Source organism: Neobacillus sp. B24, assembly GCF_055381825.1.
Window position 1 is genome coordinate 225,172 of record NZ_AP035777.1, and the last position, 230,686, is coordinate 455,857.

The window sequence follows — 230,686 nt, forward strand, 5'->3', positions numbered from 1 at the left end:
TTCGAACGGCATTTGCAACATTCAGTGGAAGAAGTATGGTCATGGTTGACAGACAACGATAAACTGGGACAATGGTTTGATGAGCTTCGGGCCGGCGAACTCCGTAATGGCGGGTACATGACATTTGATATGGGAGACGACATTATTGAACGTCTGGCAATAACCGATTACAAAGAGGGTTCATTATTGGAATTCTCCTGGTGGCTGGACAGTGTTCGTTTTGAAATAAGTCCCGAAGATGATGGGTGCAAGTTGGTGTTAATTGAAACAATACATACTATTACGGACCATACCCCAAAGGACCTCGCGGGCTGGCATGTTTGTCTCGATGTGATTCTGGCGTTGGCGGACGGCAGGGATTTTGGACCACGGCAAGACGAATGGAAAAAGTGGTATGAGGAATATATAAAAGTCGTTAATGGCGTGGAATAACATAAAAGGACCAGGAATTAGAGTGGATGCTCTAGTTCCTTTTTCTTGTCAATCAGACCAAAGTAATATTGACAATATTAAAAATTTTGGATAAATTTAAAGCATAGTGTGTAATAAAATTTCAAACTATTGTAATCATAGTGAAATAAAAATTCGTGTAAAAGGAAGGAGGAATATGCTTGTATAAGACCCATCGATTACATGCCTATCAAGATAAACAAGAGCACCTTTTGGTTGGCGTTATGTCAGGGACTTCACTGGACGGAATTGATACGGCACTTGTACAGATCGTGACGGATGACAAAGGGGAAATCTCCAAAGTAACTCTAAAAGCATTTGAGTACACACCTTATTCTGATGAAATTAGAAAGCGTTTACTTAACCTTTGTTCTGTCGAAAGTGCTAAGCTCGACGATCTCGTTATCGCGAATTTCGGTTTGGCTGAATGGTATGCCTATGGAGTCAACAAATTGCTGGCCACAAGCGGGATTGTACCGGGTGATATCGATGCCATATGCTGTCATGGTCAAACAGTATGGCATGCGCCAATGCCGGCAGCCTTTCCAGGTCCGGAAGGGGTGTTAAAGGTAAAATCCACCTTGCAAATTGGTTCTGGTCCAGTATTGGCCGAGCTTACCGGCATTCCCGTCATTAGCGACTTTCGCTCGCGTGACATGGCGGCAGGGGGAGAGGGGGCCCCGTTAGTTCCATATGTTGATAAAGCTCTTTTTCAATCACAAACAATAGGACGAATCCTGCAAAATATTGGCGGGATAGGAAATGCAACGGTGTTACCGCCGAAAAACGCAGTCCAAGGAGTCTTTGCCTATGATACCGGACCGGGAAATATGGTTATGGATACGCTCGTCTATCTACAATCAAATGGAAACCAGAAATACGATTGCGAAGGGAAAATCGCGGCTGCCGGCCAGATTAACCAGGATCTTCTCAATTTATTTTTACAGGATAAGTATTACCATAATAGTCCACCGAAAAGCACCGGACGCGAGGTCTATGGGCTCGCTTTCGCTAACCGATTTCTTTCGGAAGGAAAAAATAGAAATCTATCAATTCCAGACATCCTTGCCACAGCAACAGCGTTAACTGCAAAAAGTATCACACAATCCTACCAACAGTTTATCTTTCCAACAATAGATATTGCAGAAGTGATTATTTCAGGGGGAGGGACCCACAATAAAACCCTGATGGACATGATCAAACAGGACCTTCCGGCTTCCCTGTCCGTAAAAACAACTGCAGAGTTCGGTGTACCGGATGATGCCAAAGAGGCATTGGCCTTTGCTATTTTAGGCCATGAAACCTTGATGGGGCGACCTAGCAATCTACCATCCGTAACGGGTGCGAGCCATCCGGTTTTATTAGGAAATCTTAGCTTTTAAAAAAATAGGGGGAATAGGAATGAGTAAAAAAATTGGGTTTATCCTGCTGCTATCTTTGCTGCTCTTGTTATCAGCATGCTCAGGCACAAAAAAGGAACCGGCTTCAACCGCTAAAAATGAAGGCGGCGGAGAAAATCAAATTATTGTCGCGGCCGATCAGGACCCGGTTGGGTTTGATCCGCATAAGACACCAGCTGCATCCAGTATAAGGGTCTATTCTTTGATTTATGACCGCCTGGTACATATGGATAAAGATATGAAAATTGTCCCTGGTCTAGCAAAGGAATGGAAGTTTAGTGATGATGCCAAAACATTAACGTTTACGTTAAACCAAGGGGTTAAGTTCCATAATGGCCGTGAGATGACCTCTGAAGATGTTAAATACAGCTTTGAGCGCATCTTGAATCCTGACACCGGTTCAACCGTTAAATCCTATTTTGCCAGTATTGAGAAAATCGACACGCCGGATCCATACACCGTTGTGTTTCATTTGTCCCAGCCTGATGCCGCATTCCTAACAAATGCGACTGTAGCTTCTGCAGCGATTGTTGCCAAAGAAGTGAAAGATTTAACAACAGAGGCTGTCGGTACAGGGCCGTTCACATTAGAAAAATTTGAACCTGGTCAATACGTTCTGCTAAAGAAAAATCCAGACTATTATAAGAAGGATACTGTAAAGGTAGACTCTATCAAATTTAATATTATGAAGGATGAATCCCAGCGGACAGCCGCCATTCGTTCTGGAAAAGTGGACATTGCTGTTGTAAGCGCTGATACCGCAAAACTGTTGGAAAAAACGAAAAACGTGGAAGTTAAAAGCTATCAATCTATGGAATACAGCTATTTAGGCATCAATGTCGCGAAAAAGCCGTTCGATGATGTAAAGGTAAGGCAAGCAATCAGCTATGCCGTCGACCGTCAGGATATAGTCGATACCGTTTGGAAAGGACAGGCCGAATTAACCGGTCCGATTTCACCGGCCATGAAGCAATGGGCATTAGACCTTAATAAAGTTCCTAGCTATAAGCTGGATACGAAGAAAGCGAAGGAGTTATTGGCGGAAGCAGGGTACCCAGATGGCTTCGATACAACCATTTATACCGCTTCGACCTATCCGGATATGATTGATACAGCTCAGGTTCTCCAAGAACAGTTGAAGGCCATTGGCGTTAAGGCAGAAATTAAGCAGCTGGAGTGGGGCGCTTATATTGATATGTGGAAATCGAAAGACACTGACCTGTTAGTTGGACGTAATACTTCCGGCACTGACCCGGACCGTTCCACAAGATATTTCTTCTCGACAACTGGCTCAGCCAATGTTTGGAATTACTCTAATACGGAATTCGATAGTATCGTTCAACAAGCATTAGCGACAACAGACGAAAAAGAGCGTAAAAGTATTTATGACAAGGCACAAACGATGCTGGTGGAGGAAAATCCTAACCTTTTCCTTGCCTCACCAAAGAATTTCTATGCAGTGAGCAGCAGGGTTGAAAACTTTGTTCCATCTGTTGCCGGGGAATCGGTTGCGCTATTAAATGCATCAATTAAATAAGTGAAAGAAGGCGGGTAGGGGGTTTGGAACCACTGCCCGTTTGTCATTTGAAAAATAAGGAGGGATAAGACGTGGGGCGTTATATCCTTAATCGTTTGCTTACACTTATACCGATCATTTTTGGTATCTCCATACTTGTTTTTTTAATCCTTCACTTCGTTCCCGGAGATCCTGCATCGATCATGCTGGGGACAAGTGCCACTCCTGAGGCTGTAGCTGCACTCAGAAAAAGTATGGGCCTGGATGATTCTCTCTTTGTTCAGTACATAAACTGGATAAGCGGCGTTTTAACAGGTGATTTTGGTGAATCGGTCAATACAGGTACCGCCGTTTTGCCGGAGATTTTAAGCCGTTTCTTAGTTACTCTTCAGCTCACATTGTTTGCTGCTGTTATCGGCTGGGGAATTGCAATTCCAATCGGTATTTTCTCAGCTGTAAAACAAAACTCTTTTTTCGACCTTATAGGGCGAGTGATGGCGATGATTGGTATATCAGTGCCAAACTTTGCAATCGGAACACTCTTGCTCCTTGTGTTGTCACTATATTTTGGCTGGTTCCCGCCGATTGATTTCGTCAATGTCTGGGAAAACCCGGCTGAATCGTTTTCAGTGTTAATTCTGCCGGCCATTACGCTCGGTATTGTTCTTGCGGCGGGTATCATGCGAATGACGCGGTCGGCATTTTTAGAAACTCTCGATAAAGATTTTATCCGGACGGCTAGGGCGAAGGGCAATACCGAAAAAGTGGTAGTACTCGGCCATGCATTACGGAATTCGGCGATACCGGTTCTAACTCTGGCGGGAATGCAGATTGGCTACTTGCTCGGTGGAGCAGTGATTGTTGAGCAGTTGTTCTCGATTCCCGGATTGGGACAATATGTACTCGACGGCATTCACCATCGCGATTATCCGGTTGTTCAGGGCGGGGTATTGTTTATTGCGCTTGTTTTCGTCCTCGTCAATTTTTTCATCGATCTTATTTATACTTGGGTCGATCCGCGAATTAAATATTAAGGAGGGTATAGGTCTTGAATGCTTCTTTAGGTCAGCGCTTAGTGAAAAATAAAACAGCCCTTGTCTGTTCGATTATCATTCTAGTCATTATTTTGATGGCAGTATTTGCTCCCGTCATCTCACCAAACAGCCCGACGCAAATGTTTAAAGAGAATCGGCTTGAGGCGAGTTCGGGCAAGTTTATCTTAGGAACCGATGAATTTGGCCGGGATTTATTTAGCAGAATTGTCTATGGAGCCAGGGTTTCCTTATTGGTCGGACTTTCGTCTGTTGGTATTAGTATCTTTTTTGGTTCCTTGTTCGGCCTAATTGCCGGCTATTACGGCAGATGGATTGATGCTTCTATTATGAGAGTGATGGACATCTTATTTGCCTTTCCGGAAATTTTATTAGCGCTGGCAATTATTGCGGCGCTCGGGCCCGGGACATTGAATACAATTTTGGCTATCGGTATTGTGAATATCCCAGTGTTTACCCGGCTCGTCCGCGGTGCGGTGCTTAGTATCAAAAACCTGGAATATGTGGAAAGTGCCAAATCGATTGGCGCAAGCACGAAGCGAATACTATTTATTGAAATTTTCCCAAACGTGAATGCCCCATTGTTGGTGCAATCTACTTTGGCCATCTCTGGTGCAATCCTTACCGAGAGTGCGTTGAGCTTTCTTGGGCTGGGCATTCAGCCGCCGGATCCATCATGGGGAGGTTTGATTTCTGAAGCAAGACAATACATGGAACTTGCCCCAGGGCTGCTGATATGGCCATGTTTAGCGATGATCGTCACCATTCTTGCTTTTAATTTATTCGGTGATGCCCTTCGCGATTTATTGGACCCGCATCAATTAAATAAGTAAAAAAGGTGGAGTAGTTATGACTCAACTTCTGGAAAAAATGGCGGAAAGCTTACGAAACGGAATAGAGGGTGGATTTTTCCCAGGAGGAATTTCCAGTGTGGCACTAGAAGGGGAATCTCCACAAACGGTCGTTCAGGGGAAATTAACCTATGATGGTGCAGCGCCGGATGTATCGCCCGAAACGATTTACGATCTCGCATCGCTGACAAAGGTAACGGCAACACTGCCCGCAATCTTGTTATCAGTTCAAAGTGGAAAAATACTGCTGACTGATCCTGTTGAAGAATATATCCCGGAATTTGCTGAAGGTAATGATTCGCTGCGAAAAAAACAAATTACTATCCTTCATTTGCTGACCCATACATCCGGTCTGCCGGCCTGGCGCCCTTACTTCGTCACTTGTAAATGCCCTCGGGATTATATTGAGGGTATTTCGAAAGAGCCGTTGATAGGTGATCCTGGCAGACAGGTTGTTTACAGTGACCTAGGCTTTATGCTGTTAGGCTTTATTTTGGAGAGAATTTGGGATTTGAATCTAGAAGAGCTAACGAAACAATTAATCTTTGAGCCGTTAGGTATGAAATCCACCGGTTACCGGGCTAAGGAAATTTTTAAAAATTGCCCAATTGCCCCGACTGAACTAGGAAATCAACATGAGAAAAACATGACATTCGCCTATTTAGAGGAAACAAATCTACCGGGCGCTTTTGTTTTTTCAAAGGAACAAGTGGAAGAATTGCCATGGCGGAAGGAATTGATCGAAGGAACTGTTCATGACGGCAATGCCTATTATGGGTTGAATGGCGTCAGCGGTCATGCGGGATTATTTTCTACCATTTCGGACCTTCACCGTTATATGCAAATTTGGTCGAATCCAAATAGTAGTTTCATAGATCCATTGGGTAGTGTCAAAAGTTCTATGAAAACTCCTTAAGGGGTTAGGCTCCTTTCCACATATTGGGTGCGTCGGCCCCGCAACCGCTCTTGACAAACACGCCAATGGTTTGAGATTCCTTTATCAAGGGCGACGGGGACAAAAAGAAGGCATGCCAAATAGCCCTTGGTATTTCCATTTTAAACCATTGGCAAGTTCGGTTTGTCAAGAGTTCGCTTCGCCGGTTGCTAGTGGGTTCAAGGGCTCTGCTAAACAAAAAGTTAGACTGTTTGTTCAATGATCCAATCTTGAGCTAAACCTATTAATTTAGTCCAGCGTGCAGGCATATTCGGTCGCAGTAAGAGCTCTGGATTAACCACTGGCACATTACCTTCTAACGCTGAGTGAGGCCGTAAAAAGTTAAAGTAAGCCACAAAAAGCGTCACAAACGAAACAGACCCATGTTCGGACCCAAACCCGTGTGTTGAGCGATAATTGCCCTTAAATGTGCGATTGAGTCTTTCAATCACTTGTTTGAGAGGCCTATACTCCTTTGATACAGGATCTTCATTGGTAAGCCCAATGACCTGAGTAATGTCAAAGTGAATATCATGCTGGGCGTAAAAGTGTTGGGCTAAGAGATATATCGGATTGCCGTCCACCACAAATGTAAGATCTTCCGGAATCTCTTTAAATTTCATTAGGACATCATCAATGGCACGGATTGCTGTCGCTGTATCTCGATTTGCTGACACTGGATAAGACAGAATGATCTTTTTTACCGCATCAAAGAAGAAGAACAAGTAATGCCAACGACCTTGAACCCTAATATAGGTTTCGTCCCCACAGAACTGATCAGAAAGCTCGTAGGGATAGTGGTCTACGTAAGGTTTAAGGATTAATGCAACTGCGTTCTCGTAATTTAAAATGCTTTGATGCGATATAGAAACACCATGGATATCTTTCATGAGTGCAGCTGTCTTCCGGGCCGAAAGGCCATAGTTAACGTGATAGGTTAAAATAAGCCCCAATGTATGTGGCGACACATAAAGCCTGGCCAAGTCAACCTTTGGTTTCTTAGGAGAAGCCTTTGACAATGGCTGAAAATCAATGTGGAACTGCCGGAAGATATATCTTAATTTAAAGGCTTGTGGATCCTTTTTAAACTGTTTCTTCTCTTTCGCAGACATGCCATTCAGTTTCTGCTGGTAGTAGGAACAGTCATTATTTTTACACTTGTACACGTCAAAGTCTTTTCGCTCTTTGTCTTTCTCAAGGGTCCTAGAACAATGAGGACACTTCAAAATAGCCTCCTTCGAATAGCGATTTTTATCATTGAAAAGACAGGCACACACCTTACATTGAAACTGTCCTTTGCCTCCATTATTGGCATAAAGATAATCCGCTGGAGCACCACACTGCGGACATTTCATTGACTTGGGCACACATGCCTTTGTATTCGAACGCCTTTGAACAGGTTTTAGTTGTTTACCGTTCTTCTCCAGGTATTCGGTTAGGAGGCTTCGGTAATCAAGTTTCTGAATGGTTTCGATAATCGGAAGATCATCCACCTGGAGTTTACGATAAGGTTTATTTACAGGTTTTTCCTCAGGCTTTTCAAACATCCCCTTCCCAATAAGAAGGGTAAGTAATGTTCGAATTATTTGTTCTTGGTACTTAATAAAAGTTAATAAATAGGTTATAATTTGAGGGTACAACTTGTCACTTCCTTAATCTAGGTTGTTGGGTGTGTGGTAACCTCAATTATCCTTAGATTTCAGGGGGTGGCAATTTTTTTGCTTATAAAGCCCTCTATCTAGGTATTTTATAGCCTATTTCTTATAAAAGTTTTTACAATACGATCCATTGTTAAGGGAGTTTTCTATGAAATGTCAGACGGGCTCCCTCGCCCCAAGAAGGGCTTTGGGCTGGGAAGCAGCCGCAAGCGGCGGGACAATCCACCAATTGGTTCATTCTTGTTCAGGCGGGGATTTGGTTTCCGATTCCGCCTTCGGGCACACAGGGTTCACCGGAACCTCGATGTGGCATGACCCGGTTCGTCAATGCACACTAATACTTTTAACGAACCGCGTTCATCCGAAGGTAAACAATGCCATCATAAAATGGCGGAAAAAGCACGCTAATATCGTTTTTTCAGAGATCGGTTTACAAGAAAGGGGAAGGAGGTAAACATGAGTAAATTATTGGAGGTGAAAAATCTTAAAACGACATTTAAGCAAGACGCCCGTTCAGTAACAGTGGTAGATGGTGTTGATTTTCAATTGGCAAACGGGGAAACACTTGGGATTGTCGGTGAATCGGGATGCGGCAAGAGTGTGACCTCTATGTCGATTATGCGGCTCTTGGGAAAGAAGGCTGAAATCGCTGGTGACATCCGATTTCAGGACAGAAATCTATTGCAATTAACTGAAAAGGAAATGCGTACCATTAGGGGCAACAAAATGGCGATGATCTTTCAGGAACCGATGACCTCGCTAAATCCGCTGCATACAGTAGGGAAACAAATTTGTGAGCCGCTACGGAAGCATCTAGGTTTTTCGAAGCAGGTGGCTAAGAGTAGGGCCATTCAACTCCTGCATGAGGTAGGAATTCCTCGGGGTGAAGAGATTTTTACTTCTCACCCTCATCAGCTTTCCGGTGGGATGCGCCAGCGGGTCATGATTGCGATAGCGTTGGCATGCCAGCCAAAACTAATCATTGCCGATGAGCCGACCACTGCGCTTGATGTAACCATCCAAGCGCAAATTTTGGATTTAATGAAGAAGGTCAAACAGGAAAACGACACTTCGATTATATTGATTACCCACGACCTCGGCGTAGTGGCAGAAATGTGTGACCGTGTCGTGGTGATGTATGCCGGCAAGGTGATTGAGGAGAGTGATGTGCTCACTTTGTTTCGGGAGCCCAAACACCCCTATACGATTGGTCTGTTAAATTCGATGCCTGATGTCGTAAATGATCAGGAACGGCTGCAAGCCATTCCCGGGAATGTACCGATGTTCCATGAAATGCCAGCGGGCTGCCGGTTCGCCCCAAGATGTTCCCAGGCCATGGATATTTGCAGGGAGAAAATGCCGGAACTGCACCCCGTTTCAGACAGTCACCATGTCCGCTGCTGGCTGATGAAGGAGGAAGAGGTAGCACATGAACAAGCCCTTGTTAGAAATTAAACATCTGAAAAAGCAATTTCCTGTCAAAACCGGCTTTTTCGGAAAAACAAAGCTGATCCATGCTGTAGACGGTGTCGATTTAACCATCTACGAGGGTGAAACAGTCAGTCTTGTCGGAGAGTCAGGCTGCGGAAAATCCACAACCGGCCGCTGCATATTGCGGCTCATTGAGCCCACAGAGGGAGAAATTCGATTTCAGGGGCAGGATATTATGACATATCGGGAGCGGGATTTGCGAAAGCTGCGGCGGGAAATGCAATTTGTGTTCCAGGACCCGTTTGCTTCGCTAAATCCGAGGCAAACGATTAGGCAAATCCTGACTGCCCCTTTAATTGTCCATAAAATAGGCACAGCAGCAGAGCGAAATAAGATGGTGGAAGAAATCATTGAAGTGGTCGGTTTGTCTAAGCAGCAGCTGGACCGATACCCGCATCAGTTTTCCGGGGGCCAGCGCCAGCGGATTGGTATTGCCAGAGCACTGATCCTTCGGCCGAAATTAATTATAGCAGATGAACCAGTTTCTGCTCTTGATGTTTCCATCCAGGCGCAAATATTAAATCTGATGCAGGATTTGCAAAAGGAGTTCAATTTAACCTATTTGTTTATTTCGCATGACTTAAGTGTTGTCCGCCACATTTCAGACCGAGTCGCAGTAATGTACTTGGGAAAGGTGGTCGAGGTTGCTGATAAAAAGGAGCTATATAAGAACCCGGCTCACCCATACACGAAAGCTTTATTGTCCAGCGTTCCTGTTCCGGATCCCGAGCATGTAAAGGAAAGAATCATTTTGCAAGGTGACCTGCCAAGCCCATCGAATCCACCTTCAGGCTGTAGATTCCATCCGCGCTGTCCGGTTGCCATTGAGCAATGCAAAATGGTTAGTCCAAAATTAGTCGGTGTTAATCCAGGACACAAGGTGTCGTGCCATTTAGTTGAGCAAAATGCTTCTGTTGATTACAAAGAAATTGCGGGTATTTGAGTTAAATCGGAAATTAATCTGAACTTTCCGATAACTATGTTGACAGAGTTTAGTTGGAAATTATATGCTAGTCGCAAGAATGGACAGACTGTCAGGAAGTTCCAATGCACCATGATGAAGGGATTAATTTTTCAAAAATGGGGGGAGTTCTATGTGGATTGAGCCGAGTGAATTGAAGATTGAGAGAATTCAAGTGTTGGATGAAGATGGTAGACTTGTGGGGCCTGCGCCGAACATTAGTGATGCTGATTTAATCAGCATGTATAAGTGGATGGTGCTGGCGCGGGTGTTTGACCAGCGGGCGTTAAAGCTGCAGCGTCAAGGCAGAATCGGTACTTATGCTCCGCTAAGCGGCCAAGAGGCAGCCCAGGTTGGGAGCGCATACACCCTGGAGAAGCAGGACTGGATTTATCCGAGTTATCGTGAAGGGGCGGCCTGCTTTGTTCACGGCTTCCCGATAAAAAACTTTTTCCTCTATACGATGGGGCATCTTAAGGGAACAGATGCCGAGGGAGCGAATGTGTTTCCGGTGCAAATCATTATTGCTGCTCAGTGTCTGCATGGTGTCGGCGGGGCGTGGGCTGGCAAATACAACGGGGAAAACAGTGTGAGTGTCGCATATATTGGCGATGGCGGCACTTCTGAAGGCGATTTTCATGAAGCGTTAAACTTTGCCGGAGTGTATAAGCTGCCGATGGTGTTTTTCGTGCAGAATAACCAGTGGGCAATCAGTGTGCCGCGTTCGAAGCAGACGGCGAGCAAGAGTATTGCGCAAAAGGCGCTGGCTTATGGGATGGCCGGGATTCAAGTTGACGGAAATGATGTACTTGCTGTTTATACGGTGATGAAGCAGGCACTCGAACGGGCACGGAGCGGCAATCCGGTGGTAGTGGAGGCTGTTACATACAGGCAGGGGCCGCATACAACCGCGGATGACCCGACGAAGTACCGCAATCAGGGCGATGTGGAAACTTGGCTTGCTAAGGATCCATTGAAGCGGATGAAGCTTTTTATGATTGAAAGGGGAATTTGGAACGAAGAGTTGGACGGTCAGGAATTTGAGCTTGCCGAGAGTAAGGTAAGTGAAGCGTTTGAGCTTGCTTCCAATACACCAAAAAGCAGTGTGGAAGAAGCGTTTGATGTGGTTTATGAGTGTAAAACCGTACAATTGACACAACAGCAGCAGACTGCAGTTTCTGTAGTGGGGGTGTTGAAATGAGCGCGATGACATTGATCGAGGCAATTAATTTTACTTTAAAAAAAGAAATGGAACGGGATTCTAAGGTAATTTGTTTGGGTGAGGACATCGGCAAAAACGGCGGCGTGTTCCGGGCAACTGATGGGCTGCAGGCAGTATTTGGCGAAGATAGAGTTGTAGATACACCTATTGCCGAATCAGCGATTGTCGGGGCAGCGGTTGGCATGGCGGCGCGGGGCTTGCGGCCGGTTGCGGAGATTCAATTCTTCGGATTTATTTATGAGGCGATGGATCAAATGGCGGCCCAGGCGGCAAGGCTTCGCTTTAGGTCGGGCGGAAGGCTGAATGCGCCGATGGTAGTTCGTGCTCCGTATGGCGGGGGTGTTAAAACACCGGAACTCCATTCTGATAGTTTGGAAGCGTTATTTTTGCATTCTCCGGGGATGAAGGTCGTCATGCCAAGCTCACCTTATGATGCTAAGGGGCTGTTGGCGGCATCCATTCGCGACAATGACCCGGTGCTGTTTCTTGAGCCGATGAAGCTTTACCGTGCCTTCAAGCAGGAGGTGCCTGAGGAGGATTATCTGATTGACATTGGAAAAGCCAATGTGGTGAAGCAAGGGGAAGATGTCACGGTAATAACCTGGGGGCCGGCAGTGCATTTGGTGAGCAGGGTGGTTGAACAGTTCGAGCAGACCGCCTCGGAGGTAACGGTTGAGGTCATAGATTTGCGGACAATTTCCCCGTTGGATGAGGAAACGATTATAGAGTCTGTGCAAAAAACTGGCCGGGCGGTGATTGTCCATGAGGCGGTCAAGACTGGGGGAGTCGGGGCGGAGATTTCCGCTTTAATCAATGAAAAGGCGTTATTCCATATGTCAGCACCGATTATCAGGGTTGCAAGTTTTGATACGCCTTACCCCGTGCCTTCGCTGGAGGATGACTGGCTGCCGAATGCTGGCAGGATTGTTCAGGGGCTTAGAGAGGTATTGGAACATTAAACTTTTTTGTTGGGCCGATGAAGTTGTTAGCCCGTGAACGCGGACATGTGTTGTACACTATTTTTCGAATAGAGGTGTCATCGGAGTTATGGCTTATGAATTCCGCCTTCCCGATATCGGAGAGGGCTTGCATGAAGCGGAAATCTTAACGTGGTTTAAGGGTGTCGGCGACCATGTGAAGGAAAATGAAAATATCGTTGAGGTTCAAACGGATAAAGCGGTTGTAGAAATTTCGTCTCCGGTAAGCGGTACGGTTCAGTCGTTTGGAGCTGAGGTCGGTGACGTTGTGAAGGTGGGGGAAATTCTATTTACAGTTGATCAGGGCGTGGCTGCTTCGGTGGGTAAAGCGGTTGTGCAGGGGGAATCTGCGCTGAAAGAATCGGCGGCTTTTGTACGAGAGGGAGCTAACGCCACAGTTGGGATATCACCAAAGAAGCGGGTGATTGCTGCTCCTTCAGTAAGGAAATTGGCCAGAGAGCTGGGAATTGATATTACCGAGGTGACCCCAAGCGGCAAAGGAGGAAAGGTGACGGAGGCGGATGTCAGAAGTTTTAAGGTTCAGGCCGAAAGAGAGGTTGCAGCCGCAGTTGCGGTGGTTTCACCTGAGAAGATTGAGGCTTCACCGGCGAAGGTTGTTAATCCTGCTCACTCTGTTTCAGTTGTTTCAGTTGGGCTGGCGCAAGTGAAGGAAGAAGAACTGAATGCAGCTTCGACAGCCTCGACAGCCTCGACCGGGGAGCTAAGAGAGCCAATCCGCGGCCTGCGAAAAAAAATCTATCAAAATATGAAACTGTCAACATCCAGCGCCATCCATTGCAGTGCCATGGACGAGGTCGTAGTTACCAAGCTGGTGGAATTGAAGAGTCAGCTTCAGCTCCACGCTGAAAAGGACGGCATTAAGCTGACCTATCTTCCGTTCTTTGTCAAAGCAGCGGCAATTGCGCTTAAAAAACACCCGATCTTTAATGCTGTAGTGGATGATGAACGGATGGAAATAGTTTATAAGAAAGGAATCCATATCGGTGTGGCCACAGCAACGAATGATGGCCTGGTTGTTCCGGTTGTGAGAGATGCGGATAAGAAGACTGTTTTGGAGATTGCGGGGGAGATTCAAGATCTTTCCGTCCGGGCGAGGGAAAGAAAGCTTAAGCCTTCCGAACTTTCCGGAAGTACCTTTACGGTTTCAAGTACAGGCGGAAAAGGCGGATGGTTCGCGACTCCGATTATCAATTACCCGGAGGTAGCCATCCTGGGTGTTCATAGTATTAAGAAGAAACCAATCGTCCAAGATGACCAAATCATCATCGGTGAAGTAATGGGCATGTCCATCACCTTCGATCATCGCGTCATCGACGGAGCACCTGCGGGGGCCTTCATGGAAGAAATCCAAACCTTCCTGCAAAACCCGGAACTATTCATCCTCCAATGCCGCTAATGGCTGGCGGGGTTATCTGAAGAGCCGTGGATCGTGTGTTGGGATTGGTACGGGCAGTGGTTTTTGAGCATTGAAACAGTGTAAAGGTATCTAATGGTGTCAGGCACCACTTGTGGACATTTGTCCGCCGTACGTGGACACTTTCGCCAGGTGGTGCAATTTTTGTAGAGGTCTGAGGTGGTTAGTGGTGAATTTATATAGTGAGTTATTGAGTATTATTGGCGACGTTGAGCGGGTTACGGTGAATGCAACGGTGCTGGAGCAGCATAGTAAGGGGATGGCGTATCATACGCCAAGGTATCCGGATGTGGTGGTGTTCCCTGCCTCAAAGGATGAGGTTAGTGCAGTTCTCAAGTTTGCCAATGAGCATAAGGTTCCGATTATTCCATTTGGGGCCGGTTCAAGCCTAGAGGGTCAAATCATTCCGGTGAATGGAGGCATCAGCCTCAATATGACATTAATGAACCAAATTATTTCTGTTCGCCCTGATGATTTTCTTGTAACCGTTCAGCCGGGTGTGACAAGAAATCAGTTGAACCAGGCGTTGAAACGGCACGGCTTGTTTTTCCCTGTCGACCCGGGAGCGGATGCCACGATTGGCGGGATGGCCGCCACTAATGCCAGCGGCACGAACAGCGTTAAATACGGGGTCATGCGTGACCAAGTTCTCGGTCTAGAGCTCGCATTGGCTGATGGCTCCATCATCCGAACTGGCGGGCATGCCTATAAATCATCTGCCGGGTATAATTTAACCGGCTTGTTTGTCGGCTCCGAGGGAACACTTGGGGTATTTACAGAACTTATTCTCAAGCTGCAAGGAATTCCTGAGGTTACCTCCGACGTGAAGGTCACTTTCCCATCGATTGAGTCAGCTGGAAAAGCGGCGACGATGATCTTAAAAGCGGGACTGCCAATCGGCAAAATTGAACTGGTCGATCAAATGACCATCCAGGCCGTAAATGCCTATAAGGGTACAAGCTTTAGGGAAGAGCCGACGCTGTTTATGGAATTCAGCGGCAGCGAGCCCGATGTAGCCAACAGTATTGAATTGGTCCAAGAGATTGTTAATGATGAAGGCTGCGTCTCCTTCGAATTTGAGAACGATTCGATCAAAAGGGCTCAGCTATGGGAAGCCCGGCATCAGGCGGCACTGGCCGTTATTGCCGCAAATCCTGGAAAGGGCCATATGGTAACCGATGTATGTGTTCCGTTGTCTGAGCTATCCAATGCGTTGAAGCATACTAGAGAGGTAGTCGACAAATTTGGAATCGACGCGGTGATTTTTGGCCACATCGGCGATGGAAACTATCATGCCGTCTTTTCTGTCGATAATGATGATGAAGACCATATGAGACGGGTAAAAGAGGTTCATACCCAAATTGTCCAGTACGCCCTATCCAAAGGTGGTACTTGCACCGGCGAGCACGGTGTAGGTATCGGCAAGAAATCTTTCCTAATTGAAGAACATGGGGATTCCCTGGCGATTATGCAAGGGATTAAAGCGATGGTCGACCCGAATAATATCTTAAATCCGGGAAAAGTTTTTGACGTAAATCCAGTAAAAGTTTAAGAAAACGGTTGTTGACAAATATTTATTTTTATGTTATAATAAAAAATTGAAGTATTGACACGGATATATAGTTGGCATTATTATAAACTCCTGGCTATTATTAGCTGGGAGTTTTTTCTTTTTTAAAAAGAAGGGGGAGTTAATTTGGAAAAAGCGAAAGAGAGTTTAACCGCGTTGGTAAGCTGTTTTTCGAGAGGGTATCATGCAGCAAGGTCCGGTCAGCCCGTTTTTAACGATTACTTGGCACATGCTCTTTTAAAGGAAGAAGAGAAGCAACTAATCGCTGCCAACTGGGCAAATGCAATTGCCTTTTTTGACCCTGAAAAAAGCAAGCATTTACAAACCTTTGATGAAAAATTGGATTGGGTGATGAATACCCGCAACATTCCGCAGCTAGTCAGCCGGGCCAGATATGCAGAAGATGGCCTGAAGGCTGCCATCGAGCGGGGTGTCCGTCAGTACGTGATTTTGGGGGCCGGCTTTGATACGTTTGCTTTGAGGCAGGAAAACCTCCCTCAAGATTTTACTATTTTTGAAGTGGATCATCCGGCTACCCAGGCATTTAAGCAGAACCGCCTAAAGGAAATGGGCATCGAACTCCCTGCGAACGTGAAATTTGTCCCAGTAGATTTTCAACATGACTCCCTTCGTGACGAACTGACCAATAGCGGCTTTGATTTCCGGAAATTGGCTTATTTTAGCCTGCTTGGCGTGGTTATGTATCTTGAAAAACCGGATTTTTATCGGCTTCTTTCAACCATATCGGACATGTGTGCAACCGGAAGTTCATTTGTCTTTGACTACCTCGATGATACCGCTTTTAACGATCAACTCGCTTCCAAGAAACTTATCCAAATGCGGCACATCACCGCCCAAACCGGCGAGCCGATGATAACCGGTTTTGACCCGTTTGAACTCGACCGCGAGCTGCAGGATTGCAACATGCTAGTGTACGAAAATCTCGCTCCCGCCAACATTGAAGACATGTATTTTGCTGGCCGGGAAGATGGCCTGCATGCTTTTGACCATTTTCATTTTGCGCACCTCGTTGTGCATAAATAATTTTCTGCCACAGATCATTCGGTCTGTGGTTTTTGTTTTAAAAAAAGAAACCCCGCATACATTTTAATTGATACCATTATTGCTGCAGGAGGCCTGTATGGATATTTACGTTAGGCGTGGCGACACGTTATGGCACTACAGCCAATTGTTTCATATGAATCTTCAGTTGATCATCGATTCGAACCGGGGACTGCAGTCCAATCAACTTTCCGTGGGGCAGAGGGTGAGGATCCCAGGCTTTGTAGCTCAGGACTACCAGGTTAAATACGGAGATACGCTTTGGGCGATTGCCCATAGCCGGAATTTACAGCTTGAAGCTTTATTGTTGGCCAATCCAGGAATTAATCCAAATCAGCTTTATGTCGGCCAAGTCATCAAAGTGCCGCTGCGGATCACTTGGAGGCTGGTGCAGGGCAAGCAGCGATACGATTACACCAAGATGATGCGGGATATATCGCGGTTGGAATCCGTTTATCCGTTTATCCGTGTTTCTGGCATCGGAAAGACCGTTTTAGGTAATCAAATTCCGGAAGTTCTTATTGGAAATGGGACAAAACGAGTTCACTATAATGCATCTTTTCATGCAAATGAATGGATTACGACTCCGGTATTAATGACCTTTATAAATGACTATTTGCTGTCAGTGACAAATCATAATGCCATTCGCGGTTTAGAGATGTCCCGTTTTTACCATCAAGCTTCCTTATCAACGGTGCCGATGGTAAATCCGGATGGGGTCAGTCTCGTTTTGAACGGACCGCCCGCCAGCGAACCGTGGCGTAGTAGAGTTGTAGAATACAATAAAGGCAGCACTGATTTTTCCGGCTGGAAAGCAAATATCAGGGGCGTTGACCTGAATGACCAATTCCCAGCAAGGTGGGAGGATGAGAGAGCGCGAAATCCAAAAGTGCCGGGCCCTCGGGATTATGGAGGCGAGAAACCTTTGTCTGAGCCAGAGGCGATTGCAATGGCAGAACTGACACGGCGCAGGGATTACGCCCGGGTGCTGGCGTTTCATACCCAGGGTCAAGAGATTTACTGGGGCTTTGAAAACATGGAACCGCCAGAATCGGAAACGATCGTAAATGAGTTTGCGAGGGTCAGCGGCTACAAACCTGTCAAATCAATCGAAAGCTGGGCGGGCTACAAGGACTGGTTCATCCAGGATTGGCGCAGACCAGGCTTCACAGTTGAGCTCGGCCATGGCGTAAACCCGCTGCCACTGTCGCAGTTCAATGAGATCTACCAGGATGTACTGGGGATTTTCTTAGCTGGGCTTTATATGTGATTTTAGGGGAAGGCAGCCGTTCTTAGTGGAGCGGCTGCTTCTTTTTTAAGGAAAATCGTTTGAGAAAAAAAGAGTAGTGGAGCCAAAGATGGTATTGGCGACAAAGCTGCTAGCAGAAAAGGAAAAAGTGTCGTCAATAGCGGGAGTTGGTGACAAAACTGCTAGCGGAAAAGAAAAAAGTGTCGTCAATAGCGGGTATTGGTGACAAAACAGCTAGCAGAAAAGGAAAAAGTGTCGTCAATAGCGGGTGTTGGTGACAAAACAGCTAGCAGAAAAGGAAAAAGTGTCGTCAATAGAGGGTGTTGGTGACAAAACTGCTAGCAGAAAAGAAAAAAGTGTCGTCAATAGAGGGTATTGGTGACAAAGCAGCTAGCAGAAAAGGAAAAAGTGTCGTCAATAGAGGATATTGGTGACAAAACAGCTAGCAGGAAAGGAAAAAGTGTCGTCAATAGAGGGTGTTGGTGACAAAACAGCTAGCAGGAAAGGAAAAAGTGTCGTCAATAGAGGGTGTTGGTGACAAAGCAGCTAGCAGAAAAGAAAAAAGTGTCGTCAATAGAGGGTATTGGTGACAAAGCAGCTAGCCAAAAAGGAAAAAATGTCACCAATCATAAGGATAATAGAAAAAAGATGTAAATAATCCCCAAAATTAGGACAAGAGGGGAATATTCACACCTTTCTTATGTCTACCTCACTCGTAAAATGACCATTGACCGTATCCCTTTAATGTAAAATACCTCTTTAATATTCTAAAAATCTTTGTCTGTGACACCGCGCCCCCGCACCACTCAAATACCAAATTAGTTGTTATATTAAAATCCGGAAATAGCAGCTGGATCTCGGCAACACCACGCAGCACCGCCAACTCCACTCTCTCCTCGTGTCCACAAACACCACAAACACACCGCTGACCATTTACCGAAACCGATAGCAAATGGCACTTCCCGCAAGTTAGGCCTTTTCGCAAGGAACCAAATTCATATGGAGGCACCTTCGTATACGGGGATTCCTCAACATGCAGTGACATTAATTTTTCAGCTAAATTCTTGTGATAACCATTTAATCTGGATGGAGTATGATCTAATTTTTGGAGATATTTGGTTAATTGTGTTGGTAAAATAATCGGCCTGTTCCGGGGAGCTTGGTATAAGGTGAATTGGGGGTTGACGTGGACAACATTCGCCTCAATAATTAATTTGCAGCCGAGTTTCAGGAAGAGTTGCCGTAATGAGGATTCACCTCGGGTTAATTGAACAAGTGGATCATTCCGTTCCTTTCCGTTAGAATCGTAGAACTTCCCGCCTTCATAATAAAAATCGCCCTCAAAATTCTTCACTTCATTCATATTAATGATATTTTGAAAAATAATCAAAGAGTCAATTTGGAACCAGGTCGAATTGAATTCAAATAACAAATCATTTAAAACATAGCACTCACACTGCAACTGGTCAGTTAAAGATTGGAAGTATACCTCACCTTCATAGCCAGTCTTTAAGTTTTGATAGTAAAGCTTCTGTTCTGGGTTCAAATCATCCCTTGTATTCAAACAATGGAAGATCGTTAACCTTTTTGGTTCCTTAAGCGGTTTTAAATTCACATCCAACCACATCCTTTCAAAGAATTAAACTCCAAGTCCATTTTATAAAAAAACACCTCTCACGCCGCTCCAACTCGTGAACTTTCTGTGAATTTAAAAATTATTGACAATTCGACAGGCCCGATGGTATCATTTTCCTCTGTGACTCAAAAAAGGAGGGGAAACGAAATTGATTCAACTGCAAGGCATTAGCAAATCCTACAAGGTCGCCAAACGGCAAACCGGCCTGAAACAAGCGGCCAAGTCACTTTTTCTCAGGGAGCATACTACTGTAGAGGCGCTTAAAAACATCACATTTGAGATAACTCAAGGGGAAATCGTCGGCTACATCGGACCGAATGGGGCAGGCAAGTCGACCACGATCAAAATCATGAGCGGCATTTTGGTGCCCGACACTGGCCGTTGCACAATCATGGGCTATACACCGTGGAAGGACAGGGTTGAGTATGTGAAAAATATCGGTGTCGTGTTCGGGCAGCGCTCGCAGCTGTGGTGGGATGTACCGGTTATTGATTCCTTCGAACTTCTGAAAGATATCTACAAGATTCCGCAGCAAGACTATCAAACTACCAAAGACCTCCTTATTGAAACGCTACAACTCCAAGAAATCATGAATTCGCCTGTAAGGCAGCTAAGCCTTGGCCAGCGGATGCGCTGTGAAATTGCCGCGTCACTGCTGCATAATCCAAAAATCCTTTTCCTCGATGAACCGACGATTGGACTAGATGCCGTCTCCAAAATCGCCGTCCGCCAGTTCATCAAAACGATTAATAAGGAAAAAGGGGTCACCATCATTCTGACGACCCACGATATGAACGATATCGAGGCACTTGCCGACAGGGTAATTTTAATTGGCAAAGGAAGTTTGCTGTATGATGGGCAGTTGGAAGAGCTAAAGAAGAGATACTCGGCTCAAAAAACAATCACTGTCGATTATCACAAAAACCCAACGCCCATATCAATTCCAGGCACCCAAACGCTATCGTGGACACCGGAACGGTCGATTATCACTGTAGATACGGAGAATACAAATACGTCCCAAGTGATTACCAGGTTATCAGGTTTAGTAGATCTAAAGGATGTGGCGATTGAGGCCCAGCCGATTGAAGATATCATCGTCCAGCTTTATAAGGAGTACGAAATATGAGGGTGTACAGTTCGGTGCTAAAACTCCGTCTCTTAATGGGCATGCAGTACCGCGCAGCGGCGCTCGCAGGGATGGCGACGCAGTTTTTCTGGGGCTTTATCACCATCATGGTGTTCGAAGCATTTTATGAACATACCGCCGCCGTGCAGCCGATTTCACTAAAAGAGGTCATTACCTACATATGGCTGCAACAGGCGTTTCTCGTGTTCGTGACCATTTGGTTTCGGGATAATGAACTATTTGATCTTATGACTAGCGGCAACATTGCCTATGAGCTATGCCGGCCGTGCGAACTGTACGGCTTTTGGTATGCGAAACTGCTCGCCCAACGCCTTTCAAGCGCCCTATTGCGCTGCTTTCCGATATTAATTGTTGCCTTTTTTCTGCCGAAGCCATACGATATGACACTGCCCCCAAGCATAACTGCATTTATATTATTCTTATGTTCGCTCATTCTTGGGTTATTGCTGTTAGTCGCGGCTTCGATGTTCATGTATATCTCCGTGTTTATAACCATGTCGCCAACCGGCTCGTTATTGGTTTTCAGCGTGCTTGGTGAGTTTTTTGCCGGCCTGATTATCCCGGTTCCGTTGATGCCACAATGGCTGCAAAAAATTGCCTATCTGCTTCCGTTCCGCTGGAGTGCCGATTTTCCGTTTCGTGTCTATTCCGGACATATCCCGCAGAATGAAGCCATCATCGGCATCCTGATTCAGCTTGTTTACATTGTGTGTCTAGTTTGGCTGGGCAGAATGGCACTAAATAGTGTGCTAAAAAAAGTGGTTGTCCAGGGAGGGTGATAAACGTTGAGTCTTTATTTAAAGTATTTAAGTATTCTCTTTAAATCGCAGATGCAATATCGAACATCGTTTTGGCTGTTAATGGCCGGCCAGTTCTTTATCCCGTTTTCCATCTTTGCGGGGCTGTACTTTTTATTTGAACGCTTTGGCCAAATCAAGGGCTGGAGTTTTTTTGAAGTCGCGCTGTGCTTTGCGGTGATTCACATGGCATTTTCATTGAGTGAGTGTTTTGCCCGCGGGTTTGATCAGTTTTCCAGTATGGTGGTGAGAGGCGAGTTTGACCGGGTTCTTGTCAGGCCCCGGACTACCTTTATTCAAGTCCTCGGGTCAAAATTTGAGTTTTCAAGATTCGGCCGCCTGCTGCAAAGTGCCATTGTGTTGGCCTGGGCGCTGGGCAACCTGCCAATTCAATGGACCCCAGCAAAAGTAATAACCCTGACGTTAATGATTGCCAGTGGCGTGCTAATTTTTACCGGCATCTACATTCTGCAGGCAACCATGTGTTTTTGGACAGTGCAGGGCCTAGAGGTGGCCAATATTTTCACCGATGGCGGCCGGGAGATGGCGCAATATCCGCTGAATATCTATCAAAAATGGGTAGCGCGCTTTTTTACCTATGTGATTCCCTTTGGTACCGTCAACTATTTGCCATTGATGTACCTGCTTGGAGAAAATAATGATATCTACTACATGATGCTTCCTGCACTTGGCAGCCTATTTATCCTGCCGTGTCTGCTATTCTGGCAATTTGGTGTCAGGCACTACCGATCCACAGGATCCTAAAGCAAAGGCGGCCCAAGGAAAAACCTCCCCTGGCTGCCCTATAAACGAGGTAAACAAACGTTTGTTTAGTTTTTTCAATCATTATTTAAACGTTTGAATAGTATAGTACTATTTTCAATTAAACGTTTGAGTAGTATAGCCTATATATTGAAAAATTCCCATTTAACAAGGTGTGGCTTTTTAACCAAACGTTTGTATAGTACAGCACAATCCCAATCAAACGATTGTATAGTACAACACATAAAAAAACGCCTGGATTAATCCGGGCGTTTTCCTCACACTATCAAAACTCTTCGTATCTCGACTGTGTTTGATTCTGAACCCCAGCCAATTTCTGAACAGCGCCCAACTTCGGCACAATCCGGAACACAATGATCGCCGCTGCAAAGCTAACAAGGGCTCCGACCAGAACATCTCCAGGATAATGAACCCCGACCCATATCCGCGAAACCCCTACAAGTGCAGCCAAAAGGACCCATAGGAAACTCCAGCCTCTTTTAAAAAGCCAAAAGGTCACACAAAATGAAAACATCAATATTGTATGGTCGCTGGGAAAGGAATTGTCGACGGCTTTTTCAATGAGTTTATTAACGGCATCCAACTCGGCAAATGGCTGCTGGTTTGTGTGAAGCAGCCCGGCCAATCTTCCAAGCAATTCCGCAAAGGCAATGGTAAGTAGAGAACAAAGCACCATTAGTCGATTCCGTCCATTTTTGCTAAGCCCAAATAAAAGGGCAAAAACAATTGCAACATAGAGAGTATATTCCGCAATCCCAACAAACCCTGGGTTTAGGAACGTGTATTGTTTCCCAAGATCATTAATCATCCTAAAGCCTTCAATATTTAATTCTGTTAGTGTCATGCATCCTTACCCCCGAAAATTCAGATACAAGGATTATACTTTATTTCCAACGTGCAAAAAAGTTTTTCTTGTAAAAATTGGGTGTTACTTTCCACTAAATCGCTTTCTATTTTGATACTAAAGTGATATCATAATGATATAGAGGTAATATCTTCTAAAAAAGGAGTGGTTAAGGATGAGAGAGAAAGACATGTTTAAGCTTAATGGATTTTTGGGGGCGTTATTGTTTCTGCTTATTGCTGTAGTAACGGTATTTTCCTTCAGAAATTTTGTCATAACTGAAAGTTTCCTGTCATTTGCCTTTGCCGTACTGTGTGCGATTGTGCTGTTTCTAATGATATCCGGGTTCACAATTATTCAACCGAACCAAGCCAAAGTATTTACGCTGTTTGGGCGTTATCTTGGTGTCATCAAGCATGAGGGATTTTGGCTGACGATTCCGTTAACCTTAAGAAAAAATGTATCTCTTCGAGTCATCAATTTTAATAGTGATAAATTGAAAGTTAATGACCTCGAAGGAAATCCGATTGAAATTGCTGCTGTAGTGGTATATAAAGTGTTTGATTCGGCAAAAGCTGTGTTTGACGTGGAAGATTACAAAGAGTTCGTGCACACACAAAGTGAAACGGGACTACGTCATATTGCCAGCCAGTACCCGTATGATAACGTCAATAATGACTATGAAATCTCCCTGCGGCAGCACTCTGATGAGGTGGCGAATGAATTAACAAAGGATTTGCAAAAGCGTCTCGAGCTGGCTGGGGTGGAAATCATTGAGGCAAGAATCATGCATTTGGCGTATTCCAGTGAAATCGCCCATGCGATGCTGCAGAGACAGCAGGCGAAAGCCGTGCTCGCTGCCCGAAAAGTAATTGTTGAAGGTGCGGTCACCATGGTCAAATCAGCGATTGACCAGTTGAAAGAAGAAGGAATTGTTGACCTGGATGAAGAAAAGAAGGCACAGATGGTTAATAATTTGATGGTGGCGATTGTTGCTGATAAAGGAAGTCAGCCGGTAATCAATACAGGATCGATTTACTAAGGTGTGATTTTTGTGGCTGAAAAAAAACGATTCCTGCTGCGCATTGACCCAAAGGTATATGATGCCTTGGAAAAGTGGGCGGAGGACGAATTTCGTAGTGTGAATGCTCAAATTGAGGTAATTATTAAAAAAGCCTTAAAGGATGCCGGGAGACTGAAAAAAACAGGAAATTCTAATACCAACAATGAAGAGTAAAACCGGAGGCTGACGGGCCTCCGGTTTTTGGTATTCTGGATCAATGTCCAGGTGATGATGCAACCCGTTTTTTTCGGATGAAACCTACAAGTAACAGCAACAAGGGGATTCCTGCCATATTAATAGGTAAGGCATAATAAACCCAATAAGTTTTCATGTAGCCAAAGGTGTAGGCTGAGTTTGGGATATACTTGGCCAAACAGAAAAAAAGCGGGGCGGTAAACCAGATGAGTTTTCGCCAGTTTTTCACATTAAACAGTTGGGCAGTCCCGTAATTTACCAGAAAGAAATAAAGCGATAATTTGATAAAAACACTTAAAATCCACACTAATACCGCAATAATCTCGAGGTTTTGGATAAAGTCCATAATTGAAATATAACTGACGATATCAAAAGAAGGATGCCGCAGTTTAGCAGAAATCTCTGGTCCCAAGCCATTTGCCCAGGAGTTGTTTGCTGAAAACAACCAGAGTTTGGCGGGGATTCAGCAGTGCGGCTTTAACAGCAATATAAACAATCAACACTCCTAAAACGCTGGCAATTAAATAAGCAATCCAGACGTCTTGTTTAGCAATCTTCATAACAGGATTAATGGTAAGCAAAATAATGTTTCCTGTTTCAAATGTGAACATCAGCCAAAACACCTGCAAAGCTGAAAGCTTCATTTTTTAATCTCGCTTTCCTTATATAATAAAGATGGACCCTCCATCCCAATCTGTTTTATTTTAATTTTCGCTTGTACCGTAATGGCGGCATCAGGAAATAGTTGATCCCATTCTGCTTTTAGTTTTTTCCATTTTTTGGGGTGGTGTTGATGGAGTTCCTCGCCAAAGCCAAAAACGTCCAGGCCATATTCCTTTTGCACTTTAACGATCGTTTTCTGGACCTGTGCTTTTGCTTGATTGGAAAATTCCTTTTCCAGACGTCTAAGATTATCTGAATACGAAACATCCATTCCAGAATTGCTTTCGGTTATCGCCCCGTCTCCTTTAAGTATGACGGTAAAGCTTGGTTTTCCATTTTTATCAAATGTTGGTTTGATTTTGCTGCTGATTTTCATCAAGTTGATGCTCGTATCGCCACCCCCATTCTTGATGCTAATCGTGATTTTTTTTAGGGCCCCCATAACCCATAACATGTCTCTATTTTCTTCCGTATTCAAAAAACCTTTCATTTTTAGCTGGTTATTAAATACACTAACACCCGCTAAGCTCAATACTTTCGGCTTTGGTGATTTATCTTTTCCGGACGGTTCATCCTCCAATGATTTGCTAACCTCTACTAATGGGATGGAAGGGCGTATGCCTTCACGGTTGGCAGCGATGAGGAAATATAGATATGACGTATCTCCCCTGCCGCCGCTCTGCTGATGTTCCTTTAGTGTAGCGATTACAGGTGACTTTTCTAATGGGTTGGCTAAGGTCATGATATCCTTGGCAGTACCGCCTTTTATTACAAATATATCTGTGCGAAGACTAACGTCGGAGGAACGGCCGTTAATATCAAGTTTGTCTTTAACGCCACGCCTTGCAAATTCTTCGCCGAGGAAAATCACGCGGCGGTGGCCAAAAAAAGCTTCGCGCGGAAGCTTAGCCTGCATATTTTGCAAGGCGTCCCTAACATTTTTTCCTTTAGCTGAAATAGTGAAATATCCTTGGCCAGTTGCTCCGCCGCCGCCTCCCTGGGTTTGTACATTTGCAGGAATGACAACTTGGCCGCTTATTTCTATTTTTCCATCCTCGGCCACGTCCCAGCCTGTGGCGAGCCATATTGCCCGATCATTTAATTCTTTGCGGTCCCAGCAGCCAGTGAGGAAAACGAAACAAAATAGAAGCGAAAATACCTTTTTCATTGGTCAGTTCCTCCATTATTCGGGCTTGGCATCTGTCCACCTTCAACACGCTGCTTATTCCTGCCAAATGTAAATAGGGGACCGTACTTATTGGCCCACCTAGGTGCACGGAATAACACATCCTTTAGGTCACTAGGAATTTGCGGAGCAACTGGTGTAAAGTAGGGAACACCAAAGGACCTTAGATTCACAAGGTGAATCGTCAACGCAATAAAACCGATGCAAATACCATATAGACCAAATACTCCGGCCAAAAGTAACATCGGAAATCGGACAAGCCTTAGCGCTGTTCCAAGGTTGTATCTGGGGATTGCAAAGGATGCAATACCCGTCGTAGCGACGACAATAACCATTGGTGCGGAAACAATCCCAGCCTGGACAGCCGCTTGACCAATCACCAGGGCTCCGACAATACTGACGGCAGAACCGACGGCTTTGGGCAGACGAATTCCAGCTTCGCGCAGCCCCTCAAAAACAAACTCCATGATCAGTGCTTCAATGATGGCCGGAAACGGGACACCTTCTCGTGCGGCTGCGATGCTAATCAAGAGTGTAGTTGGAATAAGCTTTGGATGATAAGTAGTCAAAGCAACATAAATAGATGGTAAATACATGGCAGTATTAAATAAAACATAGCGGACTAATCGAATGAAAGAGGTATACCAAAACCGTTCATAGTAATCCTCCACCGACTGCAATCCACTCCAAAAAGTCATCGGGACGATGAGGGCAAATGGTGTATTATCAACAAGAATGGCAACTTTTCCCTCGAGTAAATTTGCCGTGACGATATCTGGCCGCTCGGTGTTCTGTATTTGCGGAAAGGGAGAGTACGGAGCATCCTCAATAAATTCCTCAATGTATTCAGATTCGAGAATCCCGTCTATTTCAATTCGGCTAAGCCGGGAGCGTACCTCTTTTAGCAATGATTCTTGGGCAATCCCTTCGATATAGACGATTGCTACATCTGTCCGTGAAAGCTCCCCAATTATAATAGGCTCTAATTTTAGCCTAGTACTGCGGATTCTTCTTCTTAATAAAGAGGTATTGATTTTTATGGATTCGTTAAAACCATCACGCGGACCACGGATTGTCACCTCGGTTGCCGGTTCCTCGACGTTCCTTTGTTCCATTCCTTTAAAATCTGCAAGTAAAGCATTTGTTTCACCGTCAATAAGGATGCCTAGTTCGCCTTTTAATACACCTTCTACAAGTTTTTTAAGCTCTGACACTGTCTGCATTGATGTTCCCGGAATGAGTCTTTGTTCCATGATTTGTTTGAGGGAAGAAATCTCCCCCAACCCATTCGGCAATCCTTGAAAGAACAATGGCTTTAACAAGACAATTTCAAGGTTCTTCGTATCCAATAATCCTTCCAAATAAAACATTAAAATTTTGGGCTGCCCGTTAATCTGAATAGGCCGAACGATAAAATCCGCGCAATTATGAAAGAGTTGCCTAAGGATTTTTTCACTTTTAGTTATGTCGGAACTCAGCTCTTCATTAATTGGCACCGCAGACAATGTTTTTTTATGTTCTGATTTTTTCTTCTTGAAAGTAAACATCCCGAATCCACCCCGCATATCCTGTGAATATTTTTCCAAATCAAGTGTGGTATATACATGGATTGGAGGGGATGCCTCCAATGAGGTTTTTCAGGGAAAGTAAATATTCTTGACGAAACTCCAAAATCCTTACCGATAAATTGAAACCGCCATCAAGCTATGGTAAAGTAAAAATAAATAATTGACCGAAATACTAAATTAGTCATAAGGGAGGGGCGTAATGATGGCACCCGATAGAAGAAAGATGATTGTTGAAGCGGCAACGAAGTCATTTTCATTATTTGGCTATAAAGCAACAACGATGGATCAGGTGGCTAAGCTCGCCAATGTTGGCAAAGGGACGATTTACACATTTTTTAAAAACAAAGAGGAATTATTCGAAGAGATTATTTCATCTTTGGTAAAAGAAATGATTGCTGAGGCCGAGGCGGTGATTGAACCTGGCAAGCCATTTACCGAAAATGTTCACCGCGCTCTTTATCGGATATTGGAATTTCGCACCCAGCACCAGCTTATGATTAAGCTTGTTCAAGAGGAAGCAGATATGGGAACGTTGGCAGTATCGGAAATGCTGCAGCATGTTGAAAATGAAATCATTGATTATTTAAAGGTAAAAATTGAAACAGCGGTAACAAAAGGGTTGATTCCCACAGTTGATACGGAGATTACCAGCTTTTTGCTTCTTAAAATGTATATTGCCCTCTTATCGGATTGGGAAAAACACCATGACCCACTTAGCTCTGATAAAATTGCAAATATCATGAAGGTGTTTTTGCTGAAAGGTCTTCAGGGTGAAACTAGTGAAAAAAGACTTGTGTAAAGGAAGCACACAAGTCTTTTTGTATATGAGCCATTTGTCCATGTGTGTCCGTTATTGCCGTTTTGCTAAATTTTCCTGTGCCATTTTGACAAGTTCGCGGACCATACTGCCACCGAGTCTGCCGCCGACTTTTCCGGCTTGCTCTGAGGTAAGCTGGCCGTTGTAGCCTTTTTTCAAAGGCACACCGACCTCCTCAGCGGCCTCAAACTTGGCATTATCAGGATTTTGTGACTGAACAACCTTTGCCTTTAATTGGTCCAATCCCCGACGGGCTTCGGGAACAAGGATTTTATTTCTTCTGGCCATTTGCATTCCCTCCTTTATTACGTTAGGATTTCCTTATAGGAAAAAATTCATCAGCCAGACTGGATTATTCTTATTAGTTCCAGTATAATAACTGATAATCAAATCAAAAAATCAATGAAAAAGAGAGTAGTTACCTGTAAAGTCTAAAGCGAGTCAGGGGTGGTGGAAGCCTGATACGGAGCAGATAATGAAGCGCACTTTGGAGATGCAGACCTGAACTTTAGTAGGGGCTGCCGGGATACCCGCCGTTACAAGGGATAAAGCTGGTTCAATTTGAACAATTAGAGTGGTACCGCGGGAATTACAACTCTCGTCTCTTTTATTAGAGGCGGGGGTTTTTTGTGTAGAAAAAGGAGGACTAAATCATGAATTTTAAAAAGGAGCTTGCAGAAGTACTGCATTCAGCTTTGGAAGGCGAGATGGCTGCAAGCGATCTCGAAATGTTAATTGAAAAACCAAAAAACGCTTCGCACGGAGACCTAGCGTTTCCTTGTTTTTCACTGGCTAAATTAAAGCGCAAGGCGCCAAATTTAATTGCGCAAGAATTGAGTGAAAAAATACAATCACCAACGTTCGAAAAGGTAGAAGTGGTCGGCGCTTATCTGAATGTCTTTTTAAATAAACAGAAGGTTGCACAGCAGGTGGTCAGTGAGGTAATCACGCAAAAAGGCAATTTTGGCTCCATGAACTTTGGGGAAGGCGGCAATGTCACAATCGATATGTCATCGCCGAATATTGCCAAGCCATTTTCGATGGGGCACTTGCGTTCGACAGTTATCGGTAATTCGATTGCCCTGATTGTGGAGAAATGCGGCTATAAGCCAATCAAGATTAACCATCTGGGCGACTGGGGCACCCAGTTCGGCAAACTGATTTCCGCCTATAAGCACTGGGGCGATGAGGAACAGGTAAAACAAAATCCAATTAAAGAGTTATTGGCGCTATATGTAAAGTTCCATGCGGAAGCCGAAACGAATCCGTCACTGGAGGATGAAGGCCGTGCTTGGTTCAAAAAGCTTGAGGATGGCGATGAGGAAGCACAAAGCCTGTGGCAATGGTTCCGTGATGAGTCATTGAAAGAATTTGCAAGAATCTATGAGTTAATGAACGTGGAGTTTGACTCGTTTGCTGGCGAAGCTTTTTACAATGATAAAATGGAGCCTGTTGTGAAGATGCTGGAAGAAAAAGGGCTGCTGGTGGAATCTGACCAAGCGATGGTAGTTGAACTGCCAGATGAAGAATTGCCGCCATGCCTGATTAAAAAATCGGACGGGGCGACGCTTTATGCAACACGTGATTTAGCGGCAGCGATATACCGTAAAGAAAACTACAACTTTGTTCAATCGTTATATGTGGTGGGCCACGAGCAAAGCCTGCACTTTAAACAGTTAATCGCTGTGTTGAAGAAAGCTGGCTATGATTGGGCCGATAAAATGGTTCACATCCCATTCGGAATGATGCTAAAAGACGGCAAGAAAATGTCGACTCGTAAAGGAAAGGTTGTCCTGCTCGAGGAAGTTTTAAATGAATCAATCGCCATGGCTCGTCATAATATTGAAGAGAAGAACCCAAGCCTTGAAAATAAGGATGAAGTGGCGGAACAGGTCGGAGTTGGTGCGGTCATTTTCCACGATTTGAAAAATAACCGGATGAATGATATCGAGTTTTCGTTGGAGGAGATGCTTCGCTTTGAAGGCGAAACAGGCCCATACGTTCAATATACGTTTGCGCGAGCCTGCTCGATTTTACGAAAAGGCAATTGGCAGGCCGATGCAGAAATTCCTGCATTCCAATCAACGTGGGAAAAGGAATGGAAGGTCGTCAGCATGATGATGGAGTTCTCCAACGCGATTAAACGTGCTTGCGTCAATTACGACCCATCTCAAGTGGCAAAATACATTGTTGACCTTGCTCAAGCCTTCAATAAATACTATGCCGAGGTAAAAGTGCTTGAAGAGAGCGAGGAGCGCGATGCTCGTCTTGCCCTAGTCTATAGTGTTACTGTCATCCTTAAAGAAGGTTTGCGTCTCTTGGGAATTAAAGCTCCTGAGGAGATGTAAGGCATTTTATTTAAAAAATGGATGAAAGTGGTATAAGATAGAGTTATCAATGGGAGAGGCAGGGATAGAATGAGCAAGTTAATTTTCAAGCAATATGAGGTAGCAAGAAATTACTTGTTAAAAAATGTGGGTGCAATCGACGAAAGTATTGTCGATATTCAACCTGAAGGGTTCAACAACACACTGCATTGGCATATTGGCCACGTATTAACAGTGGCTGAACAGTTTATGTTTGGATATCCGAAAAAATCGGCACATTTACCTGCGAACTACTTGGAACTATTCGGCAACGGAACAAAGCCAGCAGATTGGCAAGGGGAAGTTCCGTCAGTACAGGAACTATCAGCGCAATTGGTTCAGCAAATGAACAGAATCAAAGAAATTCCGCCTGAAAGCTTTAGCGAAAAGCTGAAAGCACCATTTCTTGGCCAAGAAACCTACGGTGAGCTAGCAAACTTTGCAATTTTCCATGAAGCCATGCACCTGGGACAAATTCAGGCGATGAAGCGTGTGCTTCAAACAGTTGTCACAAAATAACTTGTTATAAAAAGATCGTTTCTGCCGTGGCGCAGAAGCGGTCTTTCATTTTTCTAAAAGGATGATGGGCTAAATAGAAGAAAAGAGAGGAAGTCAATATTTTTTATGGATAAACAGCTAGAAAGGCCGAAAGAAAAAATTTGGACAAGGGATTTCATTCTCATTTGTTTTGCTAACTTTTTCATATTTCTTGGATTTCAAATGACGCTCCCGACTATTCCCTTGTATGTCGAGGAACTTGGCGGCAATGACCAGCTAATCGGACTTGTCATTGGGATTTTTACTTTTTCAGCATTGCTGCTTCGGCCATATGCTGGCGGCGCGCTGGAAACAAGGGGCAGAGGTTTGGTTTATATCGTCGGTTTAGCCATTTTCGTCGTTTCGGTTGGCTCATTTGGCTTTATGGGCAGTATCGCGTTATTGTTTCTGATGCGCGTTGTTCAAGGTGTCGGCTGGGGCTTTTCCACCACGGCATCTGGTACGATTGCCACCGATTTAATTCCCGCCACCAGACGCGGCGAGGGCATGGGCTATTACGGACTATCCGGAAATGTGGCGTTGGCGTTGGGGCCATCGCTTGGATTGATTTTCGCAGGGAAGTTGTCCTTTGAAGTATTCTTTCTTATTTGTGCGGGGTTAGGATTCGCTGCTTTACTATTGTCGCTGAGCATCAGCTACAAAAAGCCGGAACCAAAGCCAGTCAAAACAAAAGCGAAGCTTGATTTTTTCGAAAAAACAGCCTTGAAGCCTTCCATATTGTTATTCTTTATTACGGTCACATTTGGAGGAATCGCATCGTTTCTTCCTTTGTATACAGCCCAAAAGCATATTGAGGGCATCCAGTGGTATTTCTTGTTTTATGCCATTGCCTTAATGGTGACCAGGGCATTTGCCGGCCAATTGTATGATCGCAAAGGGCATCAGGCAGTATTCCTGCCGGGGACACTCCTTATATTAGTTGCGATGATTTTGCTGGCCTGGCTGCCAAGCAGTTTTATTCTTTATATTGCCGCCGGCCTTTATGGTCTTGGCTTTGGTACTGTTCAACCTGCCCTGCAGGCCTGGGCGATCGAAAAGTCACCAATGAACCGGCGTGGTATGGCCAATGCTACCTTCTTTTCATTCTTTGATTTGGGTATCGGGGTTGGCGCCATGGTATTTGGTCAGCTTGGGCATATGTTTGGCTACAGCAGCATCTATATAGGCTCGGCTATTTCAGTATTCATCACGATGGTGTTGTATGCATATATTTTAGTAAAAGATAGGGCTGGCGTTACGGAGCAAAGCTCGTAAATATTGCCAATCCCAATCGCTTACTTTTGTGTTAAAATAAAAATCAAATTAATATCTAAAAGTTTTCTAGGGTTCCGCGGCAGGTTTGACTGCCGGCCTGGTCCGAGAGAAAACGCGCAGAGAAGGCGCTTCAGCTTTTCTGCGTACACGGAGGGATAAAAGCCTGGGAGATTACTGATGATACAGTTATCTCCCAGGCTTTTTTATGTGGGAAAGGAGTAACAGACATGAATGTGCAATGGATGAAAGTATTCTTTGCCGCCTTTTTTGAGGTTTTTTGGGTGATTGGATTAAAGCATGCCGATAGTGTTTGGGAATGGGCAGGGACGGTTGTCTCGATTGCGATTAGCTTTTATGCGTTGATTGCGGCAGGAGATAAACTTCCTGTAGGCACGGTGTATGCAGTGTTTGTAGGGTTGGGGACAGCCGGGACAGTGATTTCGGAAATACTCCTTTTCGGTGAACCGTTTGATACAGCGAAAATCCTGTTAATAGGTGTGCTGTTAATTGGGGTAATTGGCCTGAAGTTGGTTACAAAAGACTCCGTTGAGGAAGGGGCTGATTCCTGATGGCCTGGATCTCGTTGGTACTCGCGGGAATCTGTGAAATGTTTGGTGTGGTGATGATTAATAAGGTCCACCGTGACCGAAATTGGCAATCCTATCTATTGTTACTGGCCGGGTTTGGCAGCAGCTTCTTATTTCTTGCCTATGCGATGAAAACCTTGCCGATGGGGACCTCGTATTCCATCTGGACCGGTATCGGCGCTTCTGGTGGAGCGTTATTGGGGATGCTGCTTTACGGCGAATCAAAGGATTGGAAAAGAATACTATTTATCTCCATGGTTTTGGGTGCGGCAATTGGCTTGAAACTGGTTTCCTAATTGATAAAACACCGATCATACTCTAATCGGTGTTTTTTCGTGTTTTTTGATATAGGAAGTAAATGACGGCAACAATGATCGCGCCAATAATGATCGGCATTACGTATGGCTGGGCAAATTCTTTTATATGTGACCAGTTTTTGCCGAGAATCTTGCCGAGGTAAAGGAAAAGGATTGTCCATGGAATGATTGCTGCCACGGTATAAATTGTAAATTTCATTGCCGACATTTTCGCAATCCCTGCAGGAATAGAGATGGCGTGACGGACAACGGGGATGAACCTCGCCGAGAAAATAACGCCGGCGCCATATTTGCGAAACCATAGTTCGGCAATATCAATATGTTTCTTTTTAATTAGCACGTACTTACCGTATTTCTCCAAAAACGGCCTTCCGCCGTAATAACCGGCCCAGTACAAGAATAATTGGGCAAGCGTACCGCCAATTGTTCCAGCAATGACTGCCCCGACAAAATTGATTTTTCCAAGCGAAATCATATAACCGCCATAGCCCAGCACAATCTCACTCGGGATAATCTCAATCATTAATCCTAAAGCAATCCCGAAATAGCCCATTCCGGATAAGAATTCTAAAATACCAAAAATAAATTCTTTCATAAAGCACCTTCACTTATGTAAAATAGTAACTTTCCTTAGTTTATAATAGTTTGTCTAATAAAGAAATATATATGGCTATTAGCAAATAACCATTCCTCCAAAATAAAAGGCAGCAAAACCGCTGCCTTTAAAAAAGGTCCGTTATAGCACGCGTAAGTTCCAACGAGGACCGCGCCTTTATGTGTTAATTGAATTATCCGTTGAAAACATATAGTTGCGATGGTGATAGCGTATGCTGTAGACAAGTCCCATAGCAAACATATTGCTCATCATCGAGCTGCCGCCGTAGCTAATAAACGGCAACGGAATTCCCGTGATAGGCAGCACTTGAATCGTCATCCCGACATTTTGGAATACATGAAAGGTAATCATGCTGATGATTCCCGTACAGACATACGTATTAAACTGGTCGTTTGTATCCAAAGCCGTTTTAATTAAATGGTAAATCAGCAAAAAATACAGGCCGATTATAGCACTTCCACCGAAAAAGCCATATTCCTCACCGATGACACTGAAGATAAAATCGGTATGAGCCTCGGGGACATAAACTTCGCCATTGCCGAAGCCCTTGCCGGAAATTAATCCGGAGCCGATGGCACTTAATGACTTCATTAAATGATAGCTCGAGCCGGAGGTATGGTTGACCGGATCCAGCCAGGAATAAATTCGGTTAAATTGATAATTCTCCACATGGAGATATTTCACAAGAAATTCCGGTTTTTTCAAAACTAAATAAAAAATTAACCCGACAAAGCCAGCACCTGAGCCGTAGATGGGCAAAATAATTTTCCAAGAGATTCCGGAAACAAGAATCACACCTGTAAAAATGGCCATAACCACCAGTGCTGTCCCCAAATCCTCGACCACGATTAACCCGAGCGGTACCATTGTTATGAGGCTAAGCTTTAGTAACAATAGGAAGTCAGTCGTCACTGTTTTTGCTGGATATTTTTCGTTGTGGGCTGCAACAGCCCGGCTTAGCGCCAAAATCAAAAAGATTTTCACGAACTCGGACGGCTGTATTGTTCCTAAACCTTTAACCTGAAACCAGTTTTTCGAGCCATTTATCGGACGTGCAATACTCTCAGGGGCAACGGCCAGAAAAAGTAATAATAAAATTCCAAACCCGTACAACACCCAAGCCAGCTTTCGATACTGATAGCTATCAAAAAAGATCGAGCCAATAATAATCCCTGCCCCGACGCAATACCAGAAAACCTGCATGATCAAAAAGTTACGATCTCCATACTGGCCGGATGCTTGGGCGCTGTAAATTGCCGCGCAGCTGACCAGGAAAAAGAGGAATAATAATAAGGTTAACGTCCAATCAAAGCGATCCGATTTTTTTATGTGTTTTTCCATCAGCAACACCCAATTTACTTTCAAGTTAATTCAAGACTAGCAGAGAAACCTCATCCCCACAACAGCTGGGCAGACCTGCCCATTAATAATAACGATTTTAGTACTCAAAAAGTTTCAAAAAGAATTACATTAAATGTGTTAAAAAGGCTGTGGCAATTCCAAAGTAGGTGAGCAGTGAAAAGATATCGTTTAATGTAGTAATCAGCGGACCTGATGCCACCGCAGGGTCAATATTTATCTTGTAAAGAACAATCGGAATAACGGTACCGGCCAAGGTGCCGATAATCAGAGTGAAAAAAAGCGAACAGCCCACAACAAAACCTAAAATCAGACTCCCTTGCCAAATATATGCGATAACCGAGATTAATATCGCACAAATGATTCCGATAGAAATACCGACGCCCAGTTCCCGCATAATCAACCGGGATATCACCCTTTTATCTATATCGTGCGAAATTAGCCCCCTGACGACAACGGCCAGCGATTGGGTGCCGGTATTCCCGGTCATCCCGGCAATCATCGGCATAAAAAACGTCAACGCGACCACTTGCTTCAATGTATCTTCAAAACTGGAGATAATTCGGCCGGAAAGGACGCCGATGAATAAAAGTAAAATCAGCCATGGAAGTCGTCGGGCTGCTGCGACCAGCGTTTTCGTTTCAAAATCAATCGACTTACCACTGGCGGATAATTTTTCAATATCTTCATTAGCTTCTTTCATGACGACGTCAATCACGTCATCAACTGTAATGATTCCGAGCAGGACATTATTGTCATCGACAACCGGTACCGAGATAAAATCGTACCTCTGCACGGTTGTCGCGACTTCCTCCTGATCTGTTGTATCCGTCACAGAAATGACCCGCTCAAACATGATAGTATTGATTTTCTCGTCGGGCTCTGCCAGGAGCAAATCACGGTAGGACACGACCCCGGCAAGCCGGCGCTCTTCATCTACCACGTATAAATAGTTAAGTGATTCGGCGAATTGGGCAAAGCTTTTCAGTTTGTCAACGGCCTCTCTGACTGTGTAATAATTGCGAATCCAAACGAATCGGTTGGTCATAATCCTGCCGGCTGTTTCCGGCGGATATTTCATGATGTCTTTAACCGCCTTGGATTCTTCAGTTTTCATTTCTGACAGCAGCGAATTAATTTTCTCCGGTGACAATTCGTGCAATAACATCGCCAGGTCGTCGTTATCCATTAAATCAAGGACCTTGCTGGATTTTTCAATCCCAAGCATATTCAACAGTTCAAGCTGTTCTTCTTTATCAAGCTCTTCCATTAAATCCGCAAGAAGGTCATATTTTAAAAATAGTAAAAAACGTCCTCTGTATTGTTCTGGCAGTTCCTTATAAATGGCGGCTACATCATACGGCTGCAGCTCATCGATGATATTTTCGAAATCCGCCTTTTTGTTTTCCGTCAGTATGCTAATAATCACGGAGCTAATTTCTTCATGTGTCATATCCTTGATCATGGAAGTCACACTCCTTTCCTGCGAAGGGCCTCATCCTGATTGACCTCCTGAGTAACTTTTCCCCAAAGGGCAACCATATACCTGACATTAGTATGCGTTATTCACGCTGGAAAAACGACCGTAAAAAGTTACAGAATATTACTCAAAGATTATTTTTTGTAAAAGAAATGAAATAAGCTATTTGGCCTATTATTTGTTAAAATGGGTTAGTATGGATAAAAGGGATTTTTCCAGTTAGATGGAAATTATTTAATAAATATTAATTATGTTGTTGATCGGAGGAGTTTGGCAGTGAAAAAGCATCATCAAGACATACGGGATCTACTCTATATACATCTAAATCAATCAGATCAGTATGTGCTTACCTATGGAATTGAGTTTGCTGAATTTGCTGCTGTCTTTTCAAATTCATTAAACCACCTGCTGCTGCTACAACACCGTTTTGATGATGCTGATTTTAATATGCATACCCTGCTTGAGTATTGCCCAGATGATCGGATTGGCAAATTAGCGGCGGAAGATGTCTATGGATACGGAAACTTCTGCTGGATTGATTTCCAGGAGGAAGAGGGAGTAAATGAATTGACAGGGCAGGAAATGGCCGAATTGTTGTACCTGGGACATCATAAACACCATTTGAAGATGCCTTTTTATAATAAGTTGGGAAATCGTTTTGTGTATTTGGCCCACGATGATGGCTGGTTTAATAAAACCTATTATCGCACGTTTAAGGATTTCTTTCAGTTATTAAGCGAGACCATTGCTGCAAAGCTGGGAGATATAAAACCTGAAAAGTCGCTGCTGGGACTTCGAAGTAAGCGGAACTATCCACCAGTATATAAGGAAATCCTGCTGTCCCTAACGCCATTTCTTAAAGAGGGAATTTGTATTGCGCTGAAAGATGCCGATGTGCAGCGGACTAAGATTGAAATTCCTATCTGGGTGATTGGGGATTTTGCCAATATGGATGATATGTATGAGGAATATGAGGAAATGTCACATGAACCATGCCATGCCAAGCTTATTTTTGACAAAAAGACAAGAGAATGGAAGCTAAATGTCATATAACCGGGGGGACTCTTCCTTGAGTCACCCCTAAGTTTTTTCAATTATGAAAACCATAGAGAAAACAATCCTTCGTTAACACCTAAATTGTACATATAATAAATACCGAACAGGATACTGATGATTCCTGCCGCACTGTTTAACTTTCGATTGATTTGTTTCCCGGAAGTCAATACAAAAGGCAGGCCGATAATCGTTGAAAAAGTCAGCATACCGACGACGGTTCCACAGCCAAAAATCAGGATATACAATGCACCCTGCCAGACGGTTGTTACCGTGCTCATCGTTAATAGCACCATTGCGGCACTTCCGGCAAGGCCATGGATCAACCCGATGAAAAACGACTTTAGCTGGGGCCGGCTGTTGCTTATTGGGGCTTCGTGTGAGTGACTGTGTGTATGGTGAACGACATTATGGAGACTTGATAGGCCCAAGGTCACAAGCATAATTCCGACCAAAAATTCAAGGCTTAAGGCAACCTTGTCTGTAATGCTATTTTTAGCGGCAATCAGAAACATGCCAAAAATAAATAATGTGGCAGTATGGCCAATTCCCCAATAAATTCCGGCAAACATGGAGCGCTTTATATTCTTTGATTCGCTGGCAATGGTGGAAACGGCAATCACGTGGTCAGGCTCGATTGCATGCTTGATTCCAAGCAAAAAACCAATTAATAATACCGATAAAAACGTTCCTGTCATTTGGCGGCACCTCTCAATATGTATCTACAAAATCATCTTACCTGAAAAAATAGTCACACTTTTGAGAGAATCATGACAAATTTCCGAGAGATTGGTTTAAAGCAAGCAGTCTGCTTCATAAACTAGAAAAAAACTAATTAAACACAGATGCGTTCATTTCTTTCTGATTTGAATAAGTGGTAAAATAGTTCGTGAATGAAAAATTGGAGGTTTTCGTATGAAAACAAAATTAGGTTTGTTATATGGTGGTAAATCCGCGGAGCATAAAGTATCACTGCAAACAGCTCTAGCAGTCATTAAAGCGTTGAATCTTGAAAAATTCGAAATTTATCCGATTTACATAAATGTAGAAGGCCAGTGGATGAAAGGCCCTCAATTAACTGGTCCGGTCGAAACTATTAGCCAGCTTGAATTTTCCCAGGCTGGACAACTTACGTCTGCAGCGCTAACCCCAACGCTGTTCCAGGCAGTGCAACAGGAAAATACCCAGCTTGATGTCATTTTTCCATTGCTGCATGGACCAAATGGCGAAGACGGAACGGTACAAGGGTTACTGGAACTGTTAAACCTTCCATACGTTGGAAATGGCGTGCTGGCTTCTGCTGCCGGAATGGATAAAGTGTTGATGAAAAATATCTTTGCCCAAGCAGGCCTTGCCCAAGTTAACTATGTTTCTTTTATAAAAAGCGAGTGGAAAAAGGATCAGGAGGGAGCTTGCGCCAAGGTGGAAGCTGAGCTTGGCTATCCATGCTTTGTAAAACCGGCGAATCTCGGCTCCAGTGTCGGTATCAGCAAATGCCGTAACAGAGCAGAACTGGATGCAGCCTTCCAAGAGGCCTTCCAATTTGATCGTAAAGTGATTATAGAAGAAGGCGTTGTTGCTCGCGAAATTGAAGTAGGTGTCCTTGGAAACGATGAACCAGATTGTTCGGTTGCGGGTGAAATTGTTCCAAAAAAGGATTTTTACGATTATAAGGCGAAATATGAAGATGGAAATACAGCGTTAATTATCCCTGCTGAAGTAACCGAAGAAGAATATGCCGAAATAAAAGATATGGCGATTCGCGCTTTTAAAGCATTGGACTGTTCTGGGTTGGTCCGTGCCGATTTCTTTTTAACAAAAGAAGGCAAGGTTTTAATAAATGAAGTGAACACCATGCCAGGGTTTACGCCATTTAGCATGTTCCCGCTGTTGTGGAAGCACACAGGTATCGAGTACCCGGAATTAATTGAGCGTCTCGTCAATTTGGCTAAGGAAAGACATGCAGAAAAGCAACAGATTAAATACACGTTCTAAGACTGACACGGCTTATAGTGCCGTGTCCCTTTTTGATATGAAGGAGGGTTAACCGATGATAGTACGTTCATTACAGCGGATTGCCGAAATGGTTTCTGCGAAAAATGATATTACTCCATATGCTGATCTTGTTATTTCGGGAGTTACGATTGATTCTCGAAAAATAGAAGCAGGAAACCTGTTTGTCCCGTTCCAAGGAGAACGAGTGGATGGCCATGATTATGTAGTTCAATCGATTCACAATGGGGCCGTTGCGGCGTTGTGGCAAAAGGATGTTCCGAACCCGCCGAAGGACATACCGATTTTGCTTGTCGATGATTGTCTAGTCGCGCTGCAGGAATTAGCGCGGAAATATCGCAAGGAATTATCGGTAAAAGTCGTGGGTATTACAGGGAGCAATGGTAAAACGACGGCAAAGGATATGACGTCTTCTCTGTTATCACTGAAATATAAGGTGCAAAAGACGGAAGGCAATTTTAATAATCATATCGGTCTTCCCTTAACCGTGCTCGGCTTGGATGAAGATACGGAAATTGCAGTCTTGGAAATGGGGATGAGCGGCCGTGGGGAAATTGAATTCCTGACCAATCTTGCCTGCCCGGATGCGGTAGTGATTACAAATATTGGTGAATCCCACCTGCTTGACCTTGGTTCAAGAGAAGGGATTGCCGAAGCAAAGCTTGAAATTCTTCAAGGGCTTAAAGATGGCGGACTAGCTGTCCTGCATGGTGATGAACCGCTGTTAATGGAACGGATTCACCGCTACAAAGGAAATGTTGAAGTGCAAACCTTTGGACGGAGTGAAACGAACGATTTCTTTCCGACTGAGATTCAACAGTTGGAACAGGGAAGCAGATTCAAAATGAATGCTTCATCCCAAACTTTCGAAATGCCTGTGCTTGGAACACACAATATTATGAATGCCTTGGCTTCCATGCTGATTGCCCGTCATTTCTCCGTGCCTTTTGAAAAAATGGCTGAAGGGCTTCGCGGCATTAAGCTGACGAATATGCGGATGGAGCTCGTTGAAGGGAAACATGGCGAAAAAATCATCAATGATGCCTATAATGCCAGCCCTACTTCGATGATGGCAGCGATAGAATTGGTGGCAAATCTTCGCGGCTATGAACGCAAAATTCTTGTTCTTGGCGACATGCTGGAGCTGGGACCGCAAGAGGAGCAGTATCACTTGCAAATTGGCGCGGGCTTGGACGCGGATAAAATTGATTTAGTGTTTACTTATGGGGATTTGGGAAGCCACATTGCCAAGGGGGCACGCACAGCATTAGGGGAACAGCGGGTTTTCAATTTTTCGAATAAGGGTGAACTTATTAAAGAATTGGAGCGGCATGTTGACAATCATTCGCTTGTCCTTGTTAAGGCCTCAAGAGGTATGAAGCTAGAGGAAATTGTCAAAGCACTGCAAAGCTGATTTGAAACAAACAGTTCAATGGCAGGTGAGCAGGGTTGATTGGTTGTCTATGCATTCACGGTTTTACCGGTGCTCCGTATGAGGTAGAACCGCTTGTTCAGTATTTAAAAGAACGGACGGATTGGAAATTTCGTGTTCCAACCTTGCCAGGACATGGGGAAACCTTGTCATTAAAAGGAGTCCAATACCAGGACTGGATTGGCCATGCCGAGAACGAATTGCAAACCCTAATGGAGACCTGTGATCAGGTGTATCTAATCGGTTTTTCAATGGGAGGACTAATTGCAAGCTTTCTCGCGGCCAATTACCAAGTGGACAAGCTCGTCTTGTTAAGCGCCGCTGCTTACTATTTGAACCCAAAACAGCTGGTTGCCGATATTAAAACCATTACAAGGGATATGGTGAGCGGCAATATCCAAAATAATGAGCTATTTTGGCGCTATAAGCAGAAAATTACCGATACACCATTAACCGCGACCCTTGAATTCAGCCGGCTGGTTTCGTATATCCGTCCGAATTTGCCTCGGGTTACGGTGCCGACATTTATCGCCCAAGGAGAACTGGATGGCATCGTGCCTCCCAAAAGTGCACAATATTTATATCAGACGATCGGGGCCACGGAAAAGCTGCTAACCTTTGTGCCAAAATCAAAACATCACATCTGCCACTGTGCGGAAAAGGAAGCCTTATTTTCCCAAGTGTTGAATTTTTTGCAAAAAGGTTAGCGTCGATTATGGGCCTATCCGCATTTGCATAATCATCATGAAGATGGTATTATTATTACCAATGTGTCTTAAGATGATTAAATGTAGACTCTCGAATGAGCCAGCCGTTTTTAGGCAGTTCGTTAGACGTGGTTGAATTTATGTATACGGAATCAAGAAAGTTTGATTTTGTTTCGGTAAAAGAGGGCATACTCCTTTGGAGGAATGTCTTTTTTTTGGTAAAATATATAATGTGAATTGATCCGTTCGGGAGAATAGATTTGGCACTAGATATAAAAAATATTTTTAAATAGATGAAGGAGATTGAAAACATTGACCAAGTTTGAAGATTTAGGTATTAGCCAGGAGACGTTAAAAGCCGTCCTGCGCATGGGTTTTGAAGAAGCCACCCCCATCCAGGCAGAAACGATTCCTTTGAGCCTAGAAAACAATGATGTGATCGGTCAGGCTCAAACCGGAACAGGGAAGACGGCAGCGTTTGGAATTCCGTTGGTTGAAAAAGTTGATTTGTCTGTTGAGGCAATCCAAGGGATTATTATTGCACCAACACGGGAGCTTGCGATTCAAGTTTCTGAAGAGCTTTACAAAATTGGTGCAGGTAAAAGAGTCCGTGTCCTGCCAATTTATGGCGGACAGGATATCGGCCGGCAAATCCGCTCATTAAAGAAAGCCCCGCATATCATTGTCGGTACACCAGGACGAATTCTCGACCATATTAACAGAAAGACAATGCGACTTGACCATATTCAGACCGTTATTCTTGACGAAGCAGATGAAATGTTAAATATGGGCTTTATTGAAGATATCGAGTCAATCCTTTCCGGCATTCCTGAAGAGCGCCAAACATTGTTGTTCTCTGCAACCATGCCAGGGCCAATTCAGCGCATTGCTGAAAAATTCATGAAGGACCCGAAAATTGTCCGCGTGAAAACAAAAGAAATGACTGTTCCTTTAATTGAGCAATATTATGTAGAAGTTCAGGAAAAGAACAAATTTGATATTTTAACAAGACTTCTTGATATTCAGTCACCTGAACTGGCAATTATATTCGGACGGACAAAGCGCCGTGTAGATGAATTATCAGAAGCATTAAACTTGCGCGGCTATACTGCTGAAGGGATCCATGGTGATTTAAGCCAGGCGAAACGTCTGTCTGTATTACGCAAGTTTAAAGAAGGCACGATCGACGTGCTTGTGGCAACGGATGTAGCGGCCCGCGGACTTGATATTTCCGGTGTTACCCATGTATATAACTTTGACATTCCTCAAGATCCGGAAAGCTATGTTCACCGTATTGGCCGTACCGGCCGTGCTGGAAAAACTGGCGTAGCGATGACGTTCATTACACCGCGTGAAAAGCCATATTTGGCTATCGTAGAAAAAACGACAAAGCGCAAGATGGAGAGAATGAAGCCGCCAACCCTTGATGAGGCGTTGGAAGGCCAGCAGCGCGCAGTTGTTGATAAGATTCAAGCTGCCATTGAGTCAAACAACTTGCAATACTACAAAGCGGCTGCCGAGGAATTATTGGAAACCAATGATGCTGAGACTGTTGTTGCAGCAGTATTGAAAATGTTGACGAAAGAGCCGGATACAACACCGGTGAAGTTGACTGAAGAATCACCGCTTCCACAAAAACGGGAAAGAAAATCGTTTGACCGCGGCGACCGTCGCAGAAGAGACGATTCCCGAGGCAGCTATCGTTCTGATGATCGTCGTAAAAAAGGACCGGCAAAACCGCGCGGAGAAAGAAAACCTGGCAGCGGTAAACCGAAATCAAAGAGTTATAACCATCAATAAGATTGAAAAAGCATGGATATTGGGTCCATGCTTTTTTGCTGTTCTAAGTGCCCTCCTGGCCGAGAAAAGGATGAGATTGGTCACGCAGCCTGCTAACCTGCACTAGTCCTCCCATTCATTGCCATGTATACTTATATATGGTTAGTCGCAAAGGAGGATTACATATGCTAGCAGAACCGCAAAAGCGGATTTCGCAAAAAGCGTTAACTGTGTGGCGGATATCCGGTGTCATTAGTGCAGTTATCGAGTGGTCGGTCGCGGCCGCAGCTATTTTCTTATTAAATCTATTCGAAGGCCCCGAGTGGATTTCCATTATCATAATATTACTCGGCGTCATTTTTACCATTTTACAAATATTTATCTTGCCATCATTAAGGTGGAAGCGCTGGCGTTATGAGGTGAGGGAAGAAGAGATGGAGCTTCAGGAAGGTATCTTTGTCCGCACCCGCACACTCGTCCCGATGGTACGGGTTCAGCATGTTGATACTGTCCAGGGGCCGATTCTGAGAAAATACAAACTCGCCTCAGTCATTGTTCACACGGCGGCAACCACGCATGCCATTCCTGCCTTGGATGAGCTGGAAGCAGAGGAATTGCGCCGCTATATTTCGAAACTGGCAAGGGTGGTGGAGGAGGATGTCTGAACACAAGCGGCTTCATCCGATTGCCAGCGTAATCAATACAGGAAAGAGAATAAAAAGCATGGTCATTCCTGCTGCAGCCATCCTTTTCTCTGCAGGCCGGGACGGCAGAATGTCACTCCTTGTCTCGGTGATTTTAGGAATGGTCATCATCCTTTGCACCTTTATTTCCGGAATTTTGTCGTGGTATCGCTATACATATAGAATCGAAAATGACGAAATCCGCATTGAGTATGGAATTTTTGTTCGCAAAAAACGCTATATACCGTTTGAAAGGATTCAAAGTATTGATTTGACTGAAGGCATTTTACAGCGCCTATTTGGACTGGTGAAGGTCAAAATTGAAACAGCGGGAAGCAGCGGTGAGGATGAAGCGGAAGCAGTCCTTTCCGCAATCACCAAGGATGAAGCGAATCGTATTCAAGATGTTGTTGCCGCCGCAAAATATACCGGAACCATGGGCGGCATTCAGATGCAACCTGAAAATGAGCAAATTTTTAAAATATCTACAGAACAATTAGTACTCCTATCCTTAACATCAGGCGGCACAGGGGTGGTGATTTCTGCAATATTTGCTTTGCTGTCTCAATTTGATGACATCATTCCTTTTAAAAAATTATTCCACGGCATCGAGGACTGGGCGATTCACAATCTAATTACCATTGCTATCTTCGTCTTTATCGTCCTGTTCATATCCTGGATGATTGGTCTCATTATGACGATGCTGAAGTATGCCAACTTTACGGTGGTGAAAAGAGATGGGGACTTAGTCATCTCCCAGGGGCTGCTGGAAAGAAAACAAATAACGGTTCCATTAAACCGAATTCAAGCGATTCGAATTAACGAGACGATTATCAGACAACTCCTCGGCTACGGAACGGTTTATATTGAAAGTGCTGGAGGATCAGCGGTTAATGAGGACGGAGCCAATGTTACACTAATGCCAATCGTAAAAATCCACCAGCTTCACGCCATTATCGGGCCATACCTGCCCCAATATATCCTGGCAGAAACCTTTACCCCGTTGCCGAGTCGGGCTAAGCGTCGATACCTGTTTCGAAGTTGGATTATCACCGTCCCGGTTGCCATCCTAGCCCTTATTTTTTTGAAAGTATGGGGTTTGCTTTCGTGCCTGCTGCTAGCGCTTGGTTCATTTTGGGCAATCGCCAAATTTAAAGATGCCGGTTGGAATATTCATCATCAGCAGTTAAGTCTAAGGTATCGAACCATTGACCGTGTCACGGTATTTATGTTGAAAAATAAGATTCAAAGTTTGGAAATGAAGGAAAGTTATTTTCAGCGGAGAAGGGAACTGGGAACAATCGGGGCATCGGTCACCTCGGGATTTGGCGGAGCAGGCGGCACAGTGGTCGATATGGAAATCAACGATTTGCAGCAAATTTATCAATGGTATTCCAGGGAAAAGCAAAAACAGGGCAGCCTAATTTAAAGGTTATACCCTGTTTTTTTAATAGTAGCCCCCAGAACAAATCCACCGAGCAGTCCGAACAGATGGGCCGTTATATTAATATTTGGCTCAATAAACGTCATAACTAAACTAATGACACAAAGAGTGATAATGATTTGCGAGTTTTGCTTGGAAAGCATATGTTTATGAAAAATAATCAGGGCAATATAGTAGCCGAAAAGCCCAAATATGGCCCCGCTTGAGCCGACATGGGTGTAGGTCAGCGGTTCGATCATTAGTGTGGCGACATTGGCAATCAAGCCAGAAATGAGGTACACAAGTAAAAATCTGGGGCCGCCCAACATCCGCTCCAGTGCTGGTCCGAACAGTACCAGGGAAAAGCTGTTAAATAACATATGCGAGAAACCGCTGTGCATAAAGATCGGCGTAATCAAACGCCAGAATTCCCCTTCCATAATGTACAGATTCACACCCGACAGGTTTTCGATGAACCAGAAGTTGGGGAATACTGGTACAATGGTAAACAAATAGAGGATGATATGAATCGCGACAATAATCGAAACGATCGGATAAAAGCGAAGAAACTCGCGGAAACTTTCATTTCTCGTAAACATGGCCAGAACTCCTCTCATTAACCATGATAGACCTTTTTTTACTCTTGTACACTATTATGCCAGCTTAAATTTAAATAGAAGGAAGATTGTGATGATTAAAGGAATCGGCATCGATATAATTGAACTTTCTCGAATCCAAGAGCTGATCAGCAGGCAAATGAAGTTTGCCGACCGGATTTTAACCCAAAATGAAAAAAAACGGTTTGAAGACCTGCCGGAGCGGCGAAAGGTTGAATTTTTAGCAGGCAGATTTGCAGCAAAAGAGGCGTATGCTAAAGCGCTGGGGACCGGGATTGGGAAGAATTTATCTTTCTTGGATATTGAAATCGCCTCGAATGACCTGGGCAAGCCCTACATTGCCATGCCCAAAGTCAAGGCTCACCTATCGATTTCACATAGTAGAGACTATGCAGTTGCCCAAGTTATTATAGAGGATTAATTTTTTTAGGCTTGTTTTACCTCATTAGCATATTCCCAAAGGTTGTCTCATATATTCGTAGAGAATTAGGAGAGACAAGGTCAGCTATGGTCATTTCGGTTATCACTGCCTGATCCCTGCCTTTCTCTTCTCAATAAAATGAAATGAGACAAGAAGGGGTTGAAGGAATGAGGAAAAAGTTGTTGCTGCTCATCACGGGGCTGATCGCCATCTTCATGCTTGCAGCTTGCGGCTCTAAATCACAGGAGGATGTCGTAAAGGAACTAAACGGTAAGCAGAAGGACCTAACCAGCTACAAGGCTGAAGCAAAAATGACCCTAAAAATGGGGTCGGATTCACAGGTCTATGACGTGGAAATTTGGCATATGGATCCAAACTTCTACCGCGTCAATTTGAAAAATCCAGAAAAAGACCAAAGTCAAATGATCTTACGGAATAATGAAGGTGTGTTTGTGTTAACACCTGCGTTGAAAAAGAGCTTCCGCTTCCAAAGCGATTGGCCGCAAAACAGCAGTCAGGCTTACCTGTACGAGTCCCTGATCAATGATATTGTTGCCGACAAGGAAGCCAAATTCTCTTCTACCAAAGAACATTATATTTTTGAAACAAAAACCCGCTATCAAAATAATAGTATGCTGCCAACTCAGGAAATTAAGTTGAATAAGAAGGATTTATCACCGGCCGTTGTAAAAGTGATGGATCCAGATCGCAATGCGCTAGTGACGGTTGAGTTTGCAAAGGTAAAATTTAATGCCGATTTCGACAAAGACGATTTCGATATGAAGAAGAATATGACCCGCGCCGAGCTAAACATGCCAGCGATGGCCGATGGCGGCGATCAATCCTTCACGGTTAAATATCCGACTTATGAAATTAAAGGCACAAAGCTCATCGGAGAAAAGGATTTGAAGATTGAAGATGGAAAGCGCGTTGTGCTTACCTACGAAGGCAAGAAGAAATCCTATACACTCGTTCAGGAAAAGGTGAAAGCAAAGGCTGCCGCTGCCTCCCCAACATATGTCGATGGCGATCTTGTTGATCTGGGTGTAACGATTGGTGCTGTTACAGAAAATTCCATCACTTGGACACAGGATGGCGTCGATTATATGATCGCTTCGAAAAACCTGACACGAGAAGAAATGATTGATGTGGCAAAATCAGTCCAAGGTGAGGCAATTAAATAAACATTCTTACATGCAGGTCCAGGATTGGACCTGTATTTTATTTGGAGGCTGCCTCCGTTTTTGATAAAATGAAAAAATAAATCATTTATTATTTAGGGAAGTGGAGTCATGGAAGAGTATTTCTATCGAGATACTTGGGTGGAAGTTGATTTGGATTGTATCTCTGAGAATGTTGCCGCTGTAAAAAACCTTCTGCCTGAGGATGTGGCCATTTTTGCGGTAGTTAAAGCAAATGCTTATGGCCATGGAGATGACCAGGTGGCAAAAACAGCACTGGCTGCAGGGGCAGTCTATTTGGCCGTTGCGTTCATGGACGAGGCCATTGCCCTTAGAAATAAAGGAATAACCGCACCCATCCTTGTTCTCGGGGCGACCCGGCCGCAGGATGTGAAGGTGGCTTCTGAATATAACATTACACTTACTGTGTTTCAGGAAGAATGGCTGCATGAGGCTGAAAAGCATTTGCCGCAGGAAGCTAAGGTATTGGTTCATATTAAAGTGGATACCGGGATGGGACGGATTGGAGTTCGCAGCAGTGAAGAACTAAAGGCAATCGAAAAAGTACTTTCACACGACGAACGCTTTTTCCTCGAAGGTATTTTTACGCACTTTGCCACTGCCGATGAATTGGATACAAGCTATTTTGAGCAGCAGCTCTCCCGATTCGAAAAAATAATTAGTGTATTGGAAAAGCAGCCAAAGTACATTCATTCCAGTAATAGTGCGGCAGCAATACGGTTCCCAAAGGCCTATTTTAATGCGGTAAGACTGGGAATTGCTATGTATGGGTTAACTCCATCGCCAGAAATGGAACAGGAGATTCCCTTTCCACTAAAAGAAGCTTTTTCGTTAAAAGCAAAGGTTGTCCATGTGAAAAGACTGCCGAAAGGTGAAAAAGTCAGTTATGGGGCAACTTACGAAAGTGAAGACGAGGAATGGATTGGCACGATCCCGATAGGGTATGCGGATGGCTGGATCCGCAAGCTGCAGGGTCAGGAAGTACTTGTGGATGGGGGGAGGTCACCGATTGTCGGGAGAATCTGCATGGACCAATGCATGATTCGCCTCCCGGAGCAAGTTCCGCTTGGGACAACAGTTACCTTGATCGGCAGTGGGGGAGATGACATGATTTCCGTTAATGAGATTGCTGCCAAATTAGAGACAATTAACTACGAAGTCACTTGCATGATTGCCAAGCGTGTTCCCCGGCTTTATAAACAAGGCGGGAAAATTGTCGAGTTAAAAAACTACCTGCTTTAAAAAATCAGGTGTTTTTTTAAAAACTTCAACATATTTATGTTATGGCGGCTGATTTGTGCATAAAAGAACAAAAGATTGGCTTATAATACAATAGGAATGATATTTAGTCTATGCATCGAAAGCGAATAGTGCTATTATAAAAATGGTATAGATAATTTATTTTTTGCACCCCGCTTTGGTGGGCCAAAAAGCAAGGTTAAATTTTGCGTGTAGAACAGAAAAAGAATAAAAATTTGGTGTGTAGTGATGGTGGAGGTGTATGTTTGTGTCTGAATCCAGCGCAACTACGGAAATCTTAGTAGAATTACCGCAACATCTGTTAACCGAGTTAGATGGTTTCGTTAAGCTTGAAAACGTAAACCGCAGTGAGTTTATCTACCAAGCAACAAAAATGTATTTACGCGAACGTAAAAAGAGACAAATTCGCGAGTCCATGAGACGTGGATACATGGAAATGGCGAAGATTAATCTTCTGATTGCATCGGAGGCATTCCAGGCAGAATATGAGGCAGAGCATACAGTTGAACGTCTTGTAAGCGGAGGATAATCCCTTGATTGTCAAGCGTGGTGACGTATATTTCGCGGACCTATCCCCAGTTGTTGGTTCTGAACAAGGCGGAGTTCGTCCGGTGCTTGTCATCCAAAACGACATCGGGAATCGGTTTAGTCCCACAGTTATTATTGCAGCGATTACAGCTCAAATTCAAAAGGCAAAGCTTCCTACTCATGTTGAAATTGATGCGAAGCGCTACGGATTTGAACGAGATTCGGTCATTCTGCTAGAGCAAATTCGCACAATTGATAAACAGCGGTTAACCGATAAAATTACCCATCTCGATGACGAAATGATGGAGAAAGTGGATGAAGCCTTGCAAATCAGTCTGGGTCTCATCGAATTTTAGTTATATCTGCGCTCTTTATTAAAAAGAGCGCTTTTTCATACATAATGCTGTTCTCATACCCTCAACTGCTTAGGCAAGCTTAACGGCTTGCTTTTCTTTTTGGAAATGAAATACCCGTTTTAATTTGTTAAAATGGGAAAGATGGAATGGAGGTTATTTACAGTGACTGAAACATTGGTAAAAGAGGATCAGCTATTAAGCAAGATAGGTACTGAACTATCTATATCTTTTAAACAAGTTAAAAACGTAATTAGTCTATTAAATGATGGGAATACTGTTCCGTTCATTGCCCGCTACCGGAAAGAAATGACTGGCGCCCTTGATGAGGTGCAAATCCGCTCCATCCAGGAACGCTGGCAATATATCCAAAACCTTGAACAAAGGAAAAAAGAGGTACTTCGCATCATCGCCGAGCAGGGCAAATTGACAGAAGAACTCCAAAAAAGCATCGTCAAGGCGGAAAAACTCCAAGAGGTGGAAGACCTATACCGTCCTTATAAACAGAAACGACGTACGAAAGCGACAATTGCCAAAGAAAAAGGACTCGAGCCGTTGGCACAATGGCTGCTAGCTTTTTCTAATAATAGTGTTGAAGATAAAGCAAAGGAATTCCTGTCAGAGGAAAAAGAGGTTCTAACAGTTGAAGACGCCCTGGCTGGGGCTAACGACATTATTGCTGAAATGGTTTCCGATGATGCTGAGTGCCGAAAGTGGACTCGCCGTGAAACATTCAAATCCGGAGAAGTGGTTTCGGTTGTGAAAGATGCCGATAAAGACGAAAAGAACGTTTATGAAATGTACTATGAGTACGAAGAACCGGTCAATAAAATTGTTCCGCATCGAATCTTGGCACTAAACCGCGGCGAAAAGGAAGAAATCCTGCGGGTATCGATTAAAATGAATCCTGACGTTGTCATTGCTTATCTTTCGAGAAAATGGATTAAGAAACAACATGCACCATCTGCGCCATATGTTTTAGAAGCGATAGAGGATAGCTATAAACGATTAATTCAGCCGTCAATCGAGCGGGAAATCCGTAATGAGTTGACCGAAAAAGCAGAAGAACAGGCGATCCATATTTTCTCGGAAAATCTACGAAACCTTTTGCTTCAGCCGCCATTAAAGGGCAAGATGGTGCTGGGGGTTGACCCTGCGTATCGGACAGGCTGTAAGCTTGCGGTCGTAGATGAGACTGGAAAGGTATTAAAGATTGACGTGATTTATCCACATCCTCCGGTTTCAAAAACAAGGGATGCAAAACAAAAATTTATCAACATCCTGACAGAGTTCAAAGTGGAAATGGTTGCGATTGGGAACGGAACAGCATCAAGAGAGACCGAACAATTTGTTGCTGATATATTAAAAGAAGTAGGCGGAGAGATTTTCTATTTAATTGTCAATGAAGCAGGGGCGAGTGTGTATTCTGCGTCCGACTTGGCGAGAGAAGAGTTTCCGAACTTCCAAGTAGAAGAACGGAGCGCCGTTTCGATTGCCCGCCGCCTTCAGGACCCGCTTGCGGAATTGGTAAAAATCGATCCGAAATCCGTCGGTGTCGGCCAGTACCAGCACGATGTATCACAAAAACGTTTGTCCGAGTCTTTGCATTTTGTTGTGGAGACAGCTGTTAACCAGGTGGGCGTCAATGTAAACACTGCCTCTTCGTCATTGCTGCAGTATGTAGCCGGACTTAACAAAACGGCAGCCAACAATATTGTGAAAATGCGCGATGAGACCGGCAAGTTTACCAGCCGGACACAACTAAAGAAAGTCCCGCGTCTGGGGGCAAAAACCTTTGAGCAGGCAATTGGCTTTCTGCGTGTGTTGGATGGGAAGCAGCCGTTAGACCGCACCGGCATTCATCCGGAAAATTATGCCGAGGTTGAGAAACTCCTGAAGAATCTTGGTTTTACCACTGTCGATTTAGGAACGGAAGAACTAAAGACTGCCTTAAACGGGCTTGACCTTAAGTCCCTTTCAGAAGAACTCTCAATTGGAGAATTAACATTGAAGGATATTGTTGATGCATTAGTAAAGCCAGAACGAGACCCGCGTGATGAACTGCCGGCGCCGCTTTTAAAGAAGGACGTACTAAAGCTTGAAGATTTGAAGCCGGGTATGGAACTGCAGGGAACTGTTCGAAATGTGGTTGATTTCGGTGCGTTTGTTGATATCGGGGTCAAGCAGGATGGGCTTGTGCATATTTCCAAGCTAAGCAACCGCTTTGTTAAACACCCGCTCGACATCGTTTCCGTAGGAGATGTCGTCACGGTGTGGGTCGATTCTGTCGATATGAAAAAAGGTCGCGTGGCCTTAACGATGCTGAAACCATCTTAATACCAAAACACTGCCCTTAAGAGCAGTGTTTTTTTCTGTAAAAAAACCAGCACTGGTTTAATAGCTTGATTTGATAGCGGTTTTTCTCATAAAAAGCTCTTTTCATTTGGTTTTGGAACCAAGTCGGCATTTATAAAACCTCCCGAAAAGTTATATCTCATAAGGGGTATAAACAATATATGCTATAATAGGTTGTCACGTTCGAAAGAAAGTGGGGAGACCGTAAAAAATGAAAGACGCAGAACTTCAAATGCTCGTGGAAAAAATCTCGAATGAATTCTTTGGTAAGCCATTTCGTCATAAAGCAACATTTAATTCGCGATTACGGTCAACCGGCGGACGCTATTTGCTCGGTACCCATAATATCGAAATCAATCGAAAGTATCTTGACCAATTGGGAGAAATTGAATTAATCGGGATTATCAAGCACGAGTTGTGTCATTACCATCTTCATCTGGAGGGCAGGGGATACCAGCATCGCGACCCGGAATTCAAATATTTATTGAAAAAAGTAGGAGCACCTCGATTTTGCAATCAACTCCCAGATGTAAAAAGAAAGCGTACTGTGAAAAAAATCCTCTTATATAAATGTTCGAATTGCAATCTATCATTCCAAAGAAAAAGAAGCATTAATACAAGCAAGTATGTTTGCGGCAAGTGCAGAGGTAAGCTGATAAAGGTAAAGGAATTCCTTTTAGAATAAGGATTTGCTTCATCCAGTTATTTCTATTAAAAATCGTATTGACTTTAGTCAGTGACGTCATTATAATTTAAAGAGTCGAATGGCCGACAAGTTTTAATATAATAATTATTCCGCAGTAGCTCAGTGGTAGAGACGAGCAGAGTATCATGAATCGGCTGCGAGTTGTACACGCCGAGCTGCTCCTTGCATTTACTTTCTGAGGCGGGGACACATATTATCTATGAGTATGTTAGTATTAATTATTCCGCAGTAGCTCAGTGGTAGAGCTATCGGCTGTTAACCGATCGGTCGCAGGTTCGAATCCTGCCTGCGGAGCCATATTGGGGAAGTACTCAAGTGGCTGAAGAGGCGCCCCTGCTAAGGGTGTAGGTCGCGTAAGCGGCGCGAGGGTTCAAATCCCTCCTTCTCCGCCAGGTTATTCTATAATTTTTGGCCCCTTGGTCAAGCGGTTAAGACACCGCCCTTTCACGGCGGTAACACGGGTTCGAATCCCGTAGGGGTCATCAGGAATGGGGAATGAAAAACAATTCATTTCCTGTTTCTTATCTAAATATTCTTTATTGGGCTATAGCCAAGCGGTAAGGCAACGGACTTTGACTCCGTCATTCGTAGGTTCGAATCCTGCTAGCCCAGCCATTAAAGATGCGGGTGTGGCGGAATTGGCAGACGCACCAGACTTAGGATCTGGCGCCGCAAGGCGTGGGGGTTCGACTCCCTTCACCCGCACCAATATTTTCTTGTTGAAATAAACAAGAAAACGTGATATGATTACTTTTGTCGCTAATTTAGCAACGCGGTCGTGGCGGAATGGCAGACGCGCTAGGTTGAGGGCCTAGTGGGGGCAACCCCGTGGAGGTTCAAGTCCTCTCGGCCGCACCAAAAAAATATATTGACATAGCAAATTGGCTGTGATACAATATAAAAGTTGTCTCGTAAGAATAGGCGCCCGTAGCTCAATTGGATAGAGCGTCTGACTACGGATCAGAAGGTTATGGGTTCGACTCCTGTCGGGCGCGCCATAAAATCCTTTCGGGAAATAGCTCAGCTTGGTAGAGCACTTGGTTTGGGACCAAGGGGTCGCAGGTTCGAATCCTGTTTTCCCGACCATTCAAAATTATATATGCGGGTGTAGTTTAGTGGTAAAACCACAGCCTTCCAAGCTGTTGTTGTGGGTTCGATTCCCATCACCCGCTCCAGTAAAATAGTTCTTTGAAAACTAAACAAACAAAAACGTCAACAATAAAATTATTCATTCCTAACGGAATGAAGCCAACGTAACATTTATGAGCTAATCAACTCATCTTTTTTGGAGAGTTTGATCCTGGCTCAGGACGAACGCTGGCGGCGTGCCTAATACATGCAAGTCGAGCGAATCAATAGGAGCTTGCTCCTGTTGGTTAGCGGCGGACGGGTGAGTAACACGTGGGCAACCTGCCTGTAAGACTGGGATAACACCGGGAAACCGGTGCTAATACCGGATGATTCTTACCAACACATGTTGGTAAGCTGAAAGTCGGTTTACGCTGACACTTACAGATGGGCCCGCGGCGCATTAGCTAGTTGGTGAGGTAACGGCTCACCAAGGCGACGATGCGTAGCCGACCTGAGAGGGTGATCGGCCACACTGGGACTGAGACACGGCCCAGACTCCTACGGGAGGCAGCAGTAGGGAATCTTCCACAATGGACGAAAGTCCGATGGAGCAACGCCGCGTGAGCGAAGAAGGCCTTCGGGTCGTAAAGCTCTGTTGTCAGGGAAGAACAAGTATCGGAGTAACTGCCGGTACCTTGACGGTACCTGACCAGAAAGCCACGGCTAACTACGTGCCAGCAGCCGCGGTAATACGTAGGTGGCAAGCGTTGTCCGGAATTATTGGGCGTAAAGCGCGCGCAGGCGGTCCTTTAAGTCTGATGTGAAAGCCCACGGCTCAACCGTGGAGGGTCATTGGAAACTGGGGGACTTGAGTGCAGAAGAGGAAAGCGGAATTCCACGTGTAGCGGTGAAATGCGTAGAGATGTGGAGGAACACCAGTGGCGAAGGCGGCTTTCTGGTCTGTAACTGACGCTGAGGCGCGAAAGCGTGGGGAGCAAACAGGATTAGATACCCTGGTAGTCCACGCCGTAAACGATGAGTGCTAAGTGTTAGGGGGTTTCCGCCCCTTAGTGCTGCAGCTAACGCATTAAGCACTCCGCCTGGGGAGTACGGCCGCAAGGCTGAAACTCAAAGGAATTGACGGGGGCCCGCACAAGCGGTGGAGCATGTGGTTTAATTCGAAGCAACGCGAAGAACCTTACCAGGTCTTGACATCCTCTGACACTCCTAGAGATAGGACTTTCCCCTTCGGGGGACAGAGTGACAGGTGGTGCATGGTTGTCGTCAGCTCGTGTCGTGAGATGTTGGGTTAAGTCCCGCAACGAGCGCAACCCTTGATCTTAGTTGCCAGCATTTAGTTGGGCACTCTAAGGTGACTGCCGGTGACAAACCGGAGGAAGGTGGGGATGACGTCAAATCATCATGCCCCTTATGACCTGGGCTACACACGTGCTACAATGGATGGTACAAAGGGCTGCAAAACCGCGAGGTTGAGCCAATCCCATAAAACCATTCTCAGTTCGGATTGCAGGCTGCAACTCGCCTGCATGAAGCCGGAATCGCTAGTAATCGCGGATCAGCATGCCGCGGTGAATACGTTCCCGGGCCTTGTACACACCGCCCGTCACACCACGAGAGTTTGTAACACCCGAAGTCGGTGGGGTAACCGTAAGGAGCCAGCCGCCTAAGGTGGGACAGATGATTGGGGTGAAGTCGTAACAAGGTAGCCGTATCGGAAGGTGCGGCTGGATCACCTCCTTTCTAAGGAATAGTTAGTCCTTACGGACTAATAAAACGTTGATTGTTTTCTGTTTGTTTAGTTTTGAGGGAATTATTCTCTCGAAACTTTTTTGTTCCTTGAAAACTAGATAATCGTAAGAAGAAGTAACCAAGTAAAAACCGAGTGATCGCCATTTTAGTTTTTCTCTCTAATGAATGTTAGAGTAAAACCTTTTAGGTTAAGTTAGAAAGGGCGCACGGTGGATGCCTTGGCACTAGGAGCCGATGAAGGACGGGACTAACACCGATATGCTTCGGGGAGCTGTAAGTAAGCTTTGATCCGGAGATTTCCGAATGGGGGAACCCACTGCTCGTAATGGAGCAGTATCTTTACCTGAATACATAGGGTATGGAAGGCAGACCCGGGGAACTGAAACATCTAAGTACCCGGAGGAAGAGAAAGCAAACGCGATTCCCTGAGTAGCGGCGAGCGAAACGGGAACAGCCCAAACCGAAAGGCTTGCCTTTCGGGGTTGTAGGACACTCAACATGGAGTTACAAAGGAACGGGGTAAATGAAGCGGCCTGGAAAGGCCAGCCGTAGAAGGTAAAAGCCCTGTAGTTGAAACTTCGTTCCCTCCTGAGTGGATCCTGAGTACGGCCGGACACGTGAAATCCGGTCGGAAGCAGGGAGGACCATCTCCCAAGGCTAAATACTCCCTAGTGACCGATAGTGAACCAGTACCGTGAGGGAAAGGTGAAAAGCACCCCGGAAGGGGAGTGAAATAGTACCTGAAACCGTGTGCCTACAAGTAGTCAAAGCCCATTCATGGGTAATGGCGTGCCTTTTGTAGAATGAACCGGCGAGTTACGATTACATGCGAGGTTAAGTTGAAAAGACGGAGCCGCAGCGAAAGCGAGTCTGAATAGGGCGTCATAGTATGTAGTCGTAGACCCGAAACCAGGTGATCTACCCATGTCCAGGGTGAAGTCCAGGTAACACTGGATGGAGGCCCGAACCCACGCACGTTGAAAAGTGCGGGGATGAGGTGTGGGTAGCGGAGAAATTCCAATCGAACTTGGAGATAGCTGGTTCTCTCCGAAATAGCTTTAGGGCTAGCCTCACGTAGTAAGAGTCTTGGAGGTAGAGCACTGTTTGGACTAGGGGCCCTCATCGGGTTACCGAATTCAGACAAACTCCGAATGCCAATGACTTATCCGTGGGAGTCAGACTGCGAGTGATAAGATCCGTAGTCAAAAGGGAAACAGCCCAGACCACCAGCTAAGGTCCCAAAGTATACGTTAAGTGGAAAAGGATGTGGAGTTGCTTAGACAACCAGGATGTTGGCTTAGAAGCAGCCACCATTTAAAGAGTGCGTAATAGCTCACTGGTCGAGTGACTCTGCGCCGAAAATGTACCGGGGCTAAACGTATCACCGAAGCTGTGGGTGGACACCGTCTGGTGTCCGCGGTAGGAGAGCGTTCTAAGGGCGTTGAAGCTAGACCGTAAGGACTGGTGGAGCGCTTAGAAGTGAGAATGCCGGTATGAGTAGCGAAAGACGGGTGAGAATCCCGTCCACCGTATGCCTAAGGTTTCCTGAGGAAGGCTCGTCCGCTCAGGGTTAGTCGGGACCTAAGCCGAGGCCGAAAGGCGTAGGCGATGGACAACAGGTTGATATTCCTGTACCACCTCTTTATCGTTTGAGTGATGGGGGGACGCAGGAGGATAGGGTAAGCGCGCTGCTGGTTATGCGCGTGTAAGCAGTTAGGCTGAGAAGCAGGAAAATCCGCTTCTCACAAAGGCTGAGCTGTGATGCCGAGGGAAATATAGTACCGAAGTTCCTGATTCCACACTGCCAAGAAAAGCCTCTAGCGAGATAAAAGGTGCCCGTACCGCAAACCGACACAGGTAGGCGAGGAGAGAATCCTAAGGTGAGCGAGAGAACTCTCGTTAAGGAACTCGGCAAAATGACCCCGTAACTTCGGGAGAAGGGGTGCTCATTACGGTGAATAGCTGTGATGAGCCGCAGTGAATAGGCCCAGGCGACTGTTTAGCAAAAACACAGGTCTCTGCGAAGCCGCAAGGCGAAGTATAGGGGCTGACGCCTGCCCGGTGCTGGAAGGTTAAGAGGAGGGGTTAGCGTAAGCGAAGCTCTGAATCGAAGCCCCAGTAAACGGCGGCCGTAACTATAACGGTCCTAAGGTAGCGAAATTCCTTGTCGGGTAAGTTCCGACCCGCACGAAAGGCGTAACGATCTGGGCACTGTCTCAACGAGAGACTCGGTGAAATTATAGTACCTGTGAAGATGCAGGTTACCCGCGACAGGACGGAAAGACCCCGTGGAGCTTTACTGTAGCCTGATATTGAATTTTGGTACAGCTTGTACAGGATAGGTAGGAGCCTGAGAAACCGGAGCGCCAGCTTCGGTGGAGGCGTCGGTGGGATACTACCCTGGCTGTATTGAAATTCTAACCCGCACCCCTGATCGGGGTGGGAGACAGTGTCAGGTGGGCAGTTTGACTGGGGCGGTCGCCTCCCAAAGAGTAACGGAGGCGCCCAAAGGTTCCCTCAGAATGGTTGGAAATCATTCGTAGAGTGTAAAGGCACAAGGGAGCTTGACTGCGAGACCTACAAGTCGAGCAGGGACGAAAGTCGGGCTTAGTGATCCGGTGGTTCCGCATGGAAGGGCCATCGCTCAACGGATAAAAGCTACCCCGGGGATAACAGGCTTATCTCCCCCAAGAGTCCACATCGACGGGGAGGTTTGGCACCTCGATGTCGGCTCATCGCATCCTGGGGCTGTAGTCGGTCCCAAGGGTTGGGCTGTTCGCTCATTAAAGCGGTACGCGAGCTGGGTTCAGAACGTCGTGAGACAGTTCGGTCCCTATCCGTCGTGGGCGCAGGAAATTTGAGAGGAGCTGTCCTTAGTACGAGAGGACCGGGATGGACGCACCGCTGGTGTACCAGTTGTCTTGCCAAAGGCATCGCTGGGTAGCTATGTGCGGACGGGATAAGTGCTGAAAGCATCTAAGCATGAAGCCCCCCTCAAGATGAGATTTCCCATAGCGTCAAGCTAGTAAGATCCCTGAAAGATGATCAGGTTGATAGGTCAGAGGTGGAAGCATGGTGACATGTGGAGCTGACTGATACTAATCGATCGAGGACTTAACCAAATAGAAAAGCGGAGGCGACTGTCCAACTTCGACAGACGTTGGAGGGCCGGCACAGCAAATCCCGATTTTGGATTTGTTGGGACGGACCGAAACGGCCGAGAAGTTAGGAGCCAAAGCTAGACAAGTCATATTGATTATTCGGTTTACAATTACTTCTTCTGCATTATCTAGTTTTGAGGGAATGAAACCTCAAAAAAAGTCTGGCAACTATGGCGAGAAGGTCACACCCGTTCCCATACCGAACACGGAAGTTAAGCTTCTCAGCGCCGATGGTAGTTGGGGCAAGCGCCCCTGTGAGAGTAGGACGTTGCCAGGCTGTGTTTTTATAACACACATATTGTTGTGCGGGATGGAGCAACGAGCATGTATCGTTGAATATTCTGCGAGTTGTATCAATCGAGCTGCTGCTTGATTAAGCTTTCTGAGATTGATACAGTCAAGCGTTATTTTAGCATGACGTAAACTTTATACTTCTTATTGTCGCGGGGTGGAGCAGTCCGGTAGCTCGTCGGGCTCATAACCCGAAGGTCGCAGGTTCAAATCCTGCCCCCGCAATCTGGTCTGGTAGTTCAGTTGGTTAGAATGCCTGCCTGTCACGCAGGAGGTCGCGGGTTCGAGTCCCGTCCAGACCGCCACTTTTATAGGCGATAAACAAAGTTCGAAACATGGTTTCGGCTTTTTTTATGTTCTTTTTTCAAGGCTCTTTTCTAAAACATCGTTGCTTTTTGCTCCCTTTTTAAAGCTCGTTCTAAAAAATAGAGGTAGTAATTCCCCTTATTTAGGAAAATGGATGTTAATTAGCTGAAATAGAAGGAGGAATTTCCCTTATTTCATTTTAAACTGCTAAAATCGCGGGTATTTCATTGAATAACGGAAAAAACTCCGCTTATTTCTTACTAAATAAGCTCAATTTTGCAAATAACGGAAAAACTTCCGCTTATTTTTTACTTTTCAAAGGGGGCAATCCTGTAATCCAGCCTTTTCACAGAGTCCGCTTATTCCTAATTGAATAAACCACCGCTTTTCTTGCAAAACAACAAAGTTTACGAAAACAGCCTTTTTTCAAATACATAGGAAAATAATAGCCTTAGGAAGCGTCCTAAGGTTTTTTTTACAATTAATTAAGGTACAATGAGGATATAGATTTACTAAAAGGTGATGGAATGAATCAATTTGAAATTAAGACGTCCAGTTCGGAAGAGACTGCTCAGTTTGCAAGCAAATTAGCAGAGCATTTGCAGCCAGGGGATGTGCTAGCTTTAGAAGGTGACCTCGGCGCGGGCAAAACGACTTTTACAAAAGGGTTAGCAAAGGGATTGGACATTAAGCGAACAGTCAATAGCCCGACGTTTACAATCATAAAAGAATATCAGGGGCGGCTGCCGTTATATCATATGGATGTATATCGAGTTGCTGATGCGCTTGAAGATCTTGGGTTTGATGAATACTTTGAAGGTGATGGTGTAACAGTAGTGGAATGGGCCCATTTAATTGAGGAGCAGCTTCCTGAAGAACGGTTAACCATTTACTTATATCACGAAGAACAGGCCAATCGAAAATTGGTGCTCGTGCCAAAAGGCAGGCGCTATGAGGATTTATGTAAGGAGCTTTTTTAAATGACGATATTATCAATCGATACTTCTAATTACACGTTAGGAGTAGCGCTTTTAGAAGAGGAACAGGTACTTGGTGAGTACATAACCAACTTAAAAAAGAATCATTCAATCCGGATTATGCCAGCCATCCAAACTCTGTTGAAGGATTGCGGCAAGACACCGGCAGATTTGACTAAAATTGTGGTGGCAAAAGGACCGGGCTCCTATACCGGGGTCAGGATAGGGGTGACTATTGCTAAAACATTGGCGTGGACACTAAATATTCCGCTTGTTGGGATCTCCAGTTTGGAGATTGTTGCCGCAGGTCCAGGCAGGTATTTTTCCGGGCTTGTATCACCATTATTTGATGCACGAAGGGGACAAGTTTATACCGGTTTGTATGATTACGAAGATGGGAAACTGAGAGTAATGGAGCAGGATCAATTAGTGATGCTGGGGGATTGGGTTGAAAAATTGACTACTGTCAGCGAGCCCATTTTATTCGTTGGAAACGACCTGCCCATTCATCGTACCAAGATTGAAGAGGGTTTAGGCTCAAAAGCAATTTTTGCAAGCATTACGGAACATAACCCGCGCCCGGCGGAACTTGCTTTTTTAGGAAGAGACAAACAAGGGGAAGACATACATACCTTTGTTCCGAATTACATCCGCTTGGCAGAGGCAGAGGCAAAGTGGCTCGAGGCTAAAGACAAAACTTTAAATGGATAAGGGTAGAGAGAAATGGAAGATTCGTATGTTTTTCGATATATGCGGGAAGAGGACCTCGACCAGATTTTAGAGGTAGAGCATGCATCGTTCACGACTCCGTGGAGCCGTGAGGCTTTCTATAATGAATTATACAATAATAAATTCGCGGTTTATCTTGTTCTTGAAAAAGACCATGTGGTTATCGGGTACTGCGGGGTTTGGATTGTCATCGATGAGGCTCACGTGACAAATGTCGCGATTCTGCCCCAGTACAGAGGCCGCAAGTTAGGGGAAGCGATGCTGAGTAAACTGATGTCCATCGCGAGGGAAAAGGGAGCGAGGAGTATGACGCTTGAGGTCAGGGTGACTAATCATGTTGCTCAATCCCTCTATCGGAAGCTGGGATTTCAAAATGGCGGAATCCGGAAAAATTATTACTCGGATAACCAGGAAGACGCGTTAGTAATGTGGGTGAATTTATGAAAAACGAACAATGGATAGTAGGAATTGAAACAAGCTGCGATGAAACCGCAGTGGCCATTATTAAAAATGGCCGTGAAATAGCGGCAAATGTGGTGGCCTCGCAGATTGAAAGCCATAAACGATTTGGCGGTGTGGTTCCAGAAATTGCCTCACGCCATCACGTCGAGCAAATTACAATCGTAATGGAAGAGGCATTGAAACAGGCAGGAATTACAATGGCGGAAGTGGATGCAGTTGCCGTTACTGAAGGACCTGGACTGGTAGGGGCACTGCTCATTGGGGTAAATGCAGCGAAGGCGCTGGCATTTGCTCATAATAAGCCGCTGGTGCCGGTACATCATATTGCCGGACATATTTATGCTAATCGATTGGTGACGGAATTGAAGTTTCCATTGATGGCGTTGGTTGTTTCAGGCGGCCATACAGAATTAGTTTATATGAAAGAGCATGGCCACTTTGAAGTAATTGGCGAAACAAGGGACGATGCTGCGGGAGAAGCCTATGACAAGGTAGCCCGGACGTTAAGCATGCCGTATCCTGGCGGTCCTCATATTGACCGTTTGGCCCACGAAGGCAGTCCGACGATCGATTTGCCACGTGCATGGCTTGAGGAAGGGTCTTACGATTTTAGCTTTAGCGGATTAAAATCAGCGGTGATCAATACAGTCCATAATGCCGAGCAGCGCGGTGAGACGATTGCGCCGGAGAATTTGGCGGCAAGCTTTCAAGCCAGTGTGATTGATGTCCTAGTGACCAAGACGATTAAGGCCGTAGCTGAATATGGTGTGAAGCAGGTGCTGGTCGCCGGAGGAGTTGCTGCCAACAAAGGGCTTAGAAGCGCCTTGGAAGCCGCTTTTTCCGATGGGGATGTTGAGCTGGTTATTCCGCCGTTAAAGTTGTGTACAGATAACGCAGCAATGATTGCGGCAGCCGGCAGTGTTATGTTTGAAAAAGGAATCAGAGCTGACTTGGCCCTAAATGCAAACCCTGGTTTGGACATTGAAATTTACAATTAACCCTTTCCATAAGGAGAGGGTTTTTCTTAAAAAAACTAATCAAAACCAGCTAATAGTTTGTCAACATTTTTCAGTAAAAAGTTAAAAATACACGTGTTATACTAAAAATAAGCATGCCAAATAACCTTCCCTCACTACTATACTGGAAGGTTTTGTTTTATTTAGTTATATATAGGATTTAATCCATATCATGGAAATTTGTTTTGCTTTTTAGTAAGGCATAAATCCAATGTAATAACTTATTAACACAGGCAATGACAGCTACTCTATAAGGTTTTCCTTCGTCTCGCTTTTTGTCATAAAAAGCTCTTAACCTTTTGTTACGTGGGATGATTTCTTCTGTTGTTTTCTTCCTACGAGAATCACGTATCCCACTTTGAACTGCCAGATATAAAGCATGTCTGAGCCTGATAGAACCTCGTTTAGTGATACGGTTTTTCGAGGCGGTAAATTTACCTGAGGAATAAACACTTGGATCGACTCCTGCGAATGCTATCAGCTTTTTTGCGTGATTAAACCGATCTATCTCTCCAATTTCGGAAATAATCGTGGCGGCGATTTTTTCTCCGATCCCAGGGATAGACTGGATAATCTTATATTCTTCAAATTCTTTAGCTAGGGCATCTATTTCTGCTTGTAACTTCGATAGATGCTCTTGGTATTGAAGAATTATATTTGCCAGTATTTCGATATTGATAATATGACTCTGATATAAGTTTTTTTGAAACGGGTTACGAAGGGCCGCATTTCTTAATGCTTGGGCCTTTTCTTTTGCCCATTTTTTCGAGCGACTATGGCACAGTGAGGTAATCTTAGCTGCTATTTCACACTCGCTTGCACTTAACACCGCTTCAGAAGTTGGAAAAGCTAGAAGAGTAAGCAATGAAACCTTTGAAAATAAACTCCCGAATACACCTTTAAACTCAGGAAAAACCTGATCCAAAATAGCGTGAAATTGTAACTTTGTTTGAGCTGCTACTTCAGCTAAAGACTCTTGTTGCCTTGTAAGATTTCGAAGGTTTAAAAGTTGTATTCCACGCTTTTTGTGGGGCTCTAATTCCTCTTTATAATACAATTCACATAAATGGTAAGCATCAATCGCATCCGTTTTTACCTTTCTAAGACTTGAACTTTTAGCTCTATGAGAAATAAGTGGGTTCACAATAATATAGACATAGTTCTGTTCCTCCAAAAAATGAACAACAGGAGTATGATAATGACCTGTCGATTCCAACACAACCGAAGGTTGATGACCACCTGTTATTTTTTCAAGTTCTTTAAGGAATCTCAATAACTTCCCCAGGCCATCAAGATTATGTTTAAAACTAAATCCCTTACGATACGGTTTCCCCTTATCTAAAAAGCCCTGAACTTGGCTTTCCCCATTTGCTACATCCAGACCTACGACTGGATTCATGACTTAATCTCCCCCTCCAAAATATAGTATTAGTCGGTAACCCCTAAAGCTCCTTGTAATGTCATAGGTTCGCTTGTTAAACGGGATCTGCGTCCCAACCAGCCCGAAACATGTTCATACAAGTAGGGGGTGAACAGTTTTGATTTCGGGATCAAGTCCCACGTTTGAGCCGTTCTACCCCGACTACCGCTATAATAAGACTAATAAGAAAAAGGTCAACCAGAAAAATCTGGCTAACCTTATATTACGAACGTTTGAGTGAAAAGTCCAAGATACTAAATAAACGTTTGTATAGTATAGCCTAATACTAATCAAAACCAGCTAATAGTTTGTCAACATTTTTCAGTAAAAAGTTAAAAATACACGTGTTATACTAAAAATAAGCATGCCAAATAACCTTCCCTCACTACTATACTGGAAGGTTTTGTTTTATTTAGTTATATATAGGATTTAATCCATATCATGGAAATTTGTTTTGCTTTTTAGTAAGGCATAAATCCAATGTAATAACTTATTAACACAGGCAATGACAGCTACTCTATAAGGTTTTCCTTCGTCTCGCTTTTTGTCATAAAAAGCTCTTAACCTTTTGTTACGTGGGATGATTTCTTCTGTTGTTTTCTTCCTACGAGAATCACGTATCCCACTTTGAACTGCCAGATATAAAGCATGTCTGAGCCTGATAGAACCTCGTTTAGTGATACGGTTTTTCGAGGCGGTAAATTTACCTGAGGAATAAACACTTGGATCGACTCCTGCGAATGCTATCAGCTTTTTTGCGTGATTAAACCGATCTATCTCTCCAATTTCGGAAATAATCGTGGCGGCGATTTTTTCTCCGATCCCAGGGATAGACTGGATAATCTTATATTCTTCAAATTCTTTAGCTAGGGCATCTATTTCTGCTTGTAACTTCGATAGATGCTCTTGGTATTGAAGAATTATATTTGCCAGTATTTCGATATTGATAATATGACTCTGATATAAGTTTTTTTGAAACGGGTTACGAAGGGCCGCATTTCTTAATGCTTGGGCCTTTTCTTTTGCCCATTTTTTCGAGCGACTATGGCACAGTGAGGTAATCTTAGCTGCTATTTCACACTCGCTTGCACTTAACACCGCTTCAGAAGTTGGAAAAGCTAGAAGAGTAAGCAATGAAACCTTTGAAAATAAACTCCCGAATACACCTTTAAACTCAGGAAAAACCTGATCCAAAATAGCGTGAAATTGTAACTTTGTTTGAGCTGCTACTTCAGCTAAAGACTCTTGTTGCCTTGTAAGATTTCGAAGGTTTAAAAGTTGTATTCCACGCTTTTTGTGGGGCTCTAATTCCTCTTTATAATACAATTCACATAAATGGTAAGCATCAATCGCATCCGTTTTTACCTTTCTAAGACTTGTACTTTTAGCTCTATGAGAAATAAGTGGGTTCACAATAATATAGACATAGTTCTGTTCCTCCAAAAAATGAACAACAGGAGTATGATAATGACCTGTCGATTCCAACACAACCGAAGGTTGATGACCACCTGTTATTTTTTCAAGTTCTTTAAGGAATCTCAATAACTTCCCCAGGCCATCAAGATTATGTTTAAAACTAAATCCCTTACGATACGGTTTCCCCTTATCTAAAAAGCCCTGAACTTGGCTTTCCCCATTTGCTACATCCAGACCTACGACTGGATTCATGACTTAATCTCCCCCTCCAAAATATAGTATTAGTCGGTAACCCCTAAAGCTCCTTGTAATGTCATAGGTTCGCTTGTTAAACGGGATCTGCGTCCCAACCAGCCCGAAACATGTTCATACAAGTAGGGGGTGAACAGTTTTGATTTCGGGATCAAGTCCCACGTTTGAGCCGTTCTACCCCGACTACCGCTATAATAAGACTAATAAGAAAAAGGTCAACCAGAAAAATCTGGCTAACCTTATATTACGAACGTTTGATTGGATGGGCTCTAAGCATTGACATATCTATATTGCTAAAAAAGAGTTCTGCTTAGAAAAAAATATCCAAACGATTAATTAGTAAAGCCTATTCTTAATTGGACGTTTGATTAATAAGTTTTGTGGATAGTTTTTATGAAGGAATGAGCAACTTTTTGAAATAATGTGGATAATCCGGTTTTTATGTTGATAATGTGGATAAATCAACCTTTTTCTGTGGATAATGTGGAAAAGCTTGAAAAACTCTTGAAGTAATGCCATTTTAATTGTGTATAACCTTGTGGAAAACGTAGGTCTTTGGACCCGTCTGCAAAACAAGTAGCGTTTGAAAATATCGCAATTGTAGATATGTAGATATCCCTCAAAAATTTGTAGATAAAATCGCCAGCATCTATATTTCAACCCCCAAAAAACAAAAAACCGGGCTCAATCAGGCCCGGCAATCTCTATTATTCAGCTAATTGGGCCCATGCCTCCATTAATTCATCGAGTTCGGCCTTTGCTTTTTCATTTTTCAGATTAATCTCCAGCACTTTCTCATGATCCTGAAATACTTCAGGGTCACATAATTGCTGCTCATAGTCTTCGATTTGCTCTTCAAGCTGTGTAATCCGCAGTTCAATCTCTTCTAATTTACGCTTTCGCTGACGTTCCAGTTTTTTTGATTCTTTATCCTGTTGATAACTTGATTTATCCACAGGCTCAAGTGAAGCTGTTTTCTTCTGGGAGGCGGCAAGCTCCAATGCAGCCAGTTCTTCCTGCTCGAGCTTTTTCTCAACGTAATAATCGTAGTCGCCAAGGAATTCTGTGCTGCCCTCCGGACTTAACTCCAATACCTTCGTGGCAATTCGGTTAATAAAATACCGGTCATGGGAGACGAACAAAAGCGTTCCTGGATAATCAATTAATGCATTTTCCAAAACTTCCTTGCTATCTAAGTCAAGGTGGTTGGTTGGCTCATCTAAAATTAGCACATTTGCTTTTTCAAGCATCAACTTTGCAAGAGCGAGGCGCGCTTTTTCGCCGCCGCTTAATGAAGAAACATTCTTCAAAACATCATCACCGGTAAATAGGAAATTCCCAAGCACCGTACGAATTTCTTTTTCCGGTTTGAGCGGGTATTCATCCCACAGCTCGTTCAACACCCGTTTATTCGAGGTCAAATTGGCCTGTTCCTGATCGTAATAACCGATGGATAAATTGGTTCCGTAGAAAATCGTTCCGGCCAGCGCCGGCAGCTTTTTGATAATGGTTTTTAACAGGGTGGATTTGCCAATGCCGTTCGGTCCAACAAGGGCAATGCTGTCGCCCCTAAAGACACGAAAAGAAATGCCTTCAGACACCTTTTCGCCTTCATAACCGACGGCAAGCGAATCAACTGTTAACACATCATTGCCGCTTTGCCGCTCTATTTCAAACGAGAAAGAGGCTGATTTTTCATCGCCTAGCGGCCTGTCCATTATGTCCATTTTTTCAAGCTTCTTCCGCCGGCTTTGCGCCCGCTTCGTTGTTGTGGCGCGCGCTATGTTTCTCTGAATGAAATCCTTTAATGCAGCAACCTCTTCCTGCTGCTTTTCGTAAAGCTTCATATCACGTTCATAATTGGCGGCCTTTTGATCAAGATAAGAGCTATAGTTACCAGGAAAACGTTGTATTTGTTTGCGTGAAACTTCATAAACCTGGGTAACTACTTTATCCAAAAAATAACGGTCGTGGGATACGATCAAAATTGCGCCGTCATAGCCCTGCAAATATTGTTCCAGCCAGGATAATGTTTCAATATCAAGATGGTTGGTAGGCTCGTCCAATATTAAAATATCAGGCTTAGTTAACAGGAGCTTGCCTAATGCCAAACGAGTTTTTTGCCCGCCGCTTAGGCTGGAAATCATTAATGAATGGTCAGAGAAATTTAAACCGTGCAGAACGGAACGAATATCAGCTTCATATTGATAGCCGCCCTGTTCTTTAAATTTCACTTGAAGCTGGTCATATTCTTTTAATACTCTATCGTACCTTACTGAATCCTCAAAGATATTAGGGTCGGCCATTTGTGCCTCAAGTCTGCGCAGCGATTTCTCCATATCCAGCAGACCTTCGAAGACAGTCAGCATTTCACCCCAAATCGAAAGATTGGACTCAAGACCGGTATTCTGAGCCAAATACCCAATGGTAACATCCTTTGGTTTGATGATTTCCCCGCCATCATGTCCCAGTTCACCGGCAATTATTTTTAAAAGCGTTGATTTGCCTGCTCCGTTCCGTCCGACGAGGGCTACCCGGTCCCTAGTTTGTAATTCCAGCTTTATATTGGATAAAATAAGGTCAGCACCATAATATTTTTGTAATTGATTAACCTGTAATAAAATCATCTTTTGTCACCTCTATTGCTATAATTAGTGTACCGTATTCCTTGATAGTCGGCAATAAAGCGGGGCTAGCATAAATTTGTAAATAAAAGTTCAAAGTTTCACACACATTTATGTGAAAATATTGTATCATTTTGAAGGGAGGCAATAATTTTATGGCTGAATTTACTCATTTTAATGAAGAGGGCAGAGCTAAAATGGTCGATGTCAGTGACAAGCCGGAAACGGCACGCACCGCTATTGCCCGTTCTAGCATAACTGTTAGTAATGAGATTTATGAAAAAGTAACGAATCACGAAATGAAAAAAGGCGATGTATTAGCGGTGGCTCAAGTAGCAGCGGTGATGGCTGCAAAAAAGACTTGGGATCTTATTCCGATGTGCCATCCGATTCCGCTGACTGGCGTGAATGTCATTTTCTCTTGGGAAAAGACCGAGCGGCAACAGTATACATTACATATAGAGGCATCGGTTAAAACGAAGGGCAGCACAGGTGTTGAAATGGAAGCGCTGACAGCGGCGTCGGTTTGCGCTTTAACTGTGTACGATATGTGCAAGGCCGTGGATAAAGGTATGGTTATTGGACCGACTTTCCTAGTTGAAAAAACAGGCGGCAAAAATGGTGATTTTAAACGAAATATATAGCGGGGGGGTAGGAGTATGGCTAACGAAACAACGAAAATACCGCAGGCCACGGCAAAACGGCTGCCTTTGTATTATCGATTTTTGAAGAACTTGCATTCTTCCGGGAAGCAGCGTGTGTCCTCAGCGGAGTTAAGTGAAGCGGTAAAGGTCGATTCAGCAACAATCCGCCGTGATTTTTCCTACTTTGGTGCGCTTGGGAAAAAGGGCTACGGATACAATGTGAATTACCTGTTAAGCTTTTTTAGTAAAACGCTAGATCAGGACGAATTGACTAAGGTGGCGTTGATTGGGGTCGGTAATCTCGGCACTGCCTTTTTACACTATAATTTTTTGAAAAATAATAATACCAAAATTGAGTGTGCGTTTGATGTGGATCCGGGGAAAATCGGCACGTCCATCGGTGATGTTCCGATTTATGATATGGCTGATTTGGAGCAGCGTTTACTTGAAGAAAATATTCCAGTAGTTATCCTTACGGTTCCAGCTCCTGTTGCCCAGCAAATTACTGACCAGATTGTCAAATCCAATGTAAAAGGGATATTAAATTTTACGCCGGCACGGTTAAACGTTCCACCAGGTATCCGTGTTCATCATATTGACTTGGCGGTTGAACTGCAATCACTCGTTTACTTTTTAAAGCATTATCCAAATGATGAAGAGATAGAAGAATAACTGTTTTAAGGGTTTTTCACAAAATAGGTGAAAAGCCCTTTTTGTTTTATTTTACTATACAAAATGATGAAAACGGGATAATATAGTATATAAATCCAATATGAAAGGTTGGAATTAAAGTGGGAGTAGAAAATTCAGTTCGTTCAATCCCTCGACCGCTTGTCAAAGCAAATCAGTTGACGATTGTAGTAAGTGTGATTCTAACATGGGTATCAGGTCAGGAATGGATCTTATTAATCCCATTGTTGGCTGGACTTTCAGGACTATTATTCGGATACAATCCGGTTATGCAAGTTGCAAAATTATTTTTAAGAAAAGACCCTAAGGAATATATTCCCGAAGATTGGGAGCAGCAGCAATTTAATCAAAAAATTGCTGTATCCTGCCTTACCTTCGGATTTGCCGGCTTTTTATTGGGCTGGAATGCAATCGGGTATATATTTACGATTATGGTAGCAGCAGCGGCAACTGTTGCGATTCTTGGTTTTTGTATCGGTTGTTTTATTCATTACCAGTGGACCCAATATCGCTTTCGCAGGGCACATCGATAATTGTCTATAGATAGGTCTGACTTTGTCAGACCTTTTTTGTTGCCTGCTTCTATTTGACGTTTCCATATCCTTACATTTACAATTAATTTGAAAATTACGAATAATTGTTGTGGAGGGTGACCATTCTATGAAACTCGTTTCCCAAGAATCTGAAACAAGAGGAGAAAACTCTTACAGCTTTGATGAATTTCTCGAAAAGCGTGACAATCTTGATTGGTATCGTGATGAACCTTTTTTGCAAAAGGCCGCAGAAAAATTTCTCGGCGGCAGGTTTAAGGAAATTCACGAAAAGCTCCTGGCATTTTCTCCTACTGCTTCTTCTAAATGGAACAGGTTAGCTGAGCGGATCGCACGCCCTGAGGTGCGTCCGTACATGCTCCATTATGATGCGTTTAATCATCGTATTGACCGAATTGTCCGGCCGCAGGAAGTTCACCAATTGGAATCCGAAATCTTTGGAGAAGGGCTTTTTTCTAGCAAAATGCCCGCTTGGGAAAGCTTTTTGAAAAGAATGTTGATCCATCAATTGGGTGAAGCTGGTGTAACCTGTCCGTTAACGTGTACACATGGATTGGTGGCGCTTTTGGATCAGTTCCGGGACGAAGCCTGCCCTGAACTGTATGATGTTTTAATGCATACAAAAGAGGGGGTGAACGGAGAATTTGCGATTGGCGCCCAGTTTATGACCGAGATTCAGGGTGGTTCTGATTTGCCTGCCAATGTCCTGGAAGCAGTTCCGGATGGAAAGTACTATCGATTATACGGCAATAAATTCTTCTGCTCGGCGGCGCATGCCGATTATTCGGTTGTCACTGCGAAAATCTCAGGTACTGATAAGGTGTCCACGTTTGTTGTACCATCCTGGCTGCCAGGAGATAAAGAGAAGGAAAAACGAAACAGCTACGATATTAACCGAATCAAATGGAAAATGGGGACTTCGGAGCTGCCGACTGCGGAAATTCAATATAAAGGAGCACTTGCCTATCCGATCGGACCGAAGGATAGGGGCATTGCCGTTGCTGTCGGCATCGTGTTAACACTATCTCGATTGGAAATCGGCATTGCCTGTGCAGGGTTCATGCTCCGCGCTTCAAGGGAAGCGAATCTATATGGAGATTTCCGGACAGTGTTTCGAAAAAAGGTAAAGGACTACCCGCTTTCTGCGAGCAAATTGAAGCGTATCGAAAATGCGGCACAGCGGACGACGGCCGGAGCGTTTAAAATTTATGACCTGTTCTTGATATTGGAAAAGCCGCTTAATCCGGGCATTAAGGCGGACCAGCCGCTGGAAATCAGGAAAAAGTTATTTAATTTGCGGGAGCTTGTCCTGCTGCAAAAAATATGTGCCACGAATGAGGGGGCAGAAGTGCTGCGTGACGCCATTTCTGTATTTGCCGGTCATGGTGTGATGGAGGAGTTCTCCTCGCTGCCGCGGATTTTTCGTGATGTAGTCGTGAACGAACAATGGGAAGGACCGCGTAATTTGCTGCTGACGCAAATCTACCGCGATTTGGGCCGGGTGGCTGACTGGTATCCACCTGGGGAATTTGTGGCGAGTGTACTTGAAGGTGCCGAGTCTAGTACGGTGCAGCAGTTATCTTCTCGTTTAGAGGATTTACTGCAAAGACCAGTTTTGGGGGAAGTCAGCGACGAGTCGCTTCAGGCAGCAGCTGAGTGGGATGCGTTTTGTGATGAAATTTTTAAGGTATATCAGGAGGTAGCTTTAAGAGAAATAGAGAATTAAGGGGAATTGTCTACCGGGTTGGATAGGAATTTAGTCATTGAGTAACTAAATAGTTGTCATTGGCGACCGAATGGAGTTGGAAAATAGAATTCGGGTAACCAATAGGGGTTATTGGCAACAAAACTGCTAGCAGGAAAGGAAAAAGTGCAGCCAATAGTGGTTATTGGCAACAAAACTGCTAGCAGGAAAGGAAAAAGTGCAGCCAATAGGGGTTATAGGTAACAAAACTGCTAGCAGGAACGGAAAAAGTGTAGCCAATAGTGGTTATTGGCAACAAAACTGCTAGCAGGAACGGAAAAATGTGTAGCCAATAGGGGTTATAGGTAACAAAACTGCTAGCAGGAACGGAAAAAGTGCAGCCAATAGGGGTTATTGGCAACAAAACTGCTAGCAGGAACGGAAAAAGTGCAGCCAATAGGGGTTATTGGCAACAAAACTGCTAGCAGGAAAGGAAAAAGTGCAGCCAATAGGGGTTATTGGCAACAAAACTGCTAGCAGGAAAGGAAAAAGTGTAGTCAATAAGAGGTGTTGGAAACAGAACTGCTAGCAGAAAAAGGAAAAAGTGCAGCCAATAGAGACCATTAGTGACCAAGTGGTTCTGAGAATTAGAATCAGGCTAGCCAGTAAACAAAAAAACAGGGTGTCCGGCACCATAAGTGCCAGACACCCTATTTTTTCACCTGATCTTTATATCTAAAATGAAACATAATCATTTTAAGCCCAGACCCGAAATCGAACGTGGCCAAGATGACGAGCAGGTAGCTGAAGAAGCCCCAGCCGTTGCTTTGAACGTCGTCGATGGCGAAATAGGTGAACAGGGCACCAAGCAGGAAGTAAATTAAACCGGATAACAAAGGTGAACGTTTCATAAGAAGAATCCTCCGATAAAGTTTTGAATCGCCTCAGCCTCGCGCATCAGCCGTTCAATGTCATCCTTGAATACAGATTGGACTAGCACGACCATCGTATTCATCGCCACGTGGGCAAAAATAGGGACGATAATCCGTTTTGTTTTTACATAGAGAAACGCAAACGTAAAGCCCATTCCCGAATAAATCAGAATATGTGCCGGATCCATATGAACGAGCGCGAAGATAAGTGAACTGATTAGTGCTGAAATAAAGAAACTAAAGCGTTTGTGTAACGCGCCAAAGATAATTTTTCGAAACACGATTTCTTCCAATATTGGCCCGACAATACTAGTAACAAGGATTGCCAGCGGGAAAGTTTCAATAATGGTTAGAATCTGCTGGGTGTTGTCTGAGCCCATTTTAATGCCCAACATGCTTTCAATGATGGCTGCTACATATTGTGCGAACAACGCCAGAAAGAATCCAAGGATACTCCACTTAATTAGGAAACCAGCAGAATTCCCCCGTTCGTTTAAACCGGCGGCACCCATTTCCTTTCTTAAAATAAACAGAATAATAACTAGCGCAACCGTAAAGCTGAAAATTAGCCAAATCGGAACGGCCAAACCAGTATCTTTACCGAAAAAACCAAACCCCAACATCAACACCGGAATCCCAGCAATACCGGAAAGCTGCATGGCGATGTACACAATTAAGATAATCCAATATTCCCTTTTCAAATAGATTGTCTCCTTTATGTTCTTTTTTACAAAGGATATTTATCCTTTATTGTACCGTTAAAATTAGTCCTGTATCAATTTTGAGGACTTTGGCTAAAAATGATGAATAGAATACGAAAACTTTCACATACTCTATAAGGTGGAAAAATGCGGTAACTTTTTTGGATATTTTTATGCATGATACTTGCAAAAGATTTTAAGATTCATTATTATAATAATTGTGTTAGCACTCATTGAGTGTGAGTGCTAATAATAAACATAACCACATATATTTGAGGAGGTTGTTTATAGTGTTAAGACCTTTAGGTGATCGCATTATCATCGAACTAGTTGAATCAGAAGAAAAAACTGCAAGCGGTATCGTATTGCCGGATACAGCAAAGGAAAAGCCCCAGGAAGGAAAAGTTGTAGCCGTGGGTACTGGCCGCGTACTTGACAATGGCGAGCGCGTAGCTGTAGAAGTTTCTGTAGGCGATCGCATTATCTTCTCAAAATACTCTGGTACTGAAGTGAAATACCAAGGTACTGAATACTTAATTTTACGTGAAAATGACATCCTTGCTATAGTTGGCGAATAATCAGTAGAGCAAATCGCGTTAGTTTTGGCGCAGAAACTGGATGTTGTCCAGTTCATAGAAATAATAAGTTCTAATTTTTCGAGGAGGTTTTTTAACAATGGCTAAAGAGATTAAGTTTAGTGAAGACGCTCGCCGCGCGATGCTGCGTGGTGTTGATACACTTGCAGATGCAGTTAAAGTAACTCTTGGACCTAAAGGACGCAACGTGGTTCTTGAGAAGAAATTCGGCTCACCGCTTATCACAAATGACGGTGTGACAATCGCTAAAGAAATCGAACTTGAAGATGCATTTGAAAACATGGGTGCTAAGCTTGTTGCAGAAGTAGCAAGCAAAACGAACGATGTTGCCGGTGACGGTACCACTACTGCAACCGTTCTTGCTCAAGCGATGATTCGCGAAGGCTTAAAGAACGTAACTGCTGGTGCTAACCCAATGGGTATCCGTAAAGGGATTGAAAAAGCAGTAGCTGCAGCTGTAACAGAATTGAAAGCTATCTCTAAGCCAATCGAAGGCAAAGAGTCTATCGCTCAAGTTGCGGCTATTTCTTCTGATGATGCAGAGGTTGGTCAATTAATCGCTGAAGCGATGGAGCGCGTTGGCAACGACGGCGTTATCACAATCGAAGAATCAAAAGGCTTCACTACTGAACTAGATGTAGTAGAAGGTATGCAATTTGATCGCGGTTACGCATCTCCATATATGGTAACCAACACTGACAAAATGGAAGCTATTCTAGAAAATCCGTTTGTGTTAATTACTGATAAGAAAATCTCAAGCATCCAGGAAATCCTTCCTGTTCTTGAGCAAGTTGTCCAACAAGGCAAGCCATTATTATTGATTGCTGAAGATGTTGAAGGTGAAGCCCTTGCTACTTTAGTAGTGAACAAACTTCGCGGTACATTCAACGCAGTTGCTGTTAAAGCTCCTGGCTTCGGTGACCGCCGTAAGGCAATGCTTGAAGATATCGCTGCATTAACTGGCGGTGAAGTAATCACTGAAGAGCTTGGCCGTGACCTTAAATCTGCAACAATCGCTTCTTTAGGCCGCGCTGCTAAGATCGTTGTAACAAAAGAAAATACAACAATCGTTGAGGGTGCTGGCGCAACTGAAGATATTCAAGCTCGCGTAAACCAAATCCGCGTTCAATTAGAAGAAACTACTTCTGAATTTGACCGTGAAAAATTACAAGAGCGCTTGGCTAAATTAGCTGGCGGTGTAGCAGTTATCAAAGTTGGTGCTGCAACTGAAACTGAATTAAAAGAGCGCAAGCTTCGTATTGAAGATGCATTAAACGCAACTCGTGCGGCTGTTGAAGAAGGTATCGTATCCGGTGGTGGTGTTGCCCTTCTAAACGTTTACAGCAAAGTGGCTGAGCTTCAAGCAGATGGCGACATTCAAACAGGTATCAATATCGTTCTTCGTGCCATTGAATCGCCAGTTCGTACGATTGCAGAAAATGCAGGTCTTGAAGGATCTGTTATCGTTGACCGCTTAAAGCGTGAAGAAGTTGGCGTTGGTTTCAACGCGGCAACTGGCGAGTGGGTAAACATGATTGAGTCTGGAATCGTTGACCCAACTAAGGTTACTCGTTCTGCCCTTCAAAATGCAGCATCTGTTGCGGCTATGTTCTTAACAACTGAAGCAGTTGTTGCTGACAAGCCAGAACCAGCTGGTGCAGGTATGGGAATGCCTGACATGGGCGGCATGGGTGGAATGGGCGGCATGATGTAATCTGCCCCTCAAACCCTTGATATGATTGGGTTATGTATTAAGATGAGAGTGGTTTGCTAACATTTTGCTAACATTGAGGAAATTAACGGAGGCTTCTCATGAGTTCACCGAACTTTTGAGAGGCTTCTTTTTTCATTTCTTGGGTAACGTGGAGATAAACATTTTTCGTTATCTGATCATCTGTATGGCCGAGACGGTCCATGATTTGTTCGAGTGACACACGGGCTTCTGCAAGCAGTGATGTATGAGTATGCCTTAGACTATGCGGGGTTAAATCTTCATTTAAACCGGCTATTCTTAACAGCCTTTTCATCCGGTCCCGAACGTTTTTTATCACGATGGGATAACCATAGTGCCGTTGAGTTTTGGCGAAAATAAAGTCATGGTTATAGTAAGCATCTCCTAACCGCTCAATTACTTCGTCTTGAACTTTTTTATGTTCCTTCAACGCCGCAATGACATCTTCGTCAACGATAATTTTCCTTCGTGACTTCCTTGTCTTTGGAGTGACTAGCTGGTAGTTAAGCGCATTGTAGCTTGGATTGTAATACGTTTTCGTAATGCTGATGGTTTGATTTACAAAATCAATATCCTTCCACTTGAGCGCCACTAATTCACCCACTCGAATACCTGTATACGAAAGAATCAGGAATACCAAGTAATCATGTTCTAATGCATGTTCCTTGGCTGTTTTCAAAAACAGGGCAAGTTCTTCTTTCTCAAGATATTTCGGGAGTTCTTCTTCTTCCAGCTGTTCAATGGTTTTCTTATCTTTTTTGAGATAGGCAAACTCCGTCGGATCCTTTTTAATGAGTTCGTACTCCAATGCCTTACGTAAAATCATCCTGCCAGTCCGATGAATCCCTTCTCTCGTGCTGTCCGCTAGTCCTTTGTCTTTTAAATCATTTAAGCATTCTTGATATCGTTTAGGAGTAATATCCTTCAGCTTTAACTGACCAAAGTAAGGAAGCAATTTTCCGATTTCGTGAAGACGCACTCGAATGGTACCGGGCTTGACATCTTTTGCTTCGCTGTAAATGGGCAGCCATTCCTTCGTAAAATCAGCAAAGGTCTGACAGGATTCCTCAATGAAGATCCCCTGCTCCAGTTCATGAATCATAGCTGCAGCAGCTACTTCCGCCTCCTTTTTAGTTGGAAAACCGCTTTTGGTTTTTTGCTTTCGCTTACCGGTTACTGGATCAATCCCGATATCAATCACAAATGCCCATTTGGAGCCACACGAGCAATTTTTCTTCTTGCAAGTACAGCCTCGTCTGTAGAAATTTCCTTTCATTTCATTGAATGACCTCACTTTCATTGCATATTTTGAAACAAATATTCATTATGCCCAATTAGATAGAGAGAAATTCATCATGGTAAAACCAAAAAGTAATATATGTTGTGGATATTCAATATAACCGAAAGTCATTAACGAACGTAAGTAATTGCAATATGGCTTAGATTATAGATTAATGTGATTCTGGATGGGAGGATAACTAAAATTAATGAAAAAAGGTGTTCAGTTTAATAACTGGCCACCTTTGATATTTTTTTTAATTGAAAGCCAATCTGTTGGATTTTAGTAATTCTTTTTCCTTGCGGATTAGTTCTATTTGTTTTCCTATTTCTTCTGCCACTTCATTTTTTCCATAACGATCTTCAAGAGTCATTTTTCTAAAATAATTGTGAGCTGTTTGATGGGCAGACTCAAGAAAGAAGTTATTGACCATTCCATTTCCGATAGCACCAATTACGGGTATGAGCATGGCGAATTCCTTTTCCGTGAGGGAAATCCCTAGTCTCTGCGCGAGAGTGTGTAACAATTGGATGACTTTTGGTGCTTCATTTTTGCCAATCAACTCAAAGAGGTTGTCCTGATTTTTCTTGATGAAATCCGCTCCAAACCTCAGATTTTTTTGTAGGTTTACTTTATTTGAGAGATATCCTCCATTTTCGTCACAGCGAATAGGGGTCATCGCTTCAAGGATGAAACGAATATTAGATATTTCCTTAGATGAATATCCAAAAGAAGTAGAAATCTGGCTAATATGTTTAATTAGTAGAGTGAGGGTAGAACCTAAATCGGCAGTAACAACGAATGGAATGGCTAATGGTGCGACAAAGCTTGCAGAAGCTAGACCGCCAAACACTAAACCACCCCCAGTTGCAAGTACTTTATTAAAGGTTTTAGACTGGTTGGTTACTTGATCGATATCTTTAAGGGGCAGGTTTTTAATTTCGCTTACGGAAGAAATGGATATATTATTTATTTTGTTATATTTCATAAGGATTTTCTCTTCATTATGAAATTTGTTAACTCCCTTAATTGCCTTTGTAAGTCCTGATTGGATTCCATCATTAACAGCTGTTAACACTTTTTCCGTATTTTTTTCTGATATTTTTTTTGCTCCTTCAATCACTAAATCAACAGGTTTCCCTGTGATTTTAATCAAACGGTCAAACCAATAAGGGTCTTCATAATGTTTGGCAATCTCTCTGATAGCTTCCAGATCGTACGTTTCAAATTTAGACATAAATACTTCCTCCCTCAATTTTTGCTAATTTGTTTTTAAATAGCTTTATGTGTTAAAATAAGATTTAAATCAACGCTGAAAAATATTTTATGTTTTAATTTAAACAAATTTTTGTAAACATGTCAAATAATAATTGTATTTATAGTTTTAATAATCTGATTTATAACGGGTGATGGATATGAAAAAGGAAGAGTATTTAGAGTATTTGGGATCACATTTTGAACAAATAAGGAAATTATTTGGATGGAGGCAGGAAGATGCTGCTGTGAGAATGGGCATTAGTCGGTCTAAGGTAGTAGCAATTGAAACGGAGCCTACAAAGTTAACTGAAAGTGAGGCTACGAGTCTTTTCCTTGCTTGCGATTATGAAGTTTATAAAGCTAGATTATCCTTAGAAAGAGTGAATAAAGAAAATTATAAGAATATAGCATCATCTATACTTAGTTCCACAGCATTTATTTCTTCACCTATATTTCTTTCAGCAGTAGTAGGAGTGTTGGCGGTAGCTAAGCCTTCGCTTGTTGCAAAATTGGTGCCAACTATTGGTTCAGTTTTTGGGAGTGTCTGGGCAACAGCCAATGCTAAAAAAAAGAAAGAAAACCAAATTAATGAACTAACAAAAAAGGAAGTCCTCGATTACGAAAGCTTAAAAGCTGGAATGGAAAAAACAATTAAAGAAATTGAAAAAGAGTTACTCAAAATCTTTGCTCTTAAAAAATGGAACCGATTTGAATTCTATGAGAAAGTACATCCTGATCTAATACTTGAGGAAAAATAGGGCGATGAGTGCTTTTATGTAATCCTCATATGCTTGCTTGGGCTGGTGTTATATGTGTAAAAGAAGATAAATTCAACCTTTTCATTTAAAACGTGTCGGATTTAGAGGTATGTACCTTGAAAGCAAACATTGCTTTCAAGTTTTTTTATTTTCTATAGCTGCGAATTAAATTGCTAAATTGGTCAGAGGCATTTCTTCTTCTATGCTTGGTTACATGAAGATAAATCCTTCTAGTTGTTGAATCGTCTTGATGACCTAGCCGGTCCATAATCTCATCAATAGATACTCCTGCCTGTGCAAGAAGAGAAGTGTGAGTATGGCGAAAGGAGTGTGGAGTAAGTGTTGGATTTAACCCACTAAGTTTTAATATCCTAGCCATTCTATTTTGCACTAATTTCATTAATATAGGATAACCGGGATGGCGAGTGAAATTTGAGAAAATGAACCCCTTATTGTAATATCTGTCTCTTAGACGTGAAATCATTTCTTCTTGTTCTTCTTTATGTTTCTCAAGCATTTCAATAAGGACGGGATCAACAGTAATGACACGCTTTGATTTTTTTGTTTTTGGACGAACTAAGATATAGCGAAGGGTACTGTTTTTCGGATTGTAATACGTTTTGTTAATGCTTATCGTATGATTTTTAAAATCAATATCGCTCCACTTGAGGGCAACCAATTCTCCAAGTCGTATACCTGTATAAGCTAACATATAGAAGATTAACGCATCCATATATAGACCTTTTTCGAGTGCAATATCGAGGAAGTGTATAAGTTGTTCCACTTCAAGAAATTTCGGAAGGTCTTGAGAGTCTGGCTTATCTCCTTCATCTTCGTTAACGATATGGTCATTCTCCCTTAATATATAAGCATTTGTCGTTGGATTATCATTAAGCAGCTTCTTATCAACAGCTTTCCCGAAAAGAAGTCTACCGGTGACGTGAATACTTTCAATAGTACTGCTACCAAGACCTTCCGCTTCCTCTTTCCCTTTTCTTTTCCCTTTTACTTTTAAATCATCTAATACAGCCTGATACATTTCTTCTGTAATATTTTTTAGTTTAGTATCTTTGAAGTAAGGCAGCAATTTATCAATGCCGTATTTTCTAATTCGGATAGTACCGGGTTTCGGAGCCGTTACTTTAATGTATTCCGCAAGCCGTGCGTCAGCGTACTCCTTGAAAAGCATATCAGTTTCGATATGAAATTTACCTTGTTTGATTTTCTCGATTAAAGCTGCTGCCGCAGCTTCCGCTTCATCTTTGGTGTCGAAGTTATCCCTCCAAATCTGCTTTCTTTTCCCTAGTTTTAGATACTTGCCTACATCAATAACAAAGCTCCACTTCTTATCACAAGTGCATTTTTCCCCACAAGTGCAACCTCGTTTGAAATAACTTCCTTTCATAATGATTTTTATAAACCTCTCTTTCAAATGGTTTTTGAATTATTTCCTGCTCTATGCATGTAACTGTTCTTCTTTTTTCAACGTGATCCAATGCTTTAAATCTGCCTTATCTACTCTCTTTGTAGCTCCAATTTTAAAGTTCGGTATACCACCGTTTTTTACGTTAACTTGGAACAACTCGTACACTCGTCTTCTCGAAATGCCGAGAAAATCAGCAATATGCTGTGCGGTAAGTGTGTCAGGCAAGGACTCCCAAGTGGTATATTTTTTTGTGTTTTGCATTTTATATCCTCCATATCGTTTTAAGTGTGTTTGTTAAATCTGAAATATATTAGCTTCAGTCCTGCTCCGTTTTAAGAGGGCTGAATATATTTTTTAGTTGGAAAATTTTTAAAGAAAGACTCGCTAAATTACAAAAATATAATTGTGAGTAATCACTACGAGTCTCGTTTTACTGTTTCCAAATGGCCATCTTCAGACAAATCTTGTTGCCTTTAAAAATGGATTCTTACTGCATTAGTCATTAAGAAAGATGATTTTCACCTCATGTTCTCGCAAAATGCGATAGGTAAGGTTCGACTCATCTATATTTCTTGATAATCTTGTTTGAGAATCCGTAATCAGGACATCGACCTTGTTATTGCGAACGAGCGTCAGAAGATGGGTTAAGGCTGGTTTTGTTACTACTCCGTTCACTTGATCTACGAATACATTGAGGGTGAGTATCCATTTTGTCTGGCCAATTTCTCTAAATTCATAACGGTTTCCATGGTGGTTGGATGGTTTGAACGATAATACATACAAACTTTTTGTTGTGTTTTTTTCATAATGAGTTTGTTCCTTTCCGAATTTAAATTTGGTTATTATTAAAAATAAAAATCCGCAGAAGTGCATAGCCGACTTTTGATTAGTGGCTATGTAACCTCTGCGGTTTTCGCTTGTTGTTGGGTTACACTATTTGATTAGGTCTTACGAAATACATTGTATCTTCATAAATTTATATTCGAAGACTTTTTCGTAAAAAATTATGATTTTTTTTGCAGTTTAAAATTTCGGTTTTTTGACCATAAAGTAGATATATGGTTCGGTCATTTGACCAGCGAAGAATTCCTAGATGGTCAGTTGACCGAAAGGGTACTCCCAAAAAGCCTTGATATCAAGGGATTTCAGGAGTAGGGACCCTTAAACAATGCCACGTACATTTTTTGGTGAGCAGTATTTCGGTTTCTTAACCAGTCAAACCCTATCTTTTGCTAAATTTTTCGGTTAGATGACCAGTTGTGCCTTCTAACGAAACAAATGGAGAGAGACGGTAGCTGATCTGGATGTCGTTATTTTTTTCAAAATCAATAAGAACTTCTTCAAAGTACATTAAGAAGAAAACACGTAGCTCTGTATCTGAAAAGCCGTAGAAGCTTTGTTGAATGAGTTCTTTCATAAATACATCAAGGAAGTCATCTTCTAGTAATCGACTAATTTCTTCTTGCGTTCCGTTGATATAAGTGATTTTACTTTGTAAATGTTTTTGGGAAACGCTGAAAGCTTCAGCCAACAGATTATTGGTGGCTATATCAGAAGCAAGCATTCTTTCATTATAGATTGATTTTTCCAGAAGTTTTTTCAATTTGTCTTTTGCCTTTTGGAGTTTGGCAGACCAGATCTTCAGTTGTTCTTTAGCAGTTGTAGTAAAGGATGAAAGTTGAGTAATCTACTTGCGTTGTAAATCGTTTAAAGCTGCTTCATGAACAGGAACAATCGGTACAGTCTTTTTGCATTCTTTACACCGATACACCATATATTGACCACGTTTACCTTTTGGGGAATTATCCTTTGCTTCCAGTAATGAATTACATTTCCTGCATTTGATAATGGAGCGAAAATAATAAGGTGTATTCATAGGTCCGAATTCCGTTTTTAATTGGCCGATTTGTTCTACCAAATGAACAAGGGTTCGACTTACAACTGGTTCATAAGACTGTTTGAGAATTTCAATTTCCTCTTCTGGCTTTGGTTTGCTAATTTCATAGCTCGTTCTAACATTCCATGCTAATTTACCATAGTAGACACGATTGGATAAAACATAACCAATGGTACTGCTAGTCCAAGACTTAATATTTTTTGTTGTTATTTTGCAGTTGTTTAGGTACTCCGCTATGACTGCTTGCGAGTGTCCAAGACTTGCGAGATAAAAGATGAGTTCTACAATTGGTGCATCTTCATTTGGATATAGAATACCCTTAATCATGTCGTAACCAACAGGTTCACGAGAGCCGGGACGCTGATTATTACTTATCAAACTAGCTTGAGCGTCCTTCGCTCGAATAGATTTTATTTCCGACTCTTCCGCAGCAAAAACGAGCTTAGCCTGAACAATGGGGTCGTTTGGATTCCACTCACCATCATATTGAGTGCTATAGAACTTTACAGACGGATACTGTTCCTTGACAGGGAGGTAGACATCATTATAGAAGTCAGTGATGCTTCGGGTAATTCTGGATTCTTCATAGAAACAGACCGCTTCCACTCCATTTTAATATCCTCAAGAATCAATTGGACACCTTCACGTTTGCTTGCATTATTGTGAAAAGCACTTGTTGCTTTGTCTGTGCGCCATTCTACAATCTCTAGATTTTCTCTTTCAGCCAAGAGTAGTATTTGGCTTTTCTGAATTTCCAAAGAATGATTGCCGTCTTGCTTTTTGTCTGAATAACGTCTATAGCTGGTTGATTTTGTTTTACTCATAAGGCATTCAATTCCTTTGCAAATGTTGAAAGGAATAAATCGATTCCAATAAAGGTTTCGTGAACAATGACCTCATGAACGAGCAATTCCATTAACCGCTGAATGTCTTGTTGGGACAGGCTCAATTCTTCCAGTGACAAAAACGTATTCAAACTTCTAATATCATGACTTAGTAATTGGAGAGCAACTAAATCTTGCCCTAACTTCTTGGATTTGTCCTTTAATACTTGAATCCGTTCCAAGTGTGTTGGAATGGCAGATTTACCATCTTTGCCAAGTGTACATAGCACAAGTGAAGTATCCAGATAGTCAGAAGCGGCGATTTCCTGTTCATGTTCCAATCGCTTCTTAGCGGTGGCAATATGTTTGGACATAATTTTATAGGCTAACTGTGCTGAAATAGACTGTAAATGTACGAGAACAGCATGATTTACTGCTGTGTTCAATTCATCAGTGGTAACCATTAGTCTTTTATGATTAGCGCTGCAAACGAAGTAACCTTCATCAAGAGCATTTTGCTTACGATGTTTCATTTCTTTCCCACATTTACCGCATAGAGGTGTTATGGTATAAAGGTTACTAACCTCATTTAACTTTTCTTTATAGATAGCTGGAAATTTATCGAGCTGCTCCTTGGCGTCTAAATAGAGATCTACACTGATAATAGGTTCTACATGAGCCAGTGGTTGCAAACCATTTTTCGATTCGTAATGAGCAGCGTAAAATGCATTGGTTAAAATGCGCAGTATTTTGTCGGGTTGGTTTAACCCCTTGCGACTTTTCATTAGAAAATCAAAGAATTCCTCTTCGTCTTTAACCTTACTAAAATCGCTAAATAGCGAAACAATGGAATCGCACTTTTCTTCATTTACGACATAATACACTTGTTTATCCTCTTTCATACGCTTATAACCATAGATGCTGGAAGGATATTGCTTGCGTGCGTCATTGGTGCGTGAACGAATATTTTCGCCTTCCATCTGACCGAACATTCCATAAAACGCCTCTAACGCTAACTTGTTGCGAAAGGGCGGTTCATTACTCGCTGTATAAACAACCTCCACGTTATATTTAATAAAAAAACGTGTGATATCGACGAATTCATAAAAGTTTCTAGCCAAGCGATCTCGCTTATACGCAATGACCTTTTTAACTTTTCCTTCTTGTATTAAGCGGATTAGCTCCATTAACTTTGGTCTATCTTTCATTTTTAGCTTTGTTGCTGAAACGTCATGATCACATAATTCAATCACAAAGTTCTCATTTCCAGTTAGACCCTGTGATTCAAGATATCTTCTAGCCGCAGAAAGCTGCAGTTCAAGACTTTGTGCAGCTGAACTGACACGGCCATAATTTACAATTAAGTTATTTTCCTCCATGTTTATTTTCCTTTCTGCATTATTTTTTACTGATCAGTAAAGCCCGAAGTTTATGATCATCCTTCGTGATATGGTCCAACAGTGCTTTTTCAATAAAACGTTTGAACCACAACTCTGAGTCTGAAGATAATTCCTCGGAGTAGCTGACTTTAACGATGCGAAATTTCTCAGCCATTAATTCCCCTCCCATCAAGCATTTGCTTATCATCATTGACGCGAGGGGAATGATTTATACGTTATTCTCTGAATCTTGCTTATTTGGTTCCATCTCTATATCAAAAGATAATTGAATGCCGTCCGAAACTTTTTCAGCTTTGGCTGATTTGTTCTTACGAGGTACAATTATCATTTTTGTTTCATATCCGGGAATTTGAAGCTTCTTTATGATCTTGTTCATGCTTCTGTTCCTGTAAGTGGATGAACAACTTTATGATAGATTTAGAGATTCCTAGTGTTTCGCAATGCTCTAGGCATGTTTTCATCCAGTCGATATTTGGTTTGTTTTTTTCCTTGTTCTCCACCGTGGGAATCCTCCTTTCTGTTTTTTTCTAATGTAAATGGCCATTTACGCAATACAATATAGCCGCAGTTTTGAATGATTTTAAGTCTTTAAGTAATTTTTTTTTAGATATTAAGATTTAATTCGTTAAAAAGAATTTCCATTAAGCTTTTTGAGTGTTATAAACGAAAAAATAGTATAATGGATATGGAAATTATCAGGTGGGTAAAACGTAATTAATGGTGGGATTTAGTAATGTGCTACTTCCTTCTTAGAAAAAAAGTAGTGATGTATGACTTATTAAAGACAAGCAAAATTGAAAAGTGGGTACAATCATACCTCTATATAAGGAGCTTTTATGATTATTCAATTTATTGAGCAGATTAACAAAGCTATCTCTGAGGTTTCTAACCGATATTGCAAACAGATATTTGTATACGATTATAGTGACGGTAAATCTGTTAAAAAATTTGCCGAAACTAACTCGTTACCCTATATAAATGTTAACATTGAAATATCTCAACTACTCCAAGATATTCCAGTGAATCGCAGATCTTTTCAAATTACTGAGGTATTCCAGCAATTGATTGATAAGTATCATGATGATGTAATTTGTTTAGATTATTACGAATTACTTTTCGACAATTCGCTTTCAATTGATCCTATGATACTAATAAAAAATAATAGCCGATATAAAACGCTTATTATATCTTGGCGAGGAAAAATTATCGGGGATACACTCATCCATGCTGAACCGGGTCATCCTGAGTATAAAAAATTCATTGTGCAAGATGCCATCATTATTAAGTAAAGGGGAAAAGTTTATGTTATATCAAGATTTGCTACAATTTGAGCCAATTGAATCCATTATTAAATTAACGGAAGCTAATGTGGAAGAATATGCAAATAATCTATTAAAAACTTATGTAATTTCCGAACGTATGGCAGAGCAATTAAATGATTTAATTTTTGAGCAATTACAGTTTAGCCATCCCATAGAGAATAAAGGGTTATTTATTGTCGGTAACTACGGAACAGGTAAATCTCATTTAATGAGTGTAATTTCAACAATTGCTGAGCGTGAAAATGTGAGTCAATTTATCACAAATTCTTCAGTTGCTGAAAAGGCAAAGGAGATAGAAGGTAAATTTAAGGTCATCCGAATTGAATTTGGTGCCGTTAAAACACCATTGAGGGATATTTTAGTACATGCTTTAGAAGATAATTTGGCCAAATGGGGTGTTGATTTCAGTTTCCCTCCAGTGGATCAAATCACAAATAATAAAGAAGCACTTGAAGAAATGATGGGACTATTCAATGAAAAGTATCCCAATCAAGGATTACTATTAGTTATTGATGAGTTACTAGACTATTTACGTGGCCGCCGTGAGCAGGAGCTTGCTTTAGATTTAGGATTCTTACGTGAAGTAGGAGAAATCTGCGGGAAAACTCGTTTTAGATTTATTGCAGGGATTCAAGAGATGCTTTTTGGTAACGCACGTTTTAATTATGTTTCGGATTCCTTAAAACGTATTAGTGAGCGTTTTGTTCAAGTAAGCATTGTTCGCGATGACATTGCATATGTAGTTTCGCAACGACTGTTGAAGAAAACTGATGAACAAAAATCTTTAATTCGTGAGCATTTAAAAGGGTTTACTAGACTTTATACACGTTTAAACGAAGATTTAGAAACCTATATCAATCTATTCCCTATACACCCAGCGTATTTGACTGCATTTGAAAGAGTGAATATAGCTGAAAAACGTGTAGCACTTCAAACTATAAGCAGCGAAATTAAAAAAATCATTCATGCGCCATTACCAGAAGGTTCACCCGGTTTAATTTCTTACGACAGCTATTGGACGTACATCCAAGAAAATGCGACGAACCGATCAGATGCAAATATCCGGGCTGTAATTGATAAACATAAAATATTAAAAGATCGTATTGAAAATGCATTTCCGGCTAAAAAGAAATTATACCAACCAATGGCGTTACGAATGATTAATGCATTAGCTGTGTATCGCCTTTCAACAGAAGATATTCATGACAAGGTGGGTTTAACAACAACAGAATTACGTGATGACTTATTTTTGCATCCGACTACAAGTATAGATTTTTTACTAGAAGAAGATGATCCGTCAGATTTCTTAAAAGGAAATATTGAAGCAGCAATGAAAACCATCCAAGAAACTGTGAGTTTTCAATATATTTCTACAAACGAATCGAATGGTCAATACTATTTAGATTTAAAGAAAGATATTGATGTGGACAGTTTGATTCAAGCACAGGCTGAAACGATTGAAGACGATAAACTGGATCATTATTACTTCAGTTTATTACAGAAAGCAATGGAACTAGATGATAATACCCATGTATCTTATGTTAAAGTCTGGAGATATGATCTAGCTTGGGAAGCACATCACGTGATGCGTCCGGGTTATTTATTCTTTGGCGCACCAAATGAACGTGGAACTGCGCAGCCCGAACGTGATTTCTATATTTATATGTTACGACCATATGATAAAGTAACATTTAAAAATGAGCTTAAACCTGATGAAATATTCTTTGAATATAATCGTAGCAATGAAGATTTTGATAAGTACCTAAAACTTTATGCAGCAGCTCAAGACTTAGCAACTGATGCTTCTCCAGCAACGAAGAAACTTTACACATCGAAGGTAGAAGAATATCAGAAGAAATTATTTAAATGGTTAATTGATAACTTTGATAGTACATTTGAAATCACCTACAAAGGAAAGAAATCTACTGTTGCTGATTTACGCATGTATATATTAAATAATCCTACGGTAAAGCAAATTGTTGATACAGCTGCTGAATTTTATTTAACGGATTGGTTCGAGCAAAAATATGAGGACTATCCTTCTTTCGGGAAAATTCAAGGGATCTTAACAAAAGATAATATGGAAACTTATGTCCAAAAAGCACTTCAATATATCAACGGTGTGGAATCAAAAATGGGTGCAGATATTTTAGACGGTTTCGTATTGTTAGATAAATCAAATAGATTGACTATAAATAATTCAGGTTATGCAAAATGGATTATCGATTTATTAGAAGCAAAGGGTCATGGACAAGTAATAAATCATAGCGATTTAATTGAAACAAAACGTATTAAAGGTATACCAGATTTACAATTTACTAAGCAATTTTCTTTAGAGCCGGAGTTATTCGTTGTATTATTGGGCGCTATGATAAGTGCTGGGGCAATAGAAGTGACTATCGGAGGTAAAACTTATAATGCATTAAACTTACACGAATATGTTCAACGACCAATAAAGGAATTAACCCAATTTAGTCATATTAAGAAACCGACTGGTTTACCAATAACGGAAATTAATGCGCTGGCAGATTTATTTGAAGTGGTAATTCCAAATTTTGAAGAAGATATGTTAAGTCGCGCAATTGGCAGTATTACAGAAAAAGCAAACAATAAAATAGCAGAGACACTATCACTTTTACAACTTGTTAAAAAAGGAATTCCTACATGGGATGGTCAATTATTAAATAATGCAGAAATACAAGAGCAAACAAGATTGCTTGAGGATTTCAAAGAGTTTTGTGAAGGATTAAAACGATATAATACACCTGCTAAAATGCGTAATTTAAAATATGACCTAGCAACCATTGAAGTGCAACGAGAAGCGCTTAAAACAATAGAAAACTTACTCAAACTAGATAATCAACTGAAAAATATTTCTCAGCTTGTAAACTACTTGCGTGTCGCGCAACCTAATATGGGGACTCATTCAGATTGGTCTAGAAATGTAGAAGATACACTCGATGAAATCCAATATGGTTTAAAGGAACAAAAGGATATTTCAAAAGAACTTGTAAAATTAAACAACTTAAAACAAGAGTATATCCGACTTTATATAGAGGCACATGATCAATCACGTTTGAATGCAAAAGAAAACCTACGAAAAACGGCACTCCTAAATGATGATCGCTTAAAAGGATTAAAAGAACTAGCGAGCCGTATTTCCATTTTACCGAAAGAGCAAATTGTTAAATGGGAAAAAGCCTTGACTGAACTCAAGACATGCTATCACGTTTCTGAAGACAAATTACAACACACACAAATTTGTGGTGAGTGTAAATTCAGACCGACAGATATTAAGGCAAATGAAAAAGTTGTTTTACAGAAACTTGGAGAAGAACTACCAGTTATTTATGAAAATTGGACGGAAATATTACTAACTAACTTAAATGATATTTCAGTAAAAGAAAACATTTCATTGTTAAGTACAGAACAACAACGATTGATTCAAGAATTTATCGATAATCAAGAATTTAATTTACCAATTGATGTTCGTTTAATTCAAGCAATCAATGATTTATTAAAAGGAATCGATAAAGTGGAGTTAAATTTATCAGATATAGAACAAATGATGGCCAATGGACATCCATTAACGGTAGAAGAATTACGAAAACGTTTTGAGGAAATGCTGGCAAAAGCAGTAGGTACTGCTCCATCAAATCGTGTACGTGTAATGCTGAAAAAATAACAAGGAGAGATTGGCATGGCAAAAAATGAACAGATCTCTTTTGAGGTAACTGAAGCAGACAACGCACCTGTTGTCTGCCTCGGTATGACTTTTGAAAGTGAAGAAGCGCGTAGAGAGTATTTTCGTGAAGAGCTACGAAAAAAACTACCTGAACTTAAACAAATTGAAGGTTTCCCTAATGGTGAGGATGAAGACATTATTGCTCTATCAGACCCTCCATATTATACGGCATGTCCTAACCCTTGGATTAATGAATTTATTGAAGAATGGGAAAAAGAAAAAGTTGCAAAGTATGATCGTGATGTAAACGTTGAGTATCACCGTGAACCATATATAGTAAATGTTAGTGAGGGGAAATATGATAAAAGTTATAAATTTCACCCTTACCCAACGAAAGTACCTCATAAGGCTATAATGAGATATATTTTAAACTATACCTTACCCGGAGATATTATTTTAGACAGTTTTTCTGGAACTGGTATGACAGGTGTTGCAGGGAAGTATTGTAATAACTTGGATGAAATACATGCATTAGGCTATACAATAGAGGGTAATAATATATTGGATGGAACACAGGGAAATAAGATATCTGAAATTGGAGCAAGAAATATAATATTAAATGATTTATCTGTAGCTGGTTCATTTATATCTTCAAATTTTAATATAAAAGACTCTGGGAATGAATTACAAAGATTAAGTGAAAAGTTGAGGATTATTGAAAATAAATATTCATGGATGTATAAAACATTACACTCAGAAAATCCGGAATTAATTGATCGAGCTACTCAATTATTGAATGAAATAAATACTATTGAGGATGGCTCAGTGGTTTTAAACAATTCTGAACTTCCCTTTGGGAATATAAATTTTGTAGCTTGGTCCGATGATTTTTTATGTCCACAATGTGATACAAAGTTTAACTATTGGGAAACTGCTGTAAACTATGAAACAGGTGAAGTTAAATCGGAGTTTTTGTGTCCAAATTGTAGTAAGAAATTAGACAAAAATACGGTTGAACAGTTTTTTAAAAGTGAATATGATAGTTATTTAAATAAAGTTGTTGAACAATCACAACAAAAACCTAACTTTATTAATTATACATTTAGTGGAAAACGTTATAGTAAAAAAATAGATATTTTTGATGTTAAATTACTTGAAAAGATAGATAATTTGGGTGCAATTACTAGTATTCCTATTGATGAGTTACCTATAGGAGATGAAACTATGCGGCCAAAAAAATTAGGAATTACACATATGCATAGATTTTACACACCTCGTAATCTCATTATTTTGGGGAAATTATTTGAATCAGAAGATGTACGGACAGTAAATAAAATTATTTCCCGAGTAGCAACTAGGATTACAAAAATGTATGGTCTTACTTTTCAAAGTGGAAAATGGGGAGCAGGCGGAGGCCCATTATCAGGTACTTTTTATATTCCATCACTTGTCAAAGAATTGAATATGATTATTCAATTAAAAAAATCTTTTGAAACACAAAAAAACAAAAACTGGTCAATTGAAGAACACAATGTTTTACAATCTATAAGTTCATCATCAAATTTAAAATTTATTGACGATAACTCAATAGATTATATTTTTATTGATCCTCCTTTCGGTGGAAATCTAATGTATTCTGAACTAAATTATATTTGGGAAGCATGGCTCAAAGTCCATACAAACAATAGTGAGGAAGCGATTGTTAATAATACTCAAAATAAAAAGGAACAGGAGTACAAAACTTTAATATCTAGTTGTTTAAAAGAGGCATATAGAGTACTTAAACCGGGAAAATGGATTACTATTGAATTCTCAAATACAAAATCAAATATATGGAACATTATACAGAACTCTGTAAATGAAGCTGGCTTTATAATTGCTAATGTTTCATCTTTAGACAAAAAGAAAGGTAGTTTCAAGGCTATAACAACAACCACTGCAGTAAAACAAGATTTGGTTATTACGGCTTATAAGCCAACTGATGAGAGTATTATAAAAATGAAAGAACAGACAAATACAGTTGAGTCAGCTTGGACATTTGTAAGTCAATACTTAGAGCAATTACCTAAATTTTTAGGCTCTAAAGGTGAAGCGCAAGTTATTACAGAACGAACACCACGCATTCTTTTTGACCGAATGATAGCTTACCATGTACAAAATGGCTTACCTGTACCTATCTCTTCTGCAGAATTCCAAGCTGGTGTTGCTCAAAGATACCCTATGCGTGACGGAATGGCATTTTTAGAGTCACAGGTTGCTGAATATGATAAAAAACGTACTCTTGTAAAAGAGTTTTCTCAAATGAGCTTATTTGTTTCCGATGAGAATAGTGCGATCGAATGGATTCGTCAGCAGTTAATGAAGAAACCTCAAACTTTCCAAGAAATACAGCCACTATTCTTGAAAGAGATTCAACATATTGCGAAGCATGAGCAGTTACCTGAGCTAAATGATTTACTTGCCCAAAATTTCTTGCGATATGAAGGAGAAGAAATAGTACCAGATCAAATTGCTAGTTATTTGCGCCGGAATTTCCATGATATGCGTGGCTTAGAAAATACAGATAGTAAGCTAAAAGCAAAAGCAATGAATCGGTGGTATGTACCAGATCCAAATAAACAAGCGGATCTTGAGAAATTGCGTGAAAAAACATTGTTACGTGAATTTGATCATTATGTAGAAGAGCTTGGAAACAGCAAGAAGAAATTAAAACAATTCCGTACAGAGGCAATCCGGGCAGGCTTTAAAAAGGCATGGAGTGAGAAAAATTACGAGAAGATTGTCACAGTAGGGGACCGATTGCCAGAGCAAGTAATTCAAGAAGATGACAAACTGTTAATGTACTATGACAATGCACAGGTACGATTAGATATGTAATAAAAAGAAGGTGATTTGATTGAATTGGGTTGAAAAATTAGCAACTTTTTTTCCAAGTAAAGGTAGCTTGTATATTGTTTCAGATGAGTATGGCTTATTCAAGCGGGAGACAGTGCTACAGGTATTTGCTGAGAAGGGAATAACTGTCCATACTTATCAAGACTCAATCGTTTTTCGTTATCTATACGAGACATCTTTCCGACACGAAGACCGTAAGAGACGTCCTACTTGGATTTTAACGATTGCAGAAAACCAATTCAATCAGTTGCCTTATGACATATTGAATAACGCAATTCGACTTGTACTGTCGTGGGAATCAATCTTCCCTTCTCTTGATCCTACTGTTGTTCAATACTGCCCAGATGAAGTACTGTCATTATTATTTGATGCTTCAAGTAATCAATTGAAACAATTAAACTACAACGAATCAATCGATTTTATATTGGCAAAGGTGTACCAGCTAGACACCAGTATTTTTAGCAATGAAAGTGATCTTATAAAAGCAGCTATTCACTATTATTCGAAAAATAGCGAAGCCCTTCCTTCGCTATTTTTTCAACGACTAGAACAAAGCATAAAAAAGTTGCATCCATTGTTTTCAAAAGAAACACATACTGTTTTCCAATCAAAGGATCAATTAACCCATTTATTAAATAAAGAGTGGCAAAAATATATTCATGACTTTTCGAAACGTTCTCATGACCAAATTGTTGAGTCGAAAACCAATTATGATTTTTCTTATTTCAATGACCCAATAGTCCGTCAAACACTCACAAATTATATTACGCCTATTCCAATATCTAATAAGGCGAAATTTGAAAAGTGGATGATGGTAGGTTTAGTAATGGAGAGTAAACCTGCTATTGATTCAGATACTTTATTCGATCAAGACTTTACAAGATTTTCACGGCTAGAATGGGGTAATTTAGCTAGTCAAATCGGAGAAATTCAGTACAACTATTTAAATAATGGCACATTACCAGATATATGGAATATGCAAATGCAATCATTAAATAAACATTTTGAAAAGTGGATGTTAGAAGAATACGCAAGTCTTCGTACATTACCAGTTGTACCAAAACCAAAAATGGTCCATCAAATCCCTCATTTTTTAGCAAGAAAAATAAATAGCAAAATTGCTTTAATTGTGATGGATGGAATGAACTTTACTCAATGGTATATGATTAAACAGCATTTAGCTAGTGATGGATGGTCATTTGAAGAAGATGCTGTATTCTCTTGGATACCTAGTGTAACTTCGGTTTCAAGACAATCTATTTTTTCTGGTTTAGAGCCTAGACAATTTGCTGACACCATCTATTCAACAAGAAAAGAAAAAACTTACTGGCTTCAATTCTGGGAACAAGCGGGTTTTACTAGGCAAAATGTTGCTTATGAAAATTCCCTTGGATTAGAAGAGTATAATCAGCTCTCACTTTCTTATATGCAATTCCCTTCTATTCGTATATATGGTGCTGTTATAGATGTTATTGATCAAATTATGCATGGTGCTGTCCAAGGGAATCAAACAATAATTTCGGAACTATCGACTTGGCTATCTACAAACTATTTAAATCAGTTTTTAGCGGATTTAGTTGACCAAGATTTTGATGTATATATTACTTCTGATCATGGTAATGTAGAATGCCTCGGAATAGGACGAATTAATGAAGGAGTACTAGTGAATTCAAAAGGCGAACGTACTCGTATTTATCAATCCGAAAATATACGAAACCAAACATATCTCATGTATGGGGATTCAACAATTACATGGAACCATTCAGGATTGCCAAAGGATTATCATGTACTATTAGCTAAAGATAATTACGCTTTTGTACCAAAGAATGATAAAATTGTTACTCACGGTGGCATTCATTTTGAGGAAGTGATTATACCATTTGTAAAAGTGAATCGCTAGAAAGTAGGGGTGAGTATGAAAGCAGTAGGGTTTGATCAAAAAATTCAACTAGCTCATCTTGATTTAACAGCAAATTTTTTGCGGCAATACCCTTCAAAGGAAATCTACAGTTTACTAAATATAGAATTGATGAATTCAATTAAAGGTGATAAATCACGTAAGAATGCCATTACTATGCTAATGAAGACATGGAATTTAGTAAACCCTATTATTATGGATATCCGCGATGCATTACTTAATGAATATCCATATTTATCGTCAAAAGAAAAACTAATAATCAATTATTGTCTAACGTGCATTGCCTATCCATTCTTTAGAGAACAAATGTTTTACATTGGAAAACTGCTAAAAATGTCAAATGAAATACAGAGCAGAACTATTGTTAAAGAGATGAAAAATCGATATGGAGATCGTCGTCGTGTAGAAGTTGCTGTTGGTGCAGTTTTTTCTTCTGTAAAAGATTGGCTACTTCTAACAATGTCAAAGCCCGGAATATACCAAGCGAAAAAAATAGAAATTGAAATACAGAACCCTTTACTTAAAGCTTTAATGATTGAAGTATTAATGATCCACTATGAAGCAAATACAGTATCTACAGATATTGTAAATAATAGTGCAATCTTATATCCATTCGATTACCATATACGTATAGGGGATTTAGACAAAGAACGTTATTCAATTATAAAAAATATTCGAGATACAATTATTGAACGAAATCCTAAAATCCCTTACTCCCTTTGAGTGAGGGATTTTTTTGGAGGAAATTGACATGAACATTGGAGATATTATTAGTGGACCATTTTTCCCAGAAGCAATTGAAGTAAAAAAAATTGAAACATTTGAAGAAGAGTATGTTTTACTTGAAGGTATTGGGCGGCAATCGAATAGTTATTATGAACAGTTACTGACAACAACTGATTTAAATCAAGTGACAATATTAAGTACCTCTACAGCATCAAACTTAACATTCACTGGCCAAGATGTACAACAACGCCTTCTACACCTAGTACTTGAAATAGAAGATAAGTATTCAAAAACACGTGCATTAGGAAATCAACAAATTATACCTCTACCTCATCAAATTGAAGCTGTATATAGCAGAATGCTACAAACGTCAAACATTCGTTACTTATTAGCAGATGATCCCGGTGCAGGTAAAACCATTATGTCGGGGATGCTAATTAAAGAATTAAAAGCACGTGAAAGTATTCAACGTATATTAATTTTAGTTCCACCATTAGTATTACGCCAATGGCAGGAAGAAATGTTAGAAAAATTTCAAGAAACATTTAAAATTATTAATCGTGCCGTATTGAATGAATATGGTAGTCTAAATCCGTTTATCGAAAATGATTGCTGTCTTGCTTCGATCCATTGGTCTACTCGTGAGGATATTAGAGCGTTAATTTTAGAAGCACAGTTTGATTTGGTCATTGTTGATGAAGCTCATAAGATGGCTGCTTATTCTTATGGCAAAATCAAAAAGAAAACAACAAAAACAAAGCTATATAATCTTGGTGAAAAACTATTGGCAAGAACAAATCACTGCTTACTCCTAACTGCAACACCACACAAAGGAGATGCAGAGAATTTCCGTTTATTAATGAAGCTAATTGAGCCGGATCTATTTCATCATGTGTCTGCTAGTGAAACCTTACGAGATAAAAGTAATCCATTTATCATTCGTCGCTTAAAAGAATCTATGGTGAATTTTGATGGAACGCCGATTTTTCCTAAAAGAACAACGAAAACGATTCAATATGAATTAACAGAACCGGAACTAGATTTATATGAAGCTGTGACAGCTTATGTACAGACTCATTTTAATCGTGCAATTAATGCTGGAAATAACAGTACTGCTTTCGCCATGATGCTACTTCAACGCCGATTAAGTTCTTCTATCGAAGCTATCCATAAGTCACTTGCTCGTCGTTATAAGAAATTATTAGCGATTCTGGAGACAACAGAAAATGAAAGAAAAAAGTTTACACAAAAACTCGAAAAACTATATGAAAATAATCTTGAAGAAGAAGTAACAGAATCACAGGATACGTTGGAAAGAAAATTGGAACTTGCTTTTGATACGATTGATTTAGAAGCGTTACAAGAGGAAATTACTGAGTTAAAAAAGTTACTATCGAAAACAACCTCCCTTAAAAAATATGGAATCGAGAAGAAATACTTGGAACTTGAGGAAATGCTATTTGGGGTAGAAGGGCTTATTTATACAGGAGAGAAGATCTTAATCTTTACTGAATCTGTTGATACACTTAAATACTTGGAGGAAAAACTTTCGACAAGGGTTGAGCATATAGCAAAGATTATCGGTAGTTATTCGATGGACGAACGAAGAAAGCAAGTCGAGTTATTCCGTCATAATGCTCAAATTATGCTAGCAACAGATGCGGGTGGAGAATCTATTAACCTACAGTTCTGTAATCAGATGATTAACTACGATATCCCGTGGAACCCTAATCGTTTAGAGCAGCGAATGGGGCGTATTCATCGTATTGGACAAAAAAACGAAGTATTTGTATTTAATCTTGTAGCAGCCAATACGCGTGAAGGTTACGTAATGACTCGTTTACTTGCTAAGTTAGAAACAATGAAAGAGGACTTAGGGAATGATTTAGTTTATAACTTTATGGGAGATTTACTTGAGGGAGATATAAATCTAGCAGATTTAATGAAAGAAGCCATTTTAACCCGTGAAACATTAGATGAAGTAATCTCAAAAATGGATAAAGGTTTAAGTGAAGAACATAAAGAGCTATTACAAACAATGAACAAAATGCAATTTGATACGGATACTGTGGATATTAATGCAATGAAAAGCTCACAGTTCGATATTAAAATTAACCGAGTACCAAATCGAATGTATGTAGAGCTTATGGATTATGCATTTGCAGAATCAAATGTAAAAGTATTCAGTAGTCAAGAAAATCGGGTTAAACGAATTGACCGATTTCCAAAACTTCTTCGTGATCAATTTGCCAAAGAAACTAGTTTAACTGATTCGTATCGTTATACAGGATTTGTCGAAGAAAGTACTGGAGACGTTCAATATGTAACAAAATCCTATCCTTTATATTCTTTAGCAAAAAAAATCCTTCATAAAACAAACGATCAATTTGTATTCAAACGTTATTTATTTACGTACAATGTCCCAGAGCATTTAGAAGTTGATTTATATCGTTTAGTCTATAAAGATGGAACTGGAAAAGAATTGAAGAATCAATTGCTATTTATCGCAAAACGTGAGGATGGTTCTGTTATTGAGTTAAACTTATATTGGTTGGCACTTGAGAATTTCTCGGATTCTGTAACGGAATTACCATTCGTAGAACAACACATTTTGCAAAAACATATTTTACAATTAGCAATTGAAGAAAAGAACCTACTTGAGAAAAAGCGAACTAACCAGTTAAATCGTATGCATGAGTACTTGGTGGAGACATTTCAGCAACAATATAATGAGGTTTATGATCGTCTTTTACAATATCAATCTGATAATCTAGACAATAAAAATTCAGCACTTATCAATCAAATGAACGCGCAGCTAATAGACATTGAAGAACAGAAGAAAAAGCGAATAGATACTTTAAATAAGCAGCGAACAATTATTCTGCAGCCGCCTAAAAAAATAGCTCAGTTTGAATTAATTCCTAATGGTTCATCCTATCGTGTTATAGCATCTGATTACTACAATTTAGTCGCGGCTCATGAGAAAGCAAATGGTCGTAAGCTGATAACAATGTTCGATAACTTAGGATTAGTTGATTTTTATAGTGAACGTTTCAATGGTGAAGAACGGTTTATCATCTTTACTGATAAGCCAGACTTTTTGATTAGCGAATCTCACCTAGAGGACTTGAATAGTATTATCGACAAGACATATGTCTATATAATACAAGGAGAAAATATTGAGGAAATAAAACTGAACATATAAATGAAGCAAGAATGGGTAAAATGGATTATTGACGAGATCAACAGAAAATCGAAAAAGATTGTAGAACGTAGTAAAGGTAGCTTCCCAAAAGTGAGAGTTTTTGGGAAGTCATTTTTATTTTATTTGTTTTTGGGAATATTGATAATCACACTTTTAAACGTAGATATTTCAGTTGAAGGCTTATATGTCGCTAGAAAAGGATGAAGACATTATGAGAGACCCTAATAGAATTAAGAGGATATTGACCCTGCTCCAGCAGATATGGGAACAGCAACCCGATGTGAGATTTAACCAACTGCTTTCAAATCTACAGAGCATCTATTCACAAGAAAATAACAGTTTTGGTCGTAGAGAAGTATATATTAAAAACTTTATTGACCTAGAGAAGACATCTTACCTAGACTTTTTCTATCTTGAGGATGATAAGTGGGAGGAATTTCTGATTTCACATTTGTCCAGCATTGAAAATGAAATAATGCTTCGAAGAGAAGAAATTGATGAGGATCAAATGGATGAAGTAATAGGGCTATTCATTGAAGCGGGGATTGATAATGAGCAGATTACGAATCCCTTTAAAGAAAACCTAAAAGCGTTTTTTGTTCAAGAAAGTAGATGGTTAACGGTTGAAGCAATAGTAAATTTGGTTCGAAACTTTTCACAAAGTGAGAGAAAAGAACTTTTTGAAAAGGTGAAGCGTTATATCTGAATTGTAATACGGTAATGAATTGAATAATACAAAATCAAAAACAGAAGGAGAATTTTTATCTCCTTCTGTTTTTGACATACAGATTGCACTAACAATTTTATGATTGGCAAATTTCAATACATTTATACAGTACCGTCGTGTTATTTTTAATTGTGTATTGGCGGGAAGATATAAATTATCGACGGCCAGCAAAGATTTACTAATTTACTCTAATTTTGAACAAGCTTATGCACCTTGGAAATCATTACAGCCCTCCTTGGATATCTCGAAAGTAGTTTAATGGATATGAAAAATGTATTAAAGAAATATTTGAGTAAGCGGAGAATGTAAGAAGTATAGTGTTTAATTGATATCATTTGGTATAAATCTTAGTAACCATTTTCTAGGTTTCTTTTTAATTTTAATAAGTCTAAATTTTAAATTTACCTTCAAATGGTTGGTTAATACTGGTATATTTTAGATAAAAGAATAGAGTTGAATTTTTAGGTAGTGTCAAAAGTTCTATGAAAACTCCTTAAGGGGTTAGGTTCCTTTCCACATATTGGGTGCGTCGGCCCCGCAACCGCTCTTGACAAACACGCCAATGGTTTGAGATTCCTTTATCAAGGGCGACGGGGACAAAAAGAAGGCATGCCAAATAGCCCTTGGTATTTCCATTTTAAACCATTGGCAAGTTCGGTTTGTCAAGAGTTCGCTTCGCCGGTTGCTAGTGGGTTCAAGGGCTCTGCTAAACAAAAAGTTAGACTGTTTGTTCAATGATCCAATCTTGAGCTAAACCTATTAATTTAGTCCAGCGTGCAGGCATATTCGGTCGCAGTAAGAGCTCTGGATTAACCACTGGCACATTACCTTCTAACGCTGAGTGAGGCCGTAAAAAGTTAAAGTAAGCCACAAAAAGCGTCACAAACGAAACAGACCCATGTTCGGACCCAAACCCGTGTGTTGAGCGATAATTGCCCTTAAATGTGCGATTGAGTCTTTCAATCACTTGTTTGAGAGGCCTATACTCCTTTGATACAGGATCTTCATTGGTAAGCCCAATGACCTGAGTAATGTCAAAGTGAATATCATGCTGGGCGTAAAAGTGTTGGGCTAAGAGATATATCGGATTGCCGTCCACCACAAATGTAAGATCTTCCGGAATCTCTTTAAATTTCATTAGGACATCATCAATGGCACGGATTGCTGTCGCTGTATCTCGATTTGCTGACACTGGATAAGACAGAATGATCTTTTTTACCGCATCAAAGAAGAAGAACAAGTAATGCCAACGACCTTGAACCCTAATATAGGTTTCGTCCCCACAGAACTGATCAGAAAGCTCGTAGGGATAGTGGTCTACGTAAGGTTTAAGGATTAATGCAACTGCGTTCTCGTAATTTAAAATGCTTTGATGCGATATAGAAACACCATGGATATCTTTCATGAGTGCAGCTGTCTTCCGGGCCGAAAGGCCATAGTTAACGTGATAGGTTAAAATAAGCCCCAATGTATGTGGCGACACATAAAGCCTGGCCAAGTCAACCTTTGGTTTCTTAGGAGAAGCCTTTGACAATGGCTGAAAATCAATGTGGAACTGCCGGAAGATATATCTTAATTTAAAGGCTTGTGGATCCTTTTTAAACTGTTTCTTCTCTTTCGCAGACATGCCATTCAGTTTCTGCTGGTAGTAGGAACAGTCATTATTTTTACACTTGTACACGTCAAAGTCTTTTCGCTCTTTGACTTTCTCAAGGGTCCTAGAACAATGAGGACACTTCAAAATAGCCTCCTTCGAATAGCGATTTTTATCATTGAAAAGACAGGCACACACCTTACATTGAAACTGTCCTTTGCCTCCATTATTGGCATAAAGATAATCCGCTGGAGCACCACACTGCGGACATTTCATTGACTTGGGCACACATGCCTTTGTATTCGAACGCCTTTGAACAGGTTTTAGTTGTTTACCGTTCTTCTCCAGGTATTCGGTTAGGAGGCTTCGGTAATCAAGTTTCTGAATGGTTTCGATGATCGGAAGATCATCCACCTGGAGTTTACGATAAGGTTTATTTACAGGTTTTTCCTCAGGCTTTTCAAACATCCCCTTCCCAATAAGAAGGGTAAGTAATGTTCGAATTATTTGTTCTTGGTACTTAATAAAAGTTAATAAATAGGTTATAATTTGAGGGTACAAATTGTCACTTCCTATCTAGGTTGTTGAGAGTGTGGTAACCTCAATTATCCTTAGATTTCAGGGGGTGGCAATTTTTTTGCTTATAAAGCCCTCTATAATAGGATTCTATAGCCTATTTCTTATAAAAGTTTTTACAATACGAATTTTTAATAGGGGGTGAAAATATGGCAACAAGGGTACCTGTTAAAGTCGATCTTATGAAATGGGCCTATAATCGTTCAATTAATAAAGATAAATTACATAATAGATTCAATAAATTAGATGAGTGGCTAAGTGGGAGTTTACAACCGACATTGAAACAATTAGAAGAATTTGCAAACGCAACTTCCACACCTTTGGGATACTTTTTTCTACAAAGGCCACCAGTGGAGCAATTACCTATTCCCCATTACCGGAAAATCGAGGATGGTATGAGAGAGCAACCTACTCCTGATTTAATAGAAACATTGCATACAATGCAAAGGCGACAAGATTTTATGAAAGATTATTATGAACGTTATATAGGCGAACCACTTGAATTTGTAGGCTCTTATAAAGGGAATTCAGCAGAAGAATTGGCTAATAAGATAAGGGAATTATTTGATTTGGATATAGGATGGTCTGTTAAGCTTAGAACTTTTCAGGAAGCGTTGAAGTATTTAATAGGTAAATGTGAAAAAAATCATATTATGGTAATGGTAAATGGAATTGTAGGTAGTAATACTCATAGACCGTTAAGCGTTGAAGAATTTAGAGGTTTTGTTTTGGTGGACCAAATAGCCCCACTCATTTTTCTAAATGGAGCAGATGCAAAGTCCGCTCAGATTTTTACATTAATTCATGAGGTTGCACATATCTTTATTGGTTCAAGTGCAATAGTAGAGGCATCACCCCTTAACAGAGTTGATGAAGGTATTGAGCAATTATGTAATTCTGCGGCTGCAGAGTTTTTATGTCCTCGTGATTCTTTCTTAAATGCATGGCGTACACACTACCCTGATGGAGAAGTGTACAAGACTTTAGGGAACAAATATAAAGTAAGTCCCTTAGTAATTGGTAGGAGAGCATTAGAGTTAGGATGCGTTGATAAGACTGAATTCTTTGAATTTTACAATCGGTATATAGAAGAACTTCAGTTAGATCGAGGTTCAACATCCTCTGGCGGTGATTTTTATAATACTACGAGAATTCGGCTAGGAGAATTATTTTCTAAAGTTGTTATTTATCAAATAAAGGTAGGAAATATACAATTTACAGATGCTTATAAATTAACAGGATTAAAAGGATCTACTTTTCAAAGGTATATCGATATTTTTAAGGGAAGGGGTGTATGATTTGTACGTTCTAGATGCAAATGTGTTTATAAGTGCCTATAGGGGATACTACTCCTTCGAAGTAGCACCAAGTTTTTGGAACTCATTGGTTAATTTAGCAGACGAATCTAAAATATGCAGTATAGATAGAATACAAGATGAAATTATAAATCCTAATGATGCAAATCCTGACCCACTACAAGAGTGGACTTCAGAAAATTTTAGAAGTTATTTTGAGAAAACAGATGCAATAGATGTATTGGAGAATTATGGTCTAATTCAACAATGGGCTTTTGATAATCCACAATTCACAGAAGCTGCTAAGGATGAATTTGCTAGAAACGCGGATGCTTGGTTGATTGCTTATGCAATGACAAAAGGACATACTTTAGTAACACATGAGGCGTATAATCCGGATGTAAAGAAAAGAATACTTATTCCGGTAGTATGTAGAGTTTTTAATGTTGAATATGTCGATACCTTTGAGATGTTAAAGGAATTACAAGTACAATTTTAGATAGCTTTTTACTTGTAGAAAAAGGAAGTTTTATAGTAACTTCCTTTTTTGCAATATTTAAAGTCGTTTCAAACTATTGAAAAACGAAAAATGTAACAAATTGATGAAATAAATTACTTTTGGGAGGATAGAATGAGTCGAAACATTATTGATTTAAAGACCATAAATGATTTATTAAAAGAAAAGTATGAATTCTTTATACCCTCATATCAAAGAGGATATCGATGGACAAAACAGCAGGTTACAGATTTACTTTCTGATATATGGGAGTTCCATGAAAGTGATCCTAAAAAAGAAGAATTCTATTGTTTGCAACCTATTGTTTTAAAAAAGAACTTAATAGAGGGGAAGGAATTATGGGAAGTAATTGATGGGCAACAAAGATTAACAACTATATATATTATTTTGTCATATATAAAAACTATTCTACCAACAGTTGAACTAACATTTACATTGGAATATGAAACAAGAGCTAAAAGTAAAGACTTTCTTAATAATATAGATGTTGATTTAAAAGACCAAAATATAGATTTTTTCCATATTTATTCAGCCTATCAATATGTTGGTGAGTGGTTTGAATCAAAAGAAAACAAGTTAAATGCAGTTATTAGTCTCTATTCAAGACTAAGTGAACAAACTAAAGTAATTTGGTATCAAGTAGAGGATGCTGATGTAATAGATATTTTCACAAGAATAAATTTAGGGAAGATACCACTAACGAATGCGGAGTTAATAAAAGCATTACTTTTGAAGAAGGATAACTTCGGGGTTGATGATACCGAAAAAATCCGATTAAAACAAATAGAAATTGCTAGTGAGTGGGACAGGATTGAGTATTCACTTCGTAATGATGAATTCTGGTATTTTTTAAGTGAAGGTTCTCTTGCGTATGAAACAAGAATTGAGTTTATTTTTTATTTAATGGCTAATAGAATTAATAAAGATTTGCCTGAACAGAAAAAAATAGACAAGAGCAATGAATTTTATTCATTTTTAGTCTTTAACCAACTGTTTAAGAAAGAAGAAGACGATCAACAAAGTAAACAATTAGTGATTGAAAGCCTATGGTTAAAGATAAAACGATTTTTTATGATTTTTGAAGAATGGTTTACTGATAGAGAATTGTATCATTTAATAGGATATCTTGTATCCACAAAAGTAAAGATTGATGACATAAAAAATGATACAGAAAATATGACTAAAGATGAACTAAGAATCTATTTAAAATCTAGAATAAAGAAAACCCTTGTATCAAAGGAAAAACTGGATTCCCTAAATTATGAAAGTGATAAGGCTTTAATAAAAAGAGTATTGCTTTTATTCAATGTAATATCACTTCAATCAAATATTAAGTCCAATGTCAGATTCCCATTTGATAGATATAAGAAAGAAAACTGGGATATCGAACATATCCATGCTGTTCAAACTAAAATGCCGTATGATGCAAAAAATAGAATAGATTTTATAAATGCATTACAGAAAGAAATTGATGATCCGGAAACAATAGAAAAGATTAACGATTTCTTAACTAGAAATGAGATATCTGATGATGAAGATTTTGAGGACCTATACACCTTTGTTCTAAATAAATTTGGTGAGATGGACAATGTACATGATATTTCAAATCTTACTTTATTAGACTCAGGAACAAATAGATCGTACCAGAATGCAATTTTTCCAATTAAACGGAAGGTTATTCTAAGGAGTGATATGCGAGGAACATTTATTCCTCTCTGTACTAAAAATGTTTTCCTCAAATATTATAGTGAAAATATAGCGCAGATGAACTATTGGGGGAAAATGGATAGACAGAAATATATAGAAGCAATCATCGAAATGCTTGCTGAGTATCTACCAAATTGAAATGGAGGAAAAAAATGAGCAAAGCTAGTACATATACCTTTTGGGATTTGATTTCTAGTTATATAATTCAAATTCCAATAATACAAAGAGATTATGCGCAAGGTAGGGAAATAGAAAAAATAAACGAAATACGAACAAATTTTTTAGATAGTCTACACCATAGTATAGTCTCAAAAAAACAATTAGACCTAGATTTCGTCTATGGAAGTTTAAAAAATGAAATTGTATTTATTCCACTTGACGGACAGCAAAGGTTGACAACCTTGTTTTTATTACACTGGTATTTAGCAGTGAAAGCTAAAAAAACCTCAGAAACACAAGAATTGTTAAAAAGGTTTACATATGAAACACGAACTAGTTCTCGAGAGTTTTGTAGAGAGCTAGTGGAGAATGGAAAGGCATTTGAAAAAGAGCTATCTTCCAGTTCAACATTAAGTAAACTGATTAAAAATGCATCGTGGTTTTTCTTATCTTGGGAGAAGGACCCAACAATAAAATCGATGCTTGTTATGCTAGATGCAATTCATAAAAAATTTAATGATACCGATGAGTTTTTTGAAGTACTTACGAAGAATACTACATCGCCTATTACTTTTCAATTTATTCAACTTGAAAATTTCGGTTTAGAAGATAGTTTATATATTAAGATGAATGGCAGAGGTAAACCACTTTCAGACTTCGAAAATTTTAAAGCGAAGTTCCAGCAGTACTTACAGGAAAAGGAAGATGAAGGTGAGCTAGATGTAAATTTTACAAGTATTTTCATGAGTAAGATGGACGGTCAGTGGACGGATTTATTCTGGAATTACCGAAACTTAGATACTAACGTTTTTGATCATCAAATTATGAACTTTTTTAGAGCTATAATAATAAATAATTATGCAGCAAAATCGCGAAGCAGAAATAGCTTAGATTATTTAATTAACAATGGGAAGCATATTTCATTTGCAAAATATAAAGAGATTGGTAGTTTGGAGACAAATGTTATAGATGATCTTTTTATAACGCTAGAAGTATTAAATAACGATTATAAGTATATACGTACGTTTTTACCCAATAGCGTGGTTCTAAACGAGAGAGAATTATTTAAAAAGATTGTCGAAAATAATAGAATTACGTATACCGACAGATTACAATTTTATGCAGTAACAAGATTCTTTAAAGTGAATTACCCAAATATCGAATCAAGTACGTTCGGTGATTGGATTAGAGTAATAAGAAATCTAACAGAAAATACTATCGATAATGATACTAGCGATTTTATTGGATCAATTAGGTCAATAGACCATTTAGCAGAAAACTGTAATAATATACTGAACTATTTAACAGACCAAACTAATAAAGTAACGAGGTTTTCTGGAGATCAAGTAGAAGAGGAAAGAATTAAGGCTGTACTAATTTTAAAGAGCAAAAGATGGAAAGATAAGATTGAGGAAGCTGAAAACCATTCATACTTTAGAGGACAAATTGGTTTCATACTCGATTTTGCTGGAATTTTAGTGGCATATACTAATGATTCTACTTTGAATTGGTCCACTCAAGAGGAAGATGAATATTTTGATAGTTTTATAAAATATTTCAATAAGGCTGCAGCAATATTTGATAATTCTAAGTTGAAAATTAACGGTAATTTATGGAGAAGGGCGCTTTTATGCAAAGGAGATTATTTATTAAAAAGCGGAAGAAATCTAAGTTTTGTAATTGATGGATTCCATAGAGATATAAGTTGGAAAAGGTTATTAAGAGAAACTGACAAACGTTGTTTTGTAAAAGAATTATTAGACGAGATTGATACTAATAATATTGAGGAAAACCTAAAAAAAGTAATAGGAAAAAGTAAAATAAATGACTGGAGGAAATATTTTATAAAGTATCCAAGATTGGTTGAGAATGGAGGAAGTAGATTCATTCGTAAACAAGATGAGAATAATATCCTTCTCCTAAACACTACTACTACTGCTGGGTATTGTAAAGAATACTACTCTTATGCTTTATACCAAAACTTAAAAAGAAGAAACGTTGATGTTGAGTACATTGAAACAAGAGGTGTTGATGACTATAAGTATGTTCTTATAGGTGATAGTACTTTTATTACTTATGAGTTGAAAAATTCTGATTGGAAATATGTAATTGAGTCTGGTCAACAATTTGAATATTTCAATACACTGGAAGAGGTATTGGATTATTTATTAAAACAGCGGTTAATATAAGGAGGGAAACCTAATCCATTGGTGGATTAGGTATATAAATAAAAAATGGATAGTAAAGCGCGATTTGAGTTAGAAGTACTTCAATTTAAAAAATACCTAATTAATATTTTCAATACTAACCCTAAATTCTGTCAAATTTTATTAATTTCAACAGATAAAATTCTTACCGATAAAGCTAAATTAGAAGATTTTTTAACTATAAAGAAAGGTCTAGAGATTTTAAGTAATTCTTTTGGACAAGATATCAAAAGGTTTGAATTTATATCAGGTCAAATAATATCTTTTTTGAATGCAGCAATAGCATTTTATGATTTTAATGAAAAAGAAGTTTCTCACCTTAAACTAGAATTAATTGATGAATATATTAAATGTTCAAAAATGTATTCTTATCATGGTCTAACCGGTATTGCATACGATTACTTAGTTAAAGCTTTTACTTTTGGGGCAATCCCTGAAGAATTATATAATATATCTTTAGATATAAGTTTTTGGGAGAAGGTAATAGATTCTTTCAAGATAGCAAATGCTAGGGAAATTTTAATATCATTATGTGCAAGTTCATTTTATTTGTGTCGGATCTTAGGATTTCAATATCAAGAGAATCATAATATATTTTGTGAAACTTTAAAGTGGATTAATACAGGAGTGTCATCAACCATTGATGACATAGAATACCTGTGTTTATACGCTGGTTTGATTGTAATGAATGATAATGAAGACAATAGAAAAACTTTATACCAAATTCTAAAAAGACAATATAATTTTGAACTTGATAAAAAAAGTAATGTTGAAATAATTCTAATAACAAGAACAATGGCTTCAGAATTCGGAGTTTTAATGGGAGAAGATCCTTGTCTATGGAGTGAAAGAGGACTTGCGTTTAGGAGTGAGATGCCTCCGGAAGATATAGCATCTCTTGAATTAACCATTTTATTAAAAGATAGTACTTTCGATAAGGAGGCTATATACAATTGTTTACTTTCGTATTTAGATGCCGTTAATGATAATCATAAAAGTGTAATAATGAACTTTCATCAAAGAATGCGTATGAGTGAATTAATAAATAGAACGTTACATGTATCAATAAAGAACGGTGAATACAGTTTCGCTATTAGGTGTGTAAAGTTATGGAGATCTTATTTAGGAAAAGAAATAAAACATAACAATAATGAAATATTTGTTTTAGCTTGCCCAGCATTTTTCGATGATAAAGTAATTTATATTATTGATTGTAATGGAAAGACAACATTTCTAGAATACAGTCGGGATATTTACCTTAAAGAATTTTTAAAAATAAAAAATGAATTTGAAGGTACTTGGACTGTTTTTGCGCAAGATCAAACTCCTTTAATAAAACCTAGACGGCCTATTCCAATTGAAAATAAGTCATCTGAATATGAAACTGCCATTTTAGATTTTTTTGCTATTGATGAGATTGGAAAAGAACTATTAAAGATTGCTGAAGATAAAAAAATAAAAGTACTTGAAGTACCATGGACAAATACTCCTTTAGTATCATATTTGTCTTATTATCTTAATAACTCAGTTTCAACATATGTACAAGATGAAATTAAGAGTGCTTTAGGGGTTAAAAAGGTCTTATTATGGTGTAATCCTGACTCAACCTTATCTGACGCAAAACTTGAACAGCAATCCTTAGAATACATACTTAAAACAAATAAAATTGAATATGAAGTGTTTGCTGAAAACCAGTGTAGTAAACAACTCTTCATAAATAAATATAAAGATAGTAGTTTTGATTTAATTTGGTTGATGTGTCATGGTAACTTTAATTTTGATAATCCATTTGAATCAAATCTAAGGATTTCACCAACGGATTCTATCAATATTCTTGAATTAGAAAGTCTTACTCCGGAAAGAAGAAATAAAAGATTGCTTGTCTTAAATGCATGTCAAAGCGGCACCTCATCTATTAGATATGATTCAATGGGATTTAGTGGTTTAGGCCCTTCATTAACAAATTCAAATCAGAGTGTTATAGGACATTTATGGCTGGCGCAAAGTTTTGCTGCATCAGTTATTGGAACAGTTTTGCTGGAGAATTTAATTTTCAATTCTGAGTATGGGATTGGACTAAGTAAAACATTACAGTTAATAACTCAAGACAAAGATATTTTATTAAATCATTTAAGTCAATTACTTAACGAAGATAGTCAGTTATTGCATTCGCTTACAGAAAGAAATATTGATCTTCGAAAAATTCTCTATTGGGGCTCTTTGGTGTTATTTAATTAAACCACTCCCTAGATTTTTATGACGGTCAGGTAAGAGACTTTCGTTAACAATATTACACGCTCTCATCTTACGGGCGGCAAGAAGGTTTAACATTTGCTACAAAAACAAAAGGTGGTTAATTAATTGGAGATGGATAAAAAGGAAAATGGAAGAATAAATTTAATAAAACAATTGAATCAATTTCATAATTCCTTATTTTAAAGAATCACAGACCTGCAGAATTTTTATCTATTCAATTTTTAAAATTTATGCTGCTTGTTTTTGACTATTTAAAGCGGCATTAATACGATCAGCGGCCAGTTTTGAAGCATTATAAACCAAGGTCACTAGATCAAAGTGAACTTTGGCGCGTTTACCTGTCCGGTAACGAACATTGTTTAATTGAAAGTATAACTTAAGATAAGCATTCACACGTTCCACTGCGGTACGTCGTTTAAAGATAGTTTTCCAAACTTTCGAGCCACGGGCTGGTGCTGTATATTTTCGGAGGTCTGTCGTGATTTTCACTTTATAGATCTTTTGACAAATACCCTCATTGGCTAGCGGACAGTCTTTACATTCCTTTGGACGTGTATATTTGAGTGTTTTGTATTTTGGATCGAAACTATCATATCGATACGAGTGTTCCCGGAAACAAGTGGGGGCGAAATGTTTATCAAAACCTTCTAACTCAGGTTCATTACGCTTGTTATAGGCAATCACAGATTGTTGACCCAATCGGTGAATTTGTTCGTAAATCGGTTCGTAGTCATACCCTGCATCCATCGTTTGATAACGTAAAGTCGGAAGTTGAAGACGCTCATGGATTCCTTTTAATAAAGGAATCGCTGCCTTTCCGTCGTTTAAATTTCCAGAAGAAAAGAGAGATTGAAGAATATATTGGCTTTTTGCTCCAACAGCTAAATGAGCCTTATAGCCATACCAAAAAACATTCTTTCCTTCGCTGTTTTTCTTCACACCCCATTCGGGGTGTTGAGGAATTTCAGCACGAAGTTGATCTAAAGGAACATCTAACTGTTCTTCAATTTTCTTTTCGAAAAGGGGTAGATTGGCTTCGCGTTCAGCTTTTTCAATCAACCATTGTTCTCTTTCTTCTTTTGATTTACGCCCACGTTTCTTGGGTTCTGTTTTTGGTTTTTCCTCTTTTGGAGGTGCTTGATCTTTGGCTTCAAAGTGTGTGGCATCAAGGGCTGCTGTATCATCAGTGATAAATCCTTCTGTCATGGCTTGATATAGAATTGTTTCTTTAACATCTTCAAGAACATTAGATTCACTGAGGATCGTCACCATTCTTGAATAAGCTGCCTCAGAAGGGACAGTATCAGAAACCAAAAAGCCGCAGTCTAGTCGGAAAATCATATCGTTTCTTAATCGCTTTACCAAATCTTTAATGAATGGAATCCGTTCCGTTAATCGGGCAACTAATGAGTAAATCATCGCTGCATAATTCAGTTCAATGGGTCTACCAAAACGAGACTTCTTCGTTACCACAGCGAAGATAGGATCAATGTCGATAGCAGAAAAAACTGCTTCAAAACGATGGGTAGGTTCTAAATCATATAATTCTTGTAGTCCAAACAGGCTTCCTTGCCTTATAATAGTCATAGGGAGTCTTCCTCCAGTCTATAAGTTTGTGTGGTGCTTACTTATTTCGACATTTTGGGGAGGTACTCCTTTTTTTAGTGCTTGAAAGCCTTGAGCCCGTAGGGCTCAGATTTATGAAATTGATTCAATTAAATGAAATCTTAGAATTAGCAAAAACAGTTTACAATACACCTGATTTTAAATTTAATAAGGCAACATATTATGGTCAGATCTGGTTAGATGTGATGGAATGTTTAAAAAGTGATGGGGAAAAGATTCCTGAGAATATAACTAGGAAAATTTTCAAAGTTTTTATAGTTTTTGACTCAGTTAAATATCTAATGGGAACAAAGGCATATTTTAATCAATCTTTTTTAGCGTGGGAAGAAAAAGTGAGAAATCTATTTGAAGCTAATAATGAAGAAGAATTTGATTGTTTAGCATATGAATTTTATGTAGGTTCATTTATGTCTATGGATGGTAAATTAATTTATTTCTGTAATATGAATACAAGTGAAGGAAAAGCTGAGACAAAAAGTCTTTGTGAATACTTTATTGACCCCAGATTGTTTATTGAGTGCAAAAATTTATTTGGAATTACCAAAAACACTATTGATAATAATATAAGGAAAGCAAATAAACAATTAAGAAGTACTATGAATGAAATAACAGTAGATTACCCGATAGGAGCTACTTTTTTAGACTTATCGGAGGAAATTAAATTAAATGATAGAAACATGATTAACGGTAAAATTGTAGAGGCATTACACAGGTTAAGACAGTGTTCCGAAACCCATTTTCTAATAGTTACATATATGAATGTGGTAAGCGACAATGGAACGTCTGATTCATATAGCCAAGCAAGGTTAATAGTTAATCCATTATATAAAGACAGTATTTTAACTAAAGAAAACCTTCTTCTTTTTCATCCTAGATTTAGAATGGTTTCTATACCTAATGAAGATTTCTCTTTATTTGATGTATATGACTTTATTGACGGAAAAAGATTAAAAGGGATTTCTTTTGATAAACTTTTTTGCATTTGAATTTAATATCTAGATAAGTAAGAATTTATGGAGTGAATTCATGAATAAAAAAGAACATCTACGGAAGTTACTTAATATTGAAAAAGGAAATCCTTCATACGCAGAGATGAACACAGAAATTAAGAGCTACAATAAATTCATTAGGGATTTGAAATTAAATGCTTTTAATAAAGTGGCTGATAACATATTTAAGGATTTTTACTGTCAAGAAGTAACTCTAAAAAGTATTACTGCTAAAAAACGTGGAAAGGAATTCTTGGAGAGTAAATTAGTCGAATTTGCAAAAGTTCAAGAAAAACATTACAAAAATGTTATTTATCCCCCTATGATTAGTGAGATATTAACAGGTCATAGAGTATCCGATGCCGATATAATAAGAGTAGAGCATAAGAACAAACATTCGATTACGCTCACTGATGATGAAACAGATATTTTTAGTTTAGATTTGTTTATGTTAAATTTCAGAAATGATTGGACTAGCCTTAATTTATTTATAGACGAAACATTAAATCTAGTTTTTAACTACAATACACAAAAGAATATGGAGTTAATAAATGTCTCTCAATTTAAAATTCTTATAGAGGAAACAATACAAGAATATATAAATATCAAGGATAATCACCAAAATGTTAGAAGAGAAGTTCAGACATTAAATCCGTATCTTAATCTTTATATATATTGTAGAAACGTATTTATATTAGATTATTTTAAGTTAACCTTACCCAACTATTCTTTATTTAAAGAATTCAAAAACTTAGAAGCGCCTTTAAAACAAAAAGAACTTTATTCACTAGGAGAGGTTTCAGATATTTACAAATTCCTTGTTAATAAAAGCACTACTTCTGCTAGGAATGTATACGAAAATATGAAGAAAAACTTCCAAGGAAGTAGATACATGCAAAGGTTTAAGAACAATAAAGGTGAATACGTATTTAGTAATTTGAGCATCCCAATAGCTTACTACATATATTATAGAAAAAAGAACCATAATCCTGAACAGGACTTGGATTATTTTATAAATAACCATATTATAGAAAATAGAGTTGCGCCAGTCATAAATGCTAAATTTAATGCGGACCATGAAAGAATTGAAGCACTTAATAGATACATAAACTTTATTGAAGTGGAATTTAAATTTAAAGATATTTTTTCAACAATAAATCATAGGTATCAAACTACAATGATTAATTTTCTTGCTGAAACAATTGTAAATTTGTTTTATAGATGTTCGGGATTATCCAAGCAAAATGTGTACAATCTTTTTTGATAATTAGATAAACTAAAATTTTGTAAATATCTTTTAGATAAATTATAGTAGGGGAAAATTCCAAATTGAAAATTTCCGTTTTTCATTGTTACCATATTGTACTCTTATAGTTATTAAAGCTAAAGGAGGCCCTAATATGGTTAAACAAGTATGTATTAGTTGTAAGAAAAATAGTGAATTATATCCGATTTTTAAAAAGGGTACAATTATTGGGGATGAAGATGATTATTCAAGAAAAGTGATCTGTAAGGGTTGTTTAGAAGGCAGCGAAGAGTATGGAGTTTGTGAATTATGCAGTGAAAAAACAGCTTATCGTATTGAAGATCTAGATGCTTATGAATGCGGATTATATTGCAAAGAACATTTTTCAGAAGTCATTCCAGAAGATGAAGACGAACATGAAGATTGGGAAAGTTTTGGGGAGTATATGGTTGATCCTTCTCATTGGGACTAATTTCTATTTTTGACTCTAAATGCTTTTCGATAATAAAAGGTATTCTATTTAAAACTTGTGTGACCTTTATGATTTAAATTGCTAACAAATACGGTAAATTCCCGTTAAATATGTTACACCTCTGATTCAGTAGGGGATAGACATACAGCACTTCTTTGGATACATCGTTAAAGATATTACACACTCTCATCTACGGGCGGCTTAATGTATTATTGCCTTTTACACGATAATATGATTATTGATTTAAAAGTATAAGGTAAACACCACTACATATTTATCTGCCATCACCATCCAAGTAGAGTGTGAAAACAACTGTTTCAACATATCTGTTTGAAGTTGCTAACATTTTGCTAACGTCTTCCCACGAAAAACGGTAAATCCCCGTTAAAGATGTTACAACTAAAAACATCCAAAGCGTTGATTTACCGCACTTTTTGCACTCAAAGTTAACAATATTACACTCTAGAAAACTACGGGCGGCATGATGTAATAACGCTCAGACCTCAATCTCTAGGTATATAGGGTTTTAAGGAAACCTGCTAACATATTCTAAATTTAAGAGGCTTCTCATTAGTTGACTAAACTTTTGGGAAGCCTCTTCTTATTTATCCCTTAAGGCTATTAAATAATGTAATTTTATTCCATGTGATTCCTTTGTCTATGAAAAGCTTAAATGTTACAGCTAGCACATCAAAAAGTACTACAACTCAATGTTAACAATATTACACTCTAGAAACTTGTGGAAGGCATGTTGTAATTTGTCCCTCAACCCCTTGATTTTTAAAGACTTCATGTAGTCCTAGAGAGAAAATATTAAGTCGTTTGTTATTGCAGCTTTTAAGCATCGTCCATCAGCGCAAAATTATTAAGCCGATTATATTATCTAGACGTTTAGATTGATTCAAATTGAACCGTAGTGTTACCCTTGTTGACCCGAGCAATACCAGAGATTACTTCATTAGAGTACTTCAAAGATTACTTCAGAAGAAAAAGATAATATGACCTCTTTCATTTCAATTTCTATTAAGTAAAAAAATTTTCACATCCCTGTCCTTTTATTGATTTTAAAGCTATATAAACAGTGAAGGGACTTGAACCAATCGGTGGGCTACTCGTGTCTTACGAGCGTATCTAGGTTCCTTTTAAAAAAAGTCATACAAAGGAGAGGTTCGAGTTGAGTAGGTTATTGATCAATGAAAGTCCAGTCATGATTATTCCTAGTTTAGCAGCTAAGATTGGTTTAAATGAGGCCGTTGTGTTGCAGCAAATTCATTATTGGCTTGGAATCAGCAAACATCACATTAATGGTAGAACCTGGGTTTATAATACCTATGAAAAGTGGCAGAAGCAGCTGCCTTTTTGGTCAGTAAGTACGATTAAGCGGACGATTCGTTCGTTGGAGATGCTAGGATTACTGCTATCTGATAACTGGAATCAGATGAAAATGGATAAAACCAAATGGTACAGCATTGACTATGAAAAATTGCAAGAGCTTGAAAATAACCTGCCCGAGAGCGAAGCTGCTTCTATAGAGGAAACAATACCTGAGGAAGAGCCGGAGAAGACACGGGAATCGGCAGACAATGCAACAGCGAAAAGGCGGATTCCATATGCTGAAATTATTGGTTATTTGAATGAGAAGACGGGAAAGAACTATAAATTAACTTCGATTAAAACGAGGGAACTCATTTCAGCCAGATATGGAGAAGGGTTTACGCTGGAGGATTTTAATCGAGTCATCGATTTAAAGTCAGCCGAATGGCAGTCAGATCCTGTTTGGAATAAGTTTCTACGGCCAGAGACATTGTTTGGGACAAAATTTGAATCCTATCTGAATCAGCAGGAAGGGAAGAAGAGATTAACGGAGGAGGATTTTAACTTTGATGAGTAAAAAAGAGAGTTATAAGTTGATGGAACTTATTCAAGTCTTTTATGAAAAATTTCAGTTTGATCAACATAAGCTGGATGCCTGGTACATGATCCTGCAAAAATATACATATGATAAAGTGCTTGGGAACCTACTAAAATTTGTGGAAAAGTCACCGCATCCACCAAAGATTAGCGATTTGGTCCAGGATTCATCTGAGGGACGCTATATCCCTAAATCTTTTGTACTCGACTTAACTGCAGGGGAAGATTGGTAGAACTGCTGCTCCATTTTGGCAAAGATAAAGTCTTGGATATAGTAATTTTGCCTAATTGAACAATGACTTTGTTCTGAACCTTTTTATGTGCCTTAAAAGCTTCAATCACCTCTTTATCGTATTAAAAACACCAAGTAATCATGTTCGAGACCATTTTGTTTTGTTGTTTCTAAAAACCAGGCAAGCTCTTCTTTTTCTAAGTAATTTGGAACCTCCTCTTCTTCCATGTTAGTTCATGTGGGGCTATAATAAAGGAAAAGTATGGGGGAAATATGAATATATCCGACGGTCTTTCCATCTTGCATTACAATGTATTTCCTTATATCATTTAGAAATATATTATAATAGAAATATTTAATCAAAAGGAGAAAGATATGAATCAAAAGATTCTTCCGGCTTGCTCCAGCATGAGGGACTTTGAAACTTTTCTGAACAGTCCTTATGAAATTGGGGTAATACTTGAAATGCATATGGCCCAAATCAAAAACATCGGTAAAATGGCTGAGGAAAATGGCAAAAAAATAATCTACCATGTCGATATGATTCATGGGATTAAAAGCGATGATTATTCAACCGAGTTTATTTGTCAGGAATATAAACCATATGGCCTGATATCTACTAAATCCAATGTGATTATGAAAGCCAAGCAGAAAGAAGTGCTGGCCATCCAAAGAATTTTTTTAATTGATTCCCATGCTCTTCAAAAAAGCTATCAACTTCTTCTAAAGACAAAACCTGACTATATTGAGGTGCTTCCAGGAGCTATGCCTTCTATAATCACTGAAGTGAAACAGGAGGTAAAGATTCCGCTTATTGCAGGAGGACTGATTCGTACGATGGAAGATACCGAAAAAGCACTCGCTGCCGGTGCAGTTGCCGTAACAACTTCTAAGAAGGAGCTTTGGACCGAGTTTCATGCCAAATAACACTATATTTATTATAAAAAACAAATTAATCTGAAAAATAATATTGACAGCGTTTTCATTCCTTGTTTATAATTGAGCTACAAGTTAAGAAAAGTGACGGAGACCATGGAGATTCACGCAGATGTACCCTGAATGGGTGTGTCCTGTTGTGAATCTCCTTTTTCTGTTTTCTTGGCTTAAATTAAAACAGAAAACTGGAAGGGGATGTAAAAATGTCAGGCTTCATGGGAGAGGTAATTGGAACAATGATTCTCATCGTATTCGGTGCGGGAATTGGGGCAGGATCAACACTGAAAAGTTCATACTCAAAGGATGCAGGCTGGATTGTCATAACCATTGCCTGGGGACTCGCAGTAACTATGGGTGTTTTCGCTGTTGGTTCAATCAGTGGTGCACACCTGAATCCTGCTGTGACTCTGGCTTTGGCTATTAATGGTTCGTTTCCTTGGTCCGATGTAGCGGGGTATATTGCTGCTCAGATGATCGGTGCGATTTTGGGAGCCACTCTTGTTTTCCTTCATTACTTGCCACATTGGAAATTAACCGAAGACCCAGCTGCAAAATTAGGAGTATTTGCTACAGGACCAGCAATTCCAAACACATTTTCAAATCTGTTTAGTGAGCTTTTTGGTACTTTTATCCTCGTGCTTGGATTGCTTTTCATCGGGGCAAACAAATTTACAGAAGGCTTAAATCCTATCGCTGTTGGTTTATTGATTGTTGTAATTGGTATGTCACTTGGAGGAACAACTGGGTATGCAATCAATCCTGCCCGTGACCTTGGTCCAAGGATTGCTCACTTTATTCTTCCGATTCCAGGAAAAGGCGATTCTAACTGGGGGTATGCGTGGATTCCAGTAGTTGGCCCGCTAATGGGTGGAGCTCTTGGCGCAGTTACTTATCAGGCACTCTTTGTTGGGGAATTGAATACCTCTTTTTGGGTGGTACTTGGGGCTGTGGCTGTAATTCTCGTGCTGGCTTATTCAGTTGGCAAAAATCAGTCAAGTGAAGTTAAATTATCTAGCATTAACTAAATGAACCGAAAGAAAGAGAATCAATAGGAGGAATGGCAATGGAAAAATTTATTTTATCACTGGATCAGGGGACAACAAGTTCACGGGCAATTCTTTTCAATAAAGCAGGGGAAATTGCCCATGTGGCCCAGAAAGAATTTACTCAGCACTTCCCAAAACCAGGCTGGGTAGAGCATGACGCAAACGAAATCTGGGGTTCGATTCTTTCCGTGATTGCAAGTGTTTTGTCGGAATCCAATGTAAAGCCAGAACAGATTGCTGGGATCGGGATCACAAACCAGAGGGAAACCACAGTTGTTTGGGATAAGGAAACTGGAGTTCCTGTGTACAAGGCAATTGTTTGGCAGTCCAGGCAGACGAGCGGGATTTGTGATGACTTGAAAGAAAAGGGATACAATGATCTGTTCAGGGAGAAAACTGGACTTTTGATTGATGCCTATTTCTCAGGTACAAAAGTAAAGTGGATTTTGGATAACGTAGAAGGTGCAAGGGAAAAGGCTGAACAAGGGAAACTTCTTTTTGGCACAATCGATACTTGGCTGATTTGGAAACTTTCAGGAGGAAAGGCTCACGTAACTGACTACAGTAATGCATCCAGAACATTAATGTATAACATTTACGAACTGAAATGGGACGAGGAGCTGCTTGATATTCTTGGAGTCCCTATGTCCATGCTGCCTGAAGTTCGTCCATCTTCAGAGGTATATGCAAATACAGTCGACTATCACTTTTTTGGCAAAGAAGTTCCGATTGCTGGAGCAGCTGGTGACCAGCAGGCTGCCTTATTCGGCCAGGCCTGCTTCGAAGAAGGGATGGCCAAGAACACATATGGCACTGGCTGTTTCATGCTGATGAATACGGGTGAAAAAGCAGTCAAATCGGAAAACGGCTTGCTTACTACACTTGCTTGGGGACTTAACGGTAAAGTAGAATATGCCCTCGAAGGAAGCATTTTTGTTGCAGGATCTGCAATCCAATGGCTCCGCGATGGCTTAAGGATGCTAAAGAATGCAAAAGACAGCGAAGATTATGCTCGTAAAGTAGAATCAACAGACGGAGTTTATGTTGTTCCGGCATTTGTTGGTCTTGGAACCCCGTACTGGGACAGCGATGTAAGAGGAGCGGTATTTGGAATCACAAGGGGAACAAATAAGGAGCACTTTGTCCGTGCAACATTAGAGTCCCTTGCCTATCAGACAAGAGACGTTCTTTCTGCCATGGAGGCAGATTCAAACATTGAGCTGAAAACGCTTAGGGTTGATGGCGGAGCTGTAATGAATAATTTCTTGATGGAATTCCAAAGCAATATTCTGAATGTTCCTGTAGAGCGTCCAGTAGTAAATGAAACTACCGCATTGGGAGCTGCCTATTTAGCAGGCCTAGCAGTCGGTTATTGGGAAAGCCAGGAAGAGATTGCAAAACAGTGGGCAGTCAACCGTACTTTTGAACCTTCCATGGATGAAGTGCAGCGTGAGGAATTGTATAACGGCTGGGTAAAAGCGGTAAAAGCCACAATGGCTTTTAAATAAGATACATTTTTGGAAGGTTTTAATCACTTTATTTTTTAAGGTCAGTTTGTTATAATCAAAACAAGTTAATAAGACGGCAGGAGACATGGAGAGACCGTAAAGCATTACCAGGGGTAGAATGGGTGATGTTTTTTACGGTCTCTTTTCCTGTTTAAGGAGGAAAATTTTCATGTTCACAAACTTAAAACGAAAGAAGATAACCGAGACACTTGGTGAAAAGACCTTTGATTTACTCGTTATTGGCGGAGGAATAACTGGAGCCGGGATAGCTCTTGACGCTTCCACAAGAGGAATTGATACAGCACTCGTGGAGATGCAAGATTTTGCTGCTGGAACTTCCAGCCGATCTACCAAGCTAGTACACGGCGGCCTCCGTTACCTCAAGCAGCTGGATGTCAAAGTTGTCGCAGAGGTCGGGAAGGAAAGAGCCATCGTTTACGAAAATGGGCCTCATGTTACCACACCTGAATGGATGCTGCTACCTTTACATACAGGAGGGACTTTTGGCAGCTTTAGTACGTCCATAGGGCTTAAGGTTTACGATTTCCTTGCTGGAGTGAAAAAGAGCGAGAGGCGTATCATGCTTACAAGGGAACAAACCCTTGAAAAGGAACCATTGATCAAAAAGGAAGGCCTTAAAGGCGGAGGCTACTATGTTGAATACAGAACAGATGACGCACGTCTGACTATTGAGGTTTTAAAGGCAGCTGTCGAAAAAGGAACAACAGCAATTAACTATACTAAAGTCATAGACTTGCTGCAAAAAAACGGCCGGGTTTGGGGAGTTAAGGTGAAGGATTTAACTACTGGCGAAGAATATGAGGTGCATGCCAAAAAAGTAATTAATGCAACTGGGCCGTGGGTTGACACAATTAGAGAGCTAGATGGATCCAAACAAGGGAAAAAATTGATTTTATCAAAAGGAGTTCACATTGTTATTGATCAATCCCGTTTCCCTTTGAAGCAGGCAGTCTACTTTGATACACCAGATAAGCGGATGGTTTTCGCAATCCCGAGGGAAGGTAAAGCCTATGTGGGAACAACCGATACTTTTTATAATGATGATAAAACAAATCCAAGAATGACAACAAGTGACAGAGATTATTTACTCAATGCTATTAATTATATGTTTCCGGAGGTAAAAGCAAAGCCTGAGGACATAGAATCAAGCTGGGCCGGTATCCGTCCCCTAATTCATGAAGAAGGAAAAAATGCATCCGAAATTTCGAGAAAAGATGAGATTTGGGAATCGGGCACAGGGTTGATCACGATTGCCGGAGGGAAACTGACAGGATACAGAAAAATGGCTGAAACGATTGTTGACCTATTAGTGAAAAAGTTTAATGAAGAGGAAGGAAAAAGTTATGGAGCCTGCCAAACAAAAAGGATTCCGATTTCAGGAGGAGACTTTGGCGGTTCAGCTGAATTTCAGAGATATGTAGAAATGGCAGCGGAAATTGGGGTGCAATCAGGATTGACAAAAAAAGAAGCGCTATCCCTTGCCTCATTCTATGGATCAAATGCTCCGATTGTGTTCGATTTGTTTAGTAAAAACAAAGATAATATAAAGAAATACGGACTCCCTAACGTATTGGCTGCTAAACTGATATATGGAATCGAACATGAAATGGTTGTAACTCCACTCGATTTTTATTTTCGAAGGACAGGAGACCTGTTATTCGACATTCAATCCGTGAATGAATGGAAGGAAAGCGTCCTGTCTTATATGTCGGATATTTATAATTGGACACAGCAAGAAAAAGACGAATTTACAGCAAGCCTTAATAAGGAACTAACAGAAGCCACTATCTCCCTTGCCATTTAAAATACGAAGATTTTATAGAGTAATTCTTTATCCGGTCTGAAAGATAATATAACAAAATCCTTGGAGGTCTAATTCAATTCGTATTAGGCCTTCTTTTAATTTAGATGAACGTATTACGAATAATAAGTTTTTTTAGAATTGTTGGAAAAAATTATGATAAAATTGCTTATAACCATGTGAGAACTTCTATCAAAAGGATGATAGAATGCGAGGAGGGACTTTCCATGTATGAGATGACGATACAGGTATTCCAGAAAAATGGTCTGCATGTTCGCAGTGCTGCATCCTTCATAGCCCTGATGCAAAACTCCTTGAAGGAAGAACTGGCCTTGAAGAATATTTTTGTTGAATATCAGGGCAGGCGCGTAGATGTTACTAATCTGCTTTCTCTTGTTTCACTAAAAGTAAAACAGGGAGAAATAATCAAACTGATATTTGAAGAAGAGATCGCAAAGGAACTTGATGAGGAAATTAGGGCTTTTTTTAAAAAGAGAGAAAAGGTAGACAGGCAGGAACTAGAAGCGGACAGGCTTCTCATGGAAAGTTCGGTTTCCCTGCAGGAGGCGATCTCCAATCTGCCAAATGGAATGGTCGTTGTTAACAGCAAGAATGTTATTACCTTTGTTAATGACGCCGCCGTGAGGCTTTTGGACATGCCTGCTAATGAGCTTTTGAACAAAAAAGCAAACGAAGTAATCCCTGATTCAAGGCTTCATGAAATCCTGCAGACAGGAGAAACAACATTTGCCGAAAAACAAATATTGAAAAAGTATACGATCCTGTCAAACAGGGCTCCCATTTTCCTGAATGGGGAAATCATTGGTGCAGTCGGAATCTTCCAGGACATTTCTGACTTTGAAAAGATCCATTCAGAGCTAAGGAGAGAAAGGGAACTTCAAGAGCAGCTAAACCTGGTCCTTGATTCTGTAACGGATTTTATCGCCCTTACTGACATTAACGGATGCTTTACCTATAAGAACGACCCCATGGACAAGCTCCTTGATTCCTTGCCTGAAAATCGGTTTGTTGAAAAAATAATCGGCAAAAAAGCATGGAAGGCCATTGTGGAGGGAAGGACTTCTTCGTATAACGATATCCATGTTATTCAAAGTGAATCCTATTTTGTCAAAGTGAATCCTATTTTGATAGATAAAAGGTTTCGTGGGACTGTTGTTTCCCTTAGCCCATGCAATGAAGTGAAGTTATTAATGAAAAAGCTTGAGTTCATGGAAGAACGGGCGAAATACCTTGAGCATGAACTCTCGAAGCATTTGCAGCTGGATGATTCGTTTTCTTCCATAATTGGACGAAGCGGGACCCTGCTTGAAAGCTTGATCATTGCCAATAAGGTTTCAAGGACGATATCCACCGTCCTGATTACTGGGGAAAGCGGTACCGGCAAGGAACTGGTTGCACGAGCGATCCATGAGTCCAGCAGCAGAAAAGACAGACCATTCATCAGGGTTAATTGTGCCGTCATTCCCCGAAATCTGATTGAAAGTGAACTGTTTGGCCATGAAAAAGGAGCTTTCACAGGCGCTGATAAAACTCGCCAAGGGAAATTTGAATTAGCCAACAAGGGTACGATTTTTCTAGATGAAATTGGAACATTGGATATCGATCTCCAAGCCAAACTGCTGAGAGTACTACAGGAGAGGGAAATAGAGAGGGTGGGAGGAAATAAAACTATAAAGCTTGATGTCCGGATTATTGCTGCTACCAATGAGGACCTCTTTAAAATGATGAATGAAAAGAAATTCAGGGGAGACCTATACTACCGCCTGAATGTAATTCCGATTCACTTGCCGCCCTTGCGAAACCGGAAGGGCGATATTCCCTTGCTCGCAGACCATTTCAGAAAACTCTATAATAGCCTTTTGGGAAAAAGTATCAAGCGTTTTGAAAAGGGTTTCCTTGAAGTGCTAGGAGACTATCATTGGCCTGGGAACATCAGGGAACTGCAAAATATCATTGAACGAACAGCTGCCCTTACTGGGGATGAGATGCTTTATTGCAAAGACTTACCTCCGTATATATTGAACCAGGGCAAGGCAGGGCTTCAATTGGACTTTAATGATGAGATTTTACCACTAGAAGAATATGAAAAGCAGATATTTGAACATGCGGCCCGGTACTTCCCCAGCTATAACCAGCTTGCAAAGGCATTGGGAATCACTCATAAAACGGCTGCTAGCAAACTGAAAAAATATCATCTAGATCACCTCCTTGGGAAAAAGTATCAATTGACTTAAGAAATATTACCAGACAAACTGGAGATTTCCCTATTTATTAAGGTATAAACTTTGGCATGCTTCTTGCATCCCTACCTATTGAAACATAAAAAGGAGGGTTTTAAATGAAAAAATTGATCAATCAGCCTGAAACTGTTGTTTCAGAAATGGTAGCAGGGTTTGTGGCGGCCTATCCAACAAAGGTAAAACAGGTACCGGGAACAAATGTCATTGTCCGGGCAGATGCTCCTGTCTCCGGAAAAGTCGGTATCGTCAGCGGCGGCGGAAGCGGGCATGAGCCAGCTCATGGAGGTTTTGTCGGAAAGGGGATGCTTGATGGAGCTGTGGCAGGCGAAGTTTTCACCTCTCCTACACCTGACCAGATTTTTGAAGCCATCAAGGCAGTGGATGGCGGAAAAGGCGTACTGTTGGTTATCAAGAATTACACCGGTGATGTCATGAACTTTGAAATGGCAGCAGAATTGGCGGAAGCGGAAGGGATTAACGTTGAAAAAGTGATTGTTGACGATGATGTGGCAGTCGAAAATTCTACATATACAGTTGGAAAACGGGGAATTGCCGGAACCATCTTTGTTCATAAAATAGCAGGTTCACTGGCACAAACAGGAGCTTCACTCGAAGAAGTGGCAGCGGTTGCAAAAAAGGTGGTTGACAATATGAGTTCAATGGGAATGGCTTTGACACCTTGCACGGTTCCTGCAGCAGGCAAGCCAGGTTTTATTCTTGGAGAAAATGAAATGGAAATCGGCATGGGCATCCATGGAGAGCCAGGTATTGAAAGAAGTGACATCAAATCGGCTGATGAAGTAACGGATATACTGCTTGAAAAAGTCCTTAACCAGCTGAAGCTTTCTGAGGGCAGCGAAGTCGCTGTGATGATTAATGGACTAGGAGCCACTCCGTTAATGGAACTATATATCGTCAACAATCGTGTATCTTCCGTTTTAAAAGAAAGGAAGGTCTCTGTCCAGGAAACCTTCATCGGCGAATATATGACCTCCCTTGAAATGGCAGGATGCTCAATAACGCTTCTTCGCCTTGATGAACAATTGGCAGAACTGTTAAATTCACCAGCAGATACAATCGCTTTTAAAAAATAACATAAAGGAGAAGGTTTTATGTCTTTCGCAGTCGAACAGGCCAGGAAATGGCTGACCAATCTGAACAAAGTCTATCAGCAAGAAAAAATGCATTTGACAGATCTGGACCTGGCAATTGGCGATGGTGATCATGGAATCAACATGGCTAGAGGATTCAATGAATTGGTAAATAAACTGGAAACGGTTGAGTACCATGATTTAGGCTCCTTATTCAAGGATGCCGGAATGGTGCTGCTTTCTAAAGTGGGTGGAGCGTCCGGGCCGCTGTACGGCACTGCCTTTATAAAAGCCGCTGGTTCCTTACAAGATAAAAAAGAAATAAATGCAGCAGAAATGACAGTTGCTTTGGGTGAAGCCCTTGAAGGTTTAAAGATGAGAGGCAGGGCTGCTTTGCATGATAAAACGATGCTTGATGTATGGATTCCAGCAGTTGAATTCTTAAAACAACAGGAAGGAAAAGTGGATTGGGAGGAGTTCATCAAGTTAACAGAAGAAAAAATGGAGGAAACAAAGAGCCTTGAAGCGAAGAAAGGACGGGCATCCTATTTAGGCAAGCGATCTGTCGGCCATATTGATCCTGGAGCCGCTTCATCTTGCTTCTTGCTGTCCGAATTAGCCAAAGTATGCAAGGGAGCCCAACTATGAGCAATGTAGGAATAGTCATCATCTCTCACAGCGCGGAGCTTGTAAAAGGGCTTGAGGAGCTTTTGAATCAAATCCAGCAAAGTGTTCCAATCGCTGCCGCTGGCGGGACGGACGACAATGAAATTGGAACAGATGTCTTTAAAATCAAGCAGGCGATAGAATCGGTATACTCTGATGAAGGAGTCGCTATCTTGTTTGACTTAGGAAGCGCATTAATTAATGCCGAAATGGCTCTTGAAATGCTGGAAAATAAAAATGTGAAAATTGTCGATGCCCCCTTGGTGGAAGGGGCGTACGCTGCTGTCATCCAATCAGGGATCGGCTGCAGTCTTGAAGAGGTGGTTGCTGCCGCTGAAGCTGCACGGAATCTTCAAAAGGTTATGAAATAGTCAAGCAACTGAGGTGAACGTTATGATCGAGCGCGAGATAACTGTTTTAATTGAAAAGGGGCTGCATGCAAGACCAGCAGCATTGCTTGTGAAAAAACTGAATGAGTTCAGCAGCAACGTGGAGTTTTTAGCTGGAGGAAAGAAACTGTACCCTAAAAGTATCCTGAGCCTGATGACCTCTGTCATAAAACAGGGAGAAATCATTCAGGTAACAGTGAATGGCAGTGATGAAAAGGAAACAATGGATTGGCTTATTAACTATTTACAAAAGGTGTGAATATGATCTTTAATGGACAAAGCCTTATTCCTGTTTCCAAAAATAAGAGCCAATATGAATTGTTTTTAAAAAGCAGCTATGAATTTGGGGTGTATCTGGATACTGAGCTGACACAATTAAAACCAATATCTCAACTGGCAAAGGAATACAACAAGAAAGTCTTGATTAATACAGATCTGATTCAGGGGCTAAAGAATGATGAATACTCGATAGAATATATTTGCCAAGAAATCAAACCCTATGGAATTATTTCCACAAGACCAAGAGTAATTACCAAAGCAAAACAGCGGAATATGTTGACTATCCAGCGGATTTTCCTTCACGACTCGCATGCGTTGGAAAAGAGCTACGCGATCGCACACAAAACTCAGGCTGATTATCTGGAAATCCTTCCAGGGATTATACCAAGTTTCATCAATAAGATTACAAGAGAAGTAAACATCCCCATTCTTGCAGGTGGACTGGTCACAACAAAAGAGGAGCTAAACTGCGCACTAAACGCAGGGGCCCGGGCAGTAACCAGTTCCCATGTACCTTTGTGGGAGGCAATTGAGATAGTAAATTCACATCAATCTGCAAAAGCCTGAATTGGCATTTGAGACCAAGGGGACGGTTCTCCCGGCTTTTTGTTGCATGGCAACATGCATAGATTGCCACGAGAATCGTCCTTGCGTTTTTATCCAAAACGTTAATATACCTCACTTTTTGTACTCGATAAACAATTTTACACTCAAGCAGCCTATGGGCGGCATGATGTAATAGGGGTTTTAAAACCTTGTTATACCAACGTCTAAAATGAATATATGCTTTTCTTGTCCTCGGATTTGTCCTCGTTTTATAAAAAATAGGGCAACCTATGACTAAAAGGCTAACTATAGGAGAAGGTCTTTCATCAGTTTGCTAAACTGTTGGGAGGCCTTTTCTTCCATATTGGCAGTCATATGAGCATAGAGATATTCATTGTCGTATTAATATCTGTATGTCCAAGACGCTGTTGGCGATAGCAATAGCACGTCCAATGCCTCTTCCTGCGCCAGTAACTATTGCAGTTTTTCCATTTAAAGAAATCATTTTATCACTCCTAAAATTATTACAAATTGAAGTAGTTCATTCTAACAGAAAAACCGCAATCTTGCATGGAAACAGTTTGCGGTCTTTCCTATTTAGAACTCGAGGAATAATATATTTATTCTAAGTTGGCGTGTCTACCGTACATCTTATTGGTATCCAAACTTTTTTTCTCCATGAACCGAAGAATCACAGCGTCGTAAAATAGTAAAAGTGTTTGCTCAAATAATGAGCCCATTGGTTGAATCGTCTTAAAATCACTCTCCGACTGATCTTTAGGTGAGCCAGGCAACTTAATTGTGATATCCGCTAATTGTCCAATAGTGGACTCAGGGAAAATAGTTACAGCTGCAATCGTCCCACCGATGCTTTTTGCTTTCTCAGCCATGGAAACTAAACCTTTCGTTTCTCCTGAACCTGATCCAATGATTAAGATGTCATCTTTTTCAAAGTTAGGGGTTACTGTTTCGCCAATCACAAAGGCATCAATCCCCATGTGCACCATTCGCATGGCGAATGATTTTGCCATAAATCCAGATCTACCTGCGCCTGCAACAAAGATTTTTTTTGATTCAAGAATCCCATTTACTAATTTTTCAGCTTCATCATCCGAAATTAAATCTACGGAGCGATTTAACTCTTTTATGATTTCAGCTAGGTATTGAGTTGTATTCATGATCTGAATTACCCTTGATTAATCATTTGTTGCATTTTGGCAGCAGCAACTTTTTTATCAGCTTGTCCAGTAATCCCGCCACCTACAATGACAAGGTCTGGTTGTACTTTGATGACTTCTGGAAGTGTGTCTAACTTAATACCACCTGCGATTGCAGTTTTAGCATTTTTTACAACACCTTTGATGGTTTGTAAATCTTCAAAAGAGTTCTTTCCAACTGCTTGAAGATCGTAGCCAGTATGAACACAAATATAATCAACGCCCATAGCGTCCACTTCTTTTGCACGTCCAGCAAGATCTTTTACAGCAATCATATCAACAAGGATTTTTTTACCTTGTTTTTTCGCTTCTTCAACAGCACCTTTAATAGACATATCTTCAGCAGTTCCAAGAATTGTGACGATATCTGCACCTGCTTCAGACGCTTTCATTACTTCATAACCAGCTGCATCCATGATTTTTAGGTCTGCTAATACCTTTAAGTTAGGGAATGCTTTTTTAACTGCTTTTACAGCATGAAGACCTTCGTTAATTACAACCGGTGTACCGATTTCAACGATATCAATATGTTCCTCTACTTCTTTTACCAGCTCAATTGCTTCTGGGATATTGACTAAATCTAATGCTAATTGTAATTCCATCTATATTCACTCCTATAATTTTTTTATTGTTTTACAGTGATAATGTCTCCAAAGGGTAATAATACTTGTACAGTAATATTATCCTTATAGTGCATTATCTGTACCTGCCAGCAATAAGGGATATCTCGCTGAACAATTGCAAGTATACAACGTATATAACAACAATAAAAGTACGCACTTTTATTTTACATAGTGTTAAAAAGTATACCATAATACATTATGGCAAATGCCATATGGGGCTAACGCCAAAAGCTTCAACACATAAAGAATATTGTTCTCAACAAATTTATATCACATATATTTTTGTGGCTAGGGAGAGGATGCTCACCCTGGCTTTTTAACTTTATAGGAAAGTATAAAATCCGACTTTGAGAATTGTCCAGCTCCAGCGCCTAGCCCCTCGGGTCAAATAACCCTATGCAAATAAAGTCAAAGAGCGACTTTTCCTGCAGAAGGACATTTCCTGTCGGGGCTGACCAAGGCGCTTGCGCTTTTCTTATTTATTTAACATAAAAATAGATGAGTTTATTTCTTATAGTATACATTTTGTTATTATGTTATTTTTTTACCACTATTTAAATAAAAAGTGCGTACTTCCATTTAAAAAGTGTAGGTATTATACTTACGTCTTGTTGCAACATTGGATTCACGAAATACTGTGGTTATTGATCAGTCATCTGATCTTCCGCATTCAGTTTATTACATTGAAAGGGTGTATAGTATGTTCGGGTTACATGCAAAGCATCACAAAGTTTGTTCAAGATGCTTAACCTTCGCATCGAATAATGGTTATTGTCCAAAATGTGGTCATTCGCAATTTAGGGACATCATTATTACCGTCCTAGCAGGTTCAAATAAAAATATGGCTAAGCCAGGGATTGGCTATAAAAAGTTATAGTAGTTTTTTAAGAAAGGCATAAGTGAAATTTAATTTTGGAGGTATGTAAAATGGAGGCAATGACATTTGTCTTATTTGGGGCGACAGGGGACTTAGCAAAAAGAAAAATCTTCCCTGCTCTATATAATTTATTTTTGGATCAAAAATTACCTCTGCCCATCTCAATTATCGGGGTGGGCAGAGGAGATTTATCTGATACTGATTTCCAAAACCATGTGGAAGATTCCTTAAAAACATTTTCTAGACGATCACTAAATGACGATTCAAACCTTGAAGTGTTTATCCGTGCCTTTCGGTATAGCCGTGTAGATGCTATCAAGGCTGAAGGATATAAAGGATTACTTGAACTCGTTAAACAACGTGAAGAAGAATTGAAAATTCCAGAAAATCGTATGTTCTACCTATCTGTTGCTCCAGAGTTTTTTTATGTGATTGCTTTCAACATTAAAGAGAGTGGTCTAGGTTCTACTAAAGGTTGGAAACGTCTAATTATCGAAAAACCGTTTGGACATGACTTAAAATCAGCTCAAGAATTAAACGATAAACTAAGTAAAGCTTTTGATGAAGAAGAAATTTTTCGCATCGACCACTATCTTGGAAAGCCGATGGTACAAAACCTGGAAGCGTTAGGATTTGCAAATCCAGTGCTTCAAGCATTATGGAACAACCAATACATTGCAAATGTGCAAATTACTGCAAGCGAAACAGTTGGGGTTGAAGAGAGAGCTGGTTATTATGATCAAGCTGGGGCTATTCGCGACATGTTTCAAAATCATATGCTGCAAATGTTGATGATGACAGCGATGCAGCTGCCAAAACAAATTAGTGCAGAAGAGATCCGCAATGAAAAGAGAAAAGTAATAGAATCACTTCGTCCATTAAAGAAAGAGGATGTGGTGAATCATGTGATTCGAGGTCAATATGGTCCTGGTGAAATCCAAGCTAAACCAGTTGTTGGGTATACAGGAGAACCTGAAGTTGCTCCTTCTTCTTTAAATGACACATTTGTGGCTGCCCGTCTATGTGTGGATGATGATTTTTGGAGAGGGGTTCCTTTCTATATCCGTACAGGAAAAAGAATGACAGAGAAATCCACCCGAATTGTGATTGAATTCAAAAATACTTTAAAGGATTTGTATATGACTCAAGAAGAAGAAACTGCGCCAAATCTTTTGGTGATTGAAATCAATCCAAACGAAAGTGTTTCATTACAATTAAATAGTAAAAACCCATTAAACAATGAAAAAATCGAACCAGTCAATGTTGATTTTTCTGCTAAGCAAGCAGATGTTCCTGAGGCGTATGAGCTGTTAATTTACGATGCAATGCGTGGCGACCCAACATTCTTTGCACATTGGAAAGAAGTGGAGTTGTCTTGGAAATGGGTACAGCCTATCTTAGAGGCTTTTGAGGAAAATACAATTCCCCTTCAAATATATCCATCCGGGTCAATGGGACCAGATGCTTCCCATCAATTATTGGCAGAGGAAGGATATAAATGGTGGTAGTAAAAGATTTTAGATTTACAAGCAGCCACTCCTGTTATCGCAATGTCTCTTTTGATGCGTTACCGTTCATTAGACAGCGATACTTTTACAGGCAAAGTGGTAGCTGTATTAAGAAACGAATTTGGTGGACATGTTGTTGAAAAAAACTAACAGAATTACATCTGTCACATTTAATAGAAAAAGAGTCAATATAAATAGGTGAAGAAAAATAGCTTATTATTTGTGAAATGGTAATGAAAACAATGAATATGATGGTAGAAAAGGATGTGAAGTTCATGAATGTATTGGATGCAAAAATGATAAATACTCAGTATGGTATAGAAACTTATCTAGATCTATTGAAAAATGTTAAAGTGAAAGACATTCAATATGTTACAGAGACAGCTTCTTATTACGAAATCACAACAGAAGACATTTTAAGTGCTCGTATTGAGAGATCTAACTAGTTTCCGAAATAACCAGTAAAATGATAGAAAATTTATTTGGAGTATGCTTTTTAGAAAAGTTAAATAGGGAATCTCAAACGGTATGAATTCCCTATTTAACTTCTGCTTCTATTTCTATGCATCTTCATATCAAGAAATATGTTTAACTTTTTCAATCATATAAGATTCCCTGATAAACATGAGTAAGAAAACGATAATATATTTATCTTCCCAGGAACATTTAACAAATAAAATTAATGTAAATGGTTATCCTAATCTGTAATTGCTAGGAGGGATGATAAAATGGAACAAGTTAATCACCATACTAAAATTAATGCATCAGAACATGCCGTCATTTGGTCACAATATGTTAATGACAGTATGTCACGATGTATTCTTCGCTATTTGTTACATGATGTAAAGGATGAAGATATTCGCGACTTACTGGAATTTGCCTTAGAATTATCAGAAACTCATTTAGAAAAAACGAAGCAATTCTTATCCTTAGAAAATCTTCCAATTCCTATAGGCTTTACAGACGAAGATGTCACAGCAGACGCTCCTAGTTTATTTACTGATACATTTAAGATTGTTTATTTACATATTATGACAATTCACGGTTTGACGAGATATGCCGGTGCCACTAGTGTTTGTATACGAGAGGATGTCAGAAAATACTTTATTGAATGTACTTCGCAATCATTAGAACTATATGATAGGGTAACTAGTGTTTCCTTAAATAAGGGGATTATTAACAAACCTCCTACTTTAAACAATCAACAAAAGATTGAATTTGTTAGGAAGCAAAATTATTTAACTGGTTGGTTCGGGAAACGTAGACCTATTAACGCAATTGAAATCAGTGGTGTGCATCTTAATATGCAGAAAACAATGGTGAAAATGGTATTGGAGTTAGGATTCAGTCAAGTTTGTCAATCTAAAGAAATACGAGATTATATGGAACGTGCTCGTAAGCTTTGTATTAAACACTTTGATATTCTATGTTCAATGTTAAAAGAGGAGAATCTTCATGTTCCAAAGTTATTTGAAACAGAAGTAACAGATTCAACAGTTCCACCCTTTTCAGATAAACTTATGCTATTTCATATAGCGACACTGCTTTCTGCAGCAATTGGTTATTATAGTGAGGCATTATCGATGGGACAAAGAAGAGACTTAACGGCAGATTACGCACGAATGAATACCGAAATTGCTTTAATTGCTGAAGAAGGTTTAAATCTATTAATAGAAAAGGGATGGATGGAACAACCTCCCTCTGCCACTGATCACGAAAGTTTGGCAAAGAATTAGATCAATGTTAAGGTGTGCTTTTATGAAAAAGAAAGGACCTAGTTAGGATTGGTGTCAAAATGGGAACTGTATTTTTGGCTGCAAAATTTCTAAGATCGCTCAACCTGAAAGGTTAGAACGAATGCTTAACATGATACCGGGAGTAGTTGGAAATGGGTTATTTTTTGGCATGACTGACTTAGTTATCACTCTGGATCTAGAAAAAAATGTTGTCATGTTAAGAAAGTAATTTCCTGTAGAGAGAGAGACTTTGGGTCCCTCTCTATTGTTTTAGTAAAACTTTACTATGATTCTACCTCTTGCTTTTCCTTTTAAAATAGTAGATAAGGTTTCAGGTAATTCTTCTAGTGTAATTTCTTTATTCAGAGTTTCAGAAAGAGTAGAGGATTTTAAATCGGTTGCTATTCGATTCTAAGGTCTTGTCTAACATCCATTGGACAATAAACAGAATCAATTCCGAGAAGGTTTATGCCACGTAAAATAAAGGGAAATACAGTGGTTGGAACGCTTCCTCCACCAGTTAAGCCACTCACCACAACAGAACCATTGTATTTTACTTAAGATGGATGCAAGTGTCTCTCTCCCTACTGGAATAACCGCCGCAGCCCAAAATACATATTCACTGCTAATATATAATGTATGGAAGGATACTACAAGTACAGACTTTTATTTTATATAGTGAAAAAAGTATACTGTAGGTTATAATAAACATGGAGGTGATGTGAAATGTCGCGAATGCAGGATAGGATGTTTAATTGTGAAAAAGAATTAACTCTTTCCGTTATCGGTGGTAAATGGAAGATGCTTATACTATGGCATCTAGGAAAAGAGGGAACAAAGCGATTTGGTGAATTGAAAGCTCTTATGCCAGGGATCACGCAGAGAATGCTAGTTAATCAATTGCGAGAACTGGAAGAAGACTTGATTGTAAAACGCGAAGTCTATCCTGTGGTTCCTCCAAAAGTAGAATACTCCCTTACAGAACAAGGAAGAAGCTTGATGCCGATTCTCGATGCTATGTATAACTGGGGAAAAGATTATATGGAATCTGCTGGGTTGAATCCTTTAGTAAGACAAGAGTCGATTAGGTAAATTTTAACTGGTAATCTAAGGTTGACTCCAGTCAAGGGGGTCAACCTCTTTTCGTGATAATTTAATAATTATTTTTAGTATTTTGTAATGCCTCAAAATAAAGCTGATAATTAACTTTTATTTTCATTTTTCCCCAAGCGGCTAACCATACCTCTTCGCTGATGGGTTTGGAAAAGGGGCTAAGGGTATGTGTCCCGATTTGAAGAGGATCCACCTTCAGCTCTTGCATTTTTTTTATGAGGTTTGTAGTTCTCATTTCTAATTCAGTTTCAATTTCCTTATGAAGCTGCTTCAGTTCATTTCCGTTGAGGATATTTTTATTACCTTGATATTCCTCAATTCTTCCATTTAATTGCACGTTTATTGTAACTAGGGAAAGATTTTTATCTAAATCCACATTTACTCTTGAGCGTAGGTGTCCAATAACCACATCTAATTTGGGTATTGGAAAAAACTTCAAATAGTGATCGTTGTCAAGAAGTTGAAATATTTGATCTTCGGTACTTGTGACCGTTTCTATTAATTTATCATTGCTGAAAAAAGCAGTCCCCTCGTAAGTAAAGTTATCTTTCGCTACTTTGAAAACAGGAAGAACGGGATCTGAAAATGGTGAAAACAGCTTATTTTTATATTCATGCAAATTGACAATGGTCATTTCACCTTGTTTTTTCCTTTCATAGTGTCTTAGCATCCGATACAGGTAATAATCAAGGTTTTTTTGCTTCTTTGCTTGTCTGTTAATATATTCGTCAAAATTACCTTTAACGATTACTAAATACATCCGTTGCGAAATATCATAGTCTGTCAATAGCGTGTTAATCAACTGAATAATCCCTTGTTTCGCTAATTCCTCATGAATTAAAAACATACGGAGTTGTCCAACCTTCAATTCACGATAATATCTTAAATTAAAGTCTTTTCCTCCCTGTTTAAGGAGATCAACTTCTAGTGTTAATAAGCTTTTTGGCTCATTTACTAATGGCGGGACTAATGTACTCATTTTTATTTTTCCTTTTTGGCCTTTACTAATTGACCAAAAAGTGACAGGGGCAATATCTTCAATTGTGTTGTTCTCAACAAATGGGGCACATCCTGGAATCATGACTAATGAAACAAAGATTCCCCAAACTAAAAGCATTTTCTTTCGTCTCATGCTTTTACACGCCCTTTTAGCTTTGTCAATAGGAGCAAGAATGTTGGGACCATAAAGTAAGTTATTCCACTTAACCAAATTTGAATATTCAGGAGAATATTCTGTTCTGTTTCAATGGACCAAATCCAATTATTTACAATCACAAAGCAGAGAAATAACATAATACAAGTGACAGTAAAACCCATACGTGAAGGTTGGGTACTTGTTTTTTTTAGGATGATTCTTGTAGCCCCATATATACATAACAAGAAAATTGATATAGCAAACACCAATAAAAACATATGTAGTGAAATCAGGATAATATCCAGTCGTTCAAACATGGGAGATTGTAAGTATCGAATCATATGTATAATAGGGTATTTACTTTTACTTAAATAATTTGAACCGAAAAAGAACAAACTCGCAATAAACAATAGCAAATACTCTGAAGTAGAAAGAGCATTCGCATAGGTTAAATATTTACGCATTTTTTGTTGTGGTTTGATCCAAGGAATTAAACAGATTAAATACTCTGGTCCTGAATATGAAGACCAAATGAGTAACAATCCCTTCCATGAATCAGTTGTCCAATTTGTTGGTATCAAGGGATACAAATCATGTAATGCAGCGATTGGTGGAATAAAAAAGGGATAATATAAAAAAATAATCCAAAAAACACATAAAAAAACAATTACCACAAACCGTATGGTATTCTTCATTCCTAGTGAAGCAACATAGGAGCTCGTAAGAAGAATCAAAAAAATAATCCAATTTAAATTCATTGATGGGAAAATAAAATCATGAATGACTTCTAAGTATCCGAGTGTGATCACCGTTATTTTGATTAGTATCAATATAAGGCCTATAAAAGTTAATAGCCTTACCATTCGAACACCAAAAAGCTCTACAAAGCCTTGATATCCCTTTTTAGCATAATTTGATTCTAGCCATTTGCATAACAGCCTTATATTGAGTTGGGAAAAGATTGCCATTGCAACAATGCCCCAAATCATAAACGGGTGTAATAAGTAGGTAGGCATTAAAAAAAATAGGTAAAGCATTTGGAAACGGTTGACGATGAAAAAGACATAGATTCCGTCCATTTTAGATGATTTATCAAATAAGGAAAATGTGGTCAACTTTGAATCACATCCTTCGTTTGTATCTCCATTTCTGTAAAGGGTGTAAATGATCTGGACGGGATTTCATGTTTGTTAAAGGCCCTCTAATAAAGAGATCGATCCAGTCCTTCCAGTAAAATGGAGCGATTGGTGAAAAATAGGGTTGTTTTAAGAAAGTAAGACCATTTAGATGTGCCAAAATAACAACAGCTCCCATGGCAATGCCAAAAACACCAAAAAAGGATGAAAGGAGTAGAAAACCAAATTGAATGAGTGTATTTGCCTTCGTCATCAAATAGTTTGGTACTAAAAATGAGGAGATGGTTGAAATACAAACTAATACAATTAATACTTTGCTCGCAAAACCCGCTTGAACCGCTGCTTGACCGATAACTATACCACCAATCACCCCTAAGGTTTGACTTGATTTGGTGGGCATCCGTAAACTCGCTTCTTTTATGATTTCAAGAATAGTTAACATCAGTAATGCTTCCCAAAATGGTGTAAAAGGTAGTTTACTTCTAGATTCCACTAAAACAAATAGTATTTGTAAGGGAATCATTTGATAATGGTGGGTTGATAGTGCAACATAAAATGGTATCAGTGTGACGGACAGAAAAAAGCTTAAATATCGAATAGCTCTTAAAAAACTTGCAACCGGCCAACGATTAATATAATCCTCAGGTGATTGGAAAAGGTGAAAAAAGGTGATTGGTGCAATTAATACAAACGGTGTGTTCTCTACCAAGATAGTTAATTTACCGAGCCCTAAGGAATAAGCACAAACATCTGGGCGGTCAGTTTGCTGGAATTGTGGAAAAATACTGTGTTGATGTTCCTCCATAAATGCCGCTACCTGGGATGAATCGAAAAATAAATCAAAGTTAATTTCAGAGATTTTCTTTCTTGCTATTGATATAAATTCAGGATTGGTTAACCCGTCTATGTACATTAGGACAACCGTTGTTTCACTTAATGAACCTACTTTATATTTCTCTGTTTTTAATTCAGTAATAGGAAGTCTTCTGCGTATGAGGGTGATATTTGGTTCTAATTGTTCAGTGAAACTATCTTTTGCACCGTATAAAATTGTTTCAGTTTCAGAGGTTTCAATCCCCCTACTTAATTCGTTAGGAAGAGGAATGACCAACCATTGTTCTTGGATACAATCATTCAGAAGTACAGCACCGGTGAGGAGTAATTTCTGTGCCTCTTCAAGTAATTGGATCTTCATTACTTTAGGTGTGGCTATGCTTTCGTAAATCATGGCATGTGGACATTGGATAACAGGCTCTATTATCGATTCATTCAAACGATCCTGGTCAATTAAGGTTCTTAAATAGATTAAGACAACTTTTTGATCGTTAAGTGTAGTGCGTTCGATTATCTCTACATCGTCCATATTGTCTAAAACCTGTTTTAGAGAGTCTAGTGATATCTTCCTTTGCACAGGTTGTTGTGTGTCACTATTATCATTAGCAACTCTTATACCCTTTTTCCAAAACATAAACATCCCTCACTGATATAAACTGCCATTTGTTCACTTTAGAAAAAGTGTAATGGTAATTCTTCCTTTTAGTATGAAAAAGAAAAGATTATTCTATCCTAATAAAATAAGGTAGGGGAAACGAAATAAATTTTAAAGTATAGTTTTCTTCACTGAGGCGGTTTCCTTTGTGTGCTTGGCAGCGCCTCGCTCTAATGGGTGGAAGTCCCTAACATGCCGTTGTGGCGGAAATGTATAGCTGACAGGTGTGCGAGTATTGTGAGATTTCGTGCAGAGACCTGAAGGCAAATCTCGGAACAGGTGGCTGTAACCATGTTGGATGGGGTTACCTATAAGAAGCTGGAGAAAAATAAGAAAGCTCCACAGGGAGCTCAGAAAGAGGAATTGGGAGGGTGAACTACCTCATCTTTCAATGACAAGATGGAAAAATCCGATGACCCGCACGTACGGTTCTGTGAGAGGCGCATGAAATTTTTCATGCGCCTACTCTATTCTAATAGGTTTTGTAAAGCAACATTGTAAATGTAAGCTTATGCTTAATTGTTTAATTCCGAAATATCCATTTCTTTTATGATTTCTGCTATCCGATTTTTTCCCCATTCATACATCATTTCAACGATAGGAAGTAAAGTCATCCCTAATTCAGTCATGGAATATTCCACTTTCGGTGGAACTTCTGGATAAACCTCGCGATGAACTATTCCATCTTCCATCAGTTCTCTTAATTGATTCGTTAATATTTTATGAGATATTTTTGGAAAAAGCCTTTGGAGATCACTGAATCGATGTGGTCCTTCTACCCCCAAGTGCCATAAAATAACAATTTTCCATTTACCACTTATAATTGATAAGGTAAGTTCTTTTTCACAATTATAATCCCCATTTATGATCTTTTCTTTAACTTCATCTCTAAATGTATCTGGCATAAATTCTTACCTCCTTATTTGTATCAATTGTAACCTGTCGGTAACCTCCTTACAAAAAAGTGCATTCTTCACAGTGAAGAAAACAAGCAGTAGAATGAAATGGTCGTCTTACCGGCAAATCTTTTTCATTAATGAGGAGGAACTACAAATGAGAAAAAAAGCACTTTTAATTATACCACCAGAACGTTTCAATGAAGACGAATTATTTCAACCCAAAGCGGAATTGGAAAGCAACGGAATTGATGTGACAATTGCAAGTACAAAAACAGGTGAAATCATAGGGGATTATGAAGGTAGAGCAACTGCTGAGGTCATTTTCTCAGACGTTTTTGCTTCTGACTATGATGTTGTATCTGTTATTGGTGGATCTGGTACGAACGATCATCTATGGGGAAATAAAGAATTACAAGACTACTTGAAACAAGCGCATACGAATAAAGTTCTTGTAACAGGAATTTGTGCAGGTGCGGTTACTGTAGCTAAAACAGGTTTACTTACTGGAAGAGAAGCAACTTGCTATCCTGTAGATGTACAAAAAGACCAATTAAAAGCGAATAAAGTAACATATGTTGAAAAACATGTTGTTGCTCATGATGATATTATCACTGGTGATGGTCCGGATGGCGCTAAAGAATTTGGAGAAGCTTTAGTAAAAGCATTAAGCTAATTCTACATTTCCGCCCTGAATTTTCATATAATCGAAATCCTACGGAATAAATTCCGTAGGATTTTGGCTATCCAAATGTAAGAAAAATACACCAAAAATTAACCCTGATTCAATATGAACCGTGTTACGATATTTATATAGTTTCACTAGGTGGTCTTTTAGTTGAATATCAATCAAATTCAATCGAAAACAAGCCTCAACTTTTTGGTCATACTAAAAAAGTTAAGAGTAAACAGTTAAAAGTTTTCTTAATTGAAGCGGATAAGAGATTAAAAAGGGTATATTTTTTACACGATGCTGGGAGGACATTAACTCCACTGCCACCAACTTTTAAAAGAAAGACAAACTACTCATTATTAAGGGGGATGAAAATGGAGCATATTGTAATTACTGCTGTATTAAAACCAAAAGAAGGCCTGCAGGGGCAACTATTATCAGAACTCAAAAAGGTACAATCGGCTTCAAGGGAAGAGGCGGGTTGTATAAACTATGACTTGCACCAATCTGAAGACCAAACTTTTGTTTTATATGAAGTGTGGAAGGATGAGGAAGCACTGGAACACCATATTCAGTCGGCTCATTATCAGGAATACAGGAACAATATTGCAGACCTTGTATCAACTAGAGAAGTGTATAAGCTAAAAATAATGGAATAAGTTCCAAAAGATGGAGTGGCGGAACCGTCGGAAAAACCTGTAATATGCAGGTTTTTTAGTTGTCTTTTTTAAGATGGGAGCTTTTCGCCGTATCTCCTTCGAAACAAATCGTTTGATTTGGACAGACCAGATGGCTAATATATTAATATCGCGAATTACCGATTTGGCGTGATGCTTTCAGATCATCTATCCAGCTTCCATTGGGATAGTGATAATCGATATAGAAAGAGGCAAATGACATTGAAGCAGGAATTGGAACGCTTAAATGATGAACAAGCCGTTGAAATTTTTAAGGCATTGTCGAACCAGACAAGGGTGAGCATTCTTCAAATGTTAAAAGATCCTTGCAGCCATTTTTCACCGCAGGCCCATATTATTGCTGATGAAGGATTTGAAGGCGGGGTTTGCGTAGGGGATATCCGAAGCAAGGCCGGGATTTCGCAATCCACTACTTCACAGTATTTATCGATTCTGCTGCAAAGCGGACTGGTTGAAATGAAGAGAATCGGACAATGGACGTATTATCGCCGTAATGAGGAGACGATTAAAAAGTTCGAAAAATACATTGGTACAAAAATTTAAGGAGAATTGAAGTGAGTTTATTACAGCATCGAGCATTTAACAGGTTGTACCAACAGGATAAAATGACGCTTGGTTTCGCGATTCCGACGGCAAGGATGTCCAAATATCCGATTATGGAAAATCAGCTGTCGCTTGCCCGCAAAATTGAAGACCATGGTTTCGCGGCATTGTGGCTTCGGGACGTTACGATTCAGAATTTGAATATTGATGATAATGGTCAAATGTATGATGTATGGATTTATTTGACCTATCTTGCGGCCCATACCAAGGATATTGCACTTGGAACGGCGAGTGTGGTCCTCCCTCTGCGCCATCCTGTCCGAGTGGCAAAGGAAGCATCATCTATTGACCGGTTGTTTCCCGAACGCCTGATCATGGGAGTTGCTTCAGGAGACCGGGATAAAGATTTCACAGCTTTGGGAATATCCAAGCTCGAAAGTGGAGGGCTGTTTAAAAAGAATTATACATTCCTTGAACGGGTGTTAAAGGAGGACAATCCGACAATCAACAGCGATTTAGGCATCATCGATGGAACGGATATGAGAATGATCCCCAAACCTTTTTCTTCGATTCCGACCATGGTGACAGGATTCAGCAATCAATCAATTGAATGGATCGCCCAGAATGGGGACGGCTGGATCCAGTACCCGAGGATTATCCCACAACAAACTCAATTGATTAACGAGTATCGCGAGTTGTCGGAAATTCACTCCCCAGGAGTGTTTAAACCTTTCACTCAGACTCTATTTATCGATTTATCGGAAAATCCCGATTCATTTCCTGTTCCGATTCCGTTAGGATTTCGTGTAGGGCGCAGACAGTTATTAGAAATTCTATATCAATTTCAATCCATTGGTGTCAATCACCTAGCATTTGTATTGTATTTTTCAAAGCGCCCTCCCGAGGAAGTCATCCAGGAGCTTGGAGAGTTTGTGTTGCCTTACTTTCCGACTCATGAAATTCCAGTATTAGGTTAGTTTTTAAAAAAATTAGATAAGGGAAGAAGATGAACTTATGTCTAAACATGGAAATAAACTAAACGAAATTCCATTCTCGGTGCTTGATCTTTCACCGATAACAGCCGGAAGTACTCCTGCTGACTCTTTCCGCCATACATTGGAACTCGCACAGCTTGCTGAAAAACTTGGTTACAACCGTTTTTGGCTCGCAGAACATCATAATATGCCGTTTATCGCCAGTTCCGCCACTTCTGTGGTGATGTCCCATGTGGCAGCCGGTACATCAAAAATCAGGATTGGTTCAGGAGGAATCATGCTGCCGAATCACGCACCGCTCGTCATCGCTGAGCAGTTTGGGACTCTTGAATCATTATATCCTGGGCGAATTGACCTTGGTCTGGGGCGGGCACCCGGTACAGATCAGGGGACCGCTCGTGCATTGAGACGCGACTTGGGAAGTACCGGAGATGACTTTCCTGAGCAATTAGCGGAACTCCGCGGTTACTTCGATCCATCCCTGGCACAAGGGAACCCTATAAAAGCGATTCCAGGTGAAGGTTTGAATATTCCAGTCTGGCTACTGGGTTCAAGCGGCTTCAGTGCGCAGTTGGCCGGAGAACGGGGTTTGCCATTCGCGTTTGCCGCCCATTTCTCGCCACTTAACACTCTGGGTGCTCTACAGATCTATCGTAAGGCGTTTAAGCCTTCGAATGTTCTCGATAAGCCGTATGCGATGGTGGCATTGAATATCATTACAGCAGAAACGGATAAAGAGGCAAAGCGCCTTTTTACAACAATACAGCAGCAATTTTTGAATCTGATGAGTGGCAACCTTACACCGCTTCAACCACCGGTAGATGACATATCCGAAGTGGCCAGCAGCTACCAATTAAAGGCTCTCGAGCAGCAATTAGGCTCATCGATTGTTGGGAGCCAGCAGACTGTAAAGGACAAGCTGCATACATTTTTGGAGGAGAGCCAGGCAGATGAACTCATGGCCATTGCCCAAGTTTACGAGCACAAAGCGCGCCTGCATTCATACGAGCTTCTGGCAGAAATTACAAAAAGCGAAAGGTAAAAAGGATAAATGTGAATAATACCAACAATGCTTTTACAATTAGAAGGGGGCTTATTATAATGAGCAAAAAAATCGCTACACTAATAACAGACTTATTTGAAGATGTAGAATTCACAGGACCAGCACAAGCATTTAAAGATGCTGGTCATCAAGTGATCACAATCGACATACAGGCTGGAAAAGAAATTACTGGTAAAAAAGGTGAAGCGGTAAAAATAGATAAAGGAATTGGGGAAGTTAATCCTCAAGACTTTGATGCTTTATTAATCCCTGGCGGCTTCTCTCCCGATTTATTACGTGAAGACGACCGTTTTGGTGAATTCGCAAAAGCATTTATACAAGAAGGTAAACCTGTTTTTGCCATTTGCCATGGCCCACAAGTATTAATTGATACAGACCTATTAAAAGGCGTCGATATAACAGGTTTCAAATCAATAAGGAATGATCTCAAAAATGCAGGTGCTAACTACAAAGATGAAGAAGTTGTGGTAAGCAATAATATTGTAACAAGCCGTTTTCCGGATGACATTCCTGCCTTTAATCGTGAATCCTTAAAATTATTAGCTGAATAATAGCGTAAGTACTCAATAGTATAAGTTTTAGAAATTAATATTTCACAATGAGTTTCAATACAAAAAAGGTTTTAATAAGAAAGGGGTTTTACTATGTCATTAAATGGTAAACGAGTAGTAGTTCTAGGAGGGACTTCTGGTATTGGTTTAGCTACTGCCAAAGCGTTTCTCGATCAATCAGCTAAAGTGATCATTGCCAGCCGTTCTGTTTCCAAATTAAATGAAGCAAAACAAGTTCTTGGTGGCAATGTAGAAGGAAATGAAATCGATTTTCGAAGCGAAGAAAAAGTAGCAGAATTTTTCAGCAAGGTTGGAAAATTTGACCACCTTGTGGTAACAGCAGGAGAAGGCGCAATGGGGCACTTTAGCGAATTGCCTGTGGCAAGTGCTAAAGAGGCGTTTGATAGTAAGTTCTGGGGGCAATATATTACCGTCCGTTCAGCACTTCCATATTTAAACAATGAGAGCTCAATCACCTTAACTTCTGGTGTATATGGCGTTCGTCCTCCTCAAGGCGCTACTACGTTAGCGGCAATCAATTCAGCCATTGAAGGATTGGTTCGAGGACTTTCCGTAGACCTAGCCCCTATTAGGGTAAACGTGGTTTCACCTGGAATTGTAGACACTCCAATCTATGCTGGAATGTCAGATGATCAGAGGCAAGCACTGTTCAACGGCATTGCACAACAGCTCCCTGTTGGACGGATTGCGAAGCCGGAAGACATAGCTGAAACCTATGTATACCTTGCTAAAAATGGTTTTACTACTGGTACGGCTGTTCTTATTGATGGTGGAGCCCGCCTAGTATAATGGCCTAAATGGATGTTGAACGGAAGCTTATCATCCTGCCAAGCAGCGGTTCTAACTAAAATAGAAATAAGTTAAGAATTAAGTAATTTACTGGTGGCAATACTGCAAAAGAGTATTGCCGCCTTTTTTGTTATTAGGTACATAAAAAGATACAAAAGGAAGTGGTGATTTTTAATGAGTGTACAGGACGAAAATAAATTAACAAAAATAAGAAATTCCCTTGAAAGTCGTGTAGTTACATTACCTGATGGAACTTCTATGCCAAGAATAGGACAAGGAACTTGGTACATGGGAGAAAATCCTCAAATGAGAGAAAGGGAAATCAAAGCTTTACAACTCGGAATAGAATTAGGCATGAAACTTATAGATACGGCGGAAATGTATGGTGATGGCGATTCTGAACGCTTAGTAGGTGAAGCAATTAAAGGACGTAGAGATGACGTCTTTTTAGTATCAAAGGTGTATCCTCATCATGCAGGATTAGATATGATTGCCAAAGCGTGTGAAAACAGTCTAAAAAGGCTGGGAACCTATCATCTTGATTTGTACCTTTTACACTGGCGAGGACGTGTCCCATTAGCAGAAACCATTGAGGGAATGGAAAAGCTACGCATGGAAGGGAAAATAGTAAGGTGGGGAGTCTCCAATTTTGATACCGATGATATGAAAGAGTTATGGAACAACACTAACGGAAAAAATTGTATGATTAATCAAGTATTATATCATCTTGGTTCAAGGGGTATAGAGTATGATCTCTTACCATGGCAGCGAGAACATCACATGCCTATTATGGCATATAGCCCACTAGCTCAAGGAGGTTCTTTAAGAAGACAACTGTTAACGGATCCAACCATTTTACAGATTGCAGAAAAATACGCTGTACAACCCTTGCAAATCGCTCTTGCTTGGACAATCCGTTCTAACAATTGTCTAGCTATTCCAAAAGCTGTTCAAGAAGAACATGTACTAGGAAATGCGGAAGCTGCTATTATTGAATTAACAAAAGAGGATTTAAATAGACTTGATGAAGTATTCCCGCAACCGACTAGAAAAATGCCTTTGGACATTTTATAGAAATTTTGAGGATTGACAAGAGAGAAGGGATTGAATGTGTACGTCTTCTCATGAGTTGAGCAAACTTGTGGGAAGCTTCTTTTTCATTTCTGGGGTAACATTGTGATAAACGTTCTTGAAATTGTCCCAAGTCTTTTTTGCTTAAAGTAAAAAAATGCGTATAATAATGTTATTAAAAGAAATGGAGTACATCAAATGGTACAATCACTCAATACAAAAGTTGATTTAGTTATAGATGCAACCTCCCATATGGGAATTGCTGAATATGGTAAAATCATGATTGGAGACAATGGATTTGAATTCTTCAATAGTCGTGATGTTCGAAAGTTTGTTCAAATCCCTTGGGAAGAAGTGGATTACGTAATCGCTTCTGTCATGTTCAAAGGGAAATGGATCCCCCGTTATGCTATCCGAACTAAGCGAAATGGGACGTATACATTTTCTTCTAAAGATCCAAAAAAAGTTTTGCGTGTTATTCGTGAATACGTTGACCCGAAGCATATGGTCCAATCATTAAGTTTCGTTGATGTTATCAAACGCAGCTTAAAGGGTAAAAATAAAAAATAATTTAAATTAAAATTTTCCCTTGTAAAAAGAATATTTAGTGTGTTATACTCTCTTTCGGAAGCTCAATAAGTGATACAGCAAACATAGACCTTTAACACTTACAGGTGTTTGCACAATAAATTAAAATAGCCATTATTTTTACGTGTTACTGATTCGATCAGGCATGAGTGAAAAGTAATGATTAATATGAAGAATTAGGGGCAATCTATACCCAAATCTTCATATAATCGACTTTTTGCTCATGCCTTTTTTATTGTTGTTAAAACTGTAATCGCTTTAGGATGAGCTGAAAAATACTAATAATAGGAGGTAAGAAGATGGTAGGAATTATCATTGCTAGTCACGGTGAATTTGCCACTGGTATCTTGCAATCTGGAGAGATGATCTTTGGAAAACAGGAAAATGTAAAAGCTGTTACATTGATGCCGAGCGAAGGACCTGATGATGTAAAGGCAAAAATGCAAGAAGCAATTGCCTCTTTCGAAAACCAAGACGAAGTATTATTCTTAGTCGATCTTTGGGGTGGCACTCCATTCAACCAAGCGAACAGCTTGTTTGAAGGACACGAAGACAAATGGGCAATCGTTGCTGGTATGAACTTGCCGATGTTAATTGAAGCTTTTGCAGCCCGCTTTTCAATGAACACAGCACATGAAATTGCCGCCCAAATTCTGGGCACAGCTAAAGAAGGAGTTAAAGTAAAACCTGAAGAATTAGAACCGGCAGTAACAGCCGCACCTTCTACTCAACCAACAAGAAATGCAGGTGCCCCTGGTAAATTTGAATACGTGTTAGCACGTATCGACTCTCGTTTACTTCACGGACAGGTAGCGACTGCTTGGACAAAAACTACACAGCCAACACGTATCATCGTTGTATCTGATGCAGTAGCTAAGGATGATCTTCGTAAGAAATTGATCCAACAAGCTGCTCCTCCAGGGGTGAAGGCACACGTTGTTCCGATCAGTAAAATGATTGAACTTGCAAAAGATGATCAGCACTTCGGCGGCCAGCGCGCGTTGCTTCTGTTCGAAAATCCGCAAGATGCGCTTAGAGCGGTTGAGGGTGGCGTTCCACTTAAGACAATCAACGTTGGTTCGATGGCGCACTCACCTGGTAAAGTTCAACCAAATAAAGTGTTGGCCTTTAGCCAAGCTGATATTGATACTTTTAAAAAGTTAAAAGAACTTGGGTTGAACTTTGATGTACGTAAAGTTCCGAACGATTCAAAAGGTGATATGGCCGAAATTATCAAGAAGGCTCAAGAAGAGTTAAACAAACAAAAATAAATCCAGAGAAAACGGAGGATTAATAACATGGATTTGAATGTGATTCAAATAATATTAGTCTTTATCGTAGCATTTTTAGCTGGTATGGAAGGAATTTTGGATGAATTCCAATTCCACCAACCACTTGTTGCATGTACGTTAATTGGCTTAGTTACAGGAAATTTAGTACCATGTCTTATCTTAGGTGGTACTCTTCAACTGATCGCGTTAGGTTGGGCAAACATTGGAGCAGCCGTAGCACCGGATGCTGCGTTAGCCTCAGTTGCATCTGCCATTATTTTAGTTTTAGGTGGACAAGGTAAAGAAGGCGTGGCTTCTGCCATTGCGATCGCTGTTCCACTTGCAGTTGCTGGTCTTTTATTAACAATCATCGTTCGTACACTTGCAACAGCCATCGTACACTTTATGGATGCTGCAGCTCAAGAGGGAAATATCAGAAAAGTTGAATTCTGGCAAATCGTTGCTATCTGTATGCAAGGGTTACGTATTGCCATTCCTGCTGTATTAATTTTAGCTATTGGTGCAGGTCCGGTTAGAGAATTACTCACATCTATGCCAACTTGGTTGACAGAAGGTTTAGCAATCGGTGGGGGAATGGTCGTAGCTGTTGGTTATGCAATGGTTATTAACATGATGGCTACAAAAGAAGTATGGCCATTCTTCGTAATTGGTTTTGTATTAGCATGTATTTCACAAATCACCCTTATCGGTCTAGGTGCTATCGGTGTGGCTCTTGCACTTATCTATTTAGCGCTTTCTAAACAAGGCGGTTCAGGTAATGGCGGAAACGGTAATACCGGTGATCCACTAGGCGACATAATTGATAATTACTAAGAAGGAGGAGGACGAAAAGATGGAACAAGGTTTGAGATTATCAAGAAAAGATCGTATTTCTGTTTGGTGGCGTTCCACTTTCATTCAAGGTTCTTGGAACTATGAACGTATGCAAAACGGCGGCTGGGCATATACAATGATTCCCGCCATCAAAAAATTATATAAATCAAAAGAAGATCGTGCTGCAGCACTAAAACGTCACTTAGAGTTCTTTAATACTCACCCATATGTAGCTTCACCAATTATTGGTGTAACTTTAGCGCTTGAAGAAGAACGTGCAAATGGTAAGCCGGTTGACGATACAGCCATTCAAGGGGTTAAAGTCGGGATGATGGGACCTTTAGCAGGTATCGGGGATCCCGTTTTCTGGTTTACGGTTAGACCGATTCTTGGTGCATTAGGCGCTTCTCTTGCTTTAACCGGTAACATCCTTGGACCGATTATTTTCTTCGTACTATGGAACCTCATTCGTATGGGCTTCACATGGTATACACAAGAATTTGGTTACAAAGCTGGTTCTAAAATTACCGAAGACATATCTGGCGGATTACTCCAAGATATTACAAAGGGTGCATCCATCTTGGGTATGTTCATCCTTGGTTCATTAGTAAACCGATGGGTATCAGTAAGATTTACGCCAGTTGTATCCGAAGTTAAACTTTCCAAAGGTGCTTATATAGAGTGGGATAAGTTACCTGCCGGGGCGGAAGGAATTAAAACAGCATTACAACAGCAAGCTAGTGGTCTTTCATTAGAACCTGTTAAAGTAACAACGTTACAAGGCAACTTGGACAGCTTAATTCCTGGTTTTGCTGGATTGCTGTTAACCCTTCTTAGCATGTGGCTGCTTAAGAAGAAAGTTTCCCCAATCATTTTGATTCTAGGATTGTTCGTGGTTGGTGTCGTATTCCACTTAATCAACCTAATGTAATAAAATAAAATAACGCAGCACCTCCTGATATGATAAACTTATCAATTTAAGGAGGTGCTTTTCCTATACATATGTAAAAAGCACAGGGATTAACAGAAGATACTAAATAAAAATAGTGTAGGGGGCTTGCAATATGCTTACTATTGGATATATAGGAAATGGAAAAAGCACGAACAGATATCATCTGCCATTTGTACTTCAAAGAGAGAATATAAAGGTTAAAACCATTTATCAAAGAAATCCTAAGCGTGAAAGCTGGGATCGGATACCGGGAGTTACGTATACTTCTGATTTAGATGAACTATTAAATGACAAGGACATACAACTCATAGTGGTTTGCACACGACATGACAGTCATTATGAATACGCAAAATCAGTATTAGAACACAATAAGCACTGTTTGGTTGAAAAGCCTTTTATGGAAACCTCAGAGCAGGCAAGGGATATATTCGCACTGGCAAAAGAGAAAGGATTACTTATCCAGCCATATCAAAACCGACGTTTTGATAGTGACTTTTTAACCGTTCAAAAGGTCATCGAAGAAGGGAAACTGGGGGACTTGCTGGAAGTGGAAATGCATTATGACTATTTCCGTCCTGAAGTTCCAGAATCTGTTCATTCTTTTGATCCTGCCGGTTCATTTTTATATGGACATGGCACACATACGCTGGATCAGGTTATCAGCTATTTTGGCAAGCCGGATCATATCCATTATGATGTAAGGCAATTATTAGGGCAAGGAAGAATGAATGATTATTTCGATTTAGATTTATATTATGGAGAGTTAAAGGTATCTGTTAAATCGAGTTATTTTAGACTTAAAGAAAGACCAAGCTTCGTCGTTTATGGCAAAAAGGGATGCTTTGTGAAAGAAACCAAAGATCGTCAAGAAGAGCATTTAAAGTTATTTTACATGCCTGATAACAAAGATTTTGGTATCGATACAATCAATCATTACGGAGTACTAACATATATGGATGAAGAAGGTACAATCCATGAAGAAAAAGTGAAATCCGTAAATGGTGATTATGGAAGAGTATATGATGATTTATATGAAGCCATTATCAATGGCAAAGATAAAACCATAACAGACGAACAAACAGTGCTGCAAATGGAAATACTCGAAACCGGAGTTAAAAACTTAAAGTGAGATTTATCAAAGGTCTTTCATCTTAAATGGGTGGAAGGCCTTTTTTGCGACAAATACTTTGCCAATAGGAAAGGTGGATGCCTCATAACGGTATCCATCTTTATTTTTGTGTATGTGAAAGATTTACCTATCCATACTAAGATTATTGTACGTTATCAGTGACCAGAAAGGAGCGATCTTATGCCATTTTGGAAAAAAAGGAAACCGAAAGAATTACGATCATCTATCGAGATCGAGTCTTGCCCATTAACTAAATGGCTGGACGATAATCTTCTGGCTATCCAAAACGTTTTTGCGAAGGATACTGACTTTTCATCAAGAAGATTCCATATTGGCGGAAGAATTTCCGCTGCGGTTATCTTTATCAGCAGTTTGGCTGATAAGGAGGTAGTTAATCGGGATATCATTCATCCCTTGCAGGTATTGATTATGCCTGACACTCACTCAGGTCTGGAGTGGCTTCTTGAAGAGGTTCTGTATGATTGCAGCTGCCAGACCGCAACTGAAAGAAAGCCGGTGTTGGATGCGCTCCTGCAGGGAAAAACCGTGTTGTTGGTTGATGGAGAAGAACAAGCCGTTATTTTGGACACATTCAAACCTGAAAAGCGGGGGATTCAACAGCCGGAAACAGAACGGGTGGTACGAGGTCCAAGAGATGGGTTTATTGAGCAAATACATACTAATATTTCACTGCTAAGATACCGGCTTCCCGTACCTGAATTTCGAGTGGAGGCGATGGAAGCAGGCTGGAAAACAAAAACAAAGCTGGCGATCTGTTATTTGGAGAATGTCGCTAATTCAGAATTGGTGGAAGAGGTTAAGCGGCGAATCAGTGATATTGAAATTGACCGGGTTCTTGATGCCGGTTATGTGGAGCAATTTATTGAGGATAATCCGAGGTCTCCGTTTCCGCAAGTACAAAGTACGGAACGTCCCGATAAAGCCTTCGGAAATATCTTGGAGGGCAGGGTGGCGATTCTAGTGGGGGGCTCCCCTTACGCCTTAATTGTCCCCTCCGTTTTTAATCAGTTCTATCATACAAGTGAAGATTACAATGAACGTTTTATGATTACCTCGATCATTCGGATGATTCGGTTCCTTTCATTAATCTTCTCCTTAACTTTTTCCTCTTTTTATATCACGGTATTGTCGTATCATCCGGAAATGATTCCAGCAAAATTTGTAGTGGCCGCGTCAAGCGGACGGGCAGGAGTTCCATTTCCGGTTGTGATAGAGGTCTTCCTTATGGAAGTGGCAATGGAGATTTTAAGAGAGGCAACGGTCCGGATGCCGCAGCAGGTAGGGGGTGCTTTATCGATTGTTGGTGTTCTGGTCATCGGCCAGGCTGCGGTAATGGCAGGGTTTGTAAGTCCCATTACAGTGGTCATTATCGCCATGTCGACAATCGGCTCCTTTGCGACTCCATCTTACAATGCAGCGACATCCTTTCGAATGCTGCGATTTCCGTTAATTATTCTATCTGGGGCTTTTGGGTTGTTGGGGCTTGCCACAGGGCTGATCTTTGTTATTAACCATATGCTGTCGTTACGCTCATTTGGAGTGCCATACATGTCGCCTGTCGCACCCGGCAATTATCAAGGATTCAAGGATTCAGTCATACGGGCACCTTTGCGCTGGTTGACAGACCGTCCTGCCCAACTGCACCCTCTAGAGAGCAGAAGGGTTGAGCCAGGTGTAAAAAATGGTCCAACAAATGCCCTTCAAAGTAAAAAGAGGTGGAGGAGTGACGATGAATAAAGATAGGGAACTCGTAACACCCATACAACTGGCCATGATTGTTGTGAGTACAAATCTTGGGGTAGCAATGTTGGCCCTTCCCCGATTTGTTGTTAGAGGTGCCGGGTTGGGCGCCCCTTTTGCAAGTTTGATAGGAGTTATAATTGGGTTTATCGGATTATTGGCTGTTGTCTTTTTGCATAATCGCATTGTTACCCGAAGATATTTATGAAATGTACAATTACATATTGTCTGTCACATTTGGGGGTCTCTTTTTAACGATCTTGTATCCAGTTGCTCTTTTGGCAGTGGCAATGGTACGAAAAAAAGGAGGAGCATCTTTATGAAAAAGGAAGGCCTATTGGTCTTGATTCTGGGATTCTCGTTTCTCCTGACAGGCTGCTGGGATCGGTACGAGTTGGAGGACCGCGCCAATATATTGGGACTTGCTGTTGACCTGGCAGATAGTAAGGACTTAAAAGATGAACCGCAAGTGTCTCATCTGCTTGGACAGTTTCCATTAGAAAAAAGAGAAACGCTATTTAAGGTGACAGCCCAAGTGGCGGTCCCAGGAAAAATCAAATTGGGACCTGAAGGCAGCGGCGGGGAAGGTTCAGATAAGAATGCTTGGATTCTTAAAACCTATGGTCACACCATGAAGGATGCGATGGCCAATTTGCAGCAGCAGCTGGCTGAAAAGCTCTACTTGGGGCATTTGCAAATTGTTGTAGTATCTGAAGAGATTGCCAAAAATGGTTTATCGGAGATAAATGATTTCCTAAGGCGAGATTATGAAGTCAGAAGAACAGCCTGGATGGTGGTCAACGATCACGACGCCAGTAAAGTAATTCAAACAGCCCCTCCGCTTGAGACGGTGCCATCCCTCTATTTAGCAGATACCTTAAATCATGCAGTTCGATTTGGGAAACTTCCTAGAGAGTATCTGGGAAAGTTTTGGATTGATATATCAGATAAAGGAATCAATGCTATTCTGCCTGCAGTTAAGGTGATTGAGGACGACCGTATCTTGGTGGATGGACTGGCCTTTTTCCGAAATCAAAAGATGGTAGGAAGAACTACCCCGATTGAAGTTGGCATGTATATGGGCATGAAAAAAGATAATGGCGGCGGTTACCCGCTGGCTGTCTCTTTGGAAGGTGAATCAGGTGTCTATATTGTGAAAGCGGAAAAAAGGAAATCTGATATTAAGGTCAATTTGAAAAATGGAAAACCAAAGGCGGACATTTATGTGAAAGTAAAAGCAGTCATTGACGAAGAGGTCAGCGCCAATCATTTAGGCGCTAATAAACTTGAGCAAATTGAGCAAGCCGCAAATCAAAAACGGGAGGAACTCAGCCGGGAACTGATTAAAAAATTTCAGAAAGAAGGCTCTGATGTATTGGGATTGGGAGCGAGAATCCGTGCCAAGTATGGTACGTACTGGGATGAAGAAGTGAAAACCGAAAAGAAGTGGTCTGAAATTTATAAAGGAATGGATATTAAGGTGACAGTAAAGCACAAAATTAGGCGTTCAGGGATGGAGTGGAATTAAATAATGGGCCGCCTTTTGAAATAGTGGGGCAGCCATTATTTTTTGCATTTTCTTTAAATCCCAGTATTGTGGGTAATCCACACTAGAAATGGTAATTGTAAAAATACGCTTATAGAAAGGGAGGTAAGGAAAAATGAAATGGAAAGGCAGACGGCAAAGTGCAAATGTTGAAGACCGAAGAGGCATGGGGATGGGTGGCAAAACGGCAGTTGGCGGCGGAATTGGCGGCCTTATAATTGTCCTGCTCTTTACCCTCCTCGGTGGCAATCCTGATGACGTTGTTAATTACCCGCCACCGGAACAGGGTACAGGTACAAATACAGCCTACGAGGAATCGGCGCAGGAACGCGAGCTGGCGGACTTTGTCTCCGTTGTTCTTGCCGATACAGAGGACGTGTGGTCGGAGGAATTCAAAAAGCGCGGGCTGAATTACGAAAATCCAAAGCTCGTTTTATACAGCGGCAGTGTTCAGTCTGCATGCGGTTCCGCCAGTTCTGCAGTAGGGCCGTTTTATTGTCCTGGTGACCACAAGCTTTATATTGACTTAAGTTTTTATGAGGAACTTAAACAACGATTCCAGGCCCCTGGTGACTTCGCGATGGCCTATGTTCTTGCCCATGAGGTAGGCCACCATGTCCAAACCATCTTAAATTTAGGAGGCCAGGCTTCAGGTGCTGAAAAGCGGTCTAATGATTACTCCGTCAGGTTCGAATTGCAAGCTGACTATCTGGCCGGTGTTTGGGCTAATCATGTACAGGGGAAGGGTTATCTGGAAAAGGGAGACTTGGAAGAAGCGCTAAATGCAGCCAAAGCTGTCGGTGACGACAACATTCAGAAAAAAGCCCAGGGCTATGTGGTTCCTGATAGTTTCACACATGGAACCTCGGAACAGCGAAAACGCTGGTTTAACAAAGGATTTGAAAACGGGACGATTGAAGGCGGGGATACATTTAAAGCGTCGAACCTATAACGAAGGACTGCCCAAGTAAAACGTCAATTTGCACAGGAAAATGTAAACCATATTGTAATACTATAAAATGCGGCGCAAAATTGTAAGGCTAAGGACATTAAAAAACAGTATAAATAGTAAGGGTTCATTCCCTTGCTAGAGGGTTGGAACCATTTCCCCCGTCTTCGTAGCAGTTTTTGTGTAGGTTTGAATTTCATAAGCGGAGAATTTCCGGCTAATGTATATTGGGGAAGCTAAAGAGGCGAAAATAGACGGAGAATTTCCGGCTAACTACCCTTTATAAGACAAAATCCAAGGATTTTGATAATATAAGCGGAAAAACTTCCCCTATTTTAAGGGAAATATGGGTATTTCCCAACTTAACCGGAATTCTTCCGTTTATTTTTTACCCTGTTCAAATCAACGCCAAAATTCAGTAGCAGCCTAAACTTAATTTTTCTGTATATGCGTTTTGTAAGTAAAAATGTAGTGTATATTGGTGCAGTACAGTCGCTATTGAGACTTCCAACCCGCAATTTTGTCATTCATGCCCCCAATAAAAGACAAATCTCCGCACCCCACTCATGATATTGTCCTTCATCCAACACCCCCTACAACTAACGAAACTCTCCCCCTATTCGCCTCGTCTAATATTTGAACTTTCTATGTCTTTGTTACAGGAATTTTTCTGGAATTAATCGAATAGATAAGTAGAATGGAAAAAACGCAGTAACCCCTATGAGGAGGAATAACCTTGGCACAAGAACAAATGAATCCTGTTATAGATCAAATCCTCGCCAATATTGAAAAAGTCATGATTGGAAAACGGAACGTCGCGGAACTCAGTCTCGTTGCCCTGCTTGCCGGCGGTCACGTGCTGCTTGAGGATGTCCCAGGTGTCGGAAAAACGATGATGGTCCGCGCCCTTGCCAAATCGGTTAATGCCAAATTCCGCCGAATCCAGTTTACACCGGACCTATTACCTTCCGATGTAACCGGTGTGTCCATCTACAATCCAAAGGAGATGGAATTCCAATTTCGTCCCGGGCCGCTGATGGGGAACATTATCCTAGCCGATGAAATAAACCGGACCTCGCCGAAAACGCAATCGGCACTGCTTGAAGGGATGGAGGAAGCGAGCGTTACCATCGATGGTGTGACTCACAAACTGAGCAGGCCATTTTTCGTCATGGCGACACAAAACCCGATTGAGTATGAGGGTACATATCCACTGCCGGAGGCTCAGCTTGACCGCTTCCTGCTAAAAATGAAAATGGGTTATCCGGATCTCCAGGAAGAAATAGAAGTCCTAAACCGGGCGCAAAAGGTTCCGCCAATTGAGGACCTGCAGCCAGTTATCGACACTGAAGGCCTAATCGGACTGCAGCAGGAAGTGAAAGAAGTATTTGTTGATGATACGATTAAGCGCTATATTGTGGACATCGTCAACCGCACTAGAGGACATAGCAGTGTTTATCTTGGCGCGAGCCCACGGGGTTCTATTGCCTTGATGAAATCGGCTCAAGCTTATGCATATTTGTTTGGACGCGACTATGTGCTGCCAGACGACGTACAATACTTGGCGCCGTATGTCTTGTCGCACCGAATTATCCTAAAATCGGAAGCGAAATTTGAGGGGATCTCGGCCGAAGAAGTGGTGAACCGCGTTGTGGGCAGAGTTCCTGTTCCGGTTCGAAGGCTTGTGAAGTAACATGAAAACGCTTTGGAAATTCACGAAAAAGGCATGGAGGTTTATCCTCCTGTTCTTGCTCATTTTATTGACCTTCTCCTATGCGATGTTTCAAGGGGGATTTGTCAGCTGGTTTTTGTTTTACAGTTTTCTGCCATTTGCCATCTACTGTGTCGCACTATCGCTCTATTCCCTGAATGAGATCGAAGTGACCAGAACCTTAACAAAAACGGATTACAATGCCGGTGAGCCGCTAAAGGTTATAGTCACGATAAATCGATCCAAGGGCTTTCCGTTGTTTTATTTAATTATTGAGGATGAGCTCACACAAGCATTGGAATTTGCCGAGCGGCTTAGTTCGCCGAAGGCCATTCTGTTTCCTGGCTTTAAAAAACAACTTTCTTATGAATATAGTATTAATAAGCTTCCTCGCGGCGAGCACTTTTTTCACGCGTTTAATCTGAAAATCGGCGACCCGCTCGGCTTGTTTGAAAAAGAAAAATCCCATCCTGCAGAAGGAAGGATTGTCGTTTATCCAGCGTTTACACAATTGCTTTACCGGCCGTTTGAAAACCAGTACGACCAAGGGTTAACGGCATCACGCGAGCGGGTCCAGCGTGATACGACAATGGCGGTTGGTGTCCGTGATTATCAGCCTGGAGACCGTTTTTCCTGGATTAACTGGAAGGCGAGTGCCAAGCGAAACGAGATTATGACGAAGGAATTCGAGCAGCGGCAATCGCATGATGTGTTTGTCGTGATGGACTGCGTTCCGGATAAGCGGTTTGAAACGGTTGTCTCCTTTACCGCTTCACTCATAAGGGCGGTATTAAAAAAAGGCGCACAAACTGGGCTGCTGACAATCAGTAACGACCGGGCTTCGTTTCCAATCAGAGGCGGCGAGCAGCATTTGCAGCAGCTGTTCTATCATTTGGCTAAAATTGAAGCGAAGAGCTTTTCGCCGCTGGAAAAAGTATTGGAAACAGATAGTCTGTTTATCCAACAATCTGTTTCGTTTATGCTTGTCACGGCACAGCTCAATAAAAAACTGATTGAAAAAGCCAGCTTTCTCGGTAAACGTAAAGGCTCCATTACCTTATTTTTAATAAAGGGTAAAAAGGAAGCGCCGAGCGATGAGGAGCGTTCACTTATTGCGACAGCGGGTGCCCGCGGTGTCCGGGTTATGATGGTCCATGACGGAGATTTTTCCTCAGCGTTCTCGGAGGTGAGCCTGCGATGACAAAACGAGATTTCCCGACCTTTCTTTTATATGTTTTTGGTTTTATGTTGATATGGGAATGGCTCCGGCCGGTGGAACAATTAACCGATACCGACAATATTGAAACATTTCTCGTATTTATAATCGTTGCCTTCGCCACATCTTTTCTCCGATTGAAGTGGTTTTGGCAATTTCTGGTTAATGCGTTTTATATTCTGTTTTCTGTAAATCAATTCTATTATGAGGGGGGATTTTTCAAGACTGAGTGGCTCAGCACCTTCCTGTCTGATCTGGTAAATAACTTCGGGTTGATTTTCGCCCAAAGCTGGAACGATTTAACCGATCAATTTCGAACACTATTATTTTTTGTGTTGCTGTGGCTGATGGTTTACCTCCTGCATTATTGGCTGTTGCGGCAGCAGCGGATTTTTATCTTCTTCTTTATGACCTTAGTTTATATTACGATCTTGGATACATTTACTGAATATGATGCAAAAGTAGCGATTGTCCGAAGTGTTGTCGTGGGATTTGCGATAATGGGGATGTTAACATTCTCTCGGATTAGTATGAGAGAACATGGGAGCCAATCCTCCTCCTTGAAAAAATGGATGGCTCCACTAGTTGGCATGATTGCATTTAGTGTTTTGCTCGGAATTGCCGCACCCAAGGCAGAGCCAATCTGGCCGGATCCGGTTCCCTATTTGAAAGCGGCACAAGGTAAGGGGGGCAGTGACGGCCTTGGCGGCATTAGTCGAATTGGCTATGGCTCCAATGATGAACGGCTCGGCGGGCCGTTTATTGGCGATAATACAACCGTGTTTACGATTGAATCCAATGGAAAGCATTATTGGAAGGTTGAAACGAAGGATATATATACAGGGAGGGGCTGGATTGCCTCGGGGTCGACACCAATTGAATTTACCAAGTCAGACCCCGTTCCGGTATTTTCCATTCCTAGTACTGTTGAAACGAGGGATGAAACAGCAAGAATCACCTCCGCACGAGAATCATCATTAATCGTCTATCCGGCGGGAGTTCAAAAATTTACTGATATTAATCCAGGTATTCCTGACAGGTACAATATTGAAATGGATTCATCAACAGAAAAAATTAACAACCTCCGTTCCTATGACTATAGTGTTGACTTTAAAGTGCCTAGATATAAGGCAATTGATTTAAGAAAACCGACGGGCTTTGACCCGAATGCAATGAGCCAGGAATTTTATCAAAGATATATCGAGCTTCCCGAAAACCTTCCTCCTAGGATCAAGCAATTAAGTGAAGAAATTACAGCCAAAGAGTCAAATTGGTTTGATAAGGCACGAGCGGTTGAGAGTTATTTCGGTAATGCGGAATATACGTATGATCAAAAAAATGTTGCCCTGCCAACGGGAAACGAAGACTATGTTGATCAATTCCTGTTCGATACGAAAACAGGGTATTGCGATAATTTTTCCACCTCAATGGCGGTTATGCTGCGGACAATCGGGATTCCGACGCGCTGGGTAAAAGGCTTTACCGGCGGCGAGTTCACGGAATATACCCAGGGGGATGAATCGAAGGAAATTTATCAAATTACCAATAATAATGCCCACTCATGGGTTGAAGTATTTATTCCTGGTCAGGGTTGGGTGCCATTTGAACCGACCAAAGGGTTTTCCAATAACCTGACTATCGACTTTGCATCTGGGGAAACACCATCAAGCAGTCAAACACCTCCTCCAGTACCGGTTCAAAAACCGCAGAAGGAAGAGCGTGATGAATCACCAGCGAACTCCAAGGAATCAGCGTTTGATTTTGCAACGATTATGACCAACATTCAAGACTACTTTAATAAAAATTGGCTGGCACTCCTGTTTTGGATGCTGCTCACAACATCGGCAGTCTTGATCCTTTACCGAATCCGCGGCAAATGGTTCCCATATATTCTGATGTTGCGCTATCGCTTTAGGAGAAAAGATGAAACTATCGGGGCGGCCTACATAATTCTGCTAAAGCAGCTTGAACGCTACGGATTAAAGCGGCAGGAGAACCAGACACTACGAAACTATGCCCGGTATGTCGACAGCTTCTTCTCAACCCGGGAGATGACGAGGCTGACGGACCGTTATGAGCAGTACGTGTACCATCAGTCTCTTCCTGAAGGGAGCTGGGATGATGCTCGTAAGTTGTGGGAAAATTTAATCAAAAAGACAATTGCTTGACCATTAAAACATCCTATTGATACAATATGTTGGAATTTAATAGAACGTTTCCTTCATATATCCTCGAAAATAGGGTTCGAGAGTCTCTACCGGGCTGCCGTAAATGGCCTGACTATGAAGGCAGAATTGGTCATAAGTAATTGTGAGAGTACTAGAATTCTGCCTTCCTGAGAGATATTGGAGGGAGAATTCTAGTTTTTTTTATTTTATTTAAAAATGGTAAAACTAAACTAACTTAAATAAATTGAGGTGGCCAAACTTGACGGGAAAGCAAGATATGATTGTTGTTTTGGACTTCGGGAGTCAATATAATCAGTTAATCACTAGACGAATTCGTGAATTTGGTGTTTATAGCGAACTGCATCCACATACGATTACGGCAGAGGAAATCCGCAAAATGAATCCGAAGGGTATCATTTTTTCCGGTGGTCCAAACAGTGTTTATGATGAAAATTCATTCCGCTGTGACGAAGAGATTTTTGAAATGGGTCTGCCTATTCTCGGCATTTGTTATGGAATGCAATTAATGACGGTCCATTTTGACGGCAAAGTGGAAAAAGCGAAACACCGTGAGTACGGGAAGGCGACAATGAAAGTGCAGAACCAATCGGCGCTGTTTGGCGGTCTGCCAGAGGAGCAGGTTGTATGGATGAGCCACGGCGACTTGGTGGTTGAGGCACCTGAAGGATTTACGATTGACGCGACAAGCCCATCATGTCCGATTACATCGATGAGCGATAAGGCTAGGAACCTTTACGCGGTTCAGTTCCACCCGGAGGTACGCCATTCTGTTTATGGCAATGACCTTCTGAAAAATTTCGTTTTCAACGTCTGTGATTGCAGCGGCGATTGGTCAATGGAAAACTTTATTGAAATGGAAATGGCGAAAATCCGTGAAACTGTTGGCGATAAAAAGGTGCTTTGCGCGTTAAGCGGCGGAGTTGATTCCTCCGTTGTTGCCGTCTTGATTCATAAGGCAATCGGCGATCAACTAACTTGTATTTTTGTTGATCACGGACTGCTTAGAAAAAATGAAGCTGAGAGTGTCATGAAAACCTTCTCCGAGGGCTTCCATATGAATGTCATCAAGGTTGATGCTAAAGATCGTTTCTTATCGAAGCTGAAAGATGTTTCTGACCCTGAGAAAAAGCGGAAGATTATCGGAAACGAATTTATTTATGTGTTTGATGATGAAGCGACCAAGCTTGAGGGAATTGAGTTTTTAGCCCAAGGAACGCTTTATACAGATATCATCGAAAGCGGTACAGCAACGGCCCAGACGATTAAATCGCACCACAATGTCGGCGGCCTGCCTGAAGATATGCAGTTCAAATTGATTGAACCGCTAAACACCTTATTTAAAGATGAAGTGCGGGCACTTGGCACAGAGCTTGGAATTCCGGATGATATCGTCTGGCGCCAGCCGTTCCCTGGTCCGGGTCTTGGCATCCGTGTTCTTGGTGCAATCTCGGAAGATAAGCTTGAAATTGTCCGTGAATCGGATTGGATTCTCCGTGAGGAAATTAAAAAAGCCGGACTTGACCGTGAAATCTGGCAATACTTTACCGTGCTTCCAGATATCCGCAGCGTCGGGGTTATGGGCGATACCCGTACCTACGATTACACGATTGGGATCCGTGCGGTCACTTCGATTGATGGGATGACCTCTGATTGGGCCCGGATTCCGTGGGATGTGCTGGAAGTTATTTCGACCAGGATTGTCAACGAAGTACCCCATGTGAATCGCGTAGTTTACGATATCACCAGCAAGCCGCCAGCCACCATTGAGTGGGAATAAGAAAAGCGGAAGCGCCCCTAGGCGCTGGAGCTAGACAATAACAGTTTAAAATACGAACGATGTTAAATTTTTATTTAATATCGTTCGTATTTTTTATTGACGAAATGAAAAAGCGCTGGTATGATAAAAGGGAATTAAATATGTCGAAAAGCGTCGTATAATATTGGGGATATGGCCCAAAAGTTTCTACCGAGCTACCGTAAATGGCTTGACTACGAGGCAGTGTTTAAATAGAGTGGAATGGGTTTTTCTCTGTTTACATAGCCTTAAGTCAACGTTCCGGTAGAATACCGGAGCGTTTTTTTGTTTATATTAAAAGAAAAACTGGGGGAAAAAACATGCACAAGTATTTTGAGTTTGAGAAATATGGAACGAGTTACCGCCGTGAATTTATCGGCGGACTGACCACTTTCTTGGCAATGGCCTATATCTTAGTTGTTAATCCGCTGACATTATCACTGGCATCAATCGAGGATCTGCCAGATGCATTGCGGATGGATTATGGGGCTGTATTTGTGGCTACTGCATTGGCTTCTGCGTTAGGTTCCATCATTATGGGGCTTGTCGGTAAATATCCGTTGGCGCTGGCACCAGGGATGGGCTTGAATGCCTTCTTTGCTTACACAGTCGTATTGGGAAGCGGGATTCCATGGCAGCATGCATTAGGTGCTGTATTCATTTCCGGAGTATTTTTCTTGATTTTAACATTAACCGGTCTTCGTGAAAAAATCATCAATGCGATTCCAGTTGAATTAAAGCACGCAGTTGGCGCAGGTATCGGTTTGTTCATTACCTTTATCGGCTTGCAGAATGCAAAAATTATTGTTAATAACGACGCAACACTTGTTGGGTTGGGAGATTTATCCGAACCTAACACCTTGCTTGCCATTTTTGGAATTATTGTAACAGTGATCATGATGACAAGAGGCATTAATGGTGCAGTATTCTACGGAATGGTCATCACGGTTATTGTCGGAATGATATTTAATTTAATTGAAGTACCTCATAAATTTTTTGGTGAAGTTCCAAGTATTTCACCGACCTTCGGGGCAGCTTTCACATCCTTAGGTGACAGTTCGTTTTATTCAACAGCGATGATTGGAATTGTCCTGACATTCTTGTTTGTTGATTTCTTTGACAATGCCGGTACCCTGGTTGGGGTAGCGAGTCAAGCAGGGTTAATGAAGAACGGTAAGCTCGAGCGTGCCGGTAGAGCGTTAATTTCCGATTCAATTGCTTCAACCACAGGAGCGATTCTTGGTACATCAACGGTTACTTCTTATGTTGAGTCAACTGCGGGGGTGGCTGCAGGGGCAAGAACAGGGTTCGCATCATTGGTAACTGCCGGACTGTTCATTTTATCGATCTTTTTCTTCCCGCTTCTGTCAGTTGTCACAGCACCTGTAACAGCACCAGCTTTAATCATCGTTGGGGTCCTGATGGTATCTTCATTAGGAAAAATCGAATGGACGAGTTTTGAAATTGCCGTGCCAGCTTTCTTAACCGTGATTGCGATGCCTCTATCTTACAGCATTGCGACAGGGATTGGCCTTGGTTTCATCTTTTATCCAATTACGATGCTGGTAAAGGGCAGGGCTAAGGATATTCATCCAATCATGTACTTCTTCTTTGTCATCTTTGCACTGTATTTTATATTTTTACAACATTAATATCAGTAAAAAGAGCTGTGAACAATGTGTTCGCGGCTCTTTTTTTGGTTCTTTTTTCCTGAAAAATATATATTTTTTTCCAATTTACTCCTGTATGATAGAGATGAAAGAGACAAAGAATTGGGGAAGTGATGAATGTGAACATGCTGACCGTTCATAATTTACGAAAAAGCTTTGGTCAGTTTGAAGCGGTGAAAGGTATCTCTTTTTCAGTGGAAAAAGGCGAGTCATTCGGGCTGTTGGGACCAAATGGTGCCGGAAAGTCAACCACGATTAATATGATTACCGGATTGTTCCCGCCGACCGCTGGAACCATCCATGTCAAAGATATGGATGTCATCAAAAATACGAAGCAGGCACAAAAATGGATTGGAGTCGTCCCGCAGGAAATCGCCCTGTATCAGGAAATGTCCGCGAGGGAAAATCTGAAGTTTTGGGGCAGAATGTACAATCTCAGCGGCAAAGCGCTGGAGAAGAGTGTCGAGGAAGTGCTGGAAATTATCGGACTGTCTGACCGAGCTAAAGATAAGGTTGAAACCTTTTCCGGCGGGATGAAGCGCCGGGTCAATATCGGGGCGGCAATATTACATCGGCCGGAAATGTTAATTATGGACGAGCCGACGGTGGGCATCGATCCGCAATCGCGGAATCACATTTTGGAGACGGTTAAGCGGTTAAACAGCGAAGGTATGACGATTATGTACACGAGCCACTATATGGAGGAAGTCGAATACCTCTGTGAACGGATTGGGATTATTGACCACGGTGAGTTAATTGCCAGCGGCACATTAAAGGAATTACGGGAATCGATTGGCGACCGCTCGAGAATTAATTTAACCATTGATAGCACTACAACCGAAAAAGCGAAAATGTCAGCGGCGCTCGAAGGTTTATTTTTAGAAAAGGATTTAAAGCTTCAAGATAACCTGCTGACAGCTTTTCATAAACAACCGCAATCGGTATTAAGCGAAATGATTCAACGGGTTACAAAAACAGGGGCTAAGGTTAGTTCAGTAGATATAGTCGAGCCAAATCTTGAGAGCATCTTTCTCCACTTAACTGGCCGAAGCCTAAGGGATTAGGGGTGAAAGTCATGGCTTTTTGGTGGCTTGCGTGGAAGGACTTGCTGATGCTCGCCCGTGATAAAAAGGCATTGCTCACGCTTGTGATGATGCCGCTGCTGTTAATATCGATCCTGGGTGCTGCGTTTGGAAATATGTTTGAAGAAGAGGATGCTGTCCCATTCAAGAAGTTCAGCCTCGGGGTTGCTAATTTGGACGATGGCCCGCTTAGCACAGCGTTGATTGAAGAGGTTTTTCAAAAGCAATTATCGAAGGAAATCAATATAAAGCAGTTTAGCGAAGATGAGCTACATAAAGAAATAAAAAATCAGAAGCTTTCAATTGGACTCATCATAGAGTCTGACTTCTCGTCGTCTTTGGCCTCGGGGGAAGAGGCGAAGGTAAAGCTGTTAACAGGTCCAGACCCAGGAATCAAAGATGATATTGTAGAGAAAGTAATGGAGCAATTCGCCGATAATATTCCGATTGAAGTAATGGCAAGACAAGCAGCGCAGGCTGTTCAGGCAGAAGGCACTGAAGTAGATCCCTCAGCCGCACAAACAGGAACCACTACAACTGACAACCTCCAAGATCCATCTGCTTCCCGGCACTTGCTCAAAGAAACGACCGTTAATGCGAAAACAAAAATCGTCAGTTCGTTCCAATATTATGCAGCGGCAATGGGCGTGATGTTTCTATTAATGACAGTTGTTCAGGGTGTTTCCAATATGATTCTTGAAAAGGAACAAGAGGTCTATAAACGATTGCTTCTATCGCAGTTAACCTACACCAATTACCTCATTGGAAAGCTGCTTGGGCTTGTCATTATTTGCTTGCTCCAAGCCGCAATTATTATTGCCGGAACGAAATATATATTTGGCGTCGATTGGGGCGGATCGGCATCCGGAATTGCTGTCATGACAGCCGCTTTTGTCATTAATGCCTGCGGACTTGGGGTGTTGGCGGGCGCGTTTGTCAAAACAGAAAAAGCCTTCTCGGTTGCGGGCATGTTTGGTTCGCAAATTCTAGCCGCCTTGGGTGGAAGTATGGCACCGCTGTATATTTTCCCGGATTGGGTTGTTTCACTTACAAAGCTGATTCCAAACGGGCTTGCGCTGCAGACATACCTAAAGTTAATGACCGGTGCATCTTTGGGTGATATCCTGCCGGCAGCAGGCGGGGCCATTGGACTCGGATTACTCTTTTTTGCAATTGGGTTAATTCGCCTTTCGATGGAAAGGAGAGGGAAATATGCGTAAGATGTGGAATATTCTTACCCTTCATTTGAAGAAATTTTTCAAATCGCCAGGCTCCATTGTGCTGATGTTTGTGATGCCGGCACTGTTCAGCTATATCTTTGGCGGCATGTCAGTAAAATCGCAGGAGACAAAGCCGTTAGTCAATATTGTTGTCGGCCAAGGTGAATTTAGTACAGAGGTTTATAACCTTTTGAAGAAAAATGAACAATATACTTGGAAGAAAGCATCCTTAAAGCAGGCAAGGTCAAATGTATCCGAACAGGATACCATTGCTGCAGTAGTAATCCCGGACAACCTGAAGCAGAGAATCATTGAAAACCAGCCGCTATTTGATGTAGTGATTCAGCGGAAAACGGAGCAATATTATGCGTTAAACCGATATTTGCAGGGAACAGCAGGGTTAATCCTGCGCTCTTACCAAACAGCTGCCTTTGGAGAGCCAGCATCTTTTCCGAAATTGCTGCAGGCAGTTACCGCTAATAAAGGAGTTAAGATAGAAAAGGAAATCATCCAAAAAGAGAAAAATGACAAAGCAGACATTAATTTAATGTTTGTCGGTTTTGCGATTATGTTTATGATGTTTGGCCTATCCGGTGCGGCCTCCACAATTCTGGATGAACGAATCGGAGGTACATGGGGGCGCTTGATGCTGACACCGGCCACGAGGCTTCAGATTATCATGGGCTATATCTTATCCTATTTCTTTATGGGGTGGATTCAACTTGGTGTATTAATGACAGCGATGAGCCTGATGTTTGATATTGGCTGGGGAAATTTAGCATACCTGATTCCATTTGCCTCACTCGTGATCGTAATGGTGGTGGGCTTTGGACTAATGATTGCCGGGCTTGTTAAAACGAAGCAGCAGGCCTCGGCGATTGGCGCGGTGTTAATTGTGAGCACCTGTATGCTCGGAGGTGTTTATTGGCCAATTGATATCATGCCAGACTTTATGCAAAAGATTGCCCTCGGCGTCCCGCAAAGCTGGGCAATGGCCGGGTTTAAGGAAATCGTCAGCGGCAGTTTGCACGCGGCATCCTTATGGAAGGATACAGCAGCATTACTAGGTTTTTCGCTATTGTTCTTTTTCTTAGGGCTGAGGGGCATTAAATATGAATAATTCAAGTCTTTGTAAAACTAGGTCGTTGACTTCCTGTTTCTAGTCTTTTAGTATGAAAGTACTAATAGTCTGCGAAGCGGGGAAAAGAAATGGCAAGACTTAGAATTGAGAAAGCGTTAAATAATAATGTGTTAATTGCGGAGCACCCTGCTTACAATGAAGTGGTGATTATCGGCAAAGGCATCGGCTTTAACCGCAAGCGGGGCGACTTTATCGATACCGATAAGGTGGAAAAATTGTTTGTTTTGAAAAATGAGACAGCGCAGGAGAATTATATTAAGCTGCTTCCGTTTCTTGATCAAAATTTCCATGAGGTTATTATTTCCGCAATGGACTTAATTAAGCAGCGAACGAATTCGGTGCTGAATGAACATATACATGTTGCCTTAACAGACCACTTAATGTTTGCTCTAACAAGGGCATCCCAGGGGATGGAGACGAGCAACCCCTTTTTAGTCGAAACGAAAGCGCTCTATCGCCGCGAATATGAGGTAGCGAAGGAAGTAGTCGAGCTGATTAAACAAAAAACAGGCCTTGTCTTACCTGTAGGTGAAATTGGTTTTATCGCACTTCATATCCATAGCGCCATTACAAATAAAGAACTGTCTGAGGTCAACCAGCATTCGCAGCTGATTAGCAGATTAGTCGAATTGGTGGAAAAGCAGTTTGATATTGAAATTGATCGAGAAAGCATTGATTATATGAGACTTGTCCGTCATCTCCGATTTACCATTGAACGGGTGAAAAAGGGGGAACGGGTCGAGGAACCAGAAAAAATTGCGACTCTCTTTAAAGAAGAATATCCTGTCTGCTATAATCTCGCTTGGAAGCTTATTAAAATCATGCAGCATACACTAAAAATGAAAGTTTTTGATGCTGAAGCTGTGTATCTTACAATGCATTTGCAGCGTCTGCAAACTAAAATTAAATAATCCTCATCTTACGTGTTACTGATTCGATCAGGCATAAGTAAAAATCTATTGAAATGAAAATGAATGGGAATTCTATACCCATGTCTTCATTCAATTGGTCTTTTGCTCATGCCTTTTTTGCTTTTTATTAAGTGAAACGTTTAATGAACTGAAACAATAATTAGTAGGAGGAACACTTTGATGTTTAAAAACGTTTTTGGCGTTCTTCAAAAAATAGGTAAAGCATTAATGCTTCCTGTTGCCCTCTTGCCGGCAGCAGGGTTATTGCTGGGGATCGGAAATGCATTGCAGCAGCCCACAACGCTTGAATATCTGCCGTTTTTACATGCGGAATGGATTCAGTTGATTGCAAGTGTAATGGAGGATGCTGGTTCCATTATTTTTGGTAACTTAGCGCTTATCTTTGCAGCTGGTGTTGCATTAGGGTTAGCAGGAGATGGAGCTGCGGCGCTTGCCGCTATTGTTGGCTATTTAGTATTAAACCAAGTAATGAGTACGTGGGCAGGTGTAACAGCAAAGATGGTTGCTGATAATCCCTCTTATGCGAATGTACTGGGAATCCCCACGTTACAAACGGGTGTATTTGGAGGAATTATTGTTGGGCTTATTGCGGCTTTTGCCTACAATCGATACCACAAGATTGAAATGCCCTCTTTTCTTGGATTCTTTGCAGGTAAACGGTTTGTCCCGATTGTTACTGCCGTCTTTTCGTTGATTGCTGGTTTATTACTATTAGTGATGTGGCCGCCCATCCAGCATGGGATGAACTCTGCTTCTAACTGGCTGCTGGGAAGTGGAACCTATGTGGCTGTTTTCTTTTTTGGCTTTATAAAACGTTTGCTCATTCCATTTGGGCTGCATCATATTTTCTATGCGCCATTTTGGTATGAGTTTGGATCCTATAAAACACAAGCTGACAACATCGTTCATGGTGATATGACGATTTTCTTTGCTCAATTAAAAGATAATGTAAAACTGACAGCCGGCTACTTTATGCAGGGTGAATTCCCGATTATGATGTTTGGTTTGCCGGCCGCTGCACTGGCGATGTATCATACAGCCAAGCCAGAAAAGAAAAAACTAGTAGCTGGTCTGCTTGGTTCTGCTGCCTTAACATCATTCTTAACGGGTATTACTGAACCAATTGAATTTTCCTTCTTGTTTGTATCACCGCTATTATTCTTTATCCACGCCGTATTGGATGGACTTGCCTTTGTATTAATGGCCTTATTTAAAGTTCATTTGGGTTATACATTCTCTGGAGGAGCCATTGACTTCTTTTTGTTTGGGATACTGCCAGGAAAAGAAAAATGGTGGATTGCTATCCTATTGGGTATCGTTTTTGCGGTTGTTTATTACTTCGTTTTCCGGTTGTTGATTAAAATGTTAAACATAAAAACACCAGGCAGAGAAGATGAGGAAACACCATTTGCAGAGATGGGGACAAAACAACATGCAGGAGATCTGCCGTATAATATTCTTGAGGCAATGGGCGGACAGAAAAATATTACCTATCTCGATGCATGCATCACACGTCTTCGTGTTACGGTAAATGATATAGAGATTGTAGATAAGGATGAACTGAAGCGCTTAGGAGCTACAGCTGTACTCGAAGTAGGTAATAATATACAAGCTATCTTTGGACCGCGTTCAGAAACAATAAAAAGCCAAATGCAGGATATTGTGAGAGGCAAAACCCCTCGGATAGTTGAAAAGTCACCTGAAATAGGTGCAGTACAGCAAATTGAAACAGTGAATCCGGGAGCATTACAAAATAAACTGAATGTCATCGATAGTTTTGTCATTCCGATCAAAGGTCAAATCAAGCCAATCAGCGAAGTTCCAGATCTGGTTTTTGCAGAAAAAATGATGGGCGACGGTTTTGCAATTGTTCCGGAGGAAGGAATCGTTGTTTCTCCTGTTGATGGAAAAATCGTTAACCTATTCCCAACACAGCACGCGATCGGAATTCTCTCTGATAGCGGCCGTGAAATTCTAATCCATGTTGGATTAGATACGGTTAACTTAAAAGGCCAGGGGTTTGAAACATTGGTATTTGAAAATGCCACAGTCACAAAGGGCCAGCATTTGTTGAAGTTTGATATTGCTTATATGAAAGAACATGCCAAATCAACCATTAGCCCGATTGTCTTCACTAACCTGGCTGCAGGCGAAAAAGTTGTGGTGGAAAAGCAGGGTCTTGTTGACCTAATGCAGGAAGGTATTATAAAGATTACAAAATAAATGAGATAACCGGTCCGGTGATAGTCGGCCGGTTACTTTTTTATAAAAAGTTAAATTTAGTGTTGACGTATTATAGGCACGGTGATATTATATTAAAGCAGTCGTTACTGACGCGTTAACAACACGGTGATGTTAAAAAACATCTAGAAAGTTGTTGACACGAAATTGACGATGTGATATATTAATAGAGTTGCTTCTGAGAAGAGGCTAACTGATAGTTCTTTGAAAACTAAACAAACAAAAACGTCAACAATAAAATTATTCATTCCTAACGGAATGAAGCCAACGTAACTTTTATGAGCTAATCAACTCATCTTTTTTGGAGAGTTTGATCCTGGCTCAGGACGAACGCTGGCGGCGTGCCTAATACATGCAAGTCGAGCGAATCAATAGGAGCTTGCTCCTGTTGGTTAGCGGCGGACGGGTGAGTAACACGTGGGCAACCTGCCTGTAAGACTGGGATAACACCGGGAAACCGGTGCTAATACCGGATAATTCTTATCAACACATGTTGGTAAGGTGAAAGTCGGTTTACGCTGACACTTACAGATGGGCCCGCGGCGCATTAGCTAGTTGGTGAGGTAACGGCTCACCAAGACGACGATGCGTAGCCGACCTGAGAGGGTGATCGGCCACACTGGGACTGAGACACGGCCCAGACTCCTACGGGAGGCAGCAGTAGGGAATCTTCCACAATGGACGAAAGTCTGATGGAGCAACGCCGCGTGAGCGAAGAAGGCCTTCGGGTCGTAAAGCTCTGTTGTCAGGGAAGAACAAGTATCGGAGTAACTGCCGGTACCTTGACGGTACCTGACCAGAAAGCCACGGCTAACTACGTGCCAGCAGCCGCGGTAATACGTAGGTGGCAAGCGTTGTCCGGAATTATTGGGCGTAAAGCGCGCGCAGGCGGTCCTTTAAGTCTGATGTGAAAGCCCACGGCTCAACCGTGGAGGGTCATTGGAAACTGGGGGACTTGAGTGCAGAAGAGGAAAGCGGAATTCCACGTGTAGCGGTGAAATGCGTAGAGATGTGGAGGAACACCAGTGGCGAAGGCGGCTTTCTGGTCTGTAACTGACGCTGAGGCGCGAAAGCGTGGGGAGCAAACAGGATTAGATACCCTGGTAGTCCACGCCGTAAACGATGAGTGCTAAGTGTTAGGGGGTTTCCGCCCCTTAGTGCTGCAGCTAACGCATTAAGCACTCCGCCTGGGGAGTACGGCCGCAAGGCTGAAACTCAAAGGAATTGACGGGGGCCCGCACAAGCGGTGGAGCATGTGGTTTAATTCGAAGCAACGCGAAGAACCTTACCAGGTCTTGACATCCTCTGACACTCCTAGAGATAGGACTTTCCCCTTCGGGGGACAGAGTGACAGGTGGTGCATGGTTGTCGTCAGCTCGTGTCGTGAGATGTTGGGTTAAGTCCCGCAACGAGCGCAACCCTTGATCTTAGTTGCCAGCATTTAGTTGGGCACTCTAAGGTGACTGCCGGTGACAAACCGGAGGAAGGTGGGGATGACGTCAAATCATCATGCCCCTTATGACCTGGGCTACACACGTGCTACAATGGATGGTACAAAGGGCTGCAAAACCGCGAGGTTGAGCCAATCCCATAAAACCATTCTCAGTTCGGATTGCAGGCTGCAACTCGCCTGCATGAAGCCGGAATCGCTAGTAATCGCGGATCAGCATGCCGCGGTGAATACGTTCCCGGGCCTTGTACACACCGCCCGTCACACCACGAGAGTTTGTAACACCCGAAGTCGGTGGGGTAACCGTAAGGAGCCAGCCGCCTAAGGTGGGACAGATGATTGGGGTGAAGTCGTAACAAGGTAGCCGTATCGGAAGGTGCGGCTGGATCACCTCCTTTCTAAGGAATCGTTAGTCCTTACGGACTAATAAAACGTTGATTGTTTTCTGTTTGTTTAGTTTTGAGGGAATTATTCTCTCAAAGCTTTTTTATTCGTTCTTTGAAAACTAGATAATCGTAAGAAGAAGTAACCAAGTAAAAACCGAGTGATCGCCATTTTAGTTTTTCTCTCTAATGAATGTTAGAGTAAAACCTTTTAGGTTAAGTTAGAAAGGGCGCACGGTGGATGCCTTGGCACTAGGAGCCGATGAAGGACGGGACTAACACCGATATGCTTCGGGGAGCTGTAAGTAAGCTTTGATCCGGAGATTTCCGAATGGGGGAACCCACTGCTCGTAATGGAGCAGTATCTTTACCTGAATACATAGGGTATGGAAGGCAGACCCGGGGAACTGAAACATCTAAGTACCCGGAGGAAGAGAAAGCAAACGCGATTCCCTGAGTAGCGGCGAGCGAAACGGGAACAGCCCAAACCGAAAGGCTTGCCTTTCGGGGTTGTAGGACACTCAACATGGAGTTACAAAGGAACGGGGTAAATGAAGCGGCCTGGAAAGGCCAGCCGTAGAAGGTAAAAGCCCTGTAGTTGAAACTTCGTTCCCTCCTGAGTGGATCCTGAGTACGGCCGGACACGTGAAATCCGGTCGGAAGCAGGGAGGACCATCTCCCAAGGCTAAATACTCCCTAGTGACCGATAGTGAACCAGTACCGTGAGGGAAAGGTGAAAAGCACCCCGGAAGGGGAGTGAAATAGTACCTGAAACCGTGTGCCTACAAGTAGTCAAAGCCCATTCATGGGTAATGGCGTGCCTTTTGTAGAATGAACCGGCGAGTTACGATTACATGCGAGGTTAAGTTGAAAAGACGGAGCCGCAGCGAAAGCGAGTCTGAATAGGGCGTCATAGTATGTAGTCGTAGACCCGAAACCAGGTGATCTACCCATGTCCAGGGTGAAGTCCAGGTAACACTGGATGGAGGCCCGAACCCACGCACGTTGAAAAGTGCGGGGATGAGGTGTGGGTAGCGGAGAAATTCCAATCGAACTTGGAGATAGCTGGTTCTCTCCGAAATAGCTTTAGGGCTAGCCTCACGTAGTAAGAGTCTTGGAGGTAGAGCACTGTTTGGACTAGGGGCCCTCATCGGGTTACCGAATTCAGACAAACTCCGAATGCCAATGACTTATCCGTGGGAGTCAGACTGCGAGTGATAAGATCCGTAGTCAAAAGGGAAACAGCCCAGACCACCAGCTAAGGTCCCAAAGTATACGTTAAGTGGAAAAGGATGTGGAGTTGCTTAGACAACCAGGATGTTGGCTTAGAAGCAGCCACCATTTAAAGAGTGCGTAATAGCTCACTGGTCGAGTGACTCTGCGCCGAAAATGTACCGGGGCTAAACGTATCACCGAAGCTGTGGGTGGACACCATTAGGTGTCCGCGGTAGGAGAGCGTTCTAAGGGCGTTGAAGCTAGACCGTAAGGACTGGTGGAGCGCTTAGAAGTGAGAATGCCGGTATGAGTAGCGAAAGACGGGTGAGAATCCCGTCCACCGTATGCCTAAGGTTTCCTGAGGAAGGCTCGTCCGCTCAGGGTTAGTCGGGACCTAAGCCGAGGCCGAAAGGCGTAGGCGATGGACAACAGGTTGATATTCCTGTACCACCTCTTTATCGTTTGAGTGATGGGGGGACGCAGGAGGATAGGGTAAGCGCGCTGCTGGTTATGCGCGTGTAAGCAGTTAGGCTGAGAAGCAGGAAAATCCGCTTCTCGTAAAGGCTGAGCTGTGATGCCGAGGGAAATATAGTACCGAAGTTCCTGATTCCACACTGCCAAGAAAAGCCTCTAGCGAGATAAAAGGTGCCCGTACCGCAAACCGACACAGGTAGGCGAGGAGAGAATCCTAAGGTGAGCGAGAGAACTCTCGTTAAGGAACTCGGCAAAATGACCCCGTAACTTCGGGAGAAGGGGTGCTCATTACGGTGAATAGCTGTGATGAGCCGCAGTGAATAGGCCCAGGCGACTGTTTAGCAAAAACACAGGTCTCTGCGAAGCCGCAAGGCGAAGTATAGGGGCTGACGCCTGCCCGGTGCTGGAAGGTTAAGAGGAGGGGTTAGCGTAAGCGAAGCTCTGAATCGAAGCCCCAGTAAACGGCGGCCGTAACTATAACGGTCCTAAGGTAGCGAAATTCCTTGTCGGGTAAGTTCCGACCCGCACGAAAGGCGTAACGATCTGGGCACTGTCTCAACGAGAGACTCGGTGAAATTATAGTACCTGTGAAGATGCAGGTTACCCGCGACAGGACGGAAAGACCCCGTGGAGCTTTACTGTAGCCTGATATTGAATTTTGGTACAGCTTGTACAGGATAGGTAGGAGCCTGAGAAGCCGGAGCGCCAGCTTCGGTGGAGGCGTCGGTGGGATACTACCCTGGCTGTATTGAAATTCTAACCCGCACCCCTGATCGGGGTGGGAGACAGTGTCAGGTGGGCAGTTTGACTGGGGCGGTCGCCTCCCAAAGAGTAACGGAGGCGCCCAAAGGTTCCCTCAGAATGGTTGGAAATCATTCGTAGAGTGTAAAGGCACAAGGGAGCTTGACTGCGAGACCTACAAGTCGAGCAGGGACGAAAGTCGGGCTTAGTGATCCGGTGGTTCCGCATGGAAGGGCCATCGCTCAACGGATAAAAGCTACCCCGGGGATAACAGGCTTATCTCCCCCAAGAGTCCACATCGACGGGGAGGTTTGGCACCTCGATGTCGGCTCATCGCATCCTGGGGCTGTAGTCGGTCCCAAGGGTTGGGCTGTTCGCCCATTAAAGCGGTACGCGAGCTGGGTTCAGAACGTCGTGAGACAGTTCGGTCCCTATCCGTCGTGGGCGCAGGAAATTTGAGAGGAGCTGTCCTTAGTACGAGAGGACCGGGATGGACGCACCGCTGGTGTACCAGTTGTCTTGCCAAAGGCATCGCTGGGTAGCTATGTGCGGACGGGATAAGTGCTGAAAGCATCTAAGCATGAAGCCCCCCTCAAGATGAGATTTCCCATAGCGTCAAGCTAGTAAGATCCCTGAAAGATGATCAGGTTGATAGGTCAGAGGTGGAAGCATGGTGACATGTGGAGCTGACTGATACTAATCGATCGAGGACTTAACCAAGTTATAATGATTATTCGGTTTACTGAAACTTCTTCTGCATTATCTAGTTTTGAGGGAATGAAACCTCAAAAAAATAGTCTGGCAACTATGGCGAGAAGGTCACACCCGTTCCCATACCGAACACGGAAGTTAAGCTTCTCAGCGCCGATGGTAGTTGGGGCAGGCGCCCCTGTGAGAGTAGGACGTTGCCGGGCTAGCAAAAGACAACCTGAAAAAATGGTTGTCTTTTTTGTGTTTATTTTAAAAGGGTAATTGGCTTTGAAAAATGGAGTTTCGCGGATATATTGGGATTTTCGCGGATATATTTGCTTTTTCGCGGATAAAATCAAATTAACGCGGATATATTTTGTTTTTCGCGGATATATGATGGGAAACCGCGGATATAATTTTTTCGGACTTTAATTGGTGAACAAAACACCGAATTTTCATCTTTGAAATTACGCCAATAGAGCTCATTGGAGCAGAAAACCACCAATTTTCCATCTGCAATTACTCCAATAGAGCCTATTGGAACAGTAAACCACCAATTTTCCCCCAGCAATTACGCCAATAGAGCCTATTGGAGCAGAAAACCACCAATTTTCCCCCTCCCGCTACGCCAACAGCCCTAATTGAAGCACTAAACCTTCAAAATATCCCCTTCAACTACTCCATTCCCTGTACAAATCAAAAACCTCCGCCCAATTCCACTTTTCGTAATACCAGCTTGGAATAGACAAATTTTTAATCCAAACCTTCCCTGCAAAAGGGCCACCCCCACCACTAGAAACCATAACATCAGCGTCACGACGGTCCGTCCTGATCCAAACCAAATTATCCTGTAAAACCTGCGGTGCGAAGTCTCCCTCGTTTTTGCCAGGAGCAGTTACCTGTTTCTGTTTCCCGGCAACAAGGTTAATCTCGTACAAACCAGGCAGCGGTCTTTCATCGAGACTTCCGACATCGCTTTCAACCGATCTTGAAACAAGAAGGGTATTCTTATTTTTCCAAAACAAATCCCTGTCGGTGAAACCTGCAGGTGTTAAGTTCTGAACCTGAAAAGATGGGGCATTCACTACTTTTAAATGTTTATTAAAGGTCGCTTCCCTGCCGGTTCCGCCTATATAGCCAAGCGAACCACCGCTTCTAGGAGACCACATCATCCATTCTGGATAATTTAACATCTCATCTACCCGATGAAACACTCTCCCGTCACTAGACAGCAAACAAAGCGTATTGCCATCCGCAGACAGCGAGGCAGTCGGAATCAATAAGAAACTAATCCACTTTTTGTCCTTTGACCACTTAAACTGACTCGTGCCCGCTACAATCTCATTTTCCCCAACATTAATGGTATAAAAATGTTCGGCTGAAGGTTTTTGCCGGTTACCTCTAAGGCTTATCTTTGACAAGATCACATCAGAATTAAACTGCTCACTTTTTCTAGTGCAAACCAAAAATCCTCCTAAATCAGGAAGCCAAGAAAAGTTATCAACACTATCTGCAACGAAGGCGGGCAAGAAATGAGCATTCATTTTTAACACATAAAGGTCCTTGTTAACCATAAAGCCAAGCTTGTTCTGCTTCGGTGCCCACTGGAAATTTGTATTTACATTGGATTTAATATGAAAGGCCTTGTCCAATTTCACATTATAGACCCATAAATCCCCATTGTAGACGCTTCCGCCGTTTACGTCGACAGCTTTCAAATAGGCAATCCACTCCCCATCAGAGGACCACTTCGGGTATCTAATATAGTCACCCTTAGTAAGCCGACGCTCATTTATGCCAATTTTTATCCACAAATCATCCCCCCTTATAAACGCAGCTTTATATTCATTGTCCGGTGTATCTGCATCAGCGACGGGGTGGAATGAAACAATAAGCAAAATAGATACTAGAAATTTTTTAATCATACAACCACCTCTCATTTGTGGAAAAAATTTGATTAATCTTATTTTTTGCCAAAAAGGGTATAAACATAAATAATGTGCTAAATTGTTTAGGAAGCATGATAATAGGAGGTTCCGGTATGCTGGAAAATAGTTTTATGATGGTTGCCATTATTCTCATGATCAATATTGTGTATGTATCGTTTTTTACCATAAGGATGATACTGACGTTAAAGGGGCAGCGTTATTTGGCAGCGTTCCTAAGCATGATTGAAGTAGTTATCTATGTGCTTGGCCTAGGCCTTGTGTTGAATAACCTGAATGAAATACAAAACTTGATTGCCTATGCAGTTGGCTATGGGATTGGCGTCATTGTCGGGATGAAAATTGAAGAAAAACTGGCGCTTGGCTATATAACCGTCAATGTGATTACAAAGGAATATGATAAAAATTTACCTAAACTCCTAAGGGAAAAAGGGTACGGGGTGACCGATTGGGAGGCACATGGCCTTGAAGGAAATCGGATGGCGATGCAAATCCTGACACCGCGGAAATTTGAACTTAAGCTGTATGATTTAATAAAAACCACCGATCCGAAGGCATTCATCATTGCCTATGAGGCGAAGACGATTCATGGCGGCTTTTGGGTGAAATCAGTGAAACGGGGAAAATTATTTTCATAAAAAAAGAGGCTGCCCATTGGACAGCCTCTAGAAGTAAGAAAGGATATTCCTATGAACAAAAAGAAAATGCAATTTGAGGTACAGGAAAATGAAAGTATTGACCAATGTTTAAATAGAATAAAACAAGCAGGTTACATGCCCATTCGCCGGACCGAAAAGCCGATATTCCAGGAGATAAAAAAAGGTGGAGAGACAATTTACGAGCCGGTTGGGCGCCAAATTGTATTTGAAGCAAGATTAATGGAGTAAAACACGAACATTATAGTGTTATTGAAAAATAATGTTCGATTTATTGGTTGACAGAGATAGTCTCGGTTGTTAAGATAAGTGTATCAGTTGTTAGATTTTCTTACCCTCGTATATCCATGGGAATATGGCCCATAAGTTTCTACCCAATAACCGTAAATTATTGGACTATGAGGGAAAGTCAATATGTTCGGCACATAAGGGGCAGCCCCTTAGTTTGTGTTTATGCGAATTTTCCATGCCCGGACAAATGGCTTTCTCTTTTTTGAGATGCCATTTGTCCGGGTATTTTTGTTGTCAATTTAAGATTGATAGGGGGCTTTGAAGAAATGAATCATTTAGTCGGTGTCATTATGGGCAGCAAATCGGACTGGGATACGATGAAGCATGCCTGCGATATTCTACAGCAGTTAGAAGTTCCTTTTGAAAAAAAGGTCGTATCGGCCCATCGTACGCCCGATTTCATGTTTGCTTATGCAGAAGAAGCAAGAGAAAGAGGTTTAAAGGTGATTATTGCCGGAGCGGGCGGGGCCGCACATTTGCCGGGCATGGTGGCAGCAAAAACAACTCTGCCGGTGATTGGTGTTCCTATTCAAACCAAGACATTAAATGGATTGGACTCACTGTTGTCAATTGTACAAATGCCAGGCGGCGTACCGGTGGCGACGGTGGCGATCGGCAAGGCTGGGGCAGTGAATGCAGGGCTGTTGGCGGCACAAATTCTAGCGACAGAAAATGCTGAACTTGCAGCAAAGCTGGAAGCAAGACGTGAGGCTACAAAGGCAGCGGTAATGGAAAGCAGTGATGAACTTGAATAATAAAACAATTTTACCTGGAGCAACGATTGGTATTATCGGGGGCGGACAGTTGGGCCGAATGATGGCCTTGGCAGCGAAGGCCCAAGGATTTCGGATTGCCGTACTAGAGCCAGTTTCCGACTCTCCATGCGGTCAGGCTGCGGATATTGAGGTCATTGGGGCATATGATGACCGCGATGCAATCCGTCAATTGGCAGCGGTCAGTGACGTGATCACATATGAATTTGAAAATATTGATTCTGAAACACTAAAGTGGATTTGTGAGCAGGCCTATGTACCGCAGGGCTGGGAGCTGCTGACGATCACGCAGGACCGGATTAAGGAGAAAGCAGCAATCATGCAGGGTGGTGTTGAAGTTGCACCATACGAAGAGATTTATAGCATGGAAGATTTATTTTTAAAAATAGAGACTGTCAGTTATCCGGCTGTTTTGAAAACTGCACGGGGCGGTTATGACGGGAAAGGTCAGTTGGTGATTCGTGGGCCGGAGGACTTGGCGAAAGGTAAACCGCTGCTGGCACATGGAGCTTGTGTCCTGGAAAAATGGGTTCCGTTTGAAAAGGAAATTTCGGTGATTGTAACGCGGAAACCAGATGGAGAAACGTCAATTTTTCCAGTCGGAGAAAATGTGCATGTAGAAAATATTTTGCATCAGACGATTGTCCCGGCACGAATTTCTGGTGAGACTGAAGAGTTGGCGATTCAAAAAGCGAAACAGATAGCCGATTATCTCGGTTTGGTCGGGACACTTGCCGTAGAGATGTTCGTAACGGAAGATGGCGGGATCTATATCAATGAATTGGCACCGCGGCCGCATAATTCCGGGCACTACAGTATTGAAGCCTGTGAGACTTCGCAATTCGAGCAGCATATTCGGGCAATTTGCAATTGGCCGCTTACGAGCACAGCGCTTTTAAAACCAGCGGTTATGGTCAACCTATTAGGAGAGCATCTTGAAAAATTGTATACTGAAATTCCGGTGCTGCAAGACTGGAAGATTCATTTATACGGAAAAAAGGAACCAAAGCTGAAACGAAAAATGGGCCATGTCACACTTTTGCGAGACAATGTGGAGGATGCCCTGCTTGAGGTTGAGTCCAGCAGCATTTGGTACAGAGCTACTGAAAAGATCGGAGGATAAATCATGATTGATCGTTACACAAGACCGGAAATGGGCGCGATTTGGACGGAGGAGAACCGCTTCAAAGCTTGGCTTGAGGTAGAAATTTTGGCATGTGAAGCATGGGCTGAGTTAGGGGAGATTCCGAAAGAGGATGTGCGGAAACTACGCGAAAATGCTTCATTTAATATTGACCGCATTAAAGAAATTGAAGAAGAAACAAGACATGATGTTGTTGCCTTTACCCGTGCCGTTTCTGAAACACTGGGAGAAGAGCGGAAATGGGTTCATTACGGGTTAACTTCTACAGATGTCGTTGATACGGCGTTGTCGTATGTTCTTAAACAAGCCAACGCTATTCTATTGAAGGACCTTGAGAACTTTATTTCGATTTTAAAAGCGAAAGCCCAGGAACACAAATACACCGTTATGATGGGGCGGACGCACGGCGTACATGCCGAGCCAACAACCTTTGGTTTGAAGCTGGCGCTTTGGTATGAAGAAATGAAGCGTAATCTCGAGCGGTTTAAGCAGGCATCTCATGGGGTTGAGTTTGGGAAAATCTCTGGGGCTGTTGGAACGTATGCCAATATCGACCCGTTTGTGGAGCAATATGTGTGTGAACAGCTTGGACTAGAGCGTGCGCCGATTTCGACGCAAACGCTGCAGCGCGACCGTCATGCCCATTACATGTCTGTCATTGCTCTGATTGCAACTTCGATTGAAAAATTTGCCGTAGAAGTCCGCGGTCTGCAAAAAAGCGAGACTCGTGAAGTGGAAGAGTTTTTTGCAAAAGGTCAAAAAGGATCTTCAGCGATGCCGCATAAGCGCAACCCGATTGGCTCTGAGAATATGACGGGGATGGCGCGGGTGATTCGCGGCTACATGATGACAGCCTATGAGAATGTGCCGCTTTGGCATGAGCGCGATATTTCGCATTCTTCCGCTGAACGGATAATTCTGCCGGATGCGACAATTGCGTTGAATTATATGTTGAATCGCTTTGGTAACATCATTAAAAACCTGACAGTGTATCCAGAAAATATGAAGCGCAACATGGACCTCACACTTGGCTTAATTTATTCACAGCGCGTGCTGTTGGCGTTGATCGATAAGGGCCTGTCCCGCGAGGAGGCTTATGATACCGTACAGCCAAAGGCGATGGAGGCGTGGGAAAGACAAGTTCCGTTTAGGGGACTAGTTGAAGCGGAGGAGAAAATTACCTCTTTGCTGTCGATCGAAGAAATCGCCGATTGCTTTGATTACAGCTACCACCTCCAGCATGTCGATACCATTTTTGACCGGCTGGGGTTGAATGGGTAGGATCATTATTTAACCAATTTAAATATGGGGCTTTCCAGTACGAGAAGGCCCCTCCCTTATAAAGAAGATTGCCAATATTGAAAAATAAGGAGTGTCTCACGATGAAAGAAATGCTTTACGAAGGAAAAGCGAAGCGCATCTATGCAACAGATGACCCGCAAGTTGTCCTCATTCAGTATAAAGACTCTGCCACTGCCTTCAACGGGCAAAAAAAAGCTGATATAACCGGTAAAGGCCGTCTCAATAACGAGATTACCAGTCTCCTATTTTTAAAGTTAAAAGAGCAAGGAATACACTCGCATTTTATCCGCAAGATTTCGGACATCGAGCAGTTAGTCAAAAAAGTCACCATCATCCCACTTGAGGTCGTTGTCCGCAACACGGCGGCAGGCTCCTTGTCCAAACGACTTGGAATCGAGGAAGGACGCAAACTCACAGCACCACTAGTTGAGTTCTACCTGAAAAATGACGATCTTGGTGACCCGCTCCTCACCAAAAGCCACATCCTTGAATTAAACCTGGCAACATCTGAAGAAATCCATATTTTACGAGAAAAAGCATTACAAATTAACGAAGTGTTAACAAGCTTTTTCCATGGACTTGGCATCAATCTCATCGACTTCAAGCTTGAATTTGGCAAAGACGATAAGGGACAAGTCATACTCGCAGATGAAATTTCTCCTGACACGTGCCGTTTATGGGACCAGAAAACGAACGAAAAGCTCGATAAAGACGTATTCCGCCGTGATTTGGGCAGTTTAACAGCAGCCTATGAAACTATTTTACAAAGACTTGGAGGGCATCAGCATGTATAAAGTAAAGGTATTTGTCACATTGAGAACTAGCGTTTTGGATCCGCAAGGAAAGGCAGTCACTCAATCGCTCCATTCATTAAATTATCCGGAGGTTGCTGACGTCCGCATCGGTAAATACATGGAATTAACGATTGAAAAATCAGAACGAGACATCGACGAGGTTATCAACGAAATTTGCAGCAAGCTGCTCGCCAATCCAGTTATCGAAGACTACCGATACGAAGTAGAGGAGAGTGTCGTCCAGTGAGATTTGCGGTCATTGTTTTTCCGGGATCCAACTGTGATGTCGATATGTACCATGGCATAAAAGATGAACTTGGCGAAGAGGTTGAATACGTTTGGCATGATACCGAGAGCCTTGACCAATACGACGGGATTTTGCTCCCTGGCGGTTTTTCCTATGGAGACTATCTCCGCACAGGAGCAATTGCCCGTTTCAGCAATGTAATGAAGGAAGTCATCAAAGCGGCGAACGAAGGAAAACCTGTTCTCGGAGTCTGCAACGGATTTCAGATTCTCCTTGAGGCTGGCCTGCTTCCAGGTGCGATGAGACGAAACGAAAGCCTTTCATTTATCTGTAAGCCTGTGGAGTTAAAGGTAGAAAATACCGATACCATGTTCACAGGTGAATACAAAAAAGGTCAAACGATTACGATTCCTATTGCCCATGGTGAAGGAAACTACTATTGCGACGAAGCAATGCTAAACAGGTTAAAGGCCAATAACCAAATTGTCTTCACCTATCAACAAAATCCAAACGGCAGCCTTGAAGATATTGCCGGAATCATTAATGAAAAAGGCAACGTCCTTGGGATGATGCCGCACCCTGAGCGTGCCGTTGATGCGCTTTTAGGCAGCGCTGACGGGTTAAAACTTTTTCAATCAATCGTGAAAGCTTGGAGGGAATCACATGTTGTTAACGCTTGAACCAAGTCCCGAACAGATCAAAACAGAAAAACTATATCAGCAAATGGGATTGTCCGACGATGAATTTACGATGGTGGAAGGCATTCTCGGCCGTACCCCGAATTATACTGAAACCGGGTTATTCTCAGTCATGTGGTCGGAGCATTGCAGCTATAAAACCTCAAAGCCGGTTCTAAAAAGATTTCCTACAAAAGGCGAAAAAGTACTTCAAGGCCCTGGCGAAGGCGCCGGAATCGTCGACATCGGTGACGGCCAGGCAGTTGTGTTTAAAATTGAAAGCCATAACCACCCATCCGCAATTGAACCATATCAAGGAGCCGCAACTGGCGTCGGCGGGATAATCCGCGATGTTTTCTCGATGGGTGCCCGTCCGATTGCCCTATTAAACTCGCTCCGCTTTGGCGAACTAGACTCGCCGCGCGTTAAATATCTGTTTAAAGAAGTCGTGGCCGGAATCGCCGGCTACGGTAACTGTATCGGAATTCCAACCGTTGGCGGTGAGGTGCAATTTGAATCCTCCTACGATGGCAACCCGCTTGTTAATGCGATGTGTGTCGGACTCATCGACCATAAGGATATTAAGAAAGGCCTGGCGCATGGTGCCGGCAATACGGTTATGTATGTTGGTGCAAAGACTGGCCGTGACGGGATTCATGGTGCTACCTTTGCCTCCGTCGAATTAACCGAGGAGTCGGATAAAGACCGCCCAGCTGTTCAGGTCGGCGATCCGTTTATGGAAAAACTTCTGCTCGAAGCCTGCCTTGAGTTAATCCATTGTGATGCGCTTGTCGGCATTCAGGATATGGGCGCCGCCGGGCTGACGAGCTCATCTGCGGAAATGGCCAGCAAAGCCGGCATGGGGATCGAAATGAATTTGGACCTTGTACCGCAGCGTGAAACCGGCATGACACCGTACGAAATGATGCTGTCTGAGTCACAGGAGCGGATGCTGATTGTCGTCAAGAAAGGACGAGAGCAGGAAATCGTCGAGCTTTTTGAAAAATATGATTTGGAAGCCGTGGCGATTGGTACGGTAACGGATGACAAAAAACTTCGCCTGGTTCACCACGGAGAAGTGGTTGCAGACGTACCGGTTGACTCCTTGGCCGAGGATGCACCTGTATATAATAAACCGTCGAATGAGCCTGCTTACTTTGCAGAGTTCCAAGCAATGGAACAGGAAATCCCACAAGTTGAAGACCTAAAAGAAACACTATTAAACCTATTAAGCCAGCCAACCATTGCCAGCAAAGAATGGGTCTATCAGCAGTACGACTACGCTGTCCGCACCAATACGGTTGTGGCGCCTGGCTCGGATGCCTCCGTAGTCCGAATCCGCGGCACCCGCAAAGCGTTGGCCATGACAACCGATTGTAATTCCCGCTACGTTTACTTAGATCCTGAAACAGGCGGAAAGATCGCTGTTGCTGAGGCTGCTCGCAACATTATTTGCTCCGGAGCGGAACCTTTGGCGATTACCGATAACCTCAACTTTGGAAATCCGGATAAGCCGGAAGTATTTTGGCAGATTGAAAAAGCAGCCGACGGGATCAGCGAAGCCTGCACCGTTCTTGAAACTCCAGTTATCGGAGGCAACGTCTCTTTATATAACGAAACAAGCGGCACAGCCATTTACCCGACACCGGTCATCGGTATGGTAGGGCTTGTAACCGATTTAGACCATATCACCACCCAGCATTTCAAACAGAGTGGAGACCTGATTTATCTCGTTGGCGAAACTAGCCCTGAGTTCGGCGGCAGTGAGCTGCAAAAACTTATCCACGGGCAAATTTTTGGGAAAGCACCTGAATTAAACATCGAGGTCGAAAAGGAACGCCAAAACCAGGTTCTGGCTGCGATTCGCGCCGGAGTGGTTCAGTCTGCCCATGACCTGTCAGAAGGCGGTTTGGCGGTAGCGTTGGCAGAGTCCTTATTTGCCGAAACTCAGCTTGGAGCGGAAGTAACGATCACCGGAAATCCGGTCTCCAGCCTGTTCAGCGAAACGCAATCCCGTTTCCTTCTATCTGTTAAAAAAGAAAATCAAGCAGTGTTCGAAAGTTTAGTAGACGCCCAATTAATTGGCACCGTAACCGATACAGGAACATTAAGTGTATTATCACAAACAACAGAGCCAGTATTAGAGTCATATGTAGAGGAATTAAAAGCTGCCTGGAAAGGGGCGATCCCATGCTTGCTGAAATCAAAGGCTTAAACGAAGAGTGCGGAATATTTGGCGTTTGGGGACATGAGGATGCGGCCCAGCTGACATATTACGGGCTGCATGCCCTGCAGCACCGCGGCCAAGAGGGGACTGGCATCGTCGTCTCTGATGGAGCCGCCCTTAAAGGTGTAAAAGGTGAAGGGCTGGTAACGGAAATCTTTACTGCAGAACGAATGGCGGAACTAACTGGCACTTCGTCCATCGGTCATGTCCGCTATGCGACAGCCGGCGGGGGCGGCTATGAAAATGTTCAGCCGCTCCTGTTTCACTCGCAAACTGGCAGTCTCGCACTTGCTCATAACGGCAATTTGGTCAACGCCAATTCCCTGAAGCATCAGCTTGAGACGCAGGGAAGCATTTTTCAAACAAGCTCGGACTCGGAAGTGCTCGCCCATTTAATCAGAAGAAGCGGCTTCCCAAATTTGAACGATAAGGTGAAAAATGCCCTGTCTATGCTGAAGGGTGCCTATGCTTATTTGCTCCTAACGGAAAAGGAATTAATGGTTGCCCTCGACCCTCATGGCTTACGGCCGCTGTCGCTTGGCTGTCTTGGCGATGCCTATGTCGTGGCCTCGGAAACTTGCGCATTTGATGTCATTGGAGCGGAATACATCCGCGATATCCAGCCGGGCGAGCTGTTAATTATTGATGATAACGGGCTAAGATCCGAGATGTTTGCGGTCAACTCAACCAAGGCGATGTGCATGATGGAGTACGTTTATTTTTCAAGACCGGACAGTAACATCCAAGGTGTCAACGTTCATACTGCTCGTAAAAACATGGGCAAGAAATTGGCCCTTGAGGCTCCCATCGACGCAGATGTCGTAACCGGGGTTCCAGATTCCAGTATTTCAGCGGCCATTGGCTATGCCGAGGAATCAGGAATTCCATATGAAATGGGATTAATCAAAAACAAATATGTCGGACGTACATTTATCCAGCCGTCGCAGTCGCTCCGCGAGCAAGGGGTAAAAATGAAGCTGTCGGCAGTCCGCGGTGTCGTGGAAGGCAAACGGGTCATCATGGTCGACGATTCAATTGTCCGCGGAACGACAAGTAGAAGAATCGTCAAAATGTTAAAGGAAGCCGGTGCGACAGAGGTTCATGTCGTGATCAGCTCCCCGCCGATTAAGAATCCTTGTTTTTACGGGATTGATACATCCTCAAAGGAAGAATTGATTGCTTCCGACAAATCGGTGGAGGAAATCAGAGGGCTGATTGGTGCCGATTCGCTGACGTTCTTAAGTCTAGAGGGCATGGTGGCATCGCTTGGCCAGAATAACGGCTTTTGCCTAGGCTGCTTTAGCGGCAACTATCCGACAGAAATTTATCCAGATACACTTCAATACTATTACCAAAAGGGGTGACGGCAATGGCGAATGCATACAAACAAGCAGGTGTTGATATCGAAGCAGGCTATGAAGCGGTATCACGAATGAAAAAGCATGTCCAAAAAACAGCCAGGGCCGGCGTTCTTGGCACACTTGGCGGTTTTGGCGGGATGTTCGACCTATCACTATTGAATTTGAAGGAACCTGTTTTGGTGTCAGGCACCGATGGGGTTGGGACGAAGATTAAGCTGGCGTTTATGATGGACCAGCACGATACAATCGGCATCGATGCCGTGGCGATGTGCGTGAACGATATTGTTGTGCAAGGGGCTGAGCCGTTGTACTTCCTTGACTATATTGCCTGCGGCAAAGCGCTGCCTGAAAAAATAGAGGCAATCGTCAAAGGGGTAGCCGATGGCTGTGAACAGGCGGGCTGTGCCCTTATTGGCGGAGAAACGGCGGAAATGCCCGGGCTTTATCGGGAAAACGAGTACGATCTTGCTGGGTTTGCCGTTGGCGCATGTGAAAAACAAGGTATTATCACAGGCGAAAGTATTAAGACCGGTGATGTTTTGATTGGCTTAGCCTCCAGCGGCATCCACAGTAACGGCTATTCATTGGTCAGAAAAGTATTTAATAACTGGTCCTTGATTGAATATGTCGATGCGCTTGGCTGCACCTTGGGTGAAGAATTGCTGAAGCCGACAAAAATTTATGTAAAGCCAATTTTATCGGCCCTGAAGAAATACAACCTCAAGGGAATGGCCCATATTACCGGCGGCGGGTTTATTGAGAATATCCCAAGAATGCTGCCGGAAGGGCTCGGAGCGGAGCTGCATGAAAAAAGCTGGCAAATTCCAAATATCTTTAAGCTGATTTCCGAGGTTGGACAAATCGACTATTCCGAGATGTATAATATTTTTAATATGGGTATTGGCATGGTCATTGCTGTAAATAAGGAAGAGGCTGCCGAGGTGCTCGCGTATTTCAACGCTCATGGTGAATCTGCCTATGAAATCGGTGTAGTAAACGAAAAGCCTGGCATTGAGATCAACGGAAGAGGTGGCCGTCGATGAAAAATATCGCGATTTTTGCCTCAGGAAGCGGAAGCAACTTTCAGGCAATCGTCGATGCGGTCCAGGCGAAACAGCTTTCGGCCCATATTTCACTGCTTGTCTGCGACAATCCGGGGGCTTTTGTCATTGAACGGGCAAGGGAAGCGGAAATTCCGTTGTTCGTGTTTAACACTAAAGACTACCAAAGCAAGGCCGATTATGAAGCAGAAATTGCCTTACTGTTGAAAAACAAAAACGTTGATTTGGTCGTCTTAGCCGGCTATATGCGGCTGATCGGTCCGACACTGCTAAGTGAGTACCAAGGTCGAATCGTCAACATCCATCCGTCGTTATTGCCAGATTTTCCTGGTAAGGATGCAATTGGCCAGGCGCTGGAAGCTAAGGTGAAATGGAGCGGCGTGACTATTCATTATGTGGATGAAGGTATGGACACTGGTCCGGTTATTGTTCGCGAACAAGTAAAAATTGATGACAATGAAACGCGGGAAAGTCTGCAATGGAAGATTCAAACTGTCGAACACAAGCTATACCCAGCGATTCTGCAAATGCTGTTGACAAAGGGAGATGTATTACAAAATGAAGAAACGCGCGCTTATTAGTGTATCGGACAAAAACGGAGTTAGCGAATTTGCCAGAGAGCTCGTCAACCTTGGCTTTGAGATTGTCTCTACCGGCGGAACGAAAAAGATGCTTCAGGAGCAAGGGGTTCCTGTTCTCGGTGTCAGTGATGTGACCGGATTTCCAGAAATACTGGAAGGCCGAGTTAAGACGTTAAATCCATTTATTCACGGCGGGTTATTGGCAAAGCATGAGGAAGCCGATCACCAAAGACAGCTGGAGGAGCACGGAATACAACCGATTCAAGTTGTTTGCGTAAATCTCTATCCGTTCCAGCAAACGATTGAAAAACCGGATGTAACAGTACAAGATGCGATTGAAAACATCGATATCGGCGGCCCGGCGATGCTGCGTGCTTCTGCGAAAAACCATCAATCTGTCACCGCGGTTGTTGACCCAGCGGACTATCAAACAGTTTTGACTGAGTTAAAGGCTGACGGAAAAACCACGCTTGAAACAAGGCGAAAGCTTGCGGCCAAGGTGTTCCGCCATACTGCTGCCTATGATGCGTTAATTGCTGAATACATGACCAACTTGGCACAGGAAGACCATCCGGAAAAATTAACGGTTACATTTGAACTGAAACAACACCTGCGCTATGGCGAGAATCCACATCAGCAGGCTGCTTTTTATAAAAAACCGCTTGGGTCAAATTTCTCGATTGCCTATGCACAACAGTTACACGGAAAAGAATTATCCTACAATAACATTAACGATGCCGATGCAGCCTTGCAAATCGTGAAGGAATTCAAAGATCCGGCAGCCGTTGCCGTGAAGCATATGAATCCTTGTGGTGTTGGTACGGGGAAAAATGTATTTGAAGCATTTGAAAAGGCCTTTGCCGCTGACCCAGTTTCAATTTTTGGCGGAATCATTGCCCTTAACCGTGAGGTCGACGAAAAAACAGCTCACAAGCTTCATGAAATTTTTCTGGAGATTATCATTGCGCCTTCGTTCTCGGAAGAAGCGCTGGCTATTTTAACAGCGAAAAAGAATCTCCGTTTATTAACGATTCCATTCCAGCAAGGAAGTAAACCAGAACGGAAAATGACGACAATCGAAGGCGGCTTGCTTGTTCAAGATCAGGACCGCTATGGCTTGGATGATGCCAACGTCACCATTCCAACGAAAAGACAGCCGACAGAAGCCGAGTGGGCGGCGTTAAAGTTGGGCTGGAAGGTTGTTAAACATGTGAAATCAAATGCCATTGTCGTAACAAGCGAAGATATGACCCTCGGTATTGGCGCAGGGCAGATGAATCGTGTCGGTGCCGCGGAAATTGCCTTGAAACAAGCAGGTCAAAAAGCCGAAGGTGCGGCACTTGCATCGGATGCCTTTTTCCCAATGGACGATACGGTGGAAGCAGCGGCAAAAGCAGGGATTACTGCTATTATTCAGCCTGGCGGCTCGATTCGCGATGCTGATTCGATTAAGAAAGCTGATGAATACGGAATTACCATGGTATTTACCGGAGTAAGACACTTTAAACATTAATCGGGGGTGCGCAGCTGAAATGGAAATGAAGGTGTTAGTAATTGGCCGCGGCGGCAGAGAGCATGCCATTTGTCGTAAGATTAGTGAAAGCTCGTTAGTGGAAAAAGTGTTTGTCGCACCGGGCAATGTCGGCATGACCGATTATGCACAACTTGTCTCTATTAATGAGTCGGAACAGGAGCGCTTGCTCCAGTTTGCACTCCAAGAGGGGACCGGTTTAACAATCATCGGGCCTGAGGTTCCTCTTCTTGAAGGGCTTGCTGATAAGTTTGCAGAAGCCGGTTTAAAGGTATTCGGTCCGCAAAAAACGGCAGCTGAAATCGAAGGCAGCAAGTCATTTGCCAAAGAAATCATGCAAAAATATGGTATTCCGACTGCTGATTACGCAGTGTTTACTTCTTATGAAGAAGCGCGCCAATATGTCGAAGAAAAGGGTGCGCCAATTGTTATTAAGGCGGATGGCTTGGCCGCCGGTAAAGGCGTCACGGTTGCAATGACAACGGAGGAAGCTTTAGAAAGCTTAGAAGATATGCTGGTAAAAGAAAAATTTGGTACCGCGTCTTCTACAGTGGTGATTGAAGAATTTTTAAGCGGGGAAGAGTTTTCGTTGATGGCATTTGTTAATGGCAAAACTGTTGTCCCGTTGGAAATTGCACAGGATCATAAGCGGGCCTTTGACGGCGACCAAGGTCCAAATACCGGCGGAATGGGCGCTTATTCCCCGGTGCCGCAAATTAGTGCCGAAACGGTACAAACTGCCATTGATTCAATTCTTGTACCTGCAGCTAAGGCATTGGTTCAGGAAGGCCGAAGCTTTTGTGGCGTGTTATATGCCGGGTTGATTAATAGTCCGGACGGTCCAAAGGTAATTGAATTTAATGCGCGGTTTGGTGACCCGGAAACGCAGGTCATTTTACCAAGGCTGAAATCAGACCTTGTTGAAGTTATTTTGGAACTGTTGGACGGCGGTGCTCCAGTGCTTGAGTGGGATTCACAATCAATGGTTGGGGTTGTTGTCGCTTCAAATGGGTATCCGGAAGTATATGAAAAGGGTGCGGTATTACAAGGATTGTCTCAACTGGCGCAGCATGCTTATGTATTTCATGCCGGTACAGCCCAAAACACCGCTGGTGAATATGTCACAGCGGGCGGCAGGGTGCTGCTTGTCGGGGCGAAAGGTGACAGCTTGCATGAAGCGCAGGAAAAAGTCTATAACGAGCTTGAAAAATTAACGTGCGACGGTGTTTTTTATCGGAAAGATATCGGGGCGAAGGCGATTGCACCTGTCTTATAGAGCAGTTTTTACCTTGCGCGTCCTTTTCGGCGCAAAAACGCATAAATAAGTGCAACGATGCTGCCAATTAGGATGACAATCACAAACGAAGTATGAGTAAACCATTCTCCAAGCATTACAATCAGCTTCCTTTCGAGGGCTGCCTGGTGACGGGCAGCCCTTTGTATTATCAAATCGTGATTAATTCTACGCAATCGATGCGGAATTCTACACAAAACTAAGTTAATTCTACGTAAATTGAATGGAATTCTACGTACAATGAAAGGAATTCTACGTATAACTCCGATAATTCTACGTAAATCCGGAATAATTCTACAAACTACCGAAAATGCTAGCGGACAGCCGCCATCATCAGGTCGGATTATACGGCAGCGCATCCCCCATCGTACCATCCATTTCATCCAACGAATCAGCAGCTCCATTAGCAACGACTGAGCCGCCAGATCCAGACCCATCGCCAGCCATAGCCATATCCTGATACTTCTCAAACATTGCCGTCATCGGGCAGTAGCGGACAATTCCCTCCGCCACCTTCATCGCGGCACAAAGTGCAACAAACAGGTAAGAATCCCGCCATGGCTGCTTTACCAGCTTTGCGGTGCACCATGACAACAGGGTCAGTCCAATTGTGATGCGTATCAAGGCGTTTAAAATTCCAATATTAGGTGTAACTCTCAATTTGTTCACTCCTTCACATTTTTCTTACAATATTTATCAATTCTTTACTGCTTTAAAATGCAAAATATGATAGTATAATAACAATAGAAAATTTGTAAGGGTTTTCTTTGTTATTAAATCAAGCTTTATTAAAATAAATATGTCACATCAGGGAGGGATTCGTATGCTGGAGCAACGTTACCGCTGGAAAAACAAACATTTGCGCATGCATGTATCCGTATTGGATGGGGCACTTGCTCCCACCATCTTGTTAAAAAACGCCTTATATTTAAATCAAACCTTCCGCAAGTGGATGCGGGCTAATATTTGGATTTATGAAGACCGCATTGTTTATGTCGGAGACAATTTGCCGGCTACTACAGAAAATTGTGAAATCGTTGACTGTACGGACCAAATTCTTGTTCCAGGGTATATTGAGCCGCATGCTCATCCGTTTCAATTATATAATCCCCATACACTCGCGGCGTATGCATCCCAATTCGGGACAACAACATTAATAAATGACAACATGGCACTTGTTTTAAATATGAAAAAACGGGAAGCGTTTTCATTGCTGCGCGACCTTCGCGAAACGCCAAGCACGATGTTTTGGTGGAGCCGATTTGATTCGCAAACAGAAATACTGCATGAAGAGGAAAAATTTTCGCATAGTAATATTAAGTCTTGGCTTGAGCACGATGCTGTCCTTCAGGGCGGGGAATTAACTGGATGGCCGAAGCTGCTCGATGGCGATGACATGATGCTTCATTGGATTCAGGAAGCGAAGCGGATGCGCAAGAAAATCGAGGGCCATTTTCCTGGTGCTTCTGAAAAAACACTGGCGAAAATGATGCTGCTTGGGGCGGATTGCGATCATGAGGCAATGACTGGAGAAGAAGTTTACCGGCGCCTGATGCAAGGGTACATGGTATCGCTAAGGTATTCTTCAATTCGGCCGGATTTACCGGACATTCTTGACGACATGAAGCGGCTTGGCATAGAAGCATATGATAGATTAATATTAAATACCGACGGGGCATCTTCTGCTTTTTATGAGCAAGGGATTACCGACCAGGTGATTCGGATTGCCATTGAAAAAGGAGTTCCAATCATTGATGCCTATAATATGGCCACGGTCAATATTGCTAGATACTATAATATTGATCACTTATTTGGCAATATTGCTACAGGAAGGGTTGCCAATATCAATTTCTTATCAAGCATCGAAAATCCGACACCGGTATCGGTTCTTGCCAAAGGGAAATGGGTGAAACGAGACAACAAGAAAGTGGAGGATGCATATCCTGCGTTTCAGTGGCACCAATACGGCTTGAAGCCGATGGAACTGGATTGGGAACTGACCATGGATGACCTGCAGTACTCCATGCCGTTTGGCATCAAAATGGAAAACTCAGTTATTACCAAACCTTATTCGATTTCAATTGATGTTTCGGGAGATCAGCTTTCAACTGATCACGATGAGTGCTACTTTACCTTGATTGACCGGGAAGGAAAATGGCGGATTAACACGATGCTAAAAGGCTTTGCAAATAACCTGTCGGCCTTGGCCAGCTCTTTTTCAAATACAGGAGATATTATTTTAATAGGAAAAAATAAACAAGATATGCTTACTGCTTTTAATAGAATGAAAGAATTAGGCGGGGGAATCGTAGTAGTAGAGGACGGGGCAGTGGTGTGCGAGCTGCCATTGACGTTATCTGGCATTATGTCAGACTTGCATGTTGAGGATTTAATCGTACAGGAAAAACAGCTGTTTGCCCAATTGAGAAAGCGGGGCTATGCTTTTTCCGATCCGATTTATAGCCTGTTATTTTTCTCCACTACTCATTTGCCGTATATTCGAATTACGCAGCAAGGAATGTACGATGTTATGAATAAAACTGTACTCTTTCCTTCGATAATGCGTTAAACTATAATTAATTAAAGGGTTAAAGTGTGAAAGAAACAAGGCAGGGGAAAACAGGGGTGTTGATTCCATGAAAAAATGGGCTGTTGCCGCAGCGGCCATCTTACTGCTCATCTCAGGTTGCAGTAATAGTAAGGAGACGAGTACAAAACCAAAAGAGAAAGTAGTAGATAAGGTGGTCGAGAAGGAAGAGCAGAAACAAGAAGAGGTCGCTTATTCCTTTCCACTTACAGGGGTAAAATCAGCAGCGAAAACTGACGGAAGAGCGGTTGCGGTGATGGTCAATAACCATCCAAAGGCTCGGCCGCAATCAGGCATCAGTCAGGCAGACATTGTATATGAGTTGATTGCTGAAGGAGACGTGACCCGTTTCCTAGCCGTTTTTCAAAGCGAAAAGCCTGAGAATATCGGACCAGTCCGGAGTTCACGAGCCTACTATATCGATTTGGCTAAGGGCCTTAATGCCCTCTATATCGCTCATGGATATAGTGAGGAAGCAAGGAAACTGCTTGAGAGCAACTATGTCGACAATCTAAATGGAATGGTCTATGATGGTACATTGTTTAAGCGTTCAAGCGACAGGAAAGCACCGCACAACTCCTATATTACGTATGATAATATTTTAAAAGGTGTGGAGGAAAAGCATTATTCCATGGACCAAACACCGCCAAGTTTTACGTTTATGAAGGAAGAAGAAAAAGGAAGCATCACTGGCAACGAGGCAAAGTCGGTCATGATCTCCTACTCAAGAGGCGGCATATCCAATTCGACTTTCGAGTATGACGAGGGGCTTGGAACATATAAGCGGTTTTCAGGCGGAGAGCAAACCGTCGACAAGGAAACCAATGAGCCAGTTCTGGTATCAAATATTTTCATTATTGAAGCAACCCATCAAGTTTATGATGAGGTCGGACATCTAAATGTCAATTTAAAGTCAGGCGGAAAAGGCTACTTGCTGCAGCTGGGCAAGAAGAACGAAGTGACATGGGAAAATCGGGACGGGCGTATTGTGCCTGTAAAAGATGGGGCCGAAGTTCCGTTGGTTCCGGGAAAAACATGGGTCAATGTTCTGCCTGCCAAGCCTGGGCTATCACAAAGCGTTTCGTTTGATGAACAATGATTATTTTTCTGGTAAAGGGGAAAAGTACATGCAAATAAATAAACTCCGAGGCAAAGAGCTAGATCAATTATTTCAAGCAGTTCTTTCTTTAAATGATCTCGAGGAATGCTACCGGTTCTTCGATGATTTATGTACAATTAACGAAATTCAGGCACTGGCACAACGATTAGATGTGGCCAGAATGCTCCGTGAGGGAAATACCTATCATAAAATTGAAGCGGAAACCGGCGCAAGCACTGCTACCATTTCCCGTGTGAAACGCTGCTTGAATTTTGGCAATGATACGTATGAAATGGTGTTAGAGCGAATTAAAGAAGAAAACACGAAAATTGAAGAGTAGCAGCCCAAACCGAAGAACCTGTTCTTCGGTTTTTCTTTTTCCATAATCTAGTTTCACTGTTTTGTTTTTGTATATATTCTCCTAATGATATAATGGTGTAATGGAATTAGATATTGGGGAGGCACCTGTAATGTACGATTTTCGCGAGTGGCGCCATGTGTTTAAACTCGACCCAAATAAAGAAATATCCGATGAACAGCTGGAGCAGATTTGTGAATCAGGCACAGACGCCGTCATCGTCGGGGGAACTGACGGGGTGACCCTTGAAAATGTGCTCGATATAATGGCGAGGGTTCGCCGCTATACGGTCCCATGTGTCCTGGAGGTATCGAGCATCGAAACTGTTACCCCCGGGTTTGATTTATATTTTATCCCGACGGTCTTAAACAGCAGTGACCCCAATTGGATTACTGGCCTTCACCATCAGGCAGTGAAGGAGTTTGGCGAAATCATGGATTGGGAAGAAATTGTGATGGAGGGATATTGCATCCTAAATGGGGACTGCAAAGCGGCTGCGCTGACCTCTGCTGCGACCGACCTATCCCTAGAGGATGTCAAAGGCTATGGGATGATGGCAGAAAAGATGTTCCACTTGCCCATCTTTTATTTGGAATATAGCGGGACCTTCGGTGATCCACATGTTGTTGCCGAGGTGAAAAAGACGCTTAACAATACAACCCTGTTTTACGGCGGCGGGATTACCACGTTGGAACAGGCGGCAGAAATGGCCAAGCATGCCGATGTAATCGTAGTAGGCAATGCTATTTATGATAACTTTGATGAAGCGTTAAAAACGGTGAAAAGTGTCTCCTAGAAATTTGCGGTGGACTGAAAGTAACGTTACAATAAATGTAAGAACAAATGTTTGTATTTGGTGGTGGGAATTTTGCAATATTTAACAGATAAATTATTGAACGGTTTAAACCCGGAGCAGCAGCGGGCGGTCAAAGCAACAGATGGACCGCTGTTAATCATGGCTGGTGCCGGTTCCGGCAAGACGCGGGTCTTGACGCATCGAATTGGTTATTTAATCGTGGAAAAGCGGGTAAATCCCTACAATATTTTGGCGATTACCTTTACCAATAAAGCAGCCCGCGAGATGAGAGAAAGAATTGCGAAAATGATGGGCGGAACAGCTGACGAGGTTTGGATTTCCACCTTTCACTCGATGTGTGTAAGAATACTAAGACGCGATATCGACAGGATTGGCTACAACCGCAATTTTACGATTCTCGACTCAGGAGATCAGCAATCTGTCATCAAAGGCATATTAAAAGATAAAAATATTGACCCGAAAAAATTTGATCCAAGGGCTATCCTTGGATCGATCAGCTCGGCAAAAAATGAATTGATTACCCCTGAAGAATATAAGAAAACAACTGGCGGTTATTACGAGGACGTTGTCAGCGATGTATACGAAGAGTACCAAAAGCGGCTGCGTAAAAACCAGGCACTCGACTTCGATGACCTGATTATGATCACAATTCAATTGTTTCAGCGGGTGCCGGATGTACTGGAATATTATCAACGCAAATTCCAATATATTCATGTCGATGAGTATCAAGATACGAACAAAGCCCAATATTTGCTCGTTAAGCAGTTAGCCAATCGCTTTCGAAATCTTTGTGTTGTCGGTGACTCCGACCAGTCGATTTATCGCTGGCGCGGTGCGGACATTGCCAATATTCTGTCGTTTGAAAAGGATTATCCAAACGCGCAAGTGATCCTGTTAGAGCAAAACTATCGCTCGACAAAACGGATCCTGATGGCAGCGAACAAAGTCATCGAGAAGAATTTTAACCGTAAGCCGAAAAATCTGTGGACGGAAAACCCGGAAGGCAACAAAATCAGTTATTACCGCGCAGACAGCGAGCAGGGAGAAGCTCAATTTGTAGTTGGGAAAATTAAGGAGCTGACTCGAGATGGCAAGCGTAAGCTGTCTGATGTCGCGATCCTTTACCGTACCAATGCTCAGTCCCGTGTCATGGAGGAAGTACTGCTAAAATCAAATATCAACTACTCCATTGTCGGCGGCACGAAATTCTATGACAGAAAAGAAATCAAGGACATGCTTGCTTATTTACGCCTCGTATCCAACCCGGACGACGATATCAGCCTGCAACGGGTTATTAATGTGCCAAAGCGCGGTATTGGCTCAAGTTCCCTTGATAAAATTGCCAATTTCGCGTTGATGCATGACATCTCGCTATTTCAGGCGTTGGCGTCAGTGGACTTGATTGGACTAAGCCCGAAAATTACCAAAGCAGCAAAAGAGTTTCATGCGTTAATTAATAACTATACGCAAATGCAGGAGTTCCTGTCTGTCACGGAGTTGGTAGAAGAGATTCTCGATAAAACTGGCTACCGTGAAATGCACGAGGCGGAAAAATCACTAGAGGCCCAAAGCCGCATCGAAAACCTCGAGGAATTGCTTTCCGTTACGAAGAACTTTGAAGAAACAAGTGAGGACAAGACACTTGTCGGGTTTTTAACTGATTTGGCGCTAGTAGCTGACATCGATTCAATGGATGATGATGAAGAGAAGGCCGATGCCGTAATCCTTATGACCCTGCATTCGGCTAAGGGGCTGGAGTTCCCGATTGTGTTCTTAATCGGGATGGAAGAGGGCGTATTCCCGCATAACCGCTCGCTGATGGACGAGGCGGAAATGGAAGAGGAGCGCCGCTTGGCTTACGTTGGGATTACTCGTGCTGAGCAAAACCTAATTTTGACTAATGCGCAAATGAGGACATTATTCGGACGTACTAACATGAACCCAGCCTCCAGATTTATCGGTGAAATTCCAGAAGATCTGATTGAGGGTGCTGAACCAGCGCGGAGAAATTCACCGTTTGGTTCCAGGGGATCTGGAGCATCTGGCTCCTCTTTCGGGTCATATTCCGGAAACACAGGTTCATCATCATTTGGTTCACAAAGAAGTTCAATTGGTTCACAAGCAGCACCAAGAAAGCCGGTGATGCGTCCTGTTTCGGCCGCTTCAGGCGGGGACGAGACGGCCTGGAAGGTTGGCGATAAGGCGGAGCACGGCAAATGGGGCGTGGGTACCGTTGTCAGCGTGAAAGGTCAAGGTGAAGGCACCGAGTTGGATATTGCTTTCCCAAGTCCAACAGGGATTAAGCGCCTGCTGGCCAAATTTGCACCGATTAAAAAAGTATAACTTCAGTCGTTCAGTCAAAATAGATAGGAATTAAATAGAAAGGACTGAATATATGGACCTTCAAACTGCACAACAAAAAATTAATGAATTGAGAGGCCTGCTGCATCAATATGGCTATGACTATTATGTGCTCGATAACCCTGCTGTCCCTGATGCAGAGTATGACCGGCTGATGCAGGAACTGATTGGGCTTGAGGAAGAATTCCCGGCACTAAAATCACCTGATTCCCCGACTGTCCGTGTCGGCGGGACGGTACTAGAGATGTTCGAAAAAGTTGAGCATCGCACGCCGATGCTAAGCTTGGGCAACGCTTTTAACGATCAGGATTTGAAAGATTTTGACCGCCGCATCCGCCAGGCTGTCGGCGATGATGTTTCCTATGTTTGCGAGCTAAAGATTGACGGTCTTGCCGTGTCATTGCGCTACGAGGACGGCGTGTTTGTCCAGGGAGCAACGCGTGGTGACGGGACAATTGGTGAGGACATCAGTGAAAATTTAAGAACGATCAAATCAATGCCGCTAGTGTTAACAGAACCTGTCAGCCTTGAGGTTCGCGGTGAAGCATTTATGCCGAAGCGCTCATTTGAAGCATTAAATGCAGCCAGAAACGAACGCGGCGAAGAGCTGTTTGCCAACCCAAGGAATGCCGCAGCCGGTTCACTGCGTCAGCTGGATACGAAAATTGCGGCTTCGAGGAAACTCGATATCTTTTTATACGCAATTGGCAACCCGGACACACTTGAAGTAGATTCCCATAGTGAAGGTCTCGATTATTTAGATAAGTTAGGCTTTAAAACCAATAAAGAACGGCGAAAATTCGCAGCCATTGATGATGTCATCCAGTATATCAACGGCTGGGTGGAAAAACGCCCGCATCTCCCGTATGAAATTGATGGCATTGTGATTAAAGTTGATTCATTTGCTCAGCAGGCTGAGCTTGGAACCACTGCAAAGAGCCCGCGTTGGGCCATTGCTTACAAGTTCCCCGCCGAAGAAGTGGTAACGACTCTTAAAGATATTGAACTAAGTGTCGGGCGCACCGGTGTGATTACGCCAACGGCTATTCTTATGCCGGTGAAGGTTGCCGGCACAACCGTTGGGCGGGCTTCGCTTCACAATGAGGACTTAATCCGCGAGAAGGACATTAAAATCGGCGATAAAGTGGTCATCAAAAAGGCTGGCGATATCATTCCGGAAGTCGTTAATGTACTGGCCGACCAGCGAACAGGGGAAGAAGTGGATTTCCATATGCCAACCCATTGCCCTGAATGCGAAAGTGAGCTTGTTCGTCTCGAAGGCGAAGTGGCTTTACGATGCATTAATCCAAAATGTCCAGCGCAAATCCGTGAAGGCTTAATTCATTTTGTATCACGGGATGCAATGAACATCGACGGACTTGGCGAAAAGGTTATCAGCCAACTATTTGCGGAGAAATTAATCAGCGATGTTGCCGATATTTATAAGCTCACTTACGATCAGCTGATAGCTCTTGAACGAATGGGCGAAAAGTCGGTGACCAATCTGTTAAATGCGATTGAGGCATCCAAGGGAAATTCATTAGAAAAACTGCTATTTGGTTTAGGAATTCGCCATGTTGGAGCGAAAGCGGCGAAAACCTTGGCTATAAGCTTCGGTTCCATGGAGAAGCTTGCTTCGGTAACGAAGGATGAATTGATTGCAATAAATGAAATCGGCGATAAAATGGCCGATTCGATTGTCAGCTTTTTTGAACAGGAAGAGGCAAAGGAACTGCTGCAGGAATTAGCTTCCTTTGGTGTAAATATGGACTATAAAGGAGCAAGACCGGTTTCGGCTGAAGAGTCTGATTCTATTTTTGCCGGAAAAACGATCGTGTTGACCGGTAAGCTTGAGCAAATGCCGCGTAACGAGGCGAAGGAAAAAATAGAAGCACTCGGCGGGAATATAGCTGGCAGCGTCAGCAAAAAAACGCATCTGGTCATCGCCGGCGAGGATGCAGGCTCGAAGCTGACAAAGGCTCAGGAACTGGGAATTGAAATCTGGGATGAGGCAAGGCTCCTTGAAGAATTAAATAAGTAAAGGTGGAACAAACGACGTGAGAAAGCTCTCATTGCTCGCCCTCTCCCTTGTTCTTTTGCTTACTGCCTGCGCACCTAACTTTGGCAAGCAAAATGAAGTCGTCCAAACAAAGGAGAAGGACAAAGGGAAGGCGATTATTCCAAAATATAATATTTCAGATAAGTATTACCGGACTATCCTGCCGTTTGAGCCAGGGGAAGCTCGCGGGCTGGTGGTCAATAACATTAACACACGGTTTGATTTAAATGAATTTGAAACGGGCTTGATGAGAATTGCCCAAAACAGCTTTGATACCGAAAAATATTATTTCCGTGAAGGTCAGGAAATAAAAGCCAAAACGATCCGCCTATGGCTAAACCGCCAATATAACGAAGCCCAGGCTGCGGCGAACAAAGTTAAGCCAGAGGACAATATTGGCTTAAATCCCGTGAATAATGGCTCTGAGGCAGATCCGAGCAGCCCAGTTTATTTGGCGCATATTTTGGAACATGATTATTTAACAAAGGATGACAAGGGGAATGTTTCCCTTGCCGGGATGACAATCGGGCTCGCATTAAACTCGGTATATTATTACAAGGTCCATGTTGACGGCGGTACGATTGAAAAGGAAATGAAAATTGATTCTGCAGCAATGGAGCGGGAAGGTAAGAAAATTGCAGAAGAAGTTGCTAAGCGAATCCGCGCTACGAAAGGGCTGGGAGACATCCCAATCACGATAGCACTATTTGGCCAGGCGGCAAAAACCTCTGTGGTTCCCGGGAACTTTTTTGCCTATACAACAGTGGATAAAGGCAGTTCTAGCTTAAATGGCTGGGAAAAAGTCGATGAAAAATACTTTTTGTTCCCGTCAACAGCCGCAACAGAGGCCCATCGGGATGATACGATTGCCTTTCTGAATTTTAAGCAGGATGTCGAAGAATATTTTCCAAACTTTAATGGGGTTATCGGTAAGGCATTTTATGTCGGAGACCAGCTTCAAGAGTTGAATATCACGATTCCAATACAATTTTACGGAAAAACAGAAGGAATCGGCTTCACGCAGTATGTCACCGGATTAGTCATGGAGCATTTTCCAGAATACATTTCTGTTACGGTTAATGTTACTTCGGTAGACGGCCCTGAAGCATTGATTGTCCGCAAAGCGAATGCAAACGAACCATTAGTTCATATTTATCAGTAGATCCGGTTGAGTGACCGGGTCTTTTTTTTGCATATGGGCGACCTTTGAAGGTGAAATAGTTCTGTTTGCAAAGGCCGCTAATTTTGCGCTGCATTAATCATTTGATAGAAAGATATGAATCATGTAGAATGGTCTTTGGATGTAAACGTTTACTATAGGAGGGGTTTTGCAATGGTACAACCTTATAAGCATGAACCATTTACAGATTTTTCGATTGATGAAAACCGCCAAGCTTATCTGCAAGCATTAAAAACGGTAGAAGGCTATTTAGGACAGGATTATCCTCTTGTCATTGGCGGCGAAAAGATTACTACTGAAGAAAAAATCGTATCTTATAACCCAGCCAATAAAGAAGAAGTAATCGGCCGTGTTTCCAAGGCAAATCAGGAACATGCCGAAAAAGCCATGCAGGCTGCTGTCGAGGCATTTAAAACTTGGAAAAAGACAAAGCCGGAGGTTCGCGCTGATGTGCTGTTCAAAGCTGCAACTATCATCCGCCGCCGTAAGCATGAGTTCTCTGCTCTTATGACCAAAGAAGCCGGCAAGCCTTGGAGAGAGGCAGATGCCGATACAGCTGAAGGAATCGACTTCCTTGAATATTATGGACGCCAAATGCTTGCTCTAAAGGATGGAGTTCCAGTTCAAAGCCGTCCTAATGAGTTCAACCGTTATAACTATATTCCACTTGGAGTGGGCATCATCATTTCGCCATGGAATTTCCCATTCGCGATCATGGCCGGAACAACGGTTGCTGCGATTGTAAGTGGTAATACAGTATTATTAAAACCAGCTTCCACAACTCCAATTATTGCAGCTAAATTTGTTGAGGTAATGGAGGAAGCAGGCCTTCCGAAAGGCGTGTTGAACTTCGTTCCTGGCAGCGGTGCAGAAGTAGGCGACTACTTAGTTGACCATAAAGATACTCGGTTCATTAGCTTCACAGGCTCTCGTGATGTCGGACTTCGCATTTTCGAACGTTCTTCAAAAATTAACCCGGGCCAAATTTGGATGAAGCGCCTGATTGCAGAAATGGGCGGTAAAGATACAATTGTCGTTGACTCTGAGGCAGACTTAGAATTGGCAGCACAATCAATCGTTGCCGGTGCTTTTGGCTTCTCCGGACAAAAATGTTCTGCATGCTCCCGCGCAGTTGTCGTTGAGTCAGTTTATGATCAAGTCTTGAACCGTGTTGTCGAATTGACGAACCAATTAACAGTAGGGGATCCAACCGACCAGGGAACATTCATGGGCCCAGTTAACGATAATAATGCTTTCAAGAAAATAATGGAATACATTGAAATCGGTAAAGGTGAAGGCCGTTTAATGGCTGGCGGCGAGGGTGATAATTCAAAAGGCTATTTCATTAAGCCAACTGTCATTGCCGATTTATCTCCAACGGCACGTATTATGCAGGAAGAAATCTTTGGTCCAGTTGTTGGTTTTACAAAAGCAAAAGATTTCACCGAAGCAATTGAAATTGCGAACAATACTGAGTATGGTCTAACAGGTGCAGTTATCACTAAAAACCGTGCTCATCTTGAGCAGGCACGTGAAGACTTCCATGTTGGAAACCTCTATTTCAACCGTTCCTGTACGGGAGCAATTGTCGGCTACCAGCCATTCGGCGGCTTCAACATGTCTGGAACCGACTCCAAAGCCGGCGGACCAGATTACCTATTGCTGCATATGCAAGCAAAAACAACATCTGAAATGTATTAATTTAATGTTTGGTGAAAAACCTCTTCTCACTTATGTGGGGAGGGTTTTTTTTTGTTATGAAGGACAAAATCCAGCGGGTGTGGGTTGAAACTGTCCTTCATCGGGTGTATGAAGGACATAATCGAGCGAGGGCAGGTAGAAACTGTCCTTCATCGCTATTTTAAAAGACAGAACTATAGACGGGGGAAGTGAAAGTGTCTAATAGCGAGCCTCTATTAGACAAAAATCATACAGGTAAAGGTAAAAATGTCTAATAGAAGCCTTCTAAAAGACAGATTAACCCAGCCCAACCATGAAACTGTCTAATAGGCACCCTCTAAAAGACAAAATCACATCCTGCTAGCACAAAATTGTCTTTTATAAACGGTTTATGACAATTATGTGAAACAATTCACAGAAGACGCTGTATTGTGATGAACTTCACAATCATAAATGGGTCATGGATTTACAATGTATTTATAGAGAAAACCTTATTTAAATTGAAAACTATCAAGTAACCATATAGGAGCGATCCATAATGAAAAAACTAGTTATGATTGGTAATGGAATGGCTGGGGTCAGAACAATCGAGGAAATTTTAAAGCAAGCGCCAGAAGAATTTCAAATTACCATTTTTGGAGAAGAACCACGTCCAAACTATAACCGAATTAAGCTATCAAATATCCTTCAGGGTGACACGAGCTTTGAAGAAATTATTATCAACCCGCTTGCATGGTATCAAGAGAATCATATTCAACTATATACCGGAGAAGCCATTGTCAAAGTTGACCATACTAACAAACGTGTCATCAGTGACAAAGGCCGTGAAGTACAGTATGACGAATTAATAATTGCAACAGGTTCCAAATCTTTTATTCTGCCAATTCCAGGGGCGGACAAACAAGGCGTAACCGGGTTTCGTGATATAAACGATTGTGAAATGATGATCAAGTCTGCGGATCAATACAAAAAGGCTGTGGTCATTGGCGGCGGTCTGCTCGGTCTTGAAGCGGCACGAGGCCTGCTCAACCTTGGTATGAAGGTTGACGTTGTTCACCTTATGCCAATTCTCATGGAACGTCAATTAGACCAGATTGCAGCCTCTATGCTAAAGGCAGAGCTCGAATCACAGGGCATGAACTTTTTAATGGAAAAAGAAACGGTCGAAATTCTAGGGGACGAACGGGTCACTGGTCTCCGCTTTAAAGATGGTTCTGAAGTAGAAGCCGACCTTGTTGTCATGGCGATTGGTATTAAATCTAACACACAAGTAGCCAAAGACAGCGGCATCTTTGTTAATCGCGGTATTGTAGTCAACGATTTTATGGAAACGAGTGTACCGCATATTTACGCTGTCGGCGAATGCGCAGAACATAGAGAAATCGTCTATGGATTAGTGGCGCCGTTGTATGAACAAGGGAAGGTGCTTGCCGGTCACATTTGCGGCATTGCAACAGAACCATACCAAGGCTCTGTTACTGGAACCCAGTTAAAAGTAGCCGGAGTTGATTTATTCTCGGCAGGAGAAATTTTAGAAGACGGCACGACACAATCGATTATGGCGTACAACGACTATGATCGTGTTTATAAACGGGTCTTAATCAGAAATAACAATATTGTTGGAATCGTGATGTATGGAGATACAAAGGACAGCACAAAGTTGTACCGCATGCTGACGAAAAAAGAGGACATTGCGGGCATGACCAACGTTTCAATTTTTCAATCAGAGTGCACTGGTGAAGCCGGCAGTGACGATATTGCCTCGATGCCAAATGATGAACTTGTGTGCGGCTGTAACGGAGTAACCAAAGGTGCGATTGTAGACGCCATTCAAGCGCAAGGTCTGACAACTCTTGATCAAGTCAGCCATTGCACGAACGCGGGCCGCTCTTGCGGACGCTGTAAACCAATGGTTGCCAGCATCCTTGCCCATACACTAGGCGATCAATTTGACGAAAATGCGGCACAAAAAACAAGCATTTGCGGCTGTACAACGTTAAGCCGTGAAGAACTGGTTGAAGAAATCAAAGCCAAAGGCTTAACCACTGTGAAGGAAGTCATGAATGTTCTTCAGTGGAACAATGAGGAAGGCTGCTCCAAATGCCGTCCAGCCATAAACTACTATCTTGGCATGATTTACATGGATGGGTACAAGGATGACCGCGATTCTCGACTGGTAAATGAAAAAATGCATGCCAACATCCAGAAGGACGGAACCTATTCTGTTGTACCAAGAATGTACGGTGGCGTGACAACACCGCAGGATTTAATTAAAATTGCCAAAGCAGCTGAAAAATACAATGTTCCATTAGTAAAATTAACTGGCGGTCAGCGGATTGGCTTGTTTGGAATTAAAAAAGAAGATCTCCCAGCTATCTGGGAAGAGCTGAATATGCCATCTGGTTATGCCTACGGAAAAACACTGCGCACTGTAAAAACCTGTGTCGGCGCCCAGTTCTGCCGCTATGGTACCCAAGACTCAATGGCACTGGGAATTCAGCTTGAGAAGAAATTTGAGCGACTCGATACGCCGCATAAAGTGAAAATGGGTGTATCGGCTTGTCCAAGAAACTGCTCTGAATCAGGCATTAAAGATATTGGTTTTGTCGGCATCGATGGCGGTTGGGAAATCTACGCCGGAGGTAATGGCGGGGTCGACCTCCGGGCAGGAGACCTGTTATGTACCGTGAAAACGGAGGAAGAGGTCATGGAAATAACCGGTGCTTATCTACAGTACTATCGTGAAACAGCCAATTATCTGGAGCGTACCTCCAAGTGGCTGGAACGTGTTGGCCTGGAACATGTACAAGATCTGCTGGCAAACGATGAAACTCGGAAAGCATTGAACGAACGCATGGACCAAACCTTGAAGAAATACATTGAGCCATGGAATGAAGCGATTCAGAACGAGGAAGTTCAAGATAAATATTATAAAAAGCAAATCATTAAGGTCGGGGAGTGAGTTCACATGTTGCAAACAATTACCAGGATTCCAGTCGCTAATTATTCAAATCTAAAGGGGCAGACCGGCTATTCCATCAAAATTGATGATAAGGAAATCGCCTTGTTTAAGACATCCAGGGGCAAAGTTTATGCTTTGGATAACCGCAGTCCGCATCCGAAAGGCGGTGTCCTTTCGGAAGGACTGGTCAGCGGAGAGTATGTTTACTGCCCGGTTTATGATTGGAAAATCTCACTTGTGGATGGCAATGTACAAGCTCCCGACACAGGGCAAGTCAAAATGTATAAAATTGAAATAGAAAAGGATATTGTTTTTGTAGTATTATAGTTTGAAAACAGGGAAGGATGCTGCACGATGGGAACAGGAAAAGTTTTACTGGTAGGAGCAGGGCCGGGTGATGTCGGTTTAATGACAATAAAGGGATTGGAAGCCATCAAAAAGGCGGAAGTTATTCTTTACGACCGCCTGGCCAATCCCAAGCTTTTGGAGTTTGCTCCGAGCGGCTGCGAACTGATCTACTGCGGCAAACTGCCGGATCGCCATATTTTGCGTCAAGAACATATCAATGACCTTTTAGTCCAGAAAGCTTTAGAGGGAAAATCGGTTGTCCGGCTTAAGGGCGGCGACCCGGGTGTGTTCGGCCGCGTGGGCGAAGAAGCGGCAGCCCTTGCCCAATATGAAATCCCGTTTGAAATTGTGCCAGGTGTAACCTCGGGAATTGCCGCTCCGCTTTATGCAGGCATCCCTGTTACCCATCGTGAGTATGCGGAATCATTTGCGGTTGTTACCGCTCATGATAAATCACAAGACGGCAAACCTAAGCTTGACTGGGAAGGTCTTGCGCGGGGTGTCGATACCATTGCATTTTACATGGGAGTCGGAAATTTGCCGTTTATTTGCGAAAATTTAATGAAGTATGGAAAACCAGCATCAACTCCTGTGATTCTCATTCAATGGGGCACATTCGGCCGGCAGAAAACATTGCAGGGTACACTAGAGGATATATCAGCAAAAGTGGTGGAAGCCAAGTTCAGGAATCCGTCGATTATTCTAGTGGGTGGAGTCGTGTCACTGCGGGAAAAAATCAGCTGGTTTGAAAAGAAGCCTTTACATGGACGGCAAATCCTGCTTGCCCGAACAGGCGATTGTGCCAGCGAACTGGCGAAGGAATTAAGTGAGAATGGTGCCGATGTAATAGAATTTCCAAAATGGAAGCGGGTGCCTGTACCGGTTAATCAAGACGTGCTAGCAAAAATTTCTGACTATCAAAGAATCCTATTCTCCTCCCCTGAAAATGTGGATGAATTTTTTAAAGCATTAAAGGAAGACACCGTTGATATTCGAAAAATTACCGCCGATTTATTTGGTGTATCAATCAAAACGATTCGTGCTTTAGAGGAGCGCGGGTTTGTTCCTAAGCTGATGGATGAGATGTCAGGGTCAGGGAATTTGCTGATTGTCGGGGATAACACCAGCTTAAAGAACAACTACGACAGTGCTGACATTTGGATGACAAGTGAAAAAGTGCTCGATGAGCAATACCTGCCAATTTTTAAAAGGATACTTGGAGAAGCCGAGTTGAATACAGTGATATTCCCATGCCGTGCTGCTGTTGAGCCGTTTGTTGACGCGTTAAAGGCATGTGATTTGGACGCAATGAAACTACTACAGGCCGTGCAATTGGTCAGTATGGGCAAACAAACGCTAAGTGCCGTTTCAGCCATGGGACTGCCTTCCAGCGGCATGCCGAAGAAAGCAACCAAGGAAGCTCTGGTACAATATTTGGCCGAAGAGAACGTGATGGGACATGAGTAATTTATATCCTATTATGCTGCAGCTAAACGGGAAAAAGGTGGTTGTAGTGGGCGGCGGCCGGGTAGCAGAGCGAAAAGTGACCAGCTTGCTTGAAACTGGTGCACAAATCAGCGTTATTAGCCCGGATGCTACCGAGTTACTCAGAGCTAAGGCTATCGAAGGGAAACTTAATTGGCAGTCCCGTCCTTTTGAAAAAGCTGACCTTAAAGACGCGTTCATGATCTTTGCGGCCACAAATGATTCAAAGTTAAACCAGGCTGTAAAACAAGCGGCTGAGCCCCGTCAGCTTATTGCCATAGCGGATGACACGGAAGGTTCTGACTTTCATGTCCCAGCCTATCTGCAACGAGGGCGGTTAACTATTGCTGTCTCGACTGGCGGCGCAAGTCCGATTCTAGCTAAGCAAATTCGCGATCAGCTTGAAGAGCAATTTGACCCGAGCTACGAGGAATATCTGGAATTTCTTTACGATAAGCGGCAGTGGATACTGCAGGAAATTAACGATGTGTCCTTGAAAGGTAAACTATTAACAGCGCTTGTCAGCCCGGAATTATTGACAAGCAGGAATCGAGATGCAGATTTTAAAAAAATATTTGAAGAAGCAGCAGCGGATACCCACTAAAAGGTATCCGTTTTTTTGTGCGAAAAAACTCAATTCATCACCTTTATGGGATAATTTTCCCTATTTTTTAAAAATCTTCAGAAAAGTAGTTCCATTTTTTAAAAACGTGTTATATAATACAAAACGAGGCAAGTTACTGTATTATAACAAAGAGGTGATTAAGTTCATGTCGACGCAGATAAGGGGTATTGAAGTGGTCGGGGCCATAAAAGCCCAGTATGACGAGATTTTAACGCCTGAAGCTTTGAAATTCATTGAGGAACTGGAAGAGAAATTCGGGACCCGAAGACTGGAGCTGTTACAGTCGCGGCAGGCACGTCAAAAGGAAATCGACCAAGGAAAGCTGCCAGATTTTCTTCCGGAGACGAAGCATATCCGTAATGGTGACTGGACGATTGCACCGCTTCCGCAGGATCTTCTGGACCGCCGAGTGGAAATAACCGGACCAACTGACCGGAAGATGGTCATTAATGCGTTAAATTCAGGGGCAAAATTGTTCATGGCCGATTTTGAAGATGCCACTTCCCCGACATGGGAGAATATCGTCGAGGGACAAATCAACTTGAGAGATGCAGTAAAGCGGACGATTTCTTTTGAAAATCCTAATGGAAAAAAATACGAGTTAAACGAGAAAACTGCTGTGCTAATGGTGCGGCCGCGCGGACTTCATTTGGTAGAAAAACATATCCTATTGGACGGCCGCCCGATTTCTGGAAGCTTTGTCGATTTCGGACTCTACTTTTTCCATAACGTAAAAGAGCTGCTGGCACGTGAGTCAGGCCCATATTTTTACCTGCCAAAGCTTGAAAGTCATTTGGAAGCCCGTCTCTGGAACGATGTGTTCTTGTTTGCACAAGAAAAACTTGGAGTGAAGCAAGGGACTATTAAAGCGACTGTGTTAATTGAAACCATCTTGGCGGCGTTTGAAATGAATGAAATCCTCTATGAACTAAAGGAACACTCCGCTGGCCTAAACTGCGGCCGCTGGGATTATATTTTCAGCTATTTGAAAAAACTGCGCAGCCAAGGGGATGTGATTCTTCCGGATCGCTCGCAGGTGACGATGACCGTACCGTTTATGCGGTCTTACTCGCTATTGACGATTCAAACCTGTCATCGCCGCAAGGCTCCGGCTATGGGTGGAATGGCTGCTCAAATTCCGATAAAAAATAACCCGCAGGCGAATGAAGAGGCGTTTGCAAAGGTGCGCGCCGATAAAGAACGCGAGGCCCGTGACGGACATGATGGGACATGGGTTGCCCACCCGGGACTGGTTCCGGTGGCGATGGAAGTATTTAACCGCGAAATGCCGACGCCAAACCAAATCCATAGTGTAAAGCAGCAGAAAATTACGATTACGGCCAGAGATTTGTTGGAAGTACCCGGTGGAACGATTACAGAAGAAGGTGTCCGCACCAATATCAATGTTGGAATTCAATATGTTGCTTCCTGGTTATCCGGAAGAGGCGCAGCGCCTATTCACAACCTAATGGAGGATGCAGCAACGGCGGAAATCTCAAGGGCCCAGCTTTGGCAGTGGATTCGCCACCCGAAAGGTGTCCTGAACGATGGCCGCAAAGTAACAGCTGAATTATATCAACAATTTAAGGTAGAGGAATTGGAGAAGATCAAGCAGGAAATGGGAGAACAAGCCTACTCTGGCGGCCGCTTTGACGAAGCCGTTGAGCTGTTTGATAACCTGATTTTGCAGGATGAGTTCAAGGATTTCTTGACTCTGCCTGGGTATGAACTTTTGTAAGTAAGTAATTTTTTTATAAAAAATATTAATAGATTAATAGGGAGGAATACTAAAATGACAAATTCAAGAGTAGCAGGTTTACAAGAAAGCTGGGAAATGGATGCACGCTGGAAGGGGATTACCCGCCCATATACAGCAGAGGATGTTATTAAACTCCGCGGTTCAATTGATATTGAACATACATTGGCACGTACTGGTTCAGAGAAGCTTTGGAAGCTGTTGAATGAAGAGGACTACATCAACGCTCTTGGTGCCCTGACTGGCAACCAGGCCGTTCAGCAGGTAAAGGCAGGCCTGAAAGCCATTTACTTAAGCGGCTGGCAGGTAGCGGCGGACGCCAACCTTTCCGGCAATATGTATCCGGACCAAAGCTTGTACCCTGCTAACAGCGTTCCGGCTGTTGTCAAACGAATTAACCAAGCGCTGCAGCGGGCTGACCAAATTACACATTCTGAAGGCGACAACTCGATTGACTGGTTTGCACCAATCGTGGCTGACGCAGAAGCTGGTTTTGGCGGTCAGTTAAACTGCTTTGAATTAATGAAAGGCATGATTGAAGCAGGTGCTGCCGGGGTTCACTTTGAAGACCAGCTTTCCTCCGAGAAAAAATGCGGCCACTTAGGCGGTAAAGTATTGCTGCCAACGCAAACAGCAGTCCGTAACCTGATTGCCGCTCGTTTGGCTGCCGACGTTATGGGTGTTCCAACTGTATTGGTTGCCCGCACGGATGCCAACGCTGCGGATTTAATTACGAGCGATATCGATGAAAATGATGCTCCATTTATTACAGGTGAGCGCACAACAGAAGGTTTCTTCCGCACTAGAGCTGGACTTGACCAGGCAATTGCCCGCGGTTTGGCCTATGCACCATATGCTGACTTAATTTGGTGTGAAACGTCCGAGCCGAATATCGATGAAGCTCGCCGTTTTGCTGAAGCGATTCATGAGAAGTTCCCTGGCAAGCTGCTTGCCTACAATTGCTCGCCGTCATTCAACTGGAAGAAGAAGCTTGATGATGAAACCATCGCGAAGTTCCAACAAGAGCTTGGCAAAATGGGCTACAAGTTCCAATTCGTCACACTTGCCGGCTTCCATGCCCTAAACCACAGCATGTTCGAACTTGCCCGAGGCTACAAAGACCATGGCATGGCTGCTTACTCCGAGCTTCAGCAGGCTGAGTTTGCCAGCGAGCAATACGGCTATACAGCGACTCGTCATCAGCGTGAAGTAGGTACTGGCTACTTCGACCAAGTATCAATGGTCATCACTGGCGGAACATCGTCTACTACAGCATTGAAGGGCTCTACAGAAGAAGAGCAATTCACTGGTTCTAAAAAATAATCGTTAGGTTGAGTCCTCTTCTCCTATTTGGAGAGGGGGATTTTTGTGTTCTACGTGCCCAAAAACGAGTTTAAGGAGGGAAAAAGGTAACGTAGAACCTGTCTACGTGCCCGGAACCGGGTTAAATGAAGTTTTGAGGTCACGTATACCCGCCTAAGTTTCCTTTGTCTGTAACCTTTTTTGTGTTAAAGTCATACATAATAATTAGCCTATTTGATGGAGTTGATTTTTTTGAAAAAGCCCAATGTTGATGAGGTGTTGCAGCAGGGGATTCACGGGGCTTTGGAGACGAAGCCGGAAGAGCGGCGCAAGTACTTAGGGACCTTGAGGGAACGAATCATTGTGGCACTTACGAAAAGTCAGGTTGCAGAAGCAAAGCCGTACCCAGAGCTTGGCCAATTCATGAAGCAGCACCCACAGGCGCATCTTTTTTTAAACGGAAATATGAACTATGACGACTTATCCAAGTATGTTAAAATCGCGACCAAAAACAAAATCGGCCATACGATTGTTACCAACAAGGAGCACGACACGGATATTGGCTTAGTACTGGCGATGGACTATGCCATTGACAAAGAAGAGATACTTATTACAAAAAAGGCAGCATACACTAACGAGGTTAAGCCAGAAAAAGGCTTTTTTGCGAAATTATTTAAAAGGTAAACCAAAGGAGGGGCTTTAATTAGCTCCTTTTTGTGTTTTGACAATTCTATTTTCTGTAGAGTGACCAATTTGCTAGTTTGCTGGACCTCCAACTTTTAGTATTTCTGGATTTATCTGGGTGATAAATATATCATTGAGATAACAGAAAAATACGCTGAATGGGAGGAATCTTTGTTGAAAAGAATTTTAGATTGTACCGCAGCAGATTTTCAGAGAATGAATGGTCAGGACTTAAAACAATCGATCAGAGCCTCTGAAGGAAGAACGATACTATCAGAAACAATGACGGCAGTAGCTCCGTTATATCCCAGTGTTACCAATGCAGAGCTTGCTGCTGCATTCGGTGCGGATTTACTATTATTAAACTTATTTGATGTCTTTAACCCATCGATTCAAGGCTACAAATGTAAAGAAAATGAATCAGTTGTTGAGAAAATAAAGGAATTAACAGGGCGACCTGTAGGTCTGAATTTGGAACCAGTTGACCTTAATGCCCAACAAATTGAAAACCTCGATACACTATCAAAAGGCAGAGTGGCTTCAGAAGAATCATTACGAGAAGCAAAAAAATTAGGCTTCAACTTTGTCTGTTTAACAGGGAATCCAAAAACTGGCGTAACCAACGATGAAACGATTACCTCAATTAAAAAGGCACGTGAAGTTTTTGGGGATGAAGGATTAATTATTGCCGGAAAAATGCATGGTGCGGGAGTCGCAAATGAAACAGGCAGCAGCATTGTATCCGAGGAGACCATCACCAGCTTTATCGAAGCGGGTGCTGATATTATCTTGATGCCAGCTCCAGGAACCGTTCCAGGAATTACGTTAGCGGCGATGGAGAAGTTTGTTAGCTTGGTTCATGCTAATGGTGCACTAGCTATGCTGACAATCGGTACAAGTCAAGAGGGTGCAGATGAAGCAACAATCCGCCAAATTGCCCTAAATAGTAAAATGGCGGGTGCAGATATCTATCATATTGGTGACACTGGTTTTTATGGAATTGCGGTACCCGAAAATATTATGACCTATTCTATTGCCGTTAGAGGAAGACGACATACCTATGTAAGAATGGCTTCCTCAGTAAAACGGTAACGTAAGAGAGTGTGAAAAATGAGGATTAAAGGAATTAACCATCTATTATTTTCCGTTTCAAATTTAGAGCAATCAATAGAATTTTATCAGAAGGTTTTTGATGCAAAGCTGCTGGTAACAGGGCGCAGCACGGCCTACTTTGATTTAAATGGATTATGGCTTGCGCTGAACGAGGAAGTAGGAATACCTAGAAATGAAATCTCCCAGTCGTATACGCATATTGCTTTTTCCATAGACGAAGCAGATTTTCAAAAAATGTACGATAAACTGAAAAGATTACAGGTAAATATCCTCCCCGGGCGTGAAAGAGATGAACGAGATAAGCGGTCTATTTACTTCACCGACCCTGATGGACATAAGTTTGAGTTTCATACCGGAATCCTTCAGGATCGGTTAGATTACTATAAACAAGATAAAACGCATATGAAGTTTTATGATTGAAAAAGGGGCCTCATGAGCCCCTTTTATTCTGCCACTTCCACGGTTTCCTCCAGATGTATTTCCACGTTTCCCTGAACGGCTCTGCTGATCATACATGAGGTTTCTGCTTTTTTTGCCAGTTTATGAGCCATCTCAATGTCCCCTTCATTGGCCGCAGCACTCAATACGATATGAGGACGATGAATGATTTTTTTATACGTAATGACTCCTTTCGTCACATCGACAATTCCCTCAGACTCCATGGTTAAACTTACCTTTTCCAGCCCTCTGCGTTCCATCATTGCCGCCAGTGTAATGATATAACAGGTTGCTGCTGCACCAAGCAGCATTTCATCAGGGTTGGTACCGACCCCGGGGCCATCCATTTCCGGCGGGATCGATACCTGTGTTTTAAGATTTGCCGTCTCAATTTCTCCCACATCATTCCGCAGCCCCGGCCAGTTTGCTTTTAGATGAAAACGATGTTCAGCCATTAGTTGTTCCTCCATTACTCTTTTTTAGTTTTGTGACCACATACTTTGAAAATATGGTATGGTAGGTTTAGTAATTTATTTGGAGCCTATCATACATGAAAATTTTCAAGAAATTTGTTCTACTAATCATTCTATTCCTTTATTTGGCGATTCTTACAAAGCTCGTGCTTTTCAAATATATTCCATTATCGGAGATTATCAATCATTTTAATTTCAGCAATCAGCCATATTTTTGGCGTACCAATAATTTTGTTCCGTTCAAGACGATTAACTTTTATTTGTTCCTGGCGGATATCAATCTTGATATTCGGGTCAAGAACCTGGCGGGGAATGTGATTGGCTTTATTCCGTTTGGTTTTATTCTACCATTGCTCGCAAAACGGTATCAAAAATTGGGTACCGTTGTTCTCGCCACCTTCTGTTTAAGCTTGACTTACGAAATCCTGCAGCTGGTTTTTGAATTTGGGAGCTTTGATGTGGATGATTTGATTTTAAATACGTTTGGCGGGTTTCTGGGCTACATTCCGTTTAAAGTTTGGCAGTTGATGACAAGGTCGAGAAAGAAACCGCGCAGGAAAAGAAAGTAAGTTAATGGGGAGATGCAGAACATCATGGCAAAAGAAAAAAGTGGATTCTTTATGCTGTTTGCAAAAAATCTAAAGAAATCAATGGGGCCAGGTCAGTTTGAGGCAAATTCACAGTGCGGTTATTCTCATTTATCCACTTTTGTCGAATATTAATCGTTTATTGATTCGAATCAGAGAATTTGAAATAAGCGGAGATTTTCCGGTTAGTCAGCAGAATAGCGCTAGATTCGGGCAATATAGGCGGAGTTTTTCCGATTAAGCAAAGAAAAATCACCCATTTTCACGTCTTTTGAGTCAATAGTCGGAATCTCTCCGTCTATTTGAGCCATTTTCAGTGCTATTTTCCAAATAGGAGAAATTTTTCCGCTTATTTATTAAACCCGCTTCTTGCACCTCTCAAGTAAACCGCTGAATTGTTCTTCCTATTTTTTTATTATTAAAAACATAAACGAAATCCCCGTCTTTTCAAGTTCATAGCGAGCAAAAGCTCTAAATCACCCTTTTCTTGTCCATACTGTTATGGTAAATCATTGCTCTAAAGCGGAAAAGTTTGGTATCATCATTATTAAAATGAGATTGGGAACGGAGGGAACCAAGATGTCACGGATTTCAAATGACCAGGTCAAGCATGTGGCCAATTTGGCACGGCTGGCACTTACTGATGAAGAAGCTGAGACGATGACAAAGCAGCTTGATGCAATCATCACGTTTGCAGAGCAGTTAAATGAGCTCGATACGGAAAATGTGGAACCTACATACCATGTTCTGGATATGAAAAACGTTTTGCGCGAGGATATTCCGCAGCCGGGATTGCCGCGAGAAGAAGTTTTGAAAAATGCACCGGAGCATCAGGACGGACAATTTAAAGTACCATCAATTTTGGGAGAGTAAGGGGGATAGAATCGTGAGTTTATTTGATCATAAAGTTTCAGATCTTCATGAGCTTTTACATAAAAAAGAACTAAAAGTTTCTGACCTTGTTGATGAGTCGTACAAACGAATTTCTGAGGTAGATGACAAAGTCCAAGCATTTTTAACATTGGATGAAGACAGGGCACGTCAGATGGCAAAGTCGCGTGATGAAAGCCTGGATACCACAAAAGGGCTGCTATACGGCATGCCAATCGGGGTAAAGGATAATATCGTCACAAAGGGTCTTAGGACAACCTGCGCTAGTAAAATTCTGGAAAACTTTGATCCGATTTATGATGCCACTGTTGTTCAAAAACTGCAGCTGGCAGAAACGGTGACAATCGGTAAATTAAATATGGACGAGTTTGCGATGGGGTCTTCTAACGAAAACTCCCGTTTCCAAAAAACGCGCAACCCATGGAACCTGGACAGAGTACCAGGCGGTTCGTCAGGCGGTTCGGCAGCATCAGTTGCGGCAGGTGAAGTGCTGTTTTCCCTTGGTTCCGATACCGGAGGTTCGATTCGTCAGCCAGCTGCGTTTTGCGGCGTTGTTGGTATGAAGCCAACTTACGGAAGGGTTTCTCGTTTCGGGCTTGTGGCGTTTGCATCGTCGCTCGATCAAATCGGCCCAATTACGAGAAATGTCGAGGACAACGCCTACCTGCTGCAGGCTATTTCTGGGTTAGATCCAATGGATTCAACCTCCGCAAACGTAGAGGTGCCAAACTTTGCAGCCGCATTGACAGGTGATGTGAAAGGTCTAAAAATTGCTGTACCTAAGGAGTACCTTGGTGAAGGTGTACAGGAATCCGTTCGAGAATCTGTCTTGAATGCGCTAAAAGTCCTTGAAGGACAAGGTGCTGTTTGGGAAGAGGTTTCCCTTCCGCATTCCAAATACGCGCTGGCAGCCTACTATTTAATATCTTCATCCGAAGCGTCGGCCAACCTGGCTCGCTTTGACGGTGTGCGCTACGGTTATCGGACGCCGGACGCGGAAAATCTGCTGGACTTATATAAAAAGACTCGTGCGGAAGGCTTTGGTGATGAGGTAAAACGCCGGATTATGCTTGGAACGTTTGCGTTGAGCTCAGGTTATTATGATGCCTACTATAAAAAGGCACAAAAGGTAAGGACATTAATCAAACAAGATTTTGAGCAGGTGTTTGAAAAATACGATGTGATTATCGGGCCGACTACTCCGACACCGGCATTTAAGATTGGTGAAAAGATTGAGGATCCATTAACAATGTATGTTAACGATATTTTAACTATCCCTGTAAACCTGGCGGGAGTACCGGGGATTTCCGTTCCATGTGGTTTTGACGGAGGCCTGCCGCTTGGATTGCAAATCATTGGCAAGCATTTTGATGAGGCAACCGTTTACCGTGTGGCACATGCATTTGAGCAAGCAACAGACTACCATAAACAAAAGCCGGAACTGTAGGGGGAGTGTAGCTGTGATAAGGGAATTTGAAACAGTAATTGGACTCGAGGTTCACGTCGAACTTAAGACAGATTCAAAAATATTCTCGGCAAGCCCAAACCAATTTGGTGCTGAGCCGAATACAAATACAACAGTCGTTGATCTCGGTTATCCAGGAGTACTGCCAGTGTTAAATAAAAAGGCAGTCGAATATGGTATGAAAGCGGCAATTGCGTTAAATTGCCAGGTTGCTACCCATACGAAGTTTGATCGGAAGAACTACTTTTATCCGGACAATCCGAAGGCCTATCAAATTTCGCAGTTCGACCAGCCAATTGGCGAACACGGCTGGATTGAAATTGAAGTGGACGGTTATACGAAAAGGATCGGGATTACGAGGATTCATTTGGAAGAGGATGCTGGCAAGCTGAACCATGAAAAGGGTTATTCCTTAGTGGATATTAACCGTCAGGGAACTCCGCTCGTGGAAATCGTTTCTGAGCCTGATATCCGCACTCCTAATGAAGCATATGCATATTTGGAAAAATTAAAATCTATTATCCAATATACCGGTGTTTCCGACTGTAAAATGGAAGAAGGCTCGCTCCGCTGTGATGCCAATATCTCCATTCGTCCAGTTGGACAAGAGGAATTCGGCACGAAAACCGAATTGAAAAACTTAAACTCGTTCAATTTTGTCCGCAAAGGACTTGAGTTTGAAGAAAAGCGTCAACGCGAGGTTGTGTCTGCCGGCGGAAAAATCGAGCAGGAGACACGTCGTTTTGATGAAGCGACGGGTGCGACAATTCTGATGCGGGTGAAGGAAGGCTCCGACGATTATCGCTACTTCCCAGAACCAGACTTGGTTGAACTCTATATTGATGAAGACTGGAAAGCGCGTATCCGAGCCGAAATTCCTGAACTGCCGGATGAGCGGCAAAAGCGGTATATCGAAGAGCTTGGCTTGCCGGTTTATGATGCCAAGGTCTTAACGGTAACGAAAGAAATGGCTGATTTTTTTGAAGCTACCGTTAACAACGGCGCTGATGCGAAATTGGCTTCCAACTGGATTATGGTCGATGTTTCGGGCTACTTGAATGCCGAAGGCAAAGAGCTGCATCAGGTGATGTTAACACCGGAGAGCCTTGCTGGCATGATTAAACTGATCCAAAACGGCACGATTTCTTCAAAGATTGCCAAGACCGTCTTTAAAGAGTTACTCGAAAACGGCGGCAATCCGGAACAAATCGTCAAGGAAAAAGGATTAGTGCAAATCTCTGATGAAGGTGCCCTCTTAAAGATTATTTCTGAAGTGTTGGATAACAATCCAAAATCCATTGAGGACTTTAAAGGCGGTAAAGCCAAAGCAACAGGCTTCCTTGTCGGCCAGATTATGAAGGCTACCAAGGGACAAGCAAACCCGCAGATGGTCAATCAATTATTGCAGCAGGAATTGCAAAAAAGATAAAACAAAAGCTGGCAGATTAGTTTCTGCCGGCTTTTTTGTCGCGATAAATTGTCGATGCAAGTTTCGACAATCACTGCACCATTTCCCGGGAAAATTTCCTTTATTGAAAAGGGTTTAAGGCAGATTCATCCAAACGTTTGGGTGATAGGGGAAATTCCAAGTTTCTGTCGAACGGTAGAAAAACAGTCAAGAAAGCCTCAAATTCGTAAGAGTTTACCATTTTCAAAGACATACACTCGACATGCTTCCACCGGAAATATGTTGAAAGTCTTTTATTATGCCATCTTGCCAAACTAAACAAACGTTTGGTTAGAATTCAATTTCCAACAAAAAACTTGGGATAAATTTAGTAAAATCGTTATTTTAACAGGATTAACCCCCCATTTAACCAAACGTTCGTAATATAAGGTTAGCCAGATTTTTCTGGTTGACCTTTTTCTTATTAGTCTTATTATAGCGGTAGTCGGGGTAGAACGGCTCAAACGTGGGACTTGATCCCGAAATCAAAACTGTTCACCCCCTACTTGTATGAACATGTTTCGGGCTGGTTGGGACGCAGATCCCGTTTAACAAGCGAACCTATGACATTACAAGGAGCTTTAGGGGTTACCGACTAATACTATATTTTGGAGGGGGAGATTAAGTCATGAATCCAGTCGTAGGTCTGGATGTAGCAAATGGGGAAAGCCAAGTTCAGGGCTTTTTAGATAAGGGGAAACCGTATCGTAAGGGATTTAGTTTTAAACATAATCTTGATGGCCTGGGGAAGTTATTGAGATTCCTTAAAGAACTTGAAAAAATAACAGGTGGTCATCAACCTTCGGTTGTGTTGGAATCGACAGGTCATTATCATACTCCTGTTGTTCATTTTTTGGAGGAACAGAACTATGTCTATATTATTGTGAACCCACTTATTTCTCATAGAGCTAAAAGTTCAAGTCTTAGAAAGGTAAAAACGGATGCGATTGATGCTTACCATTTATGTGAATTGTATTATAAAGAGGAATTAGAGCCCCACAAAAAGCGTGGAATACAACTTTTAAACCTTCGAAATCTTACAAGGCAACAAGAGTCTTTAGCTGAAGTAGCAGCTCAAACAAAGTTACAATTTCACGCTATTTTGGATCAGGTTTTTCCTGAGTTTAAAGGTGTATTCGGGAGTTTATTTTCAAAGGTTTCATTGCTTACTCTTCTAGCTTTTCCAACTTCTGAAGCGGTGTTAAGTGCAAGCGAGTGTGAAATAGCAGCTAAGATTACCTCACTGTGCCATAGTCGCTCGAAAAAATGGGCAAAAGAAAAGGCCCAAGCATTAAGAAATGCGGCCCTTCGTAACCCGTTTCAAAAAAACTTATATCAGAGTCATATTATCAATATCGAAATACTGGCAAATATAATTCTTCAATACCAAGAGCATCTATCGAAGTTACAAGCAGAAATAGATGCCCTAGCTAAAGAATTTGAAGAATATAAGATTATCCAGTCTATCCCTGGGATCGGAGAAAAAATCGCCGCCACGATTATTTCCGAAATTGGAGAGATAGATCGGTTTAATCACGCAAAAAAGCTGATAGCATTCGCAGGAGTCGATCCAAGTGTTTATTCCTCAGGTAAATTTACCGCCTCGAAAAACCGTATCACTAAACGAGGTTCTATCAGGCTCAGACATGCTTTATATCTGGCAGTTCAAAGTGGGATACGTGATTCTCGTAGGAAGAAAACAACAGAAGAAATCATCCCACGTAACAAAAGGTTAAGAGCTTTTTATGACAAAAAGCGAGACGAAGGAAAACCTTATAGAGTAGCTGTCATTGCCTGTGTTAATAAGTTATTACATTGGATTTATGCCTTACTAAAAAGCAAAACAAATTTCCATGATATGGATTAAATCCTATATATAACTAAATAAAACAAAACCTTCCAGTATAGTAGTGAGGGAAGGTTATTTGGCATGCTTATTTTTAGTATAACACGTGTATTTTTAACTTTTTACTGAAAAATGTTGACAAACTATTAGCTGGTTTTGATTAACGAAAATTGCCCGAAATTTCCCTGATCTTAGATAATCATGTAATGCCTTTTTTCAGTAAATGACAAACTTTTTAGGACTTTACCGAAAAACGTTATGATATAGGGCTTTCTGCTATCTATCCAAACGTTTTGATTAACAGTCCGTATTTCTACAAGATTATTCGGGGGTTTGGGGAATAAGTCTTTGAATGAAGCGATTATTTAGCAATCTAACCAAACGTTTGTTTAAGACATTTAGAGGCGGATTATGTCAAGAGGGTATAAACCACAAACGCCAGGATTAAGATATCCTGGCGTTTGAACAGCTATTAAAAGGAAATCATCGCGCCACGCTCATCAAAGACAGAGCTAGGATTCCAAGCGACCTCCCAAAGATTATGTTCCGGGTCGGCAAAATAGGCTGTCCGACCGCCCCAAAAAGCATCACTTGGCTCCCTTAGTATTTTTCCGCCGACCGCTCGGATATTTTCAATTGCCGCATCGACCTGTTGGGGTTCGTTTACATTGATGGCGAAAGTAACTGGTCGATACGTTTCCGGTGATGGCGAGAACTCTATGCCAGCATCCTTCGCCAGCTCCGCAATAGGAAATAAGGATAACAGAACACCTGCTGTTTTAAATACAGCATAGTTGTCGGAGCTAAATTCAGTTTGCTCCCAGCCAAGTGATTGATAGAACTCCCGGAGTGCTGGCAGATCGTATGCACCAATTGTAAGAAGACTTACTCTTTGTGGAACCATTTATATCCCTCCAAAAATATGATTGGTAACCTTTTCTACGTATTCATAATAATCTCCTTCTTAGCATTGGAATAATGAAGGCGGTTCATTTGTATCACATAAGCAAAATGTCTATGATAAAAAGTAAATGGAAGGGGTGCTGATACATGAAGGATTTAAATGCATGGTTTGAAAAAGGCATGTCAGTCGATGACTACATTAATGCCATGACCAGAAATAAGGATGGAATGGTATCGATCTATGAGAAGTTCTCGTTAACTGAAGAGGATCGCAATAAGCTGGAGGCATTGATACCCAAAAAGCTGCGGGCCATTGTCCTGACGGAGGACTGGTGCGGCGATGCCATGCTGAACAATCCCATCTTAATGCGAATTGCTGAGGCTGCAGATATGGAGATTGTGATGGTGCTCCGTGACCAAAATCTTGAATTGATGGACCAATATTTGACGAACGGAACATCACGGGCGATTCCGATTTATATTTTTATCGATCAGGAAGGAAACGAAGTGGCGGTATGGGGACCTCGTGCACCGGAAGTGCAGGCGCGAGTTGACGCAGGCCGTGCCGCCTTGCCTGATAAGGATGCTCCGGATTTTCAGGAGAAGCAGCTTGCACTGTACAAGAGCTTCAATGAAAATTACCTAACTGATGCAGCCATTTGGCAGGCAGTTGCCAACAGCATTATTTCAAAGCTTACAAAATAAAAAAGAGGGCTCCCAGCTGATAAAAAAATCAGCTAGGAGCCTTTTTCACATTTTAATATTTTTTGGCGGTATCCGGTCGTTGATTAAGTTTTTATCATTAATTTTCGGCTCTATTCCGAGGGCAAAGTTTCGGATATTGGAGCGGTGCAAATAGATTAAGAACAAAAGGAATAATGAAAAAATAAGTTCAAAATGAAGGTTTTCAAGAAATAAGTCGTAAATCAGCAAGCTAAGACCAACAGAAATGGAACCAAAGAAAACATACTTTGTTAAAAAGATAACTAGGAAGAAGGTGACGTAGGCGATGGCAAGCAACGGGAAGTTGGCAACGAGCAGTGCACCGGCAGTGGTCGCAATAGCCTTGCCACCCTTGAATCCGGCGAAAATCGGGAAACAATGGCCGATTACCGCAACGAGACCAAAGTATAATGGTTCGGCGTCTAACTGAAAGATCAGCGGCAATGACGCTGCAAGGGCCCCTTTTCCGAGATCAATAAGCAGGACAATAATGGCCGACTTTTTACCTAACACACGAAGTGTATTGGTGGCACCGGGATTTTTGCTGCCGTGGTCACGAATATCAACCCCGAAGAATACCCTGCCCACAATCAAAGCTGTTGGGAAACTTCCAATCAAATAGGAAGCAAGGAGCAGCAACCAAAACATATGAATCATTCCCTCAAAATATATTTTTCTTTTATTCTACCATAATTAAATGGTATTATTTTGATGAATTTACATGAAATTGAAAAGAGGCGCCAATATGGGAAAAGTAGATTTTGGCCAAGTTTCTAATAGTTATGCAAGAGCTAGGGAGGATATTCCTACGTCGTTAATGGATAGCCTGCTAATCCGAAACATTAGTTTTGAGGGGAAGAAAATTGTCGATATCGGAGCGGGCACAGGTGCCCTGACTCGAAAAATTGCCATGCGTAAAGGTGAAATCATCGGGATTGAACCGTCTCAAGAACTAATAGAACAGGCGGAGGCATTGAATATAACAAAAAACTATCGTATTCCCTACCGGCAAGGAACGGCCGAATGCACCGGTTTGGCAGGTTCACAATATGATATGGTCACGGTTATGCGGGCGTGGCATTGGTTTGATCGCGAAAAGGCAATCAATGAAATAAGAAGAATTCTAAAACCGAACGGGAAACTGCTCGTAATCGATTCAGGGTTTTTATCGGAACATGCTGTTGTTCAGAAAACATTTGAAGTGTTATCCCAATATGTGGAGGGCGGAGTAAAGCCGGCAGGATCAAAGGCGGATGCCAAGCAGAGGATTAATGGCTTCCCTGTCGAGTGGTTCGAGGAATGGCATTTGGGCGGCCTTGAACTGCAGGATTTTTTTAAACTGAACTACACCGTAAGTTTTACCAAGCAGACATGGGTAGAAAGGATGAGATCTGTTTCCTGGCTTGTCAGCTTGGAAGAACCTGTTCGCAAACAGGCTCTGCGGGACCTATTCGTATCCCTGCCGGATGATGAGCCCTATCTGATTCCGCATGATTGCAATGTTTGCATATTGGCTAAAAAGGTTGAATAGTTTTTTCAGACGTGTGGGGAAGAACCTGCACGTTTTTTTGTTTTATTTTTTGCAAAAAGATAAAACAATTGTATTATAGTATTTGGATGTTTAACGAATAAATAGGAATTTTGGTCCAATTGTAAGCAATCGCATAAATTGGTAGAATATAGAAGCGATGTATCGGTTGCCGAATTTGAAAATAGGATGATGAGAATGAAAAGAGCAAGACTAATTTACAATCCTACCTCTGGGCGTGAGTTGGTTAAGCGCCACTTGCCGGATATCCTGGAAAAACTGGAGATGGCAGGGTATGAAGCATCCTGTCATGCCACGACTGGTGCCGGAGATGCCACAAAGGCCGCACGAATAGCAGTTGAGCGTCAATATGATGTCGTGATTGCTGCAGGCGGCGACGGGACGATCAATGAGGTAGTCAATGGCCTCGCCGAGCAGGAGTATCGTCCAAAGTTGGGGGTTATTCCCGCTGGCACTACAAACGACTTTGCCCGTGCCTTGCATATTCCACGGGATATCGGGGCTGCTGTTGACATTATTACAAAAGGGGAACTAATCCCTGTTGATATTGGACGCATCGATGATAAATATTTTATTAATATTGCTGGTGGCGGCAGAATAACCGAGTTGACATACGAGGTTCCGAGCAAGTTAAAAACAATGCTCGGACAACTGGCTTATTATTTAAAGGGAATGGAAATGCTTCCTTCCATCAAGGCCTCCGATCTTCGGATTGAGTATGACGGGAAGCTGTTTGAAGGAGAAGCGATGATGTTCCTCGTCGGCTTGACCAATTCGATTGGCGGCTTCGAAAAATTGGCTCCGGACGCTTCGATTAATGATGGACTGTTCACCTTGTTAATTTTGAAAAAGGTAAATCTGGCCGAATTTATCAGGGTTGCAACCTTGGCAATCCGCGGTGAACATATAAATGATCCGAACGTGATCTATACAAAGGCCAATCGAATCAAGGTTCAATCTGAGGAAAAAGTTCAATTGAATTTGGACGGGGAATTTGGCGGCTTGCTGCCTGCCGAGTTTGCCAATCTGTACCGCCATTTGGAAGTATTCGTCCCACTGGATGATATCCGTGAGAACGACCGGCCAACCGACTGGGTTTCAGGCCAAAGATATAGCTAACAATAGGTCCGCTCCTTCCGGGGGCGGATTTTTTTTCCGTCATTAAATGCTCATAGTGCCCGAACATGAAAGAATATGATCCGTTGGGTAACTATGGGAGGCTCATAGTACCCGTTCAAGGGGAAAAACAAGAGCGACGGTAACTATGGGAGGCTCATAGTACCCGTCCAAGTGGAAAAACAAGAGTGACGGTAACTATGGGAGGCTCATAGTACCCGTCCAAGGGGAAAAACAAGAGCGACGGTCACTATGGGAGGCTCATAGTACCCGTCCAAGGGGAAAAACAAGAGCGACGGTCACTATGGGAGGCTCATAGTACCCGTCCAAGGGAAAAACGAAGAGTCACGGTCACTATGAAAGCCACATAGTACCCGTCCAAGGGAAAAAACAAGAGCGAAGGTAACTATGGGAGGCTCATAGTACCCGTCCAAGGGGAAAAACAAGAGCGACGGTAACTATGGGAGGCTCATAGTACCCGTCCAAGTGGAAAAACAAGAGTGACGGTAACTATGGGAGGCTCATAGTACCCGTCCAAGGGAAAAAACAAGAGCGACGGTCATTATGGGAGGCGCATAGTACCCGTCCAAGGGAAAAACGAAGAGTCACGGTCACTATGAAGGTCTCATAGAGCCCATCTTTGCGAAAATTCCAGAGATACAGTCACTATGTAGACATCATAGTGACCCTCCAAAGAAGTAATCATATATGTACGGGTCTTTGAAACTCCGAAGATAACAATAATTTTAAGGGATTAACAATGAGTTACAATATTCCAGACATCCAGAAATCTGTGTATAATGAATTAAAGACATCAGTCAAGACACTTTCAAAGGAGCGATGGGGTATGGGTAAAAAAGCATTAATCAATATCGATTATACGCATGATTTTGTGCATGATGCGGGAGCGTTAACTTGCGGAAAGCCGGGACAAGAAATCGAAGGCAGAATCACAGGGCTAACAAAGGAATTTATCGAAAACGGAGATTATGTCGTGTTCGCCATCGATGTTCACCACGAAGGGGACGAATTCCATCCGGAAACAAAACTGTTCCCACCGCATAACCTGCGTGGAACAGCAGGCCGAGACTTATTTGGATCGCTACAAGAGATATATGAAACTAATAAACAAAAAGAAAATGTCCACTATATGGACAAAACAAGATACTCCGCATTTGCTGGAACCGATTTGGAAATCAAACTTCGCGAGCGCGGCATTACCGAGGTTCACCTAGTCGGGGTCTGTACTGATATTTGCGTCCTCCATACAGCCGTAGATGCCTATAACAAAGGCTTTAAAATCGTTGTCTATAGAGATGCTGTTGCCTCCTTCAATCCTGCCGGGCATGAATGGGCGCTCGGACATTTTGAACAATCACTCGGGGCTTCAGTGGTTTAAAAGTCTTTTTAATGGTATTATTGGTAATAATGTTGGATAGCTGTATTAGTCCCATTGGAGGTCGATTATGAAACACATTTACCATGATGATAGTTTGACTCTGCATACAGATCTTTACCAGATTAATATGACAGAGACGTATTGGAGGGATGGTATCCATAATAAACGTGCGGTCTTTGATTTGTTTTTCCGTAAACTGCCGTTTGGAAATGGCTATGCCGTTTTTGCCGGTTTGGAAAAAGTCATTCAATATATTCAAGGCTTCCGCTTCACGGAGGAAGACCTGGAGTATTTGAAAAATGAAGTAGGCTACCAGGACGATTTTTTAAACTATCTTAAAGACTTGCGTTTCACTGGAACCATTCGGTCCATGAAAGAAGGCGAGCTTGTCTTTGCCGGTGAGCCGCTGTTGAGAGTAGATGCCCCTCTGGCAGAAGCGCAGTTAATTGAAACAGCCCTGCTCAACATTGTGAATTACCAAACATTGATTGCAACAAAAGCATCCCGAATCAAACAGGTTGTTGGTGAGGAAATCGCAATGGAATTCGGAACAAGAAGGGCACAGGAAATGGACGCCGCGATTTGGGGAACACGTGCAGCTTATCTTGCCGGCTTTGAGGCTACAAGTAATGTTCGCGCTGGCAAACGGTTCGGCATTCCGGTTTCAGGTACACATGCCCATGCCATGGTCCAAGCTTATAAAGACGAGTACACCGCTTTCCATAAATATGCAGAGACGCACAAAGATTGTGTATTCTTGGTCGATACCTATGATACGCTCCGCCTTGGTGTGCCAAATGCCATCAAAGTGGCCAAGGAGCTTGGCGATAAGATTAATTTTATAGGCATCCGCCTCGATAGCGGCGACCTTGCCTATTTGTCAAAGAAAGCGCGGAAAATGCTTGATGAAGCAGGCTTTAAGGATGCAAAAATCTTCGCGTCCAGCGACCTGGATGAATATACGATTATGAACTTGAAAGCCCAAGGTGCACAAATCAACAGCTGGGGAATCGGCACGAAGCTGATTACAGCTTATGACCAAGCGGCACTAGGTGCTGTTTATAAAATTGTAGCGATTGAAAATGAAGCAGGTCAGATGGAGGATACAATCAAAATCTCTTCTAATCCGGAAAAAGTAACAACACCTGGCGCCAAGAAAATTTACCGGATTATTAATAATACAAACCACCATGCTGAAGGGGATTACATCGCCATGGATGGTGAAAAGCTTCCAGAGAAAAAGCTGCGAATGTTCCATCCAACCCATACGTACTTAAACAAGGTGGTCACAAACTTTACAGCAAAGGATCTTCATGAGGAAGTTTTTGTGAACGGTGAGCTGGTTTATGAGCTTCCTTGCCTGGAAGAGTCCCGCGCTTACTTGAAGCAAAATCTCGATGCCCTCTGGGACGAGTACAAGCGGATTATGAACCCAGAACACTACCCGGTTGACTTAAGTCAAAAATGCTGGGATAACAAAATGAAGAATATTGAAGAAGTAAAAGAAAAAGTAGAAGCGATGAAAGAATAGCGCCATGATAAAAGGAGTCCCCAAAATAGCAGGGACTCCTTTTTGTTGTCCAGTTCCAGCGCTGCGCTTGAACAAGGCGCTTCCGCTTTTCTGTCTTATTTTTGTTTAAAGAAATCAATGAACGCGTGGTAGATTTCGACACCCTGGTAGGTCAGCATTCCTGCTGCCGATATCGAAAACAAGCCAATCATAATAAAACGAAGCCACATATTATGTTCCTCCCTTATTTTTAGTGTTCAGAATGCGGGAGGAAGAATCACATAGTTGGATTGATGAAAAATGGGCGTAAGAAAGATGTGATTTCTTGTGATGATTTTTGAAAAGTATTTCAGTGGGGGCGTTGCTGCCGTAAGTGCGATGGCAAGAATAAGAAGTATTGGCACGTCGGTAGATTTTTTCTTCTCATCATCCCATTGCCATTTTTCCTGTGTATCATTCAGGAAGATGATTGCTTTGGTAACATGATGATTGACGGGTGGCCCTTGTGAAAAATGTAAAAAAGTAATGGCCAGGAAGGCAAGGAGCAAGCTGAAGGAGAGCGGCCTCAACATCTTCATCTGGTTCACCCCTTCCATGAGATTGTTTTAATCATATACACTTTCATTATATTTGAAAACAAAAATATTCTGACAATTTTTGCGCCTATTTTATAAAAATTGAGACGAGCGCCCGGGATTTCGCAATCAGAACGGGTATATGGTACAATCTTGTCAGCTAAAACGAGTAAAGGAAGAAGAGAATGAGCAGAGAATTGCCGGTTACAAAAAATGAATACATAGATGCTGTTTTTGAAGATTTAACCCATGACGGGGCGGGGGTGGCAAAGGTTGATGGCTATCCGATTTTCGTTCCCAATGGACTGCCAGGAGAAAAGGCACAGATCAAAGTGATTAAGGTTAATAAAAGCTATGGAATCGGACGCTTAATTGAGCTTTACGAGCGAAGCCCGTTCCGAATTGAAATTCCCAGTAGTGAAAAACACAAATATGGCGGGTGTCAGCTTGAACACATCAGCTATGAGGGTCAGTTGAAATATAAGGAAAATCAGGTTCGCCAAGTGCTGGCCCGAATTGCAAAACTGGAAGATGTAGTGGTTCAACCGATTATTGGAATGGATAGCCCATTCTATTATCGAAATAAAGCCCAAGTCCCTGTCGGCGAAATAGATGGCAGGCTAATAGCCGGATTCTTTAAACCCAGAACCCATGAAATTGTCGATACGGATGAAAGCTTGATTCAACTGCCTGAAGTGAATGAGGCTGTGCAGGTTGTAAAGCAAATCTGCAACGAGCTTGGGATCCCTGCTTATCAAGAACAAACGCATAAAGGCGCTTTACGGCATATCATGGCCAGATACGGTAAACAGACCGGAGAATTAATGGTAGTAATCATCACGAGAACGGCTGAGCTTCCTCATAAGGAAAAGCTGGTGGAGGAGATTACTGCCCACTTGCCAAAGGTAAAATCAATTGTCCATAATGTCAATTCCAAGCGGACCAATGTGATCCTTGGGGAGAAAACAACCGTCCTTTGGGGCAGCGAAGTGATTTATGACTACATTGGTGATGTGAAATTCGCTATATCCCCATTATCGTTTTACCAGGTGAATCCTGTCCAGACGAAGGTTCTTTATGATAAAGCACTCCAGTATGCGGATCTGAAAGGTGAGGAAAACGTCATCGATGCCTATTGCGGCATTGGTACGATTTCGTTATTTTTAGGGCAAAAGGCAAAAAAGGTGTTCGGTGTGGAGGTAGTACCGGAGGCGATTGAGGACGCGAGACGGAATGCCAAGCTGAATGGAATGACCAATGTGGAATTTGCGGTTGGAGAAGCGGAGCTTGTAATCCCGAAATGGTATAAGGAAGGGAATGCGGCAGATGTGTTGGTCGTCGACCCGCCTCGCAAGGGCTGCGATGAAGCACTGCTTCGAACCATTATCGAGATGAAACCAAAAAAGGTCGTCTATGTCTCCTGTAACCCAGCCACCCTGGCACGGGACTTGAGAATTTTAGAGGACGGCGGCTACAAAACGCTGGAAGTCCAGCCAGTGGATATGTTTCCGATGACGACTCATGTTGAATGTGTTTCGCAACTCATTTTAAAGATGTAACCCAAAAATAAACTTTTCCGATTCCAGCCCTGATTTTGTGAAAAAATACTTTTCCGATTTCGGGGCATAATTCTTTTAATTTCTTGTCAGTCTAAGCCTTTTCTAAGTTCTCGGATTCCAATCCCTTTTTCATATATTAAAGCAAAAAAGATATCCTTAATGCCCCTACCCAATGAGTAGAGGCTTTTTGTTATTATTGTCCAGCAGTTGCAGGTGGAAATAATTCATTATATTTTGCATCTAAAGCGGCGTTAGCATCTTGAATCTCTTTATCAGCTGTTTCTGTTAAAGCAGCCTTTTTATCAGAAATGTCCGTTGACGCTTGTGTATCTGCTTGGGTTTGTAATTTAGTATTAAGTCCCTAAATTAAAGCCTTATCAACTATAGACAGTGATTTCAATTGCATGAATAGAACGCTGCTTTTTTTCAAAAAATATGAAAAAAGGTGGGAATCACATGATTTATTTTTTGGTGATTATTGCATTAATTCTAATTGTTGGGTTATTTGTTACATTTGGAATAGGTAAAAGAGTGAGTACGAGTAATAGTGAATTTGATGATGAAATTGACAACAATATTCGAAGACACCCTGTTCTGCTGAATCCTGTCTTTCTTGCTTACATCATTGCAATTGGGGCAGTTCTTGTCTATATCTTCTATTTAGTCATTACCTGATACCAGATTCAATGACCAGGCTATCTTCTCGAAAATGAAATAACAAATAAAATGGAAGGGCCTGTCTCCCTGCACTTTATAGGTGTACAGGGGAACAGGCCGCAATTATGTCAACACAAAATGCCCAGGTTTTATTACTAAGTAAAGAAGCCCATTCAAAGGAACGGGCTTCTTGTGTTTATCAAGTATCGAAATTTCTTAAAATCTCAAACCTGTAAAATTAGGAAGTGGAAGAAGAAAAATATTTATTCTACACAGCTACTTTAACTGATTTTGATTCTTTTTCTGGGAACCATAAACTCACGGCAATCCCGACAATTAGGCAAATAAAGAAAGTTGCAGCTTTAGAAGACACAATCCCTTCTAATGGAGAAATCGTCCAGAGAATGGCGCTGATGAATCCAGTAATAATCGTAGCGAGTACGCCTGCTCCGGATGTTTTCTTCCAAAAGAATGTTAGCAGGATGACCACAGAAAAGGTATTGCCGACCCCTGCCCAAGCGAAGCTTACCATCGTATAAATAATGGAACCGGAGGCTAATGAAACAACGATTCCCACAAGGCCGCTTACAATCGTAATGAGGCGGGATAATTTCACCAAGGTATGACTTTTCATGGTTACGCCCATTGCTTTATGAACGATA

General features: G+C 41.9%; 198 protein-coding genes, 11 tRNA genes, 6 rRNA genes, 3 pseudogenes, 4 riboswitches and 1 other annotated feature (2 of these 223 running past the window's edge). Of the genes and pseudogenes, 172 read left to right on the top strand and 46 right to left on the bottom strand.

Annotated features, from left to right (window positions below):
• The 6 genes from ACZ43M_RS01215 to ACZ43M_RS01240 all read left to right on the top strand — a co-directional run.
• Positions 1-432 carry the 3' portion of an SRPBCC family protein gene (locus tag ACZ43M_RS01215; RefSeq protein ID WP_464505689.1) on the top strand. Its footprint begins 51 nt before the window's first position, so 432 of the gene's 483 nt are visible here — the last part of the coding sequence; its start codon lies off the left edge, out of view; it ends in the stop codon at positions 430-432.
• A 179-nt stretch (positions 433-611) separates the two neighbouring features.
• Positions 612-1,832 (top strand): anhydro-N-acetylmuramic acid kinase, encoded by a 1,221-nt coding sequence (locus tag ACZ43M_RS01220; protein WP_464505690.1) that lies wholly within the window; start codon positions 612-614, stop codon positions 1,830-1,832.
• Positions 1,833-1,851: 19 nt separating this feature from the next.
• The gene (locus tag ACZ43M_RS01225; protein ID WP_464505691.1) at positions 1,852-3,387 is read left to right on the top strand and encodes an ABC transporter substrate-binding protein; all 1,536 of its coding nucleotides are present in this window, start codon (positions 1,852-1,854) and stop codon (positions 3,385-3,387) included.
• Positions 3,388-3,458: 71 nt separating this feature from the next.
• On the top strand, positions 3,459-4,400 hold the full coding sequence (locus ACZ43M_RS01230) for an ABC transporter permease (protein ID WP_464505692.1): 942 nt from the start codon (positions 3,459-3,461) through the stop codon (positions 4,398-4,400).
• 14 nt (positions 4,401-4,414) lie between these two features.
• A complete protein-coding gene (locus ACZ43M_RS01235) occupies positions 4,415-5,251 on the top strand; it encodes an ABC transporter permease (protein ID WP_464505693.1) in 837 nt (278 codons plus the stop codon).
• A 16-nt stretch (positions 5,252-5,267) separates the two neighbouring features.
• Positions 5,268-6,185 carry a serine hydrolase domain-containing protein gene (locus ACZ43M_RS01240; protein WP_464505694.1) on the top strand — a complete coding sequence of 306 codons (918 nt, stop codon included), beginning with the start codon at positions 5,268-5,270 and terminating at the stop codon, positions 6,183-6,185.
• A 221-nt stretch (positions 6,186-6,406) separates the two neighbouring features.
• Here ACZ43M_RS01240 and ACZ43M_RS01245 read toward each other — a convergent pair whose 3' ends face one another.
• Entirely contained in the window at positions 6,407-7,843 is a 1,437-nt protein-coding gene (locus ACZ43M_RS01245; protein WP_464505695.1) for an IS6 family transposase, read from the bottom strand.
• Between the two features lie 166 nt (positions 7,844-8,009).
• Between ACZ43M_RS01245 and ACZ43M_RS01250 the strand changes: the two genes are divergently transcribed.
• The 9 genes from ACZ43M_RS01250 (at position 8,010) to ACZ43M_RS01290 (ending at position 17,849) form a co-directional block, all read left to right on the top strand.
• A complete protein-coding gene (locus tag ACZ43M_RS01250; RefSeq protein WP_464505696.1) occupies positions 8,010-8,315 on the top strand; it encodes a serine hydrolase in 306 nt (101 codons plus the stop codon).
• A gap of 2 nt (positions 8,316-8,317) precedes the next feature.
• Positions 8,318-9,316, top strand: a complete 999-nt coding sequence (locus tag ACZ43M_RS01255; protein ID WP_464505697.1) for an ABC transporter ATP-binding protein — start codon at positions 8,318-8,320, stop codon at positions 9,314-9,316.
• Entirely contained in the window at positions 9,291-10,295 is a 1,005-nt protein-coding gene (locus ACZ43M_RS01260; protein WP_464505698.1) for an ABC transporter ATP-binding protein, read from the top strand. The genes ACZ43M_RS01255 and ACZ43M_RS01260 overlap by 26 nt, the downstream gene beginning before the upstream one ends.
• A gap of 151 nt (positions 10,296-10,446) precedes the next feature.
• Positions 10,447-11,514 (top strand): pyruvate dehydrogenase (acetyl-transferring) E1 component subunit alpha, encoded by a 1,068-nt coding sequence (gene pdhA, locus ACZ43M_RS01265; RefSeq protein ID WP_464505699.1) that lies wholly within the window; start codon positions 10,447-10,449, stop codon positions 11,512-11,514.
• A complete protein-coding gene (locus tag ACZ43M_RS01270; RefSeq protein ID WP_464505700.1) occupies positions 11,511-12,494 on the top strand; it encodes an alpha-ketoacid dehydrogenase subunit beta in 984 nt (327 codons plus the stop codon). The genes pdhA and ACZ43M_RS01270 overlap by 4 nt, the downstream gene beginning before the upstream one ends.
• A gap of 88 nt (positions 12,495-12,582) precedes the next feature.
• Entirely contained in the window at positions 12,583-13,929 is a 1,347-nt protein-coding gene (locus tag ACZ43M_RS01275) for a dihydrolipoamide acetyltransferase family protein (RefSeq protein WP_464505701.1), read from the top strand.
• A 187-nt stretch (positions 13,930-14,116) separates the two neighbouring features.
• The gene (locus ACZ43M_RS01280; protein WP_464505702.1) at positions 14,117-15,499 is read left to right on the top strand and encodes an FAD-binding oxidoreductase; all 1,383 of its coding nucleotides are present in this window, start codon (positions 14,117-14,119) and stop codon (positions 15,497-15,499) included.
• Positions 15,500-15,643: 144 nt separating this feature from the next.
• Positions 15,644-16,561, top strand: coding sequence for a class I SAM-dependent methyltransferase (locus ACZ43M_RS01285; RefSeq protein ID WP_464505703.1), 918 nt, complete (start codon positions 15,644-15,646; stop codon positions 16,559-16,561).
• Positions 16,562-16,658: 97 nt separating this feature from the next.
• Entirely contained in the window at positions 16,659-17,849 is a 1,191-nt protein-coding gene (locus ACZ43M_RS01290; RefSeq protein ID WP_464505704.1) for a M14 family metallopeptidase, read from the top strand.
• Between the two features lie 688 nt (positions 17,850-18,537).
• On the opposite strand, the gene ACZ43M_RS01295 is transcribed toward ACZ43M_RS01290, so the two are convergent.
• Positions 18,538-19,443, bottom strand: a complete 906-nt coding sequence (locus tag ACZ43M_RS01295) for a nuclease-related domain-containing protein (protein ID WP_464505705.1) — start codon at positions 19,441-19,443, stop codon at positions 18,538-18,540.
• 169 nt (positions 19,444-19,612) lie between these two features.
• Here ACZ43M_RS01295 and ACZ43M_RS01300 point away from each other — a divergent pair, with 169 nt between their 5' ends.
• From ACZ43M_RS01300 to ACZ43M_RS01310, 3 genes are read left to right on the top strand one after another with little or no spacing between them, the layout of a single operon-like run.
• On the top strand, positions 19,613-20,590 hold the full coding sequence (locus ACZ43M_RS01300) for an ABC transporter ATP-binding protein (protein WP_464505706.1): 978 nt from the start codon (positions 19,613-19,615) through the stop codon (positions 20,588-20,590).
• Positions 20,587-21,390 carry an ABC transporter permease gene (locus ACZ43M_RS01305; RefSeq protein WP_464505707.1) on the top strand — a complete coding sequence of 268 codons (804 nt, stop codon included), beginning with the start codon at positions 20,587-20,589 and terminating at the stop codon, positions 21,388-21,390. Before ACZ43M_RS01300 ends, ACZ43M_RS01305 begins: the two co-directional genes overlap by 4 nt.
• 6 nt (positions 21,391-21,396) lie before the next feature.
• On the top strand, positions 21,397-22,173 hold the full coding sequence (locus tag ACZ43M_RS01310) for an ABC transporter permease (RefSeq protein WP_464505708.1): 777 nt from the start codon (positions 21,397-21,399) through the stop codon (positions 22,171-22,173).
• 283 nt (positions 22,174-22,456) lie between these two features.
• On the opposite strand, the gene ACZ43M_RS01315 is transcribed toward ACZ43M_RS01310, so the two are convergent.
• A complete protein-coding gene (locus ACZ43M_RS01315) occupies positions 22,457-23,035 on the bottom strand; it encodes an undecaprenyl-diphosphatase (RefSeq protein ID WP_464505709.1) in 579 nt (192 codons plus the stop codon).
• A 175-nt stretch (positions 23,036-23,210) separates the two neighbouring features.
• Here ACZ43M_RS01315 and ACZ43M_RS01320 point away from each other — a divergent pair, with 175 nt between their 5' ends.
• Positions 23,211-24,077, top strand: a complete 867-nt coding sequence (locus ACZ43M_RS01320; protein ID WP_464505710.1) for an SPFH domain-containing protein — start codon at positions 23,211-23,213, stop codon at positions 24,075-24,077.
• Positions 24,078-24,089: 12 nt separating this feature from the next.
• The gene (locus ACZ43M_RS01325) at positions 24,090-24,272 is read left to right on the top strand and encodes a type II toxin-antitoxin system antitoxin (protein ID WP_464505711.1); all 183 of its coding nucleotides are present in this window, start codon (positions 24,090-24,092) and stop codon (positions 24,270-24,272) included.
• A gap of 40 nt (positions 24,273-24,312) precedes the next feature.
• Here the strand turns inward: ACZ43M_RS01325 and ACZ43M_RS01330 are convergent, their stop codons facing one another.
• Genes ACZ43M_RS01330 through ACZ43M_RS01345 form a run of 4 tightly spaced genes read right to left on the bottom strand, consistent with a single transcriptional unit; the run spans position 24,313 to position 27,689 of the window.
• On the bottom strand, positions 24,313-24,639 hold the full coding sequence (locus ACZ43M_RS01330) for a GerAB/ArcD/ProY family transporter (RefSeq protein ID WP_464507915.1): 327 nt from the start codon (positions 24,637-24,639) through the stop codon (positions 24,313-24,315).
• Between the two features lie 43 nt (positions 24,640-24,682).
• Complete coding sequence (locus ACZ43M_RS01335; RefSeq protein ID WP_464505712.1) at positions 24,683-24,937, bottom strand: GerAB/ArcD/ProY family transporter; 255 nt, start codon at positions 24,935-24,937, stop codon at positions 24,683-24,685.
• Complete coding sequence (locus ACZ43M_RS01340) at positions 24,934-26,124, bottom strand: Ger(x)C family spore germination protein (protein WP_464505713.1); 1,191 nt, start codon at positions 26,122-26,124, stop codon at positions 24,934-24,936. The genes ACZ43M_RS01335 and ACZ43M_RS01340 overlap by 4 nt, the downstream gene beginning before the upstream one ends.
• Positions 26,121-27,689 (bottom strand): spore germination protein, encoded by a 1,569-nt coding sequence (locus tag ACZ43M_RS01345; protein WP_464505714.1) that lies wholly within the window; start codon positions 27,687-27,689, stop codon positions 26,121-26,123. Before ACZ43M_RS01345 ends, ACZ43M_RS01340 begins: the two co-directional genes overlap by 4 nt.
• 223 nt (positions 27,690-27,912) lie before the next feature.
• Between ACZ43M_RS01345 and ACZ43M_RS01350 the strand changes: the two genes are divergently transcribed.
• The gene (locus ACZ43M_RS01350) at positions 27,913-28,509 is read left to right on the top strand and encodes a TetR/AcrR family transcriptional regulator (RefSeq protein ID WP_464507916.1); all 597 of its coding nucleotides are present in this window, start codon (positions 27,913-27,915) and stop codon (positions 28,507-28,509) included.
• A 51-nt stretch (positions 28,510-28,560) separates the two neighbouring features.
• On the opposite strand, the gene ACZ43M_RS01355 is transcribed toward ACZ43M_RS01350, so the two are convergent.
• Positions 28,561-28,815, bottom strand: coding sequence for a small, acid-soluble spore protein, alpha/beta type (locus tag ACZ43M_RS01355; protein WP_464505715.1), 255 nt, complete (start codon positions 28,813-28,815; stop codon positions 28,561-28,563).
• A gap of 105 nt (positions 28,816-28,920) precedes the next feature.
• Positions 28,921-29,136: a binding site (T-box leader), on the top strand.
• A 44-nt stretch (positions 29,137-29,180) separates the two neighbouring features.
• Here ACZ43M_RS01355 and argS point away from each other — a divergent pair.
• From argS to ACZ43M_RS01380, 5 genes are all read left to right on the top strand, one after another.
• The gene (gene argS, locus ACZ43M_RS01360) at positions 29,181-30,875 is read left to right on the top strand and encodes an arginine--tRNA ligase (protein WP_464505716.1); all 1,695 of its coding nucleotides are present in this window, start codon (positions 29,181-29,183) and stop codon (positions 30,873-30,875) included.
• Positions 30,876-30,944: 69 nt separating this feature from the next.
• Positions 30,945-31,412, top strand: a complete 468-nt coding sequence (locus tag ACZ43M_RS01365) for a DinB family protein (protein ID WP_464505717.1) — start codon at positions 30,945-30,947, stop codon at positions 31,410-31,412.
• Between the two features lie 105 nt (positions 31,413-31,517).
• Positions 31,518-32,705, top strand: coding sequence for an MFS transporter (locus tag ACZ43M_RS01370; protein WP_464505718.1), 1,188 nt, complete (start codon positions 31,518-31,520; stop codon positions 32,703-32,705).
• 55 nt (positions 32,706-32,760) lie between these two features.
• A riboswitch (guanidine-I (ykkC/yxkD leader) is annotated at positions 32,761-32,877 on the top strand.
• A 55-nt stretch (positions 32,878-32,932) separates the two neighbouring features.
• The gene (locus ACZ43M_RS01375) at positions 32,933-33,274 is read left to right on the top strand and encodes a DMT family transporter (protein WP_464505719.1); all 342 of its coding nucleotides are present in this window, start codon (positions 32,933-32,935) and stop codon (positions 33,272-33,274) included.
• Positions 33,274-33,588, top strand: coding sequence for a DMT family transporter (locus ACZ43M_RS01380; protein ID WP_464505720.1), 315 nt, complete (start codon positions 33,274-33,276; stop codon positions 33,586-33,588). The genes ACZ43M_RS01375 and ACZ43M_RS01380 overlap by 1 nt, the downstream gene beginning before the upstream one ends.
• A 22-nt stretch (positions 33,589-33,610) precedes the next feature.
• Here the strand turns inward: ACZ43M_RS01380 and uptA are convergent, their stop codons facing one another.
• The 3 genes from uptA to mgtE form a co-directional block, all read right to left on the bottom strand.
• Positions 33,611-34,204, bottom strand: a complete 594-nt coding sequence (gene uptA / locus ACZ43M_RS01385) for an undecaprenyl phosphate transporter UptA (protein ID WP_464505721.1) — start codon at positions 34,202-34,204, stop codon at positions 33,611-33,613.
• Positions 34,205-34,381: 177 nt separating this feature from the next.
• Complete coding sequence (locus ACZ43M_RS01390; RefSeq protein ID WP_464505722.1) at positions 34,382-35,566, bottom strand: FtsW/RodA/SpoVE family cell cycle protein; 1,185 nt, start codon at positions 35,564-35,566, stop codon at positions 34,382-34,384.
• Between the two features lie 124 nt (positions 35,567-35,690).
• Positions 35,691-37,049 carry a magnesium transporter gene (mgtE, locus tag ACZ43M_RS01395; RefSeq protein WP_464505723.1) on the bottom strand — a complete coding sequence of 453 codons (1,359 nt, stop codon included), beginning with the start codon at positions 37,047-37,049 and terminating at the stop codon, positions 35,691-35,693.
• Positions 37,050-37,340: 291 nt separating this feature from the next.
• Here mgtE and ACZ43M_RS01400 point away from each other — a divergent pair, with 291 nt between their 5' ends.
• Complete coding sequence (locus tag ACZ43M_RS01400) at positions 37,341-38,117, top strand: hypothetical protein (protein WP_464505724.1); 777 nt, start codon at positions 37,341-37,343, stop codon at positions 38,115-38,117.
• 41 nt (positions 38,118-38,158) lie between these two features.
• On the opposite strand, the gene ACZ43M_RS01405 is transcribed toward ACZ43M_RS01400, so the two are convergent.
• Positions 38,159-38,815 carry a HoxN/HupN/NixA family nickel/cobalt transporter gene (locus ACZ43M_RS01405; RefSeq protein WP_464505725.1) on the bottom strand — a complete coding sequence of 219 codons (657 nt, stop codon included), beginning with the start codon at positions 38,813-38,815 and terminating at the stop codon, positions 38,159-38,161.
• A gap of 217 nt (positions 38,816-39,032) precedes the next feature.
• On the opposite strand from ACZ43M_RS01405, the gene ACZ43M_RS01410 reads away from it, so the two are divergent.
• The 6 genes from ACZ43M_RS01410 (at position 39,033) to ACZ43M_RS01435 (ending at position 46,160) form a co-directional block, all read left to right on the top strand.
• Entirely contained in the window at positions 39,033-40,112 is a 1,080-nt protein-coding gene (locus tag ACZ43M_RS01410) for a D-alanine--D-alanine ligase (RefSeq protein WP_464505726.1), read from the top strand.
• A 55-nt stretch (positions 40,113-40,167) separates the two neighbouring features.
• Entirely contained in the window at positions 40,168-41,544 is a 1,377-nt protein-coding gene (locus ACZ43M_RS01415) for a UDP-N-acetylmuramoyl-tripeptide--D-alanyl-D-alanine ligase (protein WP_464505727.1), read from the top strand.
• A 35-nt stretch (positions 41,545-41,579) separates the two neighbouring features.
• Complete coding sequence (locus tag ACZ43M_RS01420; RefSeq protein ID WP_464505728.1) at positions 41,580-42,269, top strand: alpha/beta hydrolase; 690 nt, start codon at positions 41,580-41,582, stop codon at positions 42,267-42,269.
• 312 nt (positions 42,270-42,581) lie between these two features.
• Complete coding sequence (locus ACZ43M_RS01425; RefSeq protein WP_464505729.1) at positions 42,582-44,069, top strand: DEAD/DEAH box helicase; 1,488 nt, start codon at positions 42,582-42,584, stop codon at positions 44,067-44,069.
• Between the two features lie 164 nt (positions 44,070-44,233).
• Positions 44,234-44,713: a PH domain-containing protein gene (locus tag ACZ43M_RS01430; RefSeq protein ID WP_464505730.1), complete on the top strand. Its 480-nt coding sequence runs from the start codon at positions 44,234-44,236 to the stop codon at positions 44,711-44,713.
• On the top strand, positions 44,706-46,160 hold the full coding sequence (locus tag ACZ43M_RS01435) for a PH domain-containing protein (protein WP_464505731.1): 1,455 nt from the start codon (positions 44,706-44,708) through the stop codon (positions 46,158-46,160). The genes ACZ43M_RS01430 and ACZ43M_RS01435 overlap by 8 nt, the downstream gene beginning before the upstream one ends.
• Here the strand turns inward: ACZ43M_RS01435 and ACZ43M_RS01440 are convergent.
• Positions 46,157-46,753, bottom strand: coding sequence for a rhomboid family intramembrane serine protease (locus ACZ43M_RS01440; protein ID WP_464505732.1), 597 nt, complete (start codon positions 46,751-46,753; stop codon positions 46,157-46,159). The genes ACZ43M_RS01435 and ACZ43M_RS01440 overlap by 4 nt on opposite strands.
• Before the next feature lie 91 nt (positions 46,754-46,844).
• Between ACZ43M_RS01440 and acpS the strand changes: the two genes are divergently transcribed.
• From acpS to ACZ43M_RS01470, 6 genes are all read left to right on the top strand, one after another.
• A complete protein-coding gene (gene acpS / locus ACZ43M_RS01445; protein ID WP_464507917.1) occupies positions 46,845-47,192 on the top strand; it encodes a holo-ACP synthase in 348 nt (115 codons plus the stop codon).
• A 167-nt stretch (positions 47,193-47,359) separates the two neighbouring features.
• Positions 47,360-48,376 (top strand): LolA family protein, encoded by a 1,017-nt coding sequence (locus ACZ43M_RS01450; RefSeq protein WP_464505733.1) that lies wholly within the window; start codon positions 47,360-47,362, stop codon positions 48,374-48,376.
• A 108-nt stretch (positions 48,377-48,484) separates the two neighbouring features.
• Positions 48,485-49,636, top strand: a complete 1,152-nt coding sequence (alr, locus tag ACZ43M_RS01455; RefSeq protein ID WP_464505734.1) for an alanine racemase — start codon at positions 48,485-48,487, stop codon at positions 49,634-49,636.
• 265 nt (positions 49,637-49,901) lie between these two features.
• Entirely contained in the window at positions 49,902-50,183 is a 282-nt protein-coding gene (locus tag ACZ43M_RS01460; RefSeq protein ID WP_066321588.1) for a CopG family ribbon-helix-helix protein, read from the top strand.
• A gap of 4 nt (positions 50,184-50,187) precedes the next feature.
• Positions 50,188-50,538 (top strand): type II toxin-antitoxin system endoribonuclease NdoA, encoded by a 351-nt coding sequence (gene ndoA, locus ACZ43M_RS01465; protein ID WP_019156408.1) that lies wholly within the window; start codon positions 50,188-50,190, stop codon positions 50,536-50,538.
• Between the two features lie 141 nt (positions 50,539-50,679).
• Entirely contained in the window at positions 50,680-52,872 is a 2,193-nt protein-coding gene (locus tag ACZ43M_RS01470) for a Tex family protein (protein ID WP_464505735.1), read from the top strand.
• Positions 52,873-52,888: 16 nt separating this feature from the next.
• Here ACZ43M_RS01470 and cmpA read toward each other — a convergent pair whose 3' ends face one another.
• Positions 52,889-53,002: a cortex morphogenetic protein CmpA gene (gene cmpA, locus ACZ43M_RS01475; protein ID WP_127484595.1), complete on the bottom strand. Its 114-nt coding sequence runs from the start codon at positions 53,000-53,002 to the stop codon at positions 52,889-52,891.
• Positions 53,003-53,101: 99 nt separating this feature from the next.
• On the opposite strand from cmpA, the gene ACZ43M_RS01480 reads away from it, so the two are divergent.
• The 19 genes from ACZ43M_RS01480 (at position 53,102) to tsaD (ending at position 63,361) form a co-directional block, all read left to right on the top strand.
• A complete protein-coding gene (locus ACZ43M_RS01480; protein WP_464505736.1) occupies positions 53,102-53,575 on the top strand; it encodes a SprT family protein in 474 nt (157 codons plus the stop codon).
• Positions 53,576-53,818: 243 nt separating this feature from the next.
• Positions 53,819-53,893: transfer RNA gene (locus ACZ43M_RS01485), tRNA-Asn, on the top strand.
• A gap of 4 nt (positions 53,894-53,897) precedes the next feature.
• Positions 53,898-53,988 (top strand) — tRNA-Ser (locus ACZ43M_RS01490).
• Positions 53,989-54,006: 18 nt separating this feature from the next.
• Positions 54,007-54,078, top strand: a tRNA-Glu gene (locus tag ACZ43M_RS01495).
• 58 nt (positions 54,079-54,136) lie between these two features.
• A tRNA-Gln gene (locus ACZ43M_RS01500) sits at positions 54,137-54,211 on the top strand.
• Between the two features lie 8 nt (positions 54,212-54,219).
• A tRNA-Leu gene (locus ACZ43M_RS01505) sits at positions 54,220-54,304 on the top strand.
• Between the two features lie 64 nt (positions 54,305-54,368).
• Positions 54,369-54,454, top strand: a tRNA-Leu gene (locus ACZ43M_RS01510).
• A 63-nt stretch (positions 54,455-54,517) separates the two neighbouring features.
• Positions 54,518-54,594 (top strand) — tRNA-Arg (locus ACZ43M_RS01515).
• A gap of 11 nt (positions 54,595-54,605) precedes the next feature.
• A tRNA-Pro gene (locus ACZ43M_RS01520) sits at positions 54,606-54,682 on the top strand.
• A 15-nt stretch (positions 54,683-54,697) separates the two neighbouring features.
• Positions 54,698-54,771, top strand: a tRNA-Gly gene (locus ACZ43M_RS01525).
• 107 nt (positions 54,772-54,878) lie between these two features.
• Positions 54,879-56,428, top strand: a 16S ribosomal RNA gene (locus ACZ43M_RS01530).
• A gap of 195 nt (positions 56,429-56,623) precedes the next feature.
• Positions 56,624-59,559, top strand: a 23S ribosomal RNA gene (locus ACZ43M_RS01535).
• Positions 59,560-59,758: 199 nt separating this feature from the next.
• Positions 59,759-59,875: ribosomal RNA gene (rrf, locus tag ACZ43M_RS01540) — 5S ribosomal RNA — on the top strand.
• The 16S, 23S and 5S rRNA genes sit together here with 11 tRNA genes alongside, the layout of an rRNA operon.
• A gap of 165 nt (positions 59,876-60,040) precedes the next feature.
• Positions 60,041-60,114, top strand: a tRNA-Met gene (locus ACZ43M_RS01545).
• Positions 60,115-60,117: 3 nt separating this feature from the next.
• A tRNA-Asp gene (locus ACZ43M_RS01550) sits at positions 60,118-60,194 on the top strand.
• A 528-nt stretch (positions 60,195-60,722) separates the two neighbouring features.
• Complete coding sequence (gene tsaE, locus ACZ43M_RS01555; RefSeq protein WP_464505737.1) at positions 60,723-61,175, top strand: tRNA (adenosine(37)-N6)-threonylcarbamoyltransferase complex ATPase subunit type 1 TsaE; 453 nt, start codon at positions 60,723-60,725, stop codon at positions 61,173-61,175.
• Positions 61,176-61,883: a tRNA (adenosine(37)-N6)-threonylcarbamoyltransferase complex dimerization subunit type 1 TsaB gene (tsaB, locus tag ACZ43M_RS01560; protein ID WP_464505738.1), complete on the top strand. Its 708-nt coding sequence runs from the start codon at positions 61,176-61,178 to the stop codon at positions 61,881-61,883.
• Between the two features lie 12 nt (positions 61,884-61,895).
• The gene (gene rimI, locus ACZ43M_RS01565; RefSeq protein ID WP_464505739.1) at positions 61,896-62,345 is read left to right on the top strand and encodes a ribosomal protein S18-alanine N-acetyltransferase; all 450 of its coding nucleotides are present in this window, start codon (positions 61,896-61,898) and stop codon (positions 62,343-62,345) included.
• Entirely contained in the window at positions 62,342-63,361 is a 1,020-nt protein-coding gene (tsaD, locus tag ACZ43M_RS01570; protein ID WP_464505740.1) for a tRNA (adenosine(37)-N6)-threonylcarbamoyltransferase complex transferase subunit TsaD, read from the top strand. Before rimI ends, tsaD begins: the two co-directional genes overlap by 4 nt.
• A gap of 178 nt (positions 63,362-63,539) precedes the next feature.
• Here tsaD and ACZ43M_RS01575 read toward each other — a convergent pair whose 3' ends face one another.
• From ACZ43M_RS01575 to ACZ43M_RS01585, 3 genes are all read right to left on the bottom strand, one after another.
• Positions 63,540-64,778 carry an IS110 family RNA-guided transposase gene (locus tag ACZ43M_RS01575; RefSeq protein WP_464505251.1) on the bottom strand — a complete coding sequence of 413 codons (1,239 nt, stop codon included), beginning with the start codon at positions 64,776-64,778 and terminating at the stop codon, positions 63,540-63,542.
• Between the two features lie 450 nt (positions 64,779-65,228).
• A complete protein-coding gene (locus tag ACZ43M_RS01580; RefSeq protein WP_464505741.1) occupies positions 65,229-66,467 on the bottom strand; it encodes an IS110 family RNA-guided transposase in 1,239 nt (412 codons plus the stop codon).
• Positions 66,468-67,174: 707 nt separating this feature from the next.
• On the bottom strand, positions 67,175-69,094 hold the full coding sequence (locus ACZ43M_RS01585) for an ABC-F family ATP-binding cassette domain-containing protein (RefSeq protein WP_464505742.1): 1,920 nt from the start codon (positions 69,092-69,094) through the stop codon (positions 67,175-67,177).
• Positions 69,095-69,246: 152 nt separating this feature from the next.
• Between ACZ43M_RS01585 and moaC the strand changes: the two genes are divergently transcribed.
• The 4 genes from moaC (at position 69,247) to ACZ43M_RS01605 (ending at position 72,702) form a co-directional block, all read left to right on the top strand.
• Positions 69,247-69,735, top strand: a complete 489-nt coding sequence (moaC, locus tag ACZ43M_RS01590; protein WP_464505743.1) for a cyclic pyranopterin monophosphate synthase MoaC — start codon at positions 69,247-69,249, stop codon at positions 69,733-69,735.
• 15 nt (positions 69,736-69,750) lie between these two features.
• Entirely contained in the window at positions 69,751-70,407 is a 657-nt protein-coding gene (locus ACZ43M_RS01595; RefSeq protein ID WP_464505744.1) for a redox-sensing transcriptional repressor Rex, read from the top strand.
• Positions 70,408-70,526: 119 nt separating this feature from the next.
• Positions 70,527-70,958 (top strand): DUF4395 domain-containing protein, encoded by a 432-nt coding sequence (locus ACZ43M_RS01600; protein WP_464505745.1) that lies wholly within the window; start codon positions 70,527-70,529, stop codon positions 70,956-70,958.
• 127 nt (positions 70,959-71,085) lie between these two features.
• Positions 71,086-72,702 carry an acyl-CoA dehydrogenase family protein gene (locus ACZ43M_RS01605; RefSeq protein ID WP_464505746.1) on the top strand — a complete coding sequence of 539 codons (1,617 nt, stop codon included), beginning with the start codon at positions 71,086-71,088 and terminating at the stop codon, positions 72,700-72,702.
• Between the two features lie 668 nt (positions 72,703-73,370).
• Here ACZ43M_RS01605 and ACZ43M_RS01610 read toward each other — a convergent pair.
• Positions 73,371-73,571, bottom strand: coding sequence for a YdiK family protein (locus ACZ43M_RS01610; RefSeq protein ID WP_464505747.1), 201 nt, complete (start codon positions 73,569-73,571; stop codon positions 73,371-73,373).
• Positions 73,568-74,293: a lysostaphin resistance A-like protein gene (locus ACZ43M_RS01615; protein ID WP_464505748.1), complete on the bottom strand. Its 726-nt coding sequence runs from the start codon at positions 74,291-74,293 to the stop codon at positions 73,568-73,570. The genes ACZ43M_RS01610 and ACZ43M_RS01615 overlap by 4 nt, the downstream gene beginning before the upstream one ends.
• A gap of 290 nt (positions 74,294-74,583) precedes the next feature.
• On the opposite strand from ACZ43M_RS01615, the gene groES reads away from it, so the two are divergent.
• Positions 74,584-74,871 carry a co-chaperone GroES gene (gene groES, locus ACZ43M_RS01620; RefSeq protein WP_262307313.1) on the top strand — a complete coding sequence of 96 codons (288 nt, stop codon included), beginning with the start codon at positions 74,584-74,586 and terminating at the stop codon, positions 74,869-74,871.
• A gap of 97 nt (positions 74,872-74,968) precedes the next feature.
• Positions 74,969-76,603: a chaperonin GroEL gene (groL, locus tag ACZ43M_RS01625; protein WP_464505749.1), complete on the top strand. Its 1,635-nt coding sequence runs from the start codon at positions 74,969-74,971 to the stop codon at positions 76,601-76,603.
• Positions 76,604-76,685: 82 nt separating this feature from the next.
• On the opposite strand, the gene ACZ43M_RS01630 is transcribed toward groL, so the two are convergent.
• The gene (locus ACZ43M_RS01630; protein ID WP_464505750.1) at positions 76,686-77,897 is read right to left on the bottom strand and encodes a tyrosine-type recombinase/integrase; all 1,212 of its coding nucleotides are present in this window, start codon (positions 77,895-77,897) and stop codon (positions 76,686-76,688) included.
• 259 nt (positions 77,898-78,156) lie between these two features.
• On the bottom strand, positions 78,157-79,137 hold the full coding sequence (locus ACZ43M_RS01635; RefSeq protein ID WP_464505751.1) for an EcsC family protein: 981 nt from the start codon (positions 79,135-79,137) through the stop codon (positions 78,157-78,159).
• A gap of 178 nt (positions 79,138-79,315) precedes the next feature.
• On the opposite strand from ACZ43M_RS01635, the gene ACZ43M_RS01640 reads away from it, so the two are divergent.
• Positions 79,316-79,915, top strand: coding sequence for a helix-turn-helix domain-containing protein (locus tag ACZ43M_RS01640; RefSeq protein ID WP_464505752.1), 600 nt, complete (start codon positions 79,316-79,318; stop codon positions 79,913-79,915).
• A gap of 145 nt (positions 79,916-80,060) precedes the next feature.
• Here ACZ43M_RS01640 and ACZ43M_RS01645 read toward each other — a convergent pair whose 3' ends face one another.
• The 8 genes from ACZ43M_RS01645 to ACZ43M_RS01680 form a co-directional block, all read right to left on the bottom strand.
• Positions 80,061-81,320: a tyrosine-type recombinase/integrase gene (locus ACZ43M_RS01645; RefSeq protein WP_464505753.1), complete on the bottom strand. Its 1,260-nt coding sequence runs from the start codon at positions 81,318-81,320 to the stop codon at positions 80,061-80,063.
• Between the two features lie 51 nt (positions 81,321-81,371).
• Positions 81,372-81,602, bottom strand: a complete 231-nt coding sequence (locus tag ACZ43M_RS01650) for a helix-turn-helix domain-containing protein (protein WP_464505754.1) — start codon at positions 81,600-81,602, stop codon at positions 81,372-81,374.
• Positions 81,603-81,836: 234 nt separating this feature from the next.
• A complete protein-coding gene (locus tag ACZ43M_RS01655) occupies positions 81,837-82,124 on the bottom strand; it encodes a recombinase family protein (RefSeq protein ID WP_464505755.1) in 288 nt (95 codons plus the stop codon).
• Between the two features lie 439 nt (positions 82,125-82,563).
• Positions 82,564-82,944 (bottom strand): hypothetical protein, encoded by a 381-nt coding sequence (locus tag ACZ43M_RS01660; RefSeq protein ID WP_464505756.1) that lies wholly within the window; start codon positions 82,942-82,944, stop codon positions 82,564-82,566.
• 84 nt (positions 82,945-83,028) lie between these two features.
• Complete coding sequence (locus tag ACZ43M_RS01665) at positions 83,029-83,844, bottom strand: recombinase family protein (protein WP_464505757.1); 816 nt, start codon at positions 83,842-83,844, stop codon at positions 83,029-83,031.
• Positions 83,742-84,062 (bottom strand): recombinase family protein, encoded by a 321-nt coding sequence (locus ACZ43M_RS01670; protein ID WP_464505758.1) that lies wholly within the window; start codon positions 84,060-84,062, stop codon positions 83,742-83,744. Before ACZ43M_RS01670 ends, ACZ43M_RS01665 begins: the two co-directional genes overlap by 103 nt.
• Positions 84,059-85,441 carry a recombinase family protein gene (locus tag ACZ43M_RS01675; protein WP_464505759.1) on the bottom strand — a complete coding sequence of 461 codons (1,383 nt, stop codon included), beginning with the start codon at positions 85,439-85,441 and terminating at the stop codon, positions 84,059-84,061. Before ACZ43M_RS01675 ends, ACZ43M_RS01670 begins: the two co-directional genes overlap by 4 nt.
• Positions 85,442-85,460: 19 nt before the next feature.
• Positions 85,461-85,616, bottom strand: a complete 156-nt coding sequence (locus ACZ43M_RS01680) for a hypothetical protein (RefSeq protein ID WP_464505760.1) — start codon at positions 85,614-85,616, stop codon at positions 85,461-85,463.
• Positions 85,617-86,298: 682 nt separating this feature from the next.
• On the opposite strand from ACZ43M_RS01680, the gene brxF reads away from it, so the two are divergent.
• From brxF to ACZ43M_RS01715, 7 genes are all read left to right on the top strand, one after another.
• Complete coding sequence (brxF, locus tag ACZ43M_RS01685) at positions 86,299-86,751, top strand: BREX-3 system P-loop-containing protein BrxF (RefSeq protein WP_464505761.1); 453 nt, start codon at positions 86,299-86,301, stop codon at positions 86,749-86,751.
• 13 nt (positions 86,752-86,764) lie between these two features.
• Complete coding sequence (locus ACZ43M_RS01690) at positions 86,765-90,469, top strand: DUF6079 family protein (protein WP_464505762.1); 3,705 nt, start codon at positions 86,765-86,767, stop codon at positions 90,467-90,469.
• Positions 90,470-90,484: 15 nt separating this feature from the next.
• A complete protein-coding gene (locus tag ACZ43M_RS01695; RefSeq protein ID WP_464505763.1) occupies positions 90,485-93,346 on the top strand; it encodes a DNA methyltransferase in 2,862 nt (953 codons plus the stop codon).
• 19 nt (positions 93,347-93,365) lie between these two features.
• Positions 93,366-95,264, top strand: coding sequence for a BREX-3 system phosphatase PglZ (gene pglZ / locus ACZ43M_RS01700; protein ID WP_464505764.1), 1,899 nt, complete (start codon positions 93,366-93,368; stop codon positions 95,262-95,264).
• Between the two features lie 15 nt (positions 95,265-95,279).
• The gene (locus tag ACZ43M_RS01705) at positions 95,280-96,005 is read left to right on the top strand and encodes a hypothetical protein (protein ID WP_464505765.1); all 726 of its coding nucleotides are present in this window, start codon (positions 95,280-95,282) and stop codon (positions 96,003-96,005) included.
• 28 nt (positions 96,006-96,033) lie between these two features.
• Positions 96,034-99,213 carry a DEAD/DEAH box helicase gene (locus tag ACZ43M_RS01710; RefSeq protein ID WP_464505766.1) on the top strand — a complete coding sequence of 1,060 codons (3,180 nt, stop codon included), beginning with the start codon at positions 96,034-96,036 and terminating at the stop codon, positions 99,211-99,213.
• Between the two features lie 184 nt (positions 99,214-99,397).
• Positions 99,398-99,919, top strand: a complete 522-nt coding sequence (locus ACZ43M_RS01715) for a hypothetical protein (protein ID WP_464505767.1) — start codon at positions 99,398-99,400, stop codon at positions 99,917-99,919.
• A 739-nt stretch (positions 99,920-100,658) separates the two neighbouring features.
• Here the strand turns inward: ACZ43M_RS01715 and ACZ43M_RS01720 are convergent.
• On the bottom strand, positions 100,659-102,095 hold the full coding sequence (locus tag ACZ43M_RS01720) for an IS6 family transposase (protein ID WP_464503290.1): 1,437 nt from the start codon (positions 102,093-102,095) through the stop codon (positions 100,659-100,661).
• 164 nt (positions 102,096-102,259) lie between these two features.
• On the opposite strand from ACZ43M_RS01720, the gene ACZ43M_RS01725 reads away from it, so the two are divergent.
• The 5 genes from ACZ43M_RS01725 (at position 102,260) to ACZ43M_RS01745 (ending at position 110,233) form a co-directional block, all read left to right on the top strand.
• Positions 102,260-103,408, top strand: a complete 1,149-nt coding sequence (locus ACZ43M_RS01725; RefSeq protein WP_464505768.1) for an ImmA/IrrE family metallo-endopeptidase — start codon at positions 102,260-102,262, stop codon at positions 103,406-103,408.
• Positions 103,401-103,904 (top strand): DUF4411 family protein, encoded by a 504-nt coding sequence (locus tag ACZ43M_RS01730; protein ID WP_464505769.1) that lies wholly within the window; start codon positions 103,401-103,403, stop codon positions 103,902-103,904. Before ACZ43M_RS01725 ends, ACZ43M_RS01730 begins: the two co-directional genes overlap by 8 nt.
• A gap of 132 nt (positions 103,905-104,036) precedes the next feature.
• Positions 104,037-105,767: a DUF262 domain-containing protein gene (locus ACZ43M_RS01735; protein WP_464505770.1), complete on the top strand. Its 1,731-nt coding sequence runs from the start codon at positions 104,037-104,039 to the stop codon at positions 105,765-105,767.
• A gap of 14 nt (positions 105,768-105,781) precedes the next feature.
• On the top strand, positions 105,782-107,977 hold the full coding sequence (locus ACZ43M_RS01740) for a DUF262 domain-containing protein (RefSeq protein ID WP_464505771.1): 2,196 nt from the start codon (positions 105,782-105,784) through the stop codon (positions 107,975-107,977).
• A 45-nt stretch (positions 107,978-108,022) separates the two neighbouring features.
• Positions 108,023-110,233: a CHAT domain-containing protein gene (locus ACZ43M_RS01745; protein WP_464505772.1), complete on the top strand. Its 2,211-nt coding sequence runs from the start codon at positions 108,023-108,025 to the stop codon at positions 110,231-110,233.
• Positions 110,234-110,479: 246 nt separating this feature from the next.
• On the opposite strand, the gene ACZ43M_RS01750 is transcribed toward ACZ43M_RS01745, so the two are convergent.
• Positions 110,480-111,838, bottom strand: coding sequence for an IS1182 family transposase (locus ACZ43M_RS01750; RefSeq protein ID WP_464503376.1), 1,359 nt, complete (start codon positions 111,836-111,838; stop codon positions 110,480-110,482).
• A gap of 77 nt (positions 111,839-111,915) precedes the next feature.
• On the opposite strand from ACZ43M_RS01750, the gene ACZ43M_RS01755 reads away from it, so the two are divergent.
• The 15 genes from ACZ43M_RS01755 (at position 111,916) to ACZ43M_RS01825 (ending at position 127,292) form a co-directional block, all read left to right on the top strand.
• Entirely contained in the window at positions 111,916-112,863 is a 948-nt protein-coding gene (locus ACZ43M_RS01755; protein WP_464505773.1) for a hypothetical protein, read from the top strand.
• A gap of 40 nt (positions 112,864-112,903) precedes the next feature.
• Complete coding sequence (locus tag ACZ43M_RS01760; RefSeq protein WP_464505774.1) at positions 112,904-114,130, top strand: hypothetical protein; 1,227 nt, start codon at positions 112,904-112,906, stop codon at positions 114,128-114,130.
• A gap of 136 nt (positions 114,131-114,266) precedes the next feature.
• Complete coding sequence (locus ACZ43M_RS01765) at positions 114,267-114,584, top strand: hypothetical protein (RefSeq protein WP_464505775.1); 318 nt, start codon at positions 114,267-114,269, stop codon at positions 114,582-114,584.
• Between the two features lie 1,174 nt (positions 114,585-115,758).
• Positions 115,759-116,475, top strand: coding sequence for a conserved phage C-terminal domain-containing protein (locus tag ACZ43M_RS01770; protein ID WP_464505776.1), 717 nt, complete (start codon positions 115,759-115,761; stop codon positions 116,473-116,475).
• Positions 116,468-116,728: a hypothetical protein gene (locus ACZ43M_RS01775; protein WP_464505777.1), complete on the top strand. Its 261-nt coding sequence runs from the start codon at positions 116,468-116,470 to the stop codon at positions 116,726-116,728. The genes ACZ43M_RS01770 and ACZ43M_RS01775 overlap by 8 nt, the downstream gene beginning before the upstream one ends.
• Before the next feature lie 374 nt (positions 116,729-117,102).
• Complete coding sequence (locus tag ACZ43M_RS01780; RefSeq protein WP_464505778.1) at positions 117,103-117,654, top strand: glycerol-3-phosphate responsive antiterminator; 552 nt, start codon at positions 117,103-117,105, stop codon at positions 117,652-117,654.
• A 212-nt stretch (positions 117,655-117,866) separates the two neighbouring features.
• A complete protein-coding gene (locus tag ACZ43M_RS01785) occupies positions 117,867-118,688 on the top strand; it encodes an MIP/aquaporin family protein (protein ID WP_464505779.1) in 822 nt (273 codons plus the stop codon).
• A 38-nt stretch (positions 118,689-118,726) separates the two neighbouring features.
• Positions 118,727-120,217, top strand: a complete 1,491-nt coding sequence (glpK, locus tag ACZ43M_RS01790) for a glycerol kinase GlpK (RefSeq protein WP_464505780.1) — start codon at positions 118,727-118,729, stop codon at positions 120,215-120,217.
• Between the two features lie 169 nt (positions 120,218-120,386).
• The gene (locus tag ACZ43M_RS01795; protein WP_464505781.1) at positions 120,387-122,042 is read left to right on the top strand and encodes a glycerol-3-phosphate dehydrogenase/oxidase; all 1,656 of its coding nucleotides are present in this window, start codon (positions 120,387-120,389) and stop codon (positions 122,040-122,042) included.
• A 224-nt stretch (positions 122,043-122,266) separates the two neighbouring features.
• Complete coding sequence (locus tag ACZ43M_RS01800; RefSeq protein ID WP_464505782.1) at positions 122,267-124,294, top strand: sigma 54-interacting transcriptional regulator; 2,028 nt, start codon at positions 122,267-122,269, stop codon at positions 124,292-124,294.
• Positions 124,295-124,398: 104 nt separating this feature from the next.
• Entirely contained in the window at positions 124,399-125,394 is a 996-nt protein-coding gene (gene dhaK, locus ACZ43M_RS01805; RefSeq protein WP_464505783.1) for a dihydroxyacetone kinase subunit DhaK, read from the top strand.
• Between the two features lie 18 nt (positions 125,395-125,412).
• Complete coding sequence (gene dhaL / locus ACZ43M_RS01810; protein WP_464505785.1) at positions 125,413-126,039, top strand: dihydroxyacetone kinase subunit DhaL; 627 nt, start codon at positions 125,413-125,415, stop codon at positions 126,037-126,039.
• Positions 126,036-126,428: a dihydroxyacetone kinase phosphoryl donor subunit DhaM gene (gene dhaM / locus ACZ43M_RS01815; RefSeq protein ID WP_464505786.1), complete on the top strand. Its 393-nt coding sequence runs from the start codon at positions 126,036-126,038 to the stop codon at positions 126,426-126,428. Before dhaL ends, dhaM begins: the two co-directional genes overlap by 4 nt.
• Positions 126,429-126,450: 22 nt before the next feature.
• Positions 126,451-126,705, top strand: coding sequence for an HPr family phosphocarrier protein (locus ACZ43M_RS01820; protein WP_464505787.1), 255 nt, complete (start codon positions 126,451-126,453; stop codon positions 126,703-126,705).
• A 2-nt stretch (positions 126,706-126,707) separates the two neighbouring features.
• Positions 126,708-127,292, top strand: coding sequence for a glycerol-3-phosphate responsive antiterminator (locus ACZ43M_RS01825; protein WP_464505788.1), 585 nt, complete (start codon positions 126,708-126,710; stop codon positions 127,290-127,292).
• 599 nt (positions 127,293-127,891) lie between these two features.
• Here ACZ43M_RS01825 and hxlB read toward each other — a convergent pair.
• Positions 127,892-128,449, bottom strand: a complete 558-nt coding sequence (gene hxlB, locus ACZ43M_RS01830; RefSeq protein WP_464505790.1) for a 6-phospho-3-hexuloisomerase — start codon at positions 128,447-128,449, stop codon at positions 127,892-127,894.
• An 8-nt stretch (positions 128,450-128,457) separates the two neighbouring features.
• A complete protein-coding gene (gene hxlA / locus ACZ43M_RS01835; protein WP_464505792.1) occupies positions 128,458-129,090 on the bottom strand; it encodes a 3-hexulose-6-phosphate synthase in 633 nt (210 codons plus the stop codon).
• 948 nt (positions 129,091-130,038) lie between these two features.
• Between hxlA and zwf the strand changes: the two genes are divergently transcribed.
• From zwf to ACZ43M_RS01860, 5 genes and pseudogenes are all read left to right on the top strand, one after another.
• Positions 130,039-131,496 (top strand): glucose-6-phosphate dehydrogenase, encoded by a 1,458-nt coding sequence (zwf, locus tag ACZ43M_RS01840; protein WP_464505793.1) that lies wholly within the window; start codon positions 130,039-130,041, stop codon positions 131,494-131,496.
• Between the two features lie 9 nt (positions 131,497-131,505).
• Positions 131,506-131,646 (top strand): annotated as a pseudogene (locus ACZ43M_RS01845) (phosphogluconate dehydrogenase (NAD(+)-dependent, decarboxylating)); the annotation flags it as partial.
• 125 nt (positions 131,647-131,771) lie between these two features.
• Positions 131,772-131,942 carry a hypothetical protein gene (locus ACZ43M_RS01850; RefSeq protein WP_464505794.1) on the top strand — a complete coding sequence of 57 codons (171 nt, stop codon included), beginning with the start codon at positions 131,772-131,774 and terminating at the stop codon, positions 131,940-131,942.
• A gap of 282 nt (positions 131,943-132,224) precedes the next feature.
• Complete coding sequence (locus ACZ43M_RS01855) at positions 132,225-133,232, top strand: DUF3231 family protein (RefSeq protein WP_464505795.1); 1,008 nt, start codon at positions 132,225-132,227, stop codon at positions 133,230-133,232.
• A gap of 67 nt (positions 133,233-133,299) precedes the next feature.
• A pseudogene (locus ACZ43M_RS01860) lies at positions 133,300-133,461 on the top strand (ribose-5-phosphate isomerase A); the annotation flags it as partial.
• A 41-nt stretch (positions 133,462-133,502) separates the two neighbouring features.
• On the opposite strand, the pseudogene ACZ43M_RS01865 reads toward ACZ43M_RS01860, so the two are convergent.
• Positions 133,503-133,841, bottom strand: a pseudogene (locus ACZ43M_RS01865) (oxidoreductase); the annotation flags it as partial.
• 117 nt (positions 133,842-133,958) lie between these two features.
• Here ACZ43M_RS01865 and ACZ43M_RS01870 point away from each other — a divergent pair.
• A complete protein-coding gene (locus tag ACZ43M_RS01870; protein ID WP_464505796.1) occupies positions 133,959-134,324 on the top strand; it encodes a winged helix-turn-helix transcriptional regulator in 366 nt (121 codons plus the stop codon).
• A 61-nt stretch (positions 134,325-134,385) separates the two neighbouring features.
• Here ACZ43M_RS01870 and ACZ43M_RS01875 read toward each other — a convergent pair whose 3' ends face one another.
• The 4 genes from ACZ43M_RS01875 to ACZ43M_RS01890 form a co-directional block, all read right to left on the bottom strand.
• Positions 134,386-135,477, bottom strand: a complete 1,092-nt coding sequence (locus tag ACZ43M_RS01875; RefSeq protein ID WP_464505797.1) for a Ger(x)C family spore germination protein — start codon at positions 135,475-135,477, stop codon at positions 134,386-134,388.
• The gene (locus ACZ43M_RS01880) at positions 135,474-136,595 is read right to left on the bottom strand and encodes a GerAB/ArcD/ProY family transporter (protein WP_464505798.1); all 1,122 of its coding nucleotides are present in this window, start codon (positions 136,593-136,595) and stop codon (positions 135,474-135,476) included. The genes ACZ43M_RS01875 and ACZ43M_RS01880 overlap by 4 nt, the downstream gene beginning before the upstream one ends.
• Positions 136,596-136,602: 7 nt before the next feature.
• Entirely contained in the window at positions 136,603-138,084 is a 1,482-nt protein-coding gene (locus ACZ43M_RS01885; protein ID WP_464505799.1) for a spore germination protein, read from the bottom strand.
• A 536-nt stretch (positions 138,085-138,620) separates the two neighbouring features.
• A complete protein-coding gene (locus tag ACZ43M_RS01890) occupies positions 138,621-139,010 on the bottom strand; it encodes a winged helix-turn-helix transcriptional regulator (protein ID WP_031537027.1) in 390 nt (129 codons plus the stop codon).
• 148 nt (positions 139,011-139,158) lie between these two features.
• On the opposite strand from ACZ43M_RS01890, the gene ACZ43M_RS01895 reads away from it, so the two are divergent.
• From ACZ43M_RS01895 to rrf (ACZ43M_RS02040), 30 genes are all read left to right on the top strand, one after another.
• Positions 139,159-139,677 (top strand): DJ-1/PfpI family protein, encoded by a 519-nt coding sequence (locus tag ACZ43M_RS01895; RefSeq protein ID WP_464505800.1) that lies wholly within the window; start codon positions 139,159-139,161, stop codon positions 139,675-139,677.
• A 371-nt stretch (positions 139,678-140,048) separates the two neighbouring features.
• On the top strand, positions 140,049-140,333 hold the full coding sequence (locus ACZ43M_RS01900) for a putative quinol monooxygenase (protein ID WP_464505801.1): 285 nt from the start codon (positions 140,049-140,051) through the stop codon (positions 140,331-140,333).
• A gap of 234 nt (positions 140,334-140,567) precedes the next feature.
• Entirely contained in the window at positions 140,568-140,915 is a 348-nt protein-coding gene (locus ACZ43M_RS01905; RefSeq protein WP_464505802.1) for an ArsR/SmtB family transcription factor, read from the top strand.
• 11 nt (positions 140,916-140,926) lie between these two features.
• The gene (locus tag ACZ43M_RS01910) at positions 140,927-141,892 is read left to right on the top strand and encodes a TIGR03571 family LLM class oxidoreductase (protein ID WP_464505803.1); all 966 of its coding nucleotides are present in this window, start codon (positions 140,927-140,929) and stop codon (positions 141,890-141,892) included.
• Between the two features lie 37 nt (positions 141,893-141,929).
• Positions 141,930-142,952 (top strand): LLM class flavin-dependent oxidoreductase, encoded by a 1,023-nt coding sequence (locus tag ACZ43M_RS01915; protein WP_464505804.1) that lies wholly within the window; start codon positions 141,930-141,932, stop codon positions 142,950-142,952.
• Between the two features lie 59 nt (positions 142,953-143,011).
• Complete coding sequence (locus ACZ43M_RS01920) at positions 143,012-143,524, top strand: type 1 glutamine amidotransferase domain-containing protein (RefSeq protein WP_464505805.1); 513 nt, start codon at positions 143,012-143,014, stop codon at positions 143,522-143,524.
• Between the two features lie 93 nt (positions 143,525-143,617).
• On the top strand, positions 143,618-144,334 hold the full coding sequence (locus ACZ43M_RS01925; protein WP_464505806.1) for an SDR family oxidoreductase: 717 nt from the start codon (positions 143,618-143,620) through the stop codon (positions 144,332-144,334).
• A gap of 174 nt (positions 144,335-144,508) precedes the next feature.
• Positions 144,509-145,408, top strand: coding sequence for an aldo/keto reductase (locus ACZ43M_RS01930; RefSeq protein ID WP_464505807.1), 900 nt, complete (start codon positions 144,509-144,511; stop codon positions 145,406-145,408).
• Positions 145,409-145,603: 195 nt separating this feature from the next.
• Positions 145,604-145,975, top strand: a complete 372-nt coding sequence (locus ACZ43M_RS01935; protein ID WP_464505808.1) for a DUF956 family protein — start codon at positions 145,604-145,606, stop codon at positions 145,973-145,975.
• A 317-nt stretch (positions 145,976-146,292) separates the two neighbouring features.
• The gene (locus ACZ43M_RS01940) at positions 146,293-147,264 is read left to right on the top strand and encodes a mannose/fructose/sorbose PTS transporter subunit IIA (protein ID WP_464505809.1); all 972 of its coding nucleotides are present in this window, start codon (positions 146,293-146,295) and stop codon (positions 147,262-147,264) included.
• A 27-nt stretch (positions 147,265-147,291) separates the two neighbouring features.
• A complete protein-coding gene (locus tag ACZ43M_RS01945) occupies positions 147,292-148,098 on the top strand; it encodes a PTS mannose/fructose/sorbose transporter subunit IIC (RefSeq protein ID WP_464505810.1) in 807 nt (268 codons plus the stop codon).
• Positions 148,099-148,117: 19 nt separating this feature from the next.
• Positions 148,118-149,029 carry a PTS system mannose/fructose/sorbose family transporter subunit IID gene (locus tag ACZ43M_RS01950; RefSeq protein WP_464505811.1) on the top strand — a complete coding sequence of 304 codons (912 nt, stop codon included), beginning with the start codon at positions 148,118-148,120 and terminating at the stop codon, positions 149,027-149,029.
• Between the two features lie 133 nt (positions 149,030-149,162).
• Complete coding sequence (locus ACZ43M_RS01955) at positions 149,163-150,179, top strand: oxidoreductase (protein ID WP_464505812.1); 1,017 nt, start codon at positions 149,163-149,165, stop codon at positions 150,177-150,179.
• 180 nt (positions 150,180-150,359) lie between these two features.
• Entirely contained in the window at positions 150,360-151,937 is a 1,578-nt protein-coding gene (locus ACZ43M_RS01960) for a spore germination protein (protein ID WP_464505813.1), read from the top strand.
• The gene (locus tag ACZ43M_RS01965) at positions 151,930-152,148 is read left to right on the top strand and encodes a hypothetical protein (protein WP_464505814.1); all 219 of its coding nucleotides are present in this window, start codon (positions 151,930-151,932) and stop codon (positions 152,146-152,148) included. Before ACZ43M_RS01960 ends, ACZ43M_RS01965 begins: the two co-directional genes overlap by 8 nt.
• 111 nt (positions 152,149-152,259) lie before the next feature.
• Complete coding sequence (locus ACZ43M_RS01970; RefSeq protein WP_464505815.1) at positions 152,260-153,468, top strand: Ger(x)C family spore germination protein; 1,209 nt, start codon at positions 152,260-152,262, stop codon at positions 153,466-153,468.
• A 133-nt stretch (positions 153,469-153,601) separates the two neighbouring features.
• Complete coding sequence (gene ypfJ, locus ACZ43M_RS01975) at positions 153,602-154,438, top strand: KPN_02809 family neutral zinc metallopeptidase (protein ID WP_464505816.1); 837 nt, start codon at positions 153,602-153,604, stop codon at positions 154,436-154,438.
• 748 nt (positions 154,439-155,186) lie between these two features.
• Positions 155,187-156,128 (top strand): AAA family ATPase, encoded by a 942-nt coding sequence (locus tag ACZ43M_RS01980; RefSeq protein WP_464507918.1) that lies wholly within the window; start codon positions 155,187-155,189, stop codon positions 156,126-156,128.
• A 1-nt stretch (position 156,129) separates the two neighbouring features.
• Positions 156,130-157,347, top strand: coding sequence for a DUF58 domain-containing protein (locus ACZ43M_RS01985; protein ID WP_464505817.1), 1,218 nt, complete (start codon positions 156,130-156,132; stop codon positions 157,345-157,347).
• A complete protein-coding gene (locus tag ACZ43M_RS01990) occupies positions 157,344-159,530 on the top strand; it encodes a transglutaminase TgpA family protein (RefSeq protein WP_464505818.1) in 2,187 nt (728 codons plus the stop codon). Before ACZ43M_RS01985 ends, ACZ43M_RS01990 begins: the two co-directional genes overlap by 4 nt.
• Before the next feature lie 33 nt (positions 159,531-159,563).
• A riboswitch (purine riboswitch) is annotated at positions 159,564-159,665 on the top strand.
• Between the two features lie 142 nt (positions 159,666-159,807).
• Complete coding sequence (gene guaA, locus ACZ43M_RS01995; protein WP_464507919.1) at positions 159,808-161,328, top strand: glutamine-hydrolyzing GMP synthase; 1,521 nt, start codon at positions 159,808-159,810, stop codon at positions 161,326-161,328.
• 133 nt (positions 161,329-161,461) lie between these two features.
• Positions 161,462-161,563, top strand: a riboswitch (purine riboswitch).
• A gap of 103 nt (positions 161,564-161,666) precedes the next feature.
• Positions 161,667-162,998, top strand: a complete 1,332-nt coding sequence (locus tag ACZ43M_RS02000) for an NCS2 family permease (protein WP_464505819.1) — start codon at positions 161,667-161,669, stop codon at positions 162,996-162,998.
• A 143-nt stretch (positions 162,999-163,141) separates the two neighbouring features.
• Positions 163,142-164,080, top strand: coding sequence for an ABC transporter ATP-binding protein (locus tag ACZ43M_RS02005; protein ID WP_464507920.1), 939 nt, complete (start codon positions 163,142-163,144; stop codon positions 164,078-164,080).
• Positions 164,081-164,091: 11 nt separating this feature from the next.
• The gene (locus ACZ43M_RS02010; protein ID WP_464505820.1) at positions 164,092-165,318 is read left to right on the top strand and encodes an ABC transporter permease; all 1,227 of its coding nucleotides are present in this window, start codon (positions 164,092-164,094) and stop codon (positions 165,316-165,318) included.
• Positions 165,311-166,438 (top strand): ABC transporter permease, encoded by a 1,128-nt coding sequence (locus ACZ43M_RS02015; protein WP_464505821.1) that lies wholly within the window; start codon positions 165,311-165,313, stop codon positions 166,436-166,438. Before ACZ43M_RS02010 ends, ACZ43M_RS02015 begins: the two co-directional genes overlap by 8 nt.
• Positions 166,439-166,527: 89 nt before the next feature.
• Positions 166,528-167,370: a glucose PTS transporter transcription antiterminator GlcT gene (glcT, locus tag ACZ43M_RS02020; protein ID WP_464505822.1), complete on the top strand. Its 843-nt coding sequence runs from the start codon at positions 166,528-166,530 to the stop codon at positions 167,368-167,370.
• A gap of 180 nt (positions 167,371-167,550) precedes the next feature.
• Positions 167,551-169,614, top strand: coding sequence for a glucose-specific PTS transporter subunit IIBC (gene ptsG, locus ACZ43M_RS02025; RefSeq protein ID WP_464505824.1), 2,064 nt, complete (start codon positions 167,551-167,553; stop codon positions 169,612-169,614).
• 316 nt (positions 169,615-169,930) lie between these two features.
• Positions 169,931-171,480: ribosomal RNA gene (locus tag ACZ43M_RS02030) — 16S ribosomal RNA — on the top strand.
• Positions 171,481-171,679: 199 nt separating this feature from the next.
• Positions 171,680-174,615: ribosomal RNA gene (locus ACZ43M_RS02035) — 23S ribosomal RNA — on the top strand.
• 77 nt (positions 174,616-174,692) lie between these two features.
• Positions 174,693-174,809 (top strand): 5S ribosomal RNA (gene rrf, locus ACZ43M_RS02040).
• Positions 174,810-175,256: 447 nt separating this feature from the next.
• Here the strand turns inward: rrf (ACZ43M_RS02040) and ACZ43M_RS02045 are convergent.
• Positions 175,257-176,510: a TolB-like translocation protein gene (locus ACZ43M_RS02045; RefSeq protein WP_464505826.1), complete on the bottom strand. Its 1,254-nt coding sequence runs from the start codon at positions 176,508-176,510 to the stop codon at positions 175,257-175,259.
• 116 nt (positions 176,511-176,626) lie between these two features.
• Here ACZ43M_RS02045 and ACZ43M_RS02050 point away from each other — a divergent pair, with 116 nt between their 5' ends.
• The 14 genes from ACZ43M_RS02050 to purD all read left to right on the top strand — a co-directional run bounded on the left by ACZ43M_RS02050 (position 176,627) and on the right by purD (position 190,452).
• The gene (locus tag ACZ43M_RS02050; RefSeq protein ID WP_464505828.1) at positions 176,627-177,169 is read left to right on the top strand and encodes a DUF2179 domain-containing protein; all 543 of its coding nucleotides are present in this window, start codon (positions 176,627-176,629) and stop codon (positions 177,167-177,169) included.
• 51 nt (positions 177,170-177,220) lie between these two features.
• The gene (locus ACZ43M_RS02055; protein ID WP_464505830.1) at positions 177,221-177,418 is read left to right on the top strand and encodes an NETI motif-containing protein; all 198 of its coding nucleotides are present in this window, start codon (positions 177,221-177,223) and stop codon (positions 177,416-177,418) included.
• Between the two features lie 86 nt (positions 177,419-177,504).
• Positions 177,505-177,606: riboswitch (purine riboswitch) on the top strand.
• Between the two features lie 138 nt (positions 177,607-177,744).
• Entirely contained in the window at positions 177,745-178,233 is a 489-nt protein-coding gene (gene purE / locus ACZ43M_RS02060; RefSeq protein ID WP_464505832.1) for a 5-(carboxyamino)imidazole ribonucleotide mutase, read from the top strand.
• On the top strand, positions 178,220-179,374 hold the full coding sequence (purK, locus tag ACZ43M_RS02065) for a 5-(carboxyamino)imidazole ribonucleotide synthase (protein WP_464505834.1): 1,155 nt from the start codon (positions 178,220-178,222) through the stop codon (positions 179,372-179,374). Before purE ends, purK begins: the two co-directional genes overlap by 14 nt.
• A 3-nt stretch (positions 179,375-179,377) precedes the next feature.
• Positions 179,378-180,676 (top strand): adenylosuccinate lyase, encoded by a 1,299-nt coding sequence (purB, locus tag ACZ43M_RS02070; protein ID WP_464505835.1) that lies wholly within the window; start codon positions 179,378-179,380, stop codon positions 180,674-180,676.
• A gap of 101 nt (positions 180,677-180,777) precedes the next feature.
• A complete protein-coding gene (gene purC, locus ACZ43M_RS02075; RefSeq protein WP_464505837.1) occupies positions 180,778-181,491 on the top strand; it encodes a phosphoribosylaminoimidazolesuccinocarboxamide synthase in 714 nt (237 codons plus the stop codon).
• A complete protein-coding gene (purS, locus tag ACZ43M_RS02080; RefSeq protein WP_464505838.1) occupies positions 181,484-181,738 on the top strand; it encodes a phosphoribosylformylglycinamidine synthase subunit PurS in 255 nt (84 codons plus the stop codon). The genes purC and purS overlap by 8 nt, the downstream gene beginning before the upstream one ends.
• Positions 181,735-182,418: a phosphoribosylformylglycinamidine synthase subunit PurQ gene (gene purQ, locus ACZ43M_RS02085; protein ID WP_464505839.1), complete on the top strand. Its 684-nt coding sequence runs from the start codon at positions 181,735-181,737 to the stop codon at positions 182,416-182,418. Before purS ends, purQ begins: the two co-directional genes overlap by 4 nt.
• Positions 182,402-184,630 carry a phosphoribosylformylglycinamidine synthase subunit PurL gene (gene purL / locus ACZ43M_RS02090; protein WP_464505840.1) on the top strand — a complete coding sequence of 743 codons (2,229 nt, stop codon included), beginning with the start codon at positions 182,402-182,404 and terminating at the stop codon, positions 184,628-184,630. The genes purQ and purL overlap by 17 nt, the downstream gene beginning before the upstream one ends.
• The gene (purF, locus tag ACZ43M_RS02095) at positions 184,606-186,006 is read left to right on the top strand and encodes an amidophosphoribosyltransferase (RefSeq protein WP_464505841.1); all 1,401 of its coding nucleotides are present in this window, start codon (positions 184,606-184,608) and stop codon (positions 186,004-186,006) included. Before purL ends, purF begins: the two co-directional genes overlap by 25 nt.
• A gap of 5 nt (positions 186,007-186,011) precedes the next feature.
• Positions 186,012-187,046, top strand: a complete 1,035-nt coding sequence (gene purM / locus ACZ43M_RS02100; RefSeq protein WP_464505842.1) for a phosphoribosylformylglycinamidine cyclo-ligase — start codon at positions 186,012-186,014, stop codon at positions 187,044-187,046.
• Positions 187,043-187,645, top strand: a complete 603-nt coding sequence (gene purN / locus ACZ43M_RS02105) for a phosphoribosylglycinamide formyltransferase (protein ID WP_464505843.1) — start codon at positions 187,043-187,045, stop codon at positions 187,643-187,645. Before purM ends, purN begins: the two co-directional genes overlap by 4 nt.
• Positions 187,623-189,158 (top strand): bifunctional phosphoribosylaminoimidazolecarboxamide formyltransferase/IMP cyclohydrolase, encoded by a 1,536-nt coding sequence (purH, locus tag ACZ43M_RS02110; RefSeq protein WP_464505844.1) that lies wholly within the window; start codon positions 187,623-187,625, stop codon positions 189,156-189,158. Before purN ends, purH begins: the two co-directional genes overlap by 23 nt.
• 25 nt (positions 189,159-189,183) lie before the next feature.
• Positions 189,184-190,452, top strand: a complete 1,269-nt coding sequence (gene purD, locus ACZ43M_RS02115) for a phosphoribosylamine--glycine ligase (RefSeq protein WP_464507921.1) — start codon at positions 189,184-189,186, stop codon at positions 190,450-190,452.
• 8 nt (positions 190,453-190,460) lie between these two features.
• Here the strand turns inward: purD and ACZ43M_RS02120 are convergent, their stop codons facing one another.
• The gene (locus ACZ43M_RS02120; protein WP_464505845.1) at positions 190,461-190,568 is read right to left on the bottom strand and encodes an EYxxD motif small membrane protein; all 108 of its coding nucleotides are present in this window, start codon (positions 190,566-190,568) and stop codon (positions 190,461-190,463) included.
• A gap of 235 nt (positions 190,569-190,803) precedes the next feature.
• Positions 190,804-191,130: a YgaP family membrane protein gene (locus tag ACZ43M_RS02125; protein ID WP_464505846.1), complete on the bottom strand. Its 327-nt coding sequence runs from the start codon at positions 191,128-191,130 to the stop codon at positions 190,804-190,806.
• 163 nt (positions 191,131-191,293) lie between these two features.
• Between ACZ43M_RS02125 and ACZ43M_RS02130 the strand changes: the two genes are divergently transcribed.
• From ACZ43M_RS02130 to fosM, 17 genes are all read left to right on the top strand, one after another.
• Entirely contained in the window at positions 191,294-193,039 is a 1,746-nt protein-coding gene (locus ACZ43M_RS02130) for an adenine deaminase C-terminal domain-containing protein (RefSeq protein ID WP_464505847.1), read from the top strand.
• Between the two features lie 67 nt (positions 193,040-193,106).
• A complete protein-coding gene (locus ACZ43M_RS02135; RefSeq protein ID WP_464505848.1) occupies positions 193,107-194,156 on the top strand; it encodes a DUF3048 domain-containing protein in 1,050 nt (349 codons plus the stop codon).
• Positions 194,157-194,184: 28 nt separating this feature from the next.
• Complete coding sequence (locus ACZ43M_RS02140; protein ID WP_464505849.1) at positions 194,185-194,496, top strand: YerC/YecD family TrpR-related protein; 312 nt, start codon at positions 194,185-194,187, stop codon at positions 194,494-194,496.
• Between the two features lie 130 nt (positions 194,497-194,626).
• Positions 194,627-195,310: a heptaprenylglyceryl phosphate synthase gene (gene pcrB, locus ACZ43M_RS02145; protein ID WP_464505850.1), complete on the top strand. Its 684-nt coding sequence runs from the start codon at positions 194,627-194,629 to the stop codon at positions 195,308-195,310.
• 72 nt (positions 195,311-195,382) lie between these two features.
• Positions 195,383-197,674, top strand: a complete 2,292-nt coding sequence (pcrA, locus tag ACZ43M_RS02150; RefSeq protein ID WP_464505851.1) for a DNA helicase PcrA — start codon at positions 195,383-195,385, stop codon at positions 197,672-197,674.
• A 52-nt stretch (positions 197,675-197,726) separates the two neighbouring features.
• The gene (ligA, locus tag ACZ43M_RS02155) at positions 197,727-199,733 is read left to right on the top strand and encodes an NAD-dependent DNA ligase LigA (protein ID WP_464505852.1); all 2,007 of its coding nucleotides are present in this window, start codon (positions 197,727-197,729) and stop codon (positions 199,731-199,733) included.
• A 16-nt stretch (positions 199,734-199,749) separates the two neighbouring features.
• On the top strand, positions 199,750-200,913 hold the full coding sequence (locus ACZ43M_RS02160; RefSeq protein WP_464505853.1) for a CamS family sex pheromone protein: 1,164 nt from the start codon (positions 199,750-199,752) through the stop codon (positions 200,911-200,913).
• 171 nt (positions 200,914-201,084) lie between these two features.
• A complete protein-coding gene (pruA, locus tag ACZ43M_RS02165; RefSeq protein ID WP_464505854.1) occupies positions 201,085-202,632 on the top strand; it encodes an L-glutamate gamma-semialdehyde dehydrogenase in 1,548 nt (515 codons plus the stop codon).
• A gap of 517 nt (positions 202,633-203,149) precedes the next feature.
• Positions 203,150-205,573 (top strand): nitrite reductase large subunit NirB, encoded by a 2,424-nt coding sequence (gene nirB, locus ACZ43M_RS02170; protein WP_464505855.1) that lies wholly within the window; start codon positions 203,150-203,152, stop codon positions 205,571-205,573.
• A gap of 6 nt (positions 205,574-205,579) precedes the next feature.
• Complete coding sequence (gene nirD, locus ACZ43M_RS02175; RefSeq protein ID WP_464505856.1) at positions 205,580-205,900, top strand: nitrite reductase small subunit NirD; 321 nt, start codon at positions 205,580-205,582, stop codon at positions 205,898-205,900.
• Positions 205,901-205,927: 27 nt separating this feature from the next.
• Entirely contained in the window at positions 205,928-207,388 is a 1,461-nt protein-coding gene (cobA, locus tag ACZ43M_RS02180; protein ID WP_464505857.1) for a uroporphyrinogen-III C-methyltransferase, read from the top strand.
• Positions 207,381-208,010, top strand: coding sequence for an NAD(P)-binding protein (locus ACZ43M_RS02185; RefSeq protein WP_464505858.1), 630 nt, complete (start codon positions 207,381-207,383; stop codon positions 208,008-208,010). Before cobA ends, ACZ43M_RS02185 begins: the two co-directional genes overlap by 8 nt.
• Before the next feature lie 166 nt (positions 208,011-208,176).
• Positions 208,177-209,769 carry a malate synthase A gene (aceB, locus tag ACZ43M_RS02190; RefSeq protein WP_464505859.1) on the top strand — a complete coding sequence of 531 codons (1,593 nt, stop codon included), beginning with the start codon at positions 208,177-208,179 and terminating at the stop codon, positions 209,767-209,769.
• Positions 209,770-209,823: 54 nt separating this feature from the next.
• Complete coding sequence (gene aceA, locus ACZ43M_RS02195) at positions 209,824-211,110, top strand: isocitrate lyase (RefSeq protein ID WP_464505860.1); 1,287 nt, start codon at positions 209,824-209,826, stop codon at positions 211,108-211,110.
• Positions 211,111-211,341: 231 nt separating this feature from the next.
• Complete coding sequence (locus ACZ43M_RS02200; protein ID WP_464505861.1) at positions 211,342-211,773, top strand: YueI family protein; 432 nt, start codon at positions 211,342-211,344, stop codon at positions 211,771-211,773.
• 174 nt (positions 211,774-211,947) lie between these two features.
• Positions 211,948-212,865, top strand: coding sequence for a DUF7916 family protein (locus ACZ43M_RS02205; RefSeq protein WP_464505862.1), 918 nt, complete (start codon positions 211,948-211,950; stop codon positions 212,863-212,865).
• Between the two features lie 18 nt (positions 212,866-212,883).
• Complete coding sequence (gene fosM / locus ACZ43M_RS02210; protein WP_464505863.1) at positions 212,884-213,306, top strand: FosM family fosfomycin resistance protein; 423 nt, start codon at positions 212,884-212,886, stop codon at positions 213,304-213,306.
• 23 nt (positions 213,307-213,329) lie between these two features.
• On the opposite strand, the gene ACZ43M_RS02215 is transcribed toward fosM, so the two are convergent.
• Entirely contained in the window at positions 213,330-213,779 is a 450-nt protein-coding gene (locus ACZ43M_RS02215) for an OsmC family protein (RefSeq protein WP_464505864.1), read from the bottom strand.
• 95 nt (positions 213,780-213,874) lie between these two features.
• Between ACZ43M_RS02215 and ACZ43M_RS02220 the strand changes: the two genes are divergently transcribed.
• The 6 genes from ACZ43M_RS02220 to ACZ43M_RS02245 all read left to right on the top strand — a co-directional run bounded on the left by ACZ43M_RS02220 (position 213,875) and on the right by ACZ43M_RS02245 (position 220,054).
• The gene (locus ACZ43M_RS02220; RefSeq protein ID WP_464505865.1) at positions 213,875-214,366 is read left to right on the top strand and encodes a VanZ family protein; all 492 of its coding nucleotides are present in this window, start codon (positions 213,875-213,877) and stop codon (positions 214,364-214,366) included.
• A 24-nt stretch (positions 214,367-214,390) separates the two neighbouring features.
• Entirely contained in the window at positions 214,391-214,519 is a 129-nt protein-coding gene (locus tag ACZ43M_RS02225) for a hypothetical protein (RefSeq protein WP_464505866.1), read from the top strand.
• Between the two features lie 444 nt (positions 214,520-214,963).
• Positions 214,964-215,257 (top strand): Asp-tRNA(Asn)/Glu-tRNA(Gln) amidotransferase subunit GatC, encoded by a 294-nt coding sequence (gene gatC, locus ACZ43M_RS02230; RefSeq protein WP_464505867.1) that lies wholly within the window; start codon positions 214,964-214,966, stop codon positions 215,255-215,257.
• A gap of 13 nt (positions 215,258-215,270) precedes the next feature.
• Positions 215,271-216,722, top strand: a complete 1,452-nt coding sequence (gatA, locus tag ACZ43M_RS02235) for an Asp-tRNA(Asn)/Glu-tRNA(Gln) amidotransferase subunit GatA (protein ID WP_464505868.1) — start codon at positions 215,271-215,273, stop codon at positions 216,720-216,722.
• 16 nt (positions 216,723-216,738) lie between these two features.
• Complete coding sequence (gene gatB / locus ACZ43M_RS02240; RefSeq protein WP_464507922.1) at positions 216,739-218,169, top strand: Asp-tRNA(Asn)/Glu-tRNA(Gln) amidotransferase subunit GatB; 1,431 nt, start codon at positions 216,739-216,741, stop codon at positions 218,167-218,169.
• A 646-nt stretch (positions 218,170-218,815) separates the two neighbouring features.
• Entirely contained in the window at positions 218,816-220,054 is a 1,239-nt protein-coding gene (locus ACZ43M_RS02245; RefSeq protein ID WP_464505251.1) for an IS110 family RNA-guided transposase, read from the top strand.
• A 451-nt stretch (positions 220,055-220,505) separates the two neighbouring features.
• Here ACZ43M_RS02245 and ACZ43M_RS02250 read toward each other — a convergent pair whose 3' ends face one another.
• Positions 220,506-220,937: a VOC family protein gene (locus ACZ43M_RS02250; RefSeq protein ID WP_464505869.1), complete on the bottom strand. Its 432-nt coding sequence runs from the start codon at positions 220,935-220,937 to the stop codon at positions 220,506-220,508.
• 146 nt (positions 220,938-221,083) lie between these two features.
• Here ACZ43M_RS02250 and ACZ43M_RS02255 point away from each other — a divergent pair, with 146 nt between their 5' ends.
• Entirely contained in the window at positions 221,084-221,641 is a 558-nt protein-coding gene (locus ACZ43M_RS02255; RefSeq protein WP_464505870.1) for a thioredoxin family protein, read from the top strand.
• 45 nt (positions 221,642-221,686) lie between these two features.
• On the opposite strand, the gene plsY is transcribed toward ACZ43M_RS02255, so the two are convergent.
• Complete coding sequence (gene plsY, locus ACZ43M_RS02260) at positions 221,687-222,307, bottom strand: glycerol-3-phosphate 1-O-acyltransferase PlsY (RefSeq protein WP_464505871.1); 621 nt, start codon at positions 222,305-222,307, stop codon at positions 221,687-221,689.
• Positions 222,308-222,404: 97 nt separating this feature from the next.
• Here plsY and ACZ43M_RS02265 point away from each other — a divergent pair, with 97 nt between their 5' ends.
• The 4 genes from ACZ43M_RS02265 (at position 222,405) to ACZ43M_RS02280 (ending at position 227,254) form a co-directional block, all read left to right on the top strand.
• Positions 222,405-223,190 carry a class I SAM-dependent methyltransferase gene (locus ACZ43M_RS02265; protein ID WP_464505872.1) on the top strand — a complete coding sequence of 262 codons (786 nt, stop codon included), beginning with the start codon at positions 222,405-222,407 and terminating at the stop codon, positions 223,188-223,190.
• 195 nt (positions 223,191-223,385) lie between these two features.
• Positions 223,386-224,327 (top strand): diacylglycerol kinase, encoded by a 942-nt coding sequence (locus ACZ43M_RS02270; RefSeq protein WP_464505873.1) that lies wholly within the window; start codon positions 223,386-223,388, stop codon positions 224,325-224,327.
• A gap of 844 nt (positions 224,328-225,171) precedes the next feature.
• Positions 225,172-225,723, top strand: a complete 552-nt coding sequence (locus ACZ43M_RS02275; protein WP_464507923.1) for a cysteine hydrolase family protein — start codon at positions 225,172-225,174, stop codon at positions 225,721-225,723.
• Positions 225,724-225,790: 67 nt separating this feature from the next.
• Positions 225,791-227,254: a nicotinate phosphoribosyltransferase gene (locus ACZ43M_RS02280; RefSeq protein ID WP_464505874.1), complete on the top strand. Its 1,464-nt coding sequence runs from the start codon at positions 225,791-225,793 to the stop codon at positions 227,252-227,254.
• Between the two features lie 236 nt (positions 227,255-227,490).
• On the opposite strand, the gene ACZ43M_RS02285 is transcribed toward ACZ43M_RS02280, so the two are convergent.
• Positions 227,491-227,811, bottom strand: coding sequence for a hypothetical protein (locus ACZ43M_RS02285; RefSeq protein ID WP_464505875.1), 321 nt, complete (start codon positions 227,809-227,811; stop codon positions 227,491-227,493).
• Positions 227,812-227,993: 182 nt separating this feature from the next.
• Here ACZ43M_RS02285 and rlmD point away from each other — a divergent pair, with 182 nt between their 5' ends.
• Positions 227,994-229,367 (top strand): 23S rRNA (uracil(1939)-C(5))-methyltransferase RlmD, encoded by a 1,374-nt coding sequence (gene rlmD / locus ACZ43M_RS02290; RefSeq protein ID WP_464505876.1) that lies wholly within the window; start codon positions 227,994-227,996, stop codon positions 229,365-229,367.
• A 531-nt stretch (positions 229,368-229,898) separates the two neighbouring features.
• Complete coding sequence (locus ACZ43M_RS02295) at positions 229,899-230,042, top strand: hypothetical protein (protein WP_464505877.1); 144 nt, start codon at positions 229,899-229,901, stop codon at positions 230,040-230,042.
• 250 nt (positions 230,043-230,292) lie between these two features.
• Here the strand turns inward: ACZ43M_RS02295 and ACZ43M_RS02300 are convergent, their stop codons facing one another.
• Positions 230,293-230,686: the 3' portion of a sodium/proline symporter gene (locus ACZ43M_RS02300; protein ID WP_464505878.1), read on the bottom strand. Its footprint extends 1,070 nt past the window's final position; the window shows 394 of its 1,464 coding nt (coding positions 1,071-1,464); the start codon falls outside the window, past its right edge — the gene reads right to left on this strand; its stop codon occupies positions 230,293-230,295.

Excerpts from the sequence above, each read along its gene's own strand:
- ACZ43M_RS02250 (WP_464505869.1), bottom strand. The coding sequence starts at position 220,937 with ATGGTTCCACAAAGAGTAAGTCTTCTTACAATTGGTGCATACGATCTG.
- acpS (WP_464507917.1), top strand. The coding sequence starts at position 46,845 with ATGATTAAAGGAATCGGCATCGATATAATTGAACTTTCTCGAATCCAA.
- ACZ43M_RS01735 (WP_464505770.1), top strand. The coding sequence starts at position 104,037 with ATGAGTCGAAACATTATTGATTTAAAGACCATAAATGATTTATTAAAA.
- purM (WP_464505842.1), top strand. The coding sequence starts at position 186,012 with ATGGCGAATGCATACAAACAAGCAGGTGTTGATATCGAAGCAGGCTAT.
- moaC (WP_464505743.1), top strand. The coding sequence starts at position 69,247 with ATGGCTGAATTTACTCATTTTAATGAAGAGGGCAGAGCTAAAATGGTC.
- argS (WP_464505716.1), top strand. The coding sequence starts at position 29,181 with ATGAATTTTAAAAAGGAGCTTGCAGAAGTACTGCATTCAGCTTTGGAA.
- hxlA (WP_464505792.1), bottom strand. The coding sequence starts at position 129,090 with ATGGAATTACAATTAGCATTAGATTTAGTCAATATCCCAGAAGCAATT.
- ACZ43M_RS02225 (WP_464505866.1), top strand. The coding sequence starts at position 214,391 with ATGGCAAAAGAAAAAAGTGGATTCTTTATGCTGTTTGCAAAAAATCTA.
- ACZ43M_RS02015 (WP_464505821.1), top strand. The coding sequence starts at position 165,311 with ATGCGTAAGATGTGGAATATTCTTACCCTTCATTTGAAGAAATTTTTC.
- ACZ43M_RS02045 (WP_464505826.1), bottom strand. The coding sequence starts at position 176,510 with ATGATTAAAAAATTTCTAGTATCTATTTTGCTTATTGTTTCATTCCAC.
- glcT (WP_464505822.1), top strand. The coding sequence starts at position 166,528 with ATGGCAAGACTTAGAATTGAGAAAGCGTTAAATAATAATGTGTTAATT.
- ACZ43M_RS01240 (WP_464505694.1), top strand. The coding sequence starts at position 5,268 with ATGACTCAACTTCTGGAAAAAATGGCGGAAAGCTTACGAAACGGAATA.
- ACZ43M_RS01965 (WP_464505814.1), top strand. The coding sequence starts at position 151,930 with ATGAATAAAGATAGGGAACTCGTAACACCCATACAACTGGCCATGATT.
- ACZ43M_RS01695 (WP_464505763.1), top strand. The coding sequence starts at position 90,485 with ATGGCAAAAAATGAACAGATCTCTTTTGAGGTAACTGAAGCAGACAAC.
- ACZ43M_RS01260 (WP_464505698.1), top strand. The coding sequence starts at position 9,291 with ATGAACAAGCCCTTGTTAGAAATTAAACATCTGAAAAAGCAATTTCCT.
- ACZ43M_RS01960 (WP_464505813.1), top strand. The coding sequence starts at position 150,360 with ATGCCATTTTGGAAAAAAAGGAAACCGAAAGAATTACGATCATCTATC.
- ACZ43M_RS01355 (WP_464505715.1), bottom strand. The coding sequence starts at position 28,815 with ATGGCCAGAAGAAATAAAATCCTTGTTCCCGAAGCCCGTCGGGGATTG.
- purE (WP_464505832.1), top strand. The coding sequence starts at position 177,745 with ATGAATCATTTAGTCGGTGTCATTATGGGCAGCAAATCGGACTGGGAT.
- uptA (WP_464505721.1), bottom strand. The coding sequence starts at position 34,204 with ATGAAAGAATTTATTTTTGGTATTTTAGAATTCTTATCCGGAATGGGC.
- ACZ43M_RS01270 (WP_464505700.1), top strand. The coding sequence starts at position 11,511 with ATGAGCGCGATGACATTGATCGAGGCAATTAATTTTACTTTAAAAAAA.
- ACZ43M_RS01705 (WP_464505765.1), top strand. The coding sequence starts at position 95,280 with ATGAAAGCAGTAGGGTTTGATCAAAAAATTCAACTAGCTCATCTTGAT.
- purL (WP_464505840.1), top strand. The coding sequence starts at position 182,402 with ATGTTGTTAACGCTTGAACCAAGTCCCGAACAGATCAAAACAGAAAAA.
- ACZ43M_RS01470 (WP_464505735.1), top strand. The coding sequence starts at position 50,680 with ATGGAATGGAGGTTATTTACAGTGACTGAAACATTGGTAAAAGAGGAT.
- ACZ43M_RS01680 (WP_464505760.1), bottom strand. The coding sequence starts at position 85,616 with ATGGCTGAGAAATTTCGCATCGTTAAAGTCAGCTACTCCGAGGAATTA.
- ACZ43M_RS01895 (WP_464505800.1), top strand. The coding sequence starts at position 139,159 with ATGAGAAAAAAAGCACTTTTAATTATACCACCAGAACGTTTCAATGAA.
- ACZ43M_RS01250 (WP_464505696.1), top strand. The coding sequence starts at position 8,010 with ATGAAATGTCAGACGGGCTCCCTCGCCCCAAGAAGGGCTTTGGGCTGG.
- ACZ43M_RS01795 (WP_464505781.1), top strand. The coding sequence starts at position 120,387 with ATGTTCACAAACTTAAAACGAAAGAAGATAACCGAGACACTTGGTGAA.
- plsY (WP_464505871.1), bottom strand. The coding sequence starts at position 222,307 with ATGTTTTGGTTGCTGCTCCTTGCTTCCTATTTGATTGGAAGTTTCCCA.
- ACZ43M_RS01980 (WP_464507918.1), top strand. The coding sequence starts at position 155,187 with ATGAATCCTGTTATAGATCAAATCCTCGCCAATATTGAAAAAGTCATG.
- ACZ43M_RS01990 (WP_464505818.1), top strand. The coding sequence starts at position 157,344 with ATGACAAAACGAGATTTCCCGACCTTTCTTTTATATGTTTTTGGTTTT.
- ACZ43M_RS01255 (WP_464505697.1), top strand. The coding sequence starts at position 8,318 with ATGAGTAAATTATTGGAGGTGAAAAATCTTAAAACGACATTTAAGCAA.
- ACZ43M_RS01820 (WP_464505787.1), top strand. The coding sequence starts at position 126,451 with ATGATCGAGCGCGAGATAACTGTTTTAATTGAAAAGGGGCTGCATGCA.
- ACZ43M_RS02055 (WP_464505830.1), top strand. The coding sequence starts at position 177,221 with ATGAACAAAAAGAAAATGCAATTTGAGGTACAGGAAAATGAAAGTATT.
- ACZ43M_RS01320 (WP_464505710.1), top strand. The coding sequence starts at position 23,211 with ATGAGAGAGAAAGACATGTTTAAGCTTAATGGATTTTTGGGGGCGTTA.
- nirD (WP_464505856.1), top strand. The coding sequence starts at position 205,580 with ATGTTGCAAACAATTACCAGGATTCCAGTCGCTAATTATTCAAATCTA.
- glpK (WP_464505780.1), top strand. The coding sequence starts at position 118,727 with ATGGAAAAATTTATTTTATCACTGGATCAGGGGACAACAAGTTCACGG.
- ACZ43M_RS02005 (WP_464507920.1), top strand. The coding sequence starts at position 163,142 with ATGCTGACCGTTCATAATTTACGAAAAAGCTTTGGTCAGTTTGAAGCG.
- ACZ43M_RS01315 (WP_464505709.1), bottom strand. The coding sequence starts at position 23,035 with ATGACACTAACAGAATTAAATATTGAAGGCTTTAGGATGATTAATGAT.
- ACZ43M_RS01575 (WP_464505251.1), bottom strand. The coding sequence starts at position 64,778 with ATGAATCCAGTCGTAGGTCTGGATGTAGCAAATGGGGAAAGCCAAGTT.
- tsaD (WP_464505740.1), top strand. The coding sequence starts at position 62,342 with ATGAAAAACGAACAATGGATAGTAGGAATTGAAACAAGCTGCGATGAA.
- ACZ43M_RS01635 (WP_464505751.1), bottom strand. The coding sequence starts at position 79,137 with ATGTCTAAATTTGAAACGTACGATCTGGAAGCTATCAGAGAGATTGCC.
- ACZ43M_RS01350 (WP_464507916.1), top strand. The coding sequence starts at position 27,913 with ATGGCACCCGATAGAAGAAAGATGATTGTTGAAGCGGCAACGAAGTCA.
- ACZ43M_RS02215 (WP_464505864.1), bottom strand. The coding sequence starts at position 213,779 with ATGGCTGAACATCGTTTTCATCTAAAAGCAAACTGGCCGGGGCTGCGG.
- ACZ43M_RS01885 (WP_464505799.1), bottom strand. The coding sequence starts at position 138,084 with ATGTTTTGGAAAAAGGGTATAAGAGTTGCTAATGATAATAGTGACACA.
- ACZ43M_RS01675 (WP_464505759.1), bottom strand. The coding sequence starts at position 85,441 with ATGGAGGAAAATAACTTAATTGTAAATTATGGCCGTGTCAGTTCAGCT.
- ACZ43M_RS01380 (WP_464505720.1), top strand. The coding sequence starts at position 33,274 with ATGGCCTGGATCTCGTTGGTACTCGCGGGAATCTGTGAAATGTTTGGT.
- ACZ43M_RS01365 (WP_464505717.1), top strand. The coding sequence starts at position 30,945 with ATGAGCAAGTTAATTTTCAAGCAATATGAGGTAGCAAGAAATTACTTG.
- ACZ43M_RS02000 (WP_464505819.1), top strand. The coding sequence starts at position 161,667 with ATGCACAAGTATTTTGAGTTTGAGAAATATGGAACGAGTTACCGCCGT.
- aceA (WP_464505860.1), top strand. The coding sequence starts at position 209,824 with ATGACAAATTCAAGAGTAGCAGGTTTACAAGAAAGCTGGGAAATGGAT.
- ACZ43M_RS01740 (WP_464505771.1), top strand. The coding sequence starts at position 105,782 with ATGAGCAAAGCTAGTACATATACCTTTTGGGATTTGATTTCTAGTTAT.
- ACZ43M_RS01480 (WP_464505736.1), top strand. The coding sequence starts at position 53,102 with ATGAAAGACGCAGAACTTCAAATGCTCGTGGAAAAAATCTCGAATGAA.
- ACZ43M_RS02255 (WP_464505870.1), top strand. The coding sequence starts at position 221,084 with ATGAAGGATTTAAATGCATGGTTTGAAAAAGGCATGTCAGTCGATGAC.
- cobA (WP_464505857.1), top strand. The coding sequence starts at position 205,928 with ATGGGAACAGGAAAAGTTTTACTGGTAGGAGCAGGGCCGGGTGATGTC.
- ACZ43M_RS01375 (WP_464505719.1), top strand. The coding sequence starts at position 32,933 with ATGAATGTGCAATGGATGAAAGTATTCTTTGCCGCCTTTTTTGAGGTT.
- ACZ43M_RS01605 (WP_464505746.1), top strand. The coding sequence starts at position 71,086 with ATGAAACTCGTTTCCCAAGAATCTGAAACAAGAGGAGAAAACTCTTAC.
- ACZ43M_RS01345 (WP_464505714.1), bottom strand. The coding sequence starts at position 27,689 with ATGTTTACTTTCAAGAAGAAAAAATCAGAACATAAAAAAACATTGTCT.
- ACZ43M_RS01920 (WP_464505805.1), top strand. The coding sequence starts at position 143,012 with ATGAGCAAAAAAATCGCTACACTAATAACAGACTTATTTGAAGATGTA.
- ACZ43M_RS01875 (WP_464505797.1), bottom strand. The coding sequence starts at position 135,477 with ATGAGACGAAAGAAAATGCTTTTAGTTTGGGGAATCTTTGTTTCATTA.
- ACZ43M_RS02220 (WP_464505865.1), top strand. The coding sequence starts at position 213,875 with ATGAAAATTTTCAAGAAATTTGTTCTACTAATCATTCTATTCCTTTAT.
- ACZ43M_RS01650 (WP_464505754.1), bottom strand. The coding sequence starts at position 81,602 with ATGCAAAACACAAAAAAATATACCACTTGGGAGTCCTTGCCTGACACA.
- ACZ43M_RS01950 (WP_464505811.1), top strand. The coding sequence starts at position 148,118 with ATGGAACAAGGTTTGAGATTATCAAGAAAAGATCGTATTTCTGTTTGG.
- ACZ43M_RS02050 (WP_464505828.1), top strand. The coding sequence starts at position 176,627 with ATGCTGGAAAATAGTTTTATGATGGTTGCCATTATTCTCATGATCAAT.
- ACZ43M_RS01305 (WP_464505707.1), top strand. The coding sequence starts at position 20,587 with ATGAGGGTGTACAGTTCGGTGCTAAAACTCCGTCTCTTAATGGGCATG.
- brxF (WP_464505761.1), top strand. The coding sequence starts at position 86,299 with ATGATTATTCAATTTATTGAGCAGATTAACAAAGCTATCTCTGAGGTT.
- ACZ43M_RS01935 (WP_464505808.1), top strand. The coding sequence starts at position 145,604 with ATGGTACAATCACTCAATACAAAAGTTGATTTAGTTATAGATGCAACC.
- dhaL (WP_464505785.1), top strand. The coding sequence starts at position 125,413 with ATGTCTTTCGCAGTCGAACAGGCCAGGAAATGGCTGACCAATCTGAAC.
- fosM (WP_464505863.1), top strand. The coding sequence starts at position 212,884 with ATGAGGATTAAAGGAATTAACCATCTATTATTTTCCGTTTCAAATTTA.
- ACZ43M_RS01905 (WP_464505802.1), top strand. The coding sequence starts at position 140,568 with ATGACATTGAAGCAGGAATTGGAACGCTTAAATGATGAACAAGCCGTT.
- ACZ43M_RS02285 (WP_464505875.1), bottom strand. The coding sequence starts at position 227,811 with ATGAAGATGTTGAGGCCGCTCTCCTTCAGCTTGCTCCTTGCCTTCCTG.
- dhaK (WP_464505783.1), top strand. The coding sequence starts at position 124,399 with ATGAAAAAATTGATCAATCAGCCTGAAACTGTTGTTTCAGAAATGGTA.
- ACZ43M_RS01710 (WP_464505766.1), top strand. The coding sequence starts at position 96,034 with ATGAACATTGGAGATATTATTAGTGGACCATTTTTCCCAGAAGCAATT.
- cmpA (WP_127484595.1), bottom strand. The coding sequence starts at position 53,002 with ATGCCGACTTGGTTCCAAAACCAAATGAAAAGAGCTTTTTATGAGAAA.
- ACZ43M_RS01715 (WP_464505767.1), top strand. The coding sequence starts at position 99,398 with ATGTCGCTAGAAAAGGATGAAGACATTATGAGAGACCCTAATAGAATT.
- ACZ43M_RS01585 (WP_464505742.1), bottom strand. The coding sequence starts at position 69,094 with ATGATTTTATTACAGGTTAATCAATTACAAAAATATTATGGTGCTGAC.
- ptsG (WP_464505824.1), top strand. The coding sequence starts at position 167,551 with ATGTTTAAAAACGTTTTTGGCGTTCTTCAAAAAATAGGTAAAGCATTA.
- ACZ43M_RS02265 (WP_464505872.1), top strand. The coding sequence starts at position 222,405 with ATGGGAAAAGTAGATTTTGGCCAAGTTTCTAATAGTTATGCAAGAGCT.
- ACZ43M_RS02135 (WP_464505848.1), top strand. The coding sequence starts at position 193,107 with ATGAAAAAATGGGCTGTTGCCGCAGCGGCCATCTTACTGCTCATCTCA.
- ACZ43M_RS01825 (WP_464505788.1), top strand. The coding sequence starts at position 126,708 with ATGATCTTTAATGGACAAAGCCTTATTCCTGTTTCCAAAAATAAGAGC.
- ACZ43M_RS01855 (WP_464505795.1), top strand. The coding sequence starts at position 132,225 with ATGGAACAAGTTAATCACCATACTAAAATTAATGCATCAGAACATGCC.
- ACZ43M_RS01915 (WP_464505804.1), top strand. The coding sequence starts at position 141,930 with ATGTCTAAACATGGAAATAAACTAAACGAAATTCCATTCTCGGTGCTT.
- ACZ43M_RS01970 (WP_464505815.1), top strand. The coding sequence starts at position 152,260 with ATGAAAAAGGAAGGCCTATTGGTCTTGATTCTGGGATTCTCGTTTCTC.
- ACZ43M_RS02140 (WP_464505849.1), top strand. The coding sequence starts at position 194,185 with ATGCAAATAAATAAACTCCGAGGCAAAGAGCTAGATCAATTATTTCAA.
- ACZ43M_RS01750 (WP_464503376.1), bottom strand. The coding sequence starts at position 111,838 with ATGACTATTATAAGGCAAGGAAGCCTGTTTGGACTACAAGAATTATAT.
- ACZ43M_RS01335 (WP_464505712.1), bottom strand. The coding sequence starts at position 24,937 with ATGAAGCTTTCAGCTTTGCAGGTGTTTTGGCTGATGTTCACATTTGAA.
- ACZ43M_RS01430 (WP_464505730.1), top strand. The coding sequence starts at position 44,234 with ATGCTAGCAGAACCGCAAAAGCGGATTTCGCAAAAAGCGTTAACTGTG.
- ACZ43M_RS01785 (WP_464505779.1), top strand. The coding sequence starts at position 117,867 with ATGTCAGGCTTCATGGGAGAGGTAATTGGAACAATGATTCTCATCGTA.
- ACZ43M_RS01630 (WP_464505750.1), bottom strand. The coding sequence starts at position 77,897 with ATGAAAGGAAATTTCTACAGACGAGGCTGTACTTGCAAGAAGAAAAAT.
- ACZ43M_RS01275 (WP_464505701.1), top strand. The coding sequence starts at position 12,583 with ATGGCTTATGAATTCCGCCTTCCCGATATCGGAGAGGGCTTGCATGAA.
- ACZ43M_RS01415 (WP_464505727.1), top strand. The coding sequence starts at position 40,168 with ATGATAGTACGTTCATTACAGCGGATTGCCGAAATGGTTTCTGCGAAA.
- ACZ43M_RS01800 (WP_464505782.1), top strand. The coding sequence starts at position 122,267 with ATGTATGAGATGACGATACAGGTATTCCAGAAAAATGGTCTGCATGTT.
- ypfJ (WP_464505816.1), top strand. The coding sequence starts at position 153,602 with ATGAAATGGAAAGGCAGACGGCAAAGTGCAAATGTTGAAGACCGAAGA.
- tsaE (WP_464505737.1), top strand. The coding sequence starts at position 60,723 with ATGAATCAATTTGAAATTAAGACGTCCAGTTCGGAAGAGACTGCTCAG.
- ACZ43M_RS01390 (WP_464505722.1), bottom strand. The coding sequence starts at position 35,566 with ATGGAAAAACACATAAAAAAATCGGATCGCTTTGATTGGACGTTAACC.
- ACZ43M_RS01955 (WP_464505812.1), top strand. The coding sequence starts at position 149,163 with ATGCTTACTATTGGATATATAGGAAATGGAAAAAGCACGAACAGATAT.
- ACZ43M_RS02010 (WP_464505820.1), top strand. The coding sequence starts at position 164,092 with ATGGCTTTTTGGTGGCTTGCGTGGAAGGACTTGCTGATGCTCGCCCGT.
- purH (WP_464505844.1), top strand. The coding sequence starts at position 187,623 with ATGAAGAAACGCGCGCTTATTAGTGTATCGGACAAAAACGGAGTTAGC.
- pdhA (WP_464505699.1), top strand. The coding sequence starts at position 10,447 with ATGTGGATTGAGCCGAGTGAATTGAAGATTGAGAGAATTCAAGTGTTG.
- ACZ43M_RS01725 (WP_464505768.1), top strand. The coding sequence starts at position 102,260 with ATGGCAACAAGGGTACCTGTTAAAGTCGATCTTATGAAATGGGCCTAT.
- mgtE (WP_464505723.1), bottom strand. The coding sequence starts at position 37,049 with ATGATCAAGGATATGACACATGAAGAAATTAGCTCCGTGATTATTAGC.
- ACZ43M_RS01850 (WP_464505794.1), top strand. The coding sequence starts at position 131,772 with ATGAATGTATTGGATGCAAAAATGATAAATACTCAGTATGGTATAGAA.
- ACZ43M_RS02280 (WP_464505874.1), top strand. The coding sequence starts at position 225,791 with ATGAAACACATTTACCATGATGATAGTTTGACTCTGCATACAGATCTT.
- ACZ43M_RS01870 (WP_464505796.1), top strand. The coding sequence starts at position 133,959 with ATGTCGCGAATGCAGGATAGGATGTTTAATTGTGAAAAAGAATTAACT.
- ACZ43M_RS02185 (WP_464505858.1), top strand. The coding sequence starts at position 207,381 with ATGAGTAATTTATATCCTATTATGCTGCAGCTAAACGGGAAAAAGGTG.
- ACZ43M_RS01780 (WP_464505778.1), top strand. The coding sequence starts at position 117,103 with ATGAATCAAAAGATTCTTCCGGCTTGCTCCAGCATGAGGGACTTTGAA.
- ligA (WP_464505852.1), top strand. The coding sequence starts at position 197,727 with ATGGACCTTCAAACTGCACAACAAAAAATTAATGAATTGAGAGGCCTG.
- nirB (WP_464505855.1), top strand. The coding sequence starts at position 203,150 with ATGAAAAAACTAGTTATGATTGGTAATGGAATGGCTGGGGTCAGAACA.
- ACZ43M_RS01745 (WP_464505772.1), top strand. The coding sequence starts at position 108,023 with ATGGATAGTAAAGCGCGATTTGAGTTAGAAGTACTTCAATTTAAAAAA.
- ACZ43M_RS01985 (WP_464505817.1), top strand. The coding sequence starts at position 156,130 with ATGAAAACGCTTTGGAAATTCACGAAAAAGGCATGGAGGTTTATCCTC.
- rimI (WP_464505739.1), top strand. The coding sequence starts at position 61,896 with ATGGAAGATTCGTATGTTTTTCGATATATGCGGGAAGAGGACCTCGAC.
- zwf (WP_464505793.1), top strand. The coding sequence starts at position 130,039 with ATGGAGGCAATGACATTTGTCTTATTTGGGGCGACAGGGGACTTAGCA.
- ACZ43M_RS01945 (WP_464505810.1), top strand. The coding sequence starts at position 147,292 with ATGGATTTGAATGTGATTCAAATAATATTAGTCTTTATCGTAGCATTT.
- rlmD (WP_464505876.1), top strand. The coding sequence starts at position 227,994 with ATGAGCAGAGAATTGCCGGTTACAAAAAATGAATACATAGATGCTGTT.
- hxlB (WP_464505790.1), bottom strand. The coding sequence starts at position 128,449 with ATGAATACAACTCAATACCTAGCTGAAATCATAAAAGAGTTAAATCGC.
- ACZ43M_RS02270 (WP_464505873.1), top strand. The coding sequence starts at position 223,386 with ATGAAAAGAGCAAGACTAATTTACAATCCTACCTCTGGGCGTGAGTTG.
- aceB (WP_464505859.1), top strand. The coding sequence starts at position 208,177 with ATGTCGACGCAGATAAGGGGTATTGAAGTGGTCGGGGCCATAAAAGCC.
- groL (WP_464505749.1), top strand. The coding sequence starts at position 74,969 with ATGGCTAAAGAGATTAAGTTTAGTGAAGACGCTCGCCGCGCGATGCTG.
- ACZ43M_RS01640 (WP_464505752.1), top strand. The coding sequence starts at position 79,316 with ATGAAAAAGGAAGAGTATTTAGAGTATTTGGGATCACATTTTGAACAA.
- ACZ43M_RS01580 (WP_464505741.1), bottom strand. The coding sequence starts at position 66,467 with ATGAATCCAGTCGTAGGTCTGGATGTAGCAAATGGGGAAAGCCAAGTT.
- ACZ43M_RS01610 (WP_464505747.1), bottom strand. The coding sequence starts at position 73,571 with ATGAAACGTTCACCTTTGTTATCCGGTTTAATTTACTTCCTGCTTGGT.
- ACZ43M_RS01775 (WP_464505777.1), top strand. The coding sequence starts at position 116,468 with ATGAGTAAAAAAGAGAGTTATAAGTTGATGGAACTTATTCAAGTCTTT.
- ACZ43M_RS01440 (WP_464505732.1), bottom strand. The coding sequence starts at position 46,753 with ATGTTTACGAGAAATGAAAGTTTCCGCGAGTTTCTTCGCTTTTATCCG.
- ACZ43M_RS01925 (WP_464505806.1), top strand. The coding sequence starts at position 143,618 with ATGTCATTAAATGGTAAACGAGTAGTAGTTCTAGGAGGGACTTCTGGT.
- ACZ43M_RS01370 (WP_464505718.1), top strand. The coding sequence starts at position 31,518 with ATGGATAAACAGCTAGAAAGGCCGAAAGAAAAAATTTGGACAAGGGAT.
- ACZ43M_RS02275 (WP_464507923.1), top strand. The coding sequence starts at position 225,172 with ATGGGTAAAAAAGCATTAATCAATATCGATTATACGCATGATTTTGTG.
- purN (WP_464505843.1), top strand. The coding sequence starts at position 187,043 with ATGAAAAATATCGCGATTTTTGCCTCAGGAAGCGGAAGCAACTTTCAG.
- purK (WP_464505834.1), top strand. The coding sequence starts at position 178,220 with ATGAACTTGAATAATAAAACAATTTTACCTGGAGCAACGATTGGTATT.
- ACZ43M_RS01595 (WP_464505744.1), top strand. The coding sequence starts at position 69,751 with ATGGCTAACGAAACAACGAAAATACCGCAGGCCACGGCAAAACGGCTG.
- ACZ43M_RS01225 (WP_464505691.1), top strand. The coding sequence starts at position 1,852 with ATGAGTAAAAAAATTGGGTTTATCCTGCTGCTATCTTTGCTGCTCTTG.
- ACZ43M_RS01340 (WP_464505713.1), bottom strand. The coding sequence starts at position 26,124 with ATGAAAAAGGTATTTTCGCTTCTATTTTGTTTCGTTTTCCTCACTGGC.
- ACZ43M_RS01690 (WP_464505762.1), top strand. The coding sequence starts at position 86,765 with ATGTTATATCAAGATTTGCTACAATTTGAGCCAATTGAATCCATTATT.
- purD (WP_464507921.1), top strand. The coding sequence starts at position 189,184 with ATGAAGGTGTTAGTAATTGGCCGCGGCGGCAGAGAGCATGCCATTTGT.
- ACZ43M_RS01760 (WP_464505774.1), top strand. The coding sequence starts at position 112,904 with ATGAATAAAAAAGAACATCTACGGAAGTTACTTAATATTGAAAAAGGA.
- ACZ43M_RS01330 (WP_464507915.1), bottom strand. The coding sequence starts at position 24,639 with ATGGACTTTATCCAAAACCTCGAGATTATTGCGGTATTAGTGTGGATT.
- ACZ43M_RS01290 (WP_464505704.1), top strand. The coding sequence starts at position 16,659 with ATGGATATTTACGTTAGGCGTGGCGACACGTTATGGCACTACAGCCAA.
- purS (WP_464505838.1), top strand. The coding sequence starts at position 181,484 with ATGTATAAAGTAAAGGTATTTGTCACATTGAGAACTAGCGTTTTGGAT.
- ACZ43M_RS02120 (WP_464505845.1), bottom strand. The coding sequence starts at position 190,568 with ATGCTTGGAGAATGGTTTACTCATACTTCGTTTGTGATTGTCATCCTA.
- purC (WP_464505837.1), top strand. The coding sequence starts at position 180,778 with ATGAAAGAAATGCTTTACGAAGGAAAAGCGAAGCGCATCTATGCAACA.
- ACZ43M_RS02130 (WP_464505847.1), top strand. The coding sequence starts at position 191,294 with ATGCTGGAGCAACGTTACCGCTGGAAAAACAAACATTTGCGCATGCAT.
- alr (WP_464505734.1), top strand. The coding sequence starts at position 48,485 with ATGGAAGAGTATTTCTATCGAGATACTTGGGTGGAAGTTGATTTGGAT.
- ACZ43M_RS01940 (WP_464505809.1), top strand. The coding sequence starts at position 146,293 with ATGGTAGGAATTATCATTGCTAGTCACGGTGAATTTGCCACTGGTATC.
- ACZ43M_RS01930 (WP_464505807.1), top strand. The coding sequence starts at position 144,509 with ATGAGTGTACAGGACGAAAATAAATTAACAAAAATAAGAAATTCCCTT.
- gatC (WP_464505867.1), top strand. The coding sequence starts at position 214,964 with ATGTCACGGATTTCAAATGACCAGGTCAAGCATGTGGCCAATTTGGCA.
- ACZ43M_RS01900 (WP_464505801.1), top strand. The coding sequence starts at position 140,049 with ATGGAGCATATTGTAATTACTGCTGTATTAAAACCAAAAGAAGGCCTG.
- ACZ43M_RS01645 (WP_464505753.1), bottom strand. The coding sequence starts at position 81,320 with ATGAAAGGAAGTTATTTCAAACGAGGTTGCACTTGTGGGGAAAAATGC.
- ACZ43M_RS01405 (WP_464505725.1), bottom strand. The coding sequence starts at position 38,815 with ATGACAGGAACGTTTTTATCGGTATTATTAATTGGTTTTTTGCTTGGA.
- pruA (WP_464505854.1), top strand. The coding sequence starts at position 201,085 with ATGGTACAACCTTATAAGCATGAACCATTTACAGATTTTTCGATTGAT.
- ACZ43M_RS01670 (WP_464505758.1), bottom strand. The coding sequence starts at position 84,062 with ATGAGTAAAACAAAATCAACCAGCTATAGACGTTATTCAGACAAAAAG.
- purF (WP_464505841.1), top strand. The coding sequence starts at position 184,606 with ATGCTTGCTGAAATCAAAGGCTTAAACGAAGAGTGCGGAATATTTGGC.
- ACZ43M_RS01450 (WP_464505733.1), top strand. The coding sequence starts at position 47,360 with ATGAGGAAAAAGTTGTTGCTGCTCATCACGGGGCTGATCGCCATCTTC.
- guaA (WP_464507919.1), top strand. The coding sequence starts at position 159,808 with ATGATTGTTGTTTTGGACTTCGGGAGTCAATATAATCAGTTAATCACT.
- ACZ43M_RS02245 (WP_464505251.1), top strand. The coding sequence starts at position 218,816 with ATGAATCCAGTCGTAGGTCTGGATGTAGCAAATGGGGAAAGCCAAGTT.
- tsaB (WP_464505738.1), top strand. The coding sequence starts at position 61,176 with ATGACGATATTATCAATCGATACTTCTAATTACACGTTAGGAGTAGCG.
- ACZ43M_RS01410 (WP_464505726.1), top strand. The coding sequence starts at position 39,033 with ATGAAAACAAAATTAGGTTTGTTATATGGTGGTAAATCCGCGGAGCAT.
- pcrB (WP_464505850.1), top strand. The coding sequence starts at position 194,627 with ATGTACGATTTTCGCGAGTGGCGCCATGTGTTTAAACTCGACCCAAAT.
- ACZ43M_RS01890 (WP_031537027.1), bottom strand. The coding sequence starts at position 139,010 with ATGCCAGATACATTTAGAGATGAAGTTAAAGAAAAGATCATAAATGGG.
- ACZ43M_RS01435 (WP_464505731.1), top strand. The coding sequence starts at position 44,706 with ATGTCTGAACACAAGCGGCTTCATCCGATTGCCAGCGTAATCAATACA.
- dhaM (WP_464505786.1), top strand. The coding sequence starts at position 126,036 with ATGAGCAATGTAGGAATAGTCATCATCTCTCACAGCGCGGAGCTTGTA.
- ACZ43M_RS01765 (WP_464505775.1), top strand. The coding sequence starts at position 114,267 with ATGGTTAAACAAGTATGTATTAGTTGTAAGAAAAATAGTGAATTATAT.
- purB (WP_464505835.1), top strand. The coding sequence starts at position 179,378 with ATGATTGATCGTTACACAAGACCGGAAATGGGCGCGATTTGGACGGAG.